Source organism: Micromonospora sp. NPDC049679 (assembly GCF_040659735.1).
In the GTDB taxonomy this organism is placed as follows: Bacteria; Actinomycetota; Actinomycetes; order Mycobacteriales; family Micromonosporaceae; genus Micromonospora_I.
Genome location: NZ_JBFANZ010000003.1, coordinates 1 through 230686 on the forward strand (window position 1 = coordinate 1; position 230686 = coordinate 230686).

Annotated in this window: 182 protein-coding genes, 1 tRNA gene and 14 pseudogenes (1 of these 197 cut by a window edge); 94 read left to right on the forward strand and 103 right to left on the reverse strand. The window is 69.9% G+C overall.

Annotation, left to right across the window (positions count from 1 at the left end; translation table 11 throughout):
• Positions 1-182 precede the first annotated feature (182 nt).
• The 4 genes from pdxY to AB0J06_RS03000 all read right to left on the reverse strand — a co-directional run bounded on the left by pdxY (position 183) and on the right by AB0J06_RS03000 (position 4571).
• Positions 183-1034 carry a pyridoxal kinase PdxY gene (pdxY, locus tag AB0J06_RS02985; RefSeq protein WP_357423984.1) on the reverse strand — a complete coding sequence of 284 codons (852 nt, stop codon included), beginning with the start codon at positions 1032-1034 and terminating at the stop codon, positions 183-185.
• 360 nt (positions 1035-1394) lie between these two features.
• Positions 1395-2624, reverse strand: a complete 1230-nt coding sequence (locus AB0J06_RS02990; protein WP_357423986.1) for an EAL domain-containing protein — start codon at positions 2622-2624, stop codon at positions 1395-1397.
• Positions 2625-2943: 319 nt separating this feature from the next.
• A complete protein-coding gene (locus tag AB0J06_RS02995) occupies positions 2944-4200 on the reverse strand; it encodes a PP2C family protein-serine/threonine phosphatase (protein WP_357423988.1) in 1257 nt (418 codons plus the stop codon).
• Positions 4201-4307: 107 nt separating this feature from the next.
• Positions 4308-4571, reverse strand: a complete 264-nt coding sequence (locus tag AB0J06_RS03000; RefSeq protein WP_357423990.1) for a hypothetical protein — start codon at positions 4569-4571, stop codon at positions 4308-4310.
• Positions 4572-5389: 818 nt separating this feature from the next.
• Here AB0J06_RS03000 and AB0J06_RS03005 point away from each other — a divergent pair.
• Entirely contained in the window at positions 5390-5581 is a 192-nt protein-coding gene (locus AB0J06_RS03005; protein WP_357423992.1) for a LuxR C-terminal-related transcriptional regulator, read from the forward strand.
• A gap of 177 nt (positions 5582-5758) precedes the next feature.
• On the opposite strand, the gene AB0J06_RS03010 is transcribed toward AB0J06_RS03005, so the two are convergent.
• The 8 genes and pseudogenes from AB0J06_RS03010 to AB0J06_RS03045 form a co-directional block, all read right to left on the reverse strand.
• The gene (locus AB0J06_RS03010) at positions 5759-9646 is read right to left on the reverse strand and encodes a ThuA domain-containing protein (protein WP_357424357.1); all 3888 of its coding nucleotides are present in this window, start codon (positions 9644-9646) and stop codon (positions 5759-5761) included.
• A gap of 875 nt (positions 9647-10521) precedes the next feature.
• Positions 10522-11541: an adenosine deaminase gene (add, locus tag AB0J06_RS03015; protein ID WP_357423994.1), complete on the reverse strand. Its 1020-nt coding sequence runs from the start codon at positions 11539-11541 to the stop codon at positions 10522-10524.
• 210 nt (positions 11542-11751) lie between these two features.
• Entirely contained in the window at positions 11752-13968 is a 2217-nt protein-coding gene (katG, locus tag AB0J06_RS03020) for a catalase/peroxidase HPI (protein ID WP_357423996.1), read from the reverse strand.
• An 81-nt stretch (positions 13969-14049) separates the two neighbouring features.
• Positions 14050-14225 (reverse strand): annotated as a pseudogene (locus AB0J06_RS03025) (transcriptional repressor); the annotation flags it as partial.
• Positions 14226-14953: 728 nt separating this feature from the next.
• Entirely contained in the window at positions 14954-15283 is a 330-nt protein-coding gene (locus AB0J06_RS03030) for a hypothetical protein (RefSeq protein ID WP_357423998.1), read from the reverse strand.
• Between the two features lie 4 nt (positions 15284-15287).
• On the reverse strand, positions 15288-22067 hold the full coding sequence (locus tag AB0J06_RS03035) for a polymorphic toxin-type HINT domain-containing protein (protein ID WP_357424000.1): 6780 nt from the start codon (positions 22065-22067) through the stop codon (positions 15288-15290).
• Between the two features lie 86 nt (positions 22068-22153).
• A complete protein-coding gene (locus tag AB0J06_RS03040; protein ID WP_357424360.1) occupies positions 22154-25675 on the reverse strand; it encodes a LamG-like jellyroll fold domain-containing protein in 3522 nt (1173 codons plus the stop codon).
• An 89-nt stretch (positions 25676-25764) separates the two neighbouring features.
• On the reverse strand, positions 25765-28941 hold the full coding sequence (locus tag AB0J06_RS03045; protein WP_357424362.1) for a DNRLRE domain-containing protein: 3177 nt from the start codon (positions 28939-28941) through the stop codon (positions 25765-25767).
• Positions 28942-29421: 480 nt separating this feature from the next.
• Here AB0J06_RS03045 and AB0J06_RS03050 point away from each other — a divergent pair, with 480 nt between their 5' ends.
• From AB0J06_RS03050 to argS, 4 genes are all read left to right on the forward strand, one after another.
• Positions 29422-29628, forward strand: coding sequence for a hypothetical protein (locus AB0J06_RS03050; protein ID WP_357424002.1), 207 nt, complete (start codon positions 29422-29424; stop codon positions 29626-29628).
• Positions 29629-29657: 29 nt separating this feature from the next.
• The gene (locus AB0J06_RS03055) at positions 29658-29855 is read left to right on the forward strand and encodes a phosphatase PAP2 family protein (protein WP_357424004.1); all 198 of its coding nucleotides are present in this window, start codon (positions 29658-29660) and stop codon (positions 29853-29855) included.
• Between the two features lie 147 nt (positions 29856-30002).
• Positions 30003-31406 carry a glutamate--tRNA ligase gene (gene gltX, locus AB0J06_RS03060; RefSeq protein WP_357424006.1) on the forward strand — a complete coding sequence of 468 codons (1404 nt, stop codon included), beginning with the start codon at positions 30003-30005 and terminating at the stop codon, positions 31404-31406.
• Between the two features lie 122 nt (positions 31407-31528).
• Positions 31529-33241 carry an arginine--tRNA ligase gene (argS, locus tag AB0J06_RS03065; RefSeq protein WP_357424008.1) on the forward strand — a complete coding sequence of 571 codons (1713 nt, stop codon included), beginning with the start codon at positions 31529-31531 and terminating at the stop codon, positions 33239-33241.
• Positions 33242-33635: 394 nt separating this feature from the next.
• On the opposite strand, the pseudogene AB0J06_RS03070 reads toward argS, so the two are convergent.
• The 4 genes and pseudogenes from AB0J06_RS03070 to AB0J06_RS03085 form a co-directional block, all read right to left on the reverse strand.
• Positions 33636-33962: pseudogene (locus AB0J06_RS03070) on the reverse strand (transposase); the annotation flags it as partial.
• Between the two features lie 173 nt (positions 33963-34135).
• On the reverse strand, positions 34136-35215 hold the full coding sequence (locus AB0J06_RS03075; protein ID WP_357424010.1) for a HAMP domain-containing sensor histidine kinase: 1080 nt from the start codon (positions 35213-35215) through the stop codon (positions 34136-34138).
• A complete protein-coding gene (locus tag AB0J06_RS03080) occupies positions 35208-35930 on the reverse strand; it encodes a response regulator transcription factor (RefSeq protein WP_357424012.1) in 723 nt (240 codons plus the stop codon). Before AB0J06_RS03080 ends, AB0J06_RS03075 begins: the two co-directional genes overlap by 8 nt.
• 56 nt (positions 35931-35986) lie before the next feature.
• Positions 35987-36691 carry a VanZ family protein gene (locus AB0J06_RS03085; RefSeq protein ID WP_357424014.1) on the reverse strand — a complete coding sequence of 235 codons (705 nt, stop codon included), beginning with the start codon at positions 36689-36691 and terminating at the stop codon, positions 35987-35989.
• A gap of 353 nt (positions 36692-37044) precedes the next feature.
• Between AB0J06_RS03085 and AB0J06_RS03090 the strand changes: the two genes are divergently transcribed.
• Together AB0J06_RS03090 and AB0J06_RS03095 are read left to right on the forward strand one after the other, a co-directional pair.
• Positions 37045-37839 (forward strand): IS1595 family transposase, encoded by a 795-nt coding sequence (locus tag AB0J06_RS03090; RefSeq protein WP_357424364.1) that lies wholly within the window; start codon positions 37045-37047, stop codon positions 37837-37839.
• Positions 37840-38037: 198 nt separating this feature from the next.
• Positions 38038-38499, forward strand: coding sequence for a nucleotidyltransferase domain-containing protein (locus tag AB0J06_RS03095; protein WP_357424016.1), 462 nt, complete (start codon positions 38038-38040; stop codon positions 38497-38499).
• A gap of 371 nt (positions 38500-38870) precedes the next feature.
• On the opposite strand, the gene AB0J06_RS03100 is transcribed toward AB0J06_RS03095, so the two are convergent.
• Complete coding sequence (locus tag AB0J06_RS03100) at positions 38871-41132, reverse strand: catalase (protein ID WP_357424018.1); 2262 nt, start codon at positions 41130-41132, stop codon at positions 38871-38873.
• Between the two features lie 509 nt (positions 41133-41641).
• Positions 41642-42223 (reverse strand): IS3 family transposase, encoded by a 582-nt coding sequence (locus AB0J06_RS03105; RefSeq protein WP_357424020.1) that lies wholly within the window; start codon positions 42221-42223, stop codon positions 41642-41644.
• A gap of 555 nt (positions 42224-42778) precedes the next feature.
• Between AB0J06_RS03105 and AB0J06_RS03110 the strand changes: the two genes are divergently transcribed.
• From AB0J06_RS03110 to AB0J06_RS03125, 4 genes and pseudogenes are all read left to right on the forward strand, one after another.
• Positions 42779-43360 carry a hypothetical protein gene (locus tag AB0J06_RS03110; RefSeq protein ID WP_357424022.1) on the forward strand — a complete coding sequence of 194 codons (582 nt, stop codon included), beginning with the start codon at positions 42779-42781 and terminating at the stop codon, positions 43358-43360.
• A 445-nt stretch (positions 43361-43805) separates the two neighbouring features.
• Entirely contained in the window at positions 43806-44420 is a 615-nt protein-coding gene (locus AB0J06_RS03115) for a lytic polysaccharide monooxygenase (protein ID WP_357424024.1), read from the forward strand.
• 266 nt (positions 44421-44686) lie between these two features.
• Positions 44687-45406, forward strand: a pseudogene (locus AB0J06_RS03120) (IS6 family transposase).
• A 174-nt stretch (positions 45407-45580) separates the two neighbouring features.
• Positions 45581-45964, forward strand: a complete 384-nt coding sequence (locus tag AB0J06_RS03125) for a helix-turn-helix domain-containing protein (RefSeq protein ID WP_357424026.1) — start codon at positions 45581-45583, stop codon at positions 45962-45964.
• Here AB0J06_RS03125 and AB0J06_RS03130 read toward each other — a convergent pair.
• A complete protein-coding gene (locus AB0J06_RS03130) occupies positions 45961-46368 on the reverse strand; it encodes a RidA family protein (protein WP_357424028.1) in 408 nt (135 codons plus the stop codon). The genes AB0J06_RS03125 and AB0J06_RS03130 overlap by 4 nt on opposite strands.
• A 621-nt stretch (positions 46369-46989) precedes the next feature.
• Between AB0J06_RS03130 and AB0J06_RS03135 the strand changes: the two are divergent.
• Positions 46990-47854, forward strand: a pseudogene (locus tag AB0J06_RS03135) (IS5 family transposase).
• Between the two features lie 11 nt (positions 47855-47865).
• Here the strand turns inward: AB0J06_RS03135 and AB0J06_RS03140 are convergent.
• Positions 47866-48441 (reverse strand): DinB family protein, encoded by a 576-nt coding sequence (locus tag AB0J06_RS03140; protein ID WP_357424031.1) that lies wholly within the window; start codon positions 48439-48441, stop codon positions 47866-47868.
• A 321-nt stretch (positions 48442-48762) separates the two neighbouring features.
• Here AB0J06_RS03140 and AB0J06_RS03145 point away from each other — a divergent pair.
• A pseudogene (locus AB0J06_RS03145) lies at positions 48763-48977 on the forward strand (DDE-type integrase/transposase/recombinase); the annotation flags it as partial.
• Between the two features lie 42 nt (positions 48978-49019).
• Here AB0J06_RS03145 and AB0J06_RS03150 read toward each other — a convergent pair.
• The 10 genes from AB0J06_RS03150 to AB0J06_RS03195 all read right to left on the reverse strand — a co-directional run bounded on the left by AB0J06_RS03150 (position 49020) and on the right by AB0J06_RS03195 (position 60395).
• Positions 49020-49328: a hypothetical protein gene (locus AB0J06_RS03150; protein ID WP_357424033.1), complete on the reverse strand. Its 309-nt coding sequence runs from the start codon at positions 49326-49328 to the stop codon at positions 49020-49022.
• 510 nt (positions 49329-49838) lie between these two features.
• Positions 49839-50558 (reverse strand): SDR family oxidoreductase, encoded by a 720-nt coding sequence (locus tag AB0J06_RS03155; protein WP_357424035.1) that lies wholly within the window; start codon positions 50556-50558, stop codon positions 49839-49841.
• A gap of 75 nt (positions 50559-50633) precedes the next feature.
• A complete protein-coding gene (locus AB0J06_RS03160) occupies positions 50634-52931 on the reverse strand; it encodes a N,N-dimethylformamidase beta subunit family domain-containing protein (protein ID WP_357424037.1) in 2298 nt (765 codons plus the stop codon).
• A gap of 14 nt (positions 52932-52945) precedes the next feature.
• A complete protein-coding gene (locus AB0J06_RS03165; protein ID WP_357424039.1) occupies positions 52946-53338 on the reverse strand; it encodes a hypothetical protein in 393 nt (130 codons plus the stop codon).
• 19 nt (positions 53339-53357) lie between these two features.
• Positions 53358-54542, reverse strand: a complete 1185-nt coding sequence (locus AB0J06_RS03170; RefSeq protein WP_357424041.1) for an ABC transporter ATP-binding protein — start codon at positions 54540-54542, stop codon at positions 53358-53360.
• 12 nt (positions 54543-54554) lie between these two features.
• A complete protein-coding gene (locus AB0J06_RS03175) occupies positions 54555-55424 on the reverse strand; it encodes a carbohydrate ABC transporter permease (protein WP_357424043.1) in 870 nt (289 codons plus the stop codon).
• A gap of 23 nt (positions 55425-55447) precedes the next feature.
• Positions 55448-56359, reverse strand: a complete 912-nt coding sequence (locus AB0J06_RS03180) for a sugar ABC transporter permease (RefSeq protein ID WP_357424045.1) — start codon at positions 56357-56359, stop codon at positions 55448-55450.
• Between the two features lie 214 nt (positions 56360-56573).
• Positions 56574-57968, reverse strand: coding sequence for an ABC transporter substrate-binding protein (locus tag AB0J06_RS03185; RefSeq protein ID WP_357424047.1), 1395 nt, complete (start codon positions 57966-57968; stop codon positions 56574-56576).
• 102 nt (positions 57969-58070) lie between these two features.
• Positions 58071-59429 (reverse strand): alanine racemase, encoded by a 1359-nt coding sequence (locus tag AB0J06_RS03190; RefSeq protein ID WP_357424050.1) that lies wholly within the window; start codon positions 59427-59429, stop codon positions 58071-58073.
• Positions 59430-59498: 69 nt separating this feature from the next.
• Positions 59499-60395, reverse strand: a complete 897-nt coding sequence (locus AB0J06_RS03195) for an SIS domain-containing protein (protein ID WP_357424051.1) — start codon at positions 60393-60395, stop codon at positions 59499-59501.
• A 257-nt stretch (positions 60396-60652) separates the two neighbouring features.
• Between AB0J06_RS03195 and AB0J06_RS03200 the strand changes: the two genes are divergently transcribed.
• From AB0J06_RS03200 to AB0J06_RS03220, 5 genes and pseudogenes are all read left to right on the forward strand, one after another.
• Entirely contained in the window at positions 60653-61687 is a 1035-nt protein-coding gene (locus AB0J06_RS03200) for a carbohydrate kinase family protein (protein WP_357424052.1), read from the forward strand.
• A gap of 47 nt (positions 61688-61734) precedes the next feature.
• Entirely contained in the window at positions 61735-62604 is an 870-nt protein-coding gene (locus AB0J06_RS03205) for a DeoR/GlpR family DNA-binding transcription regulator (RefSeq protein WP_357424054.1), read from the forward strand.
• A gap of 19 nt (positions 62605-62623) precedes the next feature.
• Positions 62624-63526 carry a 1-phosphofructokinase family hexose kinase gene (locus tag AB0J06_RS03210; RefSeq protein WP_357424056.1) on the forward strand — a complete coding sequence of 301 codons (903 nt, stop codon included), beginning with the start codon at positions 62624-62626 and terminating at the stop codon, positions 63524-63526.
• 16 nt (positions 63527-63542) lie between these two features.
• Entirely contained in the window at positions 63543-65411 is a 1869-nt protein-coding gene (locus tag AB0J06_RS03215) for a recombinase family protein (protein WP_357424058.1), read from the forward strand.
• 136 nt (positions 65412-65547) lie between these two features.
• A pseudogene (locus tag AB0J06_RS03220) lies at positions 65548-66217 on the forward strand (IS6 family transposase).
• Between the two features lie 465 nt (positions 66218-66682).
• On the opposite strand, the gene AB0J06_RS03225 reads toward AB0J06_RS03220, so the two are convergent.
• On the reverse strand, positions 66683-67192 hold the full coding sequence (locus AB0J06_RS03225; protein ID WP_357424060.1) for a hypothetical protein: 510 nt from the start codon (positions 67190-67192) through the stop codon (positions 66683-66685).
• Positions 67193-67275: 83 nt separating this feature from the next.
• On the opposite strand from AB0J06_RS03225, the gene AB0J06_RS03230 reads away from it, so the two are divergent.
• From AB0J06_RS03230 to AB0J06_RS03250, 5 genes and pseudogenes are all read left to right on the forward strand, one after another.
• Positions 67276-69876: an AMP-binding protein gene (locus tag AB0J06_RS03230; protein WP_357424062.1), complete on the forward strand. Its 2601-nt coding sequence runs from the start codon at positions 67276-67278 to the stop codon at positions 69874-69876.
• On the forward strand, positions 69855-70880 hold the full coding sequence (locus AB0J06_RS03235; protein WP_357424064.1) for an iron ABC transporter substrate-binding protein: 1026 nt from the start codon (positions 69855-69857) through the stop codon (positions 70878-70880). The genes AB0J06_RS03230 and AB0J06_RS03235 overlap by 22 nt, the downstream gene beginning before the upstream one ends.
• Positions 70881-70959: 79 nt before the next feature.
• The gene (locus AB0J06_RS03240) at positions 70960-72465 is read left to right on the forward strand and encodes an iron ABC transporter permease (protein WP_357424066.1); all 1506 of its coding nucleotides are present in this window, start codon (positions 70960-70962) and stop codon (positions 72463-72465) included.
• Positions 72462-73496: an ABC transporter ATP-binding protein gene (locus AB0J06_RS03245; protein WP_357424068.1), complete on the forward strand. Its 1035-nt coding sequence runs from the start codon at positions 72462-72464 to the stop codon at positions 73494-73496. The genes AB0J06_RS03240 and AB0J06_RS03245 overlap by 4 nt, the downstream gene beginning before the upstream one ends.
• Before the next feature lie 430 nt (positions 73497-73926).
• Positions 73927-74704 (forward strand): annotated as a pseudogene (locus tag AB0J06_RS03250) (DUF932 domain-containing protein); the annotation flags it as partial.
• 639 nt (positions 74705-75343) lie between these two features.
• Here the strand turns inward: AB0J06_RS03250 and AB0J06_RS03255 are convergent.
• Both AB0J06_RS03255 and AB0J06_RS03260 read right to left on the reverse strand, forming a co-directional pair.
• Positions 75344-76243: a hypothetical protein gene (locus AB0J06_RS03255; protein WP_357424070.1), complete on the reverse strand. Its 900-nt coding sequence runs from the start codon at positions 76241-76243 to the stop codon at positions 75344-75346.
• A 57-nt stretch (positions 76244-76300) separates the two neighbouring features.
• Positions 76301-76645: a hypothetical protein gene (locus tag AB0J06_RS03260; protein ID WP_357424072.1), complete on the reverse strand. Its 345-nt coding sequence runs from the start codon at positions 76643-76645 to the stop codon at positions 76301-76303.
• Positions 76646-76725: 80 nt separating this feature from the next.
• Between AB0J06_RS03260 and AB0J06_RS03265 the strand changes: the two genes are divergently transcribed.
• Positions 76726-76866 carry a hypothetical protein gene (locus tag AB0J06_RS03265; RefSeq protein WP_357424074.1) on the forward strand — a complete coding sequence of 47 codons (141 nt, stop codon included), beginning with the start codon at positions 76726-76728 and terminating at the stop codon, positions 76864-76866.
• Here AB0J06_RS03265 and AB0J06_RS03270 read toward each other — a convergent pair.
• Positions 76850-77950 (reverse strand): winged helix DNA-binding domain-containing protein, encoded by a 1101-nt coding sequence (locus tag AB0J06_RS03270; protein WP_357424076.1) that lies wholly within the window; start codon positions 77948-77950, stop codon positions 76850-76852. The genes AB0J06_RS03265 and AB0J06_RS03270 overlap by 17 nt on opposite strands.
• A gap of 349 nt (positions 77951-78299) precedes the next feature.
• On the opposite strand from AB0J06_RS03270, the gene AB0J06_RS03275 reads away from it, so the two are divergent.
• Positions 78300-78569, forward strand: a complete 270-nt coding sequence (locus AB0J06_RS03275) for a hypothetical protein (protein ID WP_357424078.1) — start codon at positions 78300-78302, stop codon at positions 78567-78569.
• 57 nt (positions 78570-78626) lie between these two features.
• Here AB0J06_RS03275 and AB0J06_RS03280 read toward each other — a convergent pair whose 3' ends face one another.
• The 4 genes from AB0J06_RS03280 to AB0J06_RS03295 form a co-directional block, all read right to left on the reverse strand.
• A complete protein-coding gene (locus tag AB0J06_RS03280) occupies positions 78627-78869 on the reverse strand; it encodes a transposase (RefSeq protein WP_357424366.1) in 243 nt (80 codons plus the stop codon).
• A gap of 96 nt (positions 78870-78965) precedes the next feature.
• Complete coding sequence (locus tag AB0J06_RS03285; protein WP_244200224.1) at positions 78966-79121, reverse strand: hypothetical protein; 156 nt, start codon at positions 79119-79121, stop codon at positions 78966-78968.
• Positions 79122-79394: 273 nt separating this feature from the next.
• Positions 79395-80318: a hypothetical protein gene (locus AB0J06_RS03290; RefSeq protein ID WP_357424080.1), complete on the reverse strand. Its 924-nt coding sequence runs from the start codon at positions 80316-80318 to the stop codon at positions 79395-79397.
• A 437-nt stretch (positions 80319-80755) separates the two neighbouring features.
• Positions 80756-81058, reverse strand: coding sequence for a hypothetical protein (locus tag AB0J06_RS03295; RefSeq protein ID WP_357424082.1), 303 nt, complete (start codon positions 81056-81058; stop codon positions 80756-80758).
• Here AB0J06_RS03295 and AB0J06_RS03300 point away from each other — a divergent pair.
• Complete coding sequence (locus AB0J06_RS03300) at positions 81029-81268, forward strand: DDE-type integrase/transposase/recombinase (protein WP_357424368.1); 240 nt, start codon at positions 81029-81031, stop codon at positions 81266-81268. The genes AB0J06_RS03295 and AB0J06_RS03300 overlap by 30 nt on opposite strands.
• 147 nt (positions 81269-81415) lie before the next feature.
• On the opposite strand, the gene AB0J06_RS03305 is transcribed toward AB0J06_RS03300, so the two are convergent.
• A complete protein-coding gene (locus AB0J06_RS03305) occupies positions 81416-81871 on the reverse strand; it encodes a hypothetical protein (RefSeq protein ID WP_357424084.1) in 456 nt (151 codons plus the stop codon).
• A gap of 217 nt (positions 81872-82088) precedes the next feature.
• Between AB0J06_RS03305 and AB0J06_RS03310 the strand changes: the two genes are divergently transcribed.
• Both AB0J06_RS03310 and AB0J06_RS03315 read left to right on the forward strand, forming a co-directional pair.
• A complete protein-coding gene (locus AB0J06_RS03310; RefSeq protein WP_357424086.1) occupies positions 82089-83030 on the forward strand; it encodes an ATP-binding cassette domain-containing protein in 942 nt (313 codons plus the stop codon).
• On the forward strand, positions 83027-83863 hold the full coding sequence (locus tag AB0J06_RS03315; protein ID WP_357424088.1) for an ABC transporter permease: 837 nt from the start codon (positions 83027-83029) through the stop codon (positions 83861-83863). Before AB0J06_RS03310 ends, AB0J06_RS03315 begins: the two co-directional genes overlap by 4 nt.
• A gap of 57 nt (positions 83864-83920) precedes the next feature.
• Here the strand turns inward: AB0J06_RS03315 and AB0J06_RS03320 are convergent, their stop codons facing one another.
• From AB0J06_RS03320 to AB0J06_RS03340, 5 genes and pseudogenes are all read right to left on the reverse strand, one after another.
• Positions 83921-84124 (reverse strand): hypothetical protein, encoded by a 204-nt coding sequence (locus AB0J06_RS03320; protein WP_357424090.1) that lies wholly within the window; start codon positions 84122-84124, stop codon positions 83921-83923.
• A 390-nt stretch (positions 84125-84514) separates the two neighbouring features.
• Positions 84515-84799, reverse strand: coding sequence for a hypothetical protein (locus AB0J06_RS03325; RefSeq protein WP_357424092.1), 285 nt, complete (start codon positions 84797-84799; stop codon positions 84515-84517).
• Between the two features lie 525 nt (positions 84800-85324).
• Positions 85325-85516, reverse strand: a pseudogene (locus tag AB0J06_RS03330) (heavy metal-associated domain-containing protein); the annotation flags it as partial.
• 33 nt (positions 85517-85549) lie between these two features.
• The gene (locus tag AB0J06_RS03335) at positions 85550-86185 is read right to left on the reverse strand and encodes a DJ-1/PfpI family protein (protein WP_357424094.1); all 636 of its coding nucleotides are present in this window, start codon (positions 86183-86185) and stop codon (positions 85550-85552) included.
• Positions 86186-86215: 30 nt separating this feature from the next.
• A complete protein-coding gene (locus AB0J06_RS03340) occupies positions 86216-89530 on the reverse strand; it encodes a heavy metal translocating P-type ATPase (RefSeq protein WP_357424097.1) in 3315 nt (1104 codons plus the stop codon).
• A gap of 241 nt (positions 89531-89771) precedes the next feature.
• On the opposite strand from AB0J06_RS03340, the gene AB0J06_RS03345 reads away from it, so the two are divergent.
• The 3 genes from AB0J06_RS03345 to AB0J06_RS03355 are packed head-to-tail and all read left to right on the forward strand — an operon-like array spanning position 89772 to position 94049.
• Positions 89772-89969: a heavy-metal-associated domain-containing protein gene (locus AB0J06_RS03345; protein ID WP_357424099.1), complete on the forward strand. Its 198-nt coding sequence runs from the start codon at positions 89772-89774 to the stop codon at positions 89967-89969.
• A 30-nt stretch (positions 89970-89999) separates the two neighbouring features.
• Positions 90000-91127, forward strand: a complete 1128-nt coding sequence (locus tag AB0J06_RS03350; protein ID WP_357424101.1) for an NAD(P)/FAD-dependent oxidoreductase — start codon at positions 90000-90002, stop codon at positions 91125-91127.
• 51 nt (positions 91128-91178) lie between these two features.
• Positions 91179-94049 (forward strand): BTAD domain-containing putative transcriptional regulator, encoded by a 2871-nt coding sequence (locus tag AB0J06_RS03355; protein ID WP_357424103.1) that lies wholly within the window; start codon positions 91179-91181, stop codon positions 94047-94049.
• Between the two features lie 45 nt (positions 94050-94094).
• Here AB0J06_RS03355 and AB0J06_RS03360 read toward each other — a convergent pair whose 3' ends face one another.
• The gene (locus AB0J06_RS03360) at positions 94095-94319 is read right to left on the reverse strand and encodes a heavy-metal-associated domain-containing protein (protein WP_357424105.1); all 225 of its coding nucleotides are present in this window, start codon (positions 94317-94319) and stop codon (positions 94095-94097) included.
• A gap of 157 nt (positions 94320-94476) precedes the next feature.
• On the opposite strand from AB0J06_RS03360, the gene AB0J06_RS03365 reads away from it, so the two are divergent.
• From AB0J06_RS03365 to AB0J06_RS03375, 3 genes and pseudogenes are all read left to right on the forward strand, one after another.
• The gene (locus AB0J06_RS03365; protein WP_357424370.1) at positions 94477-95163 is read left to right on the forward strand and encodes an IS6 family transposase; all 687 of its coding nucleotides are present in this window, start codon (positions 94477-94479) and stop codon (positions 95161-95163) included.
• A gap of 62 nt (positions 95164-95225) precedes the next feature.
• A pseudogene (locus tag AB0J06_RS03370) lies at positions 95226-95381 on the forward strand (peptidoglycan DD-metalloendopeptidase family protein); the annotation flags it as partial.
• 129 nt (positions 95382-95510) lie between these two features.
• Positions 95511-95636 carry a hypothetical protein gene (locus AB0J06_RS03375; protein ID WP_357424107.1) on the forward strand — a complete coding sequence of 42 codons (126 nt, stop codon included), beginning with the start codon at positions 95511-95513 and terminating at the stop codon, positions 95634-95636.
• A 463-nt stretch (positions 95637-96099) separates the two neighbouring features.
• Here AB0J06_RS03375 and AB0J06_RS03380 read toward each other — a convergent pair whose 3' ends face one another.
• Together AB0J06_RS03380 and AB0J06_RS03385 are read right to left on the reverse strand one after the other, a co-directional pair.
• The gene (locus AB0J06_RS03380) at positions 96100-96729 is read right to left on the reverse strand and encodes a hypothetical protein (protein WP_357424109.1); all 630 of its coding nucleotides are present in this window, start codon (positions 96727-96729) and stop codon (positions 96100-96102) included.
• A 607-nt stretch (positions 96730-97336) separates the two neighbouring features.
• The gene (locus AB0J06_RS03385; protein ID WP_357424111.1) at positions 97337-98992 is read right to left on the reverse strand and encodes a DUF6194 family protein; all 1656 of its coding nucleotides are present in this window, start codon (positions 98990-98992) and stop codon (positions 97337-97339) included.
• A gap of 64 nt (positions 98993-99056) precedes the next feature.
• Between AB0J06_RS03385 and AB0J06_RS03390 the strand changes: the two are divergent.
• Both AB0J06_RS03390 and AB0J06_RS03395 read left to right on the forward strand, forming a co-directional pair.
• Positions 99057-99790, forward strand: a pseudogene (locus tag AB0J06_RS03390) (MerR family DNA-binding transcriptional regulator).
• Between the two features lie 462 nt (positions 99791-100252).
• Positions 100253-100396: a hypothetical protein gene (locus AB0J06_RS03395; protein WP_357424113.1), complete on the forward strand. Its 144-nt coding sequence runs from the start codon at positions 100253-100255 to the stop codon at positions 100394-100396.
• A 20-nt stretch (positions 100397-100416) separates the two neighbouring features.
• Here AB0J06_RS03395 and AB0J06_RS03400 read toward each other — a convergent pair whose 3' ends face one another.
• Positions 100417-101484 (reverse strand): integrase core domain-containing protein, encoded by a 1068-nt coding sequence (locus AB0J06_RS03400; RefSeq protein ID WP_357424115.1) that lies wholly within the window; start codon positions 101482-101484, stop codon positions 100417-100419.
• 85 nt (positions 101485-101569) lie between these two features.
• On the opposite strand from AB0J06_RS03400, the pseudogene AB0J06_RS03405 reads away from it, so the two are divergent.
• The 4 genes and pseudogenes from AB0J06_RS03405 to AB0J06_RS03420 all read left to right on the forward strand — a co-directional run.
• Positions 101570-101968 (forward strand): annotated as a pseudogene (locus AB0J06_RS03405) (hypothetical protein); the annotation flags it as partial.
• A 1028-nt stretch (positions 101969-102996) separates the two neighbouring features.
• The gene (locus AB0J06_RS03410) at positions 102997-103200 is read left to right on the forward strand and encodes a hypothetical protein (protein WP_357424117.1); all 204 of its coding nucleotides are present in this window, start codon (positions 102997-102999) and stop codon (positions 103198-103200) included.
• A 112-nt stretch (positions 103201-103312) separates the two neighbouring features.
• Positions 103313-103477 (forward strand): transposase, encoded by a 165-nt coding sequence (locus tag AB0J06_RS03415; protein WP_357424372.1) that lies wholly within the window; start codon positions 103313-103315, stop codon positions 103475-103477.
• Positions 103474-103787 (forward strand): annotated as a pseudogene (locus tag AB0J06_RS03420) (transposase family protein); the annotation flags it as partial. The gene AB0J06_RS03415 and the pseudogene AB0J06_RS03420, both read left to right, overlap by 4 nt.
• A 12-nt stretch (positions 103788-103799) precedes the next feature.
• On the opposite strand, the gene AB0J06_RS03425 reads toward AB0J06_RS03420, so the two are convergent.
• On the reverse strand, positions 103800-104594 hold the full coding sequence (locus AB0J06_RS03425) for a maleylpyruvate isomerase N-terminal domain-containing protein (RefSeq protein ID WP_357424120.1): 795 nt from the start codon (positions 104592-104594) through the stop codon (positions 103800-103802).
• 772 nt (positions 104595-105366) lie between these two features.
• On the opposite strand from AB0J06_RS03425, the gene AB0J06_RS03430 reads away from it, so the two are divergent.
• Positions 105367-107103: a recombinase family protein gene (locus AB0J06_RS03430; RefSeq protein WP_357424374.1), complete on the forward strand. Its 1737-nt coding sequence runs from the start codon at positions 105367-105369 to the stop codon at positions 107101-107103.
• On the opposite strand, the gene AB0J06_RS03435 is transcribed toward AB0J06_RS03430, so the two are convergent.
• A tRNA-Leu gene (locus AB0J06_RS03435) sits at positions 107059-107142 on the reverse strand. The two genes, AB0J06_RS03430 and AB0J06_RS03435, sit on opposite strands and share 45 nt — an antisense overlap.
• Before the next feature lie 627 nt (positions 107143-107769).
• Here AB0J06_RS03435 and AB0J06_RS03440 point away from each other — a divergent pair.
• From AB0J06_RS03440 to AB0J06_RS03460, 5 genes are all read left to right on the forward strand, one after another.
• Positions 107770-109149 carry a tetratricopeptide repeat protein gene (locus tag AB0J06_RS03440; RefSeq protein ID WP_357424122.1) on the forward strand — a complete coding sequence of 460 codons (1380 nt, stop codon included), beginning with the start codon at positions 107770-107772 and terminating at the stop codon, positions 109147-109149.
• 204 nt (positions 109150-109353) lie between these two features.
• Positions 109354-112008: a fibronectin type III domain-containing protein gene (locus AB0J06_RS03445; protein ID WP_357424124.1), complete on the forward strand. Its 2655-nt coding sequence runs from the start codon at positions 109354-109356 to the stop codon at positions 112006-112008.
• Positions 112009-112038: 30 nt separating this feature from the next.
• Positions 112039-113034, forward strand: a complete 996-nt coding sequence (locus tag AB0J06_RS03450) for a MoxR family ATPase (RefSeq protein WP_357424126.1) — start codon at positions 112039-112041, stop codon at positions 113032-113034.
• A gap of 15 nt (positions 113035-113049) precedes the next feature.
• A complete protein-coding gene (locus AB0J06_RS03455) occupies positions 113050-114222 on the forward strand; it encodes a DUF58 domain-containing protein (protein ID WP_357424129.1) in 1173 nt (390 codons plus the stop codon).
• Between the two features lie 41 nt (positions 114223-114263).
• Positions 114264-116495 carry a DUF3488 and transglutaminase-like domain-containing protein gene (locus AB0J06_RS03460; RefSeq protein WP_357424376.1) on the forward strand — a complete coding sequence of 744 codons (2232 nt, stop codon included), beginning with the start codon at positions 114264-114266 and terminating at the stop codon, positions 116493-116495.
• Between the two features lie 4 nt (positions 116496-116499).
• Here AB0J06_RS03460 and AB0J06_RS03465 read toward each other — a convergent pair whose 3' ends face one another.
• Together AB0J06_RS03465 and AB0J06_RS03470 are read right to left on the reverse strand one after the other, a co-directional pair.
• A complete protein-coding gene (locus tag AB0J06_RS03465) occupies positions 116500-116700 on the reverse strand; it encodes a hypothetical protein (protein ID WP_357424131.1) in 201 nt (66 codons plus the stop codon).
• A complete protein-coding gene (locus AB0J06_RS03470) occupies positions 116700-117767 on the reverse strand; it encodes a LacI family DNA-binding transcriptional regulator (protein WP_357424133.1) in 1068 nt (355 codons plus the stop codon). The genes AB0J06_RS03465 and AB0J06_RS03470 overlap by 1 nt, the downstream gene beginning before the upstream one ends.
• Before the next feature lie 302 nt (positions 117768-118069).
• Here AB0J06_RS03470 and AB0J06_RS03475 point away from each other — a divergent pair, with 302 nt between their 5' ends.
• On the forward strand, positions 118070-118834 hold the full coding sequence (locus AB0J06_RS03475; RefSeq protein ID WP_357424135.1) for a hypothetical protein: 765 nt from the start codon (positions 118070-118072) through the stop codon (positions 118832-118834).
• A gap of 44 nt (positions 118835-118878) precedes the next feature.
• Here AB0J06_RS03475 and AB0J06_RS03480 read toward each other — a convergent pair whose 3' ends face one another.
• Both AB0J06_RS03480 and AB0J06_RS03485 read right to left on the reverse strand, forming a co-directional pair.
• Complete coding sequence (locus tag AB0J06_RS03480; protein WP_357424137.1) at positions 118879-119679, reverse strand: SDR family oxidoreductase; 801 nt, start codon at positions 119677-119679, stop codon at positions 118879-118881.
• Between the two features lies 1 nt (position 119680).
• On the reverse strand, positions 119681-120661 hold the full coding sequence (locus AB0J06_RS03485; protein ID WP_357424378.1) for an LLM class F420-dependent oxidoreductase: 981 nt from the start codon (positions 120659-120661) through the stop codon (positions 119681-119683).
• Between the two features lie 103 nt (positions 120662-120764).
• On the opposite strand from AB0J06_RS03485, the gene AB0J06_RS03490 reads away from it, so the two are divergent.
• Complete coding sequence (locus AB0J06_RS03490; protein WP_357424139.1) at positions 120765-121619, forward strand: DUF1028 domain-containing protein; 855 nt, start codon at positions 120765-120767, stop codon at positions 121617-121619.
• A gap of 20 nt (positions 121620-121639) precedes the next feature.
• A complete protein-coding gene (locus AB0J06_RS03495; RefSeq protein WP_357424141.1) occupies positions 121640-122395 on the forward strand; it encodes a DUF3159 domain-containing protein in 756 nt (251 codons plus the stop codon).
• Between the two features lie 637 nt (positions 122396-123032).
• Here the strand turns inward: AB0J06_RS03495 and AB0J06_RS03500 are convergent.
• On the reverse strand, positions 123033-124025 hold the full coding sequence (locus tag AB0J06_RS03500; RefSeq protein WP_357424143.1) for a hypothetical protein: 993 nt from the start codon (positions 124023-124025) through the stop codon (positions 123033-123035).
• 58 nt (positions 124026-124083) lie between these two features.
• Here AB0J06_RS03500 and AB0J06_RS03505 point away from each other — a divergent pair, with 58 nt between their 5' ends.
• Positions 124084-124305, forward strand: a complete 222-nt coding sequence (locus AB0J06_RS03505) for a hypothetical protein (RefSeq protein WP_357424145.1) — start codon at positions 124084-124086, stop codon at positions 124303-124305.
• A gap of 245 nt (positions 124306-124550) precedes the next feature.
• Here AB0J06_RS03505 and AB0J06_RS03510 read toward each other — a convergent pair whose 3' ends face one another.
• Positions 124551-127457: a glycoside hydrolase family 48 protein gene (locus AB0J06_RS03510; protein ID WP_357424147.1), complete on the reverse strand. Its 2907-nt coding sequence runs from the start codon at positions 127455-127457 to the stop codon at positions 124551-124553.
• A gap of 967 nt (positions 127458-128424) precedes the next feature.
• On the opposite strand from AB0J06_RS03510, the gene AB0J06_RS03515 reads away from it, so the two are divergent.
• The 3 genes from AB0J06_RS03515 (at position 128425) to AB0J06_RS03525 (ending at position 131963) form a co-directional block, all read left to right on the forward strand.
• The gene (locus AB0J06_RS03515; protein WP_357424149.1) at positions 128425-129903 is read left to right on the forward strand and encodes a GH1 family beta-glucosidase; all 1479 of its coding nucleotides are present in this window, start codon (positions 128425-128427) and stop codon (positions 129901-129903) included.
• A gap of 61 nt (positions 129904-129964) precedes the next feature.
• A complete protein-coding gene (locus AB0J06_RS03520) occupies positions 129965-130222 on the forward strand; it encodes a hypothetical protein (RefSeq protein ID WP_357424151.1) in 258 nt (85 codons plus the stop codon).
• Positions 130223-130451: 229 nt separating this feature from the next.
• The gene (locus tag AB0J06_RS03525; RefSeq protein WP_357424153.1) at positions 130452-131963 is read left to right on the forward strand and encodes a protein kinase; all 1512 of its coding nucleotides are present in this window, start codon (positions 130452-130454) and stop codon (positions 131961-131963) included.
• Between the two features lie 35 nt (positions 131964-131998).
• Here AB0J06_RS03525 and AB0J06_RS03530 read toward each other — a convergent pair whose 3' ends face one another.
• The 3 genes from AB0J06_RS03530 to AB0J06_RS03540 form a co-directional block, all read right to left on the reverse strand.
• Complete coding sequence (locus AB0J06_RS03530) at positions 131999-132421, reverse strand: roadblock/LC7 domain-containing protein (RefSeq protein ID WP_357424155.1); 423 nt, start codon at positions 132419-132421, stop codon at positions 131999-132001.
• Entirely contained in the window at positions 132418-135144 is a 2727-nt protein-coding gene (locus AB0J06_RS03535; protein WP_357424157.1) for a nitrate- and nitrite sensing domain-containing protein, read from the reverse strand. The genes AB0J06_RS03530 and AB0J06_RS03535 overlap by 4 nt, the downstream gene beginning before the upstream one ends.
• Positions 135145-135247: 103 nt before the next feature.
• On the reverse strand, positions 135248-136657 hold the full coding sequence (locus AB0J06_RS03540) for an FGGY family carbohydrate kinase (protein WP_357424159.1): 1410 nt from the start codon (positions 136655-136657) through the stop codon (positions 135248-135250).
• A 285-nt stretch (positions 136658-136942) separates the two neighbouring features.
• On the opposite strand from AB0J06_RS03540, the gene AB0J06_RS03545 reads away from it, so the two are divergent.
• Together AB0J06_RS03545 and AB0J06_RS03550 are read left to right on the forward strand one after the other, a co-directional pair.
• Positions 136943-138892 carry a chorismate-binding protein gene (locus AB0J06_RS03545; protein WP_357424161.1) on the forward strand — a complete coding sequence of 650 codons (1950 nt, stop codon included), beginning with the start codon at positions 136943-136945 and terminating at the stop codon, positions 138890-138892.
• A 308-nt stretch (positions 138893-139200) separates the two neighbouring features.
• Entirely contained in the window at positions 139201-141963 is a 2763-nt protein-coding gene (locus tag AB0J06_RS03550) for an EAL domain-containing protein (protein ID WP_357424163.1), read from the forward strand.
• On the opposite strand, the gene ugpC is transcribed toward AB0J06_RS03550, so the two are convergent.
• The 4 genes from ugpC to AB0J06_RS03570 all read right to left on the reverse strand — a co-directional run bounded on the left by ugpC (position 141954) and on the right by AB0J06_RS03570 (position 146252).
• Positions 141954-143159, reverse strand: a complete 1206-nt coding sequence (gene ugpC, locus AB0J06_RS03555; protein WP_357424165.1) for a sn-glycerol-3-phosphate ABC transporter ATP-binding protein UgpC — start codon at positions 143157-143159, stop codon at positions 141954-141956. The genes AB0J06_RS03550 and ugpC overlap by 10 nt on opposite strands.
• An 11-nt stretch (positions 143160-143170) precedes the next feature.
• A complete protein-coding gene (locus AB0J06_RS03560; protein WP_357424167.1) occupies positions 143171-144010 on the reverse strand; it encodes a carbohydrate ABC transporter permease in 840 nt (279 codons plus the stop codon).
• Positions 144010-144891, reverse strand: coding sequence for a sugar ABC transporter permease (locus AB0J06_RS03565; protein WP_357424380.1), 882 nt, complete (start codon positions 144889-144891; stop codon positions 144010-144012). Before AB0J06_RS03565 ends, AB0J06_RS03560 begins: the two co-directional genes overlap by 1 nt.
• Before the next feature lie 71 nt (positions 144892-144962).
• Positions 144963-146252: an ABC transporter substrate-binding protein gene (locus tag AB0J06_RS03570; protein WP_357424169.1), complete on the reverse strand. Its 1290-nt coding sequence runs from the start codon at positions 146250-146252 to the stop codon at positions 144963-144965.
• Positions 146253-146605: 353 nt separating this feature from the next.
• On the opposite strand from AB0J06_RS03570, the gene AB0J06_RS03575 reads away from it, so the two are divergent.
• Both AB0J06_RS03575 and AB0J06_RS03580 read left to right on the forward strand, forming a co-directional pair.
• Positions 146606-147037: a hypothetical protein gene (locus AB0J06_RS03575; RefSeq protein WP_357424171.1), complete on the forward strand. Its 432-nt coding sequence runs from the start codon at positions 146606-146608 to the stop codon at positions 147035-147037.
• Positions 147038-147117: 80 nt separating this feature from the next.
• Positions 147118-147393 carry a hypothetical protein gene (locus AB0J06_RS03580; RefSeq protein WP_357424173.1) on the forward strand — a complete coding sequence of 92 codons (276 nt, stop codon included), beginning with the start codon at positions 147118-147120 and terminating at the stop codon, positions 147391-147393.
• On the opposite strand, the gene AB0J06_RS03585 is transcribed toward AB0J06_RS03580, so the two are convergent.
• A complete protein-coding gene (locus AB0J06_RS03585; RefSeq protein ID WP_357424175.1) occupies positions 147390-148358 on the reverse strand; it encodes an FAD-dependent oxidoreductase in 969 nt (322 codons plus the stop codon). The genes AB0J06_RS03580 and AB0J06_RS03585 overlap by 4 nt on opposite strands.
• Before the next feature lie 104 nt (positions 148359-148462).
• Here AB0J06_RS03585 and AB0J06_RS03590 point away from each other — a divergent pair, with 104 nt between their 5' ends.
• The 4 genes from AB0J06_RS03590 to AB0J06_RS03605 all read left to right on the forward strand — a co-directional run bounded on the left by AB0J06_RS03590 (position 148463) and on the right by AB0J06_RS03605 (position 151782).
• Positions 148463-149347, forward strand: a complete 885-nt coding sequence (locus tag AB0J06_RS03590) for a LysR substrate-binding domain-containing protein (protein ID WP_357424177.1) — start codon at positions 148463-148465, stop codon at positions 149345-149347.
• 124 nt (positions 149348-149471) lie between these two features.
• Positions 149472-149834: a DUF2203 domain-containing protein gene (locus tag AB0J06_RS03595; protein WP_357424179.1), complete on the forward strand. Its 363-nt coding sequence runs from the start codon at positions 149472-149474 to the stop codon at positions 149832-149834.
• Between the two features lie 87 nt (positions 149835-149921).
• Positions 149922-150668, forward strand: coding sequence for a MerR family transcriptional regulator (locus AB0J06_RS03600; protein WP_357424181.1), 747 nt, complete (start codon positions 149922-149924; stop codon positions 150666-150668).
• A gap of 166 nt (positions 150669-150834) precedes the next feature.
• Positions 150835-151782 (forward strand): Ig-like domain-containing protein, encoded by a 948-nt coding sequence (locus tag AB0J06_RS03605; protein ID WP_357424183.1) that lies wholly within the window; start codon positions 150835-150837, stop codon positions 151780-151782.
• Between the two features lie 14 nt (positions 151783-151796).
• Here the strand turns inward: AB0J06_RS03605 and AB0J06_RS03610 are convergent, their stop codons facing one another.
• Positions 151797-152510, reverse strand: a complete 714-nt coding sequence (locus AB0J06_RS03610; RefSeq protein ID WP_357424185.1) for a hypothetical protein — start codon at positions 152508-152510, stop codon at positions 151797-151799.
• 227 nt (positions 152511-152737) lie between these two features.
• Between AB0J06_RS03610 and AB0J06_RS03615 the strand changes: the two genes are divergently transcribed.
• Both AB0J06_RS03615 and AB0J06_RS03620 read left to right on the forward strand, forming a co-directional pair.
• Complete coding sequence (locus tag AB0J06_RS03615; protein WP_357424187.1) at positions 152738-153601, forward strand: GNAT family N-acetyltransferase; 864 nt, start codon at positions 152738-152740, stop codon at positions 153599-153601.
• Positions 153602-153888: 287 nt separating this feature from the next.
• Positions 153889-155127 carry a sodium:proton exchanger gene (locus tag AB0J06_RS03620; protein ID WP_357424189.1) on the forward strand — a complete coding sequence of 413 codons (1239 nt, stop codon included), beginning with the start codon at positions 153889-153891 and terminating at the stop codon, positions 155125-155127.
• A gap of 182 nt (positions 155128-155309) precedes the next feature.
• Here the strand turns inward: AB0J06_RS03620 and AB0J06_RS03625 are convergent, their stop codons facing one another.
• Positions 155310-158018, reverse strand: a complete 2709-nt coding sequence (locus tag AB0J06_RS03625) for a glucosidase (protein ID WP_357424191.1) — start codon at positions 158016-158018, stop codon at positions 155310-155312.
• A 52-nt stretch (positions 158019-158070) separates the two neighbouring features.
• On the opposite strand from AB0J06_RS03625, the gene AB0J06_RS03630 reads away from it, so the two are divergent.
• The 4 genes from AB0J06_RS03630 (at position 158071) to AB0J06_RS03645 (ending at position 163506) form a co-directional block, all read left to right on the forward strand.
• Positions 158071-160014 (forward strand): amylo-alpha-1,6-glucosidase, encoded by a 1944-nt coding sequence (locus AB0J06_RS03630; RefSeq protein WP_357424193.1) that lies wholly within the window; start codon positions 158071-158073, stop codon positions 160012-160014.
• 141 nt (positions 160015-160155) lie between these two features.
• Positions 160156-161487, forward strand: a complete 1332-nt coding sequence (locus AB0J06_RS03635) for a glycosyltransferase family 4 protein (protein ID WP_357424195.1) — start codon at positions 160156-160158, stop codon at positions 161485-161487.
• A gap of 322 nt (positions 161488-161809) precedes the next feature.
• Entirely contained in the window at positions 161810-162619 is an 810-nt protein-coding gene (locus tag AB0J06_RS03640) for a metal-dependent hydrolase (RefSeq protein ID WP_357424197.1), read from the forward strand.
• Positions 162616-163506, forward strand: a complete 891-nt coding sequence (locus AB0J06_RS03645; protein WP_357424199.1) for an amidohydrolase family protein — start codon at positions 162616-162618, stop codon at positions 163504-163506. Before AB0J06_RS03640 ends, AB0J06_RS03645 begins: the two co-directional genes overlap by 4 nt.
• 22 nt (positions 163507-163528) lie before the next feature.
• On the opposite strand, the gene AB0J06_RS03650 is transcribed toward AB0J06_RS03645, so the two are convergent.
• The 7 genes from AB0J06_RS03650 to AB0J06_RS03680 form a co-directional block, all read right to left on the reverse strand.
• Complete coding sequence (locus AB0J06_RS03650) at positions 163529-164125, reverse strand: nucleotidyltransferase family protein (protein WP_357424382.1); 597 nt, start codon at positions 164123-164125, stop codon at positions 163529-163531.
• 217 nt (positions 164126-164342) lie between these two features.
• Positions 164343-166043 carry a bifunctional 3'-5' exonuclease/DNA polymerase gene (locus AB0J06_RS03655; protein ID WP_357424201.1) on the reverse strand — a complete coding sequence of 567 codons (1701 nt, stop codon included), beginning with the start codon at positions 166041-166043 and terminating at the stop codon, positions 164343-164345.
• Between the two features lie 184 nt (positions 166044-166227).
• Positions 166228-167016 carry a carbohydrate ABC transporter permease gene (locus tag AB0J06_RS03660; protein ID WP_357424384.1) on the reverse strand — a complete coding sequence of 263 codons (789 nt, stop codon included), beginning with the start codon at positions 167014-167016 and terminating at the stop codon, positions 166228-166230.
• A 140-nt stretch (positions 167017-167156) separates the two neighbouring features.
• Positions 167157-168065 carry a sugar ABC transporter permease gene (locus AB0J06_RS03665; RefSeq protein WP_357424203.1) on the reverse strand — a complete coding sequence of 303 codons (909 nt, stop codon included), beginning with the start codon at positions 168063-168065 and terminating at the stop codon, positions 167157-167159.
• Between the two features lie 16 nt (positions 168066-168081).
• Positions 168082-169512: an N-acetylglucosamine/diacetylchitobiose ABC transporter substrate-binding protein gene (gene ngcE, locus AB0J06_RS03670; RefSeq protein ID WP_357424205.1), complete on the reverse strand. Its 1431-nt coding sequence runs from the start codon at positions 169510-169512 to the stop codon at positions 168082-168084.
• Positions 169513-169552: 40 nt separating this feature from the next.
• On the reverse strand, positions 169553-170302 hold the full coding sequence (locus tag AB0J06_RS03675) for an SIS domain-containing protein (RefSeq protein ID WP_357424207.1): 750 nt from the start codon (positions 170300-170302) through the stop codon (positions 169553-169555).
• Positions 170299-171267, reverse strand: coding sequence for a MurR/RpiR family transcriptional regulator (locus AB0J06_RS03680; RefSeq protein ID WP_357424209.1), 969 nt, complete (start codon positions 171265-171267; stop codon positions 170299-170301). Before AB0J06_RS03680 ends, AB0J06_RS03675 begins: the two co-directional genes overlap by 4 nt.
• Positions 171268-171458: 191 nt before the next feature.
• Here AB0J06_RS03680 and AB0J06_RS03685 point away from each other — a divergent pair, with 191 nt between their 5' ends.
• Positions 171459-172445 (forward strand): BadF/BadG/BcrA/BcrD ATPase family protein, encoded by a 987-nt coding sequence (locus AB0J06_RS03685; RefSeq protein WP_357424211.1) that lies wholly within the window; start codon positions 171459-171461, stop codon positions 172443-172445.
• Positions 172446-172578: 133 nt separating this feature from the next.
• Here the strand turns inward: AB0J06_RS03685 and AB0J06_RS03690 are convergent, their stop codons facing one another.
• From AB0J06_RS03690 to AB0J06_RS03710, 5 genes are all read right to left on the reverse strand, one after another.
• Complete coding sequence (locus AB0J06_RS03690; protein WP_357424386.1) at positions 172579-173415, reverse strand: carbohydrate ABC transporter permease; 837 nt, start codon at positions 173413-173415, stop codon at positions 172579-172581.
• A 56-nt stretch (positions 173416-173471) separates the two neighbouring features.
• Positions 173472-174383, reverse strand: coding sequence for a sugar ABC transporter permease (locus AB0J06_RS03695; protein WP_357424213.1), 912 nt, complete (start codon positions 174381-174383; stop codon positions 173472-173474).
• Between the two features lie 11 nt (positions 174384-174394).
• On the reverse strand, positions 174395-175801 hold the full coding sequence (gene ngcE, locus AB0J06_RS03700; protein WP_357424215.1) for an N-acetylglucosamine/diacetylchitobiose ABC transporter substrate-binding protein: 1407 nt from the start codon (positions 175799-175801) through the stop codon (positions 174395-174397).
• Positions 175802-176047: 246 nt separating this feature from the next.
• Positions 176048-177535 carry a CoA-acylating methylmalonate-semialdehyde dehydrogenase gene (locus AB0J06_RS03705; protein ID WP_357424217.1) on the reverse strand — a complete coding sequence of 496 codons (1488 nt, stop codon included), beginning with the start codon at positions 177533-177535 and terminating at the stop codon, positions 176048-176050.
• Positions 177532-178821, reverse strand: coding sequence for an aspartate aminotransferase family protein (locus AB0J06_RS03710; protein ID WP_357424219.1), 1290 nt, complete (start codon positions 178819-178821; stop codon positions 177532-177534). The genes AB0J06_RS03705 and AB0J06_RS03710 overlap by 4 nt, the downstream gene beginning before the upstream one ends.
• A 205-nt stretch (positions 178822-179026) precedes the next feature.
• On the opposite strand from AB0J06_RS03710, the gene AB0J06_RS03715 reads away from it, so the two are divergent.
• From AB0J06_RS03715 to AB0J06_RS03730, 4 genes are all read left to right on the forward strand, one after another.
• Positions 179027-179983, forward strand: a complete 957-nt coding sequence (locus AB0J06_RS03715; protein WP_357424220.1) for a hypothetical protein — start codon at positions 179027-179029, stop codon at positions 179981-179983.
• 9 nt (positions 179984-179992) lie between these two features.
• The gene (locus AB0J06_RS03720) at positions 179993-180055 is read left to right on the forward strand and encodes a hypothetical protein (RefSeq protein ID WP_357424388.1); all 63 of its coding nucleotides are present in this window, start codon (positions 179993-179995) and stop codon (positions 180053-180055) included.
• Between the two features lie 213 nt (positions 180056-180268).
• Positions 180269-181393, forward strand: a complete 1125-nt coding sequence (locus tag AB0J06_RS03725) for a serine hydrolase (protein ID WP_357424222.1) — start codon at positions 180269-180271, stop codon at positions 181391-181393.
• The gene (locus AB0J06_RS03730; protein WP_357424224.1) at positions 181390-182697 is read left to right on the forward strand and encodes an MFS transporter; all 1308 of its coding nucleotides are present in this window, start codon (positions 181390-181392) and stop codon (positions 182695-182697) included. Before AB0J06_RS03725 ends, AB0J06_RS03730 begins: the two co-directional genes overlap by 4 nt.
• 125 nt (positions 182698-182822) lie before the next feature.
• On the opposite strand, the pseudogene AB0J06_RS03735 reads toward AB0J06_RS03730, so the two are convergent.
• Together AB0J06_RS03735 and murD are read right to left on the reverse strand one after the other, a co-directional pair.
• Positions 182823-183104: pseudogene (locus AB0J06_RS03735) on the reverse strand (sigma factor); the annotation flags it as partial.
• Positions 183101-184444 (reverse strand): UDP-N-acetylmuramoyl-L-alanine--D-glutamate ligase, encoded by a 1344-nt coding sequence (gene murD / locus AB0J06_RS03740; protein WP_357424226.1) that lies wholly within the window; start codon positions 184442-184444, stop codon positions 183101-183103. The pseudogene AB0J06_RS03735 and the gene murD, both read right to left, overlap by 4 nt.
• A gap of 103 nt (positions 184445-184547) precedes the next feature.
• Here murD and AB0J06_RS03745 point away from each other — a divergent pair, with 103 nt between their 5' ends.
• From AB0J06_RS03745 to AB0J06_RS03760, 4 genes are all read left to right on the forward strand, one after another.
• Complete coding sequence (locus AB0J06_RS03745) at positions 184548-185897, forward strand: hypothetical protein (RefSeq protein WP_357424228.1); 1350 nt, start codon at positions 184548-184550, stop codon at positions 185895-185897.
• A gap of 818 nt (positions 185898-186715) precedes the next feature.
• Positions 186716-187837 carry a helix-turn-helix transcriptional regulator gene (locus AB0J06_RS03750; RefSeq protein WP_357424230.1) on the forward strand — a complete coding sequence of 374 codons (1122 nt, stop codon included), beginning with the start codon at positions 186716-186718 and terminating at the stop codon, positions 187835-187837.
• A complete protein-coding gene (locus tag AB0J06_RS03755) occupies positions 187837-188418 on the forward strand; it encodes an HD domain-containing protein (RefSeq protein ID WP_357424232.1) in 582 nt (193 codons plus the stop codon). The genes AB0J06_RS03750 and AB0J06_RS03755 overlap by 1 nt, the downstream gene beginning before the upstream one ends.
• Positions 188419-188489: 71 nt before the next feature.
• A complete protein-coding gene (locus AB0J06_RS03760) occupies positions 188490-188909 on the forward strand; it encodes a hypothetical protein (protein ID WP_357424234.1) in 420 nt (139 codons plus the stop codon).
• Between the two features lie 579 nt (positions 188910-189488).
• On the opposite strand, the pseudogene AB0J06_RS03765 reads toward AB0J06_RS03760, so the two are convergent.
• Positions 189489-189662: pseudogene (locus AB0J06_RS03765) on the reverse strand (IS5/IS1182 family transposase); the annotation flags it as partial.
• A gap of 162 nt (positions 189663-189824) precedes the next feature.
• On the opposite strand from AB0J06_RS03765, the gene AB0J06_RS03770 reads away from it, so the two are divergent.
• The 4 genes from AB0J06_RS03770 to AB0J06_RS03785 all read left to right on the forward strand — a co-directional run bounded on the left by AB0J06_RS03770 (position 189825) and on the right by AB0J06_RS03785 (position 192835).
• Complete coding sequence (locus AB0J06_RS03770) at positions 189825-190358, forward strand: SigE family RNA polymerase sigma factor (RefSeq protein WP_357424236.1); 534 nt, start codon at positions 189825-189827, stop codon at positions 190356-190358.
• Positions 190331-191074 (forward strand): hypothetical protein, encoded by a 744-nt coding sequence (locus tag AB0J06_RS03775; protein WP_357424238.1) that lies wholly within the window; start codon positions 190331-190333, stop codon positions 191072-191074. The genes AB0J06_RS03770 and AB0J06_RS03775 overlap by 28 nt, the downstream gene beginning before the upstream one ends.
• Before the next feature lie 113 nt (positions 191075-191187).
• Positions 191188-192030, forward strand: coding sequence for an IS5 family transposase (locus tag AB0J06_RS03780; RefSeq protein ID WP_357424240.1), 843 nt, complete (start codon positions 191188-191190; stop codon positions 192028-192030).
• Positions 192031-192379: 349 nt separating this feature from the next.
• Entirely contained in the window at positions 192380-192835 is a 456-nt protein-coding gene (locus AB0J06_RS03785; protein WP_357424242.1) for a GNAT family N-acetyltransferase, read from the forward strand.
• A gap of 444 nt (positions 192836-193279) precedes the next feature.
• On the opposite strand, the gene AB0J06_RS03790 is transcribed toward AB0J06_RS03785, so the two are convergent.
• Positions 193280-193888, reverse strand: coding sequence for a C39 family peptidase (locus tag AB0J06_RS03790; RefSeq protein WP_357424244.1), 609 nt, complete (start codon positions 193886-193888; stop codon positions 193280-193282).
• 184 nt (positions 193889-194072) lie between these two features.
• On the opposite strand from AB0J06_RS03790, the gene AB0J06_RS03795 reads away from it, so the two are divergent.
• The gene (locus tag AB0J06_RS03795; protein ID WP_357424246.1) at positions 194073-195092 is read left to right on the forward strand and encodes a helix-turn-helix domain-containing protein; all 1020 of its coding nucleotides are present in this window, start codon (positions 194073-194075) and stop codon (positions 195090-195092) included.
• Between the two features lie 205 nt (positions 195093-195297).
• On the opposite strand, the gene AB0J06_RS03800 is transcribed toward AB0J06_RS03795, so the two are convergent.
• Entirely contained in the window at positions 195298-196014 is a 717-nt protein-coding gene (locus AB0J06_RS03800) for a TetR/AcrR family transcriptional regulator C-terminal domain-containing protein (protein WP_357424248.1), read from the reverse strand.
• Between the two features lie 112 nt (positions 196015-196126).
• On the opposite strand from AB0J06_RS03800, the gene AB0J06_RS03805 reads away from it, so the two are divergent.
• Entirely contained in the window at positions 196127-197110 is a 984-nt protein-coding gene (locus AB0J06_RS03805) for an NAD(P)-dependent alcohol dehydrogenase (RefSeq protein WP_357424250.1), read from the forward strand.
• Positions 197111-197237: 127 nt separating this feature from the next.
• Here AB0J06_RS03805 and AB0J06_RS03810 read toward each other — a convergent pair whose 3' ends face one another.
• The 5 genes from AB0J06_RS03810 to AB0J06_RS03830 all read right to left on the reverse strand — a co-directional run bounded on the left by AB0J06_RS03810 (position 197238) and on the right by AB0J06_RS03830 (position 202494).
• Entirely contained in the window at positions 197238-198917 is a 1680-nt protein-coding gene (locus AB0J06_RS03810) for a PucR family transcriptional regulator (protein ID WP_357424252.1), read from the reverse strand.
• Between the two features lie 70 nt (positions 198918-198987).
• Complete coding sequence (locus AB0J06_RS03815; RefSeq protein ID WP_357424254.1) at positions 198988-199797, reverse strand: RNA methyltransferase; 810 nt, start codon at positions 199795-199797, stop codon at positions 198988-198990.
• Positions 199798-199815: 18 nt separating this feature from the next.
• Complete coding sequence (locus AB0J06_RS03820; protein WP_357424256.1) at positions 199816-200661, reverse strand: hypothetical protein; 846 nt, start codon at positions 200659-200661, stop codon at positions 199816-199818.
• 190 nt (positions 200662-200851) lie between these two features.
• Positions 200852-202027, reverse strand: a complete 1176-nt coding sequence (locus AB0J06_RS03825) for an SPFH domain-containing protein (RefSeq protein WP_357424258.1) — start codon at positions 202025-202027, stop codon at positions 200852-200854.
• A 17-nt stretch (positions 202028-202044) separates the two neighbouring features.
• On the reverse strand, positions 202045-202494 hold the full coding sequence (locus tag AB0J06_RS03830) for an NfeD family protein (protein ID WP_357424260.1): 450 nt from the start codon (positions 202492-202494) through the stop codon (positions 202045-202047).
• Between the two features lie 173 nt (positions 202495-202667).
• Here AB0J06_RS03830 and AB0J06_RS03835 point away from each other — a divergent pair, with 173 nt between their 5' ends.
• Positions 202668-203990 (forward strand): serine hydrolase domain-containing protein, encoded by a 1323-nt coding sequence (locus tag AB0J06_RS03835; protein ID WP_357424262.1) that lies wholly within the window; start codon positions 202668-202670, stop codon positions 203988-203990.
• An 11-nt stretch (positions 203991-204001) separates the two neighbouring features.
• A complete protein-coding gene (locus AB0J06_RS03840; RefSeq protein WP_357424264.1) occupies positions 204002-204325 on the forward strand; it encodes a hypothetical protein in 324 nt (107 codons plus the stop codon).
• Positions 204326-204345: 20 nt separating this feature from the next.
• On the opposite strand, the gene AB0J06_RS03845 is transcribed toward AB0J06_RS03840, so the two are convergent.
• Positions 204346-205161 (reverse strand): DUF3097 domain-containing protein, encoded by an 816-nt coding sequence (locus AB0J06_RS03845; RefSeq protein WP_357424390.1) that lies wholly within the window; start codon positions 205159-205161, stop codon positions 204346-204348.
• A 131-nt stretch (positions 205162-205292) separates the two neighbouring features.
• Between AB0J06_RS03845 and AB0J06_RS03850 the strand changes: the two genes are divergently transcribed.
• Entirely contained in the window at positions 205293-206084 is a 792-nt protein-coding gene (locus tag AB0J06_RS03850; protein ID WP_357424266.1) for a hypothetical protein, read from the forward strand.
• Between the two features lie 32 nt (positions 206085-206116).
• On the opposite strand, the gene AB0J06_RS03855 is transcribed toward AB0J06_RS03850, so the two are convergent.
• From AB0J06_RS03855 to AB0J06_RS03885, 7 genes are all read right to left on the reverse strand, one after another.
• Positions 206117-206857: an HAD-IIA family hydrolase gene (locus tag AB0J06_RS03855; protein ID WP_357424392.1), complete on the reverse strand. Its 741-nt coding sequence runs from the start codon at positions 206855-206857 to the stop codon at positions 206117-206119.
• A gap of 46 nt (positions 206858-206903) precedes the next feature.
• Positions 206904-207938, reverse strand: a complete 1035-nt coding sequence (locus AB0J06_RS03860) for a ferrochelatase (protein ID WP_357424268.1) — start codon at positions 207936-207938, stop codon at positions 206904-206906.
• A 78-nt stretch (positions 207939-208016) separates the two neighbouring features.
• Complete coding sequence (gene fabI / locus AB0J06_RS03865) at positions 208017-208784, reverse strand: enoyl-ACP reductase FabI (RefSeq protein WP_357424270.1); 768 nt, start codon at positions 208782-208784, stop codon at positions 208017-208019.
• 63 nt (positions 208785-208847) lie between these two features.
• Positions 208848-209552, reverse strand: coding sequence for a 3-oxoacyl-ACP reductase FabG (gene fabG, locus AB0J06_RS03870; protein ID WP_357424272.1), 705 nt, complete (start codon positions 209550-209552; stop codon positions 208848-208850).
• 749 nt (positions 209553-210301) lie between these two features.
• A complete protein-coding gene (locus AB0J06_RS03875) occupies positions 210302-211252 on the reverse strand; it encodes a VWA domain-containing protein (protein ID WP_357424274.1) in 951 nt (316 codons plus the stop codon).
• Positions 211249-212229, reverse strand: coding sequence for a DUF58 domain-containing protein (locus AB0J06_RS03880; protein WP_357424276.1), 981 nt, complete (start codon positions 212227-212229; stop codon positions 211249-211251). Before AB0J06_RS03880 ends, AB0J06_RS03875 begins: the two co-directional genes overlap by 4 nt.
• Positions 212226-213446 carry a MoxR family ATPase gene (locus tag AB0J06_RS03885; RefSeq protein WP_357424278.1) on the reverse strand — a complete coding sequence of 407 codons (1221 nt, stop codon included), beginning with the start codon at positions 213444-213446 and terminating at the stop codon, positions 212226-212228. The genes AB0J06_RS03880 and AB0J06_RS03885 overlap by 4 nt, the downstream gene beginning before the upstream one ends.
• A gap of 278 nt (positions 213447-213724) precedes the next feature.
• Between AB0J06_RS03885 and AB0J06_RS03890 the strand changes: the two genes are divergently transcribed.
• The 3 genes from AB0J06_RS03890 (at position 213725) to AB0J06_RS03900 (ending at position 216020) form a co-directional block, all read left to right on the forward strand.
• Positions 213725-213931 carry a hypothetical protein gene (locus tag AB0J06_RS03890; protein ID WP_357424280.1) on the forward strand — a complete coding sequence of 69 codons (207 nt, stop codon included), beginning with the start codon at positions 213725-213727 and terminating at the stop codon, positions 213929-213931.
• Positions 213932-213981: 50 nt separating this feature from the next.
• Positions 213982-214482 (forward strand): PH domain-containing protein, encoded by a 501-nt coding sequence (locus AB0J06_RS03895; RefSeq protein WP_357424394.1) that lies wholly within the window; start codon positions 213982-213984, stop codon positions 214480-214482.
• A 257-nt stretch (positions 214483-214739) separates the two neighbouring features.
• Positions 214740-216020: a PH domain-containing protein gene (locus tag AB0J06_RS03900; RefSeq protein WP_357424396.1), complete on the forward strand. Its 1281-nt coding sequence runs from the start codon at positions 214740-214742 to the stop codon at positions 216018-216020.
• On the opposite strand, the gene AB0J06_RS03905 is transcribed toward AB0J06_RS03900, so the two are convergent.
• Complete coding sequence (locus AB0J06_RS03905; protein WP_357424398.1) at positions 216021-217067, reverse strand: phosphatase PAP2 family protein; 1047 nt, start codon at positions 217065-217067, stop codon at positions 216021-216023. It abuts the gene before it with no gap.
• 108 nt (positions 217068-217175) lie between these two features.
• Positions 217176-217958, reverse strand: coding sequence for a Sir2 family NAD-dependent protein deacetylase (locus tag AB0J06_RS03910; protein WP_357424282.1), 783 nt, complete (start codon positions 217956-217958; stop codon positions 217176-217178).
• Positions 217959-217994: 36 nt separating this feature from the next.
• Between AB0J06_RS03910 and AB0J06_RS03915 the strand changes: the two genes are divergently transcribed.
• Both AB0J06_RS03915 and AB0J06_RS03920 read left to right on the forward strand, forming a co-directional pair.
• On the forward strand, positions 217995-218438 hold the full coding sequence (locus AB0J06_RS03915; RefSeq protein ID WP_357424284.1) for a hotdog domain-containing protein: 444 nt from the start codon (positions 217995-217997) through the stop codon (positions 218436-218438).
• Entirely contained in the window at positions 218435-219265 is an 831-nt protein-coding gene (locus AB0J06_RS03920; RefSeq protein WP_357424286.1) for an MBL fold metallo-hydrolase, read from the forward strand. Before AB0J06_RS03915 ends, AB0J06_RS03920 begins: the two co-directional genes overlap by 4 nt.
• A 136-nt stretch (positions 219266-219401) precedes the next feature.
• Here the strand turns inward: AB0J06_RS03920 and AB0J06_RS03925 are convergent, their stop codons facing one another.
• The gene (locus AB0J06_RS03925) at positions 219402-220337 is read right to left on the reverse strand and encodes a PfkB family carbohydrate kinase (RefSeq protein WP_357424288.1); all 936 of its coding nucleotides are present in this window, start codon (positions 220335-220337) and stop codon (positions 219402-219404) included.
• Between the two features lie 336 nt (positions 220338-220673).
• Here AB0J06_RS03925 and AB0J06_RS03930 point away from each other — a divergent pair, with 336 nt between their 5' ends.
• Complete coding sequence (locus AB0J06_RS03930) at positions 220674-221684, forward strand: lytic polysaccharide monooxygenase (protein WP_357424400.1); 1011 nt, start codon at positions 220674-220676, stop codon at positions 221682-221684.
• Between the two features lie 68 nt (positions 221685-221752).
• On the opposite strand, the gene asnB is transcribed toward AB0J06_RS03930, so the two are convergent.
• Positions 221753-223714: an asparagine synthase (glutamine-hydrolyzing) gene (asnB, locus tag AB0J06_RS03935; protein ID WP_357424290.1), complete on the reverse strand. Its 1962-nt coding sequence runs from the start codon at positions 223712-223714 to the stop codon at positions 221753-221755.
• Positions 223715-223833: 119 nt separating this feature from the next.
• Here asnB and AB0J06_RS03940 point away from each other — a divergent pair, with 119 nt between their 5' ends.
• The 3 genes from AB0J06_RS03940 to AB0J06_RS03950 all read left to right on the forward strand — a co-directional run bounded on the left by AB0J06_RS03940 (position 223834) and on the right by AB0J06_RS03950 (position 227774).
• Positions 223834-225309 (forward strand): aminopeptidase P family protein, encoded by a 1476-nt coding sequence (locus AB0J06_RS03940; RefSeq protein WP_357424292.1) that lies wholly within the window; start codon positions 223834-223836, stop codon positions 225307-225309.
• A 210-nt stretch (positions 225310-225519) separates the two neighbouring features.
• The gene (locus AB0J06_RS03945) at positions 225520-227283 is read left to right on the forward strand and encodes a RyR domain-containing protein (RefSeq protein ID WP_357424294.1); all 1764 of its coding nucleotides are present in this window, start codon (positions 225520-225522) and stop codon (positions 227281-227283) included.
• Positions 227284-227300: 17 nt separating this feature from the next.
• Positions 227301-227774, forward strand: coding sequence for a hypothetical protein (locus AB0J06_RS03950; RefSeq protein ID WP_357424296.1), 474 nt, complete (start codon positions 227301-227303; stop codon positions 227772-227774).
• Between the two features lie 150 nt (positions 227775-227924).
• Here AB0J06_RS03950 and AB0J06_RS03955 read toward each other — a convergent pair whose 3' ends face one another.
• The 3 genes from AB0J06_RS03955 to AB0J06_RS03965 all read right to left on the reverse strand — a co-directional run.
• A complete protein-coding gene (locus AB0J06_RS03955; protein WP_357424298.1) occupies positions 227925-228638 on the reverse strand; it encodes an alpha/beta hydrolase in 714 nt (237 codons plus the stop codon).
• Positions 228635-229858 (reverse strand): formaldehyde dehydrogenase, glutathione-independent, encoded by a 1224-nt coding sequence (fdhA, locus tag AB0J06_RS03960; RefSeq protein WP_357424301.1) that lies wholly within the window; start codon positions 229856-229858, stop codon positions 228635-228637. The genes AB0J06_RS03955 and fdhA overlap by 4 nt, the downstream gene beginning before the upstream one ends.
• 267 nt (positions 229859-230125) lie before the next feature.
• Positions 230126-230686 carry the end of an MFS transporter gene (locus AB0J06_RS03965; protein WP_357424303.1) on the reverse strand. 705 nt of this gene lie beyond the right edge of the window, so only the last 561 of its 1266 coding nucleotides appear in the window; the start codon falls outside the window, past its right edge — the gene reads right to left on this strand; the stop codon is at positions 230126-230128.

Sequence of the window (230686 nt, forward strand, 5' to 3'; positions counted from 1 at the left end):
CACCGGCGAGGCGATCGGGTGTTTCGGCCTGACCGAGCCCGATCACGGTTCGGATCCGGCGTCGATGAGCACCCGTGCCCGGCGTGACGGCAGCGCACGGCCGCCGCGCCACACTGCTGCCGACCTCTCGTCGCCGCGAACCGTACCGCCGCGCTCCGCAACCTTGTCCATAGGCACTTGCCTCAGCGCAACCGGCGGGCGACGAATCTTGCCGGCGGGTCGGCGATCGCGTCCTGGGCGGCGACCAGCTGGAGCTCCCGGGTGCCCGCCGCGAGAGTCGCCTCGAGGACGGCGAAGATGGCGGAGGTGGTGCGCTCCAGCGCCGCCGCGGGCGAGCCGGTCGTCGACAGGTGCGCGAGATACAGCGCGGCGGTGACGTCGCCGCCGCCGTTCGGGCTGATCGGCAGCAGCGGCGTGGTCACCGCCCAGGCGCCCTCGTCCGATACGGCCACCACTTCCAGCGACCCATCAGGGACGTCGCCGTGCAGCACGCTGGTGACCAGCACGTGCCGCGGCCCCATCTCGCGCACGACATCGACCGCCGCCAGCAACTCCGCCAGCGAACTCGTCGTACGGCCCGAGAGGAACTCCAGCTCGAACTGGTTCGGGGTGACGATGTCCGCGCGTGGCACGACGGTGTCCCGCATGTACTCCGGGATGCCCGGCCGCACGAACATGCCCCGGCCGACGTCGCCCATCACCGGGTCGCAGCAGTAGACCGCGTCCGGGTTGGCCGCCTTCACCTTCTCCACCGCGTCGAGGACCACCGCACCCATCGCCGGGTCGCCCTGGTAGCCCGACAGCACCGCGTCGGCCTCCGCGAGCACCCCGCGGTCCTCGATGCCCGCGATCACATCGGCCACGTCGGCCGGGGTCAACAGCGGCCCACGCCACGCGCCGTATCCCGTGTGGTTGGAGAAGTGGACGGTCAGCACCGGCCAGACCTCGTGCCCCAGCCGCTGGAGGGGGAAGACCGCGGCGGAGTTGCCGACGTAGCCGTAGGCGACCGATGACTGGATAGACAAGATCTTCACCCGCCAATGGTGCCACTCCCCGCCGAGTCGGACGCCCCGATCAGCGTTGCGCCGCGTCAATCCCGGATGACGGCCGGACCTTGGTGCGGAGAAAGTGGTCGGGGCGGGAGGTGCCCAGAGCCGCGAGTTGGGGCATCCGCTCGCGCGACGAAGTCCAGCACCACGTCCGTGTCGGTGCAGTGGCCAACCTGCGGCCGGTCGGTGGAGGCGAGGCCACGCAGGACCGGGATGAGGGCGGCGGCGCTGGCACTGCGTTCCTGCTCGGGCATCGGCTCGTGCACCACGGGCCCGAACGACGAGCAGCCCGTCGTCGCGCAGGAACAGTGAACAGCCGTGCCATCCGGCAGCCTTCAGCGCGGTCTACATCCCAGGAACCGATGGTTCATCACGCACCGGTGGTGTGGCCGCCGCTGCTGGCACACACTCGGTCAGCTCCTCAGGCGCGCCGGGCCGACCGAAGTGCCAACCTTGGCCGTAGTCCACGCCCAGCGACCGCAACGCGGCGGCGTCCTCACCGGTCTCGACCCCTTCGGCGACCACCCGGGCATCGCAGCCATGGCCGAACTCCACCAGCGAGCGCACCAGGGTCGTGAGGATCGGGTCCGTACTGACCCCGTCGACGATGCTTCGATCCAGCTTTATCACGTCGGGAGACGTGAGAACGATGTGGCGGAGTGATGAGAAGCCGGCACCGACGTCATCGATGGCGAGGCGCATTCCCCCCGCGCGCAGCGGGGCAAGAACGGTCGTCAGTGCGTCGTAGTCCTCGACCGGGTCATGCTCGGAGAGTTCGAGGAGGATGCGCTCGAGTGGCAGTCTGCCCAGCAATTCTGTGCACTCACGCGTGAGGAGGGTGGCGGAAGATACGTTCATGGCGACGTAGCCGGAGACGCGCTTGAGGTGCTCCGCGGCTCGCGCCAGCGCGAGAATCTCCAGTCGGTCCCCGACGTCGACGCTGTGTGCTTCAGCGAAACAGACGTCGGGCGCCTTTCTCCACTCACTCGGAAAGCGGCTGAGGGCCTCCGCTCCGATCCGGCCGCCGGTGGCGAGGTCCACGATCGGCTGGAGCACTACCGCTGGGCCCCCGTTTGCCAGCACCAGGTTCAGGCGGGACTCGATCTCCGATCGGCGGCCACGTTCCCGTACCCCCGGCTCGATGATGACCGAGGCGGCGTGAGCGAGAACCTCCATGAGGGACTTGTCCCGTTTGGCGAGTCCTTTGTCCGAGGTGAAGCCGGCAGCGCAGAAGGTGCCGTACACGTTCCCGTCGCTCAGGACGACGGGAACGGAGACGAAGCTACGGATGCGGGGTATCCGAGCGGCGGGGAGCTTCATCGCTTCGGGGAACGCCTTCACGTCCGGGATGACCGCCGGGAGTTTTCCGTCCATGATCGCCTGGCAGAAGGTGGTCTCCTGGCGTTGGGTGACGCCATCCCTGATGAGGAAGGGAATGGATGACTCGACCACCTCGAGGTGCTGGGTGGTCCCGTCCATGCGGGTCAGGAACGCGAGGCTGAGGCCAAGGGAGCTCTTGGCGGTACGGAGTAGATCCGCAACCTGCTCCTCGACATCCGAGCGCCGCTTTGCCACATGCTCCTCCTTCGCTGCCCGGTGCACCGGCTCCGCTCCTCACCACGACTTCACCGCCGGAAGAGGAGCTGGTGACAAACCCCTTATCGGCCGGCCGCCACCCGATCTGAGCACGGGATGCTGGCGCGGACAGCGGCCCTGCAATCCGGCTCGACCTTCCGGGTCATGCGCCCGCACGGCACCGTGCGCACGGCCCTGGACCTCACCGGCACATGTCAGCTACTCACCCACGTACACGCCCCGGGCCAGTCCGGCCGCAGCGGGATGACCAACGCCTCCGCGATCCGGCCGCGGATTGCCCGGTGACGCTCGGAAGTGTTCACCCGGGTGGTGTCGGGGACCACTGCTGCGGGCGAACGGCGGACGGGCCGACGGCGGCGAGGTCGGACAGGTGGGCGAGCGGGCTTCGCCGCGGTCGCCACTCGAGGAACAGCGCCGTCGCGTCGTCCTGGAGTTCACCGTCCTGGTGCTCGACGACCGCGCGGACCAGGCGACGCATCGTCTCCGGCGTGGCCAACTGGTCGTTCAGCGCACGGTTGACGAAATCGACCAGCCGGTTCACGCCGAACCGGTCCCCGTCGGCGCTGCGGGCATCGGTGATGCCGTCGGTGTAGCCGAGGATGCGGTCGCCGGGGTGCAGGTTCTCCTCGTGCACCTCCGGCCGGCGCCTCGACAGGTGGCCGATGCCCAGCGGCAGCGCGGTGGGCCCGGGCAACTCCCGGATCACCTTGCCGTCGCGCAGCAGCAACGCTCCCGGATGCCCGGCGTTGATCATGCGCAGCCGGCCGGTGGTGCGGTCAAGCTCGGCGAGCAGCGCGGTCGCGAACAGACCCGGGTGTTCACTCCGCACCCACTTGTCGATGCTGCTCGCCGTGTCAGCCAGGTCGAGGCCGCACCGGCGGGCATTGCGGTAGGTGTTGACCACGAGTGATGCCAACGTGCTCGCCTTGATGCCGTGTCCACAGGTGTCGAACAACCCGACGCTGAGCACGTCACCGTTCAGCGCGTAGTCGAAGACGTCCCCACCGACGTCGTAACACGGCTCGAGGATGGCGGTGACCATGACCTCATCGGTCGCGAACGTCAACGGAGGCAGCAGTCCCCACACGATCTCCGCCGCCACCTGCATCGGGAGGCGCCGTCGCAGGCGCTCGATGACGTCGCCGTAGGGCCGGCGGTTCACCAGAAGCTGAGCGACACTCACGGCGAACTCCCGCGCGGGCGCCTCCAGCTCCGGGTCCGCGGCGGCCGGCGACACGATCTCGAGTACGCCCATCCGCTCGCACCCGACCAGCAGCGGTACCCACATCCGGTCGGCGTCGTCGACGGCCCGCTGCACGTCGAGGCTGGTGAACGCGCGCCCGGCGAGACTCGTCTCGACAGGCAACGCGTCCCGGACGAGACCGGCGCCGAGCAGCGGCACGAGCCGGTCCTGCGCGTAGTCGGCCAGATAGATAACGATCTCGGTGGCACCGATCGCCGGCGCGGCACGAGTGACCAGCACGGACAGGTCGTCTGGCCCGCCACGGGGCGCGGTCAGCTGCAGCCACCGCACACCGTCACCCGCGTCCACCACCCCCGACCTCCCCACGTCTCCCCCACCGTAGAAGTCAACCGGTGAACCTGCCACCACTGACCCGCATCCCGGCGATCGTCAGCTGGACCGTACGCGGAGGCAACACACTATGGACGATGCGCCCGGTCAACCGGTCCCGACCGCTTCGCACCAGGCGTCCCCTCGGCCAAGCGGTCGGCGCGTCGATCAATGCTGCGCGCCTGCAAGGTGACCTCATCACCGAGCCCGTGCAACCGCGCCTTCGTCTCCGCGTTCGGAGACGCATCCGCGCCGTGGTGCAGGATCGCCTCCGCCACCTCCAACTGCTGCGCGGTGTCGTGCATCGCTCCGACGGTGCGCTCCTGGCTGCTCATATCATCGTTCGTGGTCATCTCCCGGCCATACCCCACCACGACCTTAATCATGTCGCTCGCGGGCGGTGGGGCTCCTCGATCGCGTGGGCTTGATCTGTGCCACGGCGAGCAGGCAAGCCAGCACAAGCAAGAAGTGATGGTCGGAAGCAGGAATCCGCCGACAAGCATGAGCCAATGGCCCGCAACCGCGCCCCGTCCACGAGACGGATGAACACCCTCGGGTGACAGGCCGGCCTCCCTGACCGTCTCGGGGCGGTAACCCCGCAGGCATTGGGGCTTGTGAGTCGGAACAGAGATACCTAGTATCGACGAAAGTTCTCCCAGTCGCAGCGAAAGTCTCCTGAGGAGTAGCGAAAGTTCCTGATGTATTCGCGGAAGTCCCAAGAAGGCGCGCGAAAGGTTGACAGGACATGCCACTTCGAGGAGGAGTGATGCGAACCGAACGACCGCCCGACGGAAGACGCAGCCGAGACTGTGACAGCCCTCTTGCCCCCACCCCGACCTGCCCGGGAATGCCGGTACACGGATCGCTGCCGGCCGCGCAACCACGCGGTCTCGCGCTGCCACCGGCCCACCGCCGCCAGGCTTTCCTCGATACGCGAGAAATCGGCAGTCACGGTGTCGAGAGCTGGCCGGCGCGAGTAGCCCGCGGGGTGCCCATCGTGGGCGGCGAGCCGGTCCTCCCGTCGCACCCACGCGGACGGGGCACCGAGTACGACAAGATGCTGGAGGCCGGATCGGGCCCCGGCAGCCCGACTCTTCCGCGTGTTGGCGGTGCGGCTCGGGGTCGCACCGACCCTTCGGAGGTACCGGCGCCACGCTGGGACGCCGACGGGGTGCGACTCGATGAGGAGGATCTACGCCTGCTAGCGCTGCTGGGCGAGGGCATGCCGCTCAGCTCGGTCGCGCGCCGCGTGGCCATGTCGGACCGTACGGTTCGCCGCCGGATACGGGCGATCTGCGAGCAACTCGGCGTGAAGGCCACCGTACAGGCGATCGTCTGGGCAGCCCGCCGCGGCCTGGTGTGAACCCGTTCACCTGCGGGTGAATGGTGCTCACGAATGCGGCGGACGCCGCGCGGACGCGCGTCCCCCGCCCGTACCGGGGCGTCGTCACATGTCGTGTTGGGCGGCGCGTCGGCGGGAAGCGATCGGCCGGTGTGCCGGGTACGGAGGAACGTGGCCCCCGTACCCGGCACCGATCGGCTACAGCTCCCGCACCCTGATGTTGCGGAACTCCATCAGGTCGCTGTTGCCGTGGTTCTGCAATCCGACGAAACCGCTGAGGAACTGTCGCAGGTCGGTCGACGGGTCGCCGGCGCGGGACGACTCCTTGCCCGGCGTGTTGTCAAACTCGTTGATCACCACACCGTTACGGATGATCGTGTAGTGCTGCCCGATCACCCGGATCTCGTAGTCGTTCCACTGCCCCTTCGGGGTCACCCCCGCCTTGTCCAGGCCCACGGGCGCGAAGTTGTAGATAGAGCCGGTCTTCTGGGGCTCACCGGTGTCCCCGTCGTAGATCTGGACTTCGTGACCGCAGTAGATCGCGACCCATGCCGAGGAGGTACGCGCCGCCCCGAGCGTCCCGCAGCTTCCGGCGGGGCGCTGGTCCACGGGGGTTCTCGGATCGGGGAACCGTGTGAACACTCCGCTGTTCGACCAGCGCCCCTCCGTTGCCGCGTCCCGGAACTGGAGCCTGAGCGAAAAGTCCCCGAACGCCTTCTCCGAGTACCACAGCATGCCCAACCCGCCGGAGCTGCGCATCGAACCGTCCGACTGTAGATCGAAGCGTCCGCCAGGGGCCTGGCTCCACTTCAGGAGCGACTGCGGCGTCCCGTCGAAGATGGCCTTGTACCCGGGCATATTGCCGATCTTGGACTGGTTCGCCGCGCGGCGCAGCGCGCTCGCCTCGGCCTGGTCGATGACGCCGTCCTTGCGCAGCTGGTACACCCAGTCGTTGACGTGGCTCACGAACGCGGCGTGGGTCGACCAGGTGCTCTCGTCATCGATCAGGTCGTTGATCGTGCAGCCGCCGCCGACCTGGTGGTTGGCCACGCCCGTATCGGCGTCGAGGAACCGGACCGTCGGCCGAGCGTCGGGCGCCGAGCAGCCGACATTGACGTCGATCTTCCCGGTGGCCTGCTCACCGTTGGCGTAGGTCGCCTTGACCGTCGCCTGGTAGGTACCGAACTCCGCGTAGGTGTGCGTCGGGTTGGCCGCGCGCGACTTGCTGCCGTCACCAAAGTTCCACTCCCAGGACACGCCACCAGCCCTGGTGTTGGAGAACATGATCGTTTTCGGCTTGCTCGGTTCGAGAGCCCGCGCCGAGGCGGCGCTCGGGTTCGGCGTGGCCGGACCGCCCTGGTAGGCGATGCGGATCATCTTCTGGTTGGGATGGAGACTGAAGAAGCCACCGGCATAGTCCAGCATGTACAGCGCGCCGTCCGGACCGAACTTGGCGTCCATCCAACTCTGCAGCGCGGTGTCGCCGTTACCGCCGCGGATAATCTGGCGCAGGTCCTCACCGAAGGCCGGCGGACCCTGCTCCTTGACGTTCTGCGGGTTGACGGTCATCGCGACCCGGTTGTTGGGGTTGGACTGGTCGCCGATGAACCACTTGTTGTCCCAGTACGCCGGCCACGCGACACCGCTGTCGGTGTTCACCTCCGACCGGTGGTAGGTCGGGCCGTCCATGATGGCCTGGCCGCCGCCCTTGAGGTAGGGCTGGGTGTAGGTCGCGTCGCTCTGGAGGTAGGTCGGGATGCCGTCTGCCCGCTTCGGGTAGACCACCCCACCGCCCTGCGGTGAGTACCAAATCATATTGTTGCGGGCCGGCGGGATGTCGACGAGACCGGTGTTACGCGGCGACGTGTTCTTCAGGTTGTCGCAGTCGTACCAGCCGGTCAGGACGTTGGCATCGGTGTTGCTGCGGTCACGGTAGGGCTGCTTGTTGCCCATGCAGTAGGGCCAGCCCTGGTTGCCGGCGGAGGTGATGATCGTCGCGGTCTCGTACTTCGCCGGGCCCAGTTCCGGGCTCGGTGCCCCCGCGTCCGGACCCACCCATGCGGCGGTCAGCCAGTCGTTCACCTTGTCGTAGGCGATCCGCGCGATGTTGCGGACACCCATCACGTAGATCTCCGGCCGGGTCTTGCCCCCGCCTTCCTCCTTGCCGGTGAAGAGGTTGCCCTGAGGGATCGTGTACGTGCCGTCGGCCTCCGGGTGGATGCGGAGAATCTTGCCGTTGAGGTCGTTGGTGTTGCCGGAGGTGCGGCGGGCGTCCTGGAACGACAGGCCCTGGTAGTCCTGCGTCCAGTTGTTCCCCGAGTAGCCGTTCGAGCCACCGGAGGAGTTGCTGTCGCCGGACCCGATGTAGAGGTTGCCCTGCTTGTCGAACGTCATGCCGCCACCTGCGTGGCAGCAGCTGTGGATTTGAGTCGTCCAGTGCAGCAGGTCCTTGCGGCTGCTCTTGTCGATCGACTGCTTGCCGAAGTCGTAGGTCAGCCGCGAGACCGTCCGCTCGCCGGTCCGCTTGTCACGGTCAATTGACTCGTGCGGCATCCAGTAGATGAAGATCGATCCGTTCTGCTCGAACTTCGGATCCAGCGTGATGCCGACGAGGCCTTCCTCGTTCTTGACCAGCTCGTCACCGCTGCCCCGGTTACCCATCACATCCAGCGTGGTCAGCAGCTTGACCTGCTTGGTCTTCGGGTCCCACTGATGGATGGTGCCGCAGCCGAGGCCGACCTTGGGGTCGTTCCAGTCACGGACCGGCCCGGACGCGCAGGCCGCCTTGCCGATGTAGAACACCTTGCCGTCGGGAGCGACGGTCAGGCCGTGTGGCTCACCGACCTGGTCGAGCTGGCCCGGCTGGTTCTGCGCCGTCAACCGCTCGATCTTGTAGTTGGACCCGATCGTCGCCTGACAGTCACCGCGAACCATGCCGCTCGTCCACTGGATGCCGCCGAGCAGGTGGCCGAGAAACTGGGTATCCGTGGTGTAGCTGGCCTCGGTACGGCCCATGCCGGTGTAGAACGACCGGCCGCCGTCGTAGTCGCGGCACCACGAGATCGGGTGGAACGCCCCGTTGGCACCCTGACCCGCGTCGTACGTCCCCTCCTCGACCTGCGCGATTGTGTGGACCTTGCCGATCGGGTTCGGGTCCCAGTTGAGCCACTGGTCGGACCGCGTCCACTTCAGCGGCAGATCCTTGTTCGCCGGGTGCTGCCGGTCAATCACGTCCACCACGGCCTGCTGCACCGTGGCCTCCACGGGAGGCGTCGGGTTGGCGCCGAACAACCCCAGCTCCGCGAGCTGGATCAGCGGCTCCCCGCCGTTCGCGGTGATGTCCAGCCGGTAGTACTGGTAGGCCTGGGTGTTGTCGAACTGGTACGGCTTGGTCTGGAACCGCTGGGGGAAACTCTGCCCGGTCTGGGTGTCCAGACTTGTCCAACTCTGCCCGTCCTGCGAGCCCTGCAGCTTCCAGTCCTTCGGGTCCCGCCCGGTAAAGTCATTCGCCGACGTCAACGCATATCGTGTCACCGCAACCGGCTTGTCCAGCTTCGCCGTGACCCACCCGGTGGGCTGGAACGTCAACCACTTGGTGTTCGTGTTCCCGTCGAACAACTTTTCCTTTGTCTCGTTCGGCGGGTTCTCCGCGCTCGCCGTGACCTCGATGACCTTCTCGGACTTGGGAAGGCCGGTGGTCGGACGGGTGCCGATCAGCCCGGTGAACCAGTCGGAGTCGGCCTGGGCGCGTGCGGCGTCGTGCACCCCGACGAACCCACCGCCATTCTTGATGTACGCCTGGAAGGCGTTCTCCTGGTCGTTGTTCAGCGTCACGCCCTTGGCGGACAGCAGCACCACGCCGCGGTAGCGTGCCAGGTTGTTGAACGTGAACACGGCCGGGGTCTGCGACACCTCGACGGCGAACCCGTTCTTCTCGCCCAGGCTCGCGATGGCCGCTGCGGCCTGCACGACCGGGTCGTCCTGCTGCGCCGCCGGACCGTGGAACACCAGCACCTTCACCGAAGTCTTCGGCTCTTGTGGCGGCGGCGGCTCCGACGGAGCCGCGAGCGCGGGCAGCGCCGACATGCCGAGCACCAGAATCGCGCTCCATGCCAGGACCGCCCCGCCGCGCCGTACCCCAGCCCTGGACCGTTGCCACGAAGTCGGTCCGTCAGGCGGCGTGGGCGCTGGGGGGTTGATCGAGTCGGAGCGGGGATGCCCGACCCATCGGGATAACCGGAAATGGCGTTCGTGAGCCATCTCGACTCCTCCACAGGTTGAGGTGCGCGCGACAACGCGCCCCATTGGCTCACCCGGCTCTCGCGACCGCCGGGATACGCCGAGTCCCGGAAGGTGCGGGTGAACTGATTGCGGACGCTACTCACCGATTGCGGTCACACCGATACTTTGCGCCGATCTTGGCCGATGCCGGCCAGATGTCCCCGCCGCGACTTGACAGCCGACCTACGCCTGGACGTCACGGCTCCGAGAAGATGTAACGCTTTTCCGGCACATGTGTCACCCGTGGATTTTCTTGTGGGGCGTGTCCACGTGGTGCCATGTCCACTGTGCGGCAGGCACGACCGCTGCCGTACGAGATCTTCCGGCTCCAGACTCCGATCTGTCGCCCCATGGAGGCGTCGTCGTGATCCGAGGAGCCCGTCCAGGCCATCGTCCATGCGCCGCACCGCCGCCGGCGCGGCACCCGCCGCGGCGACACCGCCGAGCCAGGATCCGGTCCCCTCCCGCGGCCCCGGCGACGCGGACAGAGCGGCGCGGGTCACCCTCATCACCGGCGACATCGTCGAGCTCGGCCCAGCAGGCGACGGCCGGTACGGCGCGACGGTGGCGAGCGCCCCTCGGCGGCGGCATCGACCGGATCTGGCTCGCCCCCTCGCCCCTCCCAGGGCAGCGATCCACCGTGTCCGTCGCCGGGCTGTCCGCCGTCCTCGCCGGGGACCTCAGTGCGGGAGAGCGGCGTCGATCTCTTCGAGGAAGCGGGCGCGCAGCGTCGTCGGCAGCCAGGCGATCTCGAAGGCGTTGCGGGCGAGGGTGCGGACCTCGGCGATGCTCAACGGCGTCTCCTGGTGCACTCGCAGAAAGCACTCCGTGACGTAGCCGTCGAAGTAGGCCGGATCATCGGAGTTCACGCTGACCAGGACGCCCGCGTCGAGCAGCCGCTTCGTCGCGCCGTCCCAGGCCGAGCCGCGGACGAAGCTGTTGGAGATCGGGCAGACGGTGAGCCCGATGCCGCGTTCGACGATCTCCGCGAGCAGCGCGGGATCCTCCAGGATGTTCACGCCATGATCGATCCGGTCGACCCCGATGACGTCCAGAGCCTGCCGGATGTGGTCAAGCGTGCCCGGCTGGTCCACGTCGCAGTGCATGGTAAGCAGGTAGCCCTCCGCGCGGGCCCGGGCGAAGACCTTCTCGAACTTGACCGGGGGGTTGCCCCGCTCGTCGGAGTCGAGCCCGACGCCCACGATCCAGTCCTTGTAGGGCAGCGACTCCATCAGAGTGGCCATCGCGTACTCGGCGGAGAAGTCGCGCAGGAAGCACATGATCAGCGAGGCGTGCAGGTCGAGCGTTCGGCGCGCATCGACGACGGCCCGGCGCAACCCGCGCAGGACCGTGCCGAACTCGACGCCACGCGACGTGTGGGCCTGGGGGTCGAAGAAGATCTCGACGTACCGCACGTTCTGCGCGGCGGCCTTGGTGAAGTAAGCGGTTGCCAGGTCGTAGAAGTCCTGTTCCGTGACCAGCACCTGCATGTTGCGGTAGTAGCCGACCAGGAAGCTGGCCAGATCGTGGAAGGGGCTCTCGCGCTTCATCTGGGCCGCGTCGGCATAGGGCAGTTCGATGCCATTGCGCCCGGCGAGCTCGAACACCAGCTCACCCTCCAGCGTGCCCTCGATGTGCAGGTGCAGCTCGCACTTGGGCACCCTGGCGATGAAGCCTTCCACGTTCCTGTCGCTGATCATGACGAGAGTGTCGCATCGTCAGGGCAGGACGACCAGTTCGGCGAGCGCGTCGAGGGCGCCAGGCGCCCGAAGTCGTGAGATCTCGTGCCTCAGTGACTCCAGTGGGGCCCAAGAGGAGTCGTCGCGTACCACACGATGAGTGTCACCGGAAGAAGCATCCGACCGAGGATGTCCAGGTCGGCCGATGAGCGGCCGGCCTGGACATCGGGATCAGGCGAGGTCGTACCGATCGAGGTTCATGACCTTGCCCCACGCGGCCACGAAGTCGCGCACGAACTTCTCCTTCGCGTCGCTGGACGCGTAGACCTCCGCGATGGCGCGCAGTTGGGAGTGCGCGCCGAAGACGAGGTCGGCGGCGGTCGCCGTCCACGTGACCTCGCCGGTGGCGCGATCCCGACCCTCGTACACGTTCTCGGCCGAGGCGGATGGCTTCCACTCCGTGCCGATGGCGAGCAGGTTCACGAAGAAGTCGTTGGTCAACGTCTCGGGCCTGTCGGTGAAGACGCCGTGCCGGGATTGCGCGACGTTGGCGTTCAGGGCCCGCATGCCGCCCACCAGAACCGTCATCTCGGGGGCGCTCAGATTCAGCATGAAGGCCCGGTCCACCAGCCGGGTCTCCGGCGACAGCTTTTCCCCGGCCCGCAGGTAGTTGCGGAACCCGTCCGCTGTCGGCTCGAGCACGGCGAACGAGTTCACGTCGGTCTGCTCCTGCGACGCGTCCGTACGCCCCGGCGCGAACGGGACCGTGACGTCGTATCCCGCGTTCTTCGCCGCCTGCTCGACCGCCGCGCAGCCGCCCAGGACGATCAGGTCGGCGAGCGAAATCCTCTTTCCGCCGGTCTGCGCGCCGTTGAAGTCCTGCTGGACCTGCTCAAGGACCCGCAGCACGGCGGCGAGTTCACGCGGGTTGTTGACCTCCCAGTCCTTCTGCGGCGCGAGGCGGATCCGCGCACCGTTGGCCCCGCCGCGCTTGTCGGTGGTGCGGAAGCTCGCCGCCGACGCCCAGGCCGTCGCAACCAGCTGGGAGATGGACAGCCCCGACCCGAGGACCTTGGCCTTCAGGGCGGCCACGTCCTCGGCGGTCACCAGTTCGTGGTCGACCGGCGGCACCGGGTCCTGCCACAGCTGCGGCTCGGGAACCCACGGGCCGAGGTAGCGCGAGATGGGTCCCATGTCGCGGTGCAGCAGCTTGTACCACGCCTTCGCGAACGCCTCCGCGAGTTGGTCCGGGTTCTCGTAGAAACGCCTTGCGATCGGCCCGTAGATCGGGTCCACCTTCAGCGCGAGGTCGGACGTCAGCATCATCGGCGCGTGCCGCCTCGACGGATCATGCGCGTCCGGCACGGTGCCCCGGGCCGACGGATCCTTCGGCGTCCATTGCTTCGCGCCCGCGGGGCTCGTCGTCAACTCCCAGTCGTACTTGAACAGGTTGTCCAGGAAGCCGTTGTCCCACTTGATCGGCTCGGTGGTCCACGCGCCCTCCAGCCCGCTGGTGAGCGTGTCGGGGCCCTTGCCACTGCCGTAGGTGTTGTGCCAGCCGAGGTTCTGGTGCTCGATCGGGGCGCCCTCGGGCTCCGGGCCGATGTACTGGGGATCGACCGCACCGTGACACTTGCCGACCGTGTGGCCGCCGACGATGAGCGCGACCGTCTCCTCGTCGTTCATCGCCATGCGACCGAAGGTCTCCCGGATGTCCCGGGCGGAAGCCAGCGGATCCGGGTGACCGGCCGGCCCCTCGGGATTCACATAGATCAGGCCCATCTGGACGGCGCCGAGCGGACCGCCTAGTTCCCGGTCGTCGCTGTAGCGCTCGTCGCCGAGCCAGGTGTCCTCGGGCCCCCAGAAGATCTCCTCGGGCTCCCAGATGTCCTCCCGCCCGAACGCGAACCCGAAGCTTTTGAACCCCATCGATTCGTACGCACAGTTGCCGGCGAATTCCAGCAGATCGGCCCAGGAGACCTTGCGGCCGTACTTCTGCTTGACCGGCCAGAGCAGCCGGCGCGCCTTGTCGAGGCTCGCGTTGTCGGGCCAGCTGTTGAGCGGCGCGAAGCGCTGAGAGCCGCTACCGCTGCCGCCCCGGCCGTCGGCTATGCGGTACGTGCCGGCCGAATGCCAGCTCATCCGGATGAACAGCGGGCCGTAGTGGCCGTAGTCGGCCGGCCACCAGTCCTGTGACGTCGTCATCAGCTCGAAGATGTCGCGCTTCAGCGCGTCGACGTCGAGGCTCTGGAACTCTTTCGCGTAGTCGAAGTCCTCGCCCATCGGGTTGGATCGGGGCGAGTGCTGATGCAGGACCGACAGGTCCACCTGGTTCGGCCACCAGTCCCTGTTCGTCCTGGGGCGCGTCGACGGCTTGGCAGCGGGCGCGGGAATTGCCGGGTTTTCGCTTTCGCTGATGCTCTCGGTCGCGTCCTTCTTGTCAGACACGTCGGTCCTTCTCCCGTCTTGCCGTTTCTCCGATGGCTGGCTGATCAGCCTGTGTTTCTCTGTCCGCGAGCAACACTCAGGTCATCCGCCCCGGCAGATGACCTCGGCTTCGTCGATGTGGTAGCCCGAGTCGGCGACGGCCGTCAGGCAGGGTGTGGAGCCGACCGTACAGTCGACATCGGCGATTGCGCCGCAGAATCGGCAGACGACGTGGTGATGGTGGTCGCGATCCGCGCCTCGTAGCGCGCCACAGAGCCCCCAGCTGGATACACCGCACCACGCCGACGCATCGACGCACGCCGCTGCTCCCAACCTGCTCCCCCACGCCGCCCGGTCTGACGCGTCGCGCACGGGCGGTCGTGAGTTTCTGGTCTTTGGCGGCGATACAGGGAGCTGGCGACGAGTACACCGCCAGTCGCACCAGCGATGGCATGATCAAGACGAAGATCGTGCGGAACAGCCGTTGTGCGGCCTCGCGCAGCACACTCGCGCGCCGTCCGGGTCTGGAGGCTTGCGACCTCGAACACCCGGAGTTCTCTACCTCCAGCGAGGTACCTCGCCTGGTTGCTGCAACAGCACATGGACGCTCGCCAGTCGAAGCGATCAACACCGTGGCGATCCCATCACGGGTCTACCCACGCGCCGGCTTCCGGGGATCGACGCCACGTCGCTACGCGCCGTGCCAACGAGAAGCCGCAACTTCGGCATCCAGCCTGGACAGTCAGATCGGCAAATTCGCATACGCTCGAGGTATCTGACATCAACCCTGACATCAACCGGGGCGCACCGCCACGCACTTCTACACACGAAGTTGCGAAGCGAGTACGCCCCGGAGTTGTTCCACTACTCGTGGAGCTGCAAAGTCATCCCGTCTGGATATATGTCCGTGACGCCCGCACCCCGAACGCACTCGAAGGCTTCGAAGCCCCCGAGACGCTACAACCGAATACATGCCGAGCCACAAACCATTTACGCATATGCGATGTCACCCGTCATTCCGGTTAGCCGTTAAGTCGAAGGCGATGCGATCAAGCAACGCTATTACGGCCTGGGAGTCGATAAGGTCTTGGACAGTCACGGCGGGGTCATCGTCACCTTGAACGAACGCTGTGATCACTTCGCTCTCGCCTGAGTCCCAGATGGTTGCAGCCACGAGGCATTCGGGTGAGATGAACTCGACCGTAGCTGAGTCCTTACTTCGTCCTGCCGTCGGGCCAACGAGCCTTGATTCGACACCCCGCGATGCCAGCTCGGCGCCGTTGCGGTCACGCCAGGAGACGACCGTGTCCAGATTTATTCGGCTCACCTCAGACATCACATCACCTCGGATTCGACATGTTACGGAACCGGACGTCACCAGTTTGGGCTCGTCCAGGCAATCGTGCCTGCAACGAGTTCGGACCATAGATGATAGAAGTGCCTTGGCTGTGCGGACGGAGCGCGCCCGTTGGAACTTCGTATTCCACGTAGACATCCCCTCGAGGCGCAACCCGGTAGGTGTCGGGCGCCGGCGGGTTGGCCACACGGTGTGTTCCCTGGTCGTTCCACTGAATATTGCCAGTATCGCGCATGCCCGCCTGCTCATCGGGATGCATCCATCGCCCAACACGTGTCCAGCCGTCATCAGCTGCCGCGGTACCCCCACAGTTGTGTACGAGGAGAGGCGTTGTGCCGGCGATCACATAGTAGGTGTGAAGGGCTTCGACCGTCAGGTCGTGCATGACAGCAGCGCCGCCGTACGACCTGACCGATCTGACGGTCGCCGCAGCACCGTTGGTCGCAAGGAGCGCTTCACCCTGCCGAAGTTCCTCGGCGTGCACCCAGTTCTGTCGGTCCTCACTCCAGAACGGGTGGTGCTGGGTGGTCTTGACCAGGACGTCCCGACCACCCTCAACGGTGATGACCAGGTCGGTGAGGTCGGTGTCGTGGTTGATGTGGGTGGCGACTACCGTACGGGGCTCGGTCTTGCCTGAGTCCGGCTCGGAAGCGACGACCTTGTCGCCCGGCTTCAACTTCTCGATCGCGCGCAGCGAGCCGTCGGCGAGCAGAACGAGCGTGCCAGGCGCGAAACTGTGCTTGCGGCACGCGCTGAACAACGTCTTGACGCCGTCGATCAGATCGCCGAGTAGCCCCTTGACCCGGCTGGCGAGCGCGGCCGCCTTCGCCCACTGCCACGGCGCGCCGTACTTCGTGGCGAGCTTTCCGAGGAAGCCGCCGACGAAGGAGCCGGCCACGGCGATGGCCGTGTTGAGGCAGCCACCCATGTCACCCTTGGTAAAGCAGTCGAGCGCGTCGGTGATGCCCAACTCATCCATGGCGATCTTCGCCAGGGCCTTGGCCGAGTCGAGGAGCACCTGCTTGGCCTTGGCGATGCGTTCCTGCCGCAGACGCTCCGCCGCGGCCGCGTTCGCGTCCTGGCCCCACGTCTTGCCGAAGTTCTGTGGCTTGTACTGGTGGGGCGCGTCAGGGTCCCAGCTGCCGGAGCAGCCGGAGCAGCCGTCGTTGTGGCCCTTGACCTTGTGGTAGTTGCCGGCGAGGTCCACGAAATCGGCGCCGGGGCCACAGCGGTCGTCCGAGCAGGATTTGAGGCCGTCCGGGTCCGAGAACGAGATGGGGTTGTTGTTGGCGTACGCGTACCCGTGCATCTGCTGCGGGTCGTTGATGTCGATGATCGGGTCGACCGAGATGAACCGACCGGTGATCGTGTCGTACTCGCGGGCTCCGATGTTCACCAGGCCCGTTGTCGAGTCCTGGTTGCCGTTGACGAAGCCCTTCTCGCTCGGCCACTGCGCTGCCGTTGGCTGCGTGCCGCGGGCCTCGCCGAACGGGGTGCTCCGGCGGTGGATGATCGCACCGGTCTCGCTGACCGTCGCCTGGCCGGTGCCGTGGTGGTCGGAGGCGACGTAGTGCAGGCCGTTGAGCTTGCGGACGATCGTGCCGCCGCCGGGCAGCGAGTAGTAGCGGGTGCCGTCGGTCGCACGGGTGGCGTGGTTGAGCCGGACCTCCATCCCCGGCAGGTAGAGCGTGGTGGTGCCCGGCTCCTTGCGGAGCATCCGCGAGCCATCGACGTCGTAGAGGTAGCTGGTCTTCTTGCCGGCGGCGTCGGTGACCGACTCGAGGTTGCCCTCGGCGTCCCAGGCCAGGGTCTGGTTCTCGCCGACCTTGGTGCGCCGCTTCGTGTTGCCGGCGGCGTCGTAGTCGTAGCTGTAGAGCTTCGACCCCCCGGCGGTGGTCTCGGTCATCTCGCGCAGCGTGTGCGGCTGTGACGCACCCGCGGCCGGGTACTTGTACGAACGCTCCACGAGCGAGGTGCCGTTGGTAGCGAACTGCGACTCCGTCTTGCGGTTTCCGACCGCGTCAAAGGTGTAGGAGTGGTGATAGGGAGCCACCCCGCCCACACCGGTGACCGACGGGCCGCCGGCGCATGGGTCGGTCGCGGTGCTCGCCGACGTCCACGCCCGCTCCATCCGGCGCAGGTAGTCGTAGGTGAAGCACTGCACGTCGCGGGTTCCCGAGGGCGTGTCCGCGATCTGGGTGATGTTGCCCGACGCGTCGTAGCTGTAGCGGGCGTCGATGTCGATGATCGGCGCGCCGCTGCGGTCCAGCCGTTGGTGGATCAGCCGCTTGGAACCCTGCTCGTATCCGTACGTCGACCAGACCTTGTTGGCGCCCAGTGCTGCCTCGGTCTGGATCACCTCGCCGGTCGCCGAGTAGTCGACGTCGGTCAGGTAGGGGACGTCGCCCGTGGTGGCGGTCAGCCGCTCCAGGCTGTCGTAGGTGTAGGCGATGCTCTCAAACGGCAAGCCACCACCGTCGGACATGCCGATGGCTGAGACCGTGCCGTCGGAGTTGTACTCCGTCGCGAAGCTGTACAGCCCGGCCAGCTCGACCCCGGCCTGCTCCGGGATCTGGTAGTAGGTGGCGTGCGGCCGGTAGAACTCGTCATAGGTGCCGACGTAGGTGGTGTACTCGGCCCCGTCGACGTACCGGGTGGTCGAGGAGAGCTTCCCGAGCATCTCCTGGTCGTAGACCCAGCTGCTCAGCAGCACACCCGTGTCGACGGCACCCTTGTAGACAGCGGACTTACGGCCGATCTCGTCGTACTTCGTGCTGATCGTCTCGTTCACACCGTTGGTGGTGCTGACGATCCGATCCAGGTTGTCGTACCTGTACGTCGCGGTGCCGGTGTCCGGGTCGATGGACTTGATCTTGCGCCCGAGTTGGTCGTACTCGTGGTTCCACTTGTTGCCCGCCGGATCCGTCACGGTGGCGATCTGACCCGACCGGGTGTAGGTGTACTGAGTCTTGTCGGACGCGCCGGACGGGGCGTCGCCCTTGTACTGCAGCAATTCGGTCGTCTGCCCGAGCGCGTTGGTGATCGTCGTGGTGGGGGTGCCGCCCTCCGGCGGGTCCACCGAGACACGGTCGCCACCGTAGGTGGTGGAGGTGCGCCACTTCTCGGTGCCGGCCACGGCGGAAATCTCCGCCCGGACCCGGTCCGCGCCGTCGTAGACGTAGAGCGTCTGCCCCTCGACCTCACCGTTGCGGGCCGGGTAGATCCCGTCGGTCGGCGCTCCGGCGACGTTGTAGGTGGCGAATGTCTTGTCCAGCTTGCCGGTGGCGGTGTAGAAGGTGTCCGCGATCATCCGGGTGCCGTTGGGGCCCTCGGTCTGCATCTGCCGGGGGCGGAGCAGGCCATCGTGCAGCTTGTACTCGACGCTGTAGCTGCCGTCGTTCTGCCGCTTCTCCGTCTTGACCGCGACCGGCTTGTCCTTGCGGACCAGGTAGGTGTACTTGATGCTCGGCGAGAGCCCGGTCGCGCCGGTCCGGTCCGGCATCCACACCTTGCTCAGCCGGCCCAGCGCGTCGTACTCGAGCACGCTCTTGAGCTGATTCGGGTCAATCTGGGTGACCGGGCTGCCCCAGGCGGGGGTGTAATCGGTGGTCGTGGCGTGACCGAGCGGGTTGGTCTCCTTGACCTTGGTGGTCAGACCGTTCGTCTCGGTGTACTCCGTGGTCGTGACCCGACCCATGGCGTCGGTCGCCGTCAGCGGCCGGCCATACGAATCGAAGCTGCCTTCGGCGGCGGTGATGTAGGTGGCCGTCGTACCGTCGTGGCTCTTCAGCCGCTCGGAGCGGGTCGGGTTTCCAACGGTCGGCGTCACCCCGAACGCCTCGCCGTCATAGAGCGTGCGGGTGTCGGAGATGACCTGGGTCTTGCGGTCCGGGGTGTCGGAGCACTTGACCGACACGGATTCCACCCGGGACACCAGGTTGTAGAGGTGGGCGGTCGGGTTGTCGGCGTAGAAGGTACGGGTGCACGCCTCGTCGCCCGTGACGTTCACGTCGCCGAGGTTTTCCGTCACGGTGGTCCGGCCGAAGTCGGTCTCGAAGGTGGAGGTGGCCTTCGTCTCCCGCCAACCGCCGGCGGCCAGGGCGATGAAGTCGCGCGTCGTCTGGGTGTTGGTGAACCAGGCCTTCTTGGCGCCCCAGTCGTGCGACTCGGTGGCGGTGTTGTGCCGCCACGGCGTCGCGATGCTCTTGCTGACCTCGGTCGCGCCGTCGAATGACCGCGTCTCCAACTGGTGCCCGGAGAACTCGTCGTAGTCGATGTGCTCGACGCCCGCCGAATCCTTCACCCGTTCATCCCGGATGTCGCCGGTCGGGAGCTCGTCCCCGTGCATACCGCGCAGGTACCGGTACTCGGTCTTGGTGGTCTGCACCTGGCCGCTGCCCGCGGTGACCACCACGCGGCCGTAGCCTCGCCACTCACTCCAGGTGAGGTCCTTCGGGTCGGAGATCCCGTCGGGTTCCGCGTGCCGCCAGGCGGCGCCGTCGAGGTAGTCGTACTTGGTGACCATGTCCGGCGCACCACCGGTCCGGTCGGTCTCGATGACCGCGGCGACGACGTACTTGTGGAACCAGTCGGTGATCTGGCCGGCGCTACCGAGCGGATTCCACTTCACCGGATAGCAGCGCCGGGTGCTGTTGCCCTCGGTGGGCAGGGTCGTCTGGGTGCAGTCGGGCGTGGCGTAGTTGACGTCGATCTGGGCGCCCGAGTCGGTCCAGACGGTGGCCAGCCGGAAGCGGATGAGCGGGGCAACGTTGTCTTTGTCCCGGTCGATCCGGTTGGGCAACTGAAGGCCACCCAGTTCGACGGACGGCATCTCAATGTCGGTGCCGTACATGCCGGTGTGGGTGATTTTGCTGAGCCAGAGGGTGCGGGACCCGTCACCGTTGTCGGTGAGTAGATGGTCCAGCTTCCACTGGTCCACCGGGGTCCAGGTGGTGCCCTCCCGGATCTCGGTGGTGATGCCGGTCAGCCGGGCCCGGGTCCAGAAGGTCGGGGTGAGCTGGTCGGGCTTGCACTTGGTGTCCTTGGCGCAGTTGCGGTCGAACGGGACGTCCGGCCAGTACGGCGCCGTCGTGGTGGTCAGGTCCTGCGGGTCGCAGTCGATGCCGGTGGCCGGCAGGCATCGCTCACCGGTCTGGAAGCGGACCCGGGCGGGGGCGTTGGTGGTGTAGACGGCGTTGTCGCGCTGGCCGTAGTCGATCCGCTTGAGGTAGCCGCCGCGGTGGTAGGCCACGCCGTTGAGGTCGGTGCGCTTGGCCCGGGCGTAGTAGTTGGTTTCCCGGTCGTAGAAGTACGAGGTGACGTTGCCGTAGCGGTCCTTGGCGTAGTCGAGGCTCCACCGCCACGCCTGGTCACAGTAGGAATCGACGAACGTCGCCTTCTTGCATGGCTCGTTCGCGTCGTCACCGAAGACCGGCATGGTCCAGGTGGAAGCGGTCTCCTCCTTGTTGACCGTCCAGCCGGGCAGCCGGTTGAGGCCGAAGTAGTACTGGGTGCCGTCGGTGGTGGTGACCCGCCAGTGCTCCCCGTCGTTGTCACCGTTGACCGCACCGGTGAACCGCTCGACCTTCGAGCCGTCGTCGGTGGCGAACCGCCAGGTGCTGCCGTCCTGGACCAGCTCGGTGGACTTGCCGTTCAGCATGATGGTCGCGTTGTCGTACGCCCAGCACTGGTCGGCGTACTGCGTCTGGCCGTCGTCGGCGCATGACTTGTACCGCCGCTCGATGTGGCCCGGCTCGTAGCTGAAGCCCTCGCCGATCCAGGAGCCCTGGTTGTTGGTCGTCGCGGTGCGCCCGTCGACTGACTGCGAGGAGTAGGCCAGCGTGATCCCCGGCGCTCCACCGGCGGCGACCGGGGGCGTGCGCAGTGGATAGGTCCACGAGAAGCCACCGGTCGACGGGGCCACCGACCACTTCGACGACGGCGCCAACTTGCTGGCGCCGAAGTCACCCTGCGACGAGGAGTCCGTCGCGGCGAGGGCGAAGGTCGCGCCGGTCGCTGGGGCGCTCACGCGCGCGGAGAGGGTACGGGTGTCACCGTTGTTGACGGTCGGCACCGGCTCGGCGGCGCAGGACTGCTTCTCCGGGGTGGTCAGCGCGCACTCAGGCAGCCTCACCAGTCGCAGGCGGGCGCCGAAGTCACCGCCATAGGCGCCGGCCAGGCCGTCGTAGCTGACGCCGAGCTGCACGTCGCCGGTGGCGTGCTGGCCGTCTGCGCGCTTCACCCGTACCAGCGGACCGTCCACCCTGGCCCGCTCGGACGCCTTGCGATCGAGCACCTCGATGCGGACCTTGCTTGGCGACGATGCCGATGCCTCGGGGGCCGCCGCCGCGGCGGCGCCCGCCTTCGGGGCTGACGATCGCGGTGCGGACACCGAGACGGAGAGGCCCCCGGCCTTCCCGGTCGCGGCCGGCGCGGCTGCCGTGGCGCGGGCACCGGTCGGAGGCGGCGCTGCGGGTACGGCGATCTCGGTGGCGCCCGCCGCCGGCCAAGTGACCTTGGCCGGCTTGGTGGTCGCGGCCGCTGCCGCCGGATTGTCCTTGCGCGGCTTCACGCCGAGTGGCTTGCGGTTCGGCAGGGTCTTGCTGGAGCCGGCAGCGGACGGACGTTTCCGCTCGGCGGCGGCGGCGGGGTCGGCGGCGACCTGGATGAGGCTCACGCCCATCACACCGGCCATCGCCCAGGACATCGGTCGCACGATCCGGCGTTGGAGTACGCCGGAGGAGACCATGAGTCGGGAGAACATCAACCCTCCACGGGGTGGGTGGACAGAGGGAAGTCGGCAGGGGCCGTCGGGGCGCCCGACGGTGGGCGACCCGACGACCGGGGCGATCAGAGGTTGGGCTGTTCCTTGGCGACGATGTTGAGCCGCTGAAGCACGGTCTTCTCGGCGACGCCGTCGTAGACCCGGACGTCGTCGACCGCTCCGGAAAGGTGCTCCCGGAACTGGTCGTCGATGAAGGCCCGGCCCAGTTGCAGGCCGCCGACCGCGTTGAACGGCACGGTGAGCTGCGCCGAGCTGATGACCTCCGCGTTGACGTAGAGCAGCAGTTCGCGCGTGTAGCCGTTGTAGACCAGCGCGACCAAATCGCCCTTGGTGATGGTCCTCGGCGGGACCTCGGCTGGATACGTTTCACCAGCGCTGCCGACCGTGTCGGCGCCCGGCACGGCGAGTTCCCAGAAACCGTCGGTATTGCATCGGACGATGACCGAGCTGTTGTGGGCGCCCTTCTGGGAGAACAGGGTCATCGGAGTGCCCTTGCAGCTGCTGGTCAGCCGTGTTCGGGCGGCGAGGGTGAAGCTGCCCGCCATGTTGGCGTTGACCGTCGTGCTGGCATGACTGGTCACGTGGCCGGTCAGCTTGAGGTGCCCGGCACCGAGCAGTGGCGCGGTCGTCGGGATCGGACTCTTGTAGATCGACGCGCCGGACCCGAGCGTCATCGCGGCCCCGGTGCCGTACTCGGGACTGACCTGGCCGGACGCGCTGTTCAGCTGCCAGTACGCCTTGCGGTTGAGGGCGGTCTGCTTGAGCCCGGTCACCTCGGCGGAAAGGATCGGCCGGTCGAACAAAGAGACGTCGGCCAGCGCACCAGTCCAGTGATCGGTGTAGCCGGTCTTGGTCAGGCGTCGGCCGAGCTGGACCGCGCCGCGCGACTTCGTCAGCGAGCGCCGGTCAGCGGTGACCGGGGTGCTCCCGTCCGCCTGCAGGGAGATCTTCTTCGCGACGCCGTCATAGGACGCGGTCAGGTACGTCCAGTTCGTGGTCGCGCCGGCGACCGACACCTTCCACTCACCTAGTGAGGTGACCTCGGTGACCGGCATCCGGAACACCCAGGAACCACCCTCGATACCCAGGCTGAACCCGGGCTCACCGGTTCCATCCTGGCTGATGGCGACCTGCCGACGGCTGGGATCCGTGGTCTTCACCCACGCCGCCACGGTGAAGCTGCCGGAGGTGTCGACGATGCCGGTGTGGGTGGTGGCAAGGTATCCGTTCCAGCTGCCGTCGAGCTCCACCGCGGTGTCGTATGCCCCACCCGGTCCCGCCACACCGAACTTTGCGCCGCTGCCGGGGATGGCGTCGTGCCCACCGAGCACGTCCAGCGCCTCGGTCGAGCCCATCACCTCGGAAAGGGGCCACTGGGCGGCCGGTGGCCGCTTGCCGACCCGGAAGCTGCAGGAGGCGATGTTGCTGGGGCGAGCCGCCCGGTCCACGGCCTGGACGTTGATCGTCCACGGCCCCTCCTTGTCCGGCGTCCACTGGATGGTCACCGGGCCGCCGGCCGACGTCGGCTTCTTGATGTTGGTAGGCGACGGGTTTTCGTTGAATCCCCAGCGGTACTCGACCACGTCATCGGCGGCCGAATCGAAGGTGAAGCTGGTCTGGATCCCCAGCTTCTCGTGCCACTCCTCGTCGGTCTTGCAGACGGACCCCTCGTCGTCGTTGTTCAACTCGGGGAAATCCGGCGAGTCGATGTCCGGCGCGGCCGGGCTGGCCGTGTCGAAAAAAAACTGGCAGGGATTGCGGGACCCGTCGGCACTCCACGGCCCCCAGCTGGTGTTGTCGCTGGCTCGAACCTCCCAGGAGATCGGGGGGCCCTGCGGGATGTCCGCCGGGGTCTGGTACGTGAAGATCGATCCGCTGGCCTTGAGCGGGGTGGTGTAGCTGCGGACGGTGTCCGCGCTGGCGCCCTCGGCCCGCCAGCTCACCCTGAACTCGGCCTTGATCTGCTCAGTGTTCGCGGACGAGTGGTCCGGGTCGCGGAGCACGGCGGAGAGCCTCGGCGGGGTGTCCACATAGGGCTGACCGGTGCCGTAGACGCAGGCGCCGCCCGGGGACATGGTCAATTCGGACTGGTTCGCGATCAGCGGCGCCCGGTTGTAGCGCACCGAGAGCAGTCCGTTGTCACAGAATCGCCTGCTGTGCTGGTAGTTGCTCTCGGTCTCAGCCTTCAGACCAAGCGTCACGTTGCCCCAGCCGTTGGTCGCCGCGAGCTGTACCGCCTCCTTGGCGTCCCAGCTCGCGTTCTGGTTGGTCGAGGTGCAGCTTGCCTGGGTGCTGCTGAGCGCCTTGGTCGCGAGCCAGTTGGCTCCGGTGCTCCAGTTGGATCCGCCCGGCTGGTTGTTCCAGTTCGTCGACGAGCTGATCCCCTTTGGCAACAGGTAGAGCTGTACGTCCCGGGCGGTGGTGTTCCACGCGTGCTGCATGGTGACCCGGAACTCGGCGCTGAGGATCGTCTTGCCGGAATACGGCGTGGCCAGGGTGTAGATCACCCGCTTGACCTTGGAGTTGTTGCACTGCTCCGGGCAGAGACCGATCCGCTCGTGCCGATTGCCGTCGAACTTCCAGTACTCCTCGACGGGGTAGCCGCTGTCGACCATTGCCCAGGCGCTCTTGGTCGTCGCCTGCCAGACGGGGTCCAGGTAGACCGGCCAGTGGGTGTCCGGGCTGGTCAGCATCGCGGCGTCGGGCTTCAGCGTCAGCGAGCCGTTGGCGTAGCTGAGGTCGACCGGCTTGACGGCCGAGCTGTCCTCCGGCCCTCGCGCCGTCTCCAGATTCGTTCCGGTGGTGGTGCGCGTGGTCGACTCGCCGGCCAGCGCTCCGGAGGTCGTCTTGGCGGTGGTGGCGGACTCGATGCCCTCACCGGTCGGCGTGCCGTTGTCCCACATGGTCGGGGCGTCGGCCTCCATCACCGGGTTGTTGGTGGCCGGGTCGAGCGCGACGACACCGCCCTCCGCCGTCTCCTGGATATTGAGGTTCTCCCCGGAGACGCCGAGCTTCAGCCCCTGCAGCTCGGGCGTGTTCGCCGCCTCGGGGGTCTTCAGGACGATGACGTGCGAAAAGCCCTCCACTGTCACGTTGACCACGAGGTCGACATCCTTGAAGACCTCCGGGTAGAGGGCCTGATCGCCGGTGAGCACCGGCGCCGGCAGGGCGTACGGCCAGGTAAGCGTCATCACCTGGTCGTCGCGCCGGACCACCATGAGCGGATCGGAGCCACCGCTGGACACGCGCATCCCAATCAGCGCCGCCCTGGGGGTGATGGTTCCGTCGGTGTTCCGCACCAGAGTGGCATCGGTCGGCACCCAGGTGTCGCCCTGGATGACCCGCACCGGATGGGCGTGGTCGTTGGCGATCAGCGTGCCGTCCGGCTGGGCGAAGACGTCACGGTACTCGTCGCGGAACGCGAGCACCTCGACCGGCTGGTTGAGCGCTGCGGCCGCCAGGACGGCCTCGGCCTCGGTGTCCCGGACCGGGTTCTCCTCCACCGCGGCGACCGGTGCGGGTACCGGGTCCGACGGTTGTTGCCCGACGTACGCTGACGACGAGATCAGGCCGGCGAGACCGACCATGAGGCCGAGCGTGAAGAGCCGACCCCGTCTCCGTGTACGACTCACCGTGAGGTCCCTCCCCGTTGACATGTACATGTTCGTCCGTTCCATCAGCTGATCGCCGCACCGAAGGCGGTCTCGCCGGCCGGGATGCCGCCCACACCGGGCTGCCAGGTCTGCTTGACGGCGGCGGAGCCAGCAGCCAGGTCCGACCAGGCGAAGCCGTAGACGGCGGCGACGCCGTACGGGCTGCCGACGTAAAGCTGCGCCGAGGTTCCGGCGAGTGAGGTGCCGAGCAACTCCTGACCAATCGGCGCACCGGGCAGGCTGCCCGACTTGCGGGAGACGGTCGTGTCAGCCGTGATCGTTGTCGCGGCGGCCGCGAAGACATGCACCTCCCCAGCGTCTGTCGTGCCGGTCGGGTCCTTACCAGGCACTCCGACCGCCAGCAGCAGGGTCTGGTCCGTGGCTTCGGCGGCCGGGGCGGTGTTGACCAGCAGCACTACCTCGCCGAAGTAGTCGCCGTCCTCGTTGTCACCGGCGATCCCCGCGGTGGACTGCGTTATGGCGGGCAGCAACTCGGTGAAACCAGTCGTCTTGATGTGAAAGCGCTGCACCATCCCGGCGTCCGCGACCCCGTCAAGATCCTCGCCGGGCGCGCCGACTGCCAGCAGTGACTCAGCCGTACCGGTCGGCGCCCCGACCGGCCGGTACGGCGCGAGCGAGATGGACTTGCCGAAGTTGTCGTTAGCCTCGGCGTCCCCCGACACCCCGGCGGAGTTCTCCCCGACCGCCGCAGCCAGCTTCGGCAGACCGGAGACCAGTTCATGGGTGAAGACGTTGACAAAACCCGCGAACGCCTCAGCGCCAATCGCCTCTCCGGCCGAGCTGACCGCCCAGTGGTAGGTCGACGCGGTCACCGCGTACCCGGTGCGGTCGTCGATCTCAGCTGCACCGGGGATGCCACCGCCCTGGGAGAGCGCGACGTTGATGTTGCCGCGCAGGTAGTGCACGAGCCCCGTGTCCATGCCCGTGCCGATGTCCTCAGCCGGGACGCCGATCACCAGAAAGGGCTCGCCGGAGGCGGTCCGGCTGCCGGCCACCGAGTAGCCGAACGAATCGCCGGCCTCGCCCGAGTCCGGAATGACGGCCATATCCTGGTGGTAGGTGAGCGAGGCCGGGCCCTTGGCCAGACCAGCCGGCGCGCCGAGCAGCACGTAGACCACGCCCACGTCGGCGAGGGACGGCGTGCCGACATCCTCGCCGGGCACCCCGACGGCGAGGTCGGTGCAGCCGTCATTGTTGGCGTCGTAGCTGGAGATCGAGGTGCCGAAGCGGTCCCCGATTTCGACTGTCCCCTGCACCTGGGAGTTGCTCTCGTTGAGGGTCTGTACCGCACCGGTCCCGCCATACGTGACGTGGATCTGACCGGCCTCGATCTGGCCGTTGACCGTCACTTCCGGGTCGGCGACGGCGATGTCGGTGATCCCGTCGCCGTTGAAGTCGCTCTCCGTCCCGCCGCGGCAACCGGTGACCGGCGCGACCGTCGTGTAGACGCTCATCTCGCAGAACGACGACCACTTGTCGCTACCGGCGGTGCCGTCCGCAGCCTTGACCCGCCAGCGGTAGATACCGCCGTCGACGAAGGCTCCAGCCGGAACGGTCGCGCTGGCGGTGGCGCCGGAGGCGACGTTGGTGAAGGTGGTCGAACCGATCGCGGTGTCGGCGTTCATCGCCCACCACTCGAAGGTGACCGACATCGCGGTGGCGTCGGCGTCGGCGACGGTCGCCTTGAGCTGTGGGGTGAGCGAGTTGACGACGGGGCGGCTCGCGCCCGTCGCGCACGTCGAGGTCGGCACCGTCGCCCGCGTGGTCACCGTCGGGTACGAGTTGTAGGTGACGCTCGCCTTCGGATCCTCCGACGGCGCGTCCCCGTCCGCGGAGCGGAACTGCTTGAAGGCGGCGGTGCTGGTCTCATCCGTCGCGAGCAGGCCCATAAAGCCCTTGGTGCTGTTGGCGTCTGCCGCCGCCTGGAAGAAGCCCTTGCCGTCGATTGAGACCCAGCCGTCCGCGCAGCTGGTCCCGCCGACGGTGGCGCTCGTGGTGGCGTGTGGTTTGGCACCGATCAGGGACGGCTTGTTGGTCCAGTTACTCGCGCTGGTCGCCTCGGTCGTCGACCAGATTCCCCATTCCTGCCCGACGCAGGAGGCGGACCAGAAGTTCCAGAACGACACGGAAGAATCGGTGATCTGCTTGCCGCGTAGCGCGGTGGTGTCCCAGGTCAGGAACGATCGCGTCAGGACCGTGGCCGTCATCCGGCCGAACTGGAGGTCCTTTTGCGTCTCGTTGGTCGTCGTGTCACCCTGCGCGACGTAGGTGTCGAAAGTAGGCAGCGGGTTGACCACGCTCGGGTCGATGGTGACCGGAAAAACGGTGGAGTTGCTGCGCAGCCACGCCATGTCCGGTGCCAGGGTCAGGTCGACGCCGTCAGGCCGCCGGGCCAGCGCGACCCCGACGGGGCGGCGCACAGCGGGTGACCCGGCGATCGTCGTCGTTGCGTCCCACATCAGCGGCGCCGGAATGCGGACCGTCTGCTTGCCGGCGCCGTCCGTCACAGTGATGACGCCGTCCCGTCCCCGGCTCGCGCCGACCGCACCGGGCCCGGTGAGCGGGTAGGTGACCTTCGCGACCTGGTCGACAGCGGCCCGCGTTTTGACCACGAGGAACTGCTCGAAGCCGGTTCGGTTCGCCTCCACCACCAAGTCCACACCGGGCAGGGCGTCCGGGTAGGTGGCGCGGTTGCGGGCCAGGACCGGGGCGGGCAGCGTGCCCGTCCATCCCATGGCGATCCGGGCCGAACCGGTGCCGAGGGAGACGAGTTCGTGCTGGCCCGGCCCGGCCGCGCCGGAAATCTTCAGGTTGTTCGGGTGGGCCGCCGGCGCGACCGAACCGTCAGCCGCTGCGTGCAAGGTGAGGTCCACCGCGATCCACTCGCCAGCCCGGCGGAACCGCTGCAGGCCGGCGGAGATCTCGGCTCGGAGTTGCCCGTCCGGCAGCGCGTAGACCTCGGTCGTTGCCGAGGTGAGGCTCTTGACCTGAACCTTCTTGCCGGTCTTTCGGGCGGTCCGCAGCGACACGAACTCGTCGGACCGGTCCTCCACTCCACCCGTCACGCCGTCGGGACCGGCCGCCACGATGTCGGCCGGTTCGCCCGGTATGCCAAAAAGCGCCACCGCCGTCAGCGCGGCTGTGGCCACCGCAAGGCATGAACGGACGGTGGCAGTCATACGACGTGCCACGAACCCTCCCCCGTGTCTTAAGTTACGTCTCGCGGGGACTCTAATGATCAAACTCCACAATGCACAAACGTCCCTACATCCTGTAAGGACAGACGAAATCAAAAGCGGCAGATCGGTTACGCGCGCTTACGCTGAGGCATCGTTCAGGCGAGGGAATCCGGCCTGAAGAGCCGGCTGCGCCTTGCGTTCGGCGCGACGCGGGCCCGCGTCGGAGACGCCGCGTCGCCCTGAGACGCGCCGAATCCGTCTGGTGTGGATCGCCGTGGGCGATACGACCAGGCCTCGATGCGAGCGCGGCTCGGGTGGAAGCGCCGTCGAGCGGCGCCAGGTGGTCGTTCAGCTCGGTCGGCTCGTGGTTACGCCGCTCACACCTGACATCCCGGCGGCTGCTACCAAGTCCGCTGTTCCGATCCGCTGCGTCTGCCGCCGTTCGTAGCGTCGGCATGACGAAATGGAAGGATCAACAAAGTGGGGACCTGCGCGCGCCGCCTCGGACCGGACGACTGGCAGACCTGGCGCGACGTCAGACTCGCCGAGGCACCGCGCGCCTTTGCCTCCTCGTTGGCCAAGGAACAGGGCTACGACGAAGCCGCCCGGCGCGACTGGCTCCACCCGGACCGGGGTATGAAGGCGGTCGCTTTCGCCGACAGCACAGCGGTCAGCCTGGGTGCCTGAAGACGGGCACGGCTACGACGCTTGTTCTCGTGTTCGGGCCGTGGCTCTACCTGGCCTGGCTGGTCGTCGGCCTGATCGCCTGGTCTCGGGTCCGGCTGCGAGAGCACTCGGTGGCCCAGACGGTTGTCGGCGCCGTGCTCGGCGCGGCGGCGGCCGGGGTGGTCTTCCCCCTCGTTCGTGGACCCCTCACGGCCGCGCAGTGGACAGCCGAGCCGCTCGGACGGTAGTCGTCATAGCGCAGTCCCGGCGGTTCCTCATCCGCAGCGGGCATTCCTTGCCGCCGAGGCGGACATCCGGCAGTTCGTCGATGTCGGGAGCCCGGGTCGGGCGAATATCGGCGGTGCTGATCGCGGTGCGGCCGTAGGCTGTGGGCCGTGTCTAGTTCCACGATTCGTGTCCGTTTCGCCCCTTCGCCGACTGGCATGTTCCACGTCGGCAACGCCCGGTCGGTGCTGTTCAACTGGGTGCTGGCCCGACAGTCGGGTGGGACGATGATGCTGCGGATCGAGGACACGGACGCGGCGCGTAACCGGCCGGAGTGGGTGCAGGGCATTCTCGACGCGATGGCGTGGCTCGGTATCGGCCCGCAGGAGTACGAGGGCCCGCTGTTCCAGTCGGATTTTGCCCAGCACCACCGCGAGGCCATCGAGCGGCTCCTCGCCTTAGGACTCGCCTACTACTGCGACTGCTCCCGTGATCAGGTAAACGCCCGCACCGGGAGCGAGCACAAGGGCTACGACGGTTTCTGCCGTGACCGCGGCTTGCCTGCCGGGGATGGCCGGGCGGTGCGGTTCCGTACGCCGCACGAGGGTTCGACGGTGATCGTCGACCTGGTACGAGGAAAGCCGACCTTCGACAACGCGCTGATCGAGGACTTCGTGATCGCGCGCGGTAACGGATCGCCGGTGTTCCTGCTGGCGAATGTGGTCGATGACATGGTCATGGGCATCACGCACGTGATCCGGGCGGAGGAGCACCTGCCGAACGCGCCGAAGCAGCAGTTGCTGTGGGAGGCGATGGGCGCGGAGCCGCCGGTGTGGGTGCACGCGCCGATCCTCGTCAACGAGAAGCGGCAGAAGCTGTCCAAACGGCGGGACCGGGTGGCGTTGGAGGACTTCCGCGCCGAGGGCTACCTGCCTGAGGCGATGCGCAACTACCTGATGCTGCTCGGGTGGGCGCCGTCCGGCGACCGGGAGATCGTGCCCTGGGACGACATCGTCGCGGAGTTCCGGCTCGAGGACGTCAACCCGTCGCCGGCGTTCTTCGACGTGAAGAAGCTGCGGGCGTTCAACGGCGAGTACATCCGCGGCATGTCGGTCGAGGCGTTCATCGAGGCGTGCCAGCCGTGGCTGCGCAGCGAGAGCCTGCCGTGGCGGGCAGAGGCGTACGACGCGGATGCCTTCGCGGCGGTCGCCGAACTGGCTCAGACCCGTATCAGCGTGCTGTCCGAGATCGTGCCGATGGTGGACTTCCTCTTCCTGGACGAGCCACCCGCCGATGAGGCGGCGTGGGCGAAGGCGATGAAGGCCGACGCCGCCGAGCTGCTCGCCGCAGTCGTCGATGCGTTCGCGGTGGCGGAGTGGCGGGCCGAGACGTTGAAGGCGGCACTAGAGGAAATCGGTGCCGAGCGGGGACTCAAGCTGGGTAAGGCGCAGGCCCCGGTCCGGGTCGCGGTCACTGGCCGCACGGTCGGGCTGCCGCTGTTCGAATCACTGGAGGTCCTCGGCCGTGAGCGAACCGTGGCTCGCCTGCGAGCCGCCCTCGACCGCCTGAGCTGACCCACGTCTGCTGACCGGCGGATCGAGCCCGCCGGTCCCATGTGGTCGCCGATCGATCCGCTTCCCAACCATTCGAAGCATCCGCCCCTGATGGGGCGGGTCGAAGCTGATTGGCGTACCCCATGAATCTGGAGAATCTGCTGGCCGACCGGTTGGCCCCGGCCTACGCGGTCGTTGCCGGCGAACCTGTCGAGCCTGCCGTGCGGCGCTCACAGCACGCGGACTTCCAGTCCGAAGGGGTCCTGTCGCTGGCACGGCGGTTGGGTCGCCCGCCACGGGCGATCGCCGCTGACGTGATCGCCCACGCCGAGCTGGTCGACATGTGCGCGGTGGAGGTGTCCGGGCCGGGCTTCATCAACCTGACCGTCGCGGACGGCGCCCTCGGGTCGCTACTATCCGCTCTGGCTGGTGATCCTCGGCTGGGCGTGGAGGCGCCCGCCGCCGAGACAGTGGTGGTCGACTATTCGGCGCCGAACGTGGCCAAGGAGATGCACGTCGGGCACCTGCGCTCGACCGTGATCGGCGACGCCGCCGTGCGGCTGTTGGAGTGGCTCGGCCACCGGGTGGTCAAAGCGAACCACCTCGGGGACTGGGGTACGCCGTTCGGGATGCTCATCGAGCACCTACTCGACATCGGCGAGTCCGAGGCGGCCCACGAGCTGTCCGTCGGTGACCTGGACTCGTTCTACCGCGCCGCGCGGGTCAAGTTCGACGCCGACGAGGCGTTCAAGCAGCGGGCACGCGCGCGGGTCGTCGCCCTGCAGTCCGGTGACGAGCGGACCCGCCGGCTGTGGCGGCTGCTGGTCTCCGAGTCGGAGAAGTACTTCCTGACCGTGTACGACCGGCTTGACGTCGCCCTCTCGGAGAAGGACTTCTTCGGCGAGAGCCGCTACAACGAGATGCTCGCGCCCGTCGTGGACGAACTGGACCGGCTCGGGCTGCTGCGCGAGAGCGGAGGCGCAGCCTGCGTGTTCCCCGACGGCTTCACCGGCCGGGACGGGCAGCCGCTGCCGCTGATCGTGCGCAAGAGCGACGGCGGCTACGGGTACGCCGCAACCGACCTGGCCGCGATCCGCCACCGTACGCAGGACCTGGGCGCCACCCGGCTGTTGTACGTGGTCGGCCTGCCGCAGCGGCAGCACTTCGAGATGGTGTACCAGGCCGCGCGGGAAGCCGGCTGGCTACGGTCACCAGCCGTCGCCCAGCACGTCGGCTTCGGCTCCGTGCTCGGCCCCGACGGCAAGATGCTACGCAGCCGCGCCGGCGCCAGCCTCAAACTCATCCAGTTGCTCGACGAAGCCGTAGCCCGTGCTGCCGAATTGGCCCGAAAGAAGAACCCCGGCCCGGACGAGGCCGCCATCGCCAACGTGGCACAAGCGGTGGGCATCGGCGCCGTCAAGTACGCCGACCTGTCCACCGACCGGGTCAAGGACTACGTCTTCGACTGGGACCGCATGCTCGCCCTCGAGGGGAACACCGCCCCCTACCTGCAGTACGCCCACGCCCGCATCCGCTCCATCTTCCGCCGGGCCGGCATCGCGGCACCGGCAGACGCGACCATCGCCATCGCCGCCCCGGCCGAGCACGCCCTCGCCATCGAGCTGCTCGCCTTCGGCGCTGTCATCTCGACTGTTGCCGAGACGCTGGAGTTCCACCGCCTCGCCGGCTATCTGTACACCCTCGCCACCACATTCAGCACCTTCTACGAGCAGTGCCCGGTGCTGCGTGCCGACGGGCCTGTACGCGATAGCCGGCTCGCCCTGTGCGACCTCACTGCCCGAGTCCTACACCAAGGACTACATCTGCTTGGCCTCACCACCCCCGATCGCATGTGACAACCCAGGGCTACCCGCTGCCTTCTCTCTCCGCGGTGACCGACCTCCGCAGACGCCGATCTGACCGTTCGCTCACCGGTGAGACGGCGGTGCCCCAGCACCGCACGGCGATCGACCCGGCCAAGCAGGCCGGGCGAGCCGCATCCTCTACACCAGCCACATAGGGTCGCCCGGCGGTTTCCAGCGAACGTTGCGAATCCCGAACGGAGGGATTCACATGCCGAGGTACGCGCCGAACAAGATGCCGACGGTGGTCAAGCGTCGCTACTTTGAGTTGATCAGGACGGGTCTGTCCGCGGCGGCTGCGGCTCAGCGGGTGGGTGTGTCGTTGAGCTGCGGGTCCTTGTGGTTCATCGACGCTGGCCGCGTGAGTTTCGTGGAGAGACCGATCAGCCCGCGGCACGTCGACCTCGACCGGGCCGACGTCGGTCAGCACCGTCTTGGCCCGCATACCGTTGCGGGAGTTCCCGCTGTTCTTGCCCGCCAGGTCGCCCTTTTCATAGCCCAGGTGATCGGTGATCTCACCCTCGAGCGCTGACTCCAGGACCCGCTTCGTCAGCTACTGCAGCAGCCCGCCATCACCGGTCAGCTGCAACCCGGCCGCCCGGGCCTGCTCCACCAGCTGGGCGACCAGCTCCGCGTCGACACCATCCGCCGGCTGTCCCGGCCCGTTCTTCGCCACCGCGGCAGTATCCACGGCGGCCATCGATCCATCGGACATCAGGTGCTGCTCCTTGATCAGGAGTTACACCGTTCGTCCCACAGTCCCTTGGCGGGTGCAGAGCCCGCCGGCGGTGCTCCGGCTCCGGGGCCGGCTCTGGAGTCGATGCTGGCGCTCGACCTGATCGCCAAGAACGGCGCCAGCCCGAACGAGCGCCCACTCGGCAACGATGCCTACGGCGTGCCGGGCAGCCGGACCGTGACGAGGAGACCGCCGTTGGGGCTGGGGACGAGGTCGAGGGTCCCGTCGTGGGCGCGGACGATGCTGTGCACGATCGCCAGGCCGAGGCCGACGCCGGCGTGTTCGTCGGTGCGTACGCGTTCCGCTCCGCGCTGGAAGGGTTCGGTGAGGGTCGGTACCAGTTCCGGGGGGAGCCGCCGACCCGTGTTCTCGACCCGCAGCACGCTTGTGCCGCCGTGCGCCTCGGTGTGGACCGTCACGGTGCCGTCGGCGGGGAGGTTGTGGACGATGGCGTTCTGGACGAGGTTCGTCACCATCCGCAACAGCAGCTCGGCGGAGCCGCTGGTCCGGGCCGCCCCGCCGGTGACGTCCAGCGCGATCCGGCGCTGTTCGGCGAGGGGAAGCAGCGTTTCGGCCGCTTCTTCGGCGATCAGGGAGAGGTCGACGCTCTCGCGGGTGAAGTTTCCGCGGTCGCCGCGGCTGAGCAGCAGGAGGGCTTCGGTGAGGTCGATCGCCCGCTTGTTGGCGGCGTGCAGGCGTTCGATGAGTTCGTCCCGGTCCCGCGTGGGGTCTTTGCGGGCGACGTCGAGGAGCGTCCGGCTGATGGCCAGCGGGGTGCGCAGTTCGTGAGAGGCGTTCGCGGCGAACCTCTGCTGTTCGGCGACGTGGGACTCGAGTTGTTCGAGCATCGAGTCGAACGCGTCGGAGAGTTCACGGAATTCGTCCTGGCGGCCCTTCATGCGGATCCGGTGGGACAGCGACCCGTTCCCGGCCTTCCGTGCCGCATCCGTGATCTGTGTGAGTGGTGCGAGCATCCGGCCGGCGAGGATCCATCCCGCCAGGAGGCCGAACCCGAGCAGGAAGAGCATCGCCACGGCCGCGGCGGGGGCGAAGGTGCGCACGAGGAGGTAGCGGTTGGGCGAGATCCCGAGGAGGCCCTGGGAATTGTCGGGTACGTAGCGCAGCAGGAACCCCCACACCACGGCCAGCAGGAGAGCGCCGGCGACGGCGAGGAACCCGGCGTAGCTAAGGGTGAGTTTCAGTCGGGCGCTGACCCCTCGGCTTCTATGCATGCGCACTGCCGGGTCGGGCGGTGTCGGGGGCGGGGGCGGGGTCGGTGATGTTCGTACCGGTGTCGATCCGGTAGCCGACGCCGGGCACCGTGGCGATGATCCATGGTTCGCCGAGCCGTTTGCGCAGTGCGGAAACGGTGATGCGCACGGCGTTGGTGAGCGGGTTGGCGTTCTCGTCCCAGGCCCGCTCCAGCAGCTCTTCGGCGCTGACGACTCCGCCCTCGGCTGCGACGAGGACTTCCAGCACGGCGAACTGCTTGCGGGTGAGCGCGACATAGCGTTCGTCGCGGAAGACCTCCCGGCGGAAGGGGTCGAGCCGCAGGCCCGCGATTTCGCGGACCGGAGGGCGGGCGTACGCGCGCCTGCGGTCGAGCGCCCTCAGCCGCAGGACGAGCTCCCGCAGCTCGAACGGTTTGGTGAGGTAGTCGTCGGCGCCGAGCTCGAACCCGGAAGCCTTGTCGTCGATCCGGTCGGCAGCGGTGAGCATGAGGATCGGGGTGCCGCTGCCGGAGGCGACGATGCGCCGGGCCACCTCGTCGCCGGAGGGGCCGGGAATGTCGCGGTCGAGGACCGCGAGGTCGTAGGAGTTGACGCTGAGCAGTTCCAAGGCGGAGTCGCCGTCGCCGGCGATGTCGGCGGCGATCGCCTCCAGCCGCAGACCGTCACGGACGGCTTCGGCGAGGTAGGGCTCGTCCTCCACGATCAGTACGCGCATGCCGGAAGCTTATGATCAGAAAAGTATGGCTGATAGTTGCATACTGGACACGCGACTCAGTCTGCCGGTGCCGGCGCGGGGCCAGACTGGCCCGACGGCACCTCCTCTGTCATCCTCCACCAGTGGCGCGACGCCAGCGTGGCCAGCACAGCGCCGGCGGCGTTGACCAGTACGTCATCCACGGAGGACACCCGGTCCAGCCGCAGAACGTACTGTGCGGTTTCGACCAGGGCCGAGCAGCCTGCCCCGAGTGCCAGGATTCGTGGCACGGACGCCAGCGCCGCGAAACGTATCGGGGCGAAGAACCCCAGCGCCGCGAAGATCAGCAGGTTGCCGCCGATCCCGACGGGCCCCATCGTGACCAGGTCTCCCAGCGGGATCAGGCTCACCCGGCCGGGGACGATGCCGGCCCCCGGACCGGGCATCATGGTCATCCATACGAACGGCACCGTCCCGTAGACCATGCCCACTTCGGCCAGCGACATCCGCCACGCCGATGTGACGCCGGCGGCACGCCGGCGACGCGCCAGAGCCCACGCCACCAGAGCGGCCAACGGCAGCGCGACCAGCATCATGAGCAGTACCCCGTTGAACGTATCGAAGCAACCGTGCCACCGCCCGGCCATGCACCTCGGAGCGGACATCATGAGCGGCCGGCGCACGGCGAACGCCACGCTCGCCAGGCCGAGGATCGCCAGGCCGGCGAGCACGATCCTGCGCGTGCGGCGGGGCGGTGCTGACGGAGATGCGCTGTGGTTCATGCTCCCATCAGAGATGGAGGGCCGTTGTGGTGGCGTATGCAATTTTGGATACGTCCGCGATACACGAAAGGGGCTATCCATATAAGTGCAGTAAATAAAGGGATGTTGGCACGTCCGGAGGCCGGTGTGCACTATCCCGGGGGCCTGGCTGACCTCCGGCCTGGTTCCCGGATGACGCCGCGTGTCTGGACTACCTGGACTGGCTGCGCTGGCCGGACGGGTTCGTGTGCCCGCACTGCGAGTGCGTCATCTCCTGGCGGCTACTCGACGAGCGGCACTCCTGCGCAGACTGCAAGCGAAGGGTCAGCCCGACAGCCGGGACCATCTTCCACCGCACCCGCACGCCACTGACCGTGTGGTTTGAGGCCGCGTGGCTGATGATGACCTCGAAAGCCGGGACCAGTGCGCTGAACCTGCAACGCGTGCTCCGCCTCGGCAGCTACCAAACGGCGTGGACGATGCTGCATCGCTACCCCGACGTAATGGTCGTCCCCGAGCGCGAACTGCTGTCGGGCAACGTTGAGGTGGACGAGACGTTCATCGGCGGCAAAAACAAGCCGGGCAAGCGCGGTCGCGGTGCCGCCGGCAAAATCCTGGTCGCCGGGGCCATTGAGCGGACTCCTGGCGGTCATCCTGGCTTCGGTCGGGCGCGGCTGGTCATCATCCCCAACGCCACCGCCGGCGCGCTGGGCACCTTCATACGCGACAACATCGCACCAGCTAGCAATATCATCACTGACGCGCTGCTGAGCTACTCAGCCACGCTCGCCGGAAGCGAGGACAACCACACGCCCATCAACGTCCACGGTTCCGGACAGCGAGCGCATCAACTGCTGCCCGGCGTGCACCGGCTGTTCAGCCTCAGTAAGCGGTGGCTGGAGGGCACGCACCAGGGCGCCGTGGAGAGCGGGCACCTACAGTCCTACCTGGACGAGTTCATCTTCCGGTTCAACCGGAGCAACGCCCGACAGCGTGGGCTGCTGTTCGTCCGGCTGCTGGAACGCGCCGTCGAGGTCGGTCCTATCCGCTACGTCGATGTGGTCGCCAACCCCTCGCCGACCTGTCGCCCAGGCCTGCGGCCCAGCGAACGGCAATGGCCGGGCTCGCTGGCCGTGCCGGCCTTGCACAGACCGTGGCGAGAGGCATGATTCAGCCGTCCCCTAAACAGGAAGAGGAGATGCCGCATGCACGGTCGGCCCCATGCGGCAGCGTGGGCAGGATCGGCACCGCCGGAGGACGTCGCGACAGGGACGTCAGTGGTTGCAGAGCTGACCGTGGCGGGCACCATAGCGTTGCGTGCGCCACGCACCCGCTGGTGACGACCGCGACCCGAGGAGACATTGCGGATGCCCCGCCCCGACCAACCGACGCATGACCTGCCGTCCGTGACACCCGAGCGCACCGCCGAGATGGCAGGCGTCGTTGAGCGGGTAACCCGCTGGGCCGAGGAACGTGCCGATGTCGTCGGCCTACTGCTGGTCGGTTCGTACGCTCGCGGCGCCACCCGTCCGGACTCCGACGTCGACCTTGTGCTCCTCACCACCGACGAGGACCGCTACGCCGACAACGCGTGGACCGGTGATGTCGGTATCGGTGAGCTGACCCGGGTGCAACCGTGGGGCGCGGTCACCGAGAGGCGCTTCGTTACTGCCTCCGGCCTGGAAGTAGAGATCAACATCGGCTCGCCTGACTGGGCCCGCCTCGACCCGGTGGACCCAGGCACACGCGAAGTGGTCAGCGACGGAGCTCGACCCTTGTACGACCCGACCGCTACGCTCGCCGCGCTGATAGACGCCTGCCGCACCTGACGGGACCCCAGCCCCGGAGCACTTCAGCAGCCCGAAGAGAGCAGCTCAAGCTGGTAGGCGCTTCACTGTTTCCCTTTGTTTTACTGCACTTACATGGATAGCGCCTTTTCTGAAACTTTCGATGTGCCCCAGGAGACTTTCGCTGCGATCGAGAACTTCGTCGATACTAGGGACCTCCGTTCCGCGTCACAAGACCCCGACACCTGGCGGGTGAGTTGCGGCCGGTAACGGCGATGATTCGCGGCGTCACGCGCGCCGGACCAGGCCAGCGGCGACCTGTCACCCGCTCCAACCGCCGCCGGCCACATCGGAACAGCGCCAGGGGCCGCCCTCCGATGGCACGGAGGACGGCCCCTGGCCGGTCGGACGCGTCAGGCGACGGTGGCGGGGAACCGCTCCCAGACCCGATGCGCGGCCATCAACTGCTGCACGGCGGCGAAGACGTCCGTGGCCGAGTCGCCCGCGACGACGCCCGGCGTGCCGGCGACCCCGGCCCGCTCCAGCACGGTGACGCCGGCGCCCCACGCCCCGATCGCCTTGGCGTGCCGCCACGCCTCCTCGACGAGGAGCAGCACCCGCGGGTCCACCGTTGCGGAGTCGGACGCGCCGGCCTTGGCGTCGCGCGCGGGCATGGCGTCCGGGGCCGGGGCCGGCGCCGCGGCCAGCAGCACCACGTCGAACTCGACGGACCGCCCGGTGGCGAAGGTCCGCTGCACCGGCAGGTCTCCGACCATGCCGCCGTGCGGGGCGATCAGCAACGGCACCATGCCGGCGGCGAACACCGCCTGGCGCAGCGCGCCGACGCCCGCGACGTCGGCGTTGTCGTCGATGACGATGCCCACGGTCCGGCCGTCACCCGGCCACTCCCGCCCCACCTGCGACAGCGCGGGGCTGGGCATGGCGTCGGCGATCGGCACGGTCGGCTCCGGCGCGGGCAGGCCCAGCCCGGTGGCGACCTCGGCGCAGAGCACCGGGTCGATGTTGGCGAGGCACTGCAGCTGTCGTTCCTTGATCGCCTGGTGGTAGCACTTGCCGAGCTCGAAGGTGTACGCGCGGATGATGTGCTCCTTCTCGACGGGCGACATGCTCAGCCAGAAGAGGCGGGCCTGGCTGAAGTGGTCGTCGAACGAGACGGGGTTCGCGCGGACCTTGCGCGACTCGGCCACGGTGACGGGCACGTCGACGAACGCGTTCTCGTCGTCACCCGCGACGAACGGGTTGCCGCCGTCGAGCGAGTTCGGCTTGTACGGCGCGACCCCGGCGTGCACGGCCTGCTGGTGGAAGCCGTCCCGGAACATGTCGTTGACCGGGGCGTGCGGGCGGTTGATCGGGATCTGCGAGAAGTTCGGGCCGCCCAGCCGGGTGAGCTGGGTGTCGACGTAGGAGAAGAGCCGGCCCTGCAACAACGGGTCGTTGGTGACGTCGATGCCCGGCGGCAGGTGGCCGGGGTGGAAGGCGACCTGCTCGACCTCGGCGAAGAAGTTCGTGGGGGTCCGGTTCAGCGTCAGCTTCCCGATCGGCTGCACCGGCGCGAGCTCCTCCGGGACGACCTTCGTCGGATCGAGCAGGTCGATACCCTCGAAGGTCTCCTCCGGGGTGTCCGGGAAGACCTGGATGCCCAGCTCCCACTCGGGGAACGCGCCGGCCTCGATCGCGTCGTACAGGTCGCGGCGGTGGAAGTCCGGGTCCATGCCGCTGATCATCTGCGCCTCTTCCCAGGTCAGGGAGTGCACGCCGAGCTTCGGTTTCCAGTGGAACTTGGCCAGCACCGTCTCCCCGGCCTCGTTGACCAGCCGGAACGTGTGGACGCCGAAGCCTTCCATCATTCGGTATGAGCGCGGGATGCCCCGGTCGGACATGTTCCACATCGTGTGGTGCTGCGCCTCGGTGTGCAGGGAGACGAAGTCCCAGAACGTGTCGTGCGCGCTCTGGGCCTGGGGAATCTCGCGGTCCGGATGTGGCTTGCCGGCGTGGATGATGTCGGGGAACTTGATGGCGTCCTGGATGAAGAAGACCGGGATGTTATTGGCGACGAGGTCGAACGTGCCCTCGTCGGTGTAGAACTTCGTCGCGAAACCGCGGGTGTCCCGGACGGTGTCGGCCGACCCGCGCGAGCCGAGGACGGTGGAGAACCGGACGAAGACGTCGGTCTTCCTCCCCTTCCTGAGGAAGCCCGCCTTCGTCACGGTCTCCGCGGTGCCGTACGCCTCGAACACGCCGTGCGCTCCCGTGCCCCGCGCGTGCACGACGCGCTCGGGGATGCGCTCGTGGTCGAAGTGCGTGATCTTCTCGCGCAGGTGGTGGTCCTGCAGCAGGACCGGCCCGCGCGGGCCGGCCTTCAGCGAGTGGTCGGTGTCGCGCAGCCGCGCGCCCTGCGACGTCGTGAGGTACGCGCCCTGCTGGCCGTTGGCGGTGGCAGGGGCGCCGGTCTCCGCGCCGGTCGGCGTACGGGTCTCGGGCGAGCCCTGCTCCTTCTTCGGCGGCAACGGATCGTGCGGCGTCGTCGGCTCCTCAAGCGACGGCGGAGCGCTGCCCGGCGCGCCGGGAACGTCCGGAGTCAGGACGTCGACCACCTTCTCGGCGGCCGCTTCGACGACGTCCTTGACTGCTTTGGCGGGCTTGCTGGCATCCATCTCGACGAGTCCCTCCGTGGAGCGTCCGGGCAGGTGTTGGCCCTACCCAGGCCCCCGCAACGCAAAACGCGACCGGGAGGCCCGCCGCTCGGTCCCGGTCGATTTCGCCGGGATTACATATAAATGAACGCCGACACGGTCAACCCTGGCATCCGTGGGCGCGCTCCCATAGATTTAGCGACGGCTGTGGAAGGGACCCGCGGCTCGCAGTAACGTGGCCGTCGGTGATGACGTTCGCGTCCCGTGCCACCGCGAATATCTGCACCACGTGCCTTCCCACGCTGCTGGCAGGGCACGCGCGAATGTCGCAGCCGGCGCGGACGGCGCTCCAGGTCGGTACCTGCTGGCCACGTGTCCGCAACGCTGACGGAGACGCCGCTGAGCTGGGTGCGCTGGGGCGGACCGGGACGCAATCCACGCTGTTCGTCGTGCTGCCTCCGCGGCCGCCCGCGACGCGACCACACTCGGGGTCGCCGAGTTCTTCGCCGTCGCCGACCGGCTGGCGCAGGTCACCGCCCGCGCCGCCCGGACCTGAGGCCGGCGGTGAACTTCGCATCGCGATCCCGGACCAGGAACCGGAACGAATCGGATCGCTCGCCGAGTTCCATCAGCACGTTGCGGGCCTGCTGGGCTGCCCACTCCCCCACCGGATGCGCGGTAACGCCAAGCACATGGACCCGCCGGCTGCCCACCTCGATCGCGAACAGCACATACAGCCGGCGCAGCGATACCGTGTCGACGCTGAAGAAGTCAACCGCCAGTACGCCCCGCGCCTGGGACCGGAGGAATTGCCGCCAGGTCACCGCCGACCGCTTCGGGGCCGGATCGATCCCGGCACGCTTGAGGATGGCCCAGACGGTGCTTGCACCGACGCGATAGCCCAGCCGCCGCAGCTCCCCATGAATTCTGCGGTAGCCCCAGGTCGAGTTCTCCCGGGCCAGCCTCAACGCCAGGTTGCGGATCTCGGCGGTGACGGACGGCCGACCGTGTCGGCTCGGACACGCCCACCGCTTGCGCACCAGATCCTGATGCCAGCGCAGCAGGCGCTCGGCGACGGCCCGGCCGACGCCTCGAGCGCCCCCGGTGACCACGAACGACCGTCGATTCGGCATGACGCCGTGACCTCCCTTCGCACGCTCCAGCTCCGGCCGATGTATCCATCCTGCAGCGATACCACCCGCCCCGCACCGGTCACCAACGCTCCGGCACCGATCTTCGGTTACTACACCCCCCAGCGCGGTGCCGGCAAAGGTGCCTGGTCCCGCTCGGCGGAGCTACCCCCCTCCCCCGGTGCCGAGCGGGTGGCCGGGCCCGGATCCACGCTGATGCTCGTCGATGTTGCCAGAACGGATCCAGGCGTGGTGGAATGGCTGACATCGCCGCAGCGCGGGGGGCAACCGCGCTGGGAACGGCCAGCGCGGGAGCATCGCAGTGCCGGCAGCGCGCCGCTTTGGCAGACGCTCGCATGCCGCATCGCCGGGCCATCTCGATGACGACGGGCATTTTGCCGGGCAGGCATCCTCGCCCGCCGTACGTATCCCCCGGTACGTGTCCCCGACGGCCGACGCGCTCGACGTCTGACACGCCATGGGCGTCCGATTCGGTCTGCCAGCGCACCAGAACCGGCGATGAGGTGAGAAGCGATCATGATTTCCCGAGAGAATTTCGCGGGGTGGTACCGAAACCGCCTGGTGTGGGTGGCGGTGATCCTGCTGGCGGTGTCGGCCGGCGCGGTCGTACTGGTCAACCGGGCCCGGCCGAAGGCGGAGCCGGCGGATCTGCAAGGGCAGATTATGACCCGGATGCGTACCACGCTCGAACAGGCGGACCCGGGGCAGCACAACCACGCCGGACACAGTGTCCAGCAGGTGGCCACCGCGGAGGAGAAGCCGGCAGTGATCTGCGGAGTCCGCGTCTACGGTTACGAGCCGGCCGCGGTCACCGCGCTCGCCGACGTGCGGACGGTCTACGGCTTCCACCTCTGCGGGGTCGCCGAGCAGAAGCGCCCCTGGGACGTGGCGGTCAAGCTGGCCGGCCCTGTGATCATGGACATGTCCACCGAGCCTCCGGGCATCCAGGTCGTCGAGGCGACCGCCGACGTCATGTTCGTGGACCGGCTGCGGGAGATGTTCCCGGACAAGTACGCGGACTTGGCGCTCAAGGAGGCGCTGACCGACTCGGAAATGGCCGACCAGCGCCGCCGGTACGACGCCGCAGCCGGGCTTTGACCATGCCGGGCGGTCGGGCGGGGCAGTCGTACCCGCACCGGGCCTTCCCGTAGCTGTGAACCGTCCGCGTACCGCAGTGGATGCCGTGGCGGGCGATCCGTACGGCGATGTCGCGGCTGCGGACCTCGGTGCGCATACCCGTCGTTGATCCGCCGTCGGGCCAGCGACCCGTGCCGCACCTGTGCGGTGGGTGGCTGCCCGGCAGTTCCAGTGGTCGGACGTGGTCAGTTCTGGGAGAGGCACTCGAGAGCGATCCCGGTCAGCTCGATCCACATCCAGCTTCTGATAGATCAATATTGATATTTAGGTTCATGGATGCAAAAGTGGGTTGGGAGCGTTCCCATTCTCATCTCTAGTGCCGAAGAACGGAGGATGAACAGTGCGTTCACACAAGTCCGATCAATCCGGCGGACGACCCCGGTCAACCGTCCGTCGGTCCCTCCGAGTGCTCGTCCTGCTGTTCGCCATGGTGGTCGGTACGCTGCCCTGGACCGGCGCAGCCCAGGCTCACGGCACCATCATCAACCCGGCGAGTCGCGCCTACCAGTGCTGGAAGGCCTGGGGCAGCCAACACACGAACCCAGCCATGCAACAACAAGACCCCATGTGCTGGCGCGCGTTCCAGGCCAACCCCGACACCATGTGGAACTGGATGAGCGCGCTGCGGGACGGCCTCGCCGGCCAGTACCAAGCCCGCACCCCGGACGGACAGCTATGCAGCAACGCCCTCTCCAGGAACGACACACTGAACCAGCCCGGAGCATGGAAGACGACCACCGTCAGCCGCAACTTCACGGTCCAGCTGTACGACCAGGCCAGCCACGGTGCTGACTACTTCCGGGTCTACGTCACCAAGCAGGGATTCAACCCGACCACTCAGCGGGTCGGGTGGGGCAACCTCGACTTGATCACGACGACCGGGCGCTACGCACCGGCGCAGAACATCTCGTTCAACCTTTCGGTCTCTGGACGCACCGGAAACCACGTCCTGTTCGTGATCTGGAAGGCGTCACACATGGACCAGACCTACATGTGGTGCAGCGACATCAACATCGTCTGATCGGCAAGACCGACAGCACGGCACTACTTTCGGCCCAGGGCGTTGGCGCCCTGGGCCGGATTGCTCCGGTAGTGCCCTACCTGTGGTTGCCGAATAACACTTTCGAAAGGCCGATAACTCGGCGGACGCCCGCCATACCGCTACACGCTGCGTGATCTCGCCCCCCCAACCCGGCCAAGGCCGTCCGCGCGCCGACCTCGGAATGCACGTCGCGGGTCTGTTGCGTTGCCCGTGTCCATGTCCAGGGACCGAGGCAGGCTTGACGGGTGAAGCGGTCGAGTCCTCGTCGTCCCTGGTCGCCGCCGAAGTCGGCGTTCACCGGGTTCCGGTTCCCCGCGGAGGTGATCGTCGTCGCGGTCCGCTGGTACTGCGCTACAACCTCTCCTACCGGGACGTGGAGGAACTCCTGGCCGAGCGCGGTGTCGAGGTCGATCACGTCACCGTGTTCCGATGGGTGCAACGGTTCACCCCGCTGCTGGCCGACGCCGCCCGGTTCGCCCGCCACTCCCCCCGGTGATCGGTGGTTCGTCGACGAAACGTACGTGAAGGTCAACGGCGTGTGGCGCTACGTCTACCGCGCGATCGATCAGCACGGGCAGGTCATCGACGTGCTCGTCTCGGCCCGCCGTGATGCCACGGCGGCCCGCCGGTTCTTCCAGCGGGCGCTGCGGGCACTGAAAGTGACGCCCAGCGACGTCGTCACCGACGCCGCCCCGGTCTACCCCGCCGTGCTCGACGACCTGTTCCCCTCGGCATAGCACCACGTCGAGCAGCACGCCAACAATCCGATCGAGGCCGACCACAGTCAGCTCAAGCACCGGTTACGACCGATGCGCGGGCTCCGGACCGACCAGACCGCACAAGTGATCATCGCCAGACACGCATTCATCCAGAACCTCCGCCGCGGACACTACGAACTCGGGCTCGACAGTCAGCCCAAGCTCCGAATCGCTTCGGCGTTCAACGACCTCGCCCGGGTCATCTGACGCGGACCCGACCCGGGCGTACCGCCTCTCCCGATCAGATAATGCAACGGCACCGTCGGTTGTGCGGGGGTGGCGGTGGTGCTGCGGCGGTTGCTCGGCGGCAGGGGCATTTCTCTGCGCCGTAGGCAGGGGTGGTCACTTGCGGTTACTGAGGACCCGATGGAGAGTGTGTCGATGGGAACCCGTCAGGAGATCGCCGCACTGCCCCCGGAGGCCGACCTGGCCCGGGCAGACTCGCTGGCCCGGGAGATTTTTTCCGACGTCGCCAACAAGTGGGCGTTGCTACTCATCGAGTTCCTCGGGCAGCGCACGATGCGCTTCAGCGAACTGCGCGACGAGGTCGGCGGCATCAGCCACAAGATGCTGACCCAGAACCTGCGCATGCTCGAGCGCAACGGCCTGGTCGAGCGGACCGTACACGCCACGGTCCCGCCCCGGGTCGAGTACACCCTCACCGAGGCGGGCCAGGCGCTGCGCGCGGTGGTCGACGGGATGTGCGGCTGGACCCAGCGGTATCTGGGACACATCGAAGCCTCCCGCCGGCAGTTTCCCGGTTAACCCAACATCGCGGTCGCCTCCACCTCGACCAGGTGCTCGGGCACGTCCAGGGCAACGATGCCGAACAGCGACGCCGGGGCGGCCGGGGTGACGCCCAACTGCGACGCCGCGCGGGCGATGCCGTCCAGCAGCAGCGGCATCTTGTCGGGCGTCCAGTCGACGACGTGGACGGTCAGCTTCACCACGTCGGCGAACGAGCCGCCGACGCCGGCCAGCGCCGTCGCCACGTTGAGATAGCACTGCTCCACCTGGGCAGCCAGATCACCGGCGCCGACCAGCGTGCCCTCGGCGTCCCAGGCGACCTGGCCCGCGATGTTGACCAACCGCGTCCCGGTCGCCACCGACACCTGGTGGTAGATCGGGATCTCGGGCAGCCCGGCGGGGTTGACCAGGGTGACGGCCATGACGTGCTCCTTACTCTCTTCCGGTAACCCAGAAACCGTAAGAGACTAATGCGGGGCGCGGAAGAAGGCACTTTCTCGAGCCTCAGGCACCTCGGAGTAACTTCTGGCCCGGCCTGGGCAGGGTCGGCCCATGCTCGGCCGTGATGTTCCGCCCACTGGCCAAGAAAGCTGGCATCGCTTCCGCGGACGCGATGTCACCGCAAACGCAGTGACGCGCCTTCGCCGCCACCACGAACCGGCTCGGCATCCCGCTGCTGGACGCACGAGAGGCCGGCGTCCACGCGGGGTCCGCACCACCCGCCGCCACATGCCCCTCGGCTGTCAACCGGACCGAGAGCCGGCGCACAACTTCGGCCGGTTGCGCCGGCACGGCGAGCGAGGGCTGCCCGAACGGGCCGGCGGCCGGTTCCTGGTGCCGCCCGGCCGGGGGTACAGCATGGCTTCGGACGCCGACTCGCTCGACTTGCCGAGCTTCCGCCGACTCGCTGCGCGGGCCGCCGCCGAGCAGCCGGCGCCCCGCTCGGCACAAGTGGGCGGTGATGCATCAGATGCAACATTCGGCTAGGGCGTGTCCTGCCGATCTTGCGGTCGTAGGGGTTGATCGTTGACGATGTGCCGGTGGTGCGTCGTGGTGAGCTGACCGATGAGGCGTGGGCGGTGATCGCGCCGCTGCTACCTGAGCCGGGCAGCAGTCGGGGGCGGTGGCGGGATCACCGCCAGGTCATCAACGGGATCTTGTGGAAGCTGCGCACGGGTGCGCCCTGGCGTGACCTGCCGGAACGGTACGGGCCGTGGAAGACCTGCCACGAACGCCTGCGCCGGTGGACCGCCGACGGCACGTGGGACCGGATCCTGGCCGCGGCGCAGGAGCATGACGACGGCACACCGGTGCAGTGGACGATCAGCATCGACTCATCGATCGTGCGGGCGCACCAGCATGCCACTGGCGCCCGCAAAAAGGGGGCTCCCCGACAAGTCCGGCGACGCCTGGTGCGCAAGATGGCGAGGCCATCGGCCGATCCTGCGGCGGACTGAGCACGAAGATCCACCTCGCCGTCGACGGACGCGGCCGACCGCTGTCAATCCTGCTCACTCCAGGCCAGGCCGGAGACAACCCTCAACTCCTGGCACTGCTCGACGCGATCCGCGTCAACGAGCCAGGACCCGGGCGACCTCGCAAGCGGCCCGACGTGCTGATCGCGGACAAGGGCTACGCGCATGACTCCACCCGGCGAGCGCTGCGTCAGCGCGGGATCCGACACGTCATCCCGGAACGGTCCGACCAGGTCGCCCGCCGGGCCGCCAAGGGCAGCGCCGGCGGGCGGCCACCCGCCTTCGACCGGGCGGTCTACAAGAAGCGCAACGTGGTGGAGCACTGCTTCAACCGCCTCAAGCAGTGGCGTGACCTGGCCACCCGCTACGCCAACGCGCATCCCTCTACCGATCCAGCCTCGTCCTCATCGCCGCCATCATCTGGCTTCCATGATCGACAGAAACCTAGTTGCTGCGTTTGCTGGCGTCGAGGGCAGCCTGCTCCACTCGCTGGCGGTAGTCCAGCCACCATGACTCGTCGGCGGGGGGCAGGTTGTCGTACCTGGGCAGCAGCCCGGCCGCGCCGTCGATGAGTTCGCGCACGATGTCAGCGTGGCCTGCGTGCCGTTGTGTTTCCGCGATGACGTGGACCAGGACGTGGTGCAACGTGACCGCTGCATCGCCCCACCACGGCACGCGGCCGACCTCATCCAGTGCAAGGGCTTCAATGGTGGTGTCGGCGTGGGCGATCGCGCGACGGTACAGTGCGACGATCTCCTCGCGGGTCTCATCCGCGGTCGCCCACATGTCGGCATTGGTCTCCGCTCCGTCGCCGACGTACGGCAGCTCCTGCTCGAACGGCCGGCCGAACACGACGCCGAAGTAGAGGATCTCCATGGCCGCCGAGTGCTTCACCAGACCGAGCAAGTTGGTTGCGGTCCGGGTCAACGGACGCCGAATATCGTATTCGCTGAGCCCGTCGAGCTTCCACAGCAGCGCGTCGCGGCCGCCCTTCAAGTAACTGTGCAGGTCTGCCTTCATCGCGGCACTATGGCATCCGGTTGGGTGTCGGCGCTGCCCCGGACGATCCACGGAGCTCATGATCGGCAGGACACGCCCTAGCCGACCTCATCGCCGACCTACGTCAGCCGTGATCCAGCCGCCTTCGCCGGAATCGATGGTTACAGCAACATCGACCCGCCGCCCACGGGTACCCTCGTGACGCCCACGCCCACGCTCACTCCCAGGATGTCCAACTTGGATTGGATGCCGTCGTCCGACGATTCCGCACGCATTCGTTGCTGAGATCACCTCAATTGATGTCACCCTGAACCGCCCCGGGGCCGCGCCGAACCGCTGCTGGTGGCAGACTTCACCCACGTCGCCACGTTCGCCGGCGTGGTCTACGTTGCGTTCGTCGTGGACGTCTACTCCCGGGCGATCGTTGGCTGGTCCGCGGCCACCACCAAGCACACCACTCTCGTTCTGGATGCCCTCGACATGGGCCTGTGGCGTCGAGACCGCGACGGTCGCCCGTCGAGGCTGGCCTGATCCACCACTCGGATGCCGGATCCAGGGCGAATTCAACTGGTCGCCGCAACAGCTCGAACCCCACAGAGTCAGAGAACGGAACTGCGTACCGGGTGACGTGAGCCGTCCGGCAGGCAGATCTCCGCCGACACGGCACCCCAGTCCATGACGACTGTCCATGTTTCTCGAGCAGGACCATGACCTATCAGGTTGGCCTCGGCACCTTCGCCGAAGACGACGGACCGCTCGAACGGGAACTGGTATTCGCGGTCACGATCCCTCACCTCGATGCGCCATCCAGTGCAGTCGCTGTCGCTGTCACCGACAATCAGGTGCCGGACGCCATCGACGTCGCTCGCGAAGTGATACGCAGGAAGTGCTCGGGTTGGCTCATGCACATCTCCAAGTATGACGGAAGCGAGGGCCCGACGACGAGAGGGCGCCTGGTGAAAGCATGTGAAGCGGGGCGCGGGGACCGACGCCGGCAAGCGCGACTTCCATGTTCCGAAGTTTGCGGGTCGCTGGCGGCGCAGCAGGTCCGGCGCCACCTTCGCGGCCGCGGTGTCCGCCACGGCCAGATTCCAGGGCGGACGACGGCGCGGGCTTGACCACCATCAGCCCTTGGCATGCACTGTGCCGCGACGGCACCGGATCCGGCGAGAGCCGGCAAGCGCAGCCGCGGCGCGACCGTTACAGCTCTTCCACGACCTGCCGCAGTTCCGGGTTGAGCATCCAGCCGTGCGCGCCGAGCAGGCCGCGCAGCTCGTGCGGGCATACAAAGGCGAGAAACCGCGCCCGGGCCGTCCACTGCTACGCGCATCGAGTCGGTCAGCCAGACCTTCAAAGGCCATCTTGACCCGTCTCCGGTCCGTCATCGCCTACGATCACTGACCTCTTGAATAGATCACCTAGACCAGTTGACGCGTAGGAGTCACGACCATCTCCCAGATACACAGGTGCTGTGGTTGCTCATACGCGAAGAGCATCGCCCTCGCGATCTCCCTCGGATCGAGGGCACCGCCGATCTCATCCCGGTAGGCGTGGTACCCCTCCTTGATCGTTTCTGCCCGCGTGCCGGTGAGTAGGTCCGTAAGAACAAATCCCGGCGAGATCAGGATTACGCGGACATTAGCGGGCGCGGCCTCGCGGCGCAGCCCTTCGGTCATTGCGTGCACGGCGTACTTCGTGCCGTTGTACACCGTGTGGTTCGGATACATGGTTCGGCCCGCGGTAGAGCCGATGTTCATGATGGTCCCGGTCCCACGCTCAATCATTGCCGGCAGGACCGCCGACGTCGTGTTCAACAGCCCGATGCAGTTGACCTCAAACTGCTGTCGCCAGTCCTCTGGCGACAGCGCCGCGAATTCCTCAAGCACCATGAAGCCAGCGTTGTTGACGAGGAGGTCGACAGGTCCGTACCTCGTTTCGGCCTCGTCGACCAGGCGCCGGTAGCCTTCGGCGTCCACGACATCGTGCGCACGGCAGATCGCGTCGGGCAGGCCCATCTCCTCCATCAGTTCCACCCGACGGGCGGTGAGAAGAAGGGGGTGACCCGCCTCGCTGAAGGCCCGCGCCGCAGCGGCGCCGATCCCTGAACTCGCGCCGGTGATGGCGACCAGTGGCTTCATCGCAACCGTTCCTCTCTGTGCGGGAGAGCCGGTACGCCGGGCCGCGGGTCACGCGGCCCGGCGTACGGCGATCGGCTACTGCGGTAGTGGGCCTTCTGAGGAGAAGCGACGCAGCACGTTCTCGGTGATGCGCGAGACGTTGTTGTCGTAGTCGTTGTGCGACAGGCTGCCGCACCAGGCGATCGACCCCGTGGAGAAGACGCCACCATCGTTCGGTGTCGTGAAGTAAACGAGATCCGCGCGTACGTTGGGCTGCTCGTCACCGCCGTGGGCGGGCATCGTCGTGCCGAAGTTCTCGCGGACCTCGAGCATGACGTTGGTGTGCCCCTCGGAGGACGCGAGCACGTAGGCGTGCGCGGGTGAGCCGAGCTCCGGCTGGTACCAGTCGAGTTCGAGGCCGGCCGCGCCGTCCCCGCAGAGACCGAAGTTGCCGATCAGCTCGTCGTCGCCGATGCCTTCGAACACCCACGAACCACCCTCGGCGAAGCTGTCCGGCTTACGGCGGTAGTAGCTTGAGATGTCCTGGCCCTGCGCGATGAAGCCGACGCCGACCATCTTCTGCGGCGCCCGGCCGCGGTTGCGCCACAGCCCACCCATCTCGCCAGTGAAGCTGAGGTAGTACTCCCCCGGCTCGGCGGTCCACATCTGCGTGCCGTTGTGGCGCCGAATCTCGATCATGTGCGGATTCTCGGGGTTGTAGTTCGCCACCCAGTAGAAGCCGTTGCCGCCCATGTACATGAAGCGGCCGCCATCGGCCAGGTACGCCTCGATCGCATCGAGCATCGGTTCGGTCGTGTACTCGGGGTGTGAACCCGTCACCACGGTCTTGTAGCGACTCAGCAGTTCGACGCCTTCGTCGTGCAGGTCGCGGTCGGTGATGACGTCGATCTCGAACCCCTTGGCGGCGAACCAGTCCACCAGGTGCAGGTCGGCGTTGAACTGCCACACGTTGCCGAAGGCGTGACGGTACTTCGGTCGTACGGTGAGCAGCGGCCGTTGCCACGACGAGTAGCAGACGCCGGATCCGTCGGTGTGCAGGTCGTAGAGCGAGTTCCCGAGTTCGCGGTGCAGGTGCTTGTGGATGTCCTGAGTGCCGAGCACGACGGCCCTGCCGATGGCGAGCTGGATCAGCTCGGCGTCGATGCCCATGTGGTCGTTGGCGTAGGCGAGGTAGCTGTTGGTCGGCGCCAGGAAAGCGATCGGCGCGGTGGCGGTTCCCTTCGGCGGGAGCACGTAGAACGGGACGTAGTCCTCGTTGTCACCCGACCGCAGCCGCGCGGCGTAAACGCCGCTGCGCAGTCCGTCCGGGATCGTGAGCTGGAAGTCCACCTCCCAACCTGCATCGTCGAGGTCATCGTCGTGGAAGTGGATGGCACCGTACTGGTCGGGCGCGTGGGTGAAGGCGTGCTCCCTGCCCGACCAGTTGTAGCCGGTCATCGCGCGTACCGGGGCGTTAACGGTCCTGCCGTCCAGGCCGTGGCCGGAGCGGTCGGTGATCGTCGTGAACTCGCGGATTCCGTCGGGCGTGATCTGGTCGGAGAAGTCCCAGGCCCCGACCACGTCCGCCGAGGACGGATCTTCGACCAGCGCCCAGAGTTCCTCGCTGCCGAGCGGGGCGCCGGAAACGCGCGGACGGTCGAGTTTGCCGTTGTAGTGACCGCCGATGATCGCGCGGTCGTCCTCCAGCCGCTGGGTCCAGCCGGCCATGATCAGGGGCACGTTGGTGCTACCGGGTACGACGTCAACGTCGCGCTCGACGACGACCGCCCGCCCCACGAACGTCGCCTGCCGCGACACCGGAGCGTTGGCGGCGTAGACGACGGGCTCTTGGTGCAGACGTGCACGACCGGTCGCGGCGTCGAAGCTCGCCGCGACGAGGTACCAGCAGTGCTCGACCATCCCCTCACCGGAGCTGATACGCACCGTGCCGCGGTCCCCGGCGCCCAGCCGTAGCTCAAGACAGCCGTCTCCGTCGATGAAGAGGCCGTAGCCCGCCTGCTCGTCCTGCGACCACTTGGTGACGATGCCCTGCTCGCCGCCGAGCGGCAGGGTCGGCCAGACCAACGCCTGGATCGTGAACCCGGCGGTGAGCGCCAGCGCCTCGTTGTCGGGCACGACGGCGTACGAACCGGGATACATCAGCTGCGTACGGGCCGGGTACTCGCCGTTGGCCGACGTATCCGTGACCTCTTCCTTGTACCCGGGGCCTCGCGGGTCGAGGTCGCCGTGCACGAGCTTGACGATGTCGGCCTGGTACGTCTCGAGCTCCTCGGCGCAGCTGACGTAGAAGTCGAGCGTCTCCCCGGGACGAACGTTGGGACGGTCGCAGTAGCCGAGGATCCGCAGCGGTCCACTGACTGGGCTATCGGGCATTTCAGTTGGCTCCTTCAGTGTTCGGCGGCTTCGACGACGCTCGTGATCGTGGGGTCGTCGAGATCGAGCAGTCGCTTCAGGAAGATCGCGTGCTGCGCCGCCTCCCGCGAGGTGAAGCGCGTGTCCGTCAGCGTCGGGCCCTCACCCCGTCGGCGGTGGTACAGCGCCAGGCACCACTCCTTGTACGGCACCGTCTCCACCAGCAAGTACCGGGGCTTGGTCCGCATTGGGTTGCGTCGCAAGAACCGCAACAGCATCTCGAGCTCCGGGCCGTGACCCGCGCCGAACGGGTCGGCCTGGTGCTCGGCGATCGTCTCGGGTGTGACCAGCGGCCTGATCCTGGTCTCAAGGATGTGCTGGTCGACATCGGCCGCGGCGGCGGCCGCCTTCTTCATCGCATCATTCATGTGTCACCTCTCTGTGGTGTCAGGCGCGCGCCGGGGAGACCGCGGCCCGCGGCCCGGCCTCGTCCATGGCCGCGTAAGCCAGCTTCCGGGTGTCCGGGTCGTACCAGACGGTCTGGCTCCACGAGACCTCGACGTTGACGCGGTCGCCGATGTCGTAGAGGTGGTTGACCGGGACGACGGCACGGAAGTCCGCGCCGTTCGCCTTCAACTGGTAGAGCACCGAGCTGCCGAAGTTCTGGCGGCTGTACACCTCCGCTGACACCGAGTCGGCCGACGGGGTGGCCGACAGGGCCGTGAACTCCGGCCGGATGCCGACGACGACCCGCTTCGACGGCAGCGCGGCGCCCGCGCCGGCGAACACGCCCGGGTCGACGCCGAACCGGCCGGCCTTGGTGAGTACGTACCCCTTGCCACCGTCGGTTTGGAGTTCGCCGTCGAGGAGGTTGATGCTGTGCGGCCCGACGAAGCTCGCGACCCACGTGGTCACCGGCCGGTTGTAGATGTCGAGCGGGGGGCCGACCTGGACGAGTTCGCCCTCGTTCATGACCGCGATGCGGTCGGCGATGGCGAGCGCCTCCTCCTGGTCGTGGGTGACGAACAGCATCGTCGTCCCGAGTTCGCGGTGGATGCGCACGAGCTCGCCACGCAGCTCCCGGCGCAGCATCGCGTCGAGGGCGGCGAACGGCTCGTCGAGGAGGAACAGCTTGGGACGTTTCACGAGGGCCTTGGCGATCGCCACCCGCTGACGCTGGCCGCCCGAGAGCTGGTCGATGCGACGGTTGAGGTACTGGTCGATGTGGAGCAGACGGGCCACCTCGTTCATCCGCTGCTCCTGCACGTCCTGCGGCACCTTAGCGATCTTGAGCGCGAAGAGGATGTTCGCCCGGACGTTCTTGTGCGGATAGAGGGTGTTCGACTGGAACACCATCGAGATCTCGCGACGCTCGGTGGGCAGCTCGGTGACGTTGTCGGGGCCGAAGTAGATCTCACCCGCGTCGGCGAGTTCGAGGCCGGACAGGAGATTGAGCGCCGTGCTCTTGCCCGACCCCGACGGCCCGAGAACCACCAGGAGTTCCTGGTCGAAGATCTCAAGGTTGAGCTTGTTGACCGCGTGCTGACCGTTGAATTTCTTCTCGACGTCGACCAGGCGGATGTTCTTCGTCGACGTCGCGTCCAGTGCCGTGTCGGCAATGTTCGTGTGCATGGCTACCTCGTCCTAGATGGGGCCGACAAGATTGAGACTGCGAATACGTCGTTGGAACACGTACGCCATGATCATGACCGGGATCATGGCCAGCAGGGCGGCGGCAGCGTTGGTGTTCGGGTACGAGACGTGCGAGAAGAGCGCCGCGAGCGTGGGTGGGAACGGCTGGGCGTCCGTTGCGGGCGTCAGGATCAAGGCGAACGTGAATTCGTTCCAGCTCGTGAGGAAGGCGATCGCGGCGACCGCCGACACTCCCGGCATCGCCGCGCCGAGCAGTACCCGGTAGAGGGCCTGGAACCTCGTGCACCCGTCCGTGCGCGCCAGCTTCTCGATATTGGGCGGCAGGGAGGCGAAGAAGCCGCTCAGGATCCACACGACCAGCGGCACCGTCAGGGTCAGGTAGATGATGATCAGGCCCAGGATCGTGCCCTGCAGGTGCATGGTCGTATACATCGATGAGAACGGGATCAGGACCGCGACGGGCGGGAGCGACCGGCTCAGGACGATGGTCGTCAGGATCTTCACCTTGTGCTTGAAGACGAGTCGTCCGATGGCGTACGCGGCCGGGATGCTCACGATCATCGTGACGAGCGTGACCACCACCGAGATGATGAGGCTGTTGACGAGCCCCTGCCGGATAGCGGCGGCCTGGCCGACCACCGGCGCCGACGCGCCATCCGCGGTGTGGCACGAGAAGGTGTCGGAGAAGATGCGGACGTAGTTGCACAGGGTCGGGTCGCTCGGGAAGAGCCGGCCCTCGCCGATCGCCACCGTAGTGCTCAGCGACATGTTGATCATCCAGTAGATGGGCGCGAGCGTCCACACCAGAAGAAGAAGGGCACCGCCGTAGACGAGAATTTTTCGCCGGCTGATCTTTCGCATTGGCTTTTCTCTCTCTCGCCCGGTCACTCGCCCGCTCGGGCGTCTGCGCTGTTGGCACCGTCCTCGGCCGGATCCTTCTTCTGACCCCGCATCAGCACCCAGAAGTACCCGAGCGTGATGACGGTGACCAGGACCAGCAGGATCCAGGAGAGCGCCGCGCCATATGACAGGTTGAGGTTGACGAAGGTCTCCTTGTAGAGGAGGAAGACGAGGTGCGTCGATGACGTACCCGGGCCGCCGCCACTGATGAAGTACGCGATCTCGAAGCCCTTCGTCGCCTCCGCCGTCACCAGGATCAGGAAGATGAGCAGCGGGGTCTTCAGATACGGCAGGGTCACGTGACGGAACCGACCCCAGGCGCTGAGCCGGTCCGTCCGGGCGAGGTTGTACAGGTCCGCCGGGATGAACTGCAGCGTCGCGAGCATGAAGTAGATACCCAGTGGCGAGTACTCCCAGGCGTGCGCCAGGGCGATCAGCGGCAGCGCCGAGGTCGGCGTGATGAAGTTGACGTCGGACGGCAGACCGACGGCCCCGAGGATCGCGTTGAACATGCCGAACTGCTGGCTGTACATGTACCGCCAGATCACCGCCGCGGCGTACAGCGATACCGCCCACGGCAGGATGACCAAGGCGGTGGCGAGGCCCCTTCCCCTGAACTTCTCGTTGAGCACGAGCGCGCCGAACAGCGCGATTCCACCGGAGAAGAGCGTGAGCCAGAAGACGTAGACGAACGTCTTCAGCGTCGCCGTCCATGTCTCGGAGCTCGTCAGCGCGTCGATGTAGTTCTGGATGCCCGCGAAGCTGTTGACACCCGTCAGCTCATTGATGTTCGTGAAGCTCATGTACAGCGAGTACAGGACCGGGAAGATCACGACGGCAAAGAGAACGACGGCGAGCGGCAGCGTGAGGAGATGGGCGAATCTCTGCTCACTCATGGCCGCGCTCTTCGGCGGCTTCGGCGGCTTCATCCGCCCGCGCCCCGCTGGCGCATCTAACGTTTTCGTTGCCACGATCACGCCTCCGGCCCTTTCTCGATCCTGAAGTCCCCGTTGCGGCGAGGGGCAGCAGCCGCCCTGATGCGCTGCTGCCCCGTGTCATCGTTGAAGAGCCCGTGGGTGCTCATCGGTGTCAGCTCGGGCGAGCCGGTCGTCACTTGTACTTGTCGACGAGCTTGTCCGCGTGCTCCCGAAGCTGATCCAGGGCCTTGGCCGGGGTGACCTCACCGGTGAAGACGGTCGGGAACAGCTCGCGCGCCTTGGAGTTCCACTCCGTCGACCAGATCTGCCGGCTCATCCGGAACGGCTTGGCCTGCTGCATGGCTGCCTTGATCTGCGGCATCTGCGTGTCGAAGTCCGGCAACCACGTCTTGTACTTCGCGATGACCTCAGGGTCCTCGAGAACCGACGCATACCCGGAACCGAGGCCGTTGGCGAGCGCCCACTGCTTCGACACGTACGGTGTGCCGTCGTTGTCCTGGTACCCCGCGTAGCCGGCCAGCCGGAACGCCCGGCCGAGCCGCTCGGCGCTCTGGCCGTGGTTGGGCACGACGTAGGCGCCCAGCTGCAGGTGACCCCACGAATGGCCGCCCTCGGGGACAGGGACGAAGCTGGCGTGGCCGGCGATCTTCGATCGCTGCGGGTTGTTCATCGTGGCGATGGCGTCGTAGAGCTGCTGCTCGCTCATCGCGTACCGACCCGAGGCGAAGCCGTCGATCTGGTCGGTCTCGGACATCGTCAGCACGCTCTTCGGGACCAGCCCGTCGTCCCACGCCTTCTTGGCCCGCTCCAGGACGGCCACGTGCTCGGTCTTGCCGTCGAAGATCGGGTGGCCCTCCTCGTCGACCAGTTCGAGGCCCTCGGCGAGCATCTCGTTGTAGATCGCGTCGCCGATACCGAACGACTCCGCGATCCACCGCGGCAGCCACGGGGTGTCCGCGGCGCCTGACTTCTTGATCGCACGCATCTGGTCGTAGAGCTCGGTGTAGTTCTTCGGGTATTCCTTTGGCGTGATCCCGACCTTGTCGAGGATCTGCTGGTTGACCGCGATGGTGCCGTCGATGCTGGTGAAGTACGGCAGCCCGTACATCTTTCCGTCGATGGTCAGGGCGTCGCGCACGTTCGGGTACATGGCCGCCTTGGCCTTCTCCAGATCGGGGAAGTCCGAGAAGTCGTGGATCCAGTTGGCCTGCGCCCACCGGGGGAACGCGGTGTCCAGCACGTAGGCCAGATCCACCTTCTCCTTGTTGCGGTACTTGTTCTCCATCACCGACGGGTAGGTGCCGGCGACGACCCGGAAGGCCGAGTTCTCCTTGTTCTGCTCGTTGAAGCGGGTGACCCACTTCTGGACCATGTCGACCTGGAAGCCCCACCCGTTGAACGCGAGTTGCTCCGCGTCGGTGTACGACTTGTTCGGGTCCAGGCTTGCCGGGCGCGCCGACTCCCCACTCGAGCCGCCGCAGGCGGCGAGGAAACCGGGTGCCGAGATCGCGGCGGCCGCGAACCCGGCGGATCTAAGGAAATTCCGGCGAGAGAACTGCTGATTCATGATGCCTCTCTTCAGGTCGTCAGTGAATGAGAGATTGCTGTGGACAGCGGTGCGGCGTCCCCCGCCGCTACGGCCGCCACGTCATGGGACTGGTGCGTCCGTTCACCGGCCTGCCGCAGCCAACAGGTCCCGCACCCGGTCGACGGTGTCCGGCAGCGGGTAGCCCTGCTCGTCGAGGAGGTTCAGCGCGCGATCGAAAATCCCGAGGACCCGCGGCTCCCCGTCGACGTTCTCCACGACCGCGACGTTCGCCCGCGTGGTGAACGCCTGGGGCCGGAAGCCGTAGATGACGGTGTCGCCCACCCGGATGTCGGCCGGGCCGTCCGGGACGAGGGTTCCGCCGTAGTAGTCAGTGGCGTTGTTGACCCTTCCGAAGAAGGAGCCCTTGTCGACGGGAACCTTCTGGTCCATGATCGTCTCCGGCGTACGACCGACGAACGCGTGCGGGCGCCACTCGGACGTGTGGTACTTGGTGTCGTCGCCGATCAACGCGGGCGCATCGCAGGCGTAGAACCCGCCGCCGAACACGTACCCCTTGCCCTCGAAGAGGTGCGACACCTCGTTGAGGTAGATGATCGCCGACTTCTCCGGTGACCGCGCTTGCGGGTACAGCACCTGCGGCGTCGTGCCGGTCAGCGCGTGGCCGGGCTCGGCGTGCGTACCCCCCGCCTTCGCCACGACGTCGAACCCGATGGCGGAGCTCGCACCCGGCGTGTTGACCTGGCGGATGTCGAAGCCGAGGGCCCGCAGTCGATCGGCGGCGCGGAGCAGACCCGCGAAGTTGACGGTCACCTCCACCTGCGCGGTGCGTGGGTTGAACAGCGTTCCCGGGAAGGTGGTGACACCGACGATCCGTACCCCGGGGAAGGAGGCGATGGCGCGTGCGGCCGCCTCGAGCTCGTGCTCCCAGATCCCGCCCTCTTCGTTGGGGTAGATGATGTCGCCGGCGACGCGGACGCGGATGAGCAGGTCCTGTACCTGCCCGAGGCTGACCGCCACATCGGAGACCTGCTTGGCCTTCTCGACGCTGAAGACCGTCATGACCTCCGGGCGCATCGTGAGGACCGAGCGGAGGTTGCCGCGCGGGATCTGCACGAGGTGTCCGATGTGCCCGACGGGCAGGCCGAAGCGCGAGAGGTACAAGGCGTCCGCGGTCTCGACGCCGACGGTCGACCCGATGCCGGCGGCCAGCGCCGCGTGGGTGACGAGCGGGTTGCGGTTGTAGTGCTTCGTCATCAGGTACAGCTCGATGCCGGCCCGCTGCGCTTCCCGCGCCATGATCTCGGCGTTGTGCTTGATGGCGTCGAGGTCGACGACGTAGGTGTTCGCCGGCAACACGTCTTCGGCGTGCAGCCGCGCCGCGGCCCTGATCAGCCCCGGGTTGCGGGCAGCGGTGGTGTCGAGGTACACGTGCAGGCCTCCTGGGTCGTTATTGAGGAACTCCGCGTCGAGGGCGAACATCGCGTCGGCGCTGTGGGTGGGATGAACCGTGTGATCGACCGGCGTCGCCTGCGCCGTGGTGGGCGGCGGCTACGACAGCACTGCGAGCGCGTCGCCGGAGAGGACGACCGAGCGGGTCAGGTTGCGGGGGGTGTCGGGGTTCAGCCCGCGCGATTCGGCGAGGGCGACCGCGACGCGGTGGGCCACGACCAGCGAGGCCAACGGGTCGAGCGGCAGGTCGACCACCGTCGCGCCGACCGCGCGCACCTCACGGGCGAGAGCCGGGTCGAGCGGGCCGAAGGACCACACGACGCTGCCGGGACCCGACACGCTGATGGGGCCGTGCCGGTACTCAAGGGCGGGGTAGGCCTCCGTCCAGGCCTGCGCGGCCTCGCGCAGCTTCAGCCCCGCCTCCTGGGCAAGACCGACCGTCCAGCCCCGACCGACGAAGGTCCACTGGGACACGGCGGTGGGATCGACCGGCAGCGCCATGGTGAGCGCACGCTCGGCGTCGGCCGCGGCGGCGTTCTGGTCGCCGGCATGGGTGCGGAGCAGCGTGAGGGCGGTGGTGGCGAAGCGCGTCTGGACCACCGAGGTCTCATCGGCGAAGGGCAGGGCGATGACACCGTCCGCGACCTCGGCGACCGGGCTGTCGGGTACCGCGGTGATCACGACGGAGCGTGCGGCGGGCGGGCGGCGCAGGAGACTCTGCACCTCCGACGTGGTGCCGGAGCGCGAGATCGCCACGAGGACGTCGTAGCGGCGTCCTTCCGGCATCTCGGACGCCGCGAAGGCATCGGTGCGGCCCTGCCCCGCGCTCTCCCGCAGGCTCGCCGCCGCCTGCGCCATGTACAGCGACGTACCGCAGCCGACGATGCATACGTCCTGGCCATGGTCGGGCAGTAGGTCGGCGACGTCGTGCGCGAGCTGCGCGGCGCGGCGCCATAGGTCGGGTTGGGTTGCGATCTCATCCGCAGTCCTGCTCATTGCTTGATACTGTGGCCGCGATTCGCGCAGTGTCAAGCATTTCTTTTCCTGGATTCACGCAACCGTGCGCAAGTACGTGCAGAACCGGGAGGTATTTCCGCCGTCAGAGCCGAACTAATGACCACTCGCAGGAGCGCGGAGCGGAGCATGGACCGCAAAGAACGCTCGCATCTGCACGTTCCTCGGAGCCAGGCGAGCCATCCGAACAAATTCGCGCAGCACTTGCGCAACTATGCGCGTGCTGCGATCCTCCTAACGTGCCCAACTTCGCCAACCCGCGCTCCACCGCGCCAGGCCCACAGCCGCGGACGTCCCGCGCACTGGATCTCCTCGTCGTCGGCGACGCGAACCCGGATCTGATCCTGCACGGGGGCGACATCGAGCCCATGTTCGGCCAGCACGAGCGCATCGTCGACCACGGTGCCCTCGTCCTCGGCGGCTCGGGCGCCATCACCGCGGTCGGCGCCGCACGGCTCGGCCTCCGGACCGCGATGGCGGCGGCGGTCGGCGATGACGTGCTGGGCCGCTTCATGCTGGAGAAGCTGGCCACTGCCGGCGTGGACACCACGGCGGTGCGCGTCTTCGACGACGTCCCGACCGGCATCAGCGTGGCGCTCGCCCGGCCCGACGACCGCGCCGTGCTCACGGCCCGCGGCGCGCTGAGCGCATTCGACCCAGCCGAGGTACCCGATGCCGTGCTGCGGCGAACCCGACACGTGCACATCGCGTCGCCGTTCCTGCAGCCCCGGCTGCTCGACGGTCTGGAGAAGCTCGTCGCGCGCGCCCATGCGGCCGGCGCAACCGTGTCGATGGACACCGGGTGGGACCCGGAGCAGCGGTGGAACTCCGTGGCCACCGCCGTCGGCGCCGTCGACGTACTGCTGCCGAACGCTCAGGAAGCGGTACGGCTGGCGGCCGCGGCACACCAGCCTGTGGGCACCTCGGCACCGGACCGAGAGCTTCCCGCTACCGATGAGCCGGTGGCCGCCGCCGGCGTGCTCGCCGCTCGCGGTCCGCTGGTCGCGGTGAAGCTCGGGGCGGAAGGCGCCGTCGCGGTGCATGACGGGGCGGTCGTGCGCGCTGCGCCGTACAGCATGCAGACCGTGGACGCTACCGGCGCCGGCGACTCGTTCGACGCAGGGTTCCTCGCCGGATGGCTCGGCGGGGCCGATATCGTCTCCTCTCTCGCGCTCGGATGTGCCTGCGGCGCTCTGTCGACGCGCCACGCGGGCGGCACCGGCGGACAGCCGACGCGCGAGGAAGCTGACGCTCTCATCACGTCGATGTCATGATCTCCTATGTCATCCCTCGCATCGACCAGGCGCCACCTGGAGCCCTCATGCCGGACACTCCCCGCCCCGCTCTCCCCATCGATGGTCACGAGGCCGCGACCATGACGCCTCCGGACACCGCCGACGGCGGCCTCAGCGCGGCCGCCGGTACCCGCCGTAAGCGCAAGGCCGACCGGTTCGGACACATCCTCAAGTTGCTCTCCGAGAACGGAAGCGTGGACGTCGCCAACCTCGCCACCGATCTCGGCGTCAGCGAGGCGACCGTCCGGCGGGACCTACAGACCCTGGCCCAGCAGCAACTGCTCGAGCGCGCGCATGGCGGCGCCGTCTTCCAGGGGGCCGCCGTCGAGCTGCCGGTCCATTACCGCGAAAGTCACGCACGCGTTGAGAAGCAACGAATCGCCAGCGCGGCGTTCGAGCGCGTGGCCGACGGCGACGTGGTCGCGCTGACCGGCGGCACCACCACGACGGAGATCGGGCGCCGCCTGGTGCACCGCGCCGATCTTTCGGTCGTCACCAACGCGCTCAACATCGCGGCCGAACTCGCCGTCCGACCGAACATCAAGCTCATCGTCACCGGCGGCGTGGCCCGCAGCGCATCGTACGAGCTGGTGGGCCCGCTCGCCGACTCCACACTCAGTAAGATCAACATCGATGTCGCGTTCATCGGTGTGGACGGCGTCGACCGGGACGCGGGGCTGACGACCCAGAACGAGACCGAGGCCGCCACGAACCGCGTACTGATCGAGCGCAGCCGAAAGGCGATCGTGGTGGCCGATTCCAGCAAACTGGGTCGGGTCGTGTTCGCCAGCATCTGCGCGCTCTCGGCCGTGACCGAGCTGATCACGGACGACGCCGCCGATCCCGCGCACGTCGAGAGCCTGCGCGCGGCCGGGCTCAAAGTCACAACGGTCTGAGCCACCAGTGATTCTCTGTGTGGCGCTGAACGCGGCCCTCGATGTTACGTACGTGGTCGACGGCGTGCGGTGGCACGCCGGGAACCGGGTGACCTCGGTTGCCGAACGCGCCGGCGGCAAGGGGACGAACGTCGCCCGGGTACTCAGCGCCCTCGGTCACGAGGTCGTCGTCACCGGACTGGTCGCCGGCAACACCGGGGAGCGGATCCGGCGCGACCTCGCGGCGGCGGGCATCTCCGAAGCGTTCCTGCCGGTGCCGGGCGAATCGCGGCGCACGCTGGCGGTCGTCGACACGATCGCCGGCGACGCCACCGGTTTCTGGGAGGCCGGGCCCCGGATTGCGGCCGAGCATTGGGCCGCTTTCCTCGACCATTACCGGCGCCTCCTGCCGAGCGCCTCCGGGGTCGCCCTCTCCGGCAGCGCGCCAACGGGACTGCCGGAGGACGCGTACGCGCAACTCGTGGCCGCCGCTCGCGACGCCGGCGTGCCGGCTGTGCTCGACGCCGACGGAACGGCGCTGCGCCTCGGGGTTGCCGCCGGCCCTGAGATCGTCAAGCCGAACGCGGAAGAGCTCAGGGCCGCGACGGGGCACGACGACCCCCTCGCCGGCTCCGAACTGCTGCTGCGAGACGGAGCTAACGCAGTCGTCGTCTCCGTCGGGGCGGACGGGCTTGTCGCGTCGACGCCGCAGCACCGGTGGATGGCCCGGCCCCCGGCCCGCCTCTCCGGCAACCCGACCGGCGCCGGGGACGCGTGCGTCGCCGGCCTGGTGCGCGGTCTCGTCACCGGAAGCAGCTGGCCCGAACGGCTTGCCGAGGCGGTGGCGCTCTCGGCCGCAGCGGTGTTGCGGCCGCTCGCCGGGGACGTCGACCTGGACGCCTACCGCCGGTTCCGCGATTCGGTTCTCGTCAAGGAGGTGTAACGATGAGTACTTCGACGTGGGCCAGAGCCGATCACTGCCCTGGCAACGCCGCACGCAGGCGAGTTTCCTCCTCGCGGCGCTGCGCAACCCGCGACGAGGATTCTCCGCCGTCGTCGTCGGTGAACCACACCGCGCGTTCTACGGAAACCAGTTCGGCCTCACGGTGCCACTGTTCACCCATTACGGCGTCGAACTCTGGGTGCCCGAGATCGGCGGCCCCATCGACCCCGACAACGAGGCCCACGAACTGGTCATGTCCGTCTTCGGCGGCATGAGCAAAGGCGAACGCAACCGCATCAAGCTCCGCGTCCGGACCGCCATGGCCGCCCAGACCCTTCTTGAGGGCCGCTACCTAGGCGGCCGCCCACCCTACGGCTACACCCTGCGCGACCTCGGCCCCCACCCCAACCCCGCGAAAGCTGCCGACGGCAGATGCCTCAAGGGGCTCACCCCTGGCGACGAGACCGCCCCGATCGTCCGACGGATCTTCACCGAGTTCCTCGCCGGCAACGGACTCTTCGCCATCGCCGAAGGACTCACCGCCGACCACGTGCCCTGCCCCTCGGCACACGACCGCGCCCGCAACCCGCATCGCAGCGGCATCGCCTGGTCCAAAAGCGCCGTCCGCGTCATCCTCACCAACCCGCGCTACACAGGCCGGCAGGTGTGGAACAAGCAACGCACCGACGAGGTGCTCCTTGACGTCAACGACGTGGCGATGGGCCACACCGGCGTCATGCGCTGGAACGCGCCCGACAAGTGGGTCACCTCGAAGGAGATCATTCACGAACCGCTCATCGACGACACGACCTTCCAGCAGGCCCAAGCGATTCTGCAAGGGCGCGGACGAGGCCCCGGCGGTCAACACGTCAAGCAGCGCACCCGCAACCCGTACGTCTTCCGCGGCCTGATCTACTGCGCCGCCTGCCAGCGGCGCATGCAGGGCCAGTACAACCACGGCGACGCCTACTACCGCTGCCGGTTCCCCCAGGAATACGCCCTCGCCAACCAGGTCGAACACCCCCGCAACGTCTACCTGCGCGAAGACGCCCTCACCGACCCGCTCGACACCTGGCTAGCCTCCGCCTTCGCACCACACCGGATCGAACAGACAATCACCGCTATGGCCGACGCCCAGCCAACCGAGCATTCATCTCCCCCCGGCTCCGTAGCCCGAGCGACCATCACCGAATGCGACGCCAAACTCGAGCGCTACCGAGCAGCTCTCGACGCCGGCGCGGACCCCGCGGTGATCACCGGCTGGATCGCTCAGACTCAGACCGAACGCGCCCGCGCCGAAGCCGAGCTCCACGTGAACACAGGCAACAGCCCGCGCCGAATGAGCCGAACAGAGATCACCGAACTGGTGCAAGCACTCGGCGACATCATCACGGCGCTCCGCGACGCCGACCCCACCGACAAAGCCGAGGTCTACCGACAACTCGGCCTCCGGCTCACCTACCATGCCGAAACGCAAACGGTGCGCACTGAAGTCGATCTCAGCGCGCACCGTGGGGCAATGGTTGTGTCCGAGGGGCGACGTTCACCACGAATCCATGATCACCATCCGGGGCAAACTGCAACTCACGCCCAGATGACCGCATCGTCGAGTGCCGAGGGCCGCCGCCACAGGCATTCGAACAGTTCGCGGATGACCCCCATGGCCCCGCCTCCAGACATTCGCGACACCCTGCACACCGCCGGCCGGCCGGCGGAGCAGGTGCTGGCTGACGCCACCGAGATGTTCGACTTGCTGTACGCGGCGCCGCGGGACAACTTCGCCGACTTCTACCTGCAAGGCTCCGAACAACACCCCCGGGCCGCCGCGAACCAGCAGTTCTCCGCAGCGGTGGACGCCCTAGACGCCGCGTTGCACGACAAGTGACGCGGGCCGCACTCGGATAGGATCTTGTGATGCCATTTGGCTCCGTTGCGTTGGGCGTTGGCATGATCGAGGCAGGCTTGACCGGTGAAGCTGTCGATCCTTGCTCGTCCGTGGGTGCATCCGACGTCGGCGTTCGCTGGGTTTCCGGTTCCCGCCAGAGGTGATCGTTGTCGCGGTGTGCTGGTATCTGCGGTTCAATCTGTCCTATCGCGACGTTGACGAACTGCTGGTCGAGCGCGGTGTGGAGGTCGATCACGTCACCGTCTACCGGTGGGTGCAGCGGTTCACCCCGGCTGCTGGCCGACGCCGCCGGATTCTGCCGCCACTCGCCAGGCGATAGGTGGCACGTCGACGAGGCCTACATCAAAGTCAACGGCGTGTGGCGGTACGTGTACCGGACGATCGACCAGTACGGGCAGGTCATCGACGTGCTGGTGTCGGCGCGCCGGGACGCTGACGCGGTCCGGCGGTTCTTCCGCCGGGCGCTGGGCACGGTGAAGGTGACGCCCAGCGAGGTGGTCACCGACGCCGCCGCCGTCTACCCCGGCGCCCTGGACGAGTTGATCCCGTCGGCCTGGCACCACGTCGAGCAGTACGCCAATAATCCGATCGAGGCTGATCACAACCAGCTCAAACACCGGCTGAGACCGATGCGCGGGCTACGAACGGACCACACAGCACAAGTGATCATCACCGGGCATGCCTTCATCCAGAACCTTCGCCGCGGCCACTACGAACTCGGACTCGACGCACCACCGGCCCTGCGGATCGCCACCGCGTTCACCGAACTCGCCCAAGCGATCTGACCGCCGACCCGACGCGGGTTCAACACGTCCGCCGGATCCACAACGCAACGGCGCCTTTCAATCCTCGGCCAGACATTGGGGCGGGTTGGGACTGGCCGATCAAGGGTGTAACTGGCCTCGCCTGACACGCCGAACGTTGATGCTTGGCGGGAAAGGACAGACAGTGACCGAGAGCCAAGGCCCACTCGTGCAGGCGGTGCCCGCCGTCACCGAGCCCGTTGTCGGGTCGTACGTCTGGGCCGGCGACGAAACCGTCGAGGGACATGGACAGGCAGAGATGGTGGCGGACATGCTGCCTCCCTTCCTGGCTGCGGTCCTTGGGCCATGGCCGAACGATGCCGCGGACTTGTCCCGATCCGTGCTGCCGCCGCGCGCCGACGCTGTCCTCCAGCGCCCGTTGAGACGTCGTCGGAGGAGACCGGGCGCCCCGATCGGTCACTTTTGCCGCCGTCCGTGGCCGGATTGTCATGATGTAGATGGCGGCAGCAGGGTTGTCGCGTCGACCACCTCGACCGTGGCTGCGGCCCGGTCGGTGGCCACGGTCAGCACGTGCCGGGGCGCAGGGGGCGGCAGCCGGTGGAGTGTCAGGCCCGATCCGCCGCCGGCCTTGAACTGGGCTTCTGCGATTGTCCAGGCGACGACCTCCGGTACCAGCCGATCACCGGTCCGCTCGACGTCGATCCCGACCCGTCCGCCGCCGGGCAAGGCGGCAACGGCTACCACCGTGCCGCTGTGCGACACAGACATGTCCAATGCGGTGCCGGGCAGCGTCGGCCGGCCGTGCCAGCGGCCGCAGTGAGAGCAAGTGCGGTCCACCGTCACCGCCTCGGCTGGGAGGTCGAGCATTGAGCCGGCGACGCTGCGCAGCAGTGCCGCTCCGAGCAGGAACCGGGCGCGATCCGCCTCAGCTACGGTGCGATGGACGCGCTGCCGCTCGCGTTGGTCGAGCACGTCGAGCAACCCGACGTGCGCCATCGTCAGGCCGACAGTAAACACCGTGATCTTGCTCGTTGTTGACGGTTGGACAGCCACGGTTGCTTAGGTTAGCCTCACCAACCGTGTTCCTGCTGCATCCCCCGCGGGTGCGCGCCGTGCCGGTGTCTGACACGGCCGACGCGCATCAGCCTGCCCTGATCGACTCGACTGGCCAGCTCAGCTACGGGGAGCTGGCCGATCGGGTGGCCGCGCTCGCGGCCAGCCTGCCGTCAGCGCAGACTGGTCGGCGGCTCGTGCACGTGCCGCTGGCCCCGCATCGCGACGTGGTGCTCGGCTACCTGGCGGTGCTGTCGGCCGGGCACGTGGCACTGGTCACCCCGCCGGAGCATCGGTCGATCACCGCGGTCTACGAGCCCGACCTGTGGCTAGAGCCGGATGGCACCTTCGCGACCGCGACGCCGAACGGTGACACCGATGAACCGCGGCATCTCCTGCATCCGGATCTGGCGCTGCTGCTCAGTACGTCGGGCAGCACCGGCTCACCCAAGCTGGTTCGGCTCAGCCACAGCAACGTGCTCAGCAACGCGGAGGCGATCGCGGCCGCGCTTTCGATCACGCCGGCCGACCGTGCGGTCACCTCGCTGCCGCTGCATTACTGCTTCGGGCTGTCGGTGCTGCATGCTCAACTCCGGGCCGGTGCCACCACGGTGCTGCGGCCCGGGGCGGTGACCGACCCCGGCTTCGCCGATGATCTGCGCCGCGACCGGGTGACCGTGGTTGCCGCCACTCCGCACGTGGTGGATCTGCTGGACGTCCAAGGTGTGCTGGATCATGTGCCTTCGCTCCGGTTGCTCGCCCAGGCTGGCGGCGCGTTGCCGCCCGCGCGGGTGCGAGAGCTCGCGGCTCGGGGCCGCGCGGCCGGCTGGGAATTGGCGGTGATGTACGGCCAGACTGAGGCCACCGCGCGGATGGCCGTGCTGCCACCCGAACTGTCGGAGCGATACCCCGATGCGGTGGGATGGCCGATCGCCGGGTCGGCGTTCCGGCTCGATCCGGCCGGCATCGACGAAGCGGTGGGTGCATCCGGTGGCCCCGTTGGCGAGCTTGTGTTCACGGGTCCAGGCGTCATGCTCGGGTACGCCGAGCAGGCTGATGACCTGGCCTTGGGTCGGATGCACACGGAGCTTCGGACCGGCGACCTGGCGCGGATCGACGCGGACGGACTGGTCCGGATTGTCGGACGGCGGTCCGATTTCGTGAAGATCATGGGAATCCGGATCGACCTCGGCCAGGTCGAGCGCTCCCTGCGCGGCCAGGGACTGCAGTCGTGCGTCACCGGCCGCGACGACCAGCTTCAGGTCACCTACCGGCGCTGCGAGCAATCTCCCGACCAGGTTCGCGGCCAGGCCGCGCAGGTCTCCGGTCTCAGCCGGTCGGTGATCTCGGTCCGCGCGGTCGATGACCTCCCGCTGCTGCCCAACGGCAAGCTCGACCGCCGGGGCAGCGCCGCCCTGCACGTCACGGAGACCTCCGGCCAGAAGGCAGAGACCGCCGCCGCGGTGATCGCCGTACTGGAGCCGCTTATCGGCCGCGGTGGCATCGACCCCGATCGGTCGTTCGTCGAGCTCGGCGGCGACTCCTTCAGCCACGTCGTGGCGTCCGTCGGCCTGACGCGGTTGCTCGGTGATCTGCCGTCCGACTGGCACCACCGCCCGGTGCGCGACCTGGTCGCGCTCGCCGACCGGCTGCCAAGTTCCCGGTGGCGGCGTCCGCTGGTGCGGCGGGTCGAGACGACCGTCGTCCTGCGGGGCGTGGCCGTGGTGACGATCTGTGGCAGTCATGTCGGGTTGTTCCGGCTGGCCGGCGGAGCGCACATCCTGCTCGCGGTCGCCGGCTTCCTGTTCGCCAGGTATGTACTCGCCTCGCCGACGACAGCGGAGCGCGTCCGGCGGACCGCCCGGGTCGCGGTCGGGGTCGTCGTCCCGGCGGTGACCGTCGCGGCGGTGATGCTGTGCGGGTTCGGAACGGTCCACTGGTCGAACGTTGCGCTGGTGCATTGGCTCGCCCGACCCCAGGTCGGCAACAACTTCTGGTTCGTCGAGGCCTATCTGGTGATCATGGTCGGCACAGTCGCAGTGCTGGCTGTTCCGTGGCTGCGGGCCGCATACGCCGCCGACGCCTGGCGTACCGCGATGGTCGCCTTGGGGGTGCTGCTGGTGCCTCGCTATCTGGTGCTGGCGTTGTACGACGGTCCGCTGCGTGGTCTGCCGGGCACGGTGGCGTGGCTGTTCGTGGCGGGAGTCGCGATGGCGGCGGCCGACAGCCGCAGGCGCCGGCTGGTCACGACAGCGGTCGCGGTAGGCGCCGCCGTTGGTTTCTTCCCTGGAGACGCCGCCCGGAACCTGGCGATCATGGTCGGGCTCACTTTGCTGGCGCTCGTTCCCGCGCTACCGGTACCGCGGCTGCTCGTCCGTCCGCTTGGCGCACTGGCGGCCGCCTCGCTGCACATCTACCTCGTGCAGTTCCAGGTGTTCGCGTTCTTCGGCTCTCCGATCATCAAGTTCGCGGCCGCGATTGTCGGCGGCTTGGGGTTCTGTGCGGTCGGCAACTACGTCCTGCGCCGTCGGCTGTCGCCTCTGCCGGCGGTCGCAGTCATCAGTCGTCGCGTGGCGGCGAAGCAACTCGTGAAAGAGGACATCACATGCGTCGACGCACGTTCCTGACCGGCCTGGGGGCCCTCGGGGCAGTGGGCCTGGTGGGGTGCGGGTCGAAATCCGAGGACGGGTACGTCGCCGACCCCGGTTCGCTGCAGGTCTACTCCGCGCAGCACGAGAACCTCACCAAAGCGTGGGCCGAGGCGTTCACCGCGGCGACCGGCATCAAGGTGCAGATCCGCAAGGGCTCCGACGCCTCGATGGGTCATCAGATCGTGGCTGAGGGCTCCGCGTCGCCCGCCGACGTGTTCCTCACCGAGAACAGTCCGGCGATGACGCTGGTCGAGCGGAACAAGTTGCTCGCCCCGTTGGACGAGGCGACCCGGCGGCAGGTGCCGGCCAATCTGACTCCGTCGTCGAAGGCGTGGACCTCGATCGCCGCCCGGTCCACGGTGCTGGTCTACAACACCGCCAAACTCGACAAGGCCGACCTGCCGAAGTCGCTGATGGATCTCGCCGGGCCGCAGTGGAAGGACCGCTGGGGGTGTGCCCCCGGTGGTGCGGACTTCCAGGCCATCGTCGCGGGCATGCTCGCCGGGCAGGGCGAGCAGAAGACCACTGACTGGCTGGACGGTCTAAAGTCCAACGCCCGGGTGCTGCAGAACAACATCGCCACGATGAAGTCGGTCAACGCCGGTGAGATCGAGTGCGGCGTGATCTACCACTACTACTGGTACCGAGACCAGGCCGGCCCCAAGGAAGGCAGCGCCAACACGGCTCTGCACTACTTCCGCAACCAGGACCCCGGCGCGTTCGTGTCGCTGTCCGGAGGTGCTGTGCTGGCCCGGACGAAGAAGCCGACCGAGGCCCACAAGTTCCTGACCTTCATCACCAGCAAGGCCGGGCAGCAAGTGCTGGTCGACTCCCAGTCGATGGAGTACGCCGTGGGGAGCGGTGTCGCCTCGGCGCCCACGCTGCCGCCGTTGAACAGCCTGCAGGCGCCGCCGGTCGACCCCTTCACGCTGAACTCCGACAGGGTGAATGAGCTGATGACCGATGCCGGCATCATCTGACCTTCGCGAGTCGCCCGCCGCCGCGTACGACGAACCGGTAACACCCCGGCCAGTCGCACGCGCCCGTCGGTCCACCCGGATGCCGTGGATTGTCGTGGCGGCCGCGGTCCTGGTCGCGGCCGTGATGGTCCTGCCGGTCCTGGTCGTAGTCGGTCAGGCTTCTGCCAGTGGCGACGAGGCATCGAGGCTGCTGCTGCGGCCGAGGACGGCCGAACTGCTCGGCAACACGATGCTCTTGGTCCTGCTGACCGTTCCGATCACCCTGCTGCTGGGATGTGGTGCGGCCTGGCTGGTGGAGCGAACGACGCTGCCGGGCGCCGGCGCGTGGCGCACGCTGCTCCTGGCACCGCTCGCCATCCCAGCGTTCGTCAGCAGCTACGCCTGGACGTCGGTGCTGCCCGCGGTGCAGGGGCTGGGTGGCGCGGTGTTCATCACCGCCCTGGCCTACTATCCGTTCGTCTTCCTGCCGGCCGCGGCTTTGCTGCGGGCGCTCGACCAGGGGCACCTGGACGCCGCACGGTCGCTCGGCTCATCCGGTCTGGGAGCGGTACTGCGGGTGGCGATGCCGCAGTTGCGTCCAGCCATCACCGGTGGCGCGTTGCTGGTGGCCCTGCACCTGCTGGCCGAGTTCGGCGTCCTGCAGATGATGCGGTTTCCCACCTTCACCACGGCGATCCTGCAACAGTTCGCGGTCGGGTTCAGCAACGCCGCTGGCAGTCTGTTGGCCGCGGTACTGGTGGTGCTCTGCGTTGGTCTGCTGGCCCTCGAGGTGCCGCTGCGCGGCCGCGCCCGGATCGCCCGGATGGGCGCCGGCGCCCGGCAGCGTCCGGTCGCGTACCGTCTGGGCGCGTGGACGATCCCGGCGTCCGCTGCACTCGTCGCGCTGGTCGGCGTGGCGCTCGTGGTTCCGCTGGTGCTGGTGCTGCGGTGGCTGGTGCTGGCGATGACGTCCGGCGCGGTGGTCGTTGGCCCGCTGCTCGCGGCGGCGGGTTCGACCGTCGGCCTTGCGGTGCTGGCGGGCCTGGCGGCGTCGGTCGCCGCGCTGCCCGCTGCGTGGCTGCTGTATCGGTACCCGTCTCGCCTGGCGACCGCGCTGGAGCGGGTGACCTACGTTGCGAGCGCGCTTCCCGGGGTGGTGATCGGGCTGGCGCTGGTGACGCTGGCGGTGCAGTGGGCCCGTCCGGTCTACCAGACCGCCGCACTCGCGGTGCTGGCCTACACGGTGCTCTTCATGCCCCGCGCCATGGTCGCCTGGCGGTCCGGCCTGGCCGCGGCTCCGCCCGAACTCCTCGAGGCATCGCGTTCGCTGGGGCTGTCCGGTCTCGGCACCCTCATCCGGGTGGTCCTTCCGCTGGTCCTGCCATCAGCGCTGACCGGATTCGTCCTGGTCTTCCTCGCGACGTCGACCGAACTCACCGCGACCCTGCTCCTCGCCCCGACCGGCACCGAGACGCTGGCCACCGCGTTCTGGTCGGCCAGCGACGAGTTGGATTACGTGGCGAGCGCCCCGTACGCTGCGGCGATGATCGCCCTGTCCGCCCCGCTCACCATCCTGCTGCGCCGGCAGATCCTGGACCAGCGATGAGCGCCGCGGGCATCTCCGTCACCGGGCTCACCGTCGGCTATGGCGGCCCGCCGGTACTGGATCAAGTCGATCTGCAGGTGCGCGCGGGCGGCATTACCGCGGTACTCGGTCCCTCCGGCAGCGGCAAGACCACGCTGCTGCGGGCGATCGCCGGGTTCATCCGGCCCGACCACGGGCGAATCGAAGTACGCGGCCAGGTGCTCACCGACGGACCAACGTTGGTGGCTCCCGAGCGGCGCGGCATCGGCTACGTCCGACAGGACGGCGCACTGTTCCCGCACCTCGACGTCGCCGGCAACATCACCTTCGGGCTGCCGCGGGCCGAACGGCGCCGGGCGGCCCAGGTCGAGCCGTTGCTCGAGCTCGTCGGCCTGTCCCCGAGCCTGGCCCGCCGCCGACCGGACGAGCTGTCCGGCGGGCAGCAGCAGCGGGTTGCACTCGCCCGGGCCCTGGCCCGCGAACCATCCGTGGTCCTGCTCGACGAGCCGTTCTCGTCGCTCGACACCGCGCTGCGCGCCGCGACCCGCGAGGCCACCCGCGCCGCTCTCGCCGCGCGGGGCGCAACCACCGTGCTCGTGACACACGACCAGGCCGAGGCGCTGTCGTTCGCCGACCAGGTGGCCGTCATGTTCGACGGTCGGTTCGCCCAGATCGACAGCCCGGCCGGCGTGTACGGCGCACCGGCCACGCCCGAGGTCGGCCGGTTCCTCGGCGACGCGATGCTCCTCAGCGGGCAGGCCGTCGGCCGGACCGTCTCCTGCTGTCTGGGCCGGCTCGACCTGGCCGAACCGGCCACCGGCGACGTACTCGTGATGGTCCGACCCGAGCAACTCGTCCTTGGCGAGCCGTCCGACACCACCGCCTCGGTCTCGTCGGTGACCTACCAAGGCGCCGACGCTATGGTCCGCCTGGAACTGGTCGGCCAGACCACCCGTCTGGTGGCGCGCGTCCCCGGCGATCGCGTACCTCACCCGGGCGACAAGGTGGGTATCGCCGTACCCGCACCCGTCCGCTCATTCCCCCAACGCTGATCCGACGACCCGACAGCGTCGCCTACGACGGGGTAGGCCGCTGAGAAGGAGATGACGCAGGCCACCCCCGCTTTTCTCTTAGGCGAGCGTCTACACCAACCAACCCAAGCCGGACACACGCCACGACTTTGCGGAGGCCCTGCCGGTCGACCTCGTCTGCGCAGGTCAAGGACTCGGCCTCGATCATGTACATCGAGTACAACTCCGGGGCGATTGCGACCATGAATCCATGATCGTCGTCCGGGAAGAACTACAACTGGCATCCCGATAACCACCGCAGCCGATGCTGCACCGTGGGGTTCAGTTTGGACGATGATCGACACGATCCCCAACGTGGCCTGTGCGTCTTCGGTGCCATCCCGATCGGCTGACAATCACCACCGTCGGCATCGACACCGTCAACGGCGCCGAGGTGCAGATCCCCGCCGACGACAAACGGATGACCGTACGCCGCAACCCCGTCACCGGCGAAACCGAGTACCTGGGCATCGTCGGCACCGACTACACCGTGGTCCAGAACGAGCAGTGCGCCGAGATGCTCGACCGCCTCGTCGACCAGGTCGGCGGCGCCCACTTCGAGACCGCCGGCAGCCTCCGCCGCGGCAAGAGCGTGTTCGTCACGATGAAGCTACCCACGGCGATGGAAATCGCCGGAGTGGACCGCCTAGACCTCTACCTCATCGCCACGACTCCCACGACGGCACCGCCGCCCTGCGAGTCGATGCCAGCCCGATCCGAGTGGTGTGCGCCAACACCCAGCGCGCCGCCTTCGCCCACTCCGTCGGGCACTACACGTTCCGGCACACCTCCAACGTCAACTCCCAGATCAGCCAATCCCGCGAAGCGCTGGGCCTAATGTGGACGTATCTGGAGACCTTCGAGAAGGCTGCCGAGCGGATGCTCCAGACCGAGATGACCATGCGCGAGTTCGAGAACATCGTCGGGCAGGTGTGGCCGGTCAAGGACAACGCCTCCGAGCAGACCCAGAAGAACGCCAAGCAGCGGCTTGGCACCCTCAAGTATTTGATCCGCAAGGCCGACACCCAGAAGGCCATCACCGGTAGCCGGTGGGCCGGCTACCAGGCCATCACCGAGTACCTCGACCACTACCAGCCCGCCAAAACCGCCGCCGCCCGCGCCAACCGAGTGATCACCGGCAACGCCGGCGAGCTGAAAGTGACACCACCTTCAACCTGCTGAAGGTCTAACCGCACCCAACGCGTAGGGGGCAGCGGTCTAAGGGCCGCTGCCCCAACCCATACGAACCGGCTACCCCCGCGGCACACAGTTGGTGCGGACAGACGCCGACCTGAACGTCATGCTGGCAACGGCCCGCCAACGTTAGGCCACATCTACATTCCCAGCGACCTTCGACAGTCGGTGGGGCCTGCCCGCCGTCGCCGTTGAGCGGTGGAAGGCCGAGACTGGCCGCCTGGCGCAAGCGCGTGCTGCTGCCTTATCTGCTCGCCGCCGAGGTAACCCGCCAGATCCAGGACCAAGTGCTCCTCGGACTGTGCGGCACCTTCACCACGCCGCCACCGAATCGTTGAGGGTCCAACCCCACTCTTGCCATCCCGTACGCCTTGGAGCTGGACACCGCCGGCAGCGACCGAGGCGAACGTGCATTTATCCTCGGGAGGTACCCGTGATGCACACACCGCTGCGGCGCAGGGTTCGCGACTGCCGCTGCATCGTCCACCACCGCCTCCCGCGCACCACCTACAACGACCCGGCTGCGCCCGCAGATCCGAGGCGGCACATATGTGGTGCGGCCGGCTCGATGTACGGCCCACGGACGTGTCACGAAGCCCTGGACGTGCTAGGAAAAGTTGCCAGAAAACATGGCCTCAGCCGGTGATCTCCCGTGGGTCACGTTCGGCCACCACGTTCGGGAGGGTGACCTGGACCGGCGGCTCCCCGACCGCCGGAAACCGCCACTGCGTCATCTCCGGCCGACCCGCCGGCAGCACCGGCGCGAGGAGCTCGAAGAGGCGGTTCGCCTGCTCCGGGCCGTACTCGTCCCAGGTCTTCGTCGCCAGTAGCCACCAGCCACCCGCGGCGAGCGGCTCCACCTCGACGAACGCGCCGGACGCGCGGAGGCGATCCGCACCGCCGACGCGCTCGGCCATCTCGTCGCTGAGCACGGTCAGCCAACCGTAGTTGCGCAGCACCTCGCCGGGCCGCTTGCGGTAGTCAGCCGAGGAACGGCTGAGCGCCGCCTCCAGCGGCGTATCCGTCAGCAAACCTCGTACGGCGACGGCGACCGCCACCGGGGCGGCCAGGTCCGCCACCTCCCTGACAGTCGCGAGGAGCGCCCGCTCACCGCCGGGATCATTGGCCACCGCGTCGTCGATGGTGCTGACGAGATCAACGTAGCCCTCGTCGCTGACCGCACTCACGAGGAAACTCGGTTGGTTCAACCGTCCCTGCTCGTCCCTGGTCTGCGCCTCGAAGGATGCCGTGTCCGGAAGATCACCGAGGCGACGCAGCAGTTCGTCCCACGACTCCGGCGAGTAGGTCTCCGTCCACTCGCTAGGCTCACGGTGAAAGTCATCGAACACGGCGGTACCCAGCATATTGTGCACCGTGCCGGGCGGGGACACGGGCGGATCGAGGTCGGCCTTCGGCATCGCGCGCACGGCGGCGCCGAACGCGCCGTGCAGCCGTGGCGGGCACAGCTCGAACCAGCGCCGCATCGCCCGGACCGCACGCTCGCGGTCCGGACTCACCGGCACCGTCACCATCACCGTGCAATCCTCACGTCGCCTACCAGTCATGCCCACTCCCGTCTATCCCGCCGCCTGTCAGCGGGCGAGTGCGAAGTCCGCCTGGGTCTGGGTCTGAACCACCGCACCGGCTGCTCCACCACCGAGGAGCGCCCAGCCGCCGAAGGCCACGGCGAGACCAATACCACCGGCGATGCCCCAGCTCGCCACCGGGTCCTCCCGGACACCGGTGTCCTGCGCCTTCGTGATGTGGCGTTCGGTGTCCCGCTCAGAGTCGTCAACCGCGTCGAAGGCGTCCTCAGTGTTCTTCCGAAGCTGGTGACCCCGCGGAACCTTGTCCTTGAAATCGTCCGTGCGGTAGTACTCGACGCCGGTGGGTTCTGCCTTGGTCGAACGAGGATCGGAGTAGACGGTTACCACCATCGGGACCTACCGTCACCGAGAGAACGACGTGCGCCTAACCATCGCGACCCGCCTGCTGCGCGGTCGCGGCGATCGCCGTCGTGGTCCCGGCGCTGGTCACGGCCGCGCTGCTGGTCGTCATCCTGCTGGCGCTCAACGGGTACGAGGCCTGGATCGTCAGGACTCACCGGCCGCTGCCGCTCCTGCGCCTGCCCCGAGCACGGCTCACCGGCGGGAATTGAACCGCACGTCGCGGTGTACGGCGTCGGGCGCGGCGAACGCGAGCAGCCGCTCGCCCTCCTCGGTCAGGTCGTGTACGTCGCGGGTGGGGATCTGGAACAGCGGCCGCACGACCAGCGTAGCCGCGCCCTTCCGCCGGATGATCTTCCAGATGGCCCGGACGAACCCGTCGACCAACACCGTCCCGGGGATGACGCCGGGCACGCCGAACACGTCGCGGCGGTCCCGGTCGTCCATGATCCGTCTGGCGTCGTCGTGGGAGACCACGATCGCGTCGAAGTCAGCGACGTAGCGCACCGGCGCCGGGGTGTCCGGGTGCGGCAGCGGGGCGTCGGGCAGGTCGAGCAGCTCGGCGCCGTCCTCGTCGCGGTAGGCGACCAGCCGGTCGCCGAGCCGGTCGGTCACCTCGCGCAGCCCGCTGAGCCCCGACCAGGCCTGAACGTCCTGCACCGTCGCGGGGCCGAACGCCGCCAGATACCGCAGCACCAGGTCGTCCAGCGTCGTCCCCGGGCCGCCGCGTACACCAGCGCCCAGCCAGTGCTCGGCGCTGGTGTACGCGGGCTGCCCGACTGCGCCCCACAGCCCGTGCGGCGGCACCTGCACCAGCGGCACGCCCGCGCGCACCGCCGCGCCGAGCGCAGCGGGCTCGGCGTCGGGCCAGCATGCGCTGAGCTCCGCGCCGAGCTCCTTGATGGTGCGCGGCCGCTCCTCGACGAGGGCCCGTCCCGCGGCGGCGACCCGGCCGGGATCGGCTCCGCGCAGCCGCTCGCGCCCCGACGGGCCCAGGTGGCGGTCCTGCACGGCCTGCAGAAGTGGCCGGAGGTCCGTGGCGTCGCGGGCGCTGACCAGATGCGGCGTGGCCCGCATCAGCGCGGTGCGGACAACCGCACGGGAGGTGAGCAGTGCCGACAGGTCCTCGATCTGGAACCGCCGCAGTCGCGTCCACAGCCCGAGGTAGGGCGGGTTCGGCGCCTGGGCGGGCAGGCCCGTGAGATGCTCGATCGCCTCCAGCGGGCCCAGCGGCGAGCGCTCCAGCAGCAGCTGCCGCACGAGCAGGGCACGGTTGAGATCGCGGCGGGTCAGCACACGCGGATCATTGCACGAGGACGTCGCCTGATGTCTCACCACGGTGACACCTTCCCCGTCGACCGGATCATGGGGGCGGTCACCTGCGGCGGCGACGACGTGGCCGTCGCGCTCAGCACCAGTTAGGGCTGTCGGCAATCTGGCTGGAGCGTCATGCCCGGCAGCCCACACCCGCTGGCGTCCCGTCGTCGCCGCGGGCGGATAAAGTTCCGATCGCCGCCGGCTGAGCACCGCAGCCGAGCGGTGGAAGGAGCCGTCAGTGCTTCTCGGCCCTGAAGGGCCGAGCTTGCGGATCGTGACGGCTCGTGGTGATGAGCACGACGTCACGCCGCGTTCGGCAGGTTGACGGATGCCCAGCCCGGACACCGCGTGCGGCGATGCTGCGGGCATCCCACCCCGCCCGCCGCGGACCATGAGCCACGACGAGATGCGCCATCACGAAGAGCAACAGCGGGCCAGCCGCCTCTCCCCGCGAGACCGACACCACATGTTCGTCCACCACGACGGCGCCTGGTGGATCGGCGACCACGACGGCTACGTCGAGATCACCAGCGAGGAGCAGAACCTAAGGCTCGACCGGTGGCACGAGCGGCTCAACAACGGCGCGCTCTGGGCCTGAGCGGTGTGTAATGGTTCGGTAACCTGCCGGGTGCGATGAGGCGGCACCCGGTCCTTGTCAGGGGGTGCCGGTGACCGTGCCCTGCTCCCGCAGCTCATCAAGGATCCGCTCGGTGGTGCCGCGCTCGTTGAACTGCTTGAAGTGCCCGTAGACGGTCTGCCACAGCGGGAAGTCGGCCGGCAGGTACCGCCAGGCACAGCTGGATCGGACCACATACAAGATCGCGTTCACGATGTCCCGGCGGTCTTGCTTGAACGGCCGGCCCATCCACTTGGGCAACGGCAGCATCGGCTCGACGATCTCCCCCTGCACGGGACTGAGCACATCGAGCCGATCGAGCTGCGTGACGTGTGGTACAGCTCGGCAGGCGACGGCTGGCCGCCTGCCGAGCTGGCGTCAGCTCAGAGGTTCGACCTTGCGGTTGCCCAGGGCGGAGGTGAGTCGCACCGGGACCACCGACTCCTTGGCGATTGCTGGGCACTCCTTGCCGGCCGCCTCGGGTAGCAGTCCGACGCGGATCCGGAGGCGCACCGCCGTTTCACTCTCTGTCACTTCCGGCACGGCGCCGTAACAGTCGGCGGGTCCGGCCGTCACGGTGACCTCGAGGGTTCGATCGTCGACACTGCGCCAATCGCGCCACTGAACAACCTGCGCGTCGATTAGGTCGCTCCGGGTCGGCAACGCTTCCGGCCGTGTCGGTCCGGTCGGCGCTCGGACGCCTGACGTGTCGCTGCCGGGCTCGGCTGCGGAGCCGCAGGCGCTCAGTGCGGCCACCACAGCCAGCAGCCAGGCAGCCAGTGGAAGTGGTGGCCGCATCGGTTCAACTTACCAGTCAGCGTTGGCGGCGTTCATCGCGTCGACGACAGCCTGGTCGAAGTATGGCCCCTTGTTGACGCCTTCGCTGTTCACCGTGGACATGACCGAGCGGACCGAGCCGAGTCCGCTGGCGTTGTCGTAGTTCCAGGTCCACGGTCCGCCCGAGGAGCCACCTCCGAAGTTGCAGGTGATTTTGGATTTGTTGTCCAAGATGCTGTTGTCGGTGGCAGTGCCCCAGCAAGCCCACATGACGTTGCCGCCGTCACGGTTGCTCGGATATCCGAAGATCGACGTGTCGAACTCGGTGCCACCGTTGTAGACCAGGCCGTGCCCGCCGATGGTGTTGACGACTGTCGTGTTCCAGTCGCCGCCGGAGTAGGTGGTCACGAAGCCGACGTCCCGGTTGAGGTTGCTGTTGTTGATCCACTCGTTGAAGGTCCGCAGCCAGTACGCCTGGAAGCGGCCGACCGGGTCGTGGTCGGTGTTGAAGGCGTTGTATCCCGGCACGAAGACGAGGTTCTGCAGCCAGGTGCCGCCCTGTCCGTCATGGACACAGTGACCGGCGGTGATCAGCACCCGCTTGGACGAGGTGTTGATCGCTGACGCCGAGCACCACGAGCCACTTTCGTAGCCACCGATGAACAACTTGCCATTGGTGATCGAGAAGTTCGTCACCGGCGGCGGGGCGTTGGTCACGCTCTGCGAGATCTGGGCGGCCACCGGCTTCGCCGCGACGGCGGCCGTCTTGCTGGCCACGGCGCGGGCCTTGTTCTCGACCCATTCCGCATCTCCGGGGGCATCCAGCGGCTTGGCTGCCTTCATCCGTTCCGGCGTCCAGTACGCCAGCACCTCGGGGTCTCCGCCGGTGCGCTCGAACGACTTCAACTGTGTGGGCGTGTAGTTGCGCACCGCTTTATCGCCCGGCAGCCGCACCGGGGCAGGCGCACTGCTGGTGCTCAGATCGGAGCCGCTGATCCGAGCCGGCGAGGGGTTCGCCCCGGCGGGAGCGCCCGCGGGAGCGGTGAGTAAGGCGATTGTTGCGACGGCCGCAGCCAGTGCGGCGGCCCCCAGGCGTCTCAGGCTTCTCAGACAACGGATTTTGCTTGACGAATCCATCCGGCTGACTCCCCCTGTTCAGCAACCGTTTCCGGTGCTCTCAAAGCCGTCTTCATGCCGCTCGGCGACGGCTGCCATCGAGAGGTGAGGCTACCGAAGGAATCGTTCTGCATCTATGCCGTTCCATGGACCGTAAGTGCGCGAGGAGCTACCGAGAGAGATCGAATCAGCGCGACCTGCGTACACAGACGTCAATGTGTTTTTGGACACAGCCTCGTGCCGTCCGTCATGTACGCCACCGGCGGCTGATGTGCTCAACGACCCGCACCCGCAGCCAGGCCGGTGAGCCGGTATGGGAAAGGGATCTTCTGAATTAAGCGGGTTCGCCTCGATTCGAGCACGGGCAGGTCATTGACGTGCTCGTCTCGGTCCGCCGTGATGCCGCGGCGGCCCGCCGGTTTCTTCCAGCGGGCGCTGCGGGCGCTGAAGGTGACGCCCAGCGACGTCGGCACCGACGCCGCCCCGGCGTGCGCGACGACCTGATCCCCTCGGCATAGCACCACGTCGAGCAGCACGCCAACAATCCGATCGAGGCCGACCACAGTCAGCTCAAGCACCGGTTACGACCGATGCGCGGGCTCCGGACCGACCAGACCGCACAAGTGATCATCACCGGATACGCATTCATCCAGAACCTCCGCCGCGGACACTACGAACTCGGGCTCGACACTCAGCCCAAGCTCCGAATCGCATCGGCGTTCAACGACCTCGCCCGGGTCATCCGACGCCGACCCGACCCGGGCGTACCGCCTCTCCCGATCAGATAATGCAACGGCACCGATCAGGCCAGTTACACCCTTCATCAGACAGTCCCCCTCCACGGCCGGTTCATGCGCCGAGGTGTTCTCGGTCGTCATCTGGCGTCTCTCCCTTGATCGGTCGACCAGCGTTATTTGTACGTCCCGACCCTGGGCTCATTCAGCCCCGTTAAAGAATGCCCGGTATAGCTCTGGACTCAGTTCCCGCAGCGCCGCCGGGTACGGCGGATCCTGCAACCCGTCGAGGTAGTACATATTGATCGCGTACTCGAACTGCGACAGGTGCTTGATCACCGTCTGTAGGAACCTGACCAGTTGTTCGCGCTCCCAGGTCAAATCGGGATCGAGCAGCACCTTCTGCGTCCATGGCTGGACGATCATGACCAGCAGGGTAAATTCGGTGATCTGGTCGAGAGGCTGCAGCGCCGGCAGAGACGTACGGAGGTGCGTGTAGGCCGTTTCCACGAGGTCTGCACGGCAGGACGGCAAGGTCAGCCAGACGATGTCACCCAGGGGACCGAAGCTCCACGGCATCGGGATCTGCGGCTCGTCGTCCGACTCCGGATAGAAGAGCCACTCCACATGATCTTGCTCAGATTCGCCGTTGCTCATTCATTCCTCACTTTCACAAGCCTCGCCGCCGCCCTGGCCGCTGCGCGCCTGCCCGCGCGTCGCGGCCGAACCTCTCAGGATCTCACGGGCGTGCGGAAAGGCCTGGGACAGCTCAGACAGCGAACGGGCAGCGGGCCGACAGCCACGGCTGGGAGTTTGTCATCGACAGCCCGCTACGGCGGGCCCCCGATACACCCACCAACCAGGGGATTTCACCATGATCGAAGCGCGCGGGTTGACCAAGCGCTACGGCGACAAGCTTGCCGTTGACGACTTGAGTTTCACAGTCAGGCCCGGGATCGTGACCGGTTTCCTCGGCCCCAACGGGGCGGGCAAGTCGACCACGATGCGGATGATCCTCGGTCTGGACGCTCCTACCGCTGGCGCAGCAACCGTCAATGGTCGCCGTTACACGGAGCACGCCGCGCCGCTGCACGAGGTCGGCACGCTGCTGGAGGCGAAGGCGGTCCACACCGGCCGGTCGGCGTACCACCATCTGCTCGCCCTGGCCGCCACCACCGGCATCTCCCGGCGCCGGGTCAATGAAGTGATCGATATCGTAGGGCTGCGCGAGGTGGCGCGCAGGCGGGTCGGCGGATTCTCACTCGGTATGGGCCAGCGCCTCGGGCTTGCGCTGGCGCTGCTCGGCGATCCAACCACGCTGGTCCTCGACGAACCCGTCAACGGCCTGGACCCCGAGGGCATCCTGTGGATCCGCAACCTGCTCAAGGCGCTGGCCGCCGAGGGGCGCACGGTCTTCGTGTCGTCGCACCTGATGAGCGAGATGGCCCTGACGGCCGAACAGCTGATCATCGTTGGGCGCGGTCGGCTGATCGCCGACGTGTCGGTGGCCGACTTCATCCACAACTCTTCCCGGCAGACCACCCGTGTCCGGTCCCCCCAGGCGGCCCAGCTGCGCGACCTGGTCGCCGGACCGGACGTGACGTTCGCCGACGCTGCAGCCGGAGCTCTCGAGGTACGCGGCCTCGGCAGCGAGGCCATCGGAGAGATCGCCGCCCGGCACGGCATGACCCTGCATGAGCTGACGCCGGTACACGCGTCCCTGGAGGAAGCGTTCATGGATTTGACCCGCGGCTCGGTCGAGTACCACGGCGTCACGGCTGGAGAGCTGGCCGGCGCGGAAAGGAGTGCCGAATGAGCGCCGCAACCGTCACCGCGCTGCACCCATCGGCCGAGCACGACAAGGCCACGGAGCGCCGCCGGGTCACGCAGGGCCGGGTCCTGGCCTCTGAGTGGATCAAGCTTCGGTCACTGCGGTCGACCGTGTACACCCTGCTCGCGGCGATCGTGATGACGGTCGGAGCGGGACTGTTGCTGTCGGCGTTCATGGCCAGTCAGGTGGCTCAGCCCGACCCGCAGCATCCGGTCCAGTTCGACCCGACCGGGGCAAGCCTGCGAGGGGTGTTCCTCGCCCAGCTCGCCATCGGCGTGCTCGGCGTCCTGCTGGTCACCGGCGAATACTCCACCGGCATGATCCGCGCCACCCTGTCAGCGGTACCCACCCGGCTACCGGTGCTGTGGGCCAAGGCCGGCGTGTTCAGCGTCGTCTCGGCGGTCCTGATGACCGCGGCCTCGTTCACGGCGTTCCTCGGCGGACAGGCGATCCTGGGTACGCACGGCACGACCCTCGCAGCGACCGGCGTCGCCCGCGCCGTCATCGGCGCTGGGCTGTACCTGACCGTTGTGGGGCTGCTCGGGGTCGGGCTCGGCTTCATCATCCGCAACACCGCGGGCGCCATCGCCACCCTGTTCGGACTGCTGCTGATCCTGCCGACCCTCGCTGAGGTACTACCTTCGAGCTGGGCCAAGCACGTCGTGCCGTACCTGCCGTCCAACGCCGGGCAGGCGGTCATGGCCGTACAGCAGGCACCCGGCGACCCGGCACCGTGGACCGGTTTCGGGGTCTTCTGCGCCTACGCCGCAGCCACGATCATCGCCGCGGGCATCCTGCTCAAGCGCCGCGACGCGTAACGCGGTGCTCGAGGGGCTCCTGACGGGCTGTCCGACCGGATCCGGCCGCACAGCCCGTCATCGCTTGCATTCTTCCGAGGTCGTGAGGTGCTCACACACCCGGCTGACCAGATCGCGAGAGTCGTCGGCGAACAGCCGCAGCGCCCTGACGGGCCACTGTCCCTGCAGGGGCACGACGAGCGGTCGCCGAAGCGTGATGTCCGCATTGGTCCGGCTCGCGGCGACGACGATCCGGACGATGCTGTCCTCGCCTCGGTTCACCGGAGCGTACGCAACTTCTCGCGGCTGCGCTCACGCGCTCCGCCCGTGGTGATGGCATCCCACGGGACGGTGGGGTCGGCGCTGATGCTGCACCTGACCCGGAGGCCGGAGTCGCTGAGCAGGTGCGGGTAGGCCTTGAAGCGCGCCCGCGTCCCGAGCATCCACACCGGGCCCCAGGCGCCGACCGTGGACTACTGCCGCACCAAGGACGCGGTGATGGCGTTCGCCCTGGACGTGATCAGCCCACAGCGCCAAAGCTCTGACTACCGCCGTCCGGAGATTCTCGGCGCGTCCGTACCCCAAGGTTCTACTTCGGTCGCTCCTCGTTTGGATGCTGCCGCTCGACGAGCCGCGGCGCGTCGACGGCCGTGTGGCGCTCGGGTTGCTCGCCTATGCGGCCGTCAAGCGGGCGGTTACCGCGAGCTGCGTGAGGGCAGTGCGCGGATGCACGCGTTGGTGGCCGACCAGGTCCGTGCGGCGCAGGCCGCGGGGCGAGGGGCCCACCGGCGTCGACTCCGGCCATGCGGCGGTGACCTGGCCGATCACCCACACGAACGAACCCGCCGCTGCGAACGGCGTACCGACGCCCATCGCCGTCAGTATCGCCGCATCGGTCGGGATCACCACCCCGACCAGCGGAACCGCGTCGAGGACCACCACTACAGCAAGTGCCACATGAAGCATCGTCGTCGGCGACTCCTGCAGCTACCCTAACCAGTACTCCATGGCTCAGACCGTCTCTCTTGCCGACTCCGGCCGCATGTGTGACCCGTGCGCGTGTCCGTGGTGGTGGCCGGCGTACTCGTCGCGGCGCCACAGCATCGCGACGGCCATCAACGGGAGCATCAGCACGTGGCCCCACATCATGACCCCGTGGCCGGACAGCAGGCCCGCCCAGTACGGGACGAACAGCACCAGGAACGGCACGTACATCGCAGCGCCCATCTCGGCGATGCTCGCCCAGCCGTGCTTGCGGTAGCGCATCCACAGCGACATCCCGAGCGTCATGTTGGTGGCCATCACCAGCGAGCTCACCTCGGTGCCGTCGAACAGGTCCGGAACGCCGAGCAACGACAGGGCCACGTTGACGGCGGCGCCGAACACGACCATCCCGATGACCATCGACACCACCATCTCCAGGTAGTGCCGCACGAACGGCCACCACGAGTCGCTCCGGGAGCGGGCCGGTTCACCGAGGACGAAACCGGCCCGCTGCACCGCGGCGTGCACCACGCCGGCGTCGAGGGGGGCGCTGCTGGTGACGGTGACCCTGCCGGTGGCGGGGTCGACCCGGACGTTACTCACGCCCGGTAAGCGTTCCAGCTCGGTACGGACGTGGTCGGCGCAGTCGGGGCTGGTCATGCCGTTGACGAGGTGGGTGGTGACGGGCATTTCGGGTTCCTTTCTGGAGTACCGGGGGTGAGGTCAGGACAGCACCAGATCGGGGTTGGCCCGGAGCGCGGCGACGATGTCGCGGGGAGCCTTGTCCGGAGAGCCGGCGTCGTAGGGCGGCTGCGGGTCGTACTCGATGCCGAGCTGGATCGTCTGCGCCATCGCGTCGCCGGCGATCCGCCCGGTGAGGGCGAGCGCCATGTCGACGCCGGAGGAGACCCCGGCGGCGGTGACGTACTTGCCGTCGAACACCACCCGATCGCCGGTGGGCATCGCGCCCAGCGTCGGCAGTTGGTCGAGGGCGAGCCAGTGGGAGGCGGCGCGCCGGCCGGTCAGCAGCCCGGCCGCGGCCAGGATGAGCGAGCCGGTGCACACCGAGGTGGTCCAGGTGGTGGTCGTGTCGACGGCGCGCAGCCATTCGTGGATCGGGCCGTCGGCCATGTGCGCCTGCTGGCCGGGTCCGCCGGGCACGACGACGATGTCCGGTCGGGTGACTTCGTCGAGGGTGGCCTGGGCGGGCAGGGCGAGGCTGCCGAGGTCGGTACGCACCGGGCCGACGCGCTCGCCGACGAAGACGGTTTCGGCGCCGGGCAGGCGGGTGAGCACCTCATTGGGTCCGATCGCGTCGAGCGCGGTGAACCGGTCGAAGAGCAGGATGGCGATCTGCATGGCATTGGTTCCTTAGCGGTGGCGGAGATTTCAGTGCTCGGCGTCGTCGCCGGCCTTGACGGTGAAGGTGGTGGTGATGACGCGTCCGTCGGCGGTGCGGAACTGTCCCCACAGGCGGTACAGGCCGGGTCGGGGGAAGTCGGCGTGCAGTCCGAGTTCCGGCCCGAAGGTCTGGCCCGGCAGGGCGAACACCGGGCGGCCCCGGTCGTCTTCGACCTCGGCGTGCTCGTGGGCGAAGCCGCTGGCGTCGAGCGGCATGACCACCACGTGCCCGGCGGCAGCGAGGTACGGCCGCAGGTTGTCGACCGGCTTGCCGGTCGCGGCGTCGGCAAAGCGGTACGTGAAGCCGCTCGTGCCGACCTTCGCGTCGCCGGTGAGGGTGACCCGGACCCCGTCGACGACCTGCTCCCGCTCCGACAGCGCGGGCTTGTCGTGGATGGCCTGCCCGGGGTCCCCCACCACGATCGCGTGGCGCTCGACGAGGTCGCTCATCGCGCCGCGCTGTCGGAACTCGGTGTGGATGACGTACCGGCCCTCGGTCGGGAACGTCAGCCCGACGGTGAACTCTCCCGGCCGGCCGGCGGGCTGCGGGTGGACGTGCGCGAAGGTGGCCAGGTCGTCGCGGGTGGCGATGAAGTGCATCCACGCCTCGTGGCTCTTGCCGATGTCCTCGATCGCCCGGCCGGTCTTCGCGTCGGTGACCCGGATGCGGACGGTCGTCGGCTTGCCGGGGGCGACGTCACTGGGGACCTGGACCGCGACCTTCACATCGGCGTCGTGAGCGGGCCGAGGCTTGCTGTCTGTGGTCATCATGACCGTCATGGACGGGCGCATCGGCATGCCGGTGCCCTGCGCCCAGGCGAGGACCCCGTTCATGCCCCGCTGCGCGGCCTCGGTACGGCTCAGCGCGGTCAGTCCCGCGCCGACGGCCACCGCGAGGACGGCGATGCCGGTCAGGTACGCGTAGTCGGCGAGCCGGGTGGTCAGTCGCGGCCTCAGCATCGCAGCCGTGTCGGGGCGCCGGAAACCCCGCAGGCGCAGGGCGTTGGTGACGACGCTGACCGAGCTCATCGCCATGGCCGCGGCCGCCAGGGACGGGTCGAGCAGGACCCCGTTGAACGGATACAGCACACCGGCGGCGACCGGGATCAGCAGCACGTTGTACGCGAACGCCCACACCAGGCCCTGCTTGATCGTCCGCACGGTACGGCGGGACAGCGCGATCGCCGAGACGATGCCGCGCAGGTCACCGCCGACGAGGGTGATATCCGAGGCGGCGATGGCGACGTCGGTTCCGGTGCCGATGGCGATGCCGAGGTCGGCCGTCGCCAGCGCCGGGGCGTCGTTGATGCCGTCACCGACCATGGCGACGACGGCGCCGCTCGCCTGCAGTTCGGCGATGCGGGCGGCCTTCTCCTCGGGCCGCACCTCGGCGATCACGCGGTCGATGCCGACCTGGCGGGCCACCACCTCGGCGGTGACCTGGTTGTCGCCGGTGAGCATCCACACCTCGAGGCCGAGGGCCTTGAGCTGGTCTACCGCGTCGCGGGACTCGGGCTTGACGGTGTCGGCCACGCCGATGACGCCGGCGAGCCGCCCGTCGAGGGCGACGTACATCGGGGTCGCCCCCTCGGCCGCCACCGCGTCGGCGGCGGCCGTCATACCGGTGATGTCGACGCCGTGGCGGCGCATCAGCGCGGAGTTGCCGATCCCGACGGCGCGGCCGGCGACGCGCGCCTCCACCCCGTGGCCGGGTACGGCTTCAAAGGACTGCACCGCCGGCAGGACGAGGCGACGGTCGCGGGCCTGCGCCACGATGGCCTCGCCGAGGGGGTGCTCGGAGCCGGTCTCGGCGGCGGCCGCGTACGCGAGGAACTCGTCCGCGTCGGTGCCGGCGACGGCCTTGACGTGGGTGACGCTGGGCCGGCCGCGGGTGATGGTGCCGGTCTTGTCGAGCACGACGGTGGTGATCCGGCGGGCCTGCTCGAGCGCCTCGCCGCCGGAGATCAGGATGCCCAGCTCGGCGGCTTTGCCGGTACCGACCATGATCGCGGTGGGCGTGGCGAGGCCGAGCGCGCAGGGGCACGCGATGATCAGGACGGCGATGGCGGTGCCGATGCCCAGCGCGATCCGCCCCTGGTCTGGGCCGAAGAGGACCCAGGTCCCGAACGTGAGAGCCGCGATGACGATGACGGCGGGCACGAACCAGGCGGAGACGGCGTCGACCAGGCGCTGCATCGGCGCCTTCGAGCCCTGCGCGTCCTCCACCAGCCGGACGATCTGCGCGAGCGTGGTGTCCCGGCCCACCGCGGTGGCCCGCATGACGACCGACCCGGTGCGGTTGAGGGTCGAGCCGATCAGCGCGTCGCCGACACCCTTGCTCACCGGCAGGCTCTCGCCGGTGAGCATGCTCTCGTCGAGCGTCGAGGACCCCTCGGTGACCATGCCGTCGACCGGGATCTTCTCGCCGGGGCGTACCCGGATGAGGTCACCGACCGCGACGTTCTCGATCGGGATCTCGACCTCGTCACCGCCGCGCAGCACCCGCGCGGTCTTGGGCTGCAGCCCGATCAGCGCCTTGATCGCCGTGGCGGTCTGCCGCTTGGCACGGGCCTCCATCCACCGGCCCATCAGCACCAGCGCGACGACCACGACCGAGATCTCGAAGTACACGTGCAGGGGCAGCCCGTACCGTTCGGCCACGGCCGGCCACAACGTGACGAACGCGCTGTACCCGTAGGCGACGGTGGTGCCCAGCGCGACGAGCGTGTTCATGTTGACCGCGCCGTGGCGGCCGGCCGCCCAGGCGGCGCGGTAGAAGATCTGCCCCGCCCAGAACTGCACGACCGTGGCGACGACCAGCAGCAGCGGCATCAGCCAGTCCATCGCGTCGATGGGCAGCGGCAGGTACATCAGCACCATCATCGACAGTCCGACGGGCAGGGTGATCTGCCATTTCCGCTTCAGGTCGGTGATCTCGCGGTCCCGTTCCCGTTCGCGTTCCCGTTCGCGGTCCCGTTCCCGTTCGCGTTCCCGTTCGCGGTCCCGTTCCCGGTCCCGGTCATCACCGTCGGCTGCCGAGCCCGCCGCCGGCTGCGCCCCCGTGGTGTCCCGCTCGCGGCGCGGGGTGGCGGTGTACCCGGCCTTGCCCACCGCATCGATCAGTGCCTCGACCGTCGTACGGGCCGGGTCGTAGGTGACGGTGGCTACCTCGGTCGCGAGGTTCACCTCGGCCACCGCAACACCCTCGACCCGCTTCAGCGCCTTCTCCACCCGTCCCACACAGGACGCGCAGGTCATACCGCCGACCTCCAGCGTGCGGGAAAGCGTCGTCGCTGTCGCCATCGCTGTCACTCCTCGTGGACTCTCCGAGCCCGCCGACGCGGGCTGCGATGACGACACAGTCCCAACCGTGGCTGTCGGACCGCTGCCCGTTCGCTGTCCGGCACATCGTCGGCGGCGCCAGCACGGACAGCGAGGCCGAAATCCCGGGGACAGGCGGCGGACAGCACGCCGGCGCAGGCTGCTGTCATCCGCGGCGAGCCGGATCTGGTGCGGCTCGCTATCACCGGCAAGGAGAAATCTGATGAACCAGCTCGTACTGTCCGTGCCCGGCATCAGCTGCGGCCACTGCGCCAACGCCATCTCCAGCGAGGCCGGCGAGGTCGCCGGCGTCACGGGCGTGGACGTCGACATCGAGGCCAAGACCGTGACGGTGACCGGCACCGCCGACCCAGCCGCCGTCCGGTCGGCCATCGCCGAAGCCGGCTACCAGGCCGCCTGAGTCCTTACTGTCGGAAGGAGGAGCCGAGCGATGAGCAGCCCACTCGACACCGTGGTCATCGGCGGCGGGCAGGCCGGGCTCGCGCTCGGCTACCACCTGCGGCGCGCCGGTCTTCGCTTCGCCATCGTGGACGCACACCCCCGGGTGGGCGACGCCTGGCGGCAGCGATGGGACTCGCTGCGGCTGTTCACCCCGCGCCGCTACTCCGCACTGCCGGGCCGGGCGTTTCCGGGGGATCCGGACGGCTACCCGGGCAAGGACGAGGCCGCCGACTACCTGGAGGGGTACGCGGCGCACCTCGACCTCCCGGTACATCTGAACTGCCGGGTGACCTCGGTACGGCCGGCCCCGGCGGGCGGGTTCACCGTCAAGACCTCGACGGGCGCGTTCACCGGGGCGCAGGTAGTCGTCGCGACCGGCCCGTTCCACACCCCACGGGTACCGGACTTCGCGCGGAAGCTGGCACCGCATGTCGTACAGGTGCACAGCAGCCGGTACCGCAACCCCGCGCAACTGCCCGCTGGCGACGTCCTGGTCGTCGGCGCCGGCAACACCGGCGTGCAGATCGCCGACGAACTCGCCGATCATGGCCGGCGGGTCTCGCTGTCGGCCTCCACGCTCGGCCCGGTACTGCCGCAGCGCTGGCTCGGCTTGGACATCTTCTGGTGGTGTACCCGGCTCGGGCTGATGAGCATCGGTGGCGACAGCCGGCTCGGACGCCGTCTCAAGGCGCGCGAGAGCATCATCGGGACCAACCTGGACCAGCTGATGCGGCGCGTGAACCGACTCGACCGCGCGGTGGACGCCGACGGGCCGGACGTCGTCCTCGCCGACGGGACCCGGCACCGCCCGGACGCGGTCGTATGGGCGACCGGGTTCCGCCCGGACTACCCGTGGCTAGAGGTACCGGTGCTGGACGAGCGCGGCGCGCCCGTGCATCGCGAGGGTGTCACGACCTGGCCCGGCCTTTACTTCCTCGGGCTGCCCTGGCAGCGCAACCGTGGCTCGGCCCTCCTCGGCTGGACCGGGCGGGACGCGCAGGTCCTGGCCGACCGGTTGAGCGTGAAGGCGCCGGTCGCACGGCCTGAGAAGCCCCATCCCCCGCGTACCATGGGGCCGGACAGCGACTCCTCGGTCATCATGCGTAGCCCGAGGTGAGAGCCGGGCACCGACGAGGAGCAGCAGCATCAGCATGGCAGGCGACACGTGATGGACGTGACGTTCGGCGTCCTCGGCCCCGTCGAGGTGCAGGCTCCCGGGAACCCGCCGGCTGAGCTGCCACCGTCCGTACGTGCCCTGCTGGCCCGGTTGGTCCTCGCCGCCGGCCGCGTCGTGTCGGTCGACAGCCTGACCGACGCGCTGTGGGGCGAGGACCTGCCTGCCGACGCCACGAACGCGCTGCAGATCCGGGTCTCGAAGCTCCGCCGCGCCCTCGTGGCCGCCGGTGTCGGCGGCGACATCCTCGCGACCCGGGCTCCGGGTTACCAACTTGCCGTACCTAACGATGCCGTCGACGCGCACCGGTTCGAGCGCCTCGTGAACGTAGCGCGAACCGCCGCGGCCACCGGCGAGATCGCCTCGGGGCTGGGCTCCTTCGACAAGGCGCTGGCGCTGTGGCGAGGCCCGGCGCTGGCCGACGTCGGTGAGACGGAGTGGGCGTCGGCCGAGAGCGCCCGCCTGGAGGAGCTGCGGCTGGGTGCGGTGGAGGACCGGCTTGAGCTCCTGCTGGAGGTCGGCCGGCACACCGAGGCGGTCGCGGATCTCGAACGTCTGGTGGCGGGCAGCCCGCTGCGCGAGCGGCTGCACCGGCTGCTGATGCTGGCGCTGTACCGCAGCGGCAGGCAGGCGGACGCGCTCGCCGCCTACCAGGGGCTGCGGCGCCACCTGGCCGACGAACTCGGCATCGACCCGTCACCGGAACTGCAGGCGCTATCCGAGGCGATCCTGCGCCAGCAGGTTCCGCCCGTCCTCTCCGCGCAGGCTCCCGCTGAGCGGCCCGCGCCGCAGGCCGGGCCCGGCCGCGCCGACCGGCTGCCCCAGCGGCTGTCGTCGGTGGTCGGCCGGCACGACGACGTGGCCACGGCGCTGCAGCGGCTGCGCGAGGCGCGGGTGGTCACCCTGACCGGCCCGGGCGGGGTCGGCAAAACGACCCTTGTGCTCGAGGTCGCCCACCGGGTCGACACCACCGTCGCCGACCAGGTTCACCTGATCCGCCTGGCATCGCTGGACCCCGGCGCGGACGTCGCGGAGGCCTTCGCCACTCAGCTCGGCCTGCTGGACGCCGGGGCGGGGACCGCCGCGACCGACGCCGTCGTCGAACTCCTGGCCCGCAGCCGGGCGCTGCTCGTCGTCGACAACTGCGAGCACGTCATCGACGACGCCGCGGCCTTGGTGGAGCGGCTGGTCAAGTCCTGCCCCGCGCTGACGGTCCTGGCGACCAGCCGGGAGGCGCTCGCCGTCCCCGGCGAGATCCAGGTGGCGGTCGGCCCGCTGCCGGTACCCGACGAGGCCGCCGATGCCGCCGCGATCGCCGACGCTCCGGCGATACGGCTGTTTCTGGACCGGGCCCGCGCGGTACGCCCGTCGTTCACGCTGGACGCCGAGACGGCGCCGGTGGTGGCGTCCATCTGCCGGCAACTCGACGGCATGCCGCTGGCGATCGAGCTGGCCGCGGCGCGGGCGAAGGCGCTGTCGGTGACCGACATCGCGGCCCGGCTGCAGGACAGGTTCGCGCTACTGACATCCGGTCCGCGTACCAGCGAGGCGCGCCACCGGACGCTGCGCGCCACCCTGGACTGGAGCTACGACCTGCTCATCGACGCCGAGCGCCGGCTGCTGCGCCGCCTCTCCGTGTTCCGGGGCGGGTGGACGGTGACCGCCGCCGAGGAGGTGTGCGCCTTCGCCGGCGTCGAGCCCGGTGAGGTGCTCGACCTACTGTTCCGGCTGGTCGACCGGTCACTTGTGGTACCCGAGCCGGCCACCGGGCGGTTCCGGCTGCTGGTCACCGTCCGTGAGTACGCGTGGGCCAGGCTGGAGGAGGCCGGCGAGCTCGACGCCTGCCGCGAGCGCTTCGTGGACCACCACCTGCGGCTGGCCGAGGATTACGGCCTGCAGGTCACGTCGGCGACCGCACGGACGCGCCTGACGGAGGAGTACGACAACCTGCGCGCGGCGGTGGACTACTCCCTCGAGGAAGGCTCCGACGTCGAGACCGGGCTGCGCCTGGCGTACTCGCTGGTCTGGTACTGGAACTACGGGCTGCGTTACGAGGGCACACGCGCGTTTACCGCTCTCCTGGGGCGCGGTGGCGGGTCTACCGCCCTGCGCGCCCGCGCGCTGCAGGGACTCGGGCTGCTCAACGTCTACTACCCGACGCCGCGCTCACGCGCGGCCGCCCGGGAGAGTCTCGCGATCTTCGAAGAGCTCGACGACGTCCGCAACGCCGCGATCTCGCGGCTGGTGGTGGCCTGGGAGGGCCAGTACGGCGGAGACGCCGACGAGCACCGCGCCATGGTCAAGCAGAGCCGCGATGTTCTGGGCGAGTCGGACGGTGGGTGGTGGCTGTTCGTGACCCACTACCTCGAAGCGCTGCTGGACCTGCGCCTCGGCGAGTTCGAGGCGTCGGCACTCGCGTGGCGGCGCAGCCTCGACCTCGTCCGGTCCACAGGTGACCGGCTCATGGCCGACGCGATCCTGGCCCATCTCGGCATCGCCCTGCGCGAGTCCGGGCAGCACGCGGACGCGCTGACGGTCCTGCGCGAGGCCGTCGACGAGGGCCGGGACCGGGCGTCGCTGCACGGGCTGGCCTTCTCGCTGGTCCATCTGGCCCACACCCGGCTCGACCTGGGTGACGACGAGGACGTACCCGCCCTGCTCGCCGAGGCCGACGAGGTCGCCCGCCAGGCGCAAAACCCGCGCTGCCAGGCGTGGGCGGCATGGGGCCGGGCCCGTATCGCTTCCGCGCGCGGCAACGCCACGCTCGCCGTGGACGAATGCCGCCGGGCGCTGGCGTTGTTCGAGCAGCGCGAGTTCCCCTGGGCCATCGCGCGTCTGCGATCGTTCGCCGAAAACGTTTCATGATCACCGGCAGTTTGGGATGTCACAGCACCCCAAGACTGCCGGTTATCACGAAGGACACACCAGCGCTGCGAGGAGCGCCTCCCGATCCACGTCCCCGCGGACACGCACGACACCTCGCGCGACGTCGACCTCGAACGACATCACTCCCGGCACATCCCTGACTCGGCGGCTGACGAGCCGGACGCAACGCCGGCACAACGTGGCCGGCAGCGGCACGGTGACCACGTCCGCTGCCCGCGCATCCGCCTCTGGACGGCTTTCCTCTGACATGCGCCCAGATTGTCGGGCCGGACTGGCGGCCCGCTGTCCAGCCACTGTCCGCGGCCAGGGCCGGGGTCGGGGTACCGTCAGGGTGCCGTTGCGTTGGTCGCATGGAAGATCGAGGCAGGCTTGAGCGGTGAAGCTGTCGATCCGTTCCCGTACCTTGCTGCCGCCAAAGTCTGCCTTCGCCGGGTTCCGGTTCCCGGCTGAGGTGATCGTCGTCGCGGTCCGGTGGTACCTGCGCTACAACCTCTCCTACCGCGACGTGGAGGAACTGCTGGTCGAGCGCGGTGTGGAGGGTGACCACGTCACCGTCTACCGGTGGGTGCAACGGTTCACGCCGCTGCTGGCCGACGCCGCTCGGTTTGCCCGCCACTCGCCCGGCGACAGGTGGCACGTCGACGAGACCTACGTCAAGGTCAACGGCTTGTGGCGCTACGTGTATCGGGCGATCGACCAATACGGGCAGGTCATCGACGTGCTGGTCTCGGCCCGCCGCGACGCCGACGCGGCCCGGCGATTCTTTCGCCGGGCGTTGTCGGCACTGAAGGTGACACCCAGCGAGGTCGTCACCGACGGCGCCGCGATCTACCCCGCGGTACTCGACGAACTGGTCCCCCCGGGGCACCACGTCGAGCAGTACGCCAACAATCCGATCGAGGCCGACCACAGCCAACTCAAACACCGGCTGAAACCGATGCGCCGGATGCGGACCGATCGAACAGCCCAGGTGGTCATCGCCGGACATGCCTTCGTCCAGAACCTCCGCCGCGGACACTACGAACTCGGACTCGACGTCCCGCCCGGGTCGCGGGTCGCCGCGGCGTTCACCGAACTCGCCCTGGCGATCTGACCTCGAAACCGACCCCGGCTCAACGCGTCATCCGATCCGATAACGCAACAGCGTCGTTCGGCGGACAGGTCATCGGCGTTGTTGGTTCATCCGGCAACTCCTCCGGCCCGCACCTGCACTACGAAGTTCATCTCGGCGACCACAGCTCGGCTACCGCCGCGGACCCCGTGCCGTTCATGGCATCCGTCGAGGCCCCGCTCGGTCAAAATGAGCGGTGATGGGGTCTGTAAACGGACGGTGTCTCCTGATCAAGGAGTAGGCACCAATGACCGATGAGACGACGACCGCCGTGGATACTGCCGCGGTGGCGAAGAAGGATCCGGCGCAGCCGCCGGCGAACGGGGTCGATGACGAGCTGGTGGGCCGGCTGGTGGAGCAGGCCCGGGCGGGCACTGATCCTGCTCTTCGGCACCACCACCGCCCGGCTCATCCGCCTGCACACCGACGCAGTCGTGACCGAGCCCGACGGATAAGTCAAGCTCCACCTCGGGCCGGCTCCGCTTCTCCTACCACCGCCACTGGCCGCCATCGCCGTCGAGCAAGCCGCCGACCCGGCGCAGCCCCCGGACCCCACTGGCACGAATCGCCCGCAAACCGCTGCTGTTCCCCAGCCGGGCCCCCAACCAGCCGATCGCCGCGCGCCGCCTGCGCAACAAACTTCGCAGGCACGGCATCGCACCGGTCCCCGGCAAGCACGCCGCCTTGGTCGCCATGACCAGCGACATCCCCGCACCGATCCTCGCCGACCTACCCGGCGTCACCCCGGCAACGGCAGTCCGCTGGGCCGACGCAGTCAACACCGACTGGACCCACTACCTCGCCGCCCGCGACCAGACCTCGTCAACGACAGACCGCACCTCCGATCTGCGCACTAACGGCTCTGTCAATTCAGCAGGCGCTGCGCCCAATACACCTGGCCATCAAGCCCGACGTTGGTCAGAGCCACCAGGAAGTCGCTGACTGCAGGTGGGGATCATGTATTGCTGGCCGCCGCCTGCCAGCGGCAAGGACTCGTAAGCAGCCCACCACTCCGGCCGTCAACAGCGCCAGTCCACTGATGATGTCGGCCACCCGGTTCGGCCAGGGCAGGATCGCGGGGGTGGTGAACCGACCGACGACGAACGGCTCGATCACGGCTCCGACGGGAACGACAAGGCGGGCCGCGACCCCCCACGGATCCAACCGGCGAGCGATCGCGCCCACCAGGCCGAGCGGCCCGCCCACGACCATCGCCGCCAGGAGCCAGTGCAAGTTGGCCGCCCAGACGTTCAGATCGAACATGCCGAAGGCTATCCCCACGCCGTAGTGCACGACGCAAGCGGTGAGCAAGGCGACGACTCCAGCGGCAACGGCCGGCGCGGGGCGGCGGACGAGCCACCCGGACACCACTGCCAGCCCGGCCCAGACCGTCCCCGCGTTGACCAGCTGGCTCAGGGTCAACCGGCCGGCCAGCAAGGTGTCCGCCTTGCCTTCGAGCTGGCTCAGAGTCGTCACGTTTGAGGCAAGCGATACCAGAGCCAGCACACTGGCGGCGAAAACGACCAGGCTCCATCCCCGTCGATTCATAGCCAGAGGCTACGCACTTGCAGTTCGGCCCCTGCCGTGCACTGGCTGGAACGCATCGTCCTGGAGCACACCGCGTTTTCGCCGACGAGGGTCGTAGCTTGCCCAGAGCTCGGCAGAACCCAAAGGCCGACTGGCCTGTGAGACCGGGTGTTGCTGTCCGACGAGGTCGGCCGACGCTTACTCTTCGGTGTCGGGATCGCGATCTTCCTCAACCCCGGACACCGTCGGCCATTAGATTGGCTAGGCGACGAACGAACGGTGCCAGGCGACGTCGTCGCTGTGTGCACGACCCTCGAGCCCGGCAGCGCCGCCACCGCACGGGCCAGGGTGACAGCTGGAAACAGCTACCCCGACGTGTAGTCCTACCGGCAGGGTCGTTGTGATTGCCGGACTGACGCCTTGCACCGCCAAGGTCCAAGACGCGCAGGCATACCACACGTCTCGAACAACGCCGGTTCGCAGCAAAGTGGGGGGTGATCGAAATTGCAACATTCGTCCCGTTGGCTCGGTCTGCGACGCGCACGACATCGCCGAGGAGGTGACCGCCCGACAGGGCAAGCCGAATGACTGAGCGATCTGTAGTCGCCTTGCAGCCGCGAGTGTCTGATCATGTCGGCTGCGCCCGCTGTGCCCGACGCCGCTCGCGCTCGGCCGCACGCTGGTGCGCGTGGGCGAGGAGGTGCTCGACCTTCGTTTGCGAGCTGGTTCCCGTGTTGAGGATGCTCGCCCAGCCTTGGACCGCGTAGATGGGATGCGGAACTATCTGGTCCATCGCGGCGAAGTCGACTTGGTTGCGGTGATCGGGGAACTCCTGGGGCGGGTAGCCGAATACCTGCTGGAACTTGGTACGGCCTAACTCGATGTTGAGCCGGAACACGCCGACACGATCCAGTCGTGACTGCTCGTCGAAGCCGGGAAGGTCGTGCCCGACGATGGTGGCGAAGGGGCGGCGCCGATCAGGCCCGACGAAGAAGAAACGTTCGTCCCAGCTCACCTCGGGTGCTTCCGATTGCGGGCCGGCCTGCAGTTGTGTCACGCCCGGGAGCTCTTGGATTCGGGCAGCGACGGTGGTCGCGGCCGCCGGGAACCGGTCGATGTGCCATACCGCGTCGCAGTGCGCGACCGTTTCGGCGTCCAGCGGAAAGTATCCCTGTTCGGCTGTCATGTCCGTGCGGACCCGCGCGTGGCCCAGCAGCGTGGTGAGGCATGCCGCGTCGAAGATCGGGCCTTGCGCGGTCGCTGTGCCGAGCGCGCCCTCGAACGTGTCACGGGCCGGCGCCTGCAGGCCTAGCGCGGAGCTGGCGCCGAGGCTGCCGACGACGTGCGCGTAGCGGGGGCCGAGCAGGGTTCCCACGATCGCGCCGGCACTGGACCACTCGAGGTCCATGCCGCCCAGGAGCCAGGTGCTGGGGTGCCGTTGCAGGTGCCGGTTATGGGCGAAGACCAGGGTCGGGCCGCGGTGCTGCTCAGCGGCGCGGATGTCCAGCAGGTTCTGGGCCATCCAAGCGTCGCGCACCCCGAGTAGCCGGGACGTACGCTCGGCCGCAGGTGCTGGGTCGGCTGCGGTTGCGTGGTAGCGCAGGAGGCCGCGTGCGGTCGTAGCGTGCAGCCGAGCCTGCCGCCAGTCGTCCGGCGTGGATGCGGCCGTCAGTCGAGGCGCATGGGTGTACAGGGTGGTGAGCAGGTCGTCGGCGAGTACCCGCAGCGCTGCGGCTTTCGACGAGCGTCCGATGGAGTTTCTGCCGTCCATCAGTGCTGCCGGATCGCTCCACTGCGCGTCGTCACCGATCAGCTGGTCCACGTTTCCGGCGCCCGCGGGCAACCCTTGAGCGCCGATATGCGCGAGCAGGTAGTCGCGTAGGTGCCGCAGGTACGGTCCAGGGCTGGGGGCACTCGTCATCTCCAACGGCGCGTCGAAGCCGTGGAACGTCAGCCGCTCACCATGCGGCACGGACTGGTTGTAGGCGCGCATCCACTCCAGCAGCTCCCGGTTGGCGGCGAGTGCGCCGAGGCCGTGGCTGAACCCTTTGCTCAGCACATCGTCGAGCGTCTCGCTGGCGCCGCGGACGTAGGCGTCGACGGCGTGCCCGGCGATCCGATCGGATTCCACGGCGATGGAGCGGAACCCGCGGGCAGCGAGTTGCTCGAAGATCTGGTTGCGCAGGCGGGGGAAAGCTGGCTCGCCATGTGTCGGCTCGCCGAGGGCGAGCACTTCCACGGTGCTGGTTCGCGAATCAAGAAGAGTCTCCAGGTCGATTGCCATGACTTTGACCGTATCGTTGAACTTGCTGTTGAAGCTTTTCGCAAAACCGTGCTGGGAGGATCGTCTGAAGCCTCAAAGCCGGGTACAGAGCCGACCGGCCGACCTGGCGCGGGCGCACGGCATCTCCGCCCAAGCGGTCCGCAACTACGAGCGCGCTGGACTGCTCCCGTCCGCCCAGCGCACCGCGCACGGCTACCGGGTCTACTCGGCCGTGCACGCAGGCGCGTTGAACGCCTACCTGGCACTGGTCCCGGCGTACGGCCACGCGGCTGCCAGAACGATCATGTGGGCGGTCCACCGCGGCGACCTCGACGCCGCCTTCCAGGCAATCGATGCCGGTCACGCCCAACTGATCCGTGACCGGTAGACGCTCGACTCCGTCGAGACCGCGGTCGGCATCATCATCGACAGGCCCGCCGCAGACCGCCCGGCCCGGCCGCTTGGGGTCGGCGCCGTGGCCCACCGGCTCGGCGTCACAGCAGCTGCGATCCGCAAATGGGAACGCGCCGGGATCCTCACGCCGCAACGCGACCGCGCCACCGGCCACCGCCTCTACCGTGCCAGCGACGTACGCGACGCCGAACTCACCCACCTGCTACGGCGCGGCGGCTACCCGCTGGCCCACATCGCCACGGTGGTGCGGCACGTCCACGATGCGGGCGGCGCCGAGCCGCTGGCCGACTCGGTTGGCGGCAGCGGCTTGCCGAGCGGGGCCGCGCCATGCTCACCGCCGCCGCGCATCTCGACTCCTACCTGCTCCTACGCGACGATGGCGGCGGCAGTTCGCAGCCAGCGTGATCAACCCGGCGTTGCGGGCGCGCGGGTGTCGGATGCCATGTCTGCGAGATCCCCGTCCTGCGGACCGCCACCTACATCGCCAATAACTTGCCAGCACGGTCGCTGAGGACCTCAGCAGGATCCGCTCAGCCAGAATCTTCTCCGCCTGGTGCAGCCCCGAACGCACGATGCGTTCCACCCGATCCGGAGTCGGTGGCTCGATCGACCGACCATCATGCCCGCACAGCGATCGGCGCCCCGACTGATCGACGACGACCACCCCGCCCAACGAGGGCGACGCTATGCCCGCCGCCTCGTGGCGACTCCCCGACCACGGGGGTTACGAAGACACGACCGCGACCAGGCGTCATCGTTCCCCCGCACCCCACTCAGGCCACTCCACGACGCCGCATATCCACCCGCGCTCGGGGCACCACCCGCCGTGCGCGGGCCGCCCTGCGCCCGAACCAGGGAGAACAAACCATGGACGACACGGTCGAACGCGCCGACGACGCCGAGCCCGACGACAGCAGCAGCCTCAGTGTCGGCGACCCGGTCCGGGCAAAACTCGTCTGCTGGCACGGCAATGCGCCACCTGCATTTGCCTGTGGGGTTCCAAAACTCTGAACCGGTGGTGACCTGGACGTCTACGCGGATCGTTCGTACTCGGTGATGAGCCCGCCGAGGACGGGTCGGCGTTTGATCCGTTTGTGGGTTAGGTCGATGACGGGACGGTCGGATCGTGGGGGCTGCAACTGCAGGGCCCGATGGGGACGGTGGCCGTTGTAGTGAAGCGCGTATTCACCGAGTGCTCGGCGTAGATGTCGTTGGCCGAGGATGAGCATGCGGTCAGTGACCTCGGTGCGGGCGGTGAGGACGAACCTCTCCGCGTAGGCGTTGGCTCGCGGGCTACGCGGTGGGATCTTGCACGCAGTCACGCCGGCGTCGGTTAGCACGGCGTCGAAGGCGGCGGTGAACTGCCCGGCTCGGTCCCGGATCAGGTATTTGAACTGCTCGGTCCGTTCACCGAGGTCCATGAGCAGATTTCTGGCTTGCTGGACGGTCCACGGCCCGTCCGGGTTGGCGGTGACGCCGAGGATGTGCACGTAGCGGGTGCCGACTTCGATGACGAAGAACACGTATAGGCGCTGGAGGGTGAGCGCGCAGTCGACATGGAAGAAATCGCAGGCGAGCATGGTCGACGCCTGCGTGCGGAGGAACTGCCGCCAGGTGGTGTGGTCGCGGCGCGCCGGCGCTGGTGGTATGCCGAGTCGTTTGAGGATCCGGCGGATCGTGGAGGCGCCGATCCGGTGGCCGAGGCCGCGTAGCTCGCCTTGGATGCGCTGGTAGCCCCACCCGGGATTGTCTCGGGCCATCTGCTCGACCAAGGCGACGATGGCCGGGTCGATCGACGGCCGACCGGACCGGTGCGGGTAGGTCCAGTGCCGGGCGACGAGCCGCCGGTGCCACCGCAGAACCGTGGCCGGGGTGACGAGACGGTGCGCCGTCAATGCCCGAGGCAGGAGCCTGATCAGGGCGGCGAGCACCGCCCGGTCGGCCCAGTTCAGCCGAGGCGGGGGGTTCTGCCGGCGCAGGACCGCGTTCTCGTGACGCAGGACCAAGATCTCTACATCTTTGGCCGCGCTGGTACGGGCGAGGAGAGCAAGCCAGCCGGCAATGTGGCAGAACATGAGGTAGAGCAGGCGTAACGACACGCATCATGATGATGCCCGACGGCATGGCCGAGCGCTGCGTCTGTCCAGGTCAATCACAGTGACGGGGTTTTGGAACCCCGCAGCCAGTGGGAATCCTCTGCTCGAGCGGCTCGACCCGCACGACGGGCGCAGGCTGCTGGCGCTCGGATGCCAGTTGGTCTGGGCAACGACCTGGATGTCCGAGGCGAACGAGGTCATCTCACCGCGACTCGGGCTCCCGGACCTCCCCGTCGTCGAATGGCCCGACACCGACGAAGATCCAACGCCGGGCCTGCACTGGAAAACGGCACCCCTCACCCGTTGGGCAACCGGACGCCCGTTCGTCTGGCTCGACGACGAGACAACCGATGTTGACCGGCGATGGGTCGCCACCCACTACCCCGAGCGGGCACTGCTGCACCGAGTCGATCCACACCTGGGGCTGACCGAGGCCGATTTCTCTACGGTCCGCCGATGGCTCGAGCAGGACCACGGCACTGCCTGACTCCCGGCATGCTCGTGCGCCACCCTGGGCGACACTACGCTCAGGAGGTGGGTGATGAGGTATCGGGAGAACTCACGCCCCGGCCCTGCCGAGCCGCGGACCTCGCGGCCGTGATCGGTCTACTCGCGATGATCGAAGCCGAGCTCATGACGGGTGAGGTCTCCGAACACCTCGCCGGTCGCATCCTGAACAGAGCCCTCCCCCCCCCCTGGACCTGGATCTGACCCAAGCAGGGCGTCCCCACCACCGCGAAGCCCTCCACTGCCCCCACCGCCTGCTCAGCGATAGCGCGTCAACGTGCTCATCGACTGCTGGCGCCCGATGCCACCGAACGGTCACATTCGCAGCGGTTGACCGCCGGACGAGCAGCCGCATCTCAGCCGCCGCGCCCGGGGGACGGTTCGACGAACTCATCGCGCCCGTTCCCGACCACACGACCGCCGAACGGTCCGCCGGCCTCGCCGGTCCTGTCATCGGCGGGAAGGTTGAGCAAACAACTCACGGCGAGCAACAACGAGCCTTTTTATCGTGACGGTGGAGGTCACGGCCAAGTGGAGACCCCAGGTGTCAACATAGGACGAGACTCCCGGTAAGACAGCAGTCGACCAAGATCAGATGCCCCAACCGGGAGCCTCGCTGTGCCGTCTTACCCTGCCGCGATTCCGTTGTCCGCCCGCAGCCTGAACCCACCTCGCGGATCTCATCCACTCAACCAATCTGATGGCAATCGGCGTGTTTCTAAGTACGAGCACCACACGAGGAAGAGGGCCCGATGCCAACCCGTCCGGCCCTCAGACTGGATGACATCGAGCGCCATCGACACCAGTCGAAAGTTGCAGCGGTTGAATCGTCGAGACTCACCACCTTGGTACGCTCCCGCGTTGGCGGCGATTTCGGCGGTCAGGGCAATCGCTCTAACCGAGTCGGGATACCGCATCTATGGCCGTGTGGCACTTGTGGGTGCTACAGTCTGGCTTCTACAGTCAGCTATTCGACCGCTTAGGCGGAAATTTCGCGGAAGGTTCGAAATGGCATCGGCGAAGTCAAAAGGGCTAGGATTTAAAGGGTTTGCGACGTTGGCAATCTCTGCCCTGATTGGTCTGGCAGCGATATTTTTTATCGCGCGCGCGGACGGCAACGTCACCGCCTATGTCATTGGTGGCGCCATTCTGGTGATAATGATTTATTTCATTGTTGCCACGATCGTAAACTGGAATAAGCCGCAACGTTAAATCCGCTACTTCGCGGGTCCGGCGTCGCATTGTCGTCGGACCCGCTAATCTCGGTTTGGGGCGGCAAATATTCGACGATCGCCAGGTTGTGGGGCAGGCGTGGGCGCAGTTCGTGCCGCTCCTGGCCTTCGACGCCGAGATCCGCACCGTCGTGCACTCCGCCAACACCATCGAAAGCGTCAGCGCCCGAATTCGCCGCGCCCTCCCCGCCCGCGGGTACTCCTCGAAGGAGGCCACCGCGCTCAAGTGCGTCTATCTCAATGTGATGAGCCGCTGACCGCGGCCCGCGCTTCCGGCATCATCGACGCCCTGAACAGCGCCAACGTGATGACCTTTGCCGATAAGGCGCCCGCGGCAGCATCCGCACACCGTTCAAACGCCACCGCTACCGGCCGAAACTGCCGCGCTGGCAGAAGAAGGTCAACCGCGCTCACGCCCGGATCCGCGCCACCGGTGAACGCGCCAACGCCACCCTCAAGACCTGGAAAGTTCTGACGAAACTGCGCTGTTGCCCACACCGCGCCACCGCGATCCTGCAGGCGATCCTGGTTCTGCACCACGTCGAGCACCGGGGCTACGCAGGATAGAAGGGATCGTTGTTACACGGACGGGTCCCAGGCGATGAGCTGGTCGAAGATGCGACGGTCGCCGTCCAGCTTTAGCTTCAGAGAATCCGGCGGTATGCGGCCGTAAAAGAACAGGACCAGGTCACTGGCCGTGCCCCGGGCGGAGGCGTCGGCCGTGTCCGGGGCCTCGCTGGCAGCAGGCTCGCCGAGGCGGGCGGCCCATGCGCCGTCGCGGGACAGCTGAAGGCGCCAAGAGCGGCCCTCGGTGGCGTAGTAATCGACGACGGCGGGTTCGTGCGGCCAGGCGACATCCGTCGAGCAGAGGGTGAACTGGCAGTCGTCGAAACCGTCGAGGGCGACCTCCTCCGGCAGCGGCTGCGGGGCACCCACGGTGAGCTGGACATCGTAGGTGTGCACCGCGATCTCGGGAACCTGGCGCCGTGCCCATGCACCGGAGGTTTGCGGTGACTGCGAGTCACCCCACCACGTCCAACAACCGCGGTCCGGGCCGGCCTCGCGCAGCGCGCTCGTCAGTCGCTCGACGGACTCGGTCCACCAGGCCAGGAGAGCCTCGCGTTCCCGAGGCGCACCCGTGCCGTCCTCCCAAGCGGACTTCTCCGGGGGAGCGTCTGCAGGCCCTGCGGCGACGATGGCGGCCGACTTGCGGCGGCCCATGCCGACGTGTTGCACGAGATCGAACAGCGTCCGCTCGGGATGGGTCGGCACCGGCATGTCGAGGCTGGGCGCCGCAGCGACCGCGGCGCGGAAGGCGGTCGACCGTTCGTCAATCAGCCGCAGATGATCAGAGAACGTGAGAAATTTGTGCACCCCGGCTTTCTATCACTGTGCTCCGACAACCGGACAGCGATTTTCACAGCCGACGCGGCGGGCGCCGGGCGCTGCGCGCCAGGGTTCCACCTGCCGTGACCTGCACCGTCACGATGAAAAAGGCTCAACGATCGAGTCCAGGAAGACGTCGGCATACGTTTATCGATTCGGTCACATGCTTGATGAATCGATTCCTTCGACCACTTTCCGCAAATGAACCAAGCAGAAGGCACGTCGGCTCGCGGCGATCCGCCTGGTCTTCGCGCCCTCCTCGTCGGCTTGCATCCGGCGGGCGTCAATGTCAGGGAGAACCTCCTTCCATCGGACACTCAGAATGCGGTATGGCAACGAGCACGCGCAGGCGACCGGCTCCGGCGCGAGGCCGACGACCCCTACCCCGAATTCGCATCCTCAGCCAGCAGCACCCGCACAGCTCAGGCATTCCCAGTTCCTCATTCTCGTTCGCTGGGAGCGCGGAGTCGACTCCAACAAAGAAAGGAGACACCTGATGAATGCCTCACCTCGAGCCGGCCAGACCAAGGCCTTAGCCTCTCGGAGCGCGTATGCCCTCACAAGAATCAGATTTTCATATTTCCCGTAATCCCGAATACAATTCTCACGACAGACAGGTGCCACGGGAAGAAAAGCAGCACCTACCGACTGTATCCACCCCAACGGACCCACCCGAGTTAGGCCCGGCCGCCGCACGCGCCCTGCTACGGATACTGCTTTCCGCATGCCAACGGCTGCCGCACCCCGGAAGTGAGGAAATATGACCACAGACCGGAAATTCACAAGACACCGCACGACACCGCCTGCTTTCGACGATCAGCCGCTGCGTTTCGCGTTCTACGGCCGAGTGTCCACCGAGGACCAGCAGGACCCGGAAGCCTCCCGCGCGTGGCAACTGTCGCGGTCACGGGCACTGATCGAGCCGGTCGGGGGGCAGGTCGTCGCCGAGTTCTTCGACATCGGCCTGTCCCGCTCACTACCGTGGAAGCGCCGCCCCGAGGCATCCCGCCTGCTCGCCGCGCTCCGCGATCCGCGCCGGGGCTTCGACGCCGTGGTGATCGGTGAACCGCAGCGCGCCTTCTACGGCAACCAGTTCGGCCTGACGTTTCCACTGTTCGAGCACTACGGTGTCGCACTGTGGGTACCCGAGGTCGGTGGGGCCGTCGACCCCGGCAGCGATGCGCACGATCTCGTCATGGCTCTCTACGGAGGCATGAGCAAGGGCGAACGCAACCGCATCAAGGTACGCGTGCGCAGTGCCATGGCCGCCCAGGCGGCCACGGAGGGACGGTTCCTCGGCGGACGGCCACCCTACGGCTACCGGCTCGTCGACGCCGGCCCTCACCCGAACCCGAGCAAGGCAGCCGACGGCCGACGGCTGCACCGCCTGGAACCCGATCCGCTCACCGCACCCTTCGTCCGGCGCATCTACGCCGAATACCTCGCCGGAAACGGCATATTCGCCATCGCCGAAGGACTCACCCGCGACGGCGTCCTATCCCCCTCGGCCTACGACCGGCGACGCAACCCGCACCGCACCACCACGGCCTGGAGCAAGAGCGCCATCCGCGTCATCCTGACCAACCCCCGCTACACCGGCCGGCAGGTGTGGAACAAACAACGCAAGACCGAAATCCTGATCGACGACGTCGCCCTCGGACACGAAACCAAACTGCGCTGGAACCCCACCCACGAGTGGATCTACTCCGGCGGGCTGGCACACGAACCGCTCATCGATGACGAGACGTTCGCCCGCGTCCAGACGCTGATCGCCAGTGCCGGCAGGCGTCCCGACGGGGTCATGAAGCCCCGGGCCAGCAAGCGCAACTACGTGCTCTCCGGCCTCCTGCGCTGCGGCATATGCCAACGGCGCATGACCGGCAGCTTCAACAACGACCGCAACCACTACCGCTGCACCTACGCCGCCGAGTACACCGACGCCAACCGCATCGCCCACCCCCGCAGCGTCTACGTCCGCGAGGACCACATCCTCGAACAACTCCACCCATGGCTCGCCCGAGCCTTCTCGCCCAGCCGACTCACCACAACCGTCCAAGCCATGGCCGATGCCCAACACGACGACGTCGACCAGCAGGCGATCAAAGCAGCCCGAGAAACCCTCGCCACCTGCGCAACCCGCCTGGACCGCTACCGCGCAGCCCTCGACAGCGGCGCCGACCCCACCGTCGTCAGCCGATGGATCGCCGACGTCCAAGCCGAACAGCTCACCGCCGAAGCCGCCCTGCGTCGCCTCACCGGACGCCGGACCATGAGCCCGGACGAAATCCGCCGCATCGTGGAAGCCCTGGGAAACATCACCACTGTGCTCCGCGACGCCGACCCCGGCGACAAGGCACTGATCTACCGCGAATTGGGGCTGACGCTGACCTACCGGCCGACCGCCCGCACGGTATCCGCTCAGGCAACCCCAAACGGATCATGTACTAGATTGTGTCCGAGGGGGGACTTGAACCCCCACGCCCTATACGGGCACTAGCACCTCAAGCTAGCGCGTCTGCCATTCCGCCACCCGGACTTGCATGTACACCCTACCTCGCGCCATCCGGACGACTTCATCGTCCATCGGCCGCCCGGCGGGCCGCACGGTGGACTACTGTACACGGCCCCGCTGGATCATGCACATCACCCGCCGGACCGCCGGCATGCTGCGGAAACGCGCACCGAAAACGGACGGTGGGTGGATGCAGGCAACAGCCAGAATCACCCCGTGACAATCGGCTGAGCCCGACAGCCATCCACACCACCCCGGCTACCACCACGTCACGATCGCGCCGGCCGGCCGGCCGGTGCACCTCGCCGGGTGAGTGCCCGCTCGACGCCACCGGTACCGTCGTCGGACTGGATGATCCGGAGCGCCGGGTCGACCAGATCGCGGCGGACGCGCTGGCGGCTCGCCGCGGTCGGCGCCGGGCCGCAATGCGGGGGCGCACCGTCGTCGGCGACGACCGGGCGGTCCTCGCGGGCGTGTGACGGCGGTGCCAGTGGTCGCCGGATCGGCGCGGCGTTCAGCCCGCCCGGTCCTGGCTGAGCGTCGCCGCTCTGGGCTTCACCGGCCACTCGTCGCGCTGCGGAATCACAGCCGCGCTGCCCGATTGATGTCACCGGACTGGCGCGGAACCTGACGTACCGGCAGCATGACGGGGTGTCTCAGCCCTCGCCGCTAACCGTCGTCCAGCACAACGCCCACGCGCTGCGCGACTCCGGTGATCTCCCCGCCGCCCGCGCCTACCTTCAGCGCGCACTCGAATCGGCCAGGCCGGCGTTTGGCGAAGATCATCCGGAAATTCTCCAGACCGCCCACGTACTGGCGGGGCTGCACCGGGAGGCCGACGACCCGATGGCCGCCCGGCGGGTGCTGGAGGAGGCGCTCGCTGGCGGGGACCGCCGGCTGGGCTATTCGGACCCGCTGATGCTGACGCTCTCCTTCGAGCTCGGCCAAGTGGCAGAGGAATTGGGTAACCGGCACGAGGCCCGGAAGAGTTTCGGCCGCGTGGTCGCCGCCGGGCCCGCCGTGCTCGGCGAGGATCATTGGCAGGTACGTGCGGCGCGCGAGTACGTCGGCGAGCCGCAGCCCGCCCCGGCACCCGTCGCTGAGCCGGTGCCGCCGGCGTCGGTGACGCCTTCACCCGTGTCCCCGACGACCCCGAACCACGATTCGACGACCGGTCTGCACGTCCTTCCCGCCCCGCCGGTCAGCGCCGCGCCGCCCCCAGCGGCCGAGCCGGTCCAGCAGCAGCCGGCCTACCCGGCCGAGCCGGTCCAGCAGCAGCCCGGCTACCCGGCCGAGCCGGTCCAGCAGCAGCGTGCCGTTCCCGCGGAGCGCGTGCCGCACGCGCCGGACCATCCCATGGAGCCCGTTCCGCACCAGCCGGCATACCCGGCCGAACCGGTGCAGGCTACGCCCGGCTATCCGGTCGAACAGGCACCGCTGGCGCCCGCCTACCCGGCTGAGCCGGTCCAGCAGACGGCGCCGTACCCGTTCGGCCCGGGGGGCCAACCGGAGCAGTACCCGGCACTTCAGCCGTACCCGACGGTCCAACCGCTTTCCGTGCCCCCATCGCACCCACCGGCGCCGACGGCCGTCTCCTCGCGTGGCCGCGGTCTGACGGTGGCGGCGGCGATCGCGGCCGCCGCGGCCGCCATCGCGGCGACGCTGGTCGGGCTCGCGGTCCTCGCCGACAAGGGGGGATCCCCGGCGGGGCCGGAGGGCTCCCCGAGCGCCGGCCCGGTATTGGGCGGCGACCCCCCGACCGATCTGCGTCTGCGCGACGACGGGTCGGCGATCACGGTGACCTGGGACGACCCCACTGCCGGAACGGTGCCGTTCATGGTCGCCGGGGGCCGCGCGGGACAGCCGTTGAACGGAATGGCCACGATCAAAGCGGGCGAGACGAGCTACACGGTCAACGGGTTGAGTCCCCGGCTGGACTACTGCTTCACGGTCCTGGCCGTCTACTCGACCGACAGGTACGCGACCTCCGGTCAGGTCTGCACCGCCCGGTCCACGCCCACCCCGCGATAGCGGTAACACGCCGTTACGCTGCGGCGACACCACATTCGACAGCGCGTCGTCCACAGGGCGCGTCGGGCGTTGTCCACAGCCGGACGTCACGGGTTTCCGCCTCTATTGACCAGGCCATATGATGGCTCCCGGCTTTGGCAAGGAGCGCCGGCGAGGACGCGCGCGACAGGCACTGTCCGCATATGGGTGGGGAGGCGGCCGGCTGTGGTCACCACAGACATCGGCACCGCAGGTAACGAGAAGAGCAGCACACCGAAGCGCCGGCTGAGCACGCGCGGCGGGTTGGTCACCGTCGGCACGGTCGCCGCGCTGGTCGCCGCGATGGGCTTGACCGTGCTCGGCGTGGGCGCGGCGGACAACGCGGTAGCCAGCTACGACGCGAGCTCCTGGCTGTGGAGCGCCGCGAAGAGTGAGATGGCCCGGGTCAACGGGGTGACCGGCCGCGTCGACACCCGGCTGCAGGTGCCGCAGGCGCGCAGCCACGCGATGCAGGTGGCCCAGACCGACCGTTTCCTGATCCTCCGCGACCTCGCCACCGGCCAGGTCAGTTCCCTGGATCTGGCGACCCTGCAGATCACCGCGACGACGAGGACCACGGCCGGCCTCGGTGTCAGTGTCGCTATGCACAAGGACGCCGCTTTCGTGGTCGATACGGTGCAGGGCATCGTGCGTCAACTCGACCCGCGCTCGCTCGTGCCGGTTGGTGAGCCCGTGCGCTATCCCCCGGGCATCACCGGCGGCTTCTTCGACGGCGACGGCCGGTTGTGGATCGCGGTGCCGAGCGAGGGCACCGTCTCCGCCATCACCGCCGCCGAACTCCCGTCCACAGCCCCGTCCACGGGTGGCGGCGGGGGCGGGTTGAGCCCGAAGCTGGTCCGCACGGTGGCGGTCGCCCCGCCCAGCAACGACCTGGCCATCTCCACTCTCGACAACGGTGTCGCGGTCCTCAACCGGACGAGCAACACCCTGACCATTGTGCGCGGCGAGGAGCAGCGCGACGTGCCGCTCACCATGGCGGGGCCGGGGGCGCTCCCGTCGCGCACCAGCGGCGCGCAGGTGCCGGTGACGATCCCGGACAGCCGGCATGTGCTCGTGGTGAGCGATGCGGGCGTCCAGCAGTTCGCGGTGCCGGGCGAAGGCGACCGGCTCCGCCCGGCGGTCGCCTGGGCGGGGCTGTTCTACTGCGCCGACGACGCCACCGGCACGGTCTACGCCTTCGACCCGGCCGGCAAGCTCGTGGAGAAGATCGAGGTCAACGGCGCCAACGGGCTGCTGGAGCTGGAAGTCCGGGAAAACTACCTGTTCATCAACGCGCCGAACTCGTCAACGGCCCGGGTGGTCGACGCGAAGCACACGGTGCGGGTGGTCGACAAGTACGCCAACGACATCCTGGGCGGCGACCCGCCGCCGGTCCCCCCGCCGCCGCCTCCGCCGAAGAAGCCGGTGGTGGGTAAGCCGAGCGCGCCCCGCGGCGTGACCGCCTCGGCCGGAAACGCGCAGGCGCGGGTCAGTTGGGGTGCGGCCGCGCCGAACGGCGCGACCGTGACGAAGTACGTGGTGGAGGGTGACGGCAAGACCCGCGAAGTGGGCGCCAACCAGCGTTCGCTGGAGATCACCGGCCTGACCAACGGCAAGACGTACCGCTTCGCGGTACACGCGGTCAACGCCAAGGGCGCGGGTCCGGCGCGGACGAGCAACCCCGTCGTGCCCACGGCCGAGGTGCCGGACCCGCCGGCCAGCGTCACGGCCGAAGAGCGCCCGGACGGCTCGGTGGTGGTGAGGTGGGCGGCCGCCAACGGACAGGGACGCCGGATCACCAAGTACGCGGTGACCGCCGTGTCCGCCGCGGCGAGCGCCCCGGTCGGCGAGTCCCCCAAGACCCAGCTGACGATCCCGGCCGGCGAATTGGAGTACGGCACGCAGTACGCGTTCACCGTGGTCGCGGTCAACGAGAAGGGGGCGGGGTCCAAGCCGTCCCCGGTCAGCAACACGGTCGTGCCGTTCACCCTGCCGGGCGCCCCGCCGGGCGGGGTGAACGCCACCACCGTGTCCGGCGAGAGCGGCGCGATCCAGGTGACCTGGGCCCCGGCGCAGGAGAACGGTCGGCCGGTCACCAGGTACGTGGTGGAGGCCAACGGCAAGAAGACCGACGTCACCGACGGCACGCAGGTGAAGCTCACCGGATTCGGCGAGGGAGAGAACGTCACGGTGAAGGTGCAGGCGGTCAACGAGGCCGGCGCCGGACCGGCCGTGACCGACACGGCCCGCACGGTGGCCAAGCCACAGGTGACGATCACCGGCGGTTCGGCGGACGAGACGTCGGTGACGGTCGCTTTCACGGTCAACGCCGGCGGTGGGCAGGCCCAGTGCAGGGCCACGGTGCCCGGTGCCGCCGCGGCGACGGGCAGTTGCAGCCGGTTGACCGTCGGTGGCCTCAAGCCGAGCACGGACTACACGGTCACGGTGACCGCGACCAACGCCGCCGGCAGTCAGAGCGGGACGCGGAAGCAGGCGACGGCGTCGGTCTTCGGCCGGGCGGTCTGCAACAACAACACGTCCAGCTCCGATCCGGCGCAGCACACCTGGTGCAACGACACGGACAACGGCCGACAGATCCGCAACGGCACGTCGGAACAGGCGCCGCTGCTCGGTCGGGCCGACCAGAACCAGCGCCTGGAAGCGATCTGCAAGGTCAACGGCAGCGCGATCCACCCGTACGTCTACAACAAGGGCAAGGCCGACCCGACCAGCGTCTGGATCCGGGTGCCGTGGGGCAGCGGCACCGGCTACATCTCGTTCGCCTGGTTCAACCTCGAGGGATACGGGATCAACTCGACCGGGCCGCTGCCCGGCTGCTGATCGCACCACCACGCAAGGAGCACCTCCACCGTGAACACGCAAGAGCCCCTCACCCCCCAACAGGTGCAGGGCTTCGCCGCCTTGGCCGGCCGGCTCGCCGACACCATCTCCACGGTGGTGCTCGGCAAGCCCCAGGTGGTCCGGTTGGCGTTGACCGCGCTCTTCGCACAGGGACACGTGCTCCTGGAGGACGTGCCCGGCGTCGGCAAGACCACACTGGCCCGGGCGATCGCCGCGACCGTACGGGGCCAGTGGCGGCGTATCCAGTTCACGCCGGATCTGCTCCCCGCCGACGTCTCCGGCGTGACCATCTTCAACCAGGCCACGCGGGGCTTCGAGTTCCATCCCGGCCCGGTCTTCGCCAACATCGTCATCGCCGACGAGATCAACCGGGCCTCGCCGAAGACCCAGTCGGCGCTGCTGGAGGTGATGGAGGAACGCAACGTCACCGTCGACGGGGTACGGCACCCGGTCCCCCAGCCCTTCCTGGTCGTGGCCACGCAGAACCCGGTCGAGATGGACGGCACGTACCGGCTGCCGGAGGCGCAGCTCGACCGGTTCCTGGTCAAGCTCTCGATCGGCTACCCGGACGAGCAGGTGGAGATCGAGGTGCTGCGCGGGGCGGCGCTGCGCTCGCCGGAGGCGTTGGAGGCGGTCACCGACACCGCCACGGTCGGCGCCATGGTGCGGATGGCGCAGCAGGTGCACATCGCCGATCCGCTCTACGCGTACGCGGTGCGGCTGGCCGCGGCGACCCGCGACCATCCGCAGGTCCGGGTCGGGGTGAGCCCCCGCGGGGTGATCGCGCTGACGCGCGCGGCGTGCGCGTACGCCCTGATCGACGGCCGCGGCTACGTGCTTCCCGAGGACCTCAAAACGCTGCTGACGCCGGTCTTCGCGCACCGCATCCTGCTCTCGCCGGACGCCCAGTTGCGCGGGGTCACCGCCGGCGAGGTGCTGCGGGACGCGATCGAGGCTGTGCCGGTCCCGCTGCCCTCGGGGCAGCCCGCCCCGGCCGGAGCCTGACCCCGGCGTACGACCATGACGCTCACCCCTCGCGGCATCGGGCTGCTCGGCAGCGCCGCCATCCTGCTGTTGGCGGGGTTCCGGTTCGGCTACGCCGAGCTGACCCTGCTGGGCACCGTGGCGGCGATCGCCGTGGCCTGCGCCCTGGCGCACGCCGCGTGGCGGCCGCGCCTCGATGTCTCGCGCCGGGCCGACCCGGACCGGGTGGCGCGCGGTGACGCGGCCACGATGGCGCTGACCGTGCGCAACGGCAGCCGGCTACGCTCGGCCAACCTGATCGCCGAGGATCGTTGCGGGGAGCGCGTCGTGCCGGTGCCGTTGCTGCGGCTGCGGCCCGGCCGGGACACGACGGTCAGCTATCCGGTGCCGACCCACCGGCGCGGTGTGGTGCCGGTCGGTCCGCTGCGGGTGACCCGACGCGACGTGCTGGGACTGGTCTCGCTGGGCCGCTCCCACGGTGAGACCGCCCGGGTCTGGGTGCATCCGCGGATCCACCCGCTCGCCGCCGTGCCGGCCGGGGTCGCCCGCAGCATGGACGGGAGATTCGACCGGGTGCCACACGGGACGATCACGTTCGACTCGTTGCGCGAGTACGTCGTCGGCGACGAGCTGCGCCGGGTGCACTGGCGGACCAGCGCCCGGATCGGCGAGCTGATGGTCCGTGAGGACCTCGACACCAGCCTGCCGCGGATCGTCGTGCTGCTCGACAACCGGGCGAGCGCGCATCCGCAGGTCGTCGACGGCGTGGCCCAGACGTTCGAGTCGGCCTGCGAGGCCGCCGCCTCGGTGATCGCGGCGGCGATCCGTGAGGACCTGCCGGTGACGCTGTTGCTGGTGGACGACGACCGGATGGCCGGCGACCACCTCGACCGACTCACCGAAGCAGAGCTGCGCGACGGCCGGCGGGACGGCGCTGAGGCGTTGCGCACGGCGACCACGCGGCTGCGCCAGCAGCGCCTCGGCGACACTTTGGTTTTCCTGACCGGGCCCGGTGCGCGGGCGGAGCTGGGCCTGCTCGGTGCGCTGCGCGGACCGTATCCGGCGGTGCTGGCCGCGATCTTCCACGGTGGCGACGCGACGGGTCCGACCGGGCCGGGCGGCGCCGGCTCGGTCGAGGGGATGCTCGTCATCGACGCGGCGGACGGCGCTGACTTCGCCGCCGAGTGGGACGGGGCGGGCGGGTGGTGAGGGTGCTGCGGGCGCTGCCCGTACCGGTGGTTCTGGTCGCGATGATCGGCCTGTCCGGTGTCGCGCTGGGCCGGATCTACGCCGGTCCGCTGCTGACCCAGCTCATGGTCGGCGCGGCGGTCGTCTCGGTGGCGGTGAGCGTCGCGGCCCGCCGGCTACCGGCCTGGCTGGTGGCGCCCCTGTCGGTGCTCGGCCTCGCCGGCTACGCCGTACTCGGGCTCCGTCTCGCGGCGCAGCGCGCGGCGCTGCCGGGGGCGCTCGGTGACGCGCTGGCCGACGCGGCGCGCAACGGCATTCCCCGGCTGCTGACCGCCATGATTCCGGTCGAGCCGTTGCCCGACACGGTGCTGGTGCCGGTGGTGGCCGCCTGGCTGGCCGGTCTCGCGGGCGCCGAGTTGGCGCTCCGCTCGCGGCGGGTGCTGCTCGGCTACGCGCCGGCGGCGCTGCTCTACGCCGGAGCGCTCTACGTCGTCGGTCCCAACGCCGACGCCGCGCTCTGGCCGACGCTGGCCTTCGCCGCGCTCGGGGTGGCCGGGCTGGCGGTGACCGGGCGCCCCGCGGCGCCGCGGGCGCCGGAGACGGAGCTGGCCCCAGCCGTCCGCGCCGCGCTGCGGGCACGGGTCGTCGCGGGGGCCGCCGCCGGGGTGGCGGCGATCCTTGTCCTGGGCGTCGCGGTGGCGCCGCTGGTCGCCGCGCGGGTGAGCACCAAGCCCGTCGACCCGCGCCGGTACGTGCAGCCCCCGCAGGTCGACAGCCTCGACGAGAGCCCGCTGATCCGGATCTCCGGGTGGGCGCTCAACCCCGACCAGAAGCTGCTCGACGTTACGACCACCGGCGGCGGGGGCGCGGCCCCGGCGCCGAGCGCGAGCCCCGGCGGGGAGCCGGATGGCGGGACCGGACGGGGCGGGGTCTGGATCCGGCTGGCCGTGCTCAGCGACTACGACGGCGTGACCTGGCGCGTCGGCGGCACCTACCGCAGCGCCGGACGCGTCCTGCCCTCGGCGCAGCGCACCCCGGGGGCGACGGTGGAGACGATCCGTCAGGAGATCACCGTCGGCGACCTGACCGGCCGGCTCCTCCCCGCGGTGGCCGCCCCGGAGCAGGTCGAGGGGGCCCGGGTGGCGTACGACCCGGGCAGCGGCACGCTCATCCGACCCGAAGGGCTGGCGCCCGGCCTGCGGTACGCGGTCACCTCGGCGCGTGAGCGCCCCGACTACAACGAGCTCAGTGCGGCCAACGTCCCGTCGGGGGACGCGGTGGCGCGGGTGCTGCGGCTCGGCGACGGCGCACCGGAGCAGTTGCAGCGCCTGGCGGAGCAGCTCGCCAGCGACAACGGCGCGCCCTACCAGCGGGCGATCGCGATCGAGCAGTTCCTCGCTGAGCACTACCGGATGGTTTCCGACGCGCCGAGCGGGCACGCCTATCCGAACCTCAACTTCTTTCTCTTCGGTCCACGCAACGCCGGGGGGCAGCGCGGCACATCGGAGCAGTTCGCGGCGGCGTTCGCGGTGCTCGGCCGGCTGATGGGGTTGCCGACGCGGGTGGTGGTGGGCTTCCACTCCCCGACCGGCAACGGTGCGGTCCGCGGCGCCGACGCGTACGCCTGGCCGGAAGTCCTCTTCTCCGACCTCGGGTGGGTGCCGTTCGATCCGCTGCCGCAGCCGAAAACCGAACCGCGACCGGTGGAGGAGGACTTCAAGCCGAAGCCGGAGAATTCGACTCCCCCGCCGACCGAAGCGCCGACGCCGACCGCGGCCCCGACGGAGTCGGTGTCGCCGGCCGCCGTGGCCGAACCGCCCCGGCAGGGTGGCGTGGGCGCCCCGCTGCTCGCCGGCATCGGAGTCGGCACGCTGGCGCTGCTGCTGGCGGGCGCGGCGATGACGGTGGTGCTGTTGCGGCGGTCGCAGCGGCGGCGCCGGCTGGATGCGGGTTCACCGGCGGCACGGATCGCCGGGGCATGGCTGGAGGTGACCGACGCGTTGCGGCTGGCCGGGCAGCCGGCGGCGGCGCATCTGGCAGCGACGGAGGTGGCGGCGCACGCGGTGCGGGTCCACGACGCGGCCGCTGCGGTCCGCGCCCCGGTGCCCCCGATCGACGAGCTGGCCGCATTGGTCAACCTGACGGCGTTCGCGCCGGCCGGGACGGGCGAGGAGCAGGCACGGCACGCCGGGGCGCAGGCGGTGGCGTACGCGGATCAGCTGCGCGCCCGTCGCTCGTGGTGGCGGCGGCTGCTCTGGTCGGTGCACCCCGGCCCGCTGCGCTGGCGCCGCTGATCGCTCAGCCTGGCAGCGGGTGGCATGGCTCGACGCGGTCGGCGAGCCGGCGAAGCAGGCCGGCGGTCGCCCGGCGGACCGGGTCGACGCGGTGGGGTCGCGGGGCCCGGGTGGGACGTGGCGGCACGATCGGCGCGTCCGGCCGGGCGGAGAGCACGTGGCGGCGGGTGGCGGTCAGCGCGAGGTTCATCCCCAGTGGATCCATCAGGTCCTCCCCGTTGGCGACGGGCCGGTGGAGGCCCGCACGATGAGTTCGGTCGGCAGCACGACCTGGCGGTCGGCGGGGTCGGCGGGCGGATCGAGCAGCAGGCCTCCGGCGATGCGGCCGCGTTCGATGGCGGGCTGCCGGATGGTGGTCAGTCCGGCGGCGCCGGCCTCCGGGATGTCGTCGAAGCCGACGACGGAGACGTCGTGTCCGGCGCGCAGTCCCCGCGCGGCCAGCGCGTCGAGCACGCCGAGTGCGAGCAGGTCGGTGAGGGCGAGCACCGCGGTCGGCGGGTGCGCGCAATCGAGCAGGTACGCGGCGGCGGTGGCTCCCGCCTCCCGACTGTTGTCCGCCGCGTTGGCGGTGCTCACGTCCGTCCACGCGATGCCGGCCGCGGCGAACGCGTCGTGGTATCCCCGCAGCCGTTCGCGGCTCACGTAGTAGGGCACGTCCCCGGGGGCCGCGATGGTCACCGGCCGGGTCTGCCGGTCGACGGTGAGCCAGTCGCCGATTACGGCGATGCGGCGATGGCCGAGCCGCGCGAGGTGCTCCCCCGCAGCACGGGTCGCGGCCGCCTCATCAATGCCCACGCACGCGGCGTTGCGGCCGCCGTCGTGCTCGCCGCTGACGATCGGCAGGCGCCGGGCCCGGATCACGGGCAGCGATCGGTGCCACTCCGGCACGCAGTAGATGCAGAACCCGTCGACCACGGCGTTGCGCACCGCGTTCATGCCCGCCTCGTCGTCCCCCGGCGACAGCGGTAGCAGCAACAGTCCGCTGTCGTGCCGCTCCGCCGCTTCGGAGAGCCCGCGAAGGAACTGCACGGCGTACGGGTCGGTGAAGGCGTACGACATCGTCGCGGTGAAGAGCACACCGATCGCCCCGACCCGTCCCCGGCGCAGCGACCGGGCGGTCGGGTTGGGGCCGGAGTATCCGAGCCGCCGCGCCGTTTCCAGGATCCTCTCGCGCAGCTCCGGGGAGAGCTGATCGGGACGGCTGTACGCATTGGACACGGTGCTGCGCGACACCCCGACGGCGTCGGCGATGGTCTGAAGCGTCCCACCCATCATGGCCTCTTCTGTATCGATACTGCGCCGTCTGAATCGATACAGTACTCCGATCGAACCACGACGCAACCCTCGCGGCGCGCACGTCCCTCAGGACGCCACGCCCAGGCGCCGGGGGCTCCCAGACGGCGGGCGGAAGACCGAATGCGCCCGAGGGATCTGGCCAGAAAGCCGGTCAACGGCGGTCACCGGCCGTCCACGACCGCTTCACGGCGATGTCCCACTGAATCGAGGAGGCGAGGCGGCTCGCCTGTGACGACGAGCAGTGAGGTCACACCAGACACCACGATCTACGCTCGGGTATGAGACCAAAGCATCCGGTGAATCCGAGTAGGCCCACGCCTCGGATCGTGCAGGCAGAGCATCTAGCAGGCTTCACCACAGGCCAGCTCATGGACGTGATGAAGGCCTTCATGGTGATCCTGACCCTGCCCCGGTGGGCTGCTGACCACGTCGACGCACTCGTCGTACCGACCGGTCAGGGCGAGGAGTGGCGTCTCACCCATGCGATCCGCAGCTGGGAGACCAACCGAGACATCAGGTACCTGCTGGTAGCGAATGGGAACCCGGCGGAAGACACGTACGTCGAGATCACGCTCGACTACCTGCGCACTCTCGGCCTCCGCCGCGTGCGTGGGGTCCATCTCCAGGCCGAACCGGCCCCCAACACCGGCCTACAAGGCGCATGGATCGTCGGCCGGGTCGAAGACCTCGGCATCACAAGCCTCGCGCTCACCGTCTCCGCCTACCACCTGCCCCGCGTCTACCTCACAACCCTCAAAGCGCTCAGCCGGAGCGGGATCCGGATCCCCCTCGTTCCGGACCCAGTGACCATCCCTCCCCACACCGCCATCCCGGAAACGCAAGCCACCGCCTACGACCTGCTCCCCGGGGAAGCGGAACGCATCCTCACGTACATGAACAGGGAATGGGTTGCCACGCTCGAGGAACTGCAGGAGTACCTGCAGTGGCTATGGAGCCCTTCGCGTCTGCCGGGCAGCCGACAGTACGCCGACCCACCGGGGACAGCAGCCAGGCCGAGGGGGTCACATCGCCACGCCCCGTAAGCTCTACGTCCACTGTAGAGCGGATGAGATTTCTGGGACACGCGCTAGCGCGGCGGCGGCGCCAGCCGGTCGACCATCGTGCGCATCGCGCCGAGCCAGGCGTCCGGGTCCTCGACCTTGCGGCGGGCGTACCCGGCGACCTCCGGATGCGGCAGGATCAGGAAACGCTCGTCGGCGAGCTCGGCGATCACGGCGTCGGCGACCTGCTCGGGGGTGAGCACCGCGCCGGACGCGGCGGTCACCAGCGCGCCGAGATGCCCGGCGTCGAGCCCGTCGGTGAGCATCGGCGTGCGTACGCCCTGGGGGCAGAGGGCGCTGACCCGGATGCCGCGGTCGCGGTAGGTGATCGCCAGCCACTCCGCGAAGCCGACAGCCGCGTGCTTCGTCACGGTGTACGGGGCGTCCCCGACGGCGGTCAGCAACCCCGCGGCCGAGCAGGTCTGCAGGAGGTATCCCTCGCCGCGGGCGAGCATCCCGGGCAGCACCGCCCGGGCGGCGTAGATGTGGGCGAGCACGTTGACCGCCCACGCCCGCCGCCAGTCGGCGTCGCTCGCGTCGACCCCCGCACCAACGGTCACCCCGGCGTTGGCGCAGAACAGGTCGATCCGACCGTGCCGCCGCTCGGTCTCGGCGACCAGACCGCGTACCTGTTCCTCGTCGGTGACGTCGACTGCGACGGCGGAGGCGGTCGGACCGATCTCAGCGGCGACCCGGGCGGCGGCGGCGGCGTCGAGGTCGGCCACCACGACGGCGGCCGCGCCCTCGGTGGCGAACCGGCGGGCGAGCGCGGCGCCGATGCCGCCCGCTCCCCCGGTCAGCACGACCACCCGGCCGGCGAGTTCCATGTCAGAAACCTTCCACTGTGGTCGGCCCGAGTCGCGCGGCCATGGTGGCGAACGCCGCTGTCCCGCCGGCCTCCAGCTCCGGAGTGGGCAGCAGGGCGATGACCGGGGTGGCGACGCCGGCGTCGGCGTAGCGCTGCACCTGCGCCCGGCACTCCTCGGGTGACCCGTGCAGCACCAGGTCGTCGACGAGCTCATCGGGGACGGCCGCGAGCGCGCCCCGGCGGTCGCCCGCCGCCCATGCCTCCCAGACCGGCCCGAGCACGCTTTCCCGCCCGAGCCACCGGTGGAACTCGGCGTAGGCCGGCACGGTGAGGTAGGCGGTGATCATCCGCCGCCCCAGATTCCGCGCGTACCCGGCGTCCTCGGTCGGGCAGACGAAGATCCGGGCGGCCACCTCGAAACCCTCGCGCCGCTCCCCGACCTCGGCGACCACCCGGGGCACATCGGACGCGGCGAGCCAGTTGAGGATGACGCCGTCGGCCTCGGCCCCGGCCAGCCGCAGCATCCGGGGCCGCAGCGCGGCGAGCAGGATCGCCGGCGGCACCGCGGGCGGCCGTTCCAGCCGGAACCGCCGTACCGCGAACGTGTCGTACTGCTCGTCGACGGCCTCGCCACGCAGCGCCGCACGCAGAAAGCGCAGCATGTCGCGGGTGCGACGGTACGGCTCGGTGAACGGCACGGCGTTCCAGTCCCGTACCAGCACTGGCGACGAGGCGCCGATGCCGAGCGCGAAGCGGCCCGGCGCGGCCTCGGCCAGCGCGGCGGCGGTCATCGCGAGCAGCCCGGGACCGCGGGTGAAGACCGGGACGATCGCGGTCCCCAGCCGCAGCTCCGGCTGCCAGGCGGCGGCGAGCGCGAGCGGGGTGAACGCGTCGACTCCGGCGACCTCCGACGACCAGAGGTCGGTGAAGCCGGCCTGGGCGAGCGTCGAGTAGATCCCGGCGTGGTCGGCGAGCGGGACACCGCTCAACGGCACGGTCATGCCCCAGCGAGTGGTCACCGACTGATCCTGCCCGCCAACCACCGGGCTCGGCAAGATCTCCCGGGGTTCCGCAATTCGTCGATGGGATCGGTAACCTCGCGGTGTGACGTTCTCGATCGTGGCGCGTTCCGCCGACGGCCGGCTCCACGGGGTCGCCGTCGCCAGCAAGTTCCTCGCCGCCGGCGCGTACGTGCCGGCCGCCGAGGCCGACATGGGCGCGCTCGCCACGCAGGCGTACGTCAATCTCGCCTACCGGCCGCAGGGGCTGGCGCTGCTGCGCACCGGCCTGTCGGCGGCCGAGGTGGTCGCCGCGCTCGTCGCGACCGACGAGGGGCGGGCGCAACGGCAGTTGGGCGTCGTGGGCGCGACCGGCGACGGGGTCACCTACACCGGCGCGGAGTGCCATGACTGGGCGGGCGGGCAGGGCGGACCCGGTTGGGCGGTGCAGGGCAACATCCTCGCCGGCCCGCACGTGCTCGACGCGATGCGCGACGCGTGGCTCGCCGGCACGGAGGAGCAGCGCTTCGCGGAGCGCCTGGTCGCGGCGCTGCACGCCGGCGACCGCGCCGGGGGCGACCGGCGCGGCCGGCAGAGCGCCGGGCTGCTGGTGGTCGGCAAGGGCGCTGGGTACGGCGGGACCACCGACGTCGTGGTCGACCTGCGCGTGGACGATCATCCCGATCCGGTCACCGAGTTGGCCCGACTTCTCTCCGTACACGTGATGCTCTTCGAGCGGCCCGACCCGGACACGCTGCTCGACCTCGCCGGTGACCTCGCCGACGAGGTGGGCGCGCGGCTCGCCGCGGCCGGGCAGTTCTCCGGCGGCGACCTCGACCATGCGCTCGCTTCCTGGGCCGGCATCGAGAACCTCGAGGAGCGGATGGTGCCCGGCCGGATCGATCCGGTCGTGCTGGCGCATCTGCGCAGCACCACTCCCGACGAAGTTAGGCTAGCCTAACGAAGAATCGGGGGGTGGGTATGAGGTCGCAGGACGATCGGCCGGAATCGCTGGGCGACCTGCTCGGCGGTCGCGGCGGCGCGATCGACGCGACCCTCCCGCCGGTCGCCTTCGGCGTCGGCTGGCTGCTGACCGCGCACTCTGTCTGGGGCGGCGGGCTCGCCGCGCTGATCGCCGGCGCCGCCGTCGCGCTCTGGCGGCTACGGCGCGGCGACCGCCCCCGGTCGGTGCTCCTCGGCCTGCTCGCCGTCTGTCTCGCCGCCCTCATCGCGCTGCGCACCGGTCGGGCCAGCGACTTCTTTCTGCTTCAGCTCGCGTCCAACGCGGCGAGCGCGTTGGCGTGGATCGTCAGTATCGTGGTGCGCTGGCCGCTGCTCGGCGTAGTTGTCGGCACCGTGCTCGGTCAGCGGGGGCGGTGGCGGCGCGACCCGGAACTACTGCGGGCGTACCGCCGGGGCAGTTGGGTGTGGGTGGCGCAGTACGCGATCCGGCTCGCCGTCTTCGCGCCGCTCTACTACGCCGACCAGGTGGTGGCCCTCGTCGCGGCCCGGGCGCTGCTCACCTGGCCACTGGTGGCCGCATGCCTGGCGGTGAGCTGGTGGGTGATCCGTCGCTCGCTGCCGGCCGGACACCCCGGCCTGCGCCACCCGATCGAGCCGCCGGCCGCAGAGCGGCCCACCGCCCAGCCCGACTCCGCGGAGCCCGCGTCCGACGGGCCGCCCGCACCTGCCGATCCGGAAAAAGTTGGCCCCCCACAACGAGCGGATGCGGAGTAACCTACTGCCGAGGAGGGGCCGCTTCCCCCGTGGCGGCCTCTCCCCTATTTTTGCCATGACCTGGCCGCCCGACCGTGCCCCGATCGACCGATCACGATTACTTTCGGTGCGTGGCGCTGCGTGTCGAGTCAGCACATCCCTCGGGACGCGATGGTGACCAGCGGCGCGGGGCGGATCGGCCTCATGACGGCGCCCCGGCCCCTCACGACATACGAAGCTCAGTCGAGTGACTAGAGTGGCGAGGCTGTCCGCACCTGTGCGCACCGAGGAGGCCGGCGTTCGTGGCCGAGCACCAGACTGACCCCGCCGCCGAGCCCGACTCGCCCGACTCTGCGCAGAATGCTGGCAAACGCCCCACCACCGGCCGTCGTGATCAGACGCGATCCGCGGCCGAGGCCACGGCGGCGCAGCCGATCGTTCGCTCGCGGCGGGTGGCGACCGAGCCCACGATGGAGCATCCGGTCGTGCGGCAGCGGCGGGCGACGGGGGCAGCACAGCGCTCCACTCCGGCGTCGCTCCCGACGCCGGCGGACGCGAGCACGCCCGCCGAAGGCGCGGGCCCGGAGCCCGTCATTCCCGCGCCGCGGCGCACCGCCGCCCGGCGATCCGTCGGCGGGGACACCGACGCCGTCGCGGGTCAGACCGGCGACGGCGAGCGGCGGCCGACCCGGCGCGGACGGCACCACCGCCCCGACGACGAGTCGGAGACCACGCCGCAGCCCGCCGATCGCGCTCTCGTGGCGCGCTCCGCCGACCCGTCGGCCACCATGGAACTGCCCCACATGATCGCCGCGCTCGCCGCCGCGGCGACGCGACCGACGGCTACGACAGGTGCGACCCCGTCCACACCGCCGACTCGGTCCCGCGCGGCCGCTTCGAACAAGGCGGCGGCACCGCCGGTCGAGGCCGCTCCGGCGACGCCACCGGCGAAGGGTCCGCCTGCGACACCACCCGCGACGTCCGCGCCGACGACGCCACCGGTCGAGGCCGCGCTGATGACGGCGACGGAAACGCCCGCGGCCGCGAAGACGGCGAAACCACGCGGAAAGCTGAGCCGAAAGGTCAGGAAGGCGCTGGCCGAGCCGGCGCCGCCGGTCAAGGCGACCGCACCGGTCGCGCCCACCGCCCTGGCCGGGGTGCCGAACGCCGGGGTGCGAAACGCCACGGTGCCGAACGCCACGGTGCCGACCGTCGCGGCGACGACCGCCGCAGCGGCAGCACCCGCGGTGCCGGCCGCGGTGCCCGGAGCCGCCGCCGGTGCGGCCACCACCGAGTTGCCGCGCATCGCCGCTCCCGACACGACCGCGTCGACGGCGCCCGCGACGTCCGCTGAGGACGCGCCGGCGCGGCGGAGCGGGTTCGGCCGATGGGGCAGGAAGTACGGCTGGCTCGCCGCGGCGGGGGGTATCGCCGGCGTGGTCCTGCTCTGCTCCCTGTCCTTCGTCTCCGGCGCCGGGCCGACGTGGAACTCCGCCGACCCGACCGGAACCCCCACCAGCCCGTCCGTCGCGCCGACGGCCTCCACGACGGTCGCCGCCGGAGTAACGCTCTCCCCTTCGCCGTCGCCGTCCCGCACGAAGGCGTCACCGAGTCCCCGCATCAGTTCGGCGAAACCGACGCCTCGCCGCACGCAACCGCCGCCGAAGCCCGTCATCCTTGGACCGAGCGACGGCCGTGCCCTGTACGCGATGCTCAACGAATACTGCGCGAGCACCTCGAACGGGCAGGCGCGGGCCTGGCTGCGTGACATGCGCGGATCGGCGGAGAACAACTGGCTTTGCCGTCAGCAGGGCCGGCCGGACAGGGTCATCGACATGACCGCCGCCTGCGTACGCGAGTACGGCAAGGGCGCGGTCGCCCGCTACACCGACCGCAACGACCTGACCTCGTGGCGCTGTTTCAGCCGCTGATGCCACCGGCACACAGGACGTGGTCGTCTCGCCCCGCAACGGGGCGGTAGACGACCACGACCCGGGGTGTGGTGGGCCGGCCGGACCGCTGCGTTGTCCGATCCGGCCAGCCCACCACCGTTGGCCTGACCGTGGGAATCAGGCCGTCCATGGCCGGCGCTCAACCGTCGGCGCCGCTGCGACGGGTCGAGGCGCGGGCCGCCGAGCGGTCCGGATGGGCGGCAGCGCCGCCCATCCGGACGGACTCAGCCGGTGGGAAAGAGACTGCCGAAGTCGGCGAACGCCATGGCGATGTCCGACTGGGCCCAGAAGCGGTGGTACCGGAACTGCGGCGCGGCGCCGCCGTTGAGGTACGCCTGGACCTTCGGCCAGTCCGGGTCGTTCTTGTAGAACGAGCGGATGTCGAGGAAGGTCTTGCCCGGGGCGATGGCGTCACCGTTGGGCATGGTGCCCGTCCAGCCCGGCGGCAGGTAGAGGCCCTGGCCGGTGGAGGCGTTGTAGACATCGTCGAAGCGGCCGTAGTCGGTGCGGGTCTCCACCGTGGAGATGCCCTTCGCCTCGGCGTTGGCGTACATCGCGTCGAGCAGCCCCTTGGCGGTGTTCTTCGCCGCGGCGTTGCCCGACTTCGCCGCGTACCACATCAGGGTCCGGGCGTACGCCGCACCGACTCCGACGTCGCGACCCTTGGCCGTGACCTCGACGTGCAGGCCGGTGTTGGCCGCCGGGCTCGACGGGTTCCACGTGGCCGGCGCGCCGGTCCACCTCAGGTCGGACGGGATCTCGAAGTTGCCGCCGGTGCCGATCGTGGTGTTCGCGATCGCCCACGGCACCCACTTGTCGAGGATGGCCTTGGCCTTGGCGTTACCGGTCGCGTAGTAGAGCTCCGCGACCCGGTGCAGCGACCAGACCTGCATTCCGAACCACTGGTTGCTGCCCGGGTCCTCGTAGACGGGGTGGTCGTCGTAGAACATGCCGTAGAAGGTCGGCTTGCCGGCCGGCGGCTGGGCGTACGAGCCGTCCCAGCTGTTCGTGGCGCCGCCGGCGATGCCGCCCTCGGCGGACTGCAGCCACTGGTAGAACTCCAACTGCCGGTTGAGGCTGTTGGTCCAGTCCGTCACCGCGGTCGGCGACTTCGGCTTGAGTTCGGCGACGTTGGTCAGCGCCCACGCGGTCATGGGGTTCTGGTAGCCGAAGTGGTTGTGACTCGAACCGATCCGCCACGACCAGCCGGCGGCCGCGTCGGTGGCACCACCCCAGGCGTAGTACCAGGACATCAGGTAATGCGCGGAGTCCTTACCGGTGCCGGCCGGGCAGGCGGAGGCGCCGACACAGTTACCGATCTTCTTGAAGTACTTGTCGAACATGGCGTACCGCAGGTAGTCGCCCATCTTGGCGGCCTTGGCCACCGTGGCCGCCACGTCGGCCTCCTTGCCCTGCGCCTTGGCCCAGGTCAGCGCCCAGTAGGCGGCCTGGATGGCGCGGGCGTCGGCGTCCGGCGCGTTGGTGTACTTCCACTGCTTCGCGGGGCTGCCGGAGTCCTTGATGGAGATATCGAGGTAGCCGTACGGGCCGCCGTGCTTGAACGTCTCGCAGGAGGGCTGCGGCACGGTCTCCCACACCGACTCCTGCGGACCGCGCTGGAAGGTGTTGATGTACGCGGGCCGGGTGGTGCCGTCACCGCAGCGGCCGAAGCCGTACGTGTTGTCGACGTCGAGCAGCCAGTGCATGCCGTAGATGTCGCCGGTGCCGTACGTCGACTGCAGCTCGCTGCGGAGTGGGTCGGCTCCGACGGGCACGTTGGGCTGCAGCTGTGAGGGGTACTGGCTGGGCAGGTTGTACTCGGCGGCGTACTGGGGGGTGCCGTTGACGCCGGCGGTCGGCTGGTCGGCGTGGGACGGAATGATGTATTTCTCCGTCACCGTCCAGGCGTTGTTGAACGGCGCCCAGTTCTGGGTGACCCGCCCGTACTGCGCCTCCATCCAGATCCAGAAGCTGAACGCCTCCGAGGTGGTCTCGTGGCCGTGGTCGGGCGCCTCGACGATGAGCGTCTCGATCGAGTGGTAGGGCACCCCCTCCGGGCTGAAGTAGCCGGAGTTCTTGATCTTGTTGTACTGCTCGAGGAAGCGCGCGGTGTAGGGGTTGCTGCCGCCCGGGGTGTCGTTGTCGATCTCGGTGACGGCGATCGGCAGTGGGGACAGCCCGGTCGCGGAGGCGGTCACCGTCGCGGTGCCGCTCACGGTGTCGGTGTCTTCCGCCGCCGCGACGGTGACGCTGACTCCGGTGTTCCAGTTGGCCGGGGTCAAGGTCACGGACGTGGGGTTCACTGTGACGTCCGCGTCTCCGCTGCGGGCCAGGCTCACCGGCACGTTGCCGCTCGGCGCCGCGCTGAGCTTGAGGTTGACCGTGCCGCTGCCGCCCTCGGCGACGCTCAACGACGACGGCGTCGCGACGAGTTGCGGACCGGAGGCCGGGTTGACGGTGTACGACTTCTCCGAGACGGCGGTGAGATTGGTGTTGTCGTACGCCCGGGCCTGCACCGTGTAGCTTCCGGCGGGCTGGTTTTCGAGCGTGTACGCGTACGGCGCGGTGGTGTCGGTGTTGACCAGCAGGCCGTTGCGGTAGAACTCGACCTTCGCGATGCTGCCGTCGGGGTCGCTGGCCGTCGCGGACAGCGGCACGGTGGCCGGCGCGGTGAAGGGTCCGGCCGGCACGGTCAGCGCGACCGTCGGCGGCTGCTGTGCGGTGCCGCCGCAGGTCACCCCGTTGATCGAGAAAGAGGTGGGTTTGGCGTTGGTGCCGCTGTACGTGCCGTTGAAGCCGATGTTGGTGGACTGGTTGGTGCCGAGGTTGCCGTTGTACGACAGGCTCGTGGCGGTGACCTCGTTGCCGGACTGGGCCCAGGTGGCGGACCAGCCCTGGGTGACGCGCTGGTTGCCCGGGAAGGCGAACTTGAGCGTCCAGCCGCTGATCGGGTCGCCGATGTTCTTGACCGTGACGCTGGCGGTAAAGCCCGTGCTCCAGTCGTTGGTCGCATAGACCACGTCGCAGGAGGTGGCCGCGTTGGCGACGCCGGGGACGACGGCGACACCTCCCACGACCAGCGCGCCGGTGGCGAGTAACGCCAGCCGTCGTCTTGTGGCGGTGAGTTCCATTTCCTGACTTCTCCTCGCGGACCGGGCCGGGGCCGCGAGCCCCGGCTGGGCGCCGTCCGCGCGGCGTGCCGCGGGTAGGGCGGAAAGCGCCTGGAAGGTGGTCAACCCGTCCCGGACCGGGGTCGGCGTACGACGGAGGGGCGCCGGACGTGGCGGCTCCGGTCAGTGCGGGGCGCCGTGCCGAAACTCGGATGCCCTGAGGCGGCCCGCGGTCGCGTGCGTTGGCTCCCTCACGCGATAGTTCGACAGTCTTCCATGGGAGCGCTCCCGCAGCAAGTGGAGTCGGCTGTGACTCCATTGAGGACCGCGGCCTGCGGGGTTCGACCCGCGGCACAAGGGGCACGCGAGGTGCCGCTTGTTTCGATCATGTTTTGGGTCTTTCACAAAGCCGTTACGGCGACTACAGTCCAGACCAACGTCGATGGGAGCGCTTCCATCGATAAGCGTGCAAGTCCATGACGCTGCACCACATGGACGTGCCACCCGACATCACGAGTGGCACGAACGCCCAGCCGTGAGGCTGACGGCGGGCCAGCCCGGACTCCGCCACCAGCCGACCACCACTCGCTTCGAGAGGAGGTTGCACCAGAGCCACTCGCGTGGCCCGGCTCCCGCGCGGCACGCACGACCCCGGACGCCAGTTCTGTTCGTGCGTGTGAAGAAGTGATCGTGGGGGCGGGGGTTGCCCTCCCCGTCCCCACGCTACCCCGTCCGGAGCTACGGGGGATATCGGCCGACGGGACAGGCGCAGCGCGCCGGAACCGGTCGGCCGTCCTGCGTTCCGGCACGTGCGCGACGCCCCCGGGCTTCCGGCAACGTGCCCGCAGATCGGAGCGGGCCTCGGACAAGGCAGGCCACCGTCGCCAACCCGACGACCGATACCCCGCCCCGGAGCTTTGCCGGTATCGTTTGGGAGCGCTCCCGGAATCTTGACGAGGATCGGCCCACTCCCGAGGAGACCCCGACCATGCCCGTACCGACCCGGCGTAACCTGAACCACCCCGCCGCCGGCACCGCAACCGCCGCCGGGCTCTCCGAAAGCACCAGCATCGCGGGCACGCCCGACGATCCGCTCCCCCGCGGCGACGACCCGCGGCGCGACCCGAGCCCCGAACAACCACTCAGCCTCCGCTTCCCGGACGGGTTCGGCTGGGGCGCGGCGACCTCGGCGTACCAGATCGAGGGGGCGACCAAGGAGGACGGCCGGGGCGAGTCCATCTGGGACACCTTCAGTCACACCCCGGGTCGCACCCGTGGCGGCGACACCGGCGACGTCGCCATCGACCACTATCACCGCTACCTCGCCGACCTCGACCTGATGAGGGAACTGGGGCTGCGCACGTACCGGTTCTCCATCTCCTGGCCGCGGGTGCAGGCCGATGGGACCGGCCAGCCCAACCAACGCGGCCTCGACTTCTACCGCCGCCTCGTGGCCGGACTGCACGAGCGCGGGATCGAACCCATGGCCACCCTCTTCCACTGGGACCTGCCGCAGGCATTACAGGACCTGGGTGGTTGGGAATCGCGCGAGGTGGCATACCGCTTCGCCGACTACGCCGACGCCGTCTTCCGGGCGCTCGGCGCCGACGTGCCGGTCTGGCTGACCATCAACGAGCCCAAGACGGTGGTCCAGAACGGCTATATCCACGGCCACCACGCGCCCGGCCGACGCGGCGACGAGCCGGCCGCCTACCTCGTCGCACACCACCTGCAACTCGCGCACGGACTCGCCGTGCAGGCGCTTCGGGCCACCGGCAACGGCGGGCGGATCGGACCGGCGCTCAACCTGCACCCGTGCTACCCGGCCGACGACAGCGCGGCCGCACGCGAGGCCACCGCGCTCTACGACGGGTACGAGAACCGGCTGTACCTCGACTCCATCCTCACCGGCGCCTACCCGGTGGACGTGCTGGCCGACCTCGGCCCGCACAGCCGGATGGTGAACGCGATCCGCGACGGTGACCTGGCCGTCATCTCCGCCCCGGTCGACCTGCTGGCGGTGCAGTACTACACCCCCATCTACGTCACCGGCGACGGCGGCGCCGTGCGGAAATGGCCGACGTCCGAGGCGGACTGGCAGCAGATCTACCCGGACGGGATGTACGACACGCTCACCCGGGTGACCCGCGACTACGGCCGGATCCCACTCACCGTCACCGAGAACGGCCTGCCCACGCCGGATGTGCTCGGCGCCGACGGCACCATCGACGACGCCGGCCGGGTCACCTTCCTGCGCGACCACCTCGCCGCCGCGCACCGGGCGATCGCGGACGGGGTGCCGTTGGAGAGCTACCACGTCTGGTCCCTGCTGGACAATTTCGAATGGGCGGAGGGCTACGAGCAGCGCTGGGGCCTCATCCACGTCGACTACCCCACGCAGCGGCGCACGTTCAAGCGCAGCGCCCACTGGTACCGCCGGGTCATCGCCAGCAACACCGTGCAGTGACATCGGTGGCGCGCGCGGGGTGACCGGCCCGCCTCGACAGGGCCCATCGGGAGGACCCGCCATGATGGACAGTCCGGCGAAACGTCCGGTCACCGGACCGCAGCTCGCTCTGCTGCGGCGCGGGCTCGGTGCACGCGGCCGGGTGGAGCGATGGACCGAACTCAGCGGCGACCTGATCGGCACCGACTTCGCCTTGTTCACGCGGGTGGAAGGCATGGCGCTGAGCGAGGTCGGGAACGGCTACCGAAAATTCATCGACGGCGAGTGCCGCAGCTCCTCGATGGCTACGCGGCCGTTGCAGCGACCCCGATCGAGCTGACCGCACGCACCCGGCGTCGGCTCGCTCTCTACCCGAGCTACCGCTACCTGATCATGGCTATCGAAGGAGCCGCCCGCAGCCGGGACGGCGCGGCGCGGACACAGTTCGAGGGACGGCTCTGCGGCCTGCCCGACGCCCGGCTGACCGCCCTGGGTGACCCGTCATACCGTCGGTTGCGCTCCGCCATCCGCCGGGACGGGACCGGTATTTCCGCCGTACGCTGGCCACGGTGTTTACTTCAGGGCTTCGGCTGCACGAGCGTTACACCCTGGCCGAACAGATCGGCCAGGGCGGGATGTCGGATGTCTGGCGGGCCGTGGACGAGCTGCTCGGCCGCCCCGTCGCGGTCAAGGCACTCGCCCCGACGGTCGATCCCGCGCTCCGGGCGGCGACCCGGCGCGAGGCCCGCGCGGCCGCCCGGCTCACCCATCCCCACGTGACCCAGGTCTACGACTACGGCGAGGCGACGCTGCCCGATGGTGAGGTCGTGCCCTACCTCGTCATGGAGCTGGTCGAGGGGCGCAACCTGGCCGAGCGCCTCGAGCACGGACCGCTGCCCTGGCCGGCGGCGACCCGGGTCGCCGCGCAGGTCGCCACCGGGCTCGCCGCCGCGCACCGGCTCGGCGTGGTGCACCGCGACATCAAGCCCGGCAACGTGATGCTCACGTCGACCGGCGTGAAGATCCTCGATTTCGGCATCGCGGCGCTCGCCGACGGCGGCCCCGACCCTGACGGCGGCTGGCTCGTCGGCACCCCGGCGTACGCGGCGCCCGAACGGCTGAAGCACGACGCCGCGCACCCGGCGACCGACGTCTATGCCCTCGGCGCCCTGCTCTACGAGTGCCTGGCCGGGGAGCTCCCGATCGCGGTGGCCAGTTGGTCGGAGGCGGCCAGCGCGCACGAGGACGACGTGCCGGTCGAGCCGCCCGCCGTCCCCGGGCTACCTCCGGTGGTCGCCGAGCTCTGCCTCGCCTCCCTCTCGCGCGACCCGGACGCCCGCCCGGGCGCCGAGCAGCTCGCCGCCGAGCTGAACGCGACGCTCGGCGTGATCACCGAATTCCCGGACCCGGTCACCGGCGCGCCGCACATCCCACACCAGCAGCCGCGTACCGTCCCGGACCGCCCCGTCGCGGCGTCGGCCGGCGGGTCGCTGCCCCGCCCACGGTTCATGGCGTCCGCGCCCGTCACCGTCGCCCACCCGCCGCCACGTGAGCTGGAGACGGGGTACGAGCCGTATCTGATGGAGGACGCGGCGCCCCGGTCCCGGCTCGCGACGGTCGTCGTCGCCGGTGGGGTGATCGCCGCGGGGCTCAGCGTCATCATCGCCTCGGCGGCGTTCCTCAGCACCCCGCAGGCGCCGAACGGCGTGGCGGCGGGCGGCACGCCACCGGCGGCCACCGCCCCGGCCGTCGTGCTCCCCTCGCCGCCGGCGGCCACGGCGCGCCCGCTGCCCAGCACGCCGCGCTCCGCAGTGGACGAGATCGATTCACTCCTCGGCGAAGCAGTGGCCGCCGGACAGATCCGCGAGGACTTCGCACGCGATCTGCGCAAGCACCTGGACGACGTGCGTGAACGTGTCGCGGAGGGACGGGACCCGCGCAGCAAGGCGCAGGACCTCCGAAAGAAGATCACCGATCGGCGCCGGGAGGGCGCCATCCCCCCGGACACCGCGACCCGGCTGGAACTGCTGCTGCTCCCGCTGCTGTTCGACGGCGAGCAGCAGCGGGACGGCAACAACTGACGGCGTCGGTCAGCCGGCTCGCGACGCCGCGTCAGTCAGCGCGGCAACGCCTGCTGAAGCTCCTCACGCAGCGCCGGGGTCAACATCTCCCCCGCCTGCTTGGCCAGCCGCGCCATCTCGTAGCCCACCACGCCGACGTCCGCGTCGCCCGCGGCGAGTGTGGCCAAAATGGACCCGTCGCGGATGTTCATGACGAGGAAGTATCCGCGCCCCATCTCCACGACCGTCTGCTTCACCACATCGCCGTCGAACATCTGCGCGGCACCCGTGGTGATGCTCGACAGCCCCGAGGTCACGGCGGCGAGCTTGTCCGCGTGATCGCGGGGCAGGTGGTCCGACACCGCCACCAGCAGTCCGTCGGTGGAGACGACGATCGCGTGCGCCACCCCCGGAACACGCTCGGCGAACGCGCTGACCAGCCAGCTCAGGTCACGGGCCTCTTGGCTGAGCGTCTTCAATCTTGCTCCTCTTCGCTGTGCCGGGTGACCGGCACCATGGTTATCTCGGTAGTGTCCTCTGCTTCTGCCCGCCGTACGCCCCCGTAGAAACGCGACAGCATGCCGCCGACGGCGTCCGGGTCCGACTCCAGCCGCGACGGCGCGGCCGGAACCGCCGACGCGGACTCGGTGACCACCGGCAGCGCCGCCATCGGCACCCGCACCGGCAGGCCGCTCGCGCTGATCCCGGCCGTCACGGGAACCTCCGCCCGCGCCGGGGTGACCGGCGTCGGCGCGACCGGTCCACGTTGCCGCTCCCACCAGACACTGCCGGCGCCGTTCCCCGCGCCGGTCGCCGAGGCGATGATGTCCTCGGCGCGGGTCGGCATCGTCCTCCGCACGGGGCGGGACGGGACGGGCGGCGTCGCGGTCGCCTCGGGCGGCAGCGGGGGCGTCGCGGGCGGCAGCGGGGCCGGCTCGGGCGGCAGCGTGGCCGGCTCGGGACGGCGGCCCGCGACGGGCAACTCCAGCTCGTCGACGAAGACCGGAGGAGCTGCGCCCGCCGCAGTAGCGACGACCGGCTCGGCAGCGGCGAGCCCCCGGTCGTTCGGCGCGGCCACCGCGACGCCGTTGGGGGCGGGCAGCGCCACCGCGTTCGCCGGGTACGGGCGGGTGGGATCCGCCGTGGCGGGGCCGCTGAGCATCGGCCGGGCGGGCGGCTGTTGCAGCTCGGCCGGCGGCGGCGACGCGAGGACGGAAGACGGCAGCCACACGCCCGCCACGATGCCGCGGCCGGCGGCCCGCAACTGCACGCGTACGCCCTGTCGGGCGGCGAGGTGGCTGACCACGAACAGACCCATGCGCTCGGAGGCCGCGACGTCCGCGGCCGGTGGGGCCGACAACAGCGTGTTGGCCTGCCCCAGCGCCGCGGCCGTCATGCCCAGGCCCTCGTCGGCGATCTCGATCAGCACGCCGTGCTCGCCGTCGCCGCCGCCGGTCATCTGCACATTGGTGTACGGCGGGGAGAAGGCGGTGGCGTTCTCCAGCAGTTCGGCCAGGAGGTGCACCAGATCGGCCACCGCGTGACCCACGATGTGCAGGTTCTCGGCGACGTCGTGGCGCACCCGCGGATACTGCTCGATCTCCGCCATCGCCGCGAGCATCACGGCCGAGACCGCCACGGGTTGGCTCCACCGGCGGGTCGCCTCGGTGCCCGCGAGAACCAGCAGGCTCTCGTCGTTGCGTCGCATACGGGCGGCGAGGTGATCGAGCTTGAAGAGGTTGTCGAGCTGGTCGGGATCGTTCTCCTCCCGCTCCAGCTCGTCGAGGAGTTCGAGTTGCCGCTCGACGAGCACCTGGCTCCGTCGGGCCAGGTTGACGAACATCGCGTTGACGTTGCGACGCATCGCGGCCTGTTCCACGGCGACGCTGACCGCGCTGCGGTGGACCGCCACGAACGCCTCGGCCACCTCGCCGATCTCATCCATCGACCGGACCGCGGCGGGCGCCACCTCGATCTCCGGTATGCCCGCGTCAACCGCGCGCAGCCGGTCCAACGTGTCAGGCAGGTCGAACTGCGCCACCTGCAACGCCTGGCTGCGCAGCCTGCGCAGCGACCGGGCAATGGAGCGGCCGACGGCAACCGAGATCAACAGAGCGGTGAGCAGCACGATCAGCACGGCCCCGGCGACGAGCAGGGTCTGCCGTAGCTGCGCGGAGCTGCGCGCGCCGGCCTCGTCGACGGCGTTGGCGAGCACCTGCTCCTCAACCTGGCGCAGCAATTGGTGCCGGTCCTGGCTCAGCGCCCACCAGTTGGTCGGATCGAGCACCACGGGGCTGCCGCCGCTGGCGAAGAACGTGCTCTCCTCCAACGCGACCGCGGCCTTGAACCGGCCGTCGTCGGCGGCGGACTGGTAGCGCAGGACCTGCCGGCTGGTCGCCGTGATCTTGAACTCCGCGATCGCGGTGAGCTGCTGCGCGCGCAGGTCGGTGAGCTCCACGAGGTCTTCCGGTCCGTACCGCCCGGCGCGTGCGGCGCTGTAGATCCGGGTACGGATCCGCGAGCCGACCTCCTTGACCCGGGCGAGTTGGACATACCGCAGGACCGAGTCGGTCAGGTCGGGACGCTCCACGCCGGGCGAGGGCTCGGCGAGGAGCGTGAGCAGCGCCTCGATGGATCGCGTATAGCCGCCGGAGACGGTGCCGCTGCTGACCAGTCCGCCCGCCACCGACGCCCGCAGGCCGGGAAGCTGCTCCAGAGACTCGGTCACCCGGCCGTACGAGACCTGCCAGGCGGCGTCACCGAGCGCCAGCGGGGCGGCGGCGGTGCGGAATTCGGCGAGGGTCCGGTCGACCGCCTCGTAGTGTGGTTTCAGCGCCAGGTCGCCCAGCACCGGGTCGTATCGCGTGGGCGCCGACTTCCGGGCGGCGAGCTCGCCGGCGCTGCGGTCGCGCTCCTGCTGCAGCTCGTGGACGAGCGCGGTGATCTCCTGGCCGACCGCCACCTGACGGGAGAATTCGCGGAGCACCGTCGCCTGGGCGACGAGCGAGCTGGTCTGCACGGCGGCCAGCACGAGGAACGCGACCGAGGGGATGACCAGCACCGTGGCGAGCTTGGTGCGCATACGCCAGTCGCGCAGCCGGAGCCGTGACCGGCGCCGCTGCGGCGCGACCCGGGTGTCAAGCCGGCGACGGCGATGGTGCGGCACCGCGCCATTCGACGGTCCCGGGGCAGCAACCACCACGCCTCCAAGTGTCACTCACCTCGATACGGGCCGCGCCGAGGAGCGGAGTCCATCCAACCAGGCGGCTGATCGGTGTCAACGCGTCCACCTGCGGTAAGGGACACTAAGGAGTCTGCGGCTGACCGGGTCCTGCCGGTCCCGGCGAGTCGCCCTCATCCGTCCGGCCGATGGCGCCGAGCCATCCCGCCTCATCGAGACGGCCGAGCGCCACCAACGCGGCGCCCGTCGCGCCCACCTCCGGATCGGTCACCCGGCGCACCGTCCTCGGCGCCAGGGCCCGGTGGAACGAGCGCCGCCACCACGGTGAAGCGGCGACCGCGCCACCGCCGAGCACGACCTCGACCGTCCGATCCACTGTCGACTCGATCACCCGCAGATCGGTGGCGATCTGCCGGCACACCCCGTCCATCAGGCCGGCGAGCAGCTCCACGGCCGTGGTGTCGAAGCTCAGTCCGGCGAGCTGCCCGGAGCCCGGCGGGGCCTGCCCCGGCGGTCGGTCGCCGCCGAACCGCGGATCGGCCCGTACCCCCTCACCCGGCGCGAGCCCGTCGAGCGCCGCGTCGAGCGCGGCCCCGTGCGGCAGTCGCAGTTCGCGCCGCGCCCACGCGAAGAGGTTGCCGCCGGAGGAGTAGGCCGTGCCGGTGACGACGCGCTCGTGGTCGACGCGGTAGCGCCAGAGGGTGGCCGGCAGCGGCGGCAACGGGCGCCCGGCGGGCACGGACTGAACCAGACGCACAGCCGCCGAGGTGCCGACCGTGACGGCGGCGCGACTCTCGTCGACGCAGCCCGAGCCCACGTTCGAGGCGGCGCCGTCTCCGGTCGACGGCGCCCAGAGCGCGTCCCGCAGGGCCGGCCAACGCCGGGCGAACTCGGGACGCAGCCGGCCGCGCCAGCCGGCCCCGGCGAGCGGCGGCAGCTCACCCGGACGGACGCCGGCCAGCTCACACGCCTCGGCGTCCCACTCCAGCGTCGCCAGGTCGAGCATCCCGGTGCCGGAAGCCTGGGACACCGACATCGGCGCACCGTCGAGCAGGACGCCGAAGACGTACTCGGCCAGCCCGACGAAGCGCATCGGCGCGGAGCCCAGCCGCTCGCGCAACCAGGGCAGCCGCACGGTCCAGTAGAAGCGGTGCCACCAGGCCCCGGTGCGGTGGTGGAACGCCGCCTCGTCGACCGGTCCGCGGGTCCCGGCGGGCAGCGTGGCCCGGGTGTCGAGCCAGGCCATCAGCGGACCGAGCGGCACGCCGGTCGCGTCGAGCGGAAGGACCGAATGCCACTGACCGGCGGCGGCCACCAGCTCGACGCCGTCGAGCCAACCGGCCGCGGCCAGTTCGTCGAGACACTCGACGACGGCCGCGAGGTAGATCGCCACGTCCACGGTGGCGGCGCCGTCGCGGCCCTGGGTGATGACGACGGCGCGCCGGGCCAACGCGCCCGGTATCGGCCGCGCGGCGTTGTCGAGGACCATCGCCCGCGCCGACGATGTCCCGAGGTCCAGCGCCAGAATGCTCATCGCCGATCACCGTACCGAGCCGCTCCGCCGACCGCGCCCCACCCGCTGGCCCGGCCGCGCCCGGTCCAGCATCTGGACGGCTCTTCGACCGCCCTTGTCGCCGAACGGTCGCGCTCGTACTCTTGCCCCCATGCCCGCGCGACTCAGCTCCTGGTGGCCCGCCATCCCGGCGGCCCTCCTCCGCGCGTAGCTCACCCACGCGGCCGCCCATCGAGGCGGCCGCCGCGTTTCCCCCGGCGCACCGGCCGCCTCCCCCGGACGGTCCACGGCCCGAGGAAACGACACATGATCCTGCTGGAGCAGCTGCTCACCGCCGTCGCCGACGGCACCGATCCCGGTCCGTTCGCCCTGGTACGCCGCGAGGGCGCGGATCAGCTGGAGATCTTCACCGGCACCGTCCGGAGCGTCGACCGGCTCGCCGACATCCCGCTGCCGCCCGGCCCGCCCGGGCCGCGCACGCTGGCCCTGGTGCCCTACCGGCAGATCGCCGAGCGCGGCTTCGCCTGTGTCGACGACGGCGCGCCACTGGAGTGTCTCGCGATCACCCGGCACGAGGCGGTGCCGCTGGCGTCGGCGCTGACCCTCCTCCCCGACACCGGGATCCCCACCACGGGCGGCGGTTTCGACCTGTCCGACGACGAGTACGCCGGGATCGTCGATCGGGTGCTTCGCGACGAGATCGGCCGGGGCGCCGGGGCGAACTTCGTCATCCACCGCACCTATCAGGCGCAGCTGGCGGACGACGTCACCCCGCTCGCCGCGGCCCTGACCGCGCTGCGCCGGCTGCTTCTCGGCGAACGGGGCGCCTACTGGACGTTCCTCGTGCACACCGGCGCCCGTACGCTCGTCGGCGCCACGCCCGAGCGGCACGTCAGCGTGACCGACGGCCTGGCGATGATGAACCCGATCAGCGGCACGTTCCGGCACGCCGCCACCGGACCCGACCGGGACGGCCTGCTGCGCTTCCTCGCCGACCCCAAGGAGATCGACGAGCTCTACATGGTGCTCGACGAGGAGCTGAAGATGATGGCGACCGTCGCCGAACACGGCGGCCAGGTCATCGGCCCCTACCTCAAGGAGATGTCCCACCTCGCGCACACCGAGTACCTGCTCGCCGGCCGCGGCTCGCTCGACGTCCGCGAGGTGCTCCGCGAAACGATGTTCGCGCCGACGGTGACCGGCAGCCCGATGGAGAACGCCTGCCGGGTCATCGCCCGGCACGAGGGGCGGGGGCGCGGCTACTACGCGGGGGTGCTCGCGCTGCTCGGTCACGACGAGGACGGACGGCAGACGCTGGACGCGCCGATCCTGATCCGCACCGCCGACCTCTCCCCCGCCGGCGAGCTGCGGGTCTCGGTCGGCGCGACCCTGGTGCGTCATTCCACCGCGCAGGGCGAGGTCGCGGAGACGCACACGAAGGCGGCCGGCGTGCTCGCCGCGCTCGGGCTGCGACCCGCGGCCGCGCCCCGGCCGGCCGAAGCCGACGGGGCGCGGCTCGGCGACGACCCCGCCGTACGGGCGGCGCTGGCCGCCCGTAACGCGCGGCTGGCCCGTTTCTGGCTCGAGCAGCGCGCCCCGGGGGCGGCCACCCGCGCCGAGCTGGCCGGCCGGCGGGTGCTCATCGTGGACGCCGAGGACACCTTCACCGGGATGCTCACCCATCAGCTCCGCGCCCTCGGCCTGGAGGTGACGGTGCGGCCCTGGTCCGACCCCGGTGACCCGGCGGAGGCCGATCTGGTGATCGCCGGACCGGGTCCGGGCGATCCGCGCAGCGACGACGACCCGAAGATGACCGCGGTACGGCGGTTGATCGCGGAACGGCTCGACACCGGCCGGCCGTTGCTCGCGGTCTGCCTCGGTCACCAGCTCCTCGCCGGGCTCCTCGGACTGCGCCTGCATCGGCGGGACGCCCCCTACCAGGGGCTGCAGCGGGAGATCGACCTCTTCGGCACGCCGCGGCGCGTCGGTTTCTACTCGACCTTCACGGCCCTGGCCGACACGGCGATGCCCGCGGGCACCGACGAGGTGGCCACCGCGTACGGGCGGGTGCGGTTGGCCCGCGACGCGGCCGACGCGGCGGTTCACGCGCTGCGCGGGTCACGCTTCGCCGGGGTGCAGTTCCATCCGGAGTCGGTGCTCAGCCAGGACGGGATGGCGGTCCTCGGTGACCTGGTCGCCGACCTGCTGGCACCGTCGACGCTGACCGCGGTCTCCCCCGCCGGGCTTTCCGGATAACACGCTTTCCGGATAAGCGGGGCCGGCGGGCGATTCGGCCCCGGTGATCCGGGGTAGGCGTAGGGGCAACCGGTGGTACCGGGCGGGTTGAGAGCCCCCGCTCGGGCCACCGGTCCATCGTCCACGGGGGCGGGTGGGCGTCCGGTCGCCGGCATAGGGAATGTGCCCGGTCAGGACCAAATAGTCCGAACTTTCTCCCCCCTCCTCCTCAGGCGCGCCCCCCGCCGGACGATCTGCCGTCTGCGATATCGGTGATGGCCGCGTCCCCTGACGCTGGACGTCCGACGTGGCGGGGAGGCGGGGCAGACGTGTCGGCAGGGTTGACGTTGGGGGTGCTGTCGCCGTTCCTCGGCGGCTGGTACTTCGGCGGCATCCTCTCCGGGATCACCGGCGCCGCGACCGCTGCCGGCGCCAACGTGGTCGCCGTGCAGACCCTCGACGCCGGCACCAACCGGCTGGAACTGCGTGAACCGCCCTCCTTCGCGCACCCCGTCGCGTGGGAGCACGCGGCCGGTTACATCGTGGTCGCCAACGCCGTGAACGACGCGTACGTCGCCGCCCTGCGGCGCGACGGCAAGCCGGTCGTCGCGATCAGCCACGGCTTTCCCGGCCTGGACTGCCCCGTCGTCCTTCCCGACAACAGCTCCGGGATCCGGGCGGCGGTGCACCATCTGATCGGACACGGACATCGCAGGGTCGCGTTCGCCGGGCACCTGGCCGGCGACGACATCCGGGAGCGTCATGAGGCGTACCGGGAGACGCTGCTGGCCGCGGGGATCGACGCAGACCGGTGCCTGACGTTCGACACCGGCGACAACCTGGAGTCCGGCGGCGAGCGGGCCGCGCGGTGGATGCTGGCCGCCGGGCTGCCCGCCACGGCGACGATCGCGGCGACCGACTCCACGGCGCTCGGCCTGATGGCGGCGCTGACTGCCGCCGGCTGCCACCTTCCCCGGGACCAGGCGATCATCGGCTTCGACGATCGGCAGGCCGCCGCCTACGCCACGCCGACGCTGACCAGCGTGCATCAGCCGCTCAGCGAGATCGGCCGCCGGGCGGTCACCGAGCTGATCCGCCAGGTCAACGACGGCGTACGCGGTCCCGCTCGGCAGCATGTCGAGACCTCGCTCGTCATCCGCGAGTCCTGCGGCTGCCCGGAAACGGTCACGCCGGAAACGGTGACGCCGGGATCCGGGCTGACGGAGCCCGCCCGGCCGGCATCAGCCGCCGGATTCGGCACGCTGCCCGCGGCGATGCGGACCCCGGCCGACGCCCGGTTCTCCGAGACCAACCATCTGCAGGCGACGCTGACCCAGCAGTTCGAGGTGAGCATGGACCTGCTCCGCGGCCACCAGGAGGACCCGCGGCAGCTGGGTTGGCTGGGCCGCACCTCGGCGACCGCGGGCTGTCTCGCGCTCTGGAGCGGCGAGCACGCCGTCCGGACCGGACGCGATTCGGCACTGGAAATCGCCGGCGTCTTCGCGCGGGACGGGTCCGGCGCGCCGGCACCCGTACCCGGAGCGGCGACCACGGTCGCCGCGTTCCCGCCACCGGAGTTCATCGCCCTGGCCGGCGAGCACCCGAACGCGGTCGTCTACGTCGTCCCGACGAAGGTCCAGCAGAGCGACTGGGGGCTCCTCGCGATCGTGGACGGGGTGGACCCCCGGGTCGGCACCGGCCGGGAGCCGATCAACCAGTGGGCCGCCCTGCTCACCGTCGCCCTGGATCACCAGGCGATGCTCGGCACACTGCGTCGGCAGGAGGCGAGGCTGCGCAGCGGGGCGCTCTACGACCACCTGACCGGGCTGCCGAACCGGGCGCTCTTCCTCGACGAACTCGGCGTCGTGATGCGACGCGGCCAGAACGGATCGGAGCCCGAGTTCGGGGTGCTCTTCCTGGACCTCGACGACTTCAAGGTGATCAACGACAGCCTCGGGCACTCGGCCGGTGACGAGTTGCTGGTGCAGGTGGCGGAGCGGATCCGGGCCGGGCTCTCTCCGTCGGACCTCGCCGCCCGGTTCGGGGGCGACGAGTTCCTGGTGCTGCTCGACGCCATCGGGCATCGGCGCGTCCCGGTCGAGGTCGCCGACCAGCTGCACGCCGCGCTGGCCCGACCCTTCCCCGTACAGGGACAGGAGGTGGTGATCTCGACCAGCATCGGGATCACCCTCGGCGACCCCCGCTACGACGACCCCGAGGCGCTGGTGCGCGACGCCGACATCGCGATGTACTCCGCCAAGTCGCGGCGCAAGGGTTCACACGCGATCTTCGACGTGACCATGCACGACCGGGCGGTGAGCCGGCTGCGCACCGAGACGGAACTGCGGCAGGCGCTCGAACGCGACGAACTGGAGGTGCATTACCAGCCGATCGTGGACCTGCGCACCGGAGAGACGCATGGCTTCGAGGCCCTGCTCCGGTGGCGTCACCCGACGCGCGGCCTGATCCCGCCCGCCCAGTTCCTCGGCGTCGCCGAGGAGAGCGGCCTGATCCTGCCGATCAGCCGCTGGGTCCTCGGCGAGTCCTGCCGCCAGCTCGGGATCTGGCAGCGCGTCTGGGGGCGCACCGACCTCCGCATCAGTGTGAACATCTCCGACCGGCAGTTCTGGCACGACAACCTCGCCGAGGACGTCGACTGGTACCTGCGCCACAACCGGCTCGCCGCCCGTTGCCTCGCGCTGGAGATCACCGAGGGGGTGATCATGCGCAACATCGATCGGGCGCGCACGATTCTCGAGGAGCTGCACCACCTCGGCTGCGAGGTGCACATCGACGACTTCGGCACCGGCTACTCCTCGCTGGAGGCGCTGCACCAGCTGCCGATCGACGTACTCAAGATCGACCGGTCGTTCGTCTCCCGCCTCGGCGCCGACCGCAGGAGCGCCGAACTCGTCCGCACGATCGTCCTGATGGGACACAACCTCGGCCTCGAACTGATCGCCGAGGGCATCGAGACGCCCGCCCAGCGCGACCACATCATGCGCCTCGGTTGTGTCCTCGGTCAGGGCTACCTGCTCGCCCAGCCGATGCCGGCCGCGCAGGCGGAGGAACAGATCCGCACCTACCGCTGAGCGGGTTCGTCGACCGCCACGTCGAGCGTGAGGTTCCGCCCGTTGTTCGGATCGAACAGGTGGACCTTGTCCAGGTTGAACCAGACCCGCCGCGGCTCACCTTCCCGTACGGACGACTCGGCCGACAGGCGGGTGACCAGGTTCGACCCGGACGAGGGCAGTTCGCCCGCGCCCGCGTCGGCGGCCAACTCCTCCAGCTCGGCCGCGCTGGCCCGCTCCCCCTCCAGCGAGAAGTACACGTACTTGTCCGAGCCCATCGATTCGACGAGATCGACCGACGCCTCGAACTCCGCTCCCCGGTCCCGCGCCTCATCGTCGACGAGCGCGGCGTCCTCGAAGTGCTCGGGGCGGATGCCCAGGATCAGCTCCCGCGACCCGTCGCCCGCGTCGAGCGCGCTGCGGATCCGTCCGTCCACCGGCAGATCACCGACGGCCGTACGCAGGTGTCCGTCCTCCACCACGGCGTGCAGGAAGTTCATCGAGGGTGAGCCGATGAAGCCGGCGACGAAGAGGTTGTTCGGCCGGTCGTACAGCTCCTGCGGCTCGCCGACCTGCTGGATCGCCCCGCCCCGCATGATCACCACCCGGTCGCCGAGCGTCATCGCCTCGGTCTGATCGTGCGTGACGTAGACGGTGGTCGTGCCGAGCCGCTTCTGCAGCCGGGACACCACCGTGCGCATCTGCACCCGCAGCTTCGCGTCCAGGTTGGACAGCGGCTCGTCCATCAGGAACGCCTTGGGGCTGCGCACGATCGCCCGCCCCATCGCGACCCGCTGCCGTTGGCCGCCGGAGAGGTTGGCCGGCTTGCGGTCCAGCAGCGGGGTCAGCTCCAGCACCTTCGCCGCCTCCTCGACCTTCTGGTCGATCTCGGCCTTGCTCAGCTTCGCCAGCTTCAGCGGGAAGCCCATGTTCTCCCGCACCGTCATGTTCGGATACAGCGCGTACGACTGGAACACCATCGCGATGTCCCGGTCACGCGGCGCCTTGTCGTTGACGGTCTGACCGCCGATGCGCAGCTCGCCCGAGCTGATGTCCTCCAACCCGGCGATCATGTTGAGCGTCGTCGACTTACCGCACCCCGACGGCCCGACCAGGATCACGAACTCGCCGTCGGCGATCTCGAGGTCGACGTCGCGCACCGCGACGGTCCCGTCCGGATATTTCTTGCTCACCTTGTCCAGCACGATGTCAGCCACGAGCTACCCACCTAACCCTTGACGGCGCCGGACGTCAGACCCGAGACGATGCGGCGCTGGAAGAAGAGCACGAACAGAATGATCGGAATGGTGATCACCACGGCGGCCGCGGCGATCGCCCCGGTCGGGTCCTCGAACTGGGACGCGCCGGTGAAGAACGACAACGCGACCGGCACGGTGCGGGACCGCTCCGTGGAGGTCAGCGAGATCGCGAAGAGGAAATCGTTCCAGCAGAAGATGAAGACCAGGATCGCCGTGGTGAACACCCCGGGCGCCGCGAGCGGCGCGATCACCTTGCGGAACGCCTGTCCCTGGGTCGCCCCGTCCATCTTCGCGGCCTTCTCCAGATCCCACGGGATCTGCTTGAAGAACGCCGACAGCGTGTAGATCGCCAGCGGCAGCGCGAAGGTGATGTACGGGAGGATCAGTCCCGGCCAGGTGTCGAAGAGCCCCAGCTTCCGTTCGATCTCGAACAGCGGCGACACCAGCGAGACCTGGGGGAACATCGCGATCAGCAGGGAGACGCCGACCAGCAGCTTCTTGCCGGGAAAGTCCAGCCGCGCGATGGCGTACGCGGCCATCGTCCCGAGGACCACCGCGACGGTCGTCGCGATCAGCGCGATGCCGATCGAGTTGGCCAGGGCCCGGACGAACTGGTCCGTCCGGAAGATGGTGCGGTAGTTGTCGAGCGTCCACTCCTGGGGGATGAAGTTGCCGTCGGTGAGCGTGGCCGTCGTCTTGAACGACAGCGACGCGATCCAGAGCACCGGAACCAGCGCGAAGACCACAACGACCAGGTCGAGCATTCCCCAGCGCCATTTCGCGCCGGCGGTCGTGTCGAGGCTCGCCATCAGCGCCTCCCCTCGTCGGCGCTACCGGGGGCAGCGGTGCCGAACAACTTGACGAAGACGAACGCGATGACCGCCACCGCGAGGAAGATGAGCACCGACATCGTCGACCCGATGCCGAGGTTCAACCCCCTGAGCAGGTTGTTGTAGGCGAGCATCGAGATCGAGGACGTCTCGTTGGCGCCGGCGGTCAGCACGTAGATGTTGTCGAAGACCCGGAACGCGTCGAGCGTGCGGAACAGCAGCGCCACCAGGATCGCCGGCTTCATCACCGGCAGCATCACCTTGGTGAAGCGTTGCCACGCCGTTGCCCCGTCCATCGAGGCGGCCTTGAGCAGGTCCTCCGGGACGAGCGCGAGCCCGGCCATGAGCAGCAGCGCCATGAACGGCGTGGTCTTCCAGATCTCGGCCAGCATGATGATCGCCAGCGCGCTGGCCTTCTCGGTCAGCGGCGCGCCGTCCCCGAACAGGGTCGCCAGGTAGCCGGTCTTCGGCGTCCACGCGTAGCGCCACGAGAACGCCGCCACGACCGTGACGATCCCGTACGGGATGAGGGCGGCCGTGCGGACCAGCCCGCGCCCGATGATGGTGCGGTGCATGATGATCGCCAGCCCCATGCCGAGCACGAGCTCGACGGCGACCGTCACGACGGTGATCAGCACGGTGACGCCGAACGCCGTCCACCAGTACTGGTTGGTCAGCACCGTCACGTAGTTGTCCAGGCCGACGAACTTGCGCTGGTCGGGAAACTTCAGGTCGAAGCGCTGCAGCGACAGCCAGACCGAGTAGAGGATCGGGTACGCGGTCACCGCCACCATCACGAACGCGGCCGGCGCGCAGAGCAACCAGCCCAACCGCCGCTCGGCCTTCTTCCCTTCGCTCAGTGGCGCCCTGCCGCGCGCGCCCCTGGCGTGCCGCGCTTCGTCGCCGGCCTGCCCGGTCTTCTCGATCACGGTCACGGGAGCACTCCCTTCGACTCGAGCGCGTCCTGGATCGCCGAGCGCAACTGCGCAGCGGTCCGCTCCGGCGTGATCGCCGAGGCCGGCGACAGCGTCGCGGACATCACGGTGGAGAGGTTCTGGTACGCCGGCGTCAGCGGCCGGAGCGCCGGGTCCTTCAACTCGGCGAGGATCTCGTCCTTCATCGGATACGCCTTGGCCATCTCCGGGTCGGCGTAGATGCTCTCGATCGTCGGGGGCACCCCGTCGTTGATCGCGGAGAACTTCTGGTGCTCGGCGTCGCGCAGGCACGACGCCGCGTCGAACGACTCCTGCGGGTGCCGGGAGTACGCCGAGACGGCCAGGTTGTACCCGCCGATCGTCACCCGGCTGGGGGTGCCGGCGTCGACCGCGGGATAGCGCGCCCAGGCGACCTTTTTCGCGAGTTCCGGGGCGCCCTTCTGCAACGCGGGGTAGACGAAGGGCCAGTTGATCTGGAAGGCGGCGTCACCGGACTCGAACTGCAGCCGGGCGTCGTCTTCGAGGGTGTTGCTGAACGACGGGTTCGTCACGCCGGAGGTGGCGAAGCGCCGCAGCAGCTCGAGCGCCTTGACGGCACCGGCGTCGAAGACCGCCTCGCCGCCGTCGTCGCTGAGGATTTTGCCACCGGCGCTGGCCGTCATCGTGTTGTAGAGAACGACCAGGCCCTCGTACTGGGCGCCCATCGTGATGACCTGGTACGGCTTTCCCTGCGCCTTGAGGTCCTGGGCCGTCCTGATCACCTCGTCCCAGGTCTTCGGCGGCTGCTCGACGAGGTCCGTGCGGTACCAGAGCAGCTGCGTGTTCGTGTTCTTCGGCGCCGCGTAGAGCTTGCCCTGGTAGCGCGCCGTCTCCAGCGGTCCGGGCAGGGTGCCCTTCTCCGCCGCGGCACGTCGCTCACCCGTCCATTCCCGCAGCCACTTCGCGCTGGCGAATTCGTGGGTCCAGGTGACGTCGAGGCCGAGGATGTCCATGCCGGGGTCCTGCGCCGCGAGCCGCCGGACCATCTGCACCCGCTGGTCGTCCGCCGGGCGCGGCAGCACCTCGTAGTTGATCCGGTAGCGGCCGGCCGCCTTGACGTTGCAGTCGTCGACCACCTTCTGCAGGTTCTCTTCCGGCCCGTAGTAGAGATTGACGGTGGGCGTACCGCCGCCGCCGTCGCCGGAGCCGCACGCGGCCAACGGCGCCACCACCGTGACCGCGGCCGCCGCCGCGATCATCCGGGCGCGCCGACCCCATCGGGAGCGTCCCCGCTCGAGTCCGCTCATTCCTCCCGCCTCCTTCGGACGCCACGCCGGGCTGGGGGATGTGTGCCCCGGCGCACGGCGAAAGACCCGCACTCCGGCCCGCACCGCTGATGCGGCGGGCGGTGGGCGCGTGTCGTGGTGCCCCCTACTGCCCGAACCACGGAAAGATCAAACGCGATGTAACCGTGTGTCACGTCACCCGGTAGTGCCAACTGTGCACGAACGGACGCTGTCCGCGCGGCGACGGCCGTCGGTACGGTCGAGCCACCCGTTGTCGCCGCCGACGCCGACACGCTCTTCCGCACGGGCGCGGTTCTCCGCCCCCCAGTCCCCGCCGCTCCGCCGCCCGGAGCGTCGTGCCGAGGAGGTGCGTCATGCACGACGTCCGCACACGCGCGCTGTCGTTCGAGGTGCCCGGCCTGCCGCCGCTCAAGAACGAGGCGCTCTCCATGCTCGCCGCCGGCCACCGTCAGGCCGGTCGGGTGCGCGCCCTCCTGCAGGCGGCGTGCACGGCCTCGCAGCGCAGCGGCTGGACGCCGCTGACCGAGCCGGTCGCGCTGGAGGTGGTGCTGCGCTGCCCACCCAGTCACCCGTCCGGGGATGCGTCGAACTTCCTCGGCGGGATCGGCGACGTGCTGCAAGATAAGAGGCGGGCACGCGTCAGCAGCCTGACCCATCTCGGGGTACTGGTCGACGTCGCGCTCTACATCGATGACCGTCAGATCCGGCAGATCTCCTACCGTGAGGAGACGGCCGACGAGCCGTCATACCTGGTACGGGTCGCCACACTGCCTCAGGTGGGGTGAGCCGACGGCGCCCGGCGGGGCGTGGTTTGGCGCGGCCGCAGTTCCGGGTACGGCGGGACCCGAACGAAGGGAGGGAGCCCATGTCCGAGCCGCACATCACGCTCGACCCCGCCGGTCTCAACCCGGTCGAGGAGAAGCTGCGCGGTCCACTGGAGGACCAGCTGACCTCGGCGCTGCAGGCCGCCGCCGACCGGGTGCGCAACACCTACGGCGGCGAGCCGGTGGAGACGGTCTGCCAGCGGCTGCTCGACGAGACCAGGGCCGGGCTCCATCCCGACATCGCCGCGGGCTTCGACCCCAACATGGACGAGTTCTGCCGGGTGGCCGTGGCGATCGTCCGCGGCAAGGTCGGCTAGGACCGGCTGGCACCGGGCCCGGGCTCCGCGGCCAGGGCGGCGACCTCGTCGGCGCAACCCCAACTGAGCGTCATGCCGGCGCCCCCGTGCCCGTAGTCGTGGATCAACCTGACCCCGCCGGGTAGCCCGTCCGGGTCCACGGCCACCCGCGCTCCGCCGTGCCGTGCCGGCCGCAGGCCGACGAGTTGCGCGCGCACCGGGGCTCCGGTCAGCTCCGGCACCAGGGCGGCGCAGCGCTCGATGATGGCCTGGCCGGTCGCGGCGTCGGGGACGACATCGGTCTCCATCGGTTCGAACGTGCCGCCGAGCACCACGTCGCGGCTGCGCGGGTGGATGTAGGTCGGGCCGGCCGGGTTCTCCTCGTCGCGTACCGAGACGACCAGGCCGGGGTTGTCGACCAGGACTATCTGACCCCGCACCGGATGCACCGCCGGGTCGTCGGCGAGCTTGCCGGCCGCCAGCCCGGTGGCGTTGACGATCACGGGCGCCAGCTGGGCCACGTCGGCCAGGCGCGCGACCAAGCGTCGCAGCACCGCTCCCCCGGCCGCCGTCACCTGCTCGATGAGCCACGGCAGGTAGCGCGCCATCTCGACCGACGGCGCCGGGTGCCGCCATTCGCCCACGTACCCGGCGGGCGGCGGGGCCGCGCGGAAGTCCCGCAGCCCCTCAGCCCACCACGGCACGGGCGTCTCGGCCCGCAGCAACATCCGGGTCGGCCGCATCACCACCCCGGGCACGCCCCGCGCGGCCTGCTCGGCGAACTCGTCGAAGCTCCGGCGCGCCCAGCCGAGCACCCGAGGATCGCCGGTGGTGCGGGTGGGATACCAGACCGCGGCGGCGATCCAGGACACCGTCGCCGAGGGTTCGCCGGCGGTGAGCACGGCGACCCGCGCGCCCGCCGCCTGCAACCGGGCCGCGCATGTCAGCCCGACGATCCCGGCTCCGACAACCACCACGTCGAACATCACGCACCTCCGTGCTCCTGGGGTCTTCCAGGCAACCGCGCGCGGAACGCGTTGTCCAAGACGCTTTTCTTACCGTGCGATAAGCGGCGCTTATAATCACGGACATGGATCTGCGCCGGCTGCGTTATTTCGCGGTGCTGGCCGAGGAACTGCACTTCACCCGGGCCGCCCATCGTTTACGCATCGCGCAGCCCGCGCTCAGTCAGCAGATCAGGGCGCTGGAACGCGACCTCGGCGCCGAGTTGATCGACCGGAGCGGCCGCGACTGCGTCCTGACCGAGGTCGGCCGCGCGGTGGCGCAGGAGGCGGGGGCGCTGCTCGCGCAGGCAGCCGCCGCCGAGGACCGGATCAGAGCGGCGGCGCGCGGGCAGGGCGGTCGGATCCGGTTGGCCTACACGCGGTCGGCGCGCGGCGGGCGGGTCGATGCCCTCGTCGCGCATTTCCGCGCCGAGAACCCGCACGTCGAGGTGGTCCCCGAGACCGGTTGGACCGCGCCGAACGTCGCCGGGCTTCTCACCGGCCGGATCGACGTCGCGTTCGTCCGCCCGCCGGTGCGTGAGCCCGGGCTGCGCTGCCGTCTCGTCGACACCGAGGAGTTGCTGCTCGCCGTACCGGCTGACCATCCGCTGGCGCGGCGCCGGCGGATCCCGCGTGAGCTGGTCGTCGGCGTGCCGGCGGTGATGTGGCCGCGGGAGAACGGGCCCGGCATGTTCGACCGGACCGTGCAGCAGGTCTGGCCCACCGGGGGCTTCAACCTGGTCCGCCACGAGCCCGACGACGAACAGTTGCTGCGCGCGGTCGCCAGCGGCGGCGTCGTCGCGGCCGTGCCGGCCGGTCGGGCACTGGCGCTCCGGGTGCCGGGCGTACGGCTGCGCCACTTCACCGCGCCGACGCCCACAGTGGACATCGGGCTGGCCTGGAACGGCCGCACGGTCACTCCCGTGGTGCGCCGCCTGCTCGCCCTCCTCGACGAGCCGTGGCCGCGGTGAGCTCGACGGCTACCCCTGCACGGTGCGCATCGGTGGGGAATCCTCGAAGCTGAGAGACGCTGAGAACAAGATCATCGTGCGGCCCGGCAGCGGTGACCGGCGTGCGGACTGTCAGACTCGGACGATGGGGTTGTTCACGATCGCCGAGGCGCGCATCGAACTCGCGCGACTGCGGCCGGTCCTCCACGAGCTTGTGGCCGTCCGGGCCGACGCGGCCGAGTTGGCGGCCTCGCTCGCCGACGGCGGGACGCCGACGCCACTCGGCGGGCTACCGGAGTGGAAGGGCGCGCAGGCCCGGCTCGACGACCTGATGACGGTGGTGCAGCAGACCGGCGCCGAACTGCGGGGATTCGCCCCGCTGCTGGTCGACTTCCCCGCCGACCTCGACGGCGCGCCGGTGCTGTTCTGCTGGCTGGAGGGGGAACCGGAGCTGATCTGGTACCACCGCCCCGATCTCGGCTTCGCCGGCCGCCGCCGGATCCCCTGACCGGCGCGACCTACGCGCCTTGACCTTGACGTAGCGTCAACTTTTACGGTGGTAGCACCGACGAGGTCAGAAGGGCGGTCAGCCGCGATGGAATGGTCAATCCAGGAGCTCGCGCGCCTGGCCGGGACGACGAGCCGCACCCTGCGCCACTACGGCCAGGTCGGGCTGCTCGAGCCCAGCCGGGTGGGGAGCAACGGCTACCGCTACTACGACCAGGACTGTCTGGTACGGCTGCAGCGGATCCTGCTGCTGCGTGAGCTCGGCCTCGGCCTCCCGGCCATCGCCGAGGTGCTCGCCGGCGAGCAGGACACCGCCGCCGCGTTGCGTATCCATCTGAGGTTGCTGGAACAGGAACGCCAGCGCCTCGGACGGCAGATCGAGTCGGTGACAACGACGCTGCGCAAGACGGAGGGAGGTGAACAACTCATGGCAGAGGAGATTTTCGACGGCTTCGACCACACCCAGTACGAGCAGGAAGTGACCGAACGGTGGGGACGCGGGGCGTACGAGAAGGCGGACCGGTGGTGGCGCTCGCTCAGCGACGCCGACAAGAAGGCGTTCCAGCAGCAGCAACTCGACATCGCGGCGGACTACGGCCGGGCCCACCTGGCCGGCAGCTCCGCCGAGAGCGACGAGGTGCAGGCGATCACGCAGCGCCACTTCGAGTGGCTGTCGATCACGACCACCCCGACGAGGCCGTACTTCATCGGGCTGGGCGAGATGTACGTGGCCGACCCGCGCTTCACGGCCAACTATGACCGTCACGGCGAAGGCACCGCGGTGCTGATCCGGGACGCGATGAAGGTCTACGCGGAGCGCCACCTCGGCGAGTAGCGGAGGCGCTCGGTGGACGGGGCTGCAGACCCGTCGCGGCCGGCGCCGACCGGGCTGCTCGACCAGGGGCGCGAACCCCTCAGATTGGTGAATTCCCGCCCGATTGAGTGATCACGACGTGGCTGCCGGATCGCGGGGCCACCACTCAACGAGAGGGTGGAGCGACGTGGCGACAACGACTGGGCGCGGCACTCGCGGCGGCAGGAGAGTACGAGCCGTTGTTGCCGCCGCGGTCGTCGCGGGGTTCATCGGCGGGACCGCTCCGGCGTCCGCCGACGAGATCGACGTGGAGGCGCCAACCGTCTCGATCGTCGGGCTGCGGGAGGGCCTCCGGGTCCGGGGCACCGTGACCGTGACGGCGACGGCACTCGACAACGTCGGGGTCACGCGGATCGACGTGTACGCCAACGGCGTGCTCACCGGATCGCTCTCCGCCGCAAGGGGGACGTTCGCGGTCGATACCGCGGGCCGCAACGGCCGCTTCCCGATCAAGGTGCAGGCCTTTGACGCCGCCGGGAACTCGGCGGCCGCGACGGTGACGGTCACCGCGGACAACGCGGGTCCGGTCGTGGACTTCGTCGCGCCCGACTCCTGGGCTTCGCTGACCGGGTTCGTCACCAGCCGGCTCAATCTCAGCGACCCGGCGGGGATCGCCAAGGCGGATCTCTACGTGGCGGGCACGCTCGAGGCCCGCCGTACGAGCTGGCCGTGGAGTGCCGTGATCTCGATGGCCGGCCGGTCGGGTCGGGTGCACCTGCTGTGGCGTGTCACGGACAAGATGGGCAACCAGACCGTCGTGACGCGCAACGTGGTCGCGGACAACAGCGCCCCGAAGGTCCGGGTGACGAAGGGACCGAGGAACAAGGCGCAGGTGCGGGGCACGATCCGCATCGATGCCGCGGCATCGGACAACGTCGGGGTACGTTTCGTCGAGTTGCTCGTCAACCGGAAGGTGGTCGCCCGCGACTGGAAGGCGCCACACCGGTTCTCGGTCAACACGAAGAAGTACAACGGGCGGTTCACCTGGCGCGTGCGCACCGTCGACCGCGCCGGCCACGTGACGGTCGGCCCGGAGTACACGGCGTACGCGGCGAAGTGGCCCAAGCGGAGGTAGACGTCCTCCGTCGGCTAGCCGCGACGCACATCCACGGCGACGACGTGGAAGCCGTCGGGTCGGATCATCTCACCGATCCGGATCGGCATGACCTGACCGCTGTTGGCGGCGACCTGGATACCGAGCCCGTAGGTCACGTACCCCTCGTAGTCACCGGCCATGCCGTAGCTACGCAGGGTCGGGAAGCCCAACGCCGATCCCGGCGCCTTCCTGATCGATGGGCGGCCCTTGCCGTCGTGGGCCTGGGCGGGCGTGAACTGGAGGCGCAGGAAGCTGTTGCCGGTCAGTTTGATCGGCTCCCCGCTGCCGTCCTGGGTCACCCGGGGCACGTACTGGACCTGGTAGGACGGGAACGCGCCGCGGAAGTAGAACGAGAACCGACTGTAGCCGGGGCTTCCCTCCGGGTGGTCGGCCGCATGGATCTCGACCAGGTAGGGCAGCGCCGGCGCCGGGGGCGGCGCGATCGGCACGTCGACCGTGTGCGCGATCCGGGTCAGCGACGCGGGCACCCCCCAGCCGTACCGGACCTGATAGGGCGACCCCGCCGGCGCCGGCGCCGGCGGCTTGCCGACCGCTGGCGACGTGCGGAGCGGGGGCCGGATCTCCTCGGTGGTCGGCGTCACGACGACGGAGGATCCGGGCGCGGACGTGACGGGAGCGACCGGCGCAGCGCCGTCCGGACCGGCGCGGTAGCAACCGGCCGCGAGCAGCATACAAACGAAGATCATCGGTGGTACGCGGGAACGTGTCATATCAACTGGACGCGCCAGCCGGGCTGCCGGTTCACCTGGTCACACAGATCGGCACAGAACCCGCCCCGACCCGCCGGCAATCGAGAATTCCTCGCGTATTCGCTGGTCAACCGACCGATCGCGGACCGGGGCCGGTGGTGAGTGGCAGTCGACCCCGGTCCCCGACGACCGGCGCAGCGGGCACCACGTGTGATCATGACCTGATGGTGGTGCGGAGCGTCCACGACCGGCGCGAGCTGGCCGAACTGCTGCGACGGGATCCGACGCTGCACGCGTACGCGTTGGGCGACCTCGACGACTTCTTCTGGCCGTACACCACGTGGTTCCGGCACGGCGACGCGCTCGCGCTGGTCTATCACGGCGGCGGCGTGCCCACCCTGCTCGCGCTCGCGGACCGCGACGGGGCGGAGGACCTCGCGGACCTGCTCGACGGCCTCCTCCCGCTGCTCCCCCGCCGGTTCTACGCCCACCTCTCGCCCGGCATGGACCAGGTGGTCGGACGGCAGTTCCGGGGCGAGCCCGGCGGCCCGCACCTGAAGATGGCGCTCACCGACACGGCGCGGCTGGACCGGGTCGAACCCGCCGGTGAGCTGCTGTCGCCCGCCGATCTCGCCGAGCTCGAGCGCCTCTACGACGTGGCGTATCCGGGCAACTGGTTCGACCGGCGGATGCTGGAGACCGGCCAGTACGTGGGCGTGCGCCGCGCCGGACAGTTGCTCGCCGTGGCGGGGGTGCACGTCTGGTCCCCCACCTACCGGGTCGCCGCGCTCGGCAACGTCACGACGCGCCCGGACGCGCGGGGCCGGGGACTCGCCACCGGCGCGGTGGCGGCGCTCTGCCGCCGGCTGCGCGAGACGGTCGATCACGTCACGCTGAACGTGAAGGCCGACAACGCGGCCGCGCTCGCCGTCTACACGCGGCTCGGCTTCACCCCGGTCGCCGAGTACGTCGAGTTCACCTTCACCGCCGTGACCGACCCTGTCGATCACGGACGTATTCGCGGCATCTCCCCGCGCCCGGCCAACCGCCCCGACGATCGTGATCCCGAACGGTCCATGGGGTTATAGCCCCACCGATCGTTCGGGATCATGGACGACACGGGCCGCGGCGTCGAGCAGCGGACTCTTCGCGCTCGCCCCGCAGCTGGAGCGGCTCTACCGCGACCCGGCGGTGACCGCCGAGGAGAACGACCGCGTCAAGGTCACCTGCGCGGGTGGCAGACCCGCAACGCCGCCCGCGCCCGCATCCCCCCGACACCCTGAGCCGGGGCCGGCCACGGTCGAACCCGGGGCAGGCGATTCCGCCCGCGTCGGCACCCCGGATCGGGCAGGGTGGGGTCACGGGGGTGACGCCGGTGGGTGCTCAGGTCGAGGCGCCGGTCTCCGTCCGCGCCGCGGCCGCCCGGATCGGCGCGGCGGTGAGCGGGGCCGCTCCGGCGGTCACGGTCCGGCTGGCCGGCGCCGAGCTACCCCCGCCGCTGGCCGTCGCGGTCTTCGGCACCGCCGTGCTCTCCGCGGTGGCGCTACTCATGTGGGCGTCCGAGGCCGCCCGCGTCGACCTGCCGGGTCGCCTCGCGCTGGCGATCCTGGCGCTGGTCGCGATCCTGCCGGAGTATGCGGTCGACATCTACTTCGCCTACGCCGCCGGGGGCGATCCCCAGTACTCGTCATACGCCGCCGCCAACATGACCGGCGCCAATCGACTGCTCATCGGCGTGGCGTGGCCTCTGCTGGTGGCCGCCGCGATCTGGGCCGTCCGTCGGCGCGGCCAGCCCGGCGACCGCACCGCCGTACAGCTCGAACCCCACCGGCGTACGGAGATCGTCTTCCTCGCCATCGCGACCGTCTATGCGCTGGTGATCCCGGCGACCGGCAGGCTGGCCTGGTACGACACGATCATCCTGGGCGGACTGTTCCTGCTCTATCTCCTGCGGATCCGGCACGGCGACGAGCACGAGGAGAAGCTGATCGGCGTCGCGGCCCGGGTGGCCACCCAGCCGACGGTCCGTCGGCGCGTGACGGTGGTCGCGCTGTTCGCGGCCGCCAGCGCCGTGGTGCTGACCGCGGCCGAACCGTTCGGGCGGGCGCTCGTCGACGCGGGCGCCGGTTTCGGCATCGACGAGTTCCTGCTGGTGCAGTGGCTCGCGCCGGTCGCGTCCGAGGCGCCCGAGGTGATCGTGGCGGTCACCTTCGCGCTGCGCGGCCGCGCCGACGACGGTTTCGGGGCGCTGCTCGCCGCCAAGCTCAACCAGTGGACGCTGTTGATCGCCTGCCTGCCGGTGGCGTTCTACCTCGGCGGCGGCGAGTGGGCGGGACTGCCACTGGACGAGCGGCAGACGGAGGAGATCGTCCTGACCACCGCGCAGACGCTGCTCGGCGTCGCGGTCCTGGCGGACCTGCGGGTCACCCGGAGCGAGGCGGCGCTGCTGTTCATTCTGTTCGCGATGCAGTTCGTCGTCCCGACGCCGGGCGTCCGCTATCTCATCGCGATCGGCTACACGGTCCTGGCCGTGGTGCTGCTGGTGCGCCACCGCCGACACCTGCCGGCGTTGGCCCGGGCCGCGCGTCCGACCGCGCGGGACACACAGCGCTAACCCGACCCGTGTCGATCAAGGAGTTTCGCGTCGATCAAGGACGTATTCACGCGATCGGAGATCAGACCGTGCGCATACGTCCTTGATCGACGGGGAGAACCCGGCGGGGCGGGAGGGGGCGGGCGGGGGGCGGGGGCGAGGGCGGGGGTGGGCGGGGGGCGGGGGGCGGGAGCAGGGGGGGGTCAGTCTCGGTGGAGGGTCAGGATCAGGTCGACGACCAGGGCGGTCCAGCCGGTCTGGTGCCAGGCGCCGAGGCCGGCCCCGTTGTCGCCGTGGAAATACTCCGGGAAGGCCACGAGGTCCTTCCAGTCCGGGTGCGTCTGGAACAGCTCGCACGCACCGTAGATCGGGCGACGGCCCCACGCGTCCGGCACGAAGAGCGCGATCAGCCGCCGGGACAGATCGTCGGCGACCTCGGTGAGGGTGTGCTTCGCACCCGACCGGGTCGGGTACTCGACCAGCAGGTCGTCGCCGAAGAAGCCGGCGAAGTCACGCACCGCCGAGATGAGCAGGAAATTCGTCGGCATCCAGATCGGTCCGCGCCAGTTGGAGTTCCCCCCGAAGAGGCCACTCGTCGACTCCGCCGGCTCGTAGCCGACAGTGAAGTCCTGCCCGCCGAGCGACACGGTGAACGGCTCGTCGTGGTGCCGGCGGGACAGCGTGCGCAGCCCGTACGGGGAGAGGAACTCGTCCTCGTCGAGCATCCGGGCGAGCACCCGCACGAGCTGGTCGGGGCCGACCATGGAGAGCAGGCGCTGCTGACGTCCGTCTCCCGCCAGCCGGCGCGCGCCGATCACGTCGGCGTACTCGGGTTTGTTGGTCAGGAACCAGCGCAGCCGGGCGGCGAGCTCGGGGAGCCGGGCCAGCGTCGCCGAACTGAGCGTGGTGGTGGCGGCCAGCGGAAGGAGGCCGACGACGGAGCGGACCCGCAGCGGGACCTTGCTGCCGTCGGGGAGCCGGAGCACGTCGTAGAAGAACGAGTCCTCGTCGTCCCAGAGCCCCTGTTCGTACGCGGCGGCCGCGATGTAGGTGAAGTGCTCGAAGAACTTGGTCGCGATGTCGGCGTAGGTGGGATCGCGCACGGCGAGCGTGAGCGCCATGTCGAGCAGGTTGAGCGCGTACATGGCCATCCAGCCGGTGCCGTCGGACTGCTCCAGCACGCCGGCCACCGGCAGCGCCGCGGAGCGGTCGAACGGGCCGACGTTGTCCAGGCCGAGGAAGCCGCCCTCGAAGACGTTGTTGCCTCCGGCGTCCTTGCGGTTGACCCACCAGGTGAAGTTGAGCAGCAGCTTGTGCATGACGCGGGCCAGGAAGTCCACGTCACGCCCGCCGTCGATCTCGAAGACCTTCAACGCGGCCCAGGCGTGGACCGGTGGGTTGACGTCGCCGAACGCCCACTCGTACGCCGGGATCTGGCCGTTGGGGTGCAGGTACCACTCCCGCAGCAGCAACAGCAGCTGTTGTTTGGCGAAGCCAGGGTCGACACGGGCGATCGTGACGCAGTGGAAGGCCAGGTCCCAGGCGGCGTACCAGGGGTATTCCCAGGGGTCGGGCATGGAGATGACGTCGAAGCTGTTCATGTGCGACCAGGCGCTGTTGCGGCCGAACCGGCGGCCGGCCGGCGGCGCGGAGCCGGGGTCGCCGCGCAGCCACTGCGCCACGTCGAAGTGGTAGAACTGCTTGCCCCACATCAGGCCGGCGATGGCCTGCCGGGCGACCGCCGCCTCGTCGCGGGAGGCGCCGCGCGGGATGAGATCGGCGAAGAAGTCGTCGGCTTCGGCCCGGCGGGCGGCGACGGTGGTGTCGAAGTCGGCGGCGAGGTCCAGTCGGGGCGCCGGTCCGACGGCGGGCGGCGGCGCGGTGAGGCTGAGCCGCAGCCGGATCTCGGCCTGCCCGTGGGCCGGCACGTCGAGCACGTACTGCAGCGCGCCCTTGGTCCCGACGCCGTCCGGGTTGACCGTGTCGGCGCCGGCCACGACGTGGTCGTTGATCCCGTCCTTCGGGTACGGGGTGCGCCCCGGCAGCCCCCAGAGCCGCTCGGCGTTGGAGTCGTTGTCGCAGAGCAGCGTGGTCGGCGCGCCGTCGCCCTGCAGCACGAGCTGGCCGAGGTCGCCGTGCTGGCCGACGAGCCGGTCACCGTCGCCGGTGAGCGTCGGGATCTGGTCGCGGCCGGGGAGGCGCCACGCCCAGGTGTTGCGGAACCAGAGGGTCGGCAGCACGTGCAGCCGGGCTTCCTCGTCGCCCCGGTTGGCGACGGTGATCACCATGCAGAGGTCGGTCGGGCTGGCCTTGGCGTAGTCGACGGTGACGGCCCAGTAGCGGTCGTCGTCGAACACGCCGGTGTCGACCAGCTCGTACTCGGTCTCGTCGCGGCCACGCTCCGCGTTGACCCGGACCAGCTGGTCGTAGGGGAACTCGGCCTGGGGGTAGTGGTAGCGCCAGCGCATCCAGGAATGGGTGGGGGTGGAGTCCTGGTACCACCAGTACTCCTTGGCGTCCTCGCCGTGGTTGCCGCCGTCGCCGCCCAGCCCGAACATCCGCTCCTTGAGGATCGGGTCCTTGCCGTTCCAGAGAGCGAGCGCGAAGCAGAACGTCTGCCGGTCGTCGCAGATGCCCGCCATGCCGTCCTCGTTCCACCGGTAGGCGCGGGAGCGGGCATGATCATGCGGGAAGTAATCCCAGGCCGTGCCGTGCTCGCTGTAGTCCTCACGCACCGTGCCCCAGGCGCGCTCCGACACGTACGGCCCCCAGGCCCGCCATGCCTGCTCGCCCGCGTCGGCCTTCGCCAACCGGGTTCGCTCCGCGACGCTCCCCGTACTCCCCGCAACCGGCACTTCGGTGATCACCTCCGTATCCTCAATGTTCCAGACGAACTTGACCACACTGGTCATTGTTCCCGTGGCGTGTTACAGCCACTTATCCCCGTATCGGGTTGGAGGGGCATTGATCGAGATCAATTTTGGGCCGCAGGTCTGTGGCGACCTCGCCGCTGGCGCCACCCGCGAGTGGCTGGTCCCCGACGGCCTGGGTGGCTACGCCACGGGAACGGTGAGCGGGCTGCGCACCCGCCGCTACCACGGCCTGCTGGTCGTCGCCGGGCCGACGCCCGCCGCCCGCCGGGTCGGCCTGGTGAGCCTGGACCCCGCACTGACCCTGCCGTCCGGGACCGAGGTCCGGTTCGGCACCCACGAGTGGGCCTCCGGCGCGCTGGACCCGACCGGCTTCGCGCTGCTGGAGCGCTTCGACCTGATCGACGGCGTGCCGCGCTGGCGGTGGCGGATCGGCGACGTGGTCATCGAGCGGGAGCTGGCGATGACGTACGGCAGCCCGTGCGTGGGCGTCGTGCACCGGCTGATCTCGGGCGGACCGGTGGAGCTGAGCCTGGCGGCGGTCTGCACCTGGCGTGACGCGCACGGGGAGCGCAACGCCGACGCCCCGCCGCCACGGATGGAGCAGGTCGAGAGCGGGGCCGTGATCGAGGGGGCCTACCGGATCGCCGGTCCCGGCTGGGAGCCGACCGGGCAGTGGTGGCACGGCGTGCACCACCGCGAGGAGGCCGCGCGGGGGCTGCAGGCGCAGGAGGACCTCTGGTACGCGGGGCAGTTCGCCGGGCGGCTCGAGCGCCCCGGCGACGTGATCGAGGTCACCGCGTGGGCCGGCGAGCTCGGCGAGCGGCCGGCGCCGGCGGAGCAGATCGTCACCACGGCGCGGCGGCGCAACCGGGCCGTGGTGAATTCGGCGAAGCCGACCGACGAGGTGGAGGCGACGCTGGCGCTCGCCGCGGACGCGTTCGTGGTCGACGCCGGCAACGGGCCGGACGTGGTCGCCGGCTATCCGTGGTTCGGCGTCTGGTCGCGGGACACGATGATCGCGTACGAGGGGCTGCTGCTCTGCACCGGCCGGGCCGACGAAGGGCGGGCGCTGCTGCGGACGTACGCGGCGACGCTCTCGGAGGGGATGCTCGCCAACACCGCCGACACGGGCACCGTCGAATACAACACGGTCGACGCGACGCTCTGGTTCCTGCACGCGGTGGATCGGCACGTGGCCGCCACCGGCGACACCGACCTCGCCGCCGAGCTGCTGCCGGCGCTGCGGGACATCGTCGCCGCGCATCTCACCGGCACCCGGTACGGCATCCGGGTCGATCCGGCCGACGGCCTGCTCACCCAGGGCGCCGCGGGCGCGGCGTTGACCTGGATGGACGCCCGGGTCTACGGGGTGCCGATCACGCCACGGGAAGGCAAGCCGGTCGAGGTCAACGCGCTGTGGGTCAACGGACTGGCGGCGGTCACCGAGCTGGCCCAGCTGATCGGGGCGGATCCGGGGGCGGCGGCGACGGCGCATCCACGGGCGTCCGAGTCGTTCCGCAACCGCTTCCCGGCGCCATCCGGCGGGCTCTACGACGTGGTGGACGCCCCCGCCCACGCCCACTATCCGCTCGGCGGGGACCCCCGGCAGGACGACGACGCGTTCCGCCCCAACCAGCTGTTCGCGTGGTCGCTGCCGTACGCCCCGCTGGAGCCGGAGGCCGAGCCGCTGCGCGCGATCGCCGCCGCCCTGCTGACCCCGCTCGGGCTGCGCAGCCTCGCGCCGGGCTCCCCCGACTACTGCGAGCGGCACCGGGGCGCTCCGGCGCAGCGCGACGGCGCCTACCACCAGGGAACCGTCTGGCCGTGGCTGATCGGCCCCTACGCCACGGCAGCCGACCGCGCCAACCTTCCAGTTCATGCCATGTTCACCGGCCTGGAGTCTCATTTGACCGAATTTGGCTTAGGCTCGGTCAGTGAGACCGCGGACGCCCAGCCTCCGCACTTCGCCACCGGGTGCCCCTTCCAGGCCTGGTCGGTGGCGGAGTTGCTGCGCGCCCGACGGCTCGTCCGCTGACCGTTACACGTCGGCAACGAGGGCGTCTTCGCTGGTTATCGCGGCACCGGCACGATGGGCCGCAACCCGACGACGCGCCGGCACCGGGGAGGTGTCCGGACGCGCGCGCCCTGGAGCCTGACGACAAGGGGGGCCGTGCCGATGTCACGTAACGCAGAGGTGATCGATATCCGGATGCCGCGACGGCAGCGGGTGCTGATGCTCTCCTGGGAATACCCGCCCGTGGTGGTCGGTGGGCTCGGCCGCCATGTGCACGCGCTCTCGGTCGCGCTCGTCGCCGCCGGCCACGAGGTCACCGTCGTCACCCGGCACGCCGACGGCGCGCCCCTCGAGGAGTACGCGGACGGCGTCCGGGTCATCCGCGTCCCCGAGGACCCTCCCGTCTTCCCGCTCGCCACGCCGTCCCTGCTGGCCTGGACCATGGCGTTCAACCACACGCTGACCCGCGCCGCGCTGCGCGCCGCCCAGTCCGGCGGGTACGACGTCATCCACGCCCACGACTGGCTCGTGGCGCACACCGCGGTCACCCTCAAGGAGCACCTCGACATCCCCCTGGTGACGACCATCCACGCCACCGAGGCCGGACGGCACCAGGGCTGGCTCCCGGAGGAGATGAACAAGGCGATCCACTCCGTCGAGTGGTGGCTGAGCCAGGAGTCGGGACGGGTGATCGTCTGCTCCGGTTACATGAAGTGGGAGGTCAACCGGCTGTTGGACGTGGACGGCAGCCGGGTGGAGATCATTCCCAATGGCGTCGACGACCGGGTCTGGCAGGCCGCGCCCCGGGCGGTCGCCTCGGCCCGCGCCCGCTTCGCCGCCGACGGCCCGCTGATCGGCTTCGCCGGGCGCCTGGTCTACGAGAAGGGCGTCCAGCATCTCGTGCACGCCGTTCCGCACCTGCGCGACCGCCACCCCGGACTCCGCGTGGTGATCGCCGGCGACGGCCCGTACCGGCCGGAACTGCAGGAGGAGGCGCGGCGGCTGAAGCTGGACGGGACGCTGGCCTTCGCGGGATTCATGACCGAGTCGCAGCTCCCCGCGGTGCTCGCCGCCACCGACGCGACCGTGGTGCCGAGCCTCTACGAGCCCTTCGGCATGGTCGCCCTCGAAGCCGCCGCCGCCGGCGCGCCGCTCGCGGTCGCCGCGACCGGTGGTCTGGCCGAGATCGTGGAGCCGGGGGTCACCGGGGTCACCTTTCCGCACAGCGACCCGGCGGCGCTGGCGGCCGCGGTCGACGTGCTGCTCGACGACGAGATGTTCGCGCGGCGGGTGGCCCGGCAGGCCCGCACGATGGTGGCGGAACGCTACGGCTGGTCGACGATCGCGGCCCGCACGGCGGCGACGTACGCCACCGCGCAACGGGAGGCCGCCGGCTTCAGCACCCGTCGGGCGGCGGCGCAGCTCGTCGACGGGCGGCCGACGATCGTGATCCGGGAGGGGAATCTCCTCGCGCTCGACGGCGCCGCCTCCTGAGGACCGTCCACACACGACGCTCACGACGCGTCTCCCTGTCGTGGCTTCTGGTTACGCCCGCGACACGCACGCGATGCCTGTCGCCGACCCGACGCAGGAGACCTCGCTCACCCACGCCGTGCGTCGGCACGCGCGATCATCACGCCGCTGAGCTGCGAGGAAGGGCCCCGTGCTCACACTCCCCACAGAGCAGGAAGCCGTCCCGGGCATCCATCGCCGTTGACCTGTCCTCCACTATGGAGTGATCGGTAATTGCCCGTCGACAGAGTGTTTGGCACAGTGGCGACGCTACGCAGGATGACCTTGGGGAGAGTGCACGACGATGATGGGGCCATCCCATGCGCTGTCCGGCGCCGCGACGTGGCTGGCGGGATCCTGGGCGCTGGATCACTTCGCCGACTACCACCAGTCGCCACTGGCGATCGCCGTCGGCACCGCGGTCTGCGCGGGCGGAGCGCTCTTCCCCGACCTTGACCTTTCCGGCAAGGTGACCCGCAACCAGGGCGGCGCCACCGTGGCACGCACCTTCGGCGTGGTGTCGCTCTTCATCGCCGAGGTGATCGAGAAGATCTCCCTCGGCGTCTACACGGCGACCAAGCTGAGCAAGGACCCGTTCCGCAACAACGGACACCGGACCCTGACCCACACCCTTCCGTTCACCGTGCTGGTGGGCTGGGGCACCACCGCGCTCTGCGCGCACTACGGCAAGTGGGCCGTGATCGGGATCCTGTTCTTCATGATCGGGCTCGCGCTCCGCGGCCTCTTCGACGAGTGGGCGAAGCGGGCCGGTTGGGTGATCGTCACGCTCGTCTCACTCGGCGCCGCCTACTTCACCTACCTCAACCTCCCCGGCGACCGCGGCTATCCGATGATCGGGCTCGCCGTCGGCGTCGGCTGCTTCATGCACATCATGGGCGACATCATCACCAGCGCCGGCGTACCGATCCTCTGGCCCATCCCGATCGGCCGACGGATGTGGCGCATGATCGGCATCCCGAACAGCATCGCGGTCGAGGTCGGCGGCAAGATCGAGGTTCTGGTCGTCCGCGGCGCCCTCACCGTGATTTCCCTCCTCTCCACCGCCGGTCTGCTGGCCCCGGCCGTCCTCCGCCGGTTCAATATCAACCTGTGACCCTTCCTACGAGCGACGCCGAGGTACCGGCCTTCTGGCAGGCCCTCGGCCTGCCCGGCCTCGCCGACGTGCACGTGCACTTCATGCCACCGCGGCTGCTCCGCAAGGTGTGGGCCTACTTCGACGCCGCCGGCCCGCTGGTCGGCGTCGAATGGCCCATCCGGTACCGGTGGCCCGACGAGGAGCGGGTGGCCCACCTCCGGGAGATGGGCGTACGGGCGTTCACCGCGCTCGCGTACGCCCACCGGCCCGGCATGGCCACCGACCTCAACAACTGGGCCCTCGACTTCGCCCGCACCACGCCGGGCTGCGTCCCGTCGGCAACCTTCTACCCCGAGCCCGGCGCCGCCGGATACGTCGCCGCCGCCATCGACGCCGGCGCCCGCGTCTTCAAGGTGCACCTGCAGGTCGGCGGCTTCGCCCCCACGGTCCCCGAACTCGACCCGGTCTGGGGACTGCTCGCCGACGCCGGCGTGCCGGTCGTCGTGCACGCCGGCCACGCCCCGGTCGGCACCGCACACACCGGTCCCGAGCCGTTCACACAGCTCCTCGCCCGGCACCCGGCGCTGACCGCGGTCGTGGCGCACCTGGGCGCGCCCGACTACGAGCCGTTCCTGGCGCTGGCCGAGAAGTACGAGCGGGTGGCGTTGGACACGACCATGGCGTTCACCACGTTCTTCGATCAGTTCATGCCCTTCCCCACCGCTGCCCTGCCCCGGCTGCGCGAGCTCGGGCTGGCCGGCAAGGTGCTGCTCGGCAGCGACTTCCCGAACATCCCCTACCCGTACGCCGAGCAACTCGCCGCCCTGGCCCGCCTCGACCTCGGCGACGCCTGGCTGCGCGCGGTCTGCTGGGAGAACACCGCCCGCCTCTTCGACCTGCGGTGACCGGGGAGGGGTGCCGGCGTCGTTACGACGCCGGCACCCGCTGACTCGGCACGGAGAGCCCCCACTCCGCGACCAACTCGGGCGTGTCGACCCGACTGCCGTCGGCGATGCCGTCACAGGAGACGTCGACCACCTCCTCGCGATGGGCGAGCAGGTAGGGCCGGGCACCCCCGTCCGTGTTACCCAGGTCCGAGATCGCCGGCCAGTGTTTGCGACCGAAGACCATCGGATAGTTGCGCAGCCCGCCGTACGTGGCGCAGACCAGCACATCCGGATACGGCAACGCGGAGACCCGCCGTAGCGCCTCGTGCGTGATCCCCGGCATGTCGACGGGCATCACGGCAACGGCTTCGACCGCGCTCATGGTCAGCGCGCCGAGCCCCACGCGGAGCGAGGAACCGAGACCCGTCCCCCAGGCGCGGTTGACGACCACACTCGCTCCGCGCAGATCCGCGGTCGCCTGAACCTCCTCCGCCCCGGCCCCGAGGACCACGACGACGGGTGCGAGATCCGCCTCCCGCACGGTGTCCAACACCCGCTCCACCAGGAGTCTGTCCCCCTGATAGAGCAGCGCCTCCGGGCCGCCGATGTTGCGGCCGCCGCCCGCGGCAATAATCATTCCTGCTGTCCGGCTCAGCTGTGTCACCCCCGCCATGGTGACCAACCACCCCGCCCGGCCACGTGGCCCGTGGCGGTGCATGCGACGCGGACGGCCTTGGCCGTCCGCCATGGAATGACCGGCGATGCCGGTCGGGGATCGTGCGGGCGATACACACACCCGCACCGACCCCGTGAAGCGCACACCGGACCAACGAGCAGGGGCGGCTCAGGTGGCGCTATTTGGCGTCCGCGTAGGACTCGACCACCGCGGCGTCGAGCGGGAACCGGACGGGAGTGTCGCCGAACAGCAGTCGGGTGGCCTGTGCGGCGGCCTGCCGGACCAGCCCGGCCACCGTGTCGGCCTGCTCGGCGGGACAGTGCACGAGCACCTCGTCGTGCTGGAAGAAGACGAGCTCCGCGGAGGTGCCGGCGAGCGACGCGCGCAGCGTCGCCAGTACCGTGGCGGCCCACTCCGCGGCCGTCGCCTGGATCACGAAGTTACGGGTGAACCGGCCACGTGCCCGGGCCGCCGCACGGGCCCGGGGCCCGTGCAGATCGGTCTCGGCGTCCACCTCGAACACCTGCCCGTCGGTGTCCGTGTCGCGCACGCTCACCGAGGGGGGTGGGCAGGTGCGACCGAGCCACGAGCGGACCAACCCGCCCGCCTCGCCCGTGCGCGCCGCCGTCTCGACGTAGTCGAAGGCGGTGGGATAGCTGCGCCGCAGCGCGGCGAGGGCCGGGATCGCCTCGCCGCCGGTCTGCCCGTACATGGCGCCCAGCAGCGCCACCTTGGCGCGCGCCCGGTCGCCGCCGAACGCGTCATTGGCCAGCGCCGCGTAGAGATCACCGGCGCCCCCGGCCGACGCGAGGCGCGCGTCGCCGGAAACCGCGGCGAGCACCCGCGGCTCCAACTGACCGGCGTCGGCGACCACCAGCCGCCACCCCGGATCGGCCCGCACCGCGCGGCGCACCACCTTCGGGATCTGCAGCGCTCCCCCGCCCCGGGTCGCCCAGCGGCCGGAGACGACGCCGGCCGGCACGTACTCGGGCCGGAACCGTCCATCGTGGATCCACGCGTCCCGCCAGGCCCAGCCGTGCGCGGTCCAGATCCGGTAGAGCTCCTTGTATTCCAACAGGAGCGGCACGGCCGGATGGTCAACCCCGCGCAGCACCCAGGCACGGGTGTTCGGCAACTCGATCCCAACCCGGGCGAACGCCCGCAGCACCTCGGCCGGCGAGTCGGGATGCAGCTGCCGGTCGTCGAACACCTCCGCGATCCGCACGGCCAACTGCGCCAGCCGTCGCGGCGGGCCGCCGACCGGGGACGGCTGCCCCAGGAGCTCCAGCAGGAGCGCCTCGTGCACATCGGCCCGCCACGGCAGGCCGTCCGCGCCCATCTCCGCGGCGATCAGCGCGGTCGCCGATTCGGCGGCGACCAGCAGCCGGAACCGGCCCGGATGCTCCGCGCCGGCCATCCGGCGACGCTGGTCGGCGTACACCTCGATGAGCGCGCGCAGCGGATCCGCGCCGGCGGCCCTCGCCGGCGCGGCCACCTCGTCGAAGAGCGCGGCCTGCCCGTGGCCCGGCGGCACCGCCGTCCGCGGTGGCGGGTCGGCCGGCACCGGGGCACCGGTGAGCCGGGCCCAGGCGGCCCCGAGGGCGCGCGGCTCACCCCAGCGACCGGCGTGACCGAGCAGCAGCGCCTCGGTGAGCTCGATGTCGTGGCAGCGGTCGACCCGGACAGCGGCCCGCAGCAGCGCGGGGTAGATCGACGTGGTGGCGGCCCAGAGCCAGCGGGGGTGCTCGCGACGCTCCCGGTCGGCGACGGCGGCGGCGAGATCGGCGTGGCGCTCGGCCGACCCGACCGGCCCGCCGTCATCGTCGAGCGACTGCAGGCGTCCCCCGCCGCTCTCCTCCGCCACCACCGCTACCAGCACCAACGCATTGTGCCCGACCCCACCGACAAGATCACGGAGGACGGCGCCGACGCCCCCGTACCCCGCCTCTCCCCGTCGATCAAGGACGTATGCGCACGGTTTGATCTCCGATCGTGTGAATACGCCCTTGATCGACGCACAAGTCCTTGATCGGCGGGGGCGGGCGGGGCTTTCGCCCCGTCCGCTACTTGACCGCGCCGGAGGTCAGCCCGGACTGGATCTGACGCTGGAAGATCGCGTACACCACGATCATCGGCAGGATGGCGATGGTCAGCGCCGCGAACAGCCCGGACCAGTCCGCCTCATAGCCGGCATTAACTGAAATGTCGGCGATGCCCTGGGTGAGCACCCATTTGTCCTTCGCGTTCGAGAGCAGCACCAGCGGCAACTGGTACTGCGCCCACTGGCCGATGATGTTGAAGATCGCCACGCTGATCAGGCCGGGCTTCGCCATCGGCAGCATGACCTGGAAGAAGAGCCGGGTGTGCGAGCAGCCGTCGATCATCCCGGCCTCGGCGACCGACGACGGCAGCGTCTTGAAGAACGCCGCCAGGAAGAAGATCGTGAACGGCAGCGAGTACGCGATGTAGACCAGCACCAGGCCGGTGTGCGTGTCGAGCAGGCCGAGGTTCTTCACCACGAAGAAGAGTGGCACCAGCGCGAGGAAGACCGGGAAGGCCAGCCCGCTGACGAACAGGTAGTAGATGAACCGGTTGCCCACGAACTTGTAGCGGGCGAGCACGTAGGCGGCCATCGACCCGAACAGCATGGTGCCGAAGGTGCTGATCGACACCACGATCACGCTGTTGAGGAAGTACGTCCCCACGTGCGCCTTGGTCCAGGCCCGGCTGTAGTTCTCCCAGCGCAGTTCGCCCGGGAGTGTCCACGGACTGCTGAAGATCTCGGTCGTGTTCTTGAACGAGGCCAGGAAGGTCCAGAGGATCGGCACGATGACGATCACCGCCCAGACCATCAGCGCCACGTGTCCCAGTCGCGACAGCAGCCGCACGTCCGACGTGCGCCCCTTGCGCTGCCCGCCCCGCGCCGGCCCGGCGTGCGGCGCGGGCCCTTCCGTACGCGGCTGCGCGATATTCGTCGTCATCGGCGTTCCCATCAGTATTCGACGCTTTCCCGCTTGGAGACGCGCAGCGCCAGGGCCGCGAACGTGATGGTCAGGAAGAACAGCGCCACCCCCATCGCGGAGGCGTAGCCGTACCGGCCATAGGTGAAGGCGTTGCGGTAGATCTCCATCGCCAGCACCGTCGTCGCACCGTCCGGGCCGCCGCTGTCCACGGAGAGCACCGCGACGATCGCGAACGCGTCGAACGCGGCGATGCCCAGATAGACCCAGGCGACCTGAAGGGTGTCCCAGAGCAGCGGCAGGGTCACCCGGAAGAACAGGGTCATCCGGGTCGCACCGTCCATCTCGGCGGCCTCGTAGATCTCGGTCGGGATGGAGGCCATCCCGGCGGAGAAGAGCACCACGTAGAAGCCGACCGCCTGCCAGACCAGCACGCCGAGGATCGACCAGAGCGCCAGGTTGGGCCTGATCAGGAAGAAGACTGGGTCCATCCCGAGCTTCATCAACACGCCGTTGATCAGCCCGGACTCATTGGGCCGGTAGACCATCTGGAACAGCACCGCGATGATCGCCACGGCGAGGACCTGGGGGAAGAAGAACACCACCCGGTAGAACTTCGACCCCCAGACCCCGCGCCGCTGCCCGCCGCTGCTCTTACCCGCGACGTTGAGCAGGAAGGCGAAGAACAGCGCGATGGCGATGGTGATCAGCGGCAGGGCAAGCAGCAGTACGGCGTGGTGCTGAATCGCCTTCCAGAAGTTGCCGTCGTCGAGCAACCGCCGATAGTTGTCGAAGCCGACCCACTGCGGCGCGGAGAGACCGCGCCAGTTGGTCATCGAGATCTGGAACGCCTGCGCGTACGGCGCGATCACGAAGACCACATACAACACCACGGGTGCGGCCAGAAAGCCGACCACGAACGGATACTTGCCGTGCCGCATGACCCCTACGCTCCGATCAGCGCTTGAACTTGGTGACGGACGAGTCCTTCTTGATGGCGTCGGCCTTCTTCTGGATCCGCTCCACGAACGCGTCGGCCTTGATGCGACCGAACATCAGCTCGTTGGTGGCGGTCCGCGCCTCCTGGTCCAGCTCCTTGTACCAGCCGTCGAAGAAGATGTTGAAGACGTCCTTGCCGGCGGCGGCAAGCGCGGCCTGCGAGCTCTTCACGCCGGGCGGGAAGGCGTAACCCTGCGAGCCGGCGGGGACCACGGTCGGCGCCTTGACGACCTCCGTGAAGCCCTTGGCGCCGGCCGTGGAGAGCATCTGACGCATGTACTCCAGGCCACCACGGGGGTTCTTGCTCTTCGCCGAGACGAAGTAGCCCTCACCGGCGGTCGCCCGCAGGGCCGTTCCCGGCAGCTTGTCGGAGCTGGCGAGGCTCGGCACCGGCATCAACTGGTATTCGAAGCCCTCGGGGGTGTCCTTCTTCTGCTCCCCCTCCAGCCAGTCGCCGCTGGGATAGAAGGCGAGCTTGTACTGGTTCTGCTGGAGCTGCACGTCGGTGTGCTTGAGCCCCTCGAAGCTCTTGTCGATGTACTTGGCGCCGACCTCCGCCCACGCCGCGGCGGCCTGCTTGACGGCGTCGACCTGCCAGGCGCCGTCCTCCAGGTTGTCGATGTTCTTCAGCACATCGGTGCCGCCGATCTTCGCCGCGTGGGTGAGGATCACGTTCCACTGGTAGTAGGCGGCGTTCGCGCCGGCGTAGCCGTACGGGGTGACGCCCTTGGCCTTGATGGCGCCGAGCAGCGTCGTGAACTCGTCCCAGGTCTTGGGCGCGGTCCAGCCGTTGTTCTTGAACAGCTTGCCGGAGTACCAGATGCCGAACACGGTGGAGACGTAGTAGAGGACGTACGGCTTGCCGTTGAACGAACCGGCCTCCACGGTGCCGGGCACCACGGTGTCGCGCACCTTCTTCGACGGGTCGTCGACCGACGGCGCGTCCCAGAGCTCGGTGAGGTCCTGCAGTTGGCCGTCGGCGACGAGGGAACCGAAGTCGATCAGCTTCTCGCCGGAGTTGTTGACGAACTCGGGCGGTTGGCCCGAGGCGAAGCGCGGCTGCAGAACGGTCGAGACCGCCTGGGTCGACTGGTGCTTGATCTCCGCCTTGGGGAACGCCTTCTTGTAGAGCGGTTCGTGCACGTCGGTGGCGTACTTCTCGCCGTAGCCGCCGTTGAAGATGACCACCTCGATCGGGGCGTCCTCCTTGACCCCGAACGGGTTCTTGTCGCTCTTGGTGCCGGTGCTCTGCTCGCCGCTGTCGCCGTCGCTGGTGGCGCAGGCGCTGAGCAGGCCGGCGGCGGGGGTGGCGAGCAGGCCGGCGGCCGCGGCGCGGCGTAGCACTGTGCGACGGGTGAGATCGGATGCGCTGTCGGGGGTTGCAGACATCTGTTGCTCCTCGGATCGGATGCGTCGCGTCGGAATCGCCTCAGGCGGTCCGCCGGATGCGCCCGGCGTACCGTGACTCAAGGGCGTGGTTGTGTTCGTCCCCACCGGGGACGTTCGCGGAGAGGTAGACCGGGGGCGCCTCTCCGGCGAGGTGGAACCGTCGCACGACCTCGGCGGTCAGCAACTGCGCCAGCAGCGCAGCGGTGACCGACGAGACCGCGCAGACCGCGCCGCCGCCTTCCAGCGGCAGCAGTGCGTCGCCGTACGGCGCGCCGTTGTCCAGCACGACGTCGGCGATGTCGGCGAGCCGTCGACCCGAGGGGTGCCGCGGTGCCACCCGCGCGGTGTGCTCGACCGAGGTGACCGCGATCAGCTCATGACCGCGCTTCTTGACCAGCGTCGCCAGCTCCACGACCGAGCCGTTGATGCCGGACTGGGACGCCACCACGAACACGTCGCGCGGCTGCGGGGCCGCGAGTTCGTAGATCTGGTGGGCGATGGTGGGATCGCGTTCGAGCTTGGGATCGTCGAGCACCTCCCGCGGAGCGTCGCCGTGGACGACCACGTCGCGCACCGTGAGCCGGTTGGTCGGGACGAGTCCGCCGGCCCGGGCGACCAGTTCGGCGGCGAACGCCTCGGAGTGGCCGGCGCCGAAGGCGTGCAGCACTCCGCCGTCGCGCAGGCTGGCGGCGATCAGGTCGGCGGCCCGGGCGATGCCGTCAGCCTCCGAGTCGAGCAACCGGTCCAGCACCGGGCGGACCGCGTCGGCGTACCCCTGCATGCTGATCATGCGTGGCGCACCTCCTTCGCGGCCTTGTGCCCGTCGACGGCCTGGGCCGTGCGCTGGAACGCGGCGTGCGCCCGGTCGTGGGTGCGTTGGGCGACGGCGATGTAGAGCAGGTCGAGGACGACGAGCTGCGGGTGCCGCGCGGAGAGCGCGTCGGGTCGGAACGTGGTGGCCTGTGTGGCGGTGATCAGCACGATGTCGGCGAGTTCGGCGAGCGGCGAGCGGGGGAAGCTGGTCAGCGCGACGGTCGTCGCGCCGTGGCTGCCCGCCTCGGCGAGCATCTCGATCGTCTCGCGGGTCTGGCCGCTGTGCGAGATGCCCATCGCCACGTCGCCGGCGCGCATCAGCGCGGCGCTGGCCAGCCCGTTGTGCACGTCGGTCCAGGCCCAGGCGGGTACGCCGATGCGGTGCAGGCTGAACTGCAGCTCCTCGCCGACGAGGGCGCTGCCGCTGGCCCCGAAGATGTTGACCCGCGACGCCCCGGCGACGGCGTGCGCGGCCCGCTCGACCTCGCGCAGGTCGAGCAGGGTGGCCGTGTCGTGCATGGCACGGGTGTCCGCGGCCATGATCTGCCCGAGCACCCGGTCCAGTGGGTCGCCGGGCTGGATCTCGCGGCCGATGTCGATGGTCCAGCCGGCGGAGCGGGCCCGGCCGGTCTCGGCGGCGATGCCGAGCCGCAGGTCGGCGTAGCCCTCGAACCCCATCGCGCGGCAGAACCGGGTGACCGTGGCGGGCGAGGTGCCGCTCCGTTCGGCGAGCTCCACTATGGTCGCCCGGGCCGCGGCGCTGGGGTCGGCGAGCACCTGCTCGGCGACGCGCTGCAGGGCTCCGGTGAACTCCGGCAGCCCGGATCGGACGCGCGCCAGCACGCTGTCCGCCGGCGACAGCGCGATGACGCTCCGCCCCTCGGTTGCCGGGGCATCGACCACCGCGGTCCCCGCGGGGGTCTCGGCCTCGTGATCAACCATCGGCGGTCACCTTTCCGAAAACGTTGTTTACTGATAGTGGTAAAAGTTCTTACTGCGGGCCCCTTCTTGTCAATACCGTGGGCGAAGTTTTCAAACTGTTACCTCGTCCGGGGTCGCTCCGGCCTTGCCTCACGACACCGCGCCGCGCAGCATTGACCGAGGTGGAGGGCCGACGGAGGGACGCACGGCGGATGTCAGAGGCGATCGTGGTCGGGCTCGACGTCGGTGGCTCGACAACCCGCGTCAGCGTCGCCTCGCTCACCGGCGAACGACTCGGCGACGGCCGGGCCGGCGGCGGTAACCCCACGACACACGGCGCCGAACGGGCCGCCGCCGAGCTGCGCGCCGCCCTGACGGACGCACTGTCCGATGTGGAGCCGATGAACGCCCGGGCGGGCGTGATCGGGCTCGCCGGCGCCGGGCGCCTCCTGGCCGACCCGACCGGCCGAGCCGCGTTCGACACCGTCTGGCGGGAGGTCGGGCTCCGCTGCCCCTATACCGTGGTCGGCGACGCGCTGGTGGCGTACGCCTCGGGCGTCCCCGCCCCCGACGGCACCGTGCTCATCGCCGGGACCGGCGCGATCGCCGCCGCCGTGCGCGGGATGACGCTCGACCGGGCCGCCGACGGCCACGGCTGGCTGCTCGGCGACTCCGGCTCCGGCTTCTGGCTCGGCCGCGAGGCGGTCCGCCGCGCCCTGGCCGACCTCGACGCCGGCCGGCAGCTCACCTTGCTCGACGCGCTGGTCCTGACCGAACTGCTCGGCGCGCCCACGGTCGCGCCCCGCCCGCGCGACACCGTCGACCGGCTCGTCCAGACGGTCACCCGGCGGCCCCCCGTCGAACTCGCCGCACTCGCCCCGCTGGTGATCACCGCTGCCGACCAGGGCGACACCACGGCGACGGCGATCCTCGCCGACGCGGCCCGGCATCTTGTGACGACCGTGGAACGGATCCGCACGGCGGACGAGACCACCCCGATCGTGCTCGGCGGCGGGCTCCTCACCGGCGACACGCCGCTGGCCGCTGCGGTGACCGCGGCGCTGCGAGTCCGGTGGCCGGAGGCCCCGCTGGAAACCGCCGGAGACGGCGCGGTCGCGGCCGCCTGGCTGGCCGCCCGCGCCCTGCCCGAGGTGGACGCCGACGCCCTGCATGCCCGCCTCGTGGCCCTCGCACCCTGACGCCGCACCGACCGGCGCCCAACACGCCTCTTTCAACGAATTTCCCGTCGATCAAGGACGTGTTCACACGATTGGAGATCGAACCATGTGCGTACTCCCTTGATCGACGGAAGAGGGAGCGGGGAGCGCGGGGTTATTTGAGTTGGCCGGCGGTTAGGCCGGACTGGACCTGGCGTTGGAAGGCGACGTAGATGATCAGCACCGGCAGCATGGCGATGGTCAGGCCGGCGAAGAGCCCGCTGTAGTCGCCCGCGTAGCCCTGGCTCACGGCCAGCGCGGACAGTCCCTGGGCGAGCACCTTCTTCGAGTCGTCGCCCTGCATGAGCACCTGCGGCAGGATGAACTGGTTCCAGTGGCTGAGGAAGTTGAAGATCGCCACACTGATCAAACCCGGTCTCGCCATCGGCAGCATCACCCGGAAGAAGAGCCGGAAATGCCCGCAACCGTCGATCAGCGCGGCCTCGGCGACGGCGGTCGGCAGGGTCCGGAAGAACGCGGTCAGGAAGAAGACCGTGAACGGCAGCGAGTAGGCGGCGTACACCAGGATCAGCCCGGTCCAGCTGCCGAACAGGCCGGCATTTTTCACCACGAAGAAGAGTGGCACCAGGGCCAGGAAGACCGGGAACATCATGCCGCCGACGAACAGGTAGTACACGAGCTGCCGGCCCCGGAACTCGTAGCGGGCGAACACGTACGCGGCGGTGGCGCCGAGCAGCATGGTCAGGGTCAGCGAACCGGCGACCACGATGGCGCTGTTGAGGAAGTAACGGCCGATGTGCGCCTCGGTCCAGGCCCGCGACCAGTTCTCGAAGCGCAACGCACCCGGCAGGCCCCACGGGTCCCCGAGGATCTCCGTGTCGCTCTTGAACGAGTTGAGCAGCACCCAGAGCAGCGGGAACGTGGTCAGCACGCCCCACAGCAGCAGGAAGCCGTGGGAAAAGGCGTTGGCGATGCCGCGCTCGCGGCGCACTGCGCGATCACGCGTCTCGCTCTCCGCCTCGGCCGGCGTCAGGACGGGCACGGTGGTCACGAGTACTCGATCCGATCACGTCGGGCGGCCCGCAGCGCCAGCACCGCCACCGAGAGGGTCAGGAAGAACATCACCACGCCGATCGCCGAGGCGTACCCGAACTTCGTCTCGCTGCCGAACGCCGTGTCGTACATGCGCAGGCCGATGACGTCGGCGGCGAAGTTGGGACCGCCGTTGAGGGTCATCTGCTGCACCAGGATGAAGCCGTCGAGCGCGAAGATAGCCAGGTAGATCCAGGCGACCTGCACGGTGTCCCAGAGCAGCGGGACGGTGACCCGGACCAGGGTGACCCAGCGCGTCGCGCCGTCGAGCATCGCCGCCTCGTAGATGTCACGCGGGATCGCCTGCATCGCCGCGCCGAAGAGCACCACGTAGAAGCCGACGTTGCTCCAGACCATGGCGACCAGCACGCACCAGAACACCGTGTCGGGGTCGCCGAGCCAGGCCGGACCCGCGATCCCGACCGCGCGCAGTGCGCCGTTGATCAGGCCGTAGTTCGGGTGGTAGGCCTCCTTCCAGATGATCGCGATGATCACCACGGAGAGCACCTGGGGGAAGAAGTAGACGGTGCGGTAGAGGCCGCTCCCGCGCACCCCCACCACCCCGGCCCGCCCCTTCCGTCCGCCCATGTTGAGCATCGTCGCGAAGAAGAGGCCGAACCCGATCGTCACCACCGGCACGACGGCGAGCAGGATCGCGTTGTTCTTCAACGCGTTCCACACGTAGTCGTCGCGCAGCAGCGCCGCGAAGTTCTCCGCCCCGACGAAGTCGGCGCTCGTCGTATAGCCCAGCCAGTCGGTGGTCGAGATCTGAAAGGCCTGCAGGTACGGCGAGAGCACGAACAGGGCGTACAGCAGTAGCGGCGGCACCAGGAAGGTGACGATCAGCGGATATCTACCGTGTTTCATGGACCGACCCGCTACGCCCGCTTGTACTTGGCGACCGAACTGTCCGCCGCGATCGAGTCCGCGCCCTTCTGGCACTGGTCGAGGAACTCGGCCGGGGTGCTGCGGCCGCTGAAGAACTCGCCGCACGCCGCGTCGACGAGGTTGCGCTCCAGCTTGCGGTAGTAGGCGTTGTAGAGCCAGTTGAACGTGTCGCCGCCCGAGGCTTCCAGCGCCTTCGTCACGCTGGTCAGGCCGAAGGGCAGCTCGACCCCGCCGGTCCCGCCGGCCACGACGGTCAGGCTGGAGACCTTGCGGGTGAAGTCCTGCGCGCCCTTCCGGGAGAGCATGACGCGCAGGTATTCCAGGCCGCCCGGCCGGTTCGCCGCCTTCGCCGGCACCATGAACGGCTCACCGGCGGTACCGCGCAGCGCCGCGAAGGGGAGCTTGTCGCCGGCGCCGAGGCTCGGGGTGGGCGCCACGGTCATGTTGAACCCGGCGGGGGTGACCGACTTCTGCTCGTTCTCCAGCCACGATCCGCACGAGATGAACGCGGCCTTCCCCTGCGACCACGCGGTCTGCGCCTGCTTGTGGTCCAGCCCGGCCGAGCCGGCGAGGATGTAGCCGTCCTTGACGATCTGGTGCCACGCCTCGGCCGCGGTCTTCATCGCGTCGGACTTCCAGGCGTTGGGCTCCAGGTTGTCGATGTTCTTCGCCACGTCCGTCCCACCGAGCTTGATGGCGGTCGCGATCACCGGCCAGCTCATGTAGCGCGGGTGGACACCGGGGTAGGTCCAGGGGGCGATGCCGGCGGCCTTGATCGTCTTGCAGAGCGCGATGTGCTCGTCCCAGGTATTCGCGTACTGCCAGCCCCGGTCGGCGAAGAGCCTGGTGGAGTACCAGATGCCGTACGCGGTGTAGGTGTAGTTCATGACCAGGAACTTGCCGTTGTAGGAGCCGACATCGACGGCGCCGGGCAGCAGGGTCTCCCGCACGGTCTTGCCGGGCAGGTCGAGACTCGGCGCGTCGAGCAGTTCACCGAGGTCGGCAAGGGCGTTCTGCGAGACGAGGCCGTTGAAGTCGATCTGGCCGCCGCCGGAGTTGTTGACCACGTCGGGCGGGGTGCCGTCGACGAAGCGCGGCTGCAGCGTCTTGCTGATCTCCTGCGTCGCCGAGTGCTTGATGGCGGCCTTCGGGTGCTTCTCCGTGTACATCGCCTCGTGCGCCCTGGCGTACTCCTCACCGAAGCCGCCGTTGAAGATGACCACCTCCAGCGGCACGTCCTCCTTGACCCCGAACGGGTTGTCGGCGGTCTTCTCACCCTGGTTGGTGAACTTGTCGCCGCCGCTGTCGCCGCCCATCGCGCAGCCGGTCAGCAGGCCGGCGGCCGGGGCGAGGACGCCGGCGGCTGCGGTGCTGCGCAGAAGGTCACGCCTATTCATGAGTTCTCCTCGGATCCGGTCAGGCGACGCCACGCGCGGGGGACGCGCGGGGCCTCGGCTCGCGGCACGGGACTGCGTTGCTTGTCTTCAATTAAAATGATCGTGTTGAAGAATTCTTACGGCAGTTGTCCCCGGACAGCAAGACCTCACGCCCGAACCGTTATCCACCCGAAAAACGCCGATGGGCGGCGGTGCCGTTGCACACCGCCGCCCACCGACCGAAACATGGCCGGCTCTCCGCACCGATCAGCTCTGCGTCGGGAAGCCCAGATTCACCCCACCGTGGCGCGGATCGAGCCACCGGCTCGTCACGACCTTGCCGCGGGTGAAGAAGTGCACCCCGTCCCGCCCGTGCGCGTGCGTGTCACCGAAGAGCGACGCCTTCCACCCGCCGAACGAGAAGTACGCCATCGGCACCGGGATCGGCACATTGACGCCGACCATGCCCACCTCCACCTCGTGCTGGAAGCGACGCGCCGCTCCCCCGTCGTTGGTGAAGATCGCCGTGCCGTTGCCGTACTCGCTGCTGTTGACCAGGGCGAGCGCCTCGTCGTACGACGCCACCCGGACCACCGAGAGCACCGGACCGAAGATCTCGTCGGTGTAGATCGACATGTCCGGCGTGACATGGTCGAAGAGGGTCGGGCCGAGCCAGAAGCCGTCCCGCTCCCCCGCCGGCTCCACCCCGCGCCCGTCGACCACCGCCGTGGCGCCGGCGGCGATCCCGGCCTCCACATAGGACGTCACCCGGTCCCGGTGTGCCCCGGTGACCAGCGGACCCATGTCGCAGCCGGCCCGCCGCCCGTCACCGGTACGCACCTCGGCGACCCGGGTCGCGATCCGGGACACCAGGTCATCGGCGACCGGCTCGACCGCCACCACCACCGAGATCGCCATGCAACGCTCCCCCGCCGAGCCGAACCCGGCGCTGACCGCCGCGTCGGCGGCCAGATCGAGGTCGGCGTCGGGGAGCACCACCATGTGGTTCTTCGCCCCGCCGAGCGCCTGCACCCGCTTGCCGGCCATCGTGCCGCGCTGGTAGACGTAGCGCGCCACCGGCGTCGAACCGACGAACGACACCGCCCGTACGGCCGGCGACTCCAGCAGCGCGTCGACCGCCTCCTTGTCGCCGTGCACGATGTTGAACACCCCGTCCGGGAGCCCCGCCTCGGCGAACCACTCGGCCAACAGGGTCGGCGCGGACGGGTCCTTCTCCGACGGCTTGAGCACCACCGCGTTGCCGCAGGCGATCGCGATCGGCACGAACCAGAGCGGCACCATCACCGGGAAGTTGAACGGCGAGATCACCGCCACGACGCCGAGCGGCTGCCGCAGGCTGTACGAGTCGACCTCGGTGGAGACGTTCTCGCTGAACGCGCCGCGCTGCAGCGACGGGATGCCGCAGGCGTACTCGATGACCTCCAGGCCGCGCTGCACCTCGCCGGCGGCGTCCGCGAGCACCTTGCCGTGCTCCGCGGTGATCGCCGCGGCGAGCCGGTCGCGCCGGGCGTTGACGATCTCCCGGAACGCGAACATCACGGCGCCGCGCTTGGCCAGCGACGCGTCCCGCCAGGCGCGCGCGGCACGGCTGGCGGCGTCCACCGCGACCGCGACGTCGGCGGCCGAGGCGAGCGGGACGTGGCCGGTGAGCCGCCCGGTGGCCGGGTCGTAGACCTCGCCCTGCCGGACCGACCCGCCGGTCCACGGCTTGCCGTCGACGAAATGACTGATCATGAGGCCGCTCCGATCGCGTCGACGAGGATGCCGAGTCCTTCCCGCGCCTCTTCCTCGGTGAGCGTCAGCGGTGGGCCCATCCGGATCACGTTGCCGTAGAGTCCGCCCTTGCCGACCAGCAGGCCGGCGCGGCGGCACTCCTCGAAGACCCGCGCGGTGATTGCCGGATCCGGCTCCCGGGAGCCCGGCTGCACGAATTCCACGCCGAGCATGAGCCCCTTTCCACGCACCTCGGCGACGATGGCGGACCGCTGGGCGGCCGCGCGTAGCCCGTCCCGCAGGATCGCGCCGACCCGCGCCGCGTTGGCCTGCAGATCGTGCTCCAGCAGGTAGTCGAGGACCGCGCTACCGGCCGCCGTCGAGATCGGGTTCCCGCCGAACGTGGAGAACGAGATCGCCTGGACGCTGTTGAGCACGTCCGCCCGGCCGACCACACCCGCCAGCGCGAAGCCGTTGCCGACCCCCTTGGCGAAGGTGAGCAGATCCGGGGTCACGTCGTGCGCCTGGTAGCCCCAGAAGTGCTCACCGGTGCGTCCCCAGCCGGTCTGCACCTCGTCCGAGATGAGCAGGATCCCCGACTCGTCGAGCACCTTCTTCCACGCGCCGAGCAGCCCGTCGGGGGCGTGTGTGAAACCGCCGACGCCCTGGATCGGCTCGGCGATCAGGCAGGCCACGTCCCCCGCGCTCTGCGTCGCCAGCACCTCGCGCAGGTCCTCGACGGCCGCGTCGATATGCGCGTCATCGTCCAGCCGCGACAGCAGGCCCCGCAGCCGGTCGCCCGAGTGCAGCCAGCTGACCTGCAACGGGTTGAGGGCGCTCGCCGACCAGCCCCGGTGTCCGGTGATGCCCATCGTCGCGTACGACCGGCCGTGGTAGCTGTTGCGCACGGCGAGGATCTGGTGCGAGCGGCGGTAGTTGGTCGCCACCAGCAACGCCGCCTCGTTGGCCTCCGTACCGGAATTGGTGAAGAAGACGCGGGCGTCGGGGATGCCGGAGAGCCGAGCGATCTTCTCGGCGAGCTCGACCTGCTCACGGATCAGGTAGAGCGTGGAGGTGTGCACGACGCCGGTGCGCAACTGCCGCTCCACCGCCTCGCGCACCTCGGCGATGTCGTAGCCGAGCATGTTCGTCAGCACGCCGCCGAAGAAGTCGAGATAGCTACGGCCGGCCGCGTCGGTGACCCGGCGCCCCGAACCGGAGACGATCTCGATCGGTTCGTCGTAGTAGAGCGGCATCCAGGACGGCAGCACCGCTCTGTGGCGGTCCAGCAGATCGTCGGTCGTCATGATGATCAAACCCCTCGCCCGGTGTGGTGCCGATCACTGCACGCTGCCACCACGACCACGGCCCGGGCAATTGCCACCCTGTCGCCGAGCGGCCCCTCCGCTCTGACACACCGTCAACCGCCCCGCGCCCCGCTAAGATCCGGCGGTGCCCGCGAGTCCGGTCCCCCCATCCCCGGCTGCACAGTCCCCGCGTTCGCAGTCCCCGGTGCCGCTACCACCGGGCGCCCCGACCGACGAGCTCGTCGCCGGGATCGAGCGGTGGGTCACCGCCGATCCGTTCCGTGACCTCGTCCGGGCCTTCGGCGGCCGGCTGCCCGCCGGTGACCCGGCGACCCTGCTCGGCTGGCTCGACGAATTCTCCGCGACGCACTGGGACTTCCGGCACGGCCGGGAACGCCCCGAGGCGCGCGAGCCATCGCTCGATCCGACGACCGCGCGACTCGTCATCGACGCGGCCCGGTCGCTGGGCATGGTCACCGCGCTGCCGCCACCGCGCCGGGCGTACCGGCACCTGCTGGTGCTCGGCGGCCTCGCCCACGCCTGTTTGCAGCGCACCGACTACGCCGCGCACCTGCTCGACACGGGCGCGGTGCGCGCCACGGAGGTGGCGGTGCTGGGCAGCTTCCGGCCGCTCACCGCCGATGAACGCGACGTGCTCGCCGGCCTCGGGCTCGACGCGTGCGACACCGAGGTGGCGGCGCTCGACGCCGGGGTGCGCCGCGCCTTCGGCGTGCGGCGACCGGAGGACGAGACGGGACGCACCGACGCCAACCCGCACTGCTCCTGGTCCGTGCGCACCTACCGGCCCGAAGGCGGGCCCGTGGTTCGAGTGCTCGCGGCCCCCTCCAGCGACCCGGGGGTACGCCGCGCACACACCGCCGACACCCAGCATTTCTGGGCGCAGCAGGTGCGACTCTCCCCCGACGACCGGGTGCTGATGGTGACCGCCCCGATCTACGTGCCGTTCCAGCACTGCGACGCGATCCGCACCCTCGCCGTGCCGTACGGATGTGGCATCGACACCATCGGCGTCGACCCGGACCGTACCCATCCCGGGCTGCCCGAGCCGGTCCTCACCTCCGGCCGCTACCTCCAGGAGATCCGCTCCGCGATCCGCTCGATGCGCCACCTGCACGCCGCGCTCCCCGGCGCGCGGGACTAGGGCGACGGAATTTTGTGGAAGCTACGGACCGGCGCGCCGTGGCGAGACCTGCCCGAACGGTACGGGCCGTAAACGGCGCGTTTCTGCTCCGTGCATAGCCTTTCAGTCGCCACCGATGTGACGTCTCTGCGCGGTGGGCGGGTCGTCGGCTCGTCCTGCGGCTGACTCAGGTTTGCCGGCTCTTGCGCGGGGACTACACGGAACGCATTGGGCTAGAACTCCACTGTGACCCGCGTCGCTGCGATCGGGACCCTGCACTGAAACGCGTTGACCTAGCGTCGGTGTATGGCCGTCAATGAAGACGCAGCAGGTCAACCGCACTTCGTCCCCGTTGACCGTCGCCCAGACGGGTCGGTCGACCTCGCTGCGGTGCGGAGGGCCGCTGAGCAGCAGGCGCAGCGGGTCACGCCCGGCATCGAGGACATGGCCGCGTACCTGTCGGCGCAGGTCGCTGACGAGTCGCACCGGGATGTCACCGGTCCGCTGTTGGCAGGTTCCGGCGCCTCCGGCGTCGTCCGGTGCCAGGGGCGGGTAGTTGCGCGATGGGGCGACCCGGGCGTCCCGGAGATGCTGTTCAGCGGAACCAAGAGCGTCGTCGCCACGGTGGCCGGAGTCGCCTTCGACCGGGGCCTACTCGACCCGGATGCGCTCGTGCTGGCGACGGCCGACCATCCGATGCTCGACACTCTCGGGCTTGAGGGCATGACGTGGCAGCACCTGTTGCAGCAGACCAGCGGGTGGGAGGGCGAGCTGTGGGGCAAGCCGACGCGGGTGGACGCGCAGAGTCGGCGTGAGGGTTTCGAGCGGGAGGGCGCACCCGGGACCGGCTGGGCGTACAACGACGTACGGGTGAATCTGCTCTGCCTGGCGTTGACGCTGCTGTTCCGCCGGCCGCTGCCGGACGTGCTGCGCGAGGAGGTGCTCGACCCGCTCGGCGCGTCGTCGTCCTGGTCCTGGCACGGCTACCGCGACGCGTTTGTCGACATCGGCGGCGAGAACGTCGCGGTAGTCAGCGGTGGGGCGCACTGGGGCGGCGGATTGTGGATCTCGGCCGACGACCTGGCGCTGCTCGGCGAGCTACACCTGCGCCGGGGCGAGTCGCAGGGCCGGCGACTGCTGAGCGAGGAATGGATCGAACGCGCCTGGCACCCCTGCGAGCTGAACCCTGACTATGGCTACCTGTGGTGGCGCAACGACTCCCGCCAGGTCCAGCCGAACGGACCGGGGAGCGGTCGATGCGCCCGGGGCAACGGCGGACGGCACCTGCTCTGGATCGACCCGGACCGCGACCTCGTCATCGCCTCGCACTGGGGCGACGACGTCGGCGACCTGATCGCCGAGGTCTCCGCCGCCGTCGACATCACCTTGGCCCGGACCGGCTCAGTCACCGGCGCCCGTACCGGCTCATGACCCGCTGGGCAGCGGTCTCGCCGATCCCGCCACCCGGGCGGCTGCGCACCCTGGCCTTCGCCACATTGGCCAACACGGTCGGCTCGGGGCTCTGGCTGGCCGGCGCGGCGCTCTTCCTAACCCGCGACGTCGGCCTGAGCCCCGCGTCGGTCGGCGCTGGCCTCACCGTCGCCGGGCTGATCGGACTCACCGCCAGCGTGCCGCTCGGCGGTCTCGCCGATCGGCACGACCCGCGTACGCTGCGGGCGGTCCTCCAGCTGCTCCAAGCTGCCGTCGCGGCGTCGTACCTGCTGGTCGACTCATTCCCCGTGTTCCTCGTGGTCGCGGTGCTGGACGCGCTGCTGGTCTCCGGGAACCTCTCGGTACGCGCCGCGCTGGTCGCCGCAGTCGGTGGACCAGACGGTCGGGTACACGCGTTTGCCACCCTGCGGGCGGTGGCGAACCTCGGAATCGCAGTCGGCGCCGGGTCGGCCGGCTTCGCGCTGGCGGCGGATACCCATGCCGCCTATCAGGTTCTGGTGGTCGGCAATGCCGCGACCTATCTGTTCTCGGCGGCGCTCATACTGCGGCTGCCAGCCTGCCCGCCGGCCGCGTCGGGGCGGACGGCTGACAGCCCCGTTCCCCGCCGGGGGCGGGCGCTGCGCGACGGGCCGTTCCTTGCGGTCAGCGCCGCATCGGCGATGCTTTCCGTGCACTACGTGGTGCTTACGCTGATCGTTCCGCTCTGGGTCGCGGCCCGCACGGAGGCGCCGGCCGCCGTCGTGTCGGCGGTCCTGCTGGCCAACACCGTGCTCACGGTGCTGCTGGCAGTACGGATGAGTCGCGGCGCGGACACGGCGCTCCCGGCCTCCCGGGCGATGCGCCGCGCCGGCCTCGTCCTCGCGGGGGCGATGGTGCTGTACGCCGCCACCGCCGGCACACCGACCGGACCGGCGATCGGGCTGCTGCTGCTCGCAACCGCCGTCTACACGATCGGCGACCTGTGGCACGGCAGCGCCGGAGCAGGCCTGGCCTACGACCTGGCCGAGCCGGAGGCCATCGGTGCGTACCAGGGCGTGGACGGGCTGCTGAGCGGCATCGCGCGCGCCGTCGGCCCAGCTTTGCTGACGTGGGTGATCCTTGATGGCGGGGTCGTCGGTTGGGCTGCGGTGGGCCTGCTGTTCGCCATCACGGGCCTGCTCGCGCCACCGCTGACCCGGTGGGCGTTGACCACCCGGGGCCGACCTACCCGGATCCCGGACATCGGCCCGATCGCGACCGCCGACGGAACCGACCGCCAGAAGCATCGACGTTCGTCGGTGTAGCGGTATGTCGACGAGGATTCAGCCGGGACAGGGGTCCGCACGGCCGGCGCGTCCGGCTCGATCGTGGCGACCCGCGGTGGCTCGGTCGCGCTGTGCCGGCGTTCCAACACGAGCCGACGGACCCACGAGGTGCAGCGCGAGACGACCGCCGGACGCAGGTAGGCCGCCGGGTCGCGCACGTCGTCACCGCGCCGCAGCCACTCGACGAAGGCGTCCTGCACCACGTCTTCGACAGCCGGCACGCTCCCCGTGGTGAGGTACGCCAACCGAACAAGCGGCGCATAGCGCTCGCGTACACCGCGTCGGAGATCGCCTCCTGGCGCAGCGCCGTCTCCACCGTCACAAACTAGGGGCGCACGAGCACCGGAGTTGGTTGGGCGTCGCCCCGGTTTTCGCGACGCGATCAGGCGGTGTCGCGGATCGCCTGCACGAACACCTCGGACCGGTGCTCGAAGTTGCGGAAGCGCCCGTAGCTCGGCGCGGCCGGCGACAGCAGCACCACCCCGCCGACCGGGGTCAGCTTGCGGGCCAGCCGCACCGCCGCCACCAGGTCGTCGGTCACCTCGGTGCGCACCTCGGGCAGGTCACGCAGCACCCCCACGATCCGCTCCCCGCTGTCCGGGATGCCGATCACGGTCAGGCTCCGCCCGGTGAGGTGCTCGCGGAGCGGGCTGTAGTCCAGGCCCCGGTCCGTGCCACCGACGATCACCGTCAGCGGACGGTCGTCGTACGCGTCGATCGCGTGCATCGCCGAGTAGGGGCTGGTCGACAGGGTGTCGTCGACGAAGGTGATGCCGGCCGGGTCCTCGATCTGGGTGAGCCGGTGCGGCAGCCCCGGGAACGCCGCCACCGCCCCGGCGAGCGTCTCCCGCTCGGCGAGGCAGTCGACGCCGTACGCCTCCAGCACCGCGAGCGCGACGCAGAGGTTGCGCTCGTTGTGCCGGCCGACCAGCGGCAGCACCGCGCGCGGGAAGAGGGGCTGCTCGCGCCGGAACACGTACGGGGCGCCGTCGGGGCCGGCCGCGACGTGGAAGCTCGTGGGCACGCCCGCCGCCACCGTGGGCCGCTCGCCGATCATCTCGGCCAGCCGGTCGTCCGCGCCGTTGAACACGATCGTTTCGGGGCCGTGCGCCACCAGGTTGAGCTTGTCGCGGTAGTACTCCGACTCGCCGCCGTGCGCGTCGAGGTGTTCTGGGAAGAGCGAGGTGACCACCGCCACCCGGGGCGAGTCGGCGAGGTCGCTGCACTGGTAGCTGGAGAGCTCCAGCACGTACAGCTCGCTGTCGGGCAGATCCAGCAGCGGCACGCCGATGTTTCCGCCGAAGATGTTGGGGTGCCCCACGGCGGTCAGCAGGTGACTGATCAGGCTGGACGTGGTGCTCTTGCCCTTGCTGCCGGTCACCCCGACCGTGCGGGCCGCGTGCTCGGCCATCCAGAGCGCCGTGCCGCCGGTGATGGTGACCCCGCGCCGGCGCAGCTCGATCACCCACGGGTGGGTCTGCGCGACACCCGGCGACCGCACCACCACCTCGGCCGCGGCGAGCCTGGCGAACGCCTCCTCGCCGGTGTGCAGCGGGGCCGCCGCCGCGAGCGCGCCGTCCCAGGGCAGCGAGAGGAAGTTGCCGCTGTCGTCGACCGCGACCAGCTCGGCGGGGGCGTGCGCGGCGATGGCGGTCACGGCGGCCCGGCCCTCCCGGCCGGTCCCCCAGACAGCGACGGAACGGCCACGCAGGTCAGCCAGACGCACCGGCGAACTCCTTCGGCGGGAACAGGCAGTATGTGAACGGCCGGCATTCGACGAAAACCGGCACGACTAGTATGGCTCGCCGGCACACAGTGAGGAGCTACGGGTGGCGCAGGAGCAGATCCGGCAGATGACGGAGTTCGCGTTCCCGTCGTTCTCCTTCGATCCCGCCACGGGCGTGGCCTCGTTCGAGTACGCGCTGGACGGTCCCGGCGGTGGGCTTCGGTTCACCGAGGTGATCACCTTCCCGCTCCCCTCCTCGCCCCCGGACGCCGCGACGCTGTCGACCTTCCACCGGGTGCTGGAGCTGCTCCACCTCGTCGCCGGGGTGAGCTACTACAAGGTCGCCGCCCCGCCCGCCCTGCTGGCGCCGGCGCCGCTCGACCCGGCCACCGTCGCGCTGGTCACCGCCGTCTACACCAAGGGCCTCGCCGAGTACGCCTACCGCAACCAACTGCCGCACGTGCTGGAGCTCTCGCTCGCCGTGCCGGACGGGTCGGCGCCGGTCCCGGAGACGCTCGACAACAGCGAGCGGCGACCGCTGTCGGCCGTCGGCGGCGGCAAGGACTCGATCGTCAGCCTCGAGGCGCTGCGCCGCGCCGGCTTCGACCCGGTGCCCTTCTCGGTCAACCCCAACCGCGTGATCGTCTCGGTCAACGAGGCCTCCGGCCTGGCCGCGCTCGCCGCCCGTCGGGCGATCGACCCGCAGCTCTTCGAGCTGAACAAGGCCGGCGGTTACAACGGGCACATCCCGGTCACCGCGATCAACTCGCTGATCGCGGTCGCCACGGCGGTGCTGCACGGTCTCGGTCCGGTGGTGATGTCCAACGAGCGCTCCGCCTCCGACCCGAACCTGATCTGGAACGGTCACGAGATCAACCACCAGTGGTCCAAGGGCGTCGAGGCCGAAGGACTGCTGCGGGGCGCGCTCGCCGCCCACGCCGGGCTCACCGAGCCCTACTTCTCCCTGCTCCGTCCGCTCTCCGAACTGCACATCGCCAAGCTGTTCGCCCAGTTCACCGCGTACGACGCGGTGGTCACCAGCTGCAACGCCGCGTTCAAGCTGCACGGGGCGAGCGACCGCTGGTGCGCCGACTGCCCGAAGTGCCGTTTCGTGTTCCTGGCCATGGCGCCGTTCATGCCACGAGAACGACTGGCGGGGATCTTCGGGGTGGACCTGCTCGCCGATCCGGCGCAGGTGCCCGGCTATCTGGAGCTGCTCGGCATCGACGCGCACAAGCCCTTCGAGTGCGTCGGCGAGGTCGAGGAGTCACTGGTCGCGCTCGGCCTCCTCGCCGAGCAGGAGCAGTGGCGCGACGCCCCGGTCGTGCGGGCGCTCGTCGCGGCCGTGCCCCCCGCGGCGTGGAGCGCGGCGTCCCGCTCCGACGTGCTCACCCCCGGCGGTCCGCACTTCGTCCCGGCCGGATACGCCAAGACCCTCACCGCGCTCGCCTGACCCGAACTGTCGGTGCCGGTGGGTACGAGGTCACGAATGGCGTCTCCGTCACTCTCGGCCGGGTTCGGGTCCGGTGGTTGCTGTACGCGGCTGCCGTAGTGATTCGTCGAGCAGCCGGCCGTAGTGCTCGCGCATCCGGAGCCAGTACTGGCGCTCGTTGCACGGATGCAGCCGGCCGCAGCGGCAGAGGCTCAGACCGGCCTCGGCGTGTACGGTCAGGAAGACGTCGGCGCACTCGACTTGCCATTGCGCGTGCCGGCGGAAAGCGTCTGAGCCGTAGATCGTTCCCATTTACTTCCCCGCCCGGCGTTGATGGTGGTGCGACAGGAGTTCCGCGATCGCGTCAACCGGGTCGATCTCACCTGCGGCGATCTTCGTCCGAGTGATCGCGATCCACGGCGGGGACGTTTGAACCGACTCCCGCGCGTCCGACAGCGGCCGTGGACTGGGTAGCGGTTGTGTGGACGCGGTGGCTGCGTGGTTCTGTACCGCGCCCAGGAGCCGCCGTCGGGCGGCGTCCCTCTCTTCGGCATCCCGATGGGCAGCGGCATCAAGAACCGCTCGACGGCTGCGTTCTGCGCGAGCGCGACGGAAATGCCAAGGCCAGATGCTCATGCTTGTCTCCCGTGACGTGGGCAGGCTGATCTCGCCGGTCGGCGGCTACGGTGCGGGTATCTAGAACGATCAATAACTACGACGCTACGATCACGGCAACGGCCGTTGGAGTCACCAGCAGTACGAGTGGCCTGGCCACAAACCGCGTCGAGGCGGCGGCCGAGAGCAGAAACGTCGAGTGCCGGTCAACATAGGGATGTCGGATGGCGAGACAGGGCCACGGACAAAGCCAAAGAGGCACCGTGACCGGGTACATGCTCAAGCTCATCCGAGAGTCGATTCCCACGACGCAGGAGCAGCTGGCCACGCAGCTCGGCGTGGACCGCGCGACCGTGCAGAGCTGGGAATCCGGCCGGCGGCCGTTCACATCCGTTGCGTTCGGTCAAGCGATCGCGATCCGCCACAAGCTCGCTCGGCTCGGCGCCGACGCCGTGTTTCTGGCCGCCCTCGACGACGCGGCCGAGGCGGATTTCATCCTCGCCGGGATCCTCGACACGAACGTCGAGAAGATCGACATCGCCGACCACTCGCTTGGGTGGTCGGTGCTCACCCATCCGCTGACCGATCTTGTCCTGTGGGCCGCGATCGGACAGCCACCAACACTCCTCAAGGGAATCCCGTCGCCGAGCCGGCGCGGACCCGTCCCTCCTGGCCCCACCCTTGAGGCCGGTGAGCAGCGCGAGTTCTTCGCCAACCTCCAGGTGTTGGCGGACCGAACCAACCGCCGCCGCGACAACGAGGTTCTGCTCCACCGGCAGGCGTGCTTCTTGGCCGGCATGGACCCCACGGGTGCGTCCGTTACCTGGATCGGACGAACCACCTCCAGCAGCACCCACCGCGGAACCTTCCATACATGGTCGCCCCTGTGGCCCGACGCCCGCTCGGTCGCTACCTCGCTGGCCAAGCAGGGCGACCCGGAGCTGCTGCGTGACTTCATCGCGCGAGCGCATCCGGACGACGCCTGCGAGCGAGCTGGGCTCAACTACTGGGCCTACTGGGTGGGCGAGATCCCGGAGCGGCAGCGGAACGACCTCTTCATGACGGCCGAGAAGGCCACGTGGCGAGGCACGCGCCTGCTGCGGCACCTGGTCGACCGGTTAGATCCCACGCACCCGTTCGTCGACCTCAACATCCACAGCCTCTGGGCCTTACTGACCGCGCGTCGAGGCATCACGCACGACGACACGGCGACCAGCCGAACTCTTCTCGACCGCAGCACCACGCTCCTCGACAGCGGGCACATCTCTCCCCAGTCACAGCGGGAGCTAACGTCTGTCGTCTACAGTCTGCGTACCGACGGGCTCTCCGGCACAGGGGCGATCTGATGAGCGACGACCACGATGCCGCCGGCGCGATGAGCTTCATCTTCGAGGCAGGAACACTCAAGCGCGCGGCCCGAACCGGTTGGTGGATCGCCGGCATCAAAGACCCCGAGTCGATCGCCGAACACTCGTTCCGCACCGCGATCATCGGCATGATCCTCGCCGCGATGGAAGGCGCCGACCCTGCCCGGGTATCGATGATGTGCCTGCTGCACGACACGCAGGAAACCCGCATCACCGACATCCCGCACATCGCCAAGCGCTACCTCACCGCGGCCGCCAACACTGACATCACCGCCGACCAGGTGGCCGATTGCCCGCCGGCCGCCGTCGACGTCATCACCGGCGCGGTGACCGAGTACGAGGCAGGCGAGACCCTTGAAGCCGTAGTGGCCCGCGACGCCGACAAGCTGGAGTGCCTCGTCCAGGCAGTGGAGTACCGCCACCAGGGCACAGACACCGTCCAACGCTGGATTGACAGCTCCCGAGCCGCCCTCAAGACCGCATCCGCCCACCGCCTCGCCGACGCGGCCCTGTCGGGGCAACCCCTCGCCTGGCTCAACACGTTCCGAACCACGGCGTAGGACGCGCCGGAGCCTCTAACGGTCGTGCACTGACCGCGCATCTCCGACCCAGCGATGCCAGCGATCTCCATGTGCAGCGCCGGGGTGACCACGAGTTCGAGTTGGTCAGCAATGCAATCCGCACGCAAGGCGCAGGATTCGACTGCACCAGTTCGAGCCGGATCCATCAGGTCCCGCAAAATATTGCGATCGACCGCAGCACGCAACATCGCAGGCTCGGAACGGGAGAGCGGGTCGGTATGGCCATGATCGCGCCACCACGCCACAAGTGGATGGTCTTCCTTACTCCGTCCAGGCATCTCCGCGCGCTGCCGAAACCCCAGCCGAATCCACATCAGGTCCAGGCCGTAGTCATGCCGACGCTTCAGCAACACCCCGAGATGGTCTGCATATTGACGGCTAATGGCCTCGACAAGTTGCCGCGCAATTCCTTTATCCTGAAGGCCTTGCTGGATACAAGGGTACGCAAGCGCGACGGGGTTGCGGTATAGCCGGTAAAGCGCGTAGGCAGCAACTCTGCCCTGGACGATTGCTATGAGCAGGGTTCCTCGCGCTACCGCGTCGAGCTAGCCGGCTGGGGGGAAGGAACCCCCAGCGATTTCCGCTCTCGTCACCCAGCGCGATTCGCGTGCCGAATCAGGTCCTCATCACCAGACGTCACTGCACGAAGCTGAACCAACCCGTCCTGCGTTCGGTCCACCGTAGCCATGAGCGGAGTACGCGGCAGCGGATACGCACAGTGGAGAGGACGATGCGGCTGCTCCAAAGAGGATCGACGATGGCTCGACAAAGCCCGGTCAGAGGTGAGCGGTTACTCACCGCCCAATGACCTGGGTACGTATGGTTTGACCCGCCTATCGCGAACCCTCGTCGGAAGGTCGGTTCGATCCCCCGCGCACCGCTGCCCAGCTTCCGACGTCACGCTCAAGGATCGAATCGCGGACGTAGCTGTCGCCGAGAATGCGATGGTTCCGGACAGCCCCTCACGCGTTGCACCGAACCCAAGAATCACAACGCCGCGACCTCTCGTTACGGCTGACCGCCTTAGAGGTCGCGCGGAATGGTGGTGGTCATCGGCGGCGGTTGGGGCGGCCCTCCCATCGGTAGAGGATCCATGCGCGTCGGGTCAGGCTACGGAGAGTGATGATCGCGTCGGCGAGGTCGAAGTACGCGTCGATGACCTTCTCGGTTCGTTCGTAGCAGCGTCGCAGCCGGTTGAACGCGATGTGCCAACTGTTCGTCCGTCCTCACGGCCCGCACGAACGGATTGCCGTACGGCGGCCCGCTGCGCCTCCTGACCCGTCGGTCGATGAGCTTGCTGCCGGGCCCGTCTCGTGTCAGCAGCTGCTTCTACAGAAATCAGGGGCCTATGCAACATCTCTGGGGACTCGCCGTGTAGTCATAGTGTGAAGGTGTCAGCATTCCCACCGGACGGCTCCGGGTTCGAGGCGTTTGCACGACAGAGCGCTGCCGGGCTCCTGCGTCTAGGCCACATCCTGACGCTGAACCGGACCGCTGCGGAAGACCTCGCCCAGGAAACCCTCATTCGCGTCGGACTCGCCTGGTCAAGGCTGCGCTCGGACGGGAATCCCGTCGGCTATGCCCAGCGCACCATGGTCAATCTCTTCCTCAACGAGCGACGACGTCGCAGGCCGATGCTGACTGACAAGATCCCGGAAACGCCGCGCGAGGACACCGCACTGGCCGCGGTGGACTCGACAGCTGCGATCCGGCAAATCCTCGCGACCCTGCCGCCGAAGCAGCGGGCAGCGATCGCACTGCGATACCTGGCTGATCTGACGGACGACGAGATCGGCCGCCTACTGGGCTGCACCCCAGCGACGGTGCGGTCTCAACTCTCCCGAGGCTTGTCCAGCCTCCGTGCGACCATGACAGCAGAAGGGCGATTCTGGTGGCCGAGAACCCCGCCGACGAACTAGCCATCCTGGACAAGGGGGACTTCGCCCTTCCAGTCACCGACGCGTTCATTACCGGAGTGCATCGAGGCGTACGCAGGCGCCGGGTTCTACGTGCCGTAGCGGCAGGCGGCGCAGTGACCGCGACAGCCGTTGCCGCTGCAATCGTGGTCACGCTGACAGGACCCGCCCATCTCGCCTCCCCTCCTAGCTCGACCACTGATTCGATCGCGGCCGCCTCGCCGACCGCAGCTGCGGACCCGATCCACGAGCCGCTAGATGGATACCGTGTCACTTTCGTGCCCGACGGGCTCCGGGTCGGTGTTCCTGGGAACGGATCTGCTAGCTACGCAGTGTCGGAGGACCAGCTGCACAACGACGGCTCCGTGCCCGCGTCAGAACATCCGACCGCCGCAACGGCGCTGCGTACGTATGTGCTGCCCAATGGGGGCAATTGGCTTGATATCTCGGTGCTGCGCCCGGAACGGACGACAGCTGAGGCTGATCGGGAACAGGTCACCGAATGGTTGACCGGATGGGCCATCAAGGGTGCCAAGGTGATCGATAGATACGAGGTTCCGGCTGGCCGAGCCCAGCTCACCAGATTCGTGGGCACTGAGGATACAGCCCACAATGTGGTGATCACGACACCGAACGGTGTGGTGATCGTCGTCGGAGGAAACGGGAATGTGCCAGTTGCGGACTTGAAGGCAGTAGCCGCAGGCGTCCTACCTCAGTAACCAACATTTGGAGGCCGCGCGTAGTGGTGGGCTTGGCTGACGTGTCTGAACGAGTGCAGGCACAGAACCGCTGATCATGAAGTTGCTGACACTTCGTGATTACGGGAGGTTCTGTGCCTGCTCTCCCGGCATGGCTGATCGAGCCGTTGTGGGTCCAGTTCGCCGCGCTGCTACCGGAGCGGCCGATGTACCAGCCGGCGCATCCGTTGGGCTGTCACCGTAGGCGGGTCGATGACCGCGTCGTGTTCGATAAGCTGGTCCAGGTGCTGCGGTTCGGCTGTTCCTACGAGGCGATCGCCGATGCCACCTGTTCGGCCACCACGATCCGTGGTCGTCGTGATGAGTGGATTCACCTCGGGGTGTTCGCCCAGCTCAAGCAGATCGCGGTGGACGCCTACGACCGGCTCGTCGGCTTGGTCCTGGACGACATCGCTGTGGACGGCTGCATCACCAAGGCCCCCGGCGGTGGTGACTGTGCCGGGCGGTCCCCGGTCGACCGCGGCAAGCGGGGCATGAAACGCTCCACGATGGTCGACGGCTACGGCATTCCCCTCGGCCGGGTCCTGGCCGGCGCGAACCGGCACGACTCACCACTGTTGGCACCCACCCTCGACCACCTCGACGGCCTCGGCCCACTGTCGGAGACCATCACGGTGCATCTCGACGCCGGGTACGACTCCGCCGCCACCCGCACGCTGCTGACCGAACGCGGCCTGACCGGCGAGATCGCCCGCAAGGGCGACAAGGCGCCCATCCAGGCGGGCCAACGGTGGCACGTCGAACGGACGAACAGTTGGCACAACGCGTTCAACTGGCTGCAACGCTGCTACGAACGAACCGAGAAGGTCATCGACGCGTACTTCGACCTCGCCGACGCGATCATCACTCTCCGTAGCCTGACCCGACGCGCATGGATCCTCTACCGATGGGAGGGCCGCCCCAACCGCCGCCGATGACCACCACCATTCCGCGCGACCTCTTAGGCGGACCGTGACGGTCACCCGGCCCGTGGCGTCGCGGTGGGCCAGGCCGTGGCCGGGGCGGTCGACGCCGTCCAGCTGGACGGTGAGCGGGGCACCGTCGCCGATGAAGTTGCGCCACCAGCCCTTGGCGTCGGGAAAGACGTACGCCGCTGACCGCCTTCCCGAACCGGGGCGACGACCGCAGGCCGAGGACGCAGGCATTGAATCGGTCGACGGCACGACGGGTACGTGTTCGCATGCGCGCAACGCTAGGGTCGCCCGGGTCCGGCGGTCCCGAACTGAGAGTGCGCGCGGGTGCTATTGAGTCGGTAGGTTGTCGGTCATGACGGGCGTACGGCTGGAGCCGATGACCGCGGATCAGTACAAGCCGTGGCGGGCCGAGACCGAGGCGCACTACGCGCAGAGCGTCGCCGCGTCGGGCCAGTCGGCGCAGGACGCGGCCCGCAACGCCGCCGACACCTACGCGCGGCTGCTCCCCGACGAGTCCGCCACCCCTGACCACCATTTCTGGTACGCCTACGACGGCGACCGCCGGGTCGGTTTCCTCTGGGTCAAAGTCACCCACGACACCGCGTTCGTCTACAACGTCGCCGTCGAACCCGACGTACGCCGCCAGGGCTACGGCCGCGCGATCATGCTGGCCGCCGAGCACTGGTGCCACGACAACGCGCTGACCAGAATCGGTCTGCACGTCTTCGCCCACAACACCGGCGCCCGGGCCCTCTACGAGCAGCTGGGCTTCACCGAGACCGGCCGCAACATGGCCAAAAACCTGTGACCGCGATCCGCCCGACCGCGCGGCTTCTCGACCTCCTGCGACCCGTCAGAGGTGCTGATTTTCGGTAGTGGACTCGTGCAGCTTCGAGTCGTCTCCGTCAGGAAACGGCCGGCGCTGACGCTGCGGTGCACCTCGCGGTCGCCCGCGCTCCCGTCGACGTGCTCGGTCGTGGTGTGCCGGGGGTCGCGCTCGGCCGTGCTCGACTTGACGAACTGCCCGCTGCGCGCGCTCCGGTTGACATCGCATTCCATGAGGACCTCCCTGTCTCGGCTACGTCGTACTCCTCAAAGGCAACGCGAATCGCGCCGAGCGCCTCGTCGCGCCGCTTGGCGCGCGACGGATCGGGGCAAGTGAGAGGCGGGCCGGACGCGCCACGGAAAACCCGACGTGCCGGGCGCGAGCTGACGGCGCCGGAGGGGGCCCCGGCGCCGTCAGCATCTCAGATCACCAGACGTAGGTCTTGGTGACGATGGCCGTCATCGTGGTCCAGGGAATCCGGTACTGCTGGTAGTCGGCGAACCCGGGGCTCCCGGACGCGGGGTCGGCGACGTAGATGAAGTTGTCGCTGTCGTACCCGACGACTGTGAGCCAGTGGTCGATTGTGGAGCTGGGGTTGCTCCAGCCGGGCGGCCGCGGTCCGCCGGGCCGCACCACGATGTTCACGACCGGGGCCCAGCCGCCGTTCACGTCACTCTTGATGCGGCTGAGGAAGGTGGTCTTCTGCGCGGAGGTCATCGGGTTGCTGACTTCCGCAATGGTTGCGTTCATGGAAGGCAGCCAATTGTCGAGACCTGCTTTGATGCCCGTGCGGAACGTCCCGGTGCTGCTCGACGTGTTTTCCACCGCCGCGATCTGGGCCTGGCTGGGTAGCGAGCTCCGCTTGGCGGACAGGGAGATACGCGTGGCGGCCGGGCCGCAGTAGTAGCCGGTGGTCTGCTTCTGCCAGGTCACCGCCAGCCTCGTCACGGTGGCGGCCTGGGCCGGCGCCGCGACGAACCCGCCGGCCAGCAGGAACGTCACCGCCACCGACAGCCTGAGCAGTTGTCGTCTCATCTGTTCTCACTTTCCTTTGAGGCGCTCCGGGGGGCGCCGTACCCGCCGCCAGCGTGACGGCAATGGAGGGAGTCGAACGTGGTTCGCGTTGCTCGACTTTTGCGCTTGCAGTGTCGCCGTCGGGTCGGCACGATGGAGCGCGCTTCGAGCACGTTCGAAAGACCCACGGTGAAGAGGGCTGTCGATGCTCCGGATCTACGCAACAGGTCAGGATCTGGCTCGTACTCGCATCGCATCCGCTCCCGACCCGATGTGGGAGATCGTGCTGAGCCTTCACGAGCTTCTGCGACCGACCGCTAAGATCGTGTTCGATGGTTGGAGGCGAGCGACCGTCGCCGCGATCGCACGTCGTGGCGCGACCGGCGCGGTTCGGATGCTGGCATCGCTGGCGCCCGCGCGAAGTAGATACTTCCCGGATTTCCTCACCCCGTCCGGCTCTCTACCGAGCCTCCAGGATGGCCTCAAGGCCGTGCGCGCAACGCCGCCAGCCCAACTGCGGGCCCAGCTGGTGCGCCTCGATCTCGTCAGGCCCGGTTCGCGGCCCTCATCGTCCTGGATCGACTCACTTGCCTGCGGCGACCCCGAGGCCGTGGACCGGCTTGGAGAGGCCCTGCGCGTCTTCTACGACATCGCGCTGGCGCCCTACCAGTCCGAAATCTCGACGCACTTCCACGCCGATCGCGCCCAGCGCACCCGCGCTCTGGCCGGCGGTGGCGTGGAAGCGCTGCTTGCCAGTCTGGGACCATCCGTGCGCTGGCGACCTCCGGTGCTTGAGGTCGACTACCCCTGCGACCACCAGCTTCATCTGAACGGGCGAGGACTGCTGTTGGTGCCCTCGCTGTTCTGCCACCGTTTCCCCATCACGTTCGCTGATCAGGATCTTCCGCCGGTCCTCGTCTATCCGGTAACCCCCGACCCCCATTGGTTGGCCGCCCCGTCCACCGCCGAGCCGGGCCGAGCATTGGCGGCGCTCCTGGGTGATACCAAGGCAGCCATCCTCGAACACATCGCCACCTGTGGCGAACGCACGACAACAGAATTGGCCCGGCGCGTTCACGCATCGCCGGCGACCGTGAGTTATCACACCCGGATACTTCGCGAGGCGGGAATCATCGTGACTCTCCGGACCGGGAATCTGGCCTTACACAGTCTGGCTCCTCTCGGAATCGCTCTTCTGCATGACAGAAAGATGTCGCCCCGATAAGCCTCACCCGATCACAAATACGTGATCGCGCGCTACGCCGAGCCGGTTTCGACCCGTGTCCTTCTCCGCCAAGTGCCGGCAGTGGGAAGCGCCCATGAACTCCTGAGATTCAGCGACACACGACAGCCAAGATCACGTGTGCGGATTGGCGCGATCCGCGCGCACCCACCGTGACGGGCCGTGCGTCATGGCTCGTGCTGACATCTCACCGGGGTCGGTGTGACGATGTCCAGCCTTGCTGTTGCAGTCGTTCAATGCCGTCCAGCAACAGGTCCAGCGCGAACTCGAACTCGAACTGGTCGTCGCAGCCCTGCCCTACGGCGGACGCGTCGTCGTGGGACGCCGCCATGGCGATCTCCGCGAGGTGCGGGAACCTGGCCGCGATCTCCGGTGGTAGGGGCGCCGGCGGGTCTGGGTTGGTCGTGCCGGACCGGCCAGCGCGCCGGGAGGCGTCGAACAGTTCCTGACTGAAGCCCAGGATGCGGCTGCCCATCGCGTGGATCACGTGGTGCGCGAGGTCGGCGGAGAACCCGCCGGCCCGGAACGTTCCGATCATCGAGTCGAGGTAGGCGAGGACGGCCGGCGTCGCCATGTTCCGGGACTCGATCGCGAGCGGCGCCCAGGGGTGGCGCCGCAGCACCTGCCGTGCCGAGAGGATGCGGCGGCGGACCGCGTGCTTCCAGTCGGCGTCGGGCGCGGGCGGGTCGATCTCGCCGACGACCACGTCGATCATGCCGTCGAGCAGTTCGTCTTTGTTGGCCACGTGCTTGTAGAGGGCCATCGGCACGACGCCCAGATCCTGGGCGAGGTTGCGCATGCTGAGGGACTCGATCCCGGCCTCGTCGGCGAGCGCGACGGCGGCGCGCAGGATCCGGTCCCTGCTCAGCGGCGTCCGGCGCAGCGTCTCAACCTGCTCGGCCATCTCGGTCCTTGTCTTCCCGCGGGGGTTGAACCATAACCCTCTTGACAGGTGTACGGCGTACACCTACGTTAATTCATGCGAGGTGTACGCCGTACACTTGGAGGAGGGGATGATGAAGGCGATTGTCCAAGACCGGTACGGTCCGCCGGAGACGCTCATGCTCGCGGACGTCGACGCGCCGGTGCCTGCCGCCGACGAGGTGCTCGTGCGAGTGGAGGCCGCCGCGCTCAACGCCTACGACTGGCATGCCATGCGTGGCGATCCATGGATGGCGCGGTTGGCCATGGGCCGGTCACGGCCTCGGGCGCGCATCCGTGGCCGGGACTTCGCTGGCCGGGTTGAGGCCGTCGGCGCCCACGTTCGCCAGGTGCGCCCGGGCGACGCCGTCTTCGGCGACCTCGGCGACGCCAACGGCGCGTTCGCCGAGTACGTATGCGTGCGCGAGACTTTGGTCGCGGCGAAGCCGGCGAACCTGACGCCGCAGCAGGCGGCCGCCCTGCCGCTGGCCGGTATCACCGCACTCATGGGACTGTGCGACGTCGGGCAGGTCGAGCCCGGCCACCGCGTTCTCATCAACGGCGCCTCCGGCGGCGTCGGCACCCTGGCCGTCCAACTGGCCAAGGCGCTCGGCGCGACCGTGACCGGGGTGTGTAGCAGCCGCAACGTCGACCTGGTCCGCTCCCTCGGCGCCGACCACGTCGTCGACTACACCCGCGACGACTTCACCCACGACACCCGCCGCCACGACGTCGTGTTCGACCTGGTCGGCAACCGCTCACTCACCGCGCTCCGGCGGGCACTGACCCCGGCCGGGACGCTGGTGCTCTCCGGCGGCGGCGTGTACCGCGGCGGCAGCCTCATCGGCCCGATCGGGCTCATCGCGCGCGGGCGGCTGCTGGCACCCTTCGTTCGACACCGCATCGTCACACTCACGACGGCGCCCAGCCGGCAGCACCTCGACACGCTCCGCGCCCACGCCGAGGCCGGCCGCCTCACCCCGGTCATCGACCGGACCTATCCGCTCCACGAGGTGCCCCAAGCCATCGGGTACCTCGAAGGTGAACACGCGCGAGCGAAAGTCGTCATCACCGTCTGACGTGCCCGCCATGCCCCCCTTGCGTTCCTCCTCGAGGTGCAAGGTTGCACCCGGTAGTCGGACGCGTGATCACTTTCCAACCTCAACGCTGCGCGAGGCGACATCGGCGCCTTGGACGGTGGCCGGGTCAGGTGTCCCGTACGGCGTCGAGCGCCAGCAGCGCGACGTGCAGCGACAGGCAGACGTCCACCGCGTCGAGGTCGGCGTCGAGGATCCGGGCGATGCGGGCCAGCCGCTCGTAGAACGCCGGCCGCGACAGGTGCGCCGCGGCTGCGCCCGCCGACTTGTTCCGACCGTTCTCCAGATACGCCCGGAGCGTGCCGAGCAACTGCTCGCGCGGGTGCTTCGCGTCGTACGCCAGCAGTGCGCCCAGCTCGCGCTCGACGAACGTCTGCAGGCGCGGCTCCTCGCGCAGCAGATGCAGCAGGCCGGCGAGGCCGACGTGCGGCAGCCGGAACACCGCCATGTCCCGGCGGTCGCGGCGCGCCGCGTCGGCGACCTGCCGCGCCTCGATGAGGGACCGCCGCGCCTCGCGCAGCGAGCCGACGCCCGCGCCGGCGGCGACGATCAGGCGCGCGGCACGGGGGCCGCCGACGGCCGCGTCGAGGCGTACCCGGTGCAGCGCCGCGGCGAACGCGGCGAGCGCCCGTTCCTCCTCCCCCGCGTCGCGGAGCGCCAGCAGCGCCCCCACGGCCTGCTCGTCCAGCGCACTGGCCAGGCCGGTCAGCTTCGCTTCCCGCAGCGCCTGGCTGACCGCCTCGGCGAGGTCACGGAGACGGGCCTGGGCGGCCTCGGTGCCGGGCTCCACGCCGGGCTCGTCCGTGCGGGGGCGCACCACGACGCCCACCAGGTGGCGGCGTTCGAGGGCGACCCCGAGGGCGCGGGCACGGAGCGCCACCTCGTCGACCGGGCGGGCGTGGTCGAGCAGGGCGGTCAGCAGGGTGCGGTGGATCTGCCGTTCCAGGCCTTCGGCGTCGCGACGGATGAGCCGCCCCAGCGCGAGCGTGGAGGCGGCCCGTTCCAGCAGGATCGTGAGCCGGGTCGGCGGCGGGTCGGCCGCATCGGCCGAGACCCCCGGCGCCGGCCAGCGCAGCAGCAACCGCCCCCAGTCCTGGCCCCGCGCGCCGACGGTCGTGACCAGCCAACCGGCGTCCGCGTCGTACGCGGTGCGCCCCGCCGGCTGGATCCGCCGCGAGTGCTGCTCCCAGCCGTCGAGCAGCAACTCCGCGCTGTCCCCGGCGGTGTCGTAGGCGAGCACCTGACGGGAGAGGTTCTCCAGGATCACCGGGCAGCCGGCCAGCGCCGCCGCCTCCTGCACCACCTGGGCCGGCTCGGCGCCTTCGACGGAGAGCTCGGTGAAGCGCTGATGGATCTCCTCGGTGGCGCGCAGCTCCGTGAGCTGGGCGTCGACGATCAGCGCGTGCACCGCCTCGGTGATCCGCACGAACGGGGTGGCCCGGCGCAGCTCCACCAGGGGCAGGCCACGCCGCTCGGCCGCCGCGGCCATCACCCGGGGGACGCTGCCCGTGTAGCGGCGACCGAGCTCCACCACGAGCCCGGCGACCCCCACGTCGGCGAGATCACCGATGAACGCCCGCAGACCGGCGTCGTCGGCGGGCAGGCCGATGCCGGTGGTGAGCACCAGTTCGCCGCCGCGCAGCAGCGAGGCGATGTCGGGCACCTCCGCGACGTGCACCCAGCGCACCGGCCGATCCAGGTGCGCGTCGGCGGCGACGACCCGCGGCCCGCCGTGGCGGACGGGGTCGAGGGCAAGCACCTCACGGACGGTAGGGAACACGGCGATCACCGTACCGTCCGGATCACCCTCACCCGGGGCGCGACCTGCGGCGGCACGCCGATGAGGAACGGTCCCGCGGTCACAGCGGGTCGTCGCGGCCCAGCTCCCAGAAGGCGACCGCCGAGGCGGCGGCGACGTTGAGCGAATCCACGCCGCGCCGCATCGGGATCGCCACCCGCAGGTCGCTGGCGCGCAGCGCGTGCCGGGACAGCCCCGGCCCCTCCGCGCCGAGCAGCAGGGCGGCGCGGGCCCGGTGGGCGGCGTCGACGTGCTGGATCGGCAGCGCGTCCGCGGCGGGGGTCAGGGCCAGCACCGCGAAACCCGCCTCGCGCACCTGGGCCAGTCCGTCCGGCCAGGGCGACAACGTCGCGTACGGCACCGCGAACACCTCCCCCATGCTCACCCGTACGCTGCGCCGGTAGAGCGGGTCGGCGCACGAGGGTGAGAGCAGCACCGCGTCGATACCGAGCGCGGCGGCGCCCCGGAAAATCGCGCCCAGATTGGTGTGGTTGTTGACGTCCTCGAGGATCGCGATCCGCCGCGCGCCCGCCAGGACCTCGGCGGCGGTCGGCAGGGCCCGCCGGTGGAACGACGCCAGCACCCCCCGGTGCACGTGGAACCCGGTCGCCCGTTCCAGCACGTCGGGGGTGGCGGCGTAGACGGGGGCGTCCTGGCTCTGCAGGTCGCCCAGCTGGTCCACCCGCTTGGCGTCGACGAGGAAGGACCGGGGCGGGTAGCCGGCCCGCAGCGCCCGGCGCAGCACCAACTCCCCCTCGGCGATGAAGAGGCCGTGCGGCGGCTCCCAGCGGGTGCGCAGTTCGACGTCGGTCAGCGCCCGGTAGTCGGCGAGCCGCTCGTCGTCAGGGTCGGTGATCAGTTCGACGGACACGCCGCCGATTGTCGCTGGTCACGAAGAGCTGGCCGTGTCCTGGGTGGTGACGCGGGCGTACGAGTCGGGTCGGCCGACGGCCGCGCCGTCACCGCCGTGCGTCACGGGTGGCGCGGGTGGGGCAGCCTCGGGGACCGCCGGGCCGACGGACGGCACCAGCCTTCCCGCGGTCCACGCGAGGCCGATGCCGGCGGCGAGCATGAGCATCGCCCCGACGGTCTGCAGCGGGCCGACGAAGAGCGCGACGATGCCCAGCATCGGCGCCGCGAGCATCACCATGACGCCGTCGACGATGGAGAACACCTGCGATCGCACCACGGCCCAGCCCACCAGCAGCCAGCCCAGGCTGTAGAGGGCCGAGCCGGCCACCACGAACGCACCGGCCGGAACGACGCCGATCTCCGTCCGGCCGGGCAGCACGATGAACGGCAGCATCAGCGCGGCGCCGGCCAGCCCGATGACGAGCCCGATCGCGGCGCTGCGCCGGCCGCGGGTCGCGGCGTGCAATCCGGCGAGCGCCACCAGCGACACCAGACCCAGGCAGAGGGCGACGATCCAGCCGATCAGCCGGACCGGCTGCCGGTGGTCCAGATAGGACGATGGGCCGCCCGCGTGCAGGTCGCCCATCGTGCTGGCGCCGTAGACCAGCCCGTACACCGGCAGGACCCACATGGTGGCGCGGGTGAACTGCCGCACCGACCAGGCCCAACTGCCGTTCGTCGCCGGTCCGCTCGGACGTTGCGGGCCGGCGGCGGCCAGTACGGCGACACCGGCATCGGTGCGGGCGACGATCCGCAGGGACGCCGACCGCGTGACCGCGGAGGCGGTCGTGGGTGGTCGGGTGTATTTCGCGGCCTGGGTCATCGGATTGCCGACCTCCTCGCAGCCGGGCGCGTGCGGCTTCGGCGTGCCTGGCGAACCGGTGGTGGTTACGACCGATCGTGGCAGGCGTCCGGGGGTCATGCGGAGAGTTCTCGGATTTGCGGGGCGGGCGGGCACCGCCGCGGTGACCGGGGCGCGGGGCGCAGGCTGGCCTGCGCCCCGCGTTCCGTTGTCAGCCCCGCTCTGGCTGCCGCGCCGGAGCGGCGCCGTCTGCCGCGGCTTCGGATGCGCCGGCGGCGGGTTGCGCGGGGGCGGCTTCGTTGGTGAGGGTGGACGGCGCGACCGGCTCCGGCGCCGGCAGGCCCTTCGGTGCGGCGGTGCCGGAGGTGACCTGCGCCTCCGCGGCGCGTACCTCGTCGGTGACCCGGCGGGCCTCCTCGGCCGCGGCCTCGGCGGCGGCCTCGGCGGCGGCCGCCGCCTCCCGCTCGACCGCGGCGGAATCGACCGACTGCGACGGCACGTCGTCGGCCATCTGGCTCAGCCCGCCGAGCGCCCCGCCGAGTCCTTCCAGCGCCTTGGTCAGCTCGGCCGGCACGATCCACACCTTGCTGGCCTGGCCGTTGGCGATCTGCGGCAGCGCCTGCAGGTACTGGTAGGCGAGCACCTTCTGGCTCGGGTTGGCCTGGTGGATGGCGTCGAAGACGGTACGGATCGCCTTGGCCTGCCCCTCGGCCTGCAGAATGCGGGCCTGCCGGTCACCGTCGGCGCGCAGCACCGCGGCCTGCTTCTCACCCTCGGCGGAGAGGATCTGGGACTGCTTGTGCCCCTCGGCGGTGAGGATCGCCGCGCGCCGATCGCGCTCGGCGCGCATCTGCTTCTCCATGGAGTCGCGGATGCTCGGCGGCGGTTCGATCGCCTTGATCTCGACGCGGGTCACCTTGATGCCCCAGCGACCGGTGGTTTCGTCGAGCACCCCCGAGAGGTGACTGTTGATCTCCTCGCGGCTGGTCAGCGCCCGCTCCAGGTCGAGCGAGCCGATCACGTTGCGCAGCGTGGTCACCGTCAACTGCTCGATGGCCTGCAGGAAGTTCGAGATCTCGTAGGTGGCCCGCACCGGGTCGACGACCTTGAAGTAGAGCACGGTGTCGATCGAGACCACCAGGTTGTCCGAGGTGATCACGGGCTGCGGCGGGAAGCTCACCACCTGCTCACGCATGTCGACCTTGGTGCGGACCGCGTCGACGAAGGGCACCAGAAGGTTGAGACCGGGGCCGAGCGTGCGCTTGTACTTGCCGAGCCGCTCCACCACGTCCATCCGCTGCTGCGGCACGATCCGCACCGCCCGGATGAGGGTGATCACCGTGATCAGGGCGATCGCCCCGACCAGGACGCCGATCACAAGCTCCATAAGTTCACCTTTTCAACTCAGAGGTTGGACAGATCATCCCGCCACACCATGGCGGTCACGCCTTTCACCTCGATGACCCGCACCCGCTCGCCCGCTTCGAACGCCTGCGTGCCGTCGTAGGAGCGCGCGCTCCACGACTCACCGTCGATCTTCACCCGGCCACCGTCGGCGTCCACCCGCTCCAGCACGATCGCGGGCGAACCCGCGAGCGCCTCGACCCCGAAGTGCTGCTCACCGCTCTCCACGGCCGGGCGCATGTGCCGCCGGATGGTCGGGCGGGCGACCAGGACCGTCGCCGCCGACACCACGGCGAAGACGATCGCCTGTACCGGCACCGGCGCACCGAGCGCCGCGGCCCCGGCGGCGGCGAACGCCCCCACGGCGAACATGATCAGAAGCAGCGTCGTCGTGAAGATCTCCGCGATGGCCAGAAGCACACCCAACACGATCCACAGAACAGGCTCCACGTATAGATCGTGACACGTGGACGCTCGTGATTCACGATCGGTGAAGCTGACCATGGCGACGGTAACGTGAAGCCGATCTCCGCGTTGACCCGGTTGATGCCCACGCCGCCCGGCCACCACGGCCGCGAACCCCGCCGGGCACCGTCGCCGCACCGAGCAAAGGAGTCCCCATCGTGTCGCTGCTGCCGGAAACCGAGCGGCTCATCGATGCTCTCGTCACCGAGGCGCAGTCCGTGGGACAGGTCCCCTCGCTCGTCCTCGGCCTGGTGCGCGACGGCGCGCTGGCGCACTTCACCGGAGCCGGCGAGCAGCCCCGCCCCGACCCCAGCACGCAGTACCGGATCGGGTCGATCTCCAAGACGATGACAGCGGCCCTCGTGCTGCAACTCCGCGACGAGGGGCGGCTCAGCCTCGACGACCTGCTCTACCGGCATCTGCCCGGCACCGCCGTCGGCAGCGTCACGCTGCGGCAACTCCTCGGCCACGCCGGCGGGCTGCAGCGCGAGCCGGAGGGCGAGTGGTGGGAACGCAGCACCGGCGCCGACCTCGACGCGCTCCTCGCCGGGCTCACCCCCGACAAGGTGGCTTTCACGCCGCACCGCACCTACCACTACTCCAACCTCGCGTACGGCCTGCTCGGCGGCGTCCTGGAGCGGATCACCGGCGAGGACTGGACCACCCTGCTCACCAAGCGGCTCTTCGACCCACTCCGCATGCGCCGCACCTCGTACCACCCGATCGAGCCGTACGCCCGCGGCTATGTCGTCCACCCGTGGCACGGCACGCTGCGGGAGGAACCGCGCACCGACACGGGCGCGATGGCCCCCGCCGGGCAACTCTGGTCGACCGCCACCGACCTCGCCAAGTGGGCCGCCTTCCTGGCCGACCCGACCCCGACCGTGATGGCGCCGGCGACCGTCACCGAGATGTGCGCGCCGGTCGTGATCAGCGACCTCGACTCGTGGACCCACGGGCATGGCCTGGGGCTGGAGCTCTACCGGGTCGGCGAGCGGGTCTTCGTCGGGCACGGCGGCTCCATGCCCGGCTACATCTCCACCCTGGCCGTGCACCGGCCGTCGCGCACGGCCGTGATCGGCTACGCCAACGCGTACGGCTTCCGTGACGGGTCGCTCGGGGCGCTGGCGCTGCGCGTGCTCACCACCGTGCTCGACCGCGAGCCGGTGCGGCCCGAGCCGTGGCGGCCGCCGGTCGCCCCGCCACCGGAGATCGCCGCGCTCTGCGGCCGCTGGTGGTGGATGGGGCGCGAATACCAGGCGTCGTGGGACGCCGGCCGCGACGAGTTGGTGCTGACGCTGACCCGCCCGGCCGGCGCCGTGCCGCAGCGTTTCGCGCGCGAGGGCGCGGACCGCTGGCGGGGCAGGTCGGGAATGAACGCGGGGGAGATCCTGGCGGTCCGCCGGGACCCGGCCGGCGTGCCGGTGGCGTTGGACATCGCGACCTTCATCTTCCACCGTGATCCGGACACCGAGGCCTGACGGAGGCGTGCATGGCCCTGCCGAGGAAGGGGTCCCGGCCGATCACCGTCGACGGGGTCGACTACCGCTGGATGGTCCGCCGGCGCCCGACCGTCCATCCCGCGCCGCTCTCCTTCGTCGTCGAGCGGGCCGACGAGCCGGGCGCGCTGCTCGTGGTCTCGCTGCCCTGGGCGCACCCACGGCCGGGGCAGGGCCTGCCGGCCGAGGTGGTGCGCCCCGGCATCGTCGCGTCGGCCATCACCACGGCGCTGGGCCGGGGTTGGCGGCCCGCGCAGCCGGGCCCGCCGCTCACCATGACCTGGGACGAGCCGACGAGCACACTCGACGATTCCTGATCGGTGCGAGCTCCGCGTGATCAGGTGGGGTCGGTGACGAAGTCGATCAGCCGCTCCATCGCGTTGATCAGCGGCGTCTCGACGTCCTGAAAGCCACTCACGCTGGCGAGAATGCGCCGCCACATGTCGGCCGGCTCGGCCACCCCGACCGCGGCGCAGACCCCTTCCTTCCACGGGCGTCCCGGCGGCACCACCGGCCACGCCCGCAGGCCGACCCGGGCCGGCTTCACCGCCTGCCACACGTCGATGTAGGGATGCCCGGTGACCAGCACGTACGGCGATGTCACCCCGGCGACGATGCGACTCTCCTTCGAGCCCGGCACCAGGTGGTCGACGAGTACGCCCAGCCGCCGCCCCGGCCCCGGCGCAAAGCCCCGCACGTCGTCGGCGAGCGCGTCGATGCCGTCCAGCGGCTCCACCACCACGCCCTCGATGCGCAGATCGTCGCCCCAGATCCGCTCCACGAGCGCCGCGTCGTGGATGCCCTCGACCCAGATCCGGCTCGCCTTGGCGACCCGGGCCCGTACGTCGGCCACCGCCACCGAACCGGAGGCGGTGCGCCGAGGGGCGGTCGCCGTCGCGGTCGGCGCGGGGCGACGCAGGGTCACCGTCGTGCCGTCGAGGAGGAACGCCGCCGGCAGCAGCGGGAAGTTCCGTCGCCGGCCGTGCCGGTCCTCCAGCACGACCGCGCCGGATTCCCACCCGACCACGGCGCCGCAGAAGCCCGAATCAGCGTCCTCGACCACCAACTCCGGCTCGGCGTCCACCTCCGGCACCGCCTTGCGCCGCCGCCAGTTGCCCGAGAGCACATCCTCGCCATACCGTCCGTCCCGCACCACGGCAGCGACGGTAGTCGCCCGGACGGCGCGGCGCGGGTCGGCACGCCGGGTGCGAGGGTGAGCGGGGCCATGGTGAGGAGCCCCGCGCAGCCGAGACAACGCGGTGCGCGGCACGTACCCTTGCCTGCATGTCCCCCGCAGTAGGCGCGGCGACCCTGGCGTCGCGTCGCTCCAGCCGCTTTGTCGCGTGGGTGCGCGCGTGGCGCGCCGGCCTGGTGCCGTACGACGAAATCGCCGACGAGATCGCCGGCGACGAGGAGCACCTGGTCGCCGACGCCCCCGGCACCTGGACCGACGTGCCGCTACGCGACGCGCTGCCCAGCCTCTCCAAGCTCTCCCCCGACGAGATCCGGCTGGCGTTGCCGGCGGCGGGCGATCCGCGTGGCCTGCCCGGCCCCGGTCCGTTCGCGGGCGCCGCGCTCGTCGCCGGCGAGGCCGTGATCGCCCGCGGGCTCGGGCTGATCCCCGAGGTACGCAGCCACACCTCCGGTTCGGGCGTGACGTTCGAAACCGTGCTCTGGCGGGTCTACCCGCTGCCCGGCAACGCAGCCGACGCGGCGCTCGTCGGACCGCACCCGGCCGAGGCCGAAGCGGAGCTCGCCGCCGCGCTCGCCGAGGCGACGGCCACGCTGACCCGGCTCGACGTGGCGCACTGGCGCCCCGAGCTCTCCGGGGCGCTCGCCGCGCTGCGCCGCCCCGACAGCGCGACCGATCTGCCGCCCGGATTCGACCCGCGGGCCCGCCGGCTCTTCGCCCGTGCCAGCGTCCTCGACCGGGTCCTCGCGCTCGCCGAGCACGTCGCGCCGGGCGGAGCGGTCAACGGGTACGAGGCCCAGCAGCGCGACGCGGCGCTCCGTCCGCTGACCACGGCCTGCCGGCGGGCGCTCGTCGCCGCCTGCAACGCCCCGCTCCGTCCCTGACCCGACCCCGCCCGAAGATCGCACGGGCAGCGTCAGATCTCGTCCATCAGGTCGGCGACGGACTCGACGATACGTGACGGGCGGTAGGGGTAGCGATCGATCTCGGAGCGGTTGCTGATGCCGGTCAGCACCAGGATCGTCTCCAGGCCCGCCTCCAGACCGCAGAGGATGTCGGTGTCCATCCGGTCGCCGATCATCGCCGTCGTCTCGGAGTGCGCCTCGATGGTGTTGAGCGCCGAGCGCATCATCATCGGGTTGGGCTTGCCCACGAAGTACGGTTCCACCCCCGTCGCCTTGGAGATCATCGCCGCGACCGATCCGGCGGCGGGCAGCGCCCCCTCGATCGACGGGCCCGTCGCGTCGGGATTGGTGCAGATGAAGCGCGCCCCGTCGTTGATCAGCCGCACCGCCTTGGTGATCGCCTCGAAGCTGTAGGTGCGGGTCTCCCCCAGCACCACGTAGTCCGGCGCGAAATCCGTCAGCACGTAACCCACCGCGTGCATCGCGGTGGTGAGCCCCGCCTCCCCGATCACGTACGCCGTGCCGCCCGGTCGCTGGTCGGCGAGGAACTGGGCGGTAGCGAGGGCCGCCGTCCAGATCGCGTGCTCCGGCACCTCGAAGCCCATCCGGGTCAGCCGGGCCTGCAGGTCGCGGGGAGTGTAGATCGAGTTGTTGGTGAGCACGAGAAACGGCTTGCCCGAGGCGCGGAGCCGGTTGATGAACTCCGGCGCGCCCGGCACCGGCTGCCCCTCGTGCACCAGCACGCCGTCCATGTCGGTCAGCCAGCTCTCCACGGGCTTGCGGCGCTCGGTCACGCGATCACCCTCTCGTCCGTGCCGGGGCGGTGCAGCAGTTGGCGGGGCAGGTGTCCCAGACCGGGAGCGTACCGAGCCGGTGGCGCAACTCCGTGCCGGGCGGGTCAAGTCGCTCCACCACCAACTCACGGACCATCGCGACGAAACGCGGGTCGGTGCCGGGGGTCGCCGCACGGGCGAACTCCAGCCCGAGCTGCTTCGCCGTCGCCGCCGCCTCGGTGTCGAGATCCCACACCACTTCGAGGTGATCGGAGACGAAGCCGATCGGACTGACCACGACGCCGGTCACGCCGTCGGTGGCGAGCGCCGCGAGGTGGTCGTTGATGTCCGGCTCCAGCCACGGCATCTGCGGCGGGCCCGAACGGCTCTGCCAGACCAGGTCGTACGGCAGATCGGGCGCCGCCGCGGCGGCCACCAGCCGCGCGGTCTCGTGCAACTGCGCCTCGTAGCGACCCCCTTCGGGGCCGGCGGACGCCGCCATCGAGGTCGGGATCGAGTGGGCCGTGAAGACCAGCCGGGTGGTCGCCCAGCGGGCCGGGTCGAGGGTGGCGAGCGCCGAGCGCACCGCCTCGGCGTGCGGCGCGACGAAGCCGGGATGATCGTGGAACTGCCGCAGCTTGTCGATCACCGGTGCTCCCGCGCCGACCGCCGAGCGCGCCGCCGCGATGTCGTCCTGATACTGGCGGCAGGACGAGTAGCCGCCGTAGGCGCTGGTCACGAAGGCGAGCGCGCGCCTGACGCCGTCGTCGCGCATCTGCGCCACCGTGTCGGCGAGCATCGGGTGCCAGTTGCGGTTGCCCCAGTAGAGCGGCAGATCCAGGTCGTTCGCCGCGAAATCCGCGCGGATCGCGGCGAGCAGATCACGGCACTGCTGGTTGATCGGCGAGACCCCACCGAAATGCTGGTAATGCTCGGCCACCTCGGCCAGCCGCTCCGGCGGGATCCCGCGGCCGCGGGTCACGTTGGACAGGAAGGGGAGGACGTCTTCGGGCCGTTCCGGGCCGCCGAAGGAGACCAGCACAAGTGCGTCGTACGCCATGCCGGTCATTCTTCCCGCCCGCGGTCGGGAAGGTCCGACAGGGCCCCTGGTCGAGTGACCCGGGGCCCATTCGGGCGGTCAGGCCCCGAGGGCGTGATAGCCGCCGTCGACGTGCACGATCTCGCCGGTGGTCGCCGGGAACCAGTCGGAGAGCAGCGCCAGGCAGGCGCGGGCGGCCGGCTCCTGGTCGGTCAGGTCCCAACCCAGCGGCGACCGCTCGCTCCAGGCCGTCTCGAACTGCTCGAAGCCGGGGATCGACTTCGCCGCCATGGTGCGCAGCGGTCCCGCCGACACCAGGTTGCTCCGGATCCCCTTCGGACCGAGGTGCAGCGCCAGGTATCGGGAGGCGGACTCCAGCCCGGCCTTGGCCACGCCCATCCAGTCGTAGACCGGCCACGCCTTGGTGGCGTCGAAGGTCAGACCGACCACGGAGCCGCCCGGCGACATCAGCGGCAGCGCCGCCATGGCCAGGGACTTGTACGAGTACGTGGAGACGTGCAACGCGGTCGCGACGTCCTCCCACGGCGCGTCCAGGAACCCGCCGCCCAGACAACTGGCCGGCGCGAACCCGATCGAGTGCACCACTCCGTCGAGCCCGTCGACGTGCTCGCGCACCTTGTCCGCGAGGCCGGTGAGGTGCTCCGGGTTGGTCACGTCGAGTTCGATCACCGGCGCCGCGGCGGGGAGCCGCTTGGCGATCCGCTCCACGAGGGACATCCGGCCGAATCCGGTGAGCACGACCGTCGCCCCGTTCTCCTGGGCGAGCTTCGCGACCGAGAACGCGATCGACTGGTCGGTGATGACACCGGTGACGAGCAGCCGCTTGCCGGCGAGCAGTCCAGACACGTGCAGTTCCTCCGTACTCGTAAGTGGCCGTGCGTCGGGTCGCGGCGGCCGGCGGGCGCCCGGCTAGTGACCCATTCCCAGGCCGCCGTCGACCGGGATGACCGCACCCGAGACGTAGCCGGCGGTGTCCCCGGCGAGCCAGGTGACCACGCCGGCGACCTCGTCGGCGGTGGCGAACCGCCCGGCGGGGATCGCCTTGCGGTATTCGGTCTTGCGCTCGTCGGGAAGCGCCGCGGTCATGTCGGTGTCGATGAAGCCCGGCGCGACCACATTGGCGGTGATGTTACGACTGCCCAGCTCACGGGTGATCGACCGGGCGACCCCGACCAGGCCGGCCTTGCTGGCCGCGTAGTTGACCTGACCCGGTCCGCCGTAGAGGCCGACGACCGAGGAAATGAAGATCATCCGACCCCATCGGGCGCGCACCATCTTGGTGGCGGCGCGCTTCGCGCAGCGGAAGGCGCCCGTGAGGTTGGTGTCGACGACGCTGGTGAACTGCTCCTCGGACATCCGCATCAGCAGCGTGTCGTCGGTGATGCCGGCGTTCGCGACGAGCACCTCCACCGGTCCGAGCTCGGCCTCGACGGCGGTGAACGCGGCGTCGACCGCGGCGGAGTCGGTGATGTCGCACTGCACGCCGAAGAGGTCGGCCGGGGCGCCGCTGCCCCGGTGCGTGACCGCGACCCGGTCACCCTGCTTCGCGAAGGCCTGCGCGATGGCCAGCCCGATGCCGCGATTGCCCCCGGTGACCAGCACAGTTCGGGCCACGTCTTCCCCTTTGCTGCTTGCGTTCGGGCTGATCCGGGGCGGCCCGGAACGCTCGATCGTGCGGACGGTGCGCGATGGACATTAGGGGTTACTGACAGGTAAGCAGTAATGCGGGGCAGGTCGGGCCCGGTGCGCCGGACGCGGGGACGGCGTGCGGCGGTGCGGCCGTTCACGCGTGACACTCCGACCGCTCGACCTGCCGCGCTCGGCGCGGCACCGCCGTGTAGCATCACTCCCGGTTCTGGGCCCGGACGACAGACGGAGGTGATCGCTGTGCGAGATAGCGATCCTCCCAGTCGCGGCCGGGCCGCCGGTCAGCCGCGCTGAGCGCCGCCTCAGCCCTGGTGAGCTGACCCCGCACCGCTCCCACACACACTGCCTTCGCGCGTCTCGACCCTGTCGAGATGGCACCCGGGTGCGCCCGGCGCGGGCATCGGTGGGGGCCGGCCCGGTTGTGAACTCTGCGCGCGAGCCAACCCCCCACCCCGCGCGCCGGCCGTGAGGCTCCGCCCCGGTCGGACCGTGCCCTGCCGCCACAGGAGAGCCGCCGATGAACCGCTACGCCGCCCCTCTGGGCTTCACGCTCGCCGCCATCTGGGTCGTTGTCATCTTCGTCCTCTCCAGCGGCACCCACTAGCACCGCGGTCGCGGTGGTGGCTGCTGCGCCGCGGGACCGTTCTTGTGCAACTGTCCAGCGTCGATCGCCTCGTCGCGCTGGATTGCTCAAGCGGGCCGGGCCCGGCTGCGCGTCACGGCAGCCGGGACGTCCACAACAGACTCATGGCCGCCGCCGAGAGCGCGAAGAGCAGCGCGATGCCCGCGTACCACTGGGTCACTTCCCGCGGTACGGTCTGCCGCCCGATCGAGCTGCCCATGTCCTCGTAGACCTGCTTGAGCTCGCTGGCCGACGCCGCCTCGTAGAAGAAGCCCCGGGTGCTCTCCGCGAGCCGGGCCAGCGCGAGCCGGTCCACCGGCACCCGCTGCACCTGGCCGCCGATGTCCACCTCGCCCGAGTCCGTGCCGAACGCGATCGTGGAGACCGGGACGTTCGCGGCCGCCGCGGCCGCCGCCGCCTCCTCCACCGAGCGCCCCGACGTGCGGTAGCCGTCGGAGAGCAGCACGATGCGCGCCGGTGGCAGCCCCTCCGCGCCGGCCGCCGGCACCGATCGGATGCCCTCCAGACAGGTGAAGACGGCCTCCCCGGTCGCGGTCGCCTCGGCCAGCACGAGCCCGTCGATCGCCTGGGTGACCGCCGGTCGGTCCTTCGAGGGCGGCACCAGGACGTTGGCCGACTTCGCGAACGCCACCAGCCCCAGGTTGTAGCTCTCCGGCAGTTCGTCGACGAACTGCTTCGCCGCCTCCTGCGCCGCCTCGATCCGACTCGGCGCGACGTCGTGCGCCTCCATCGACAGCGACACGTCGATCGCCAGCATGATCGTGGCGCGCTCCAACGGCTGCTCGGTGTCGACCGACGGGCGGGCCATGGCGGTCGCCAGCGCGATGAGGCTGATCAGGAACGCGCCCGCGGCGAGGTGGCGGCGCCAGCCCAGCCCCCGCGGCGCCAACGTCCGCAGCAGCTCGACGTTGGTGAACCGGACGGCGTACGACCGGCGCCGGAACTGCCGCCAGACGTACGCGGCGGCGACCGCGAAGACCGGCAGGAGCGCCAGCAGCCCCCACGGTTGCAGGAAACGGATCATCGTCCCTCACCTTCCACCCGCGACGCGCGGGCCGGACGCGCTGTCCCCCGCGTCCGCGCGTGCCGCTGCCCGGCGACGAACCGGACCATGTCCAGCAACCAGTCGGAATCGGTGCGCAGCCGCAGGTGCGCCGCTCCCGCGGCCCGCACCTCGTGCGCGATCGCCGCGCGCTGGGCGGCCGCCGCCTCGGCGTACCGGCGCCGCAGCCGCGGATCCGCGGTCTGCACCTCGTGCAGCTCGCCGGTCTCCGGGTCGACCACCGCCAGCACCCCCACGTCGGGAAGCTCCAGCTCCCGCGGGTCGACCACCTCCACGGCGAGCACGTCGTGCCGGACGGCGAGCTTGCGCATCGGCCGCCCCCACTGCTCCGGCGGCGCCAGGAAATCCGAGACCACGACGGCGACCCCGCGCCGGCGCGGCGGCCGGTTGAGCATGTCGATGAGCGCCCCGAGATCGCTGCGCCCGGCGCGCACCTCCGTGCGCGCGACCGCCCGCATCAGCCCCTGCGCCTCCTTGCGCCCCGGTCGGGCGGGCAGCCGGAGCGTCGCCGCGCCGCGCTCCGGGTCACCCGTGCCGATGACGGCGCCGACCCGGTTGCCACCGCGGACGGTCAGGTGCGTCATCGCCGCCGCCGCCGCGACGACCAGGTCGCGCTTGAGCCAGCGGGCGGTGCCGAAGTCCAGACTGGCCGACAGATCGATCGCCAGCCACGTCTCCAGCTCCCGGTCGGCGACGGTGCGGCGTACGTGCGGCAGCGTGGTGCGGGCGGTGACCGGCCAGTCCATCCGGCGTACGTCGTCGCCGGGACGGTATTCGCGCGACTCACCCGCTTCGCTGCCCGGGCCGGGCAGCAGGCCGACGTAGTCGCCCTGGAGCAGACCGTCGAGCTTGCGGGTCACCAGCAGCTGCAGCCGGGACAGGACGGCCTCGCTGCGGGCCGACGCGGCCCCGGCGGGTGTGCCGCCGGTCAGGGTCACGGCAGCTGTCCGGGCCACGCGCCGGCCGGTTGCGCGCCGGGCGGCGTCGGGGCCGTCATCGGCGTGGCGTTCTGCCGCGGGGCGACCGACGGCATCGGCACGGTCGACATGATCCGGCCGACGATGTGGTCGGCGGGCACGTCGTCGGCGAGCGCGTCGTAACTGAGCACGAGCCGGTGGCGCAGGATGTCGGGGGCGATGTCCTGCACGTCCTGCGGCAGCGCGTAGTCGCGCCCCCGCAGCAGGGCGAGCGCGCGGGTGGCCCGCACGATGCCGAGCGAGGCGCGCGGGCTGGCGCCGTACTGGATGAGCTGCGCGACGTCGGGCATGCCGTGCTCGGCCGGCGACCGGGTCGCCAGCACCAGCCGTACGGTGTAGTCGACCAGCGCGTTGTGCACGAACACCTGGTCGGCCTTGCGCTGCAGCGCGACCAGGTCGCTGGGACGGAAGACGGCGACCGGCTCCGGCGCGCTGACCCCCATCCGGTAGACGATCTCCCGCTCCTCGACGTCGGTCGGGTAGCCCACCACGATCTTCATCAGAAAACGGTCCCGCTGCGCCTCCGGCAGCGGGTAGACCCCCTCCTGCTCGATCGGGTTCTGCGTCGCCATCACGAGGAACGGATTGGGCACCCGGTGGGTCTGGCCGCCGATGGAGACCTGCTGCTCGGACATCACCTCGAGGAGCGCGGACTGCACCTTTGCCGGCGCCCGGTTGATCTCGTCGGCGAGCAGGAAGTTGACGAAGACCGGGCCGAGTTCGACGTCGAACTTCTCGCTCGACTGGCGGTAGATGCGGGTGCCGATGATGTCGGCCGGCACGAGGTCGGGGGTGAACTGGATGCGGGCGAAGCTGCCGCCGACCACCGTCGCCAGCGTCTCCACGGCCAGCGTCTTCGCCACGCCCGGCACGCCCTCGAGCAGACAGTGCCCGCGCGCCAGCAGGGCCACGAACATCCGCTCGACCATCCGGTCCTGACCGACGATCACCCGCTTCACCTCGAACATGGCGCGTTCGAGCAGGGTGGCGTCCTCGGCCGGGGTCGTCGTCGGTGTCGCCGCCCCCGCTGGGGCGCCGCTTCCTCGGGCCCCGTTCGCGGCGCCGTCCACGGGGGCGCCGACTGCGGGGGCGCCATTTCCGGGGGTGCCGACCGCGGGCGCGCCGTCTCCGGGGCCTTCGGTCGGGGTCGGCGCTTCGGGCATGGTCGGCTGGGCCACCGGTCCTCCACAGCGGTCTGGCTTCATGGAAAAGGTTGGCATGGTGCTCGCGCCGCACCAAGCGTCGCATGCCCGCCGAACGCACCGGGCGGGGAGAACCGGATTTCCGCCGATCGACTCCGCTGACCAGGGCAGAAACACGGGGGACACGAACGGGATTTTCGCGTGTACGATTCAGCCGTCGCCGGGCGGCTCCCCCCGTGGTCGCCCGGCGCTCAATCACCTGACCGTGGTCCGGCTCCGTCTCCGGCGAAATCGCGGCTCCGTAGACTCGTCCGATGATCGACGAAAATCCGCCGCCCGCGCCGATCTGCTCCGCCCGCGGCTGCACCGCACCGGCCGTCTGGTCGCTGCGCTGGAACAACCCGAAGCTGCACACCCCGGAGCGCCGCAAGACATGGCTCGCGTGCGATGAGCACCGCGAGACGCTCGGGCAGTTCCTGGGGGCGCGCGGGTTCCTGCGCGAGGTGGCGCCGCTGCAGTGATCCCCTACGCTCGGGGGGTGACCGAGCAGCCTCCCGTGCGCGTTGACCCGATGCCCGGACCGACGGACCCGCTGGAGCCCTGGCCCGACACCGTACGGTGGCAGCCGGTCTCCCGTGACCTGATCTGGGTCGAGCTGCTGCGTCTGGGCGCCACGCTGGCGGTGCTGCTGATCGGTCTCGCCATCGGGTGGGCGGTCTCCGGGCACCGGCTGTTCGGCTACGGCATGGCGCTGCTGGTGGCGTTCGGGCTGTGGCGAATCACCGTGATCATCCGGGCCGTACGCGCCTGGGGCTACGCCGAGCGCGACGACGATCTTCTCGTGCGGCACGGGCTGGTCGTACGCCGACTGTCGATCGTGCCCTACGCGCGGATGCAGTTCGTCGATGTGACGGCGGGTCCCCTGGAGCGGGCCTTCCAGCTAGCCACCGTGCAGCTGCACACCGCCGCCGCCGCGAGCGACGCCCGGGTGCCGGGGCTACGCCCGGCCGAGGCGTCCCGGCTGCGCGACCGCCTCACCGACCTGGGACAGCACCGCGCGGAGGGGCTGTGAGCGACGCGGGCCACCGGCCGGACGCCCCCGTCCCGCACCGGCCCACCGACGCGGGTCCTCCCCTGCCGCCCCCCACCGGGGGGCAGCCGGCCCCCGTCCCCCCGGACCCCGCGCCGTACCCGGCTCCCGGTCTGGCCGTGCCCGGCCCGCAGCCGTCCTTCGCCCCGCAACCGCAGCCGCCCTTCGGCCCGCAGCCGGCGCCCGCCTGGGCGGGCCCGCAGGTCCACCAGCCGCCGGAGACCGAGCCGCGTAAGCGCCTGCACCCGCTCAGCCCGGTGCTGCACGGCGCCAAATCGCTGGCGGTGATCATCGCGGCGCTCTCCTGGCAGACCCTCTCCCGGGTGGGGCTGGGCTGGTTCGTCGCCATCGTCGTGGTCTTCCTCCTCGGCGCGCTGGTGCTGTCCGTGGTGAGCTGGTTCAACACCGGCTACCACGTGGTCGGGCGCGAGCTGCGGGTGCACGAGGGTCTGCTCTGGCGCCGGACGCGCGCCATCCCACTGGAGCGCCTCCAGGCCGTCGAGGTCGTACGTCCCCTGCTGGCCCAGCTCAGTGGCCTGGCCGAGCTGCGGTTGGAGGTGATCGGCGGCGGCAAGACGGAGGCCCCGTTGGCCTACCTCACCGTCACCGACGCGGCGGCGCTCCGGGAGCGGCTGCTGGCGCTCGCCGGCCGGGCGCCGCAGGTCGTCGCCCACCCCGGTGATCCCACCGCGGCGCCGCCGGCGCTCCCCGGTCGGCTCCTGTACCGCGTCCCCAACCGCGATCTCGTGATCAGCCAACTGCTGACCCCGCAGGCATTTCTGCTCCCCTTCGGCGTCGCCTTCGTCATCGGTCAGTTCGTCTACGAGGCCACCTGGTCGTTCATCGCCGTGGCGAGCACGCTCACCGCCATGGCCGGGGTGCTGCTGCAGCCGGCGCGGCGGGTGCTCGTGGACTGGGACTTCCGGCTGGGCCGTGACGACGCCGGGCTACGGGTGCGGCAGGGGCTGCTGGAGACGCGTTCCCAGACCGTCCCGCTCAACCGGGTGCAGGGGGTCGGCGCGACGTGGCCGCTGCTGTGGCGCCCCCGGAAGTGGCTGCGGCTGCGCCTGGAGGTGGCCGGTTACGGCGGACCCGAGTCGCAGGGGGGCAACCCGGCGGACCGGTTGCTGCCGGTCGGTGACCTGGCCACCGCGGAGCTGGTCCTGTCCGAGGTGCTGCCCGGGGCCGCACTCGGGGCGCTGCCGATGACCGCTCCGCCGCGGCGGGCCCGCTGGCTACACCCGCTGGCCCAGCCCGTCCTCGCCGCCGGGCTGGCCGACCGGGTCTTCGCGGTCCGGTACGGCCTGCTGACCCGGCACGTCGTCGTGCTCCCCTACGCCCGGATCCAGAGCGTACGAGTGGTGCAGGGCCCGCTGCAGCGGATGCTGGGGCTGGCCTCCGTGCACGCGGACGCGGCCGGTGGGCTGGTCGCCGTGGCCCAGGAGCGCGACCTGGCCGAGGCGTGGGTGCTCGCCGCGGGGCTGACCGAGCGGGCCCGGACCGCGCGGGCTACCGGCTGATCACGGCAGCGCGGCGGGGGCGGGCGCGTTGCCCTCCCCGCGCGCCGCGACCTCGCCGTTCTCACGCGCCGCCGCGTCGCCGGCGCCGACCGGAACACCGGTCCGCGGGCTGGGCTCCTCGCGGGGGGCGCGGGCGGTCCGCCGCCGGCTCCACCACCGCTCGGCGAGCCCCACGACGAGGAAGGTCATGCCCACGTACGCCCACCCGATCAGCACGTCGATGACGTAGTGCTCCCCGGCGTAGACCAGCGTGAAGGTCATGGCGAGCGGGTAGGCGAGCAGCAGCGGCCACCAGCGCCGACGGGTCGACCGGAGGAAGAACACCACCACGAACAGGGCGAAGGCGGTGTGCAGCGAGGGCATCGCGGCGACCGGGTTGGACGCGATCTGACCGGCGTTGAGAACATTCCCGGCACCGTGCATGCCGAAGGCCTTCCAGCCCCGCGTCGAGATCCGGGCGACCTCCTCGAGCAGCCCGTACTTCGCGGCCCACCACGGCGGCGCGGCCGGGTAGACGAAGTACGTCACGAGCCCGGTCGCGCAGAGGAAGCCCCAGCGCCGCATGAACGCCGCCCACCGCGCCCGCTCGCGCAGCCACAGCACGACCGCGGCGGCGAGCGCCACCACGAAATGCGAGAAGTAGACCCAGCTGGCCAGCACGTCCCACCACCGCACCTGTGCGGGGTCGTAGAAGTGCCGCTGGAGCCACACGGTGGGCACGTCGCCGTCGAGGAGCCCACCGAACATGATCCGGTCGGCGGCGACCAACTCCAGGACGTGCGGGGTGGCGCCGTTGTCGGCGAAGCCACGCGACAGGTTGTAGAGCGCCAGCAGCAGGACCACCGGCAGCCAGTCGCGGGCGAAGCGCAGATGCGCGCGCCACGGACGCTGGCTGTGCCAGGCGATCGTCGCCGTCCAGAGCCAGACGAAGGCGTAGAGCGGATCGGTCGGGAGTCCGATGCCGAGCCACCCGGCGACGAACGCCACACCCCAGATGGACATGGCGACGAGCCGCCGATGCCGGGGCGGGGGCAGCGGGTCCGGCATCGACGCGGCGGGCGGGGGCGAGGATTCGGTCAGGGTAGCGGCCATCGCGGTTCAGGTTAACGGCGGTCGAAGCAACGGCCAACGCGGCCACTCCGCCGAACGGCCGGGTCAGCCCGGATCGGCGGCCGCGGCGACCAGTTCCGGCAGGACCGCGCCGATCGGTCCGCGCAGCACGGCGGCGGCCAGCGGGTCGTACGGCGTCGGGCTGGCGTTGACGATCAGCACGCGCGCCCCGGCGTCGGCCGCGACCTCGACCAGCCCGGCGGCCGGCTGCACGGTCAGCGAGGTGCCCACCGCGATCAGCAGGTCGCAGCCCGCCGCCGCGGCGGCCGCCCGGCGCAGGGTCGTGGCGTCCAGCGACTGACCGAACGAGATCGTGGCCGCCTTGAGGATGCCCCCGCAGCGCAGGCAGGGCGGATCCGGCTCGCCCGCCGCTACCCGGTCGAGGGCCTCCCGCATCGTCGTACGGTCGTCGCAGCCCAGGCACTCGACCGCGAAGAGGGTGCCGTGGATCTCGATCACCCGCTCCGGGGCGTTCCCCGCGCGCTGGTGCAGGCCGTCGATGTTCTGCGTGACGATGGCGAGCAGCCGGCCGGCGCGTTCCAGCTCGACGAAGGCGCGGTGCGCCGGGTTGGGCCGCGCCGTCCAGGCGGGGTGGTCGCGCCGGGACTGCCAGGCCCGCCGTCGCAGCGCCGGGTCGGCGACGTACGACTGGAGGGTGAAGATGCGGGCGGCCTCCGGATCACGCGTCCAGACACCGTTGGGGCCACGGAAGTCGGGAATTCCGGAGTCGGTGGAGATCCCGGCGCCGGTCAACGCGACCACCTGGCGCGCTTCGGCGAGCCAACCGGCCACCTGGGTGAGTTCCGCACTCGACGTCACGCCGCTCATGGTCCGACCGTATCGAAACCGCCTAGGCTGAGCCTCATGGAGCAGAAGCCGGATCCCGGGTTCACGGCCGGGTTGAGCGCCCACGTGCAGTTGACCGTCACCGACTCCGACACCGCACAGGCGGTCGGCTCCGGCGACGTGCCCGTACTCGGCACCCCGCGGGTGCTCGCCCTGGTGGAGGCGGCCACCGTCGCCGCGACCGCGTCGCGGATGCCACCGGGGATGACCACCGTCGGCATCCGGGTGGAGCTCGACCACCGGGCGCCCACGCCGGTCGGTCGCACCGTCGTGGCCCGCGCCCAGCTCGCGAAGGTCGACGGCCGACGACTGCTGTTCGAGGTGTCGGTGAGCGACGGCACGACGACGGCCGCGGAGGGCCGGGTGGAGCGGATGCTGGTCGACCGGCACCGCTTCGTGGAGCGGGCCTTCGGCGACCAGGACGGCGGCACCGCCGGGGCCGGGCGGCCGGGTCCCGAGTGACGCCGGGTTTCGTCGAGATCCGCGACGGGGTTCACGTCCTGCGCTATCCGCTCCTCGACGTCAACGTCACGCTCGTCGTCGGGGACGGCGCCGCGCTGCTCGTGGACACGCTGTCGAGCCCCGACCAGGCGCGGGAGTTGATCGCCGCGGCGCGCAGGGTGACGCCGCACCCGTGGACCATCGTCAACACGCACCACCACTTCGACCACTGCTTCGGCAACGCCGTCGTCGCCGGCGAGCCGCCGTGTCCGATCGTGGCGCACGAGGAGACCGCCCGGCTGCTGCGGCAGGACGTCGAGGCGGTGCGCCGGGAGGCGTACGAGGAGACGCTGCCGATCGAGCCGCAGCTCGCCGCGGAGCTGGCCGGGGTGGCGGTGCTGGCCCCCACCCGTACCGTCAAGCAGCGCGCCACGCTGGAGGTCGGTGGCCGCCGGGTCGAGCTGGCGCACCTCGGGCGCGGGCACACCGCCGGCGACCTCGTGGTGCACGTGCCGGACGCCGACGTGCTGGTCGCCGGCGATCTCGTCGAGGAGGGGGCGGCACCGTCGTTCCGCGGGTCTTACCCGCTGGAGTGGCCGGACACGGTCGCCGCGCTGCTCCGCCTGGCCGGCCCCGACACCGCGATCGTGCCCGGGCACGGTGCGGTGGTGGACGAGGAGTTCGTCAGCGCCCAGCACGCGGAGCTGGTCACCCTGGACTGGCTGATCCGCGACGGACACGCCGACCGGGCACCGGCGGAGCGGGTCGCGGCGCGGGCGCCGTTCGGCATCGACGCGTCGCTCCCGGCCGTCCGCTGCGGCTACGCGGAGCTCTCCGGCCGCACCTGATCCGCTGTGACGGCCGCCAGGAAGGCGACGGGGTCCAGGGTCACTCCCGCCAGCGCGTCGTACCAGCCCCGCAGCTCGTGCGCGCGGCGGTCATGCCCGGGAGATGTGCGCAGCCGGACGCAGCGGGACCGGCGGGTCAGGGGCGGGGGAAACGACGGGCGACGTCGGCGCGGGTGGGCATCGCCACGGCGCCGCCGGGTGACTCACACACCAGGCCCGCGACCTGCAGGGCGAACCTGACCCGCGCCGGCCAGTCCGACTCCTCCGCGGGCAGACCATCGGCGAGCAGGTCGGCCATCAGGGCGGCCATCACCGAGTCGCCGGCACCGGTGGCGTCCACGGCATGCACGATCGGCGCGGAAACCTCCACCACGTCGTCGCCGGCCGCGACGACGGCACCGCGCGCGCCGCAGGTGACCACCACGGCTCCGGCGCCGGCCCCTCGCAGCCGCCGCGCCGTCTCCTCCGGCGACGCGCCGTCGTAAAGCACCTCGGCGTCGGCGGCGCTCAGCTTCACCAGGTGCGCGCTCGCCGCGAATTCGCCCACCACGGCGCGCGACGCGGCGAGCGCCGCCGCGTCGGGCAGCAGCCGGGGCCGTACGTTCGGATCGAAGACCCGCAGCCCACCGGTGCGCGCCCAGGCCTGCCGGGCCGCGGCGAGGACCGGCGGGCAGAGCAGCGCGATCGAGCCGCAGTAGAGCACCGACGCGTCCGCCACCAGCGCCGGCTCGACGGAGTCCGGGGCGAAGAGCCCGTACGAGGGCGGCTGCCCGTAGAAGCGGAAGTCCGGCTCGGCCCCGGCGAACGTGGCCACCGCGAGGGTGGTCGGCGCGGCCACCTCGACGACACCGCGCACGCCGACCCCGGCCGCGTCGAGGAAGGTGCGGATCCGGCCGGCGAGGACGTCGTCGCCGAGCGAGCCGGCGAACTCCACGGCGCCGCCGAGCCGGGCGATGCCGACCGCCACGTTGAGTGGTGCACCGCCGATCGCCTGCCGGTAGACGGGCTGCCCGCCGCACTCGCCTTCCAGGAGGTCCACCAGAGCCTCGCCGAGCACCACCGCGTACCTCATCCCGCTCCCCCTCCACCGCTCGGGCCGAGTGCCAGCATGCCTGCTGTCGTCCAGCGGCGAAACCGGACAGCACCTTCATATAGAAGTCTGACTATTGATTCGCGCGCCGATCAGTGCTGGGATGGCGGTACCGAGACAGCGCGGGGGCTGACGCGCTGTGCCGGGTGCCCGCAGGGAGCCACGCGAGGAGAGCGGTCCGGGACGGACCCCCATTTCCCCTTGCCCGCAGGCCCGGCGCGCCCGTGCCGCTGCGGCACTGCTCCCCCAAAGGAGAACTCGGTGAAACTTCTACGCAGAGCGGTGGCGCTCTCCGCCGCCGCCGCGCTCGCCGTCGGCATGGTGACGGTGGTGACCCCCAACCCGGCGCTGGCGCACGGCGCCGCCATGGCGCCGGGGAGCCGGACCTTCCTGTGCTGGAAGGACGGGCTGTCGCCGCAGGGCAACATCGTCCCGCAGAACCCGGCCTGCGCGGCGGCCGTCGGACAGAGCGGCGCGAACTCGCTCTACAACTGGTTCAGCGTGCTGCGGTCCGACGCGAACGGCCGCACGGTCGGCTTCGTCCCGGACGGGCAACTGTGCAGCGGCGGGAACAGCAGCTTCTCCGGCTACAACCTGGCCCGCACCGACTGGCCGGTCACCCACCTCACCGCCGGCGCTAACTTCAACTACCGGTACAGCAACTGGGCCCACCACCCGGGCACGTTCTACTTCTACGTCACGAAGAACACCTGGAGCCCCACGCGCGCGCTGGCGTGGAGCGACCTGGAGGACCAACCGTTCCTGACGGTGACCAACCCGCCGCAGAGCGGCGCCGTGGGCAGCAACGAGGGGCACTACTACTTCAGCGGGCGGCTGCCGTCCGGGAAGAGTGGCCGGCACATCATCTACTCGCGCTGGGTCCGCTCGGACAGCCAGGAGAACTTCTTCGGTTGCTCCGATGTGGTCTTCGACGGCGGTAACGGCGAGGTGACCGGCGTCGGCAGTGGCGGCGGCACCACCCCGCCCCCGACGACGCCGCCGCCCACCACTCCCCCACCCAACCCCGGACCGACGAGCTGCGCCGCGGCGTACCGGGTGACCGGCTCGTGGTCCGGCGGCTTCCAGGGCGAGGTGACCGTCACCAACCGCGGCAGCTCGGCCTTCAACGGGTGGACCGCCCGCTGGACGTGGCCGGGCGGCCAGTCCATCGGCAGTCTCTGGAGCGGCACCTACACCCAGAGCGGTGCCAACGTGACCGTCAAGAACGAGGCGTGGAACGGCAACCTGACACCGAACGCGTCGACCACGGTCGGCTTCACCGGCTCGGGCGCCAGCGCCACGCCGACGGTGACCTGCAGCAGCCCGTGATCGGGCTGCCGTAACGACGATCGGGCCCGACACCATGCGGCGTCGGGCCCGATCGTCGTCGGTCGGGGTCAGGAGACCATCGAACCGACCACCGGCTTGGTCAGCAGCGCGGACTGGTTGCGCTGGATGCCCGGATCGAGCGAACGCTCGACGAAGATCGCGTGCCAGATGCAGAAGACGAGCACGGTCCACACCTTGCGGGAGTGGTCGGCCTCCTCGCGCTTGTGCTCATCGAGCAGGCGCATCGCGTACGACAGGTCGAGCAGATCGCCCGCGCCCGAAGTGGCGAAGATGTGCCGTGCCCACTCGTACATCTCGCCCCGCAGCCAGACCCGCGTCGGGGTCGGGAAGCCGAGCTTGCGGCGGTTGACGATGGGCGGCGGCACGACGCCCATCAGCGCCTGGCGCATCGCGTATTTCGTGGCGTCGGAACGCGGCGGCAGCTTCAGATCCACCGGGATGATCGAGGCGACGTCGAAGACCTCACGGTCCAGGAACGGCACCCGCACCTCCAGCGAGTGCGCCATGGAGATCCGGTCGGCCTTGACCAGGATGTCACCGCGCAGCCAGGTGTAGAGGTCGACGTACTGCATCTTGGTCACGTCGTCGAGCTCGGGCACCTCGGCGTAGACCGGCCCGGTCACGTCGGTGTAGCGCACGGAGGGGTCGTAGCGGCGCATCAGCCGCTGCTTCTCCTCCTCGGTGAACATCCGGGCGTTGCCGTAGTAGCGCTCCTCGATCGGGGTGGTCCCCCGCTCCAGGAAGCTCTTGCCCTTCACCCCCTGCGGGATGACCTTGGAAACTGCCCGCAGCCCCTTCTGCATCGGGTCGGGCAGGCTGTTGACGGCGTTGAGCGACAACGGCTCGCGGTAGATGGTGTAGCCGCCGAAGAACTCGTCGGCGCCCTCACCGGAGAGGACCACGGTGACGTGCTCGGCGGCCTTCTTCGCCACGAAGTAGAGCGGCACCAGGGCCGGGTCGGCCACCGGATCGTCGAGGTGCCAGATGATCCGCGGCAACGCCTCCATCATGTCCTGCGGCCCGATTTTCGTCGGGATCGTGGTGACCTCGAGGTGCCGCGCCGAGTCCTGGGCCACGTCGATCTCGGAGTAGCCCGGCACGTCGTAGCCGACGGTGAAGGTCAGGATGTTCGGGTTGAACTCGCGCGCCAGCGCGACCACGGCCGTCGAGTCGATGCCGCTGGAGAGGAACGAACCGACCGGGACGTCGGAGCGCATGTGCATCCGGACGCTCTCCCGGAGCGTCTCGCGGATGCGGTCGTAGAGCTTCTGCGGGTCGTCGACGGGGCCGGGCCGGAAGACCGGGCGGTACCAGCGGCGCATCTCCACGCCGGTCGCCGCCGACCAGTTCAGGCACTCCCCCGACCCGATCCGGTTGATGCCCTGGTGCAGGGTGCCCGGCTCCGGCACGTACTGCAGGGTCAGGTAATGCGACAGGTTGGCGGTGTCGATCCCGGCGTCGCCGGCGTTGGCGGCCGTGGAGAAGGGCAGCAACGCCTTCTTCTCCGAGGCCAGGTAGACCCCGTCGACGGTCTGCAGGTAATGCAGCGGCTTGATACCGAAGTAGTCGCGGGCGCCGAAGGCCCGCCGCTCCTGCCGGTCCCAGATGACGAACGCGAACATGCCCCGCAACCGGTTGAGCACGGCCTCGCCCCAGTAGTGGTAGCCGGCCACGACCACCTCGCCGTCGCCCTGGGTGGCGAATGTGGCGCCGAACTCGCGGATCAACTGCTCGCGCAACTCGATGTAGTTGTAGATCTCGCCGTTGAAGGTCAGCAGGTAACGCCCGTTCGCGTACGCCAGCGGCTCTTGGCTGGACGCGACGTCGATGATCGCCAGGCGCTTGTGGGCGAAGACCGCGTCGGCGAAATGACCGGACGCGTCCGCGACCACCTCGACGCCCGTCTCATCGGGGCCCCGGTGGTGCAGGCATTCCAACGCGCCGGCTATCGAATCGCGGTGCGCGCCGGCGTCGCCACGGGCGCTGAAGAAGGCCAGGAGTCCGCACATGGCAGACATCTTTCCACGCGCGGTGCGCGCATCTGCCGGCACCGCTACGGCCACCGCGCGATCCGCCACGTCCCGGCGCGGTACGGTCGTGGACGGGAAACCGGACGGAAGGCGGCGACATGGGCGACGAGCAGACCGAGAGCACCACCCCGCAGGCACGCACCGAGTCGCATGATCCGGACTTCCCGGAGAAGTTTCTCCAGTTCATGCGCAGCGGCTGGCGGGACGACGCGCTCTCGGTGACGCCCCGCCCCGAGGCGCCCAACTACACCAAGCGTCGCGCCGCGCTCTCGGCCGCCTTCGCCGGGGAGACCCTGGTGATCCCGACCGGCACCGAGAAGGTGCGCGCGAACGACACCATGTACCCCTTCCGTCCCGGCAGCGACTTCGCCTACCTGACCGGTGAGCACGACCCGGACAGCGTGCTGATGATGCGCCCGAACGGCGGCGGCCACGACGCCATCCTCTACACCCGACCGCGCTCGTCCCGCGAGACCGACGAGTTCTTCCGCAGCCGCGACGGCGAACTGTGGGTGGGCCGGCGGCACACCCTCGCGGAGAAGGCGACCGAACTGGGGCTCGAGGTCGCCCCGCTGACCGAGCTGCCGACGGCCCTGGCCGATTGCGCGCCCGGACGCACGCGGGTGCTGCGGGGCCACGACCGCGCGGTCGACGCCGCGATCCGCCCGTACGACACGGAGGAGGCGGGCAGCCGCGACCGCGAGCTGGCCGCCACGATCGCCGAGTTGAAGCTGGTGAAGGACGAGTGGGAGCTCGCCCAGCTGCAGGACGCGATCGACGCGACGGTCCGCGGCTTCGAGGACGTGGCGCGGGTCCTGCCGGCCGACCGCCCGGTCTCGGAGCGGCTGCTGGAAGGCGTCTTCGGGCTGCGCGCGCGGCACGACGGCAACGACATCGGTTACGGCTCGATCGTCGGTGCCGGGCCGCACGCGACGATCCTGCACTGGGTACGCAATCACGGCGCCACCCGCCCCGGCGAGCTGCTGCTGATGGACATGGGGGTGGAAAACCGGCATCTCTACACCGCCGACGTCACCCGCACCGTCCCGGTCTCCGGCGCCTTCACCCCGTTGCAGCGCCGGGTCTACGACATCGTCTACGCCTCGCAGCAGGCCGGCATGGAGTTCATCAAGCCGGGCGTGAAGTTCAAGGACGTCCACCAGACCTGCATGCGGGTGCTCGCCGAGGGGCTGGCCGATCTCGGCATCCTGCCGGTCAGCGTCGACGAGGCGATGGAGAAGGAGTCGACGGTCTACCGCCGCTGGACGCTGCACGGCTTCGGGCACATGCTCGGCATCGACGTGCACGACTGCGCCCGGGCACGGACCGACCGTTACCGCGACGGCGAGCTCGGCGAGGGCTACGTGCTGACCGTCGAGCCGGGGCTGTACTTCCAGCCGGAGGACGACCTGGTGCCGGAGGAGCTGCGCGGCATCGGCATCCGGATCGAGGACGACGTGCTGGTCACCCCGGCCGGCGCGGTCAACCTGTCGGCGGGGCTGCCGCGCCGCGCCGACGAGGTCGAGACGTGGCTGGCCGCGCAGCGCGAGGCGGGCCCGCGGCTGCCCGGCTAGGCCCTTGCGGTCGGCGTCGCGACACCCCGGGGAAGCCTGAGGATTCGGTTAGCCGTGTTTTTCGGCCGCCATCAGGCGGCCAGCTGACGCGCACCTCGTCGGCGGAGGGCGGATCTCGACCGTTGATTGAGCTACCCCGATGTCTCATCCCGAGGCTACGATGGCGCTGCGTCATGGCGGCCATGCTGTCTGTTGCCCCGGGGAGGCGGCGTGTCAGGGACGGGCGGGTCGGGGGCGACGGGGCCGGGCAGAGGCCTCGGCGAGCCACCCCGTCCGCGCACGGTCAGCATCCTGCGGCTGATCTTCACGACTGTCGGGCTGGTCTCCCTCCTCGCCGGCTACCTCGGCCTCGCCCGCTACCTCCGCGACCATCCGGACTTCAGCGCGCACCCGTTCGACCTGCTCTACTACGATCTGCAGCTCTTCGTGCTCGGCTCACCCCCGCTCGACCAGGGCGGCCCGTTCCCGTTTCTGCTCGATGTCGCGAGGTTCGGCGCCCCCGCGGTGACGATCTACGCGTTCTTCGAGGCGGGACGCCTGCTCTTCGCCACCGAGCTGCGGCGGATCCGCATCCGCCGGGCCCGCGGACACGTGATCGTCTGCGGTGACGGGCTGGTCGCCGCCACCCTGTCGCGCCGGCTGCGGGGCGCCGGCCACCGCGTCGTGTCGGTCCCCTCCGACGCGGTGACGACCGAACCGGGACCGCTGCGGGTCCCCGGGGCCGCCCGCGACCCCGATGTGCTCCGCACGGCCGGCATCGCCCGGGCCCGCGCCCTCTACGCCTGCACCGACGACAGCCCCACCAACACCGCGATCGCGCTCGCCGCGACCCGGCACGGCGCGGACCCGGACGGGCCGCTCGCGGTCTACGCCCAGGTCGCCGACGCCGACCTCTGCCTGGCGTTGCAGGCCCGCCGGCTCGGCCTGGCCGACCGCCCCGGTCTGCGGTTGGACTTCTTCAACATCGACGACCTCGCCGCGCGCAAGCTGGTCGCCCAGGAGCCGCCGCGGCCGGTACGCGGCCGGCCGCCCCGGGTGGCGCTGCTCGGCGCGACGGGCTTCGGGCGCGCTCTCCTGGTCGAGCTGGCCCGACGCTGGCGGCTGCGCGAGGCGCACGTCGCGCCGCTGCCGCTCACCCTCGTCGACGACCGGGCGAGCGAGGCGGCCGGCCAACTCATCCACCGCTACCCCTTCGTACGGCAGGTCTGCCGGATCACCACCCACGATGGCGAACTCGGCGACCTCCTCTCCGGCGGCGCCGCCCCGCTCCCCCCGGACCGGGTCTTCATCTGCTACGACGACGAGGAGCGGGCGCTGAAGAGCGCGCTGCTGGCCGAGCAGCTCTGGCCGGGGGCGCCCGGCTCGATCGTGGTCCGCCTCGACCGGCTGGCGAGCCTGCGGGAGGCGTTCGACGGCGGGCGCGGCGACCGCGTACTCGATGATCTTTCCGGGGTGTTGCGGCTGTACGGCGTCGTCGACGCCGCCTGCGACCCGGCGCTGATCGGCGACGACCTGGTCGAACGCCTCGCTCGCGTGATCCACGAGAGCTACGCGCTGGCCCGCCGGCGTCGCGGCGAGCACCCCGGGACGAACCCGGCGCTGGTGGCCTGGGAGGAACTGCCCGAGACACTCAAGCGCGCCAACCGCGCGCAGGCCCGGGATATCGGGCGCAAGCTGCGGGCGGTGGGCTGTTCGCTCTCGCCGCGCGTCGGCCCGGACGAGGGCTACGTGCTCGGCGAGCGCGAGATCCAGCGCCTGGCGGTGATGGAGCACCAGCGCTGGGTCGCCGAACGGCAGGCGACCGGATGGCGGTACGCGGAGCGCCGCGACGACACCCATCGATTGCATCCGGCGTTGAGCCCATGGGAAAGCCTGCGGGACGACATGCGCGAGCGCAACCACGAGGCCATCCGGGAGCTGCCCACGCTGCTGGCCGACGCCGGTTTCCGGATCGTCCGGGTACGTGCCGCGTGAACGGTGGAGGGGGCGGCATGCCGCGCATCGGGGTCACCGGTCACGTGGCGCTCGCCGACGGCACGGCACAGCTGGTCTACGAGTGCCTGACCCGGCAGCTACGCGGCTATCCGGGCGCTGAGCTGCAGGGCATCACCTGCCTCGCCGAGGGCTCCGATCAGCTTTTCGCGCGCGCGGTGCTCGCGGCGCAGGGCACGTACGAGGTGGTGCTCCCGGCCGCCGACTACCGGGAACGGGTCATCGACCGGAACGCGTTCGATGAGCTGGTCCGACGCGCCTCAGCGGTGTCGTACATGCCGTTCGCTCACTCGGACCGCGACGCCTACCTCGCCGCGAGTCAGGAGCTGCTGCGGCGCAGCGAACTGCTGCTGGCGGTCTGGGACGGCAATCCGTCCACAGTGCGCGGTGACACCGCCGACGTGGTGCGCACCGCGCGCGCCTGGGGCGTGCCGGTGACCGTGCTCTGGCCGACCGGCGCCCGTCGCGGCTGAGCCCGGACGTCGGCGGCCCGGCGCACGGCAGGGCTCTCCGGTCGCACCACACCCGGCGTATTCCCCGGTGCGCGCGGTCGAAGAGCCCTGCCTGCACTCACGCCCGACTGAGGAGCGGTCACCCCCGGGGGTGCCTCCTCCCTACCGAGCTCAGTCGGCTTGTGCCGGCGCGGCGGTCACCTCGGCGCAGGCTGCGACGATCGCGGCCAGCTCACCTGGGCGGGACAGGAACGGCGAGTGCCCGGCATCGATGTGCACCACGCGGGTAGCCCGACCGGTCGCCATCCCCTCCTGCACGAACTGCGGAAGCTCCGGGTCACGGTCGGCGACCACGTACGTCGAGGGGATCGTCTCCCACGCCGCCGCCGACAGCGGCTGCCGGCACGAGCTCAGCGACTGCGGCTGCAGCTGGGGCACCGCCGCGGCGGCCACCGCCGGGTCACAGTCGCTGTAGAAGACCTCCTCCGGCCGGTCCGCCGTCATCCAGGTGCCGTCCTCGGACGGCCGCCACCACGACGGCGGTTCCCCACCGGCCGCCTCGATGAGGCTCACCCCGGCGTCGAGCATGAAAGCGCAGACGTACACCAGGTGGACCACGTCCTGACGCCCGGCGGCGGCCTGGGTCACCGGCAGTCCGCCGTAGGAGTGTCCCAACAGGATCTTCGGGCCACCGACGGCGTCGAGCACGGCGGTCAGCGCGGCCACGTCGGCGTCCAGGTCACCGAGCGCGGTCACGTCCGGACCGGAGCTGGGCAGGTCCACGGTGGCGACGGGCAGCCCGTGCGCCTCCAGGGCAGGGATCAGCTCGCCCCAGCACCAGGAGCCGTGCCAGGCACCGTGTACGAGGACCACGGTCGGGTTCATCGGATAGCTCCCGTCATACCGTGCGGGTCGATGACGTACTTGCGGGCGACGCCGGAGTCGAACTCGGCGTAGCCCGTCGGGGCGTCGTCCAGGCTGATCGCGGTGGCGTTGACGGCCTTCGCGATCTGCACCTTGTCGCGCAGGATCGCCTGCATCAGGCCGTAGTGGTAACGCATGACCGGGCACTGACCGGTGGTGAACGACAGCGACTTGGCCCAGCCCGTACCCAGGCTCAGCGACAGCGATCCGACCTTGGCGGATTCGTCCACACCGCCCGGGTCGCCGGTCACGTACAGGCCGGGGATGCCGATGGACCCGCCGGCGGCGGTCACCGTCATCAGCGAGTTCAGTACCGTGGCCGGCGCCTCCTGCGCCGCACCGGCACCGTGGCCGCGCGCCTCGAAGCCGACGGCGTCGACGGCGGCGTCGACCTCGGGCACGCCGAGGATATGCGCGATCTGGTCCTGCGGGTCGCCCTGGGACACGTCGACGGTCTCGCAGCCGAAGGAGCGGGCCTGGGCCAGCCGATCGGCGTTGAGGTCAGCGACGATGACCACGGCCGCGCCCAGCAGTTGCGCGGAGACCGCGGCCGCGAGTCCGACCGGACCGGCACCGGCGATGTAGACCGTCGAGCCCGGTCGGACACCGGCGGTGACCGCACCGTGGTAGCCGGTCGGGAAGATGTCCGAGAGCATGGTCAGGTCGAGGATCTTCGCGAGGGCCTGGTCCCGGTCCGGGAAGCGCAGCAGGTTCCAGTCGGCGTACGGGACCATCACGTACTCCGCCTGGCCGCCGACCCAGCCGCCCATGTCGACGTAGCCGTAGGCCGACCCGGGCCGGTCGGGGTTCACGTTGAGGCAGATGCCGGTCTTGCCCTCCTTGCAGTTCCGGCACCGCCCGCAGGCGATGTTGAACGGCACCGAGCAGATGTCGCCGACCTTGATGAACTCGACGCCGGGACCGGTCTCCACGACCTCACCGGTGATCTCGTGGCCGAGTACCAGCCCGTGCGGGGCGGTGGTGCGGCCACGGACCATGTGCTGGTCGCTGCCGCAGATGTTCGTCGTGACGACCTTCAGGATCACCCCGTGCGGGCACTCCCGGCCCACGTTCGCCGGGTGCACCCCCGGACCATCGCGCAGGACGAGCCCCGGGTAGTCGAGGTCGGTGACCTCGACCCGACCGGGACCCTGGTACGTGACGCCGCGGTTGTCTGCCATGGACGCGGGACCTCCCTCTCGGTGTGTGGTCGCTGGCGCACGGCGCAGCGGCCGCAGGACCGCGTACGCGCTGTGTGCGCCAGATCACGGTAGACAGATCACCGCCGCGTTTCCCCGGGCGTCAGACCCGGTACGCCTGATGCGATCCGGAGGGTCCGACCGGGACATCTGACGTAGGTCGTCGCTCGTCGGCCCGTACGGCAGCCCGCCCCGGACAGTCAGATGGATCGGCGGGGAAACGTCGGGTCGATCCGCCGCGACCGCGTTTCACGCACCCACCTCACGAACCGTGGTTGCCGGCGCCGGCTCCTCGTCTTGATGGGCGATCCGGGTCAACTCCCGCCAGAGCAGGACGACGAAGAGCGCTGACCCGGCGAAGGCGAACCAGAACGGCGCGGTCACGCCGAGACGCGTGGCGAGCGCGCCACCGATGGCTGAGCCCGCGACGAGACCACCGTAGACGGCGATCGCGTTCACGCTGCCGACCCGCCCCTGCAACCCGGAGGGCACGGCCCGCTGCCTTACGGTCATCGACGTGGTGCCCCAGATGAAGGCGTGGGCGCCGAAGACAAAGAAGGTCAGCGATGCGATCCACGGTGAGGTCGTCACGGCCAGGGCGAGGTGGGTGAGCGTTTCGATCACGAGCCCGACGCGCATCACGTTGCCGAGGCTTACCCGCCGGGTGATCCATCCGTAGAGGGCCGTGCCGAGCAGACCGCCAACCGCGGAGGCGGTGGTGAGCAGGCCGAAGCCGACCGCGCCCATGCCGAGCCGCTCGCTGGCGTAGAGGACCAGGACCGACCAGGCCGCTCCGAAGGTGACGTTGAA

What these genes read in the sequence shown, in the direction of transcription:
- AB0J06_RS03875 (WP_357424274.1), bottom strand. Translation starts at nt 211,252, where the DNA reads ATGATCCGTTTCCTGCAACCGTGGGGGCTGCTGGCGCTCCTGCCGGTC.
- AB0J06_RS03315 (WP_357424088.1), top strand. Translation starts at nt 83,027, where the DNA reads ATGAGCGCCGCAACCGTCACCGCGCTGCACCCATCGGCCGAGCACGAC.
- AB0J06_RS03570 (WP_357424169.1), bottom strand. Translation starts at nt 146,252, where the DNA reads ATGAGCGGACTCGAGCGGGGACGCTCCCGATGGGGTCGGCGCGCCCGG.
- AB0J06_RS03695 (WP_357424213.1), bottom strand. Translation starts at nt 174,383, where the DNA reads ATGAAACACGGTAGATATCCGCTGATCGTCACCTTCCTGGTGCCGCCG.
- AB0J06_RS03615 (WP_357424187.1), top strand. Translation starts at nt 152,738, where the DNA reads ATGGTGGTGCGGAGCGTCCACGACCGGCGCGAGCTGGCCGAACTGCTG.
- AB0J06_RS03710 (WP_357424219.1), bottom strand. Translation starts at nt 178,821, where the DNA reads ATGACGACCGACGATCTGCTGGACCGCCACAGAGCGGTGCTGCCGTCC.
- AB0J06_RS03160 (WP_357424037.1), bottom strand. Translation starts at nt 52,931, where the DNA reads ATGCCCGATAGCCCAGTCAGTGGACCGCTGCGGATCCTCGGCTACTGC.
- AB0J06_RS03640 (WP_357424197.1), top strand. Translation starts at nt 161,810, where the DNA reads ATGATGGGGCCATCCCATGCGCTGTCCGGCGCCGCGACGTGGCTGGCG.
- AB0J06_RS03190 (WP_357424050.1), bottom strand. Translation starts at nt 59,429, where the DNA reads ATGTTCGCCCTCGACGCGGAGTTCCTCAATAACGACCCAGGAGGCCTG.
- AB0J06_RS03540 (WP_357424159.1), bottom strand. Translation starts at nt 136,657, where the DNA reads ATGAGCATTCTGGCGCTGGACCTCGGGACATCGTCGGCGCGGGCGATG.
- AB0J06_RS03590 (WP_357424177.1), top strand. Translation starts at nt 148,463, where the DNA reads ATGGATCTGCGCCGGCTGCGTTATTTCGCGGTGCTGGCCGAGGAACTG.
- AB0J06_RS03245 (WP_357424068.1), top strand. Translation starts at nt 72,462, where the DNA reads ATGAGCGCCGCGGGCATCTCCGTCACCGGGCTCACCGTCGGCTATGGC.
- AB0J06_RS03465 (WP_357424131.1), bottom strand. Translation starts at nt 116,700, where the DNA reads ATGGATCCACTGGGGATGAACCTCGCGCTGACCGCCACCCGCCGCCAC.
- AB0J06_RS03040 (WP_357424360.1), bottom strand. Translation starts at nt 25,675, where the DNA reads ATGGTCGGTCTCGCCGGCCTGATCTCGTCGTCAGCGTACGTCGGGCAA.
- AB0J06_RS03140 (WP_357424031.1), bottom strand. Translation starts at nt 48,441, where the DNA reads ATGAAGGCAGACCTGCACAGTTACTTGAAGGGCGGCCGCGACGCGCTG.
- AB0J06_RS03725 (WP_357424222.1), top strand. Translation starts at nt 180,269, where the DNA reads ATGGCCGTCAATGAAGACGCAGCAGGTCAACCGCACTTCGTCCCCGTT.
- AB0J06_RS03100 (WP_357424018.1), bottom strand. Translation starts at nt 41,132, where the DNA reads ATGGATGCCAGCAAGCCCGCCAAAGCAGTCAAGGACGTCGTCGAAGCG.
- AB0J06_RS03195 (WP_357424051.1), bottom strand. Translation starts at nt 60,395, where the DNA reads ATGAGCAGGACTGCGGATGAGATCGCAACCCAACCCGACCTATGGCGC.
- AB0J06_RS03110 (WP_357424022.1), top strand. Translation starts at nt 42,779, where the DNA reads ATGATTTCCCGAGAGAATTTCGCGGGGTGGTACCGAAACCGCCTGGTG.
- AB0J06_RS03560 (WP_357424167.1), bottom strand. Translation starts at nt 144,010, where the DNA reads ATGGCGAGCCTCGACACGACCGCCGGCGCGAAATGGCGCTGGGGAATG.
- AB0J06_RS03755 (WP_357424232.1), top strand. Translation starts at nt 187,837, where the DNA reads ATGAGCGACGACCACGATGCCGCCGGCGCGATGAGCTTCATCTTCGAG.
- AB0J06_RS03240 (WP_357424066.1), top strand. Translation starts at nt 70,960, where the DNA reads ATGCCGTGGATTGTCGTGGCGGCCGCGGTCCTGGTCGCGGCCGTGATG.
- AB0J06_RS03895 (WP_357424394.1), top strand. Translation starts at nt 213,982, where the DNA reads ATGCCCGGACCGACGGACCCGCTGGAGCCCTGGCCCGACACCGTACGG.
- AB0J06_RS03890 (WP_357424280.1), top strand. Translation starts at nt 213,725, where the DNA reads ATGATCGACGAAAATCCGCCGCCCGCGCCGATCTGCTCCGCCCGCGGC.
- AB0J06_RS03395 (WP_357424113.1), top strand. Translation starts at nt 100,253, where the DNA reads ATGGACGACACGGTCGAACGCGCCGACGACGCCGAGCCCGACGACAGC.
- AB0J06_RS03730 (WP_357424224.1), top strand. Translation starts at nt 181,390, where the DNA reads ATGACCCGCTGGGCAGCGGTCTCGCCGATCCCGCCACCCGGGCGGCTG.
- add (WP_357423994.1), bottom strand. Translation starts at nt 11,541, where the DNA reads ATGATCAGCGACAGGAACGTGGAAGGCTTCATCGCCAGGGTGCCCAAG.
- AB0J06_RS03075 (WP_357424010.1), bottom strand. Translation starts at nt 35,215, where the DNA reads ATGCATAGAAGCCGAGGGGTCAGCGCCCGACTGAAACTCACCCTTAGC.
- AB0J06_RS03430 (WP_357424374.1), top strand. Translation starts at nt 105,367, where the DNA reads ATGACCACAGACCGGAAATTCACAAGACACCGCACGACACCGCCTGCT.
- AB0J06_RS03635 (WP_357424195.1), top strand. Translation starts at nt 160,156, where the DNA reads ATGTCACGTAACGCAGAGGTGATCGATATCCGGATGCCGCGACGGCAG.
- AB0J06_RS03225 (WP_357424060.1), bottom strand. Translation starts at nt 67,192, where the DNA reads ATGGCGCACGTCGGGTTGCTCGACGTGCTCGACCAACGCGAGCGGCAG.
- AB0J06_RS03940 (WP_357424292.1), top strand. Translation starts at nt 223,834, where the DNA reads ATGGGCGACGAGCAGACCGAGAGCACCACCCCGCAGGCACGCACCGAG.
- AB0J06_RS03275 (WP_357424078.1), top strand. Translation starts at nt 78,300, where the DNA reads ATGCCCAGCCCGGACACCGCGTGCGGCGATGCTGCGGGCATCCCACCC.
- AB0J06_RS03575 (WP_357424171.1), top strand. Translation starts at nt 146,606, where the DNA reads ATGCACGACGTCCGCACACGCGCGCTGTCGTTCGAGGTGCCCGGCCTG.
- AB0J06_RS03675 (WP_357424207.1), bottom strand. Translation starts at nt 170,302, where the DNA reads ATGATCAGCATGCAGGGGTACGCCGACGCGGTCCGCCCGGTGCTGGAC.
- AB0J06_RS03235 (WP_357424064.1), top strand. Translation starts at nt 69,855, where the DNA reads ATGCGTCGACGCACGTTCCTGACCGGCCTGGGGGCCCTCGGGGCAGTG.
- AB0J06_RS03665 (WP_357424203.1), bottom strand. Translation starts at nt 168,065, where the DNA reads ATGCGGCACGGCAAGTATCCGTTCGTGGTCGGCTTTCTGGCCGCACCC.
- AB0J06_RS03460 (WP_357424376.1), top strand. Translation starts at nt 114,264, where the DNA reads ATGATCGGCCTGTCCGGTGTCGCGCTGGGCCGGATCTACGCCGGTCCG.
- AB0J06_RS03180 (WP_357424045.1), bottom strand. Translation starts at nt 56,359, where the DNA reads ATGAGTGAGCAGAGATTCGCCCATCTCCTCACGCTGCCGCTCGCCGTC.
- AB0J06_RS03410 (WP_357424117.1), top strand. Translation starts at nt 102,997, where the DNA reads ATGGCATCGGCGAAGTCAAAAGGGCTAGGATTTAAAGGGTTTGCGACG.
- AB0J06_RS03480 (WP_357424137.1), bottom strand. Translation starts at nt 119,679, where the DNA reads ATGGAACTCGCCGGCCGGGTGGTCGTGCTGACCGGGGGAGCGGGCGGC.
- AB0J06_RS03360 (WP_357424105.1), bottom strand. Translation starts at nt 94,319, where the DNA reads ATGTCAGAGGAAAGCCGTCCAGAGGCGGATGCGCGGGCAGCGGACGTG.
- AB0J06_RS03595 (WP_357424179.1), top strand. Translation starts at nt 149,472, where the DNA reads ATGGGGTTGTTCACGATCGCCGAGGCGCGCATCGAACTCGCGCGACTG.
- AB0J06_RS03475 (WP_357424135.1), top strand. Translation starts at nt 118,070, where the DNA reads ATGAGACCAAAGCATCCGGTGAATCCGAGTAGGCCCACGCCTCGGATC.
- AB0J06_RS03485 (WP_357424378.1), bottom strand. Translation starts at nt 120,661, where the DNA reads ATGACCGTGCCGTTGAGCGGTGTCCCGCTCGCCGACCACGCCGGGATC.
- AB0J06_RS03625 (WP_357424191.1), bottom strand. Translation starts at nt 158,018, where the DNA reads ATGACCAGTGTGGTCAAGTTCGTCTGGAACATTGAGGATACGGAGGTG.
- AB0J06_RS03455 (WP_357424129.1), top strand. Translation starts at nt 113,050, where the DNA reads ATGACGCTCACCCCTCGCGGCATCGGGCTGCTCGGCAGCGCCGCCATC.
- asnB (WP_357424290.1), bottom strand. Translation starts at nt 223,714, where the DNA reads ATGTGCGGACTCCTGGCCTTCTTCAGCGCCCGTGGCGACGCCGGCGCG.
- AB0J06_RS03790 (WP_357424244.1), bottom strand. Translation starts at nt 193,888, where the DNA reads ATGAGACGACAACTGCTCAGGCTGTCGGTGGCGGTGACGTTCCTGCTG.
- AB0J06_RS03350 (WP_357424101.1), top strand. Translation starts at nt 90,000, where the DNA reads ATGAGCAGCCCACTCGACACCGTGGTCATCGGCGGCGGGCAGGCCGGG.
- argS (WP_357424008.1), top strand. Translation starts at nt 31,529, where the DNA reads ATGAATCTGGAGAATCTGCTGGCCGACCGGTTGGCCCCGGCCTACGCG.
- AB0J06_RS03125 (WP_357424026.1), top strand. Translation starts at nt 45,581, where the DNA reads ATGGGAACCCGTCAGGAGATCGCCGCACTGCCCCCGGAGGCCGACCTG.
- AB0J06_RS03375 (WP_357424107.1), top strand. Translation starts at nt 95,511, where the DNA reads ATGACGAGCTGGTGGGCCGGCTGGTGGAGCAGGCCCGGGCGGGCACTG.
- AB0J06_RS03165 (WP_357424039.1), bottom strand. Translation starts at nt 53,338, where the DNA reads ATGAATGATGCGATGAAGAAGGCGGCCGCCGCCGCGGCCGATGTCGAC.
- AB0J06_RS03910 (WP_357424282.1), bottom strand. Translation starts at nt 217,958, where the DNA reads ATGAGCGGCGTGACGTCGAGTGCGGAACTCACCCAGGTGGCCGGTTGG.
- AB0J06_RS03905 (WP_357424398.1), bottom strand. Translation starts at nt 217,067, where the DNA reads ATGCCGGACCCGCTGCCCCCGCCCCGGCATCGGCGGCTCGTCGCCATG.
- AB0J06_RS03750 (WP_357424230.1), top strand. Translation starts at nt 186,716, where the DNA reads ATGGCGAGACAGGGCCACGGACAAAGCCAAAGAGGCACCGTGACCGGG.
- AB0J06_RS03335 (WP_357424094.1), bottom strand. Translation starts at nt 86,185, where the DNA reads ATGCAGATCGCCATCCTGCTCTTCGACCGGTTCACCGCGCTCGACGCG.
- AB0J06_RS03915 (WP_357424284.1), top strand. Translation starts at nt 217,995, where the DNA reads ATGGAGCAGAAGCCGGATCCCGGGTTCACGGCCGGGTTGAGCGCCCAC.
- AB0J06_RS03355 (WP_357424103.1), top strand. Translation starts at nt 91,179, where the DNA reads ATGGACGTGACGTTCGGCGTCCTCGGCCCCGTCGAGGTGCAGGCTCCC.
- AB0J06_RS03850 (WP_357424266.1), top strand. Translation starts at nt 205,293, where the DNA reads ATGTCCCCCGCAGTAGGCGCGGCGACCCTGGCGTCGCGTCGCTCCAGC.
- AB0J06_RS03080 (WP_357424012.1), bottom strand. Translation starts at nt 35,930, where the DNA reads ATGCGCGTACTGATCGTGGAGGACGAGCCCTACCTCGCCGAAGCCGTC.
- AB0J06_RS03545 (WP_357424161.1), top strand. Translation starts at nt 136,943, where the DNA reads ATGATCCTGCTGGAGCAGCTGCTCACCGCCGTCGCCGACGGCACCGAT.
- AB0J06_RS03170 (WP_357424041.1), bottom strand. Translation starts at nt 54,542, where the DNA reads ATGCACACGAACATTGCCGACACGGCACTGGACGCGACGTCGACGAAG.
- AB0J06_RS03010 (WP_357424357.1), bottom strand. Translation starts at nt 9,646, where the DNA reads ATGTCGGCGCTGCCCGCGCTCGCGGCTCCGTCGGAGCCGCCGCCGCCA.
- AB0J06_RS03860 (WP_357424268.1), bottom strand. Translation starts at nt 207,938, where the DNA reads ATGGCGTACGACGCACTTGTGCTGGTCTCCTTCGGCGGCCCGGAACGG.
- AB0J06_RS03855 (WP_357424392.1), bottom strand. Translation starts at nt 206,857, where the DNA reads ATGGACGGCGTGCTGGTGCACGAGGGGCAGCCGGTGCCGGGCGCGCCG.
- AB0J06_RS03095 (WP_357424016.1), top strand. Translation starts at nt 38,038, where the DNA reads ATGCCCCGCCCCGACCAACCGACGCATGACCTGCCGTCCGTGACACCC.
- AB0J06_RS03515 (WP_357424149.1), top strand. Translation starts at nt 128,425, where the DNA reads ATGCCCGTACCGACCCGGCGTAACCTGAACCACCCCGCCGCCGGCACC.
- AB0J06_RS03185 (WP_357424047.1), bottom strand. Translation starts at nt 57,968, where the DNA reads ATGAATCAGCAGTTCTCTCGCCGGAATTTCCTTAGATCCGCCGGGTTC.
- AB0J06_RS03380 (WP_357424109.1), bottom strand. Translation starts at nt 96,729, where the DNA reads ATGAATCGACGGGGATGGAGCCTGGTCGTTTTCGCCGCCAGTGTGCTG.
- AB0J06_RS03650 (WP_357424382.1), bottom strand. Translation starts at nt 164,125, where the DNA reads ATGATTATTGCCGCGGGCGGCGGCCGCAACATCGGCGGCCCGGAGGCG.
- AB0J06_RS03580 (WP_357424173.1), top strand. Translation starts at nt 147,118, where the DNA reads ATGTCCGAGCCGCACATCACGCTCGACCCCGCCGGTCTCAACCCGGTC.
- AB0J06_RS03510 (WP_357424147.1), bottom strand. Translation starts at nt 127,457, where the DNA reads ATGGAACTCACCGCCACAAGACGACGGCTGGCGTTACTCGCCACCGGC.
- AB0J06_RS03030 (WP_357423998.1), bottom strand. Translation starts at nt 15,283, where the DNA reads ATGTCTGAGGTGAGCCGAATAAATCTGGACACGGTCGTCTCCTGGCGT.
- AB0J06_RS03340 (WP_357424097.1), bottom strand. Translation starts at nt 89,530, where the DNA reads ATGGCGACAGCGACGACGCTTTCCCGCACGCTGGAGGTCGGCGGTATG.
- AB0J06_RS03680 (WP_357424209.1), bottom strand. Translation starts at nt 171,267, where the DNA reads ATGGTTGATCACGAGGCCGAGACCCCCGCGGGGACCGCGGTGGTCGAT.
- AB0J06_RS03085 (WP_357424014.1), bottom strand. Translation starts at nt 36,691, where the DNA reads ATGAACCACAGCGCATCTCCGTCAGCACCGCCCCGCCGCACGCGCAGG.
- AB0J06_RS03660 (WP_357424384.1), bottom strand. Translation starts at nt 167,016, where the DNA reads ATGGTCTGGGCGGTGATCGTCATCGTGCCGATCCTCTGGACCTTCCTG.
- AB0J06_RS03840 (WP_357424264.1), top strand. Translation starts at nt 204,002, where the DNA reads ATGGCCCTGCCGAGGAAGGGGTCCCGGCCGATCACCGTCGACGGGGTC.
- AB0J06_RS03820 (WP_357424256.1), bottom strand. Translation starts at nt 200,661, where the DNA reads ATGACCCAGGCCGCGAAATACACCCGACCACCCACGACCGCCTCCGCG.
- AB0J06_RS03310 (WP_357424086.1), top strand. Translation starts at nt 82,089, where the DNA reads ATGATCGAAGCGCGCGGGTTGACCAAGCGCTACGGCGACAAGCTTGCC.
- AB0J06_RS03610 (WP_357424185.1), bottom strand. Translation starts at nt 152,510, where the DNA reads ATGATCTTCGTTTGTATGCTGCTCGCGGCCGGTTGCTACCGCGCCGGT.
- AB0J06_RS03495 (WP_357424141.1), top strand. Translation starts at nt 121,640, where the DNA reads ATGAGGTCGCAGGACGATCGGCCGGAATCGCTGGGCGACCTGCTCGGC.
- AB0J06_RS03305 (WP_357424084.1), bottom strand. Translation starts at nt 81,871, where the DNA reads ATGAGCAACGGCGAATCTGAGCAAGATCATGTGGAGTGGCTCTTCTAT.
- AB0J06_RS03155 (WP_357424035.1), bottom strand. Translation starts at nt 50,558, where the DNA reads ATGAAGCCACTGGTCGCCATCACCGGCGCGAGTTCAGGGATCGGCGCC.
- AB0J06_RS03785 (WP_357424242.1), top strand. Translation starts at nt 192,380, where the DNA reads ATGACGGGCGTACGGCTGGAGCCGATGACCGCGGATCAGTACAAGCCG.
- AB0J06_RS03800 (WP_357424248.1), bottom strand. Translation starts at nt 196,014, where the DNA reads ATGGCCGAGCAGGTTGAGACGCTGCGCCGGACGCCGCTGAGCAGGGAC.
- AB0J06_RS03520 (WP_357424151.1), top strand. Translation starts at nt 129,965, where the DNA reads ATGATGGACAGTCCGGCGAAACGTCCGGTCACCGGACCGCAGCTCGCT.
- AB0J06_RS03035 (WP_357424000.1), bottom strand. Translation starts at nt 22,067, where the DNA reads ATGTTCTCCCGACTCATGGTCTCCTCCGGCGTACTCCAACGCCGGATC.
- AB0J06_RS03925 (WP_357424288.1), bottom strand. Translation starts at nt 220,337, where the DNA reads ATGAGGTACGCGGTGGTGCTCGGCGAGGCTCTGGTGGACCTCCTGGAA.
- AB0J06_RS03600 (WP_357424181.1), top strand. Translation starts at nt 149,922, where the DNA reads ATGGAATGGTCAATCCAGGAGCTCGCGCGCCTGGCCGGGACGACGAGC.
- AB0J06_RS03175 (WP_357424043.1), bottom strand. Translation starts at nt 55,424, where the DNA reads ATGCGAAAGATCAGCCGGCGAAAAATTCTCGTCTACGGCGGTGCCCTT.
- AB0J06_RS03825 (WP_357424258.1), bottom strand. Translation starts at nt 202,027, where the DNA reads ATGGAGCTTGTGATCGGCGTCCTGGTCGGGGCGATCGCCCTGATCACG.
- AB0J06_RS03930 (WP_357424400.1), top strand. Translation starts at nt 220,674, where the DNA reads ATGGTGACGGTGGTGACCCCCAACCCGGCGCTGGCGCACGGCGCCGCC.
- AB0J06_RS03685 (WP_357424211.1), top strand. Translation starts at nt 171,459, where the DNA reads ATGTCAGAGGCGATCGTGGTCGGGCTCGACGTCGGTGGCTCGACAACC.
- AB0J06_RS03000 (WP_357423990.1), bottom strand. Translation starts at nt 4,571, where the DNA reads ATGACCACGAACGATGATATGAGCAGCCAGGAGCGCACCGTCGGAGCG.
- AB0J06_RS03130 (WP_357424028.1), bottom strand. Translation starts at nt 46,368, where the DNA reads ATGGCCGTCACCCTGGTCAACCCCGCCGGGCTGCCCGAGATCCCGATC.
- ngcE (WP_357424215.1), bottom strand. Translation starts at nt 175,801, where the DNA reads ATGAATAGGCGTGACCTTCTGCGCAGCACCGCAGCCGCCGGCGTCCTC.
- AB0J06_RS03205 (WP_357424054.1), top strand. Translation starts at nt 61,735, where the DNA reads ATGCCGGACACTCCCCGCCCCGCTCTCCCCATCGATGGTCACGAGGCC.
- AB0J06_RS03705 (WP_357424217.1), bottom strand. Translation starts at nt 177,535, where the DNA reads ATGATCAGTCATTTCGTCGACGGCAAGCCGTGGACCGGCGGGTCGGTC.
- AB0J06_RS03950 (WP_357424296.1), top strand. Translation starts at nt 227,301, where the DNA reads ATGCCGCGCATCGGGGTCACCGGTCACGTGGCGCTCGCCGACGGCACG.
- ngcE (WP_357424205.1), bottom strand. Translation starts at nt 169,512, where the DNA reads ATGTCTGCAACCCCCGACAGCGCATCCGATCTCACCCGTCGCACAGTG.
- AB0J06_RS03795 (WP_357424246.1), top strand. Translation starts at nt 194,073, where the DNA reads ATGCTCCGGATCTACGCAACAGGTCAGGATCTGGCTCGTACTCGCATC.
- AB0J06_RS03585 (WP_357424175.1), bottom strand. Translation starts at nt 148,358, where the DNA reads ATGTTCGACGTGGTGGTTGTCGGAGCCGGGATCGTCGGGCTGACATGC.
- AB0J06_RS03260 (WP_357424072.1), bottom strand. Translation starts at nt 76,645, where the DNA reads ATGGTGGTAACCGTCTACTCCGATCCTCGTTCGACCAAGGCAGAACCC.
- fdhA (WP_357424301.1), bottom strand. Translation starts at nt 229,858, where the DNA reads ATGGCAGACAACCGCGGCGTCACGTACCAGGGTCCCGGTCGGGTCGAG.
- AB0J06_RS03470 (WP_357424133.1), bottom strand. Translation starts at nt 117,767, where the DNA reads ATGGGTGGGACGCTTCAGACCATCGCCGACGCCGTCGGGGTGTCGCGC.
- AB0J06_RS03385 (WP_357424111.1), bottom strand. Translation starts at nt 98,992, where the DNA reads ATGGCAATCGACCTGGAGACTCTTCTTGATTCGCGAACCAGCACCGTG.
- AB0J06_RS03345 (WP_357424099.1), top strand. Translation starts at nt 89,772, where the DNA reads ATGAACCAGCTCGTACTGTCCGTGCCCGGCATCAGCTGCGGCCACTGC.
- AB0J06_RS03955 (WP_357424298.1), bottom strand. Translation starts at nt 228,638, where the DNA reads ATGAACCCGACCGTGGTCCTCGTACACGGTGCCTGGCACGGCTCCTGG.
- AB0J06_RS03505 (WP_357424145.1), top strand. Translation starts at nt 124,084, where the DNA reads ATGCTCAACGAATACTGCGCGAGCACCTCGAACGGGCAGGCGCGGGCC.
- AB0J06_RS03805 (WP_357424250.1), top strand. Translation starts at nt 196,127, where the DNA reads ATGAAGGCGATTGTCCAAGACCGGTACGGTCCGCCGGAGACGCTCATG.
- AB0J06_RS03045 (WP_357424362.1), bottom strand. Translation starts at nt 28,941, where the DNA reads ATGACTGCCACCGTCCGTTCATGCCTTGCGGTGGCCACAGCCGCGCTG.